Annotated in this window: 221 protein-coding genes and 2 tRNA genes (1 of these 223 only partly in view); 108 read left to right on the top strand and 115 right to left on the bottom strand. The window is 69.6% G+C overall.

Annotated features, from left to right (window positions below; genetic code table 11):
- A protein-coding gene (locus AB0E90_RS12645) for an MDR family MFS transporter (RefSeq protein ID WP_360403238.1) crosses the window boundary here: on the top strand, positions 1-846 show its 3' portion. Its footprint begins 732 nt before the window's first position; the window shows 846 of its 1,578 coding nt (coding positions 733-1,578); its start codon lies off the left edge, out of view; its stop codon occupies positions 844-846.
- Positions 847-960: 114 nt separating this feature from the next.
- Here AB0E90_RS12645 and AB0E90_RS12640 read toward each other — a convergent pair whose 3' ends face one another.
- Complete coding sequence (locus tag AB0E90_RS12640) at positions 961-1,317, bottom strand: STAS domain-containing protein (protein WP_360403236.1); 357 nt, start codon at positions 1,315-1,317, stop codon at positions 961-963.
- 285 nt (positions 1,318-1,602) lie between these two features.
- On the opposite strand from AB0E90_RS12640, the gene AB0E90_RS12635 reads away from it, so the two are divergent.
- Positions 1,603-2,607, top strand: a complete 1,005-nt coding sequence (locus AB0E90_RS12635; protein WP_360403234.1) for an AraC family transcriptional regulator — start codon at positions 1,603-1,605, stop codon at positions 2,605-2,607.
- A 1-nt stretch (position 2,608) separates the two neighbouring features.
- On the opposite strand, the gene AB0E90_RS12630 is transcribed toward AB0E90_RS12635, so the two are convergent.
- Entirely contained in the window at positions 2,609-2,974 is a 366-nt protein-coding gene (locus AB0E90_RS12630; protein ID WP_360403232.1) for a hypothetical protein, read from the bottom strand.
- A gap of 203 nt (positions 2,975-3,177) precedes the next feature.
- Between AB0E90_RS12630 and AB0E90_RS12625 the strand changes: the two genes are divergently transcribed.
- The 3 genes from AB0E90_RS12625 (at position 3,178) to AB0E90_RS12615 (ending at position 5,319) form a co-directional block, all read left to right on the top strand.
- A complete protein-coding gene (locus AB0E90_RS12625) occupies positions 3,178-3,468 on the top strand; it encodes a hypothetical protein (RefSeq protein ID WP_360403230.1) in 291 nt (96 codons plus the stop codon).
- Between the two features lie 64 nt (positions 3,469-3,532).
- Positions 3,533-4,051 (top strand): SigE family RNA polymerase sigma factor, encoded by a 519-nt coding sequence (locus AB0E90_RS12620; RefSeq protein WP_360403228.1) that lies wholly within the window; start codon positions 3,533-3,535, stop codon positions 4,049-4,051.
- Positions 4,048-5,319, top strand: coding sequence for a hypothetical protein (locus AB0E90_RS12615; protein ID WP_360403226.1), 1,272 nt, complete (start codon positions 4,048-4,050; stop codon positions 5,317-5,319). Before AB0E90_RS12620 ends, AB0E90_RS12615 begins: the two co-directional genes overlap by 4 nt.
- Here AB0E90_RS12615 and AB0E90_RS12610 read toward each other — a convergent pair.
- Complete coding sequence (locus AB0E90_RS12610) at positions 5,300-6,205, bottom strand: Gfo/Idh/MocA family oxidoreductase (RefSeq protein ID WP_360403224.1); 906 nt, start codon at positions 6,203-6,205, stop codon at positions 5,300-5,302. The genes AB0E90_RS12615 and AB0E90_RS12610 overlap by 20 nt on opposite strands.
- A 59-nt stretch (positions 6,206-6,264) precedes the next feature.
- Between AB0E90_RS12610 and AB0E90_RS12605 the strand changes: the two genes are divergently transcribed.
- Both AB0E90_RS12605 and AB0E90_RS12600 read left to right on the top strand, forming a co-directional pair.
- Positions 6,265-6,630, top strand: coding sequence for a hypothetical protein (locus AB0E90_RS12605; RefSeq protein ID WP_360403222.1), 366 nt, complete (start codon positions 6,265-6,267; stop codon positions 6,628-6,630).
- Complete coding sequence (locus AB0E90_RS12600; RefSeq protein WP_360403220.1) at positions 6,623-7,060, top strand: hypothetical protein; 438 nt, start codon at positions 6,623-6,625, stop codon at positions 7,058-7,060. Before AB0E90_RS12605 ends, AB0E90_RS12600 begins: the two co-directional genes overlap by 8 nt.
- Positions 7,061-7,064: 4 nt before the next feature.
- Here the strand turns inward: AB0E90_RS12600 and AB0E90_RS12595 are convergent, their stop codons facing one another.
- The 7 genes from AB0E90_RS12595 to AB0E90_RS12565 form a co-directional block, all read right to left on the bottom strand.
- Positions 7,065-8,813 carry a SpoIIE family protein phosphatase gene (locus tag AB0E90_RS12595; RefSeq protein ID WP_360403218.1) on the bottom strand — a complete coding sequence of 583 codons (1,749 nt, stop codon included), beginning with the start codon at positions 8,811-8,813 and terminating at the stop codon, positions 7,065-7,067.
- 11 nt (positions 8,814-8,824) lie between these two features.
- Positions 8,825-10,288 carry a glutathionylspermidine synthase family protein gene (locus AB0E90_RS12590; RefSeq protein WP_360403216.1) on the bottom strand — a complete coding sequence of 488 codons (1,464 nt, stop codon included), beginning with the start codon at positions 10,286-10,288 and terminating at the stop codon, positions 8,825-8,827.
- 1 nt (position 10,289) lies between these two features.
- The gene (locus tag AB0E90_RS12585) at positions 10,290-10,691 is read right to left on the bottom strand and encodes a hypothetical protein (protein WP_360403214.1); all 402 of its coding nucleotides are present in this window, start codon (positions 10,689-10,691) and stop codon (positions 10,290-10,292) included.
- Between the two features lie 120 nt (positions 10,692-10,811).
- Entirely contained in the window at positions 10,812-11,576 is a 765-nt protein-coding gene (fabG, locus tag AB0E90_RS12580; protein WP_360403212.1) for a 3-oxoacyl-ACP reductase FabG, read from the bottom strand.
- Between the two features lie 49 nt (positions 11,577-11,625).
- On the bottom strand, positions 11,626-13,272 hold the full coding sequence (locus AB0E90_RS12575) for an alpha-amylase family protein (protein ID WP_360403210.1): 1,647 nt from the start codon (positions 13,270-13,272) through the stop codon (positions 11,626-11,628).
- Entirely contained in the window at positions 13,269-14,204 is a 936-nt protein-coding gene (locus AB0E90_RS12570) for a hypothetical protein (RefSeq protein ID WP_360403208.1), read from the bottom strand. Before AB0E90_RS12570 ends, AB0E90_RS12575 begins: the two co-directional genes overlap by 4 nt.
- Positions 14,201-14,548 carry a PadR family transcriptional regulator gene (locus AB0E90_RS12565; protein ID WP_360403206.1) on the bottom strand — a complete coding sequence of 116 codons (348 nt, stop codon included), beginning with the start codon at positions 14,546-14,548 and terminating at the stop codon, positions 14,201-14,203. Before AB0E90_RS12565 ends, AB0E90_RS12570 begins: the two co-directional genes overlap by 4 nt.
- A gap of 70 nt (positions 14,549-14,618) precedes the next feature.
- Here AB0E90_RS12565 and AB0E90_RS12560 point away from each other — a divergent pair, with 70 nt between their 5' ends.
- Positions 14,619-15,281, top strand: coding sequence for a DedA family protein (locus AB0E90_RS12560; RefSeq protein WP_360403204.1), 663 nt, complete (start codon positions 14,619-14,621; stop codon positions 15,279-15,281).
- On the opposite strand, the gene AB0E90_RS12555 is transcribed toward AB0E90_RS12560, so the two are convergent.
- The 5 genes from AB0E90_RS12555 to AB0E90_RS12535 form a co-directional block, all read right to left on the bottom strand.
- Positions 15,278-16,480, bottom strand: coding sequence for a chitinase (locus AB0E90_RS12555; protein WP_360403202.1), 1,203 nt, complete (start codon positions 16,478-16,480; stop codon positions 15,278-15,280). The genes AB0E90_RS12560 and AB0E90_RS12555 overlap by 4 nt on opposite strands.
- A 15-nt stretch (positions 16,481-16,495) precedes the next feature.
- Positions 16,496-17,746, bottom strand: coding sequence for a glycosyl hydrolase family 18 protein (locus AB0E90_RS12550; RefSeq protein ID WP_360403200.1), 1,251 nt, complete (start codon positions 17,744-17,746; stop codon positions 16,496-16,498).
- A gap of 166 nt (positions 17,747-17,912) precedes the next feature.
- Positions 17,913-19,226 carry a carbohydrate-binding protein gene (locus AB0E90_RS12545; protein ID WP_360403354.1) on the bottom strand — a complete coding sequence of 438 codons (1,314 nt, stop codon included), beginning with the start codon at positions 19,224-19,226 and terminating at the stop codon, positions 17,913-17,915.
- Positions 19,227-19,414: 188 nt separating this feature from the next.
- The gene (locus AB0E90_RS12540) at positions 19,415-20,200 is read right to left on the bottom strand and encodes a membrane protein insertase YidC (protein ID WP_360403198.1); all 786 of its coding nucleotides are present in this window, start codon (positions 20,198-20,200) and stop codon (positions 19,415-19,417) included.
- A 71-nt stretch (positions 20,201-20,271) separates the two neighbouring features.
- A complete protein-coding gene (locus tag AB0E90_RS12535) occupies positions 20,272-20,532 on the bottom strand; it encodes a hypothetical protein (RefSeq protein WP_360403196.1) in 261 nt (86 codons plus the stop codon).
- Between the two features lie 64 nt (positions 20,533-20,596).
- Between AB0E90_RS12535 and AB0E90_RS12530 the strand changes: the two genes are divergently transcribed.
- The 3 genes from AB0E90_RS12530 (at position 20,597) to AB0E90_RS12520 (ending at position 24,679) form a co-directional block, all read left to right on the top strand.
- Entirely contained in the window at positions 20,597-21,751 is a 1,155-nt protein-coding gene (locus tag AB0E90_RS12530; RefSeq protein WP_360403194.1) for a glutamate--cysteine ligase, read from the top strand.
- Between the two features lie 24 nt (positions 21,752-21,775).
- A complete protein-coding gene (locus AB0E90_RS12525; protein ID WP_360403192.1) occupies positions 21,776-23,161 on the top strand; it encodes an FAD-dependent oxidoreductase in 1,386 nt (461 codons plus the stop codon).
- A gap of 135 nt (positions 23,162-23,296) precedes the next feature.
- Positions 23,297-24,679, top strand: coding sequence for a polysaccharide deacetylase family protein (locus AB0E90_RS12520; RefSeq protein WP_360403190.1), 1,383 nt, complete (start codon positions 23,297-23,299; stop codon positions 24,677-24,679).
- Here AB0E90_RS12520 and AB0E90_RS12515 read toward each other — a convergent pair.
- Positions 24,676-25,485 (bottom strand): DNA-formamidopyrimidine glycosylase family protein, encoded by an 810-nt coding sequence (locus AB0E90_RS12515; RefSeq protein ID WP_360403188.1) that lies wholly within the window; start codon positions 25,483-25,485, stop codon positions 24,676-24,678. The genes AB0E90_RS12520 and AB0E90_RS12515 overlap by 4 nt on opposite strands.
- Before the next feature lie 79 nt (positions 25,486-25,564).
- Between AB0E90_RS12515 and AB0E90_RS12510 the strand changes: the two genes are divergently transcribed.
- The 4 genes from AB0E90_RS12510 (at position 25,565) to rocD (ending at position 29,094) form a co-directional block, all read left to right on the top strand.
- Positions 25,565-26,161, top strand: a complete 597-nt coding sequence (locus tag AB0E90_RS12510; protein ID WP_360403186.1) for an ATP-dependent Clp protease proteolytic subunit — start codon at positions 25,565-25,567, stop codon at positions 26,159-26,161.
- A 107-nt stretch (positions 26,162-26,268) separates the two neighbouring features.
- A complete protein-coding gene (locus AB0E90_RS12505; RefSeq protein WP_360403184.1) occupies positions 26,269-26,913 on the top strand; it encodes a hypothetical protein in 645 nt (214 codons plus the stop codon).
- Between the two features lie 187 nt (positions 26,914-27,100).
- The gene (gene ddaH / locus AB0E90_RS12500; protein WP_360403182.1) at positions 27,101-27,886 is read left to right on the top strand and encodes a dimethylargininase; all 786 of its coding nucleotides are present in this window, start codon (positions 27,101-27,103) and stop codon (positions 27,884-27,886) included.
- Positions 27,883-29,094, top strand: a complete 1,212-nt coding sequence (rocD, locus tag AB0E90_RS12495; protein WP_360403180.1) for an ornithine--oxo-acid transaminase — start codon at positions 27,883-27,885, stop codon at positions 29,092-29,094. Before ddaH ends, rocD begins: the two co-directional genes overlap by 4 nt.
- Here the strand turns inward: rocD and AB0E90_RS12490 are convergent.
- Positions 29,091-30,245 carry an FHA domain-containing protein gene (locus AB0E90_RS12490; RefSeq protein WP_360403178.1) on the bottom strand — a complete coding sequence of 385 codons (1,155 nt, stop codon included), beginning with the start codon at positions 30,243-30,245 and terminating at the stop codon, positions 29,091-29,093. The genes rocD and AB0E90_RS12490 overlap by 4 nt on opposite strands.
- Before the next feature lie 166 nt (positions 30,246-30,411).
- On the opposite strand from AB0E90_RS12490, the gene AB0E90_RS12485 reads away from it, so the two are divergent.
- Positions 30,412-31,203: a hypothetical protein gene (locus AB0E90_RS12485; RefSeq protein ID WP_360403176.1), complete on the top strand. Its 792-nt coding sequence runs from the start codon at positions 30,412-30,414 to the stop codon at positions 31,201-31,203.
- Here the strand turns inward: AB0E90_RS12485 and AB0E90_RS12480 are convergent.
- From AB0E90_RS12480 to AB0E90_RS12435, 10 genes are all read right to left on the bottom strand, one after another.
- Positions 31,182-32,258 (bottom strand): 1-acyl-sn-glycerol-3-phosphate acyltransferase, encoded by a 1,077-nt coding sequence (locus AB0E90_RS12480; protein WP_360403174.1) that lies wholly within the window; start codon positions 32,256-32,258, stop codon positions 31,182-31,184. The genes AB0E90_RS12485 and AB0E90_RS12480 overlap by 22 nt on opposite strands.
- Positions 32,258-33,118 carry a patatin-like phospholipase family protein gene (locus tag AB0E90_RS12475; RefSeq protein WP_360403172.1) on the bottom strand — a complete coding sequence of 287 codons (861 nt, stop codon included), beginning with the start codon at positions 33,116-33,118 and terminating at the stop codon, positions 32,258-32,260. The genes AB0E90_RS12480 and AB0E90_RS12475 overlap by 1 nt, the downstream gene beginning before the upstream one ends.
- Positions 33,119-33,307: 189 nt before the next feature.
- Positions 33,308-34,690 (bottom strand): glycosyl hydrolase family 18 protein, encoded by a 1,383-nt coding sequence (locus AB0E90_RS12470; protein ID WP_360403170.1) that lies wholly within the window; start codon positions 34,688-34,690, stop codon positions 33,308-33,310.
- Positions 34,691-34,739: 49 nt separating this feature from the next.
- On the bottom strand, positions 34,740-35,225 hold the full coding sequence (locus tag AB0E90_RS12465) for a hypothetical protein (protein WP_360403168.1): 486 nt from the start codon (positions 35,223-35,225) through the stop codon (positions 34,740-34,742).
- Between the two features lie 264 nt (positions 35,226-35,489).
- The gene (locus tag AB0E90_RS12460) at positions 35,490-38,666 is read right to left on the bottom strand and encodes a cyclic nucleotide-binding protein (protein ID WP_360403166.1); all 3,177 of its coding nucleotides are present in this window, start codon (positions 38,664-38,666) and stop codon (positions 35,490-35,492) included.
- A gap of 216 nt (positions 38,667-38,882) precedes the next feature.
- Positions 38,883-40,523 carry a trypsin-like peptidase domain-containing protein gene (locus tag AB0E90_RS12455; protein ID WP_360403164.1) on the bottom strand — a complete coding sequence of 547 codons (1,641 nt, stop codon included), beginning with the start codon at positions 40,521-40,523 and terminating at the stop codon, positions 38,883-38,885.
- Positions 40,524-40,599: 76 nt separating this feature from the next.
- Positions 40,600-42,126 (bottom strand): HAMP domain-containing sensor histidine kinase, encoded by a 1,527-nt coding sequence (locus tag AB0E90_RS12450; protein ID WP_360403162.1) that lies wholly within the window; start codon positions 42,124-42,126, stop codon positions 40,600-40,602.
- 8 nt (positions 42,127-42,134) lie between these two features.
- The gene (locus tag AB0E90_RS12445) at positions 42,135-42,848 is read right to left on the bottom strand and encodes a response regulator transcription factor (protein ID WP_360403160.1); all 714 of its coding nucleotides are present in this window, start codon (positions 42,846-42,848) and stop codon (positions 42,135-42,137) included.
- A 67-nt stretch (positions 42,849-42,915) separates the two neighbouring features.
- On the bottom strand, positions 42,916-43,677 hold the full coding sequence (locus AB0E90_RS12440) for a lysophospholipid acyltransferase family protein (protein ID WP_360403158.1): 762 nt from the start codon (positions 43,675-43,677) through the stop codon (positions 42,916-42,918).
- Complete coding sequence (locus AB0E90_RS12435; protein ID WP_360403156.1) at positions 43,674-44,435, bottom strand: GNAT family N-acyltransferase; 762 nt, start codon at positions 44,433-44,435, stop codon at positions 43,674-43,676. The genes AB0E90_RS12440 and AB0E90_RS12435 overlap by 4 nt, the downstream gene beginning before the upstream one ends.
- A gap of 162 nt (positions 44,436-44,597) precedes the next feature.
- Between AB0E90_RS12435 and AB0E90_RS12430 the strand changes: the two genes are divergently transcribed.
- The 5 genes from AB0E90_RS12430 (at position 44,598) to AB0E90_RS12410 (ending at position 51,115) form a co-directional block, all read left to right on the top strand.
- Positions 44,598-45,503 (top strand): ABC transporter ATP-binding protein, encoded by a 906-nt coding sequence (locus AB0E90_RS12430; RefSeq protein ID WP_360403154.1) that lies wholly within the window; start codon positions 44,598-44,600, stop codon positions 45,501-45,503.
- Entirely contained in the window at positions 45,500-46,318 is an 819-nt protein-coding gene (locus tag AB0E90_RS12425; RefSeq protein WP_360403152.1) for an ABC transporter permease, read from the top strand. Before AB0E90_RS12430 ends, AB0E90_RS12425 begins: the two co-directional genes overlap by 4 nt.
- A gap of 138 nt (positions 46,319-46,456) precedes the next feature.
- On the top strand, positions 46,457-50,167 hold the full coding sequence (locus AB0E90_RS12420) for a multifunctional oxoglutarate decarboxylase/oxoglutarate dehydrogenase thiamine pyrophosphate-binding subunit/dihydrolipoyllysine-residue succinyltransferase subunit (protein ID WP_360403352.1): 3,711 nt from the start codon (positions 46,457-46,459) through the stop codon (positions 50,165-50,167).
- Between the two features lie 56 nt (positions 50,168-50,223).
- Positions 50,224-50,403 (top strand): DUF6104 family protein, encoded by a 180-nt coding sequence (locus AB0E90_RS12415; RefSeq protein ID WP_360403150.1) that lies wholly within the window; start codon positions 50,224-50,226, stop codon positions 50,401-50,403.
- The gene (locus tag AB0E90_RS12410; RefSeq protein ID WP_360403148.1) at positions 50,390-51,115 is read left to right on the top strand and encodes an AAA family ATPase; all 726 of its coding nucleotides are present in this window, start codon (positions 50,390-50,392) and stop codon (positions 51,113-51,115) included. The genes AB0E90_RS12415 and AB0E90_RS12410 overlap by 14 nt, the downstream gene beginning before the upstream one ends.
- A 7-nt stretch (positions 51,116-51,122) precedes the next feature.
- Here the strand turns inward: AB0E90_RS12410 and AB0E90_RS12405 are convergent, their stop codons facing one another.
- Positions 51,123-51,581 (bottom strand): hypothetical protein, encoded by a 459-nt coding sequence (locus tag AB0E90_RS12405; RefSeq protein ID WP_360403146.1) that lies wholly within the window; start codon positions 51,579-51,581, stop codon positions 51,123-51,125.
- A gap of 178 nt (positions 51,582-51,759) precedes the next feature.
- Here AB0E90_RS12405 and pta point away from each other — a divergent pair, with 178 nt between their 5' ends.
- Complete coding sequence (gene pta / locus AB0E90_RS12400) at positions 51,760-53,838, top strand: phosphate acetyltransferase (protein WP_360403144.1); 2,079 nt, start codon at positions 51,760-51,762, stop codon at positions 53,836-53,838.
- The gene (locus tag AB0E90_RS12395; RefSeq protein WP_360403142.1) at positions 53,835-54,947 is read left to right on the top strand and encodes an acetate kinase; all 1,113 of its coding nucleotides are present in this window, start codon (positions 53,835-53,837) and stop codon (positions 54,945-54,947) included. Before pta ends, AB0E90_RS12395 begins: the two co-directional genes overlap by 4 nt.
- Here the strand turns inward: AB0E90_RS12395 and AB0E90_RS12390 are convergent.
- A complete protein-coding gene (locus AB0E90_RS12390; protein ID WP_360403140.1) occupies positions 54,944-55,111 on the bottom strand; it encodes a hypothetical protein in 168 nt (55 codons plus the stop codon). The genes AB0E90_RS12395 and AB0E90_RS12390 overlap by 4 nt on opposite strands.
- 132 nt (positions 55,112-55,243) lie before the next feature.
- Between AB0E90_RS12390 and AB0E90_RS12385 the strand changes: the two genes are divergently transcribed.
- Positions 55,244-56,275, top strand: coding sequence for an alpha/beta hydrolase (locus tag AB0E90_RS12385; protein ID WP_360403138.1), 1,032 nt, complete (start codon positions 55,244-55,246; stop codon positions 56,273-56,275).
- A gap of 39 nt (positions 56,276-56,314) precedes the next feature.
- Complete coding sequence (locus AB0E90_RS12380; protein WP_360403136.1) at positions 56,315-57,208, top strand: prolyl oligopeptidase family serine peptidase; 894 nt, start codon at positions 56,315-56,317, stop codon at positions 57,206-57,208.
- Positions 57,209-57,214: 6 nt separating this feature from the next.
- Here the strand turns inward: AB0E90_RS12380 and AB0E90_RS12375 are convergent, their stop codons facing one another.
- The 3 genes from AB0E90_RS12375 to AB0E90_RS12365 form a co-directional block, all read right to left on the bottom strand.
- Positions 57,215-58,165, bottom strand: coding sequence for a zinc-binding dehydrogenase (locus AB0E90_RS12375; protein WP_360403134.1), 951 nt, complete (start codon positions 58,163-58,165; stop codon positions 57,215-57,217).
- A 477-nt stretch (positions 58,166-58,642) separates the two neighbouring features.
- Positions 58,643-59,881: an NADP-dependent malic enzyme gene (locus AB0E90_RS12370; RefSeq protein ID WP_360403132.1), complete on the bottom strand. Its 1,239-nt coding sequence runs from the start codon at positions 59,879-59,881 to the stop codon at positions 58,643-58,645.
- Between the two features lie 137 nt (positions 59,882-60,018).
- A complete protein-coding gene (locus AB0E90_RS12365; protein WP_360403130.1) occupies positions 60,019-60,327 on the bottom strand; it encodes a S24 family peptidase in 309 nt (102 codons plus the stop codon).
- Positions 60,328-60,412: 85 nt separating this feature from the next.
- Between AB0E90_RS12365 and sodN the strand changes: the two genes are divergently transcribed.
- The 3 genes from sodN to AB0E90_RS12350 are packed head-to-tail and all read left to right on the top strand — an operon-like array spanning position 60,413 to position 61,756.
- A complete protein-coding gene (gene sodN / locus AB0E90_RS12360; RefSeq protein WP_360403128.1) occupies positions 60,413-60,817 on the top strand; it encodes a superoxide dismutase, Ni in 405 nt (134 codons plus the stop codon).
- Positions 60,818-60,873: 56 nt separating this feature from the next.
- Positions 60,874-61,323: a GNAT family N-acetyltransferase gene (locus AB0E90_RS12355; RefSeq protein WP_360403350.1), complete on the top strand. Its 450-nt coding sequence runs from the start codon at positions 60,874-60,876 to the stop codon at positions 61,321-61,323.
- Positions 61,324-61,342: 19 nt separating this feature from the next.
- Positions 61,343-61,756: an ATP-binding protein gene (locus AB0E90_RS12350; RefSeq protein ID WP_360403126.1), complete on the top strand. Its 414-nt coding sequence runs from the start codon at positions 61,343-61,345 to the stop codon at positions 61,754-61,756.
- Here the strand turns inward: AB0E90_RS12350 and AB0E90_RS12345 are convergent.
- Positions 61,734-62,471 (bottom strand): FadR/GntR family transcriptional regulator, encoded by a 738-nt coding sequence (locus tag AB0E90_RS12345; protein WP_360403124.1) that lies wholly within the window; start codon positions 62,469-62,471, stop codon positions 61,734-61,736. The two genes, AB0E90_RS12350 and AB0E90_RS12345, sit on opposite strands and share 23 nt — an antisense overlap.
- 38 nt (positions 62,472-62,509) lie before the next feature.
- A complete protein-coding gene (locus AB0E90_RS12340; RefSeq protein ID WP_360403122.1) occupies positions 62,510-62,905 on the bottom strand; it encodes a hypothetical protein in 396 nt (131 codons plus the stop codon).
- Positions 62,906-62,957: 52 nt separating this feature from the next.
- Here AB0E90_RS12340 and AB0E90_RS12335 point away from each other — a divergent pair, with 52 nt between their 5' ends.
- Together AB0E90_RS12335 and AB0E90_RS12330 are read left to right on the top strand one after the other, a co-directional pair.
- Positions 62,958-63,908, top strand: coding sequence for a diacylglycerol kinase family protein (locus AB0E90_RS12335; protein WP_360403120.1), 951 nt, complete (start codon positions 62,958-62,960; stop codon positions 63,906-63,908).
- Positions 63,909-64,312: 404 nt separating this feature from the next.
- On the top strand, positions 64,313-64,567 hold the full coding sequence (locus AB0E90_RS12330) for a WhiB family transcriptional regulator (RefSeq protein WP_093619131.1): 255 nt from the start codon (positions 64,313-64,315) through the stop codon (positions 64,565-64,567).
- Between the two features lie 424 nt (positions 64,568-64,991).
- Here the strand turns inward: AB0E90_RS12330 and AB0E90_RS12325 are convergent, their stop codons facing one another.
- The 3 genes from AB0E90_RS12325 to AB0E90_RS12315 all read right to left on the bottom strand — a co-directional run bounded on the left by AB0E90_RS12325 (position 64,992) and on the right by AB0E90_RS12315 (position 68,327).
- Complete coding sequence (locus tag AB0E90_RS12325; RefSeq protein ID WP_360403118.1) at positions 64,992-65,747, bottom strand: CbiX/SirB N-terminal domain-containing protein; 756 nt, start codon at positions 65,745-65,747, stop codon at positions 64,992-64,994.
- Positions 65,729-66,481: a phosphoadenylyl-sulfate reductase gene (locus AB0E90_RS12320; RefSeq protein ID WP_360403116.1), complete on the bottom strand. Its 753-nt coding sequence runs from the start codon at positions 66,479-66,481 to the stop codon at positions 65,729-65,731. The genes AB0E90_RS12325 and AB0E90_RS12320 overlap by 19 nt, the downstream gene beginning before the upstream one ends.
- Positions 66,482-66,632: 151 nt before the next feature.
- On the bottom strand, positions 66,633-68,327 hold the full coding sequence (locus AB0E90_RS12315) for a nitrite/sulfite reductase (RefSeq protein WP_360403114.1): 1,695 nt from the start codon (positions 68,325-68,327) through the stop codon (positions 66,633-66,635).
- A 309-nt stretch (positions 68,328-68,636) separates the two neighbouring features.
- Here AB0E90_RS12315 and AB0E90_RS12310 point away from each other — a divergent pair, with 309 nt between their 5' ends.
- Positions 68,637-70,052 carry a glycosyltransferase family 39 protein gene (locus tag AB0E90_RS12310; RefSeq protein ID WP_360403112.1) on the top strand — a complete coding sequence of 472 codons (1,416 nt, stop codon included), beginning with the start codon at positions 68,637-68,639 and terminating at the stop codon, positions 70,050-70,052.
- A 5-nt stretch (positions 70,053-70,057) separates the two neighbouring features.
- On the opposite strand, the gene AB0E90_RS12305 is transcribed toward AB0E90_RS12310, so the two are convergent.
- On the bottom strand, positions 70,058-71,614 hold the full coding sequence (locus AB0E90_RS12305; RefSeq protein WP_360403110.1) for a histidine kinase N-terminal domain-containing protein: 1,557 nt from the start codon (positions 71,612-71,614) through the stop codon (positions 70,058-70,060).
- Between the two features lie 10 nt (positions 71,615-71,624).
- On the bottom strand, positions 71,625-72,662 hold the full coding sequence (locus AB0E90_RS12300; RefSeq protein WP_360403108.1) for an SIS domain-containing protein: 1,038 nt from the start codon (positions 72,660-72,662) through the stop codon (positions 71,625-71,627).
- A gap of 213 nt (positions 72,663-72,875) precedes the next feature.
- Here AB0E90_RS12300 and AB0E90_RS12295 point away from each other — a divergent pair, with 213 nt between their 5' ends.
- Positions 72,876-74,348: a tetratricopeptide repeat protein gene (locus AB0E90_RS12295; protein ID WP_360403106.1), complete on the top strand. Its 1,473-nt coding sequence runs from the start codon at positions 72,876-72,878 to the stop codon at positions 74,346-74,348.
- On the opposite strand, the gene AB0E90_RS12290 is transcribed toward AB0E90_RS12295, so the two are convergent.
- The 6 genes from AB0E90_RS12290 to AB0E90_RS12265 form a co-directional block, all read right to left on the bottom strand.
- Complete coding sequence (locus AB0E90_RS12290; protein ID WP_360403104.1) at positions 74,345-74,560, bottom strand: biotin/lipoyl-binding carrier protein; 216 nt, start codon at positions 74,558-74,560, stop codon at positions 74,345-74,347. The two genes, AB0E90_RS12295 and AB0E90_RS12290, sit on opposite strands and share 4 nt — an antisense overlap.
- 260 nt (positions 74,561-74,820) lie before the next feature.
- On the bottom strand, positions 74,821-75,108 hold the full coding sequence (gene rsrA / locus AB0E90_RS12285) for a mycothiol system anti-sigma-R factor (protein WP_360403102.1): 288 nt from the start codon (positions 75,106-75,108) through the stop codon (positions 74,821-74,823).
- A 6-nt stretch (positions 75,109-75,114) separates the two neighbouring features.
- A complete protein-coding gene (locus AB0E90_RS12280; RefSeq protein ID WP_360403100.1) occupies positions 75,115-75,900 on the bottom strand; it encodes a sigma-70 family RNA polymerase sigma factor in 786 nt (261 codons plus the stop codon).
- 145 nt (positions 75,901-76,045) lie between these two features.
- Positions 76,046-76,648: an alpha/beta family hydrolase gene (locus tag AB0E90_RS12275; protein WP_360403098.1), complete on the bottom strand. Its 603-nt coding sequence runs from the start codon at positions 76,646-76,648 to the stop codon at positions 76,046-76,048.
- A gap of 33 nt (positions 76,649-76,681) precedes the next feature.
- Complete coding sequence (locus AB0E90_RS12270; protein WP_360403096.1) at positions 76,682-77,077, bottom strand: WhiB family transcriptional regulator; 396 nt, start codon at positions 77,075-77,077, stop codon at positions 76,682-76,684.
- Between the two features lie 193 nt (positions 77,078-77,270).
- Positions 77,271-77,948, bottom strand: a complete 678-nt coding sequence (locus AB0E90_RS12265) for an SOS response-associated peptidase (RefSeq protein ID WP_360403094.1) — start codon at positions 77,946-77,948, stop codon at positions 77,271-77,273.
- 78 nt (positions 77,949-78,026) lie between these two features.
- Between AB0E90_RS12265 and aroA the strand changes: the two genes are divergently transcribed.
- From aroA to AB0E90_RS12235, 6 genes are all read left to right on the top strand, one after another.
- On the top strand, positions 78,027-79,319 hold the full coding sequence (aroA, locus tag AB0E90_RS12260) for a 3-phosphoshikimate 1-carboxyvinyltransferase (protein ID WP_360403092.1): 1,293 nt from the start codon (positions 78,027-78,029) through the stop codon (positions 79,317-79,319).
- A 3-nt stretch (positions 79,320-79,322) separates the two neighbouring features.
- Positions 79,323-80,393 carry a ribosome small subunit-dependent GTPase A gene (rsgA, locus tag AB0E90_RS12255; protein WP_360403348.1) on the top strand — a complete coding sequence of 357 codons (1,071 nt, stop codon included), beginning with the start codon at positions 79,323-79,325 and terminating at the stop codon, positions 80,391-80,393.
- A gap of 70 nt (positions 80,394-80,463) precedes the next feature.
- Positions 80,464-81,267, top strand: coding sequence for a histidinol-phosphatase (gene hisN / locus AB0E90_RS12250; RefSeq protein WP_360403090.1), 804 nt, complete (start codon positions 80,464-80,466; stop codon positions 81,265-81,267).
- A 185-nt stretch (positions 81,268-81,452) separates the two neighbouring features.
- Positions 81,453-82,319 carry a hypothetical protein gene (locus AB0E90_RS12245; protein ID WP_360403346.1) on the top strand — a complete coding sequence of 289 codons (867 nt, stop codon included), beginning with the start codon at positions 81,453-81,455 and terminating at the stop codon, positions 82,317-82,319.
- Positions 82,320-82,704: 385 nt separating this feature from the next.
- Complete coding sequence (locus tag AB0E90_RS12240; RefSeq protein ID WP_360403088.1) at positions 82,705-83,451, top strand: STAS domain-containing protein; 747 nt, start codon at positions 82,705-82,707, stop codon at positions 83,449-83,451.
- Positions 83,452-83,460: 9 nt separating this feature from the next.
- Positions 83,461-84,018, top strand: coding sequence for a DUF5709 domain-containing protein (locus AB0E90_RS12235; RefSeq protein ID WP_360403086.1), 558 nt, complete (start codon positions 83,461-83,463; stop codon positions 84,016-84,018).
- Here AB0E90_RS12235 and AB0E90_RS12230 read toward each other — a convergent pair.
- Both AB0E90_RS12230 and AB0E90_RS12225 read right to left on the bottom strand, forming a co-directional pair.
- Complete coding sequence (locus tag AB0E90_RS12230) at positions 84,015-84,656, bottom strand: response regulator transcription factor (protein WP_360403084.1); 642 nt, start codon at positions 84,654-84,656, stop codon at positions 84,015-84,017. The two genes, AB0E90_RS12235 and AB0E90_RS12230, sit on opposite strands and share 4 nt — an antisense overlap.
- Positions 84,656-85,783, bottom strand: a complete 1,128-nt coding sequence (locus AB0E90_RS12225; RefSeq protein ID WP_360403082.1) for a DUF5931 domain-containing protein — start codon at positions 85,781-85,783, stop codon at positions 84,656-84,658. The genes AB0E90_RS12230 and AB0E90_RS12225 overlap by 1 nt, the downstream gene beginning before the upstream one ends.
- Positions 85,784-85,860: 77 nt before the next feature.
- Here AB0E90_RS12225 and AB0E90_RS12220 point away from each other — a divergent pair, with 77 nt between their 5' ends.
- From AB0E90_RS12220 to AB0E90_RS12210, 3 genes are all read left to right on the top strand, one after another.
- A complete protein-coding gene (locus AB0E90_RS12220) occupies positions 85,861-86,265 on the top strand; it encodes an ATP-binding protein (RefSeq protein WP_360403344.1) in 405 nt (134 codons plus the stop codon).
- A gap of 72 nt (positions 86,266-86,337) precedes the next feature.
- Entirely contained in the window at positions 86,338-87,366 is a 1,029-nt protein-coding gene (locus AB0E90_RS12215; protein ID WP_360403080.1) for a carbohydrate-binding protein, read from the top strand.
- Between the two features lie 96 nt (positions 87,367-87,462).
- Entirely contained in the window at positions 87,463-88,695 is a 1,233-nt protein-coding gene (locus AB0E90_RS12210) for a family 16 glycosylhydrolase (RefSeq protein ID WP_360403078.1), read from the top strand.
- Here the strand turns inward: AB0E90_RS12210 and AB0E90_RS12205 are convergent.
- Entirely contained in the window at positions 88,692-89,933 is a 1,242-nt protein-coding gene (locus tag AB0E90_RS12205) for a chitosanase (RefSeq protein WP_360403076.1), read from the bottom strand. The genes AB0E90_RS12210 and AB0E90_RS12205 overlap by 4 nt on opposite strands.
- A gap of 50 nt (positions 89,934-89,983) precedes the next feature.
- Positions 89,984-90,235 (bottom strand): hypothetical protein, encoded by a 252-nt coding sequence (locus AB0E90_RS12200; protein WP_360403074.1) that lies wholly within the window; start codon positions 90,233-90,235, stop codon positions 89,984-89,986.
- A gap of 102 nt (positions 90,236-90,337) precedes the next feature.
- Between AB0E90_RS12200 and malQ the strand changes: the two genes are divergently transcribed.
- Together malQ and AB0E90_RS12190 are read left to right on the top strand one after the other, a co-directional pair.
- On the top strand, positions 90,338-92,284 hold the full coding sequence (gene malQ / locus AB0E90_RS12195) for a 4-alpha-glucanotransferase (protein ID WP_360403072.1): 1,947 nt from the start codon (positions 90,338-90,340) through the stop codon (positions 92,282-92,284).
- Positions 92,281-92,463: an antitoxin gene (locus tag AB0E90_RS12190; protein ID WP_360403070.1), complete on the top strand. Its 183-nt coding sequence runs from the start codon at positions 92,281-92,283 to the stop codon at positions 92,461-92,463. Before malQ ends, AB0E90_RS12190 begins: the two co-directional genes overlap by 4 nt.
- Here the strand turns inward: AB0E90_RS12190 and AB0E90_RS12185 are convergent.
- Complete coding sequence (locus tag AB0E90_RS12185; protein WP_360403068.1) at positions 92,460-92,858, bottom strand: hypothetical protein; 399 nt, start codon at positions 92,856-92,858, stop codon at positions 92,460-92,462. The two genes, AB0E90_RS12190 and AB0E90_RS12185, sit on opposite strands and share 4 nt — an antisense overlap.
- 53 nt (positions 92,859-92,911) lie before the next feature.
- Here AB0E90_RS12185 and AB0E90_RS12180 point away from each other — a divergent pair, with 53 nt between their 5' ends.
- A complete protein-coding gene (locus tag AB0E90_RS12180) occupies positions 92,912-93,757 on the top strand; it encodes a fused MFS/spermidine synthase (protein ID WP_360403066.1) in 846 nt (281 codons plus the stop codon).
- 159 nt (positions 93,758-93,916) lie between these two features.
- A complete protein-coding gene (locus AB0E90_RS12175; protein WP_360403064.1) occupies positions 93,917-94,906 on the top strand; it encodes a translation initiation factor 2 in 990 nt (329 codons plus the stop codon).
- Here AB0E90_RS12175 and AB0E90_RS12170 read toward each other — a convergent pair.
- Together AB0E90_RS12170 and AB0E90_RS12165 are read right to left on the bottom strand one after the other, a co-directional pair.
- Positions 94,886-96,103: a TerC/Alx family metal homeostasis membrane protein gene (locus tag AB0E90_RS12170; protein WP_360403062.1), complete on the bottom strand. Its 1,218-nt coding sequence runs from the start codon at positions 96,101-96,103 to the stop codon at positions 94,886-94,888. The two genes, AB0E90_RS12175 and AB0E90_RS12170, sit on opposite strands and share 21 nt — an antisense overlap.
- Positions 96,104-96,112: 9 nt before the next feature.
- Positions 96,113-96,820: a pentapeptide repeat-containing protein gene (locus tag AB0E90_RS12165; RefSeq protein ID WP_360403060.1), complete on the bottom strand. Its 708-nt coding sequence runs from the start codon at positions 96,818-96,820 to the stop codon at positions 96,113-96,115.
- A gap of 176 nt (positions 96,821-96,996) precedes the next feature.
- On the opposite strand from AB0E90_RS12165, the gene AB0E90_RS12160 reads away from it, so the two are divergent.
- The 3 genes from AB0E90_RS12160 to AB0E90_RS12150 all read left to right on the top strand — a co-directional run bounded on the left by AB0E90_RS12160 (position 96,997) and on the right by AB0E90_RS12150 (position 99,735).
- Positions 96,997-97,572, top strand: coding sequence for a hypothetical protein (locus tag AB0E90_RS12160; RefSeq protein ID WP_360403058.1), 576 nt, complete (start codon positions 96,997-96,999; stop codon positions 97,570-97,572).
- 90 nt (positions 97,573-97,662) lie between these two features.
- Positions 97,663-99,234 (top strand): DUF5305 family protein, encoded by a 1,572-nt coding sequence (locus tag AB0E90_RS12155; protein ID WP_360403056.1) that lies wholly within the window; start codon positions 97,663-97,665, stop codon positions 99,232-99,234.
- A gap of 21 nt (positions 99,235-99,255) precedes the next feature.
- Positions 99,256-99,735, top strand: coding sequence for an SLATT domain-containing protein (locus AB0E90_RS12150; RefSeq protein ID WP_360403054.1), 480 nt, complete (start codon positions 99,256-99,258; stop codon positions 99,733-99,735).
- Between the two features lie 2 nt (positions 99,736-99,737).
- Here the strand turns inward: AB0E90_RS12150 and AB0E90_RS12145 are convergent, their stop codons facing one another.
- From AB0E90_RS12145 to AB0E90_RS12135, 3 genes are all read right to left on the bottom strand, one after another.
- Positions 99,738-103,793, bottom strand: a complete 4,056-nt coding sequence (locus tag AB0E90_RS12145; protein ID WP_360403052.1) for a PAS domain S-box protein — start codon at positions 103,791-103,793, stop codon at positions 99,738-99,740.
- A gap of 57 nt (positions 103,794-103,850) precedes the next feature.
- The gene (locus AB0E90_RS12140; protein WP_360403050.1) at positions 103,851-104,570 is read right to left on the bottom strand and encodes a hypothetical protein; all 720 of its coding nucleotides are present in this window, start codon (positions 104,568-104,570) and stop codon (positions 103,851-103,853) included.
- 168 nt (positions 104,571-104,738) lie between these two features.
- Positions 104,739-104,812: transfer RNA gene (locus AB0E90_RS12135), tRNA-Met, on the bottom strand.
- A gap of 147 nt (positions 104,813-104,959) precedes the next feature.
- On the opposite strand from AB0E90_RS12135, the gene AB0E90_RS12130 reads away from it, so the two are divergent.
- On the top strand, positions 104,960-106,138 hold the full coding sequence (locus tag AB0E90_RS12130) for a DUF6596 domain-containing protein (protein ID WP_360403048.1): 1,179 nt from the start codon (positions 104,960-104,962) through the stop codon (positions 106,136-106,138).
- On the opposite strand, the gene AB0E90_RS12125 is transcribed toward AB0E90_RS12130, so the two are convergent.
- The 3 genes from AB0E90_RS12125 to AB0E90_RS12115 all read right to left on the bottom strand — a co-directional run bounded on the left by AB0E90_RS12125 (position 106,125) and on the right by AB0E90_RS12115 (position 108,502).
- Entirely contained in the window at positions 106,125-106,568 is a 444-nt protein-coding gene (locus tag AB0E90_RS12125; protein WP_360403047.1) for a YciI family protein, read from the bottom strand. The genes AB0E90_RS12130 and AB0E90_RS12125 overlap by 14 nt on opposite strands.
- A gap of 99 nt (positions 106,569-106,667) precedes the next feature.
- Positions 106,668-107,966, bottom strand: coding sequence for a GDSL-type esterase/lipase family protein (locus AB0E90_RS12120; protein ID WP_360403045.1), 1,299 nt, complete (start codon positions 107,964-107,966; stop codon positions 106,668-106,670).
- Between the two features lie 86 nt (positions 107,967-108,052).
- The gene (locus AB0E90_RS12115; RefSeq protein ID WP_360403043.1) at positions 108,053-108,502 is read right to left on the bottom strand and encodes a hypothetical protein; all 450 of its coding nucleotides are present in this window, start codon (positions 108,500-108,502) and stop codon (positions 108,053-108,055) included.
- A gap of 278 nt (positions 108,503-108,780) precedes the next feature.
- Here AB0E90_RS12115 and AB0E90_RS12110 point away from each other — a divergent pair, with 278 nt between their 5' ends.
- Together AB0E90_RS12110 and AB0E90_RS12105 are read left to right on the top strand one after the other, a co-directional pair.
- Entirely contained in the window at positions 108,781-110,277 is a 1,497-nt protein-coding gene (locus tag AB0E90_RS12110; protein ID WP_360403041.1) for a multicopper oxidase domain-containing protein, read from the top strand.
- A 102-nt stretch (positions 110,278-110,379) separates the two neighbouring features.
- Positions 110,380-111,798, top strand: a complete 1,419-nt coding sequence (locus AB0E90_RS12105; protein WP_360403039.1) for a DUF234 domain-containing protein — start codon at positions 110,380-110,382, stop codon at positions 111,796-111,798.
- On the opposite strand, the gene AB0E90_RS12100 is transcribed toward AB0E90_RS12105, so the two are convergent.
- The 8 genes from AB0E90_RS12100 to AB0E90_RS12065 all read right to left on the bottom strand — a co-directional run bounded on the left by AB0E90_RS12100 (position 111,795) and on the right by AB0E90_RS12065 (position 125,949).
- Entirely contained in the window at positions 111,795-113,210 is a 1,416-nt protein-coding gene (locus tag AB0E90_RS12100) for a hypothetical protein (RefSeq protein ID WP_360403037.1), read from the bottom strand. The genes AB0E90_RS12105 and AB0E90_RS12100 overlap by 4 nt on opposite strands.
- 243 nt (positions 113,211-113,453) lie before the next feature.
- Complete coding sequence (locus AB0E90_RS12095; protein ID WP_360403035.1) at positions 113,454-116,996, bottom strand: PQQ-dependent sugar dehydrogenase; 3,543 nt, start codon at positions 116,994-116,996, stop codon at positions 113,454-113,456.
- Positions 116,986-118,419 (bottom strand): glycosyltransferase family 2 protein, encoded by a 1,434-nt coding sequence (locus tag AB0E90_RS12090; RefSeq protein WP_360403342.1) that lies wholly within the window; start codon positions 118,417-118,419, stop codon positions 116,986-116,988. Before AB0E90_RS12090 ends, AB0E90_RS12095 begins: the two co-directional genes overlap by 11 nt.
- A 5-nt stretch (positions 118,420-118,424) precedes the next feature.
- Positions 118,425-120,752 (bottom strand): glycosyltransferase, encoded by a 2,328-nt coding sequence (locus AB0E90_RS12085; RefSeq protein ID WP_360403033.1) that lies wholly within the window; start codon positions 120,750-120,752, stop codon positions 118,425-118,427.
- Positions 120,749-121,309: a GtrA family protein gene (locus AB0E90_RS12080; RefSeq protein WP_360403031.1), complete on the bottom strand. Its 561-nt coding sequence runs from the start codon at positions 121,307-121,309 to the stop codon at positions 120,749-120,751. Before AB0E90_RS12080 ends, AB0E90_RS12085 begins: the two co-directional genes overlap by 4 nt.
- A 412-nt stretch (positions 121,310-121,721) precedes the next feature.
- Positions 121,722-121,795: transfer RNA gene (locus AB0E90_RS12075), tRNA-Met, on the bottom strand.
- A 68-nt stretch (positions 121,796-121,863) separates the two neighbouring features.
- Positions 121,864-124,839, bottom strand: coding sequence for a UPF0182 family protein (locus AB0E90_RS12070; protein ID WP_360403029.1), 2,976 nt, complete (start codon positions 124,837-124,839; stop codon positions 121,864-121,866).
- Positions 124,840-124,920: 81 nt separating this feature from the next.
- A complete protein-coding gene (locus AB0E90_RS12065) occupies positions 124,921-125,949 on the bottom strand; it encodes a PDZ domain-containing protein (protein ID WP_360403027.1) in 1,029 nt (342 codons plus the stop codon).
- A gap of 90 nt (positions 125,950-126,039) precedes the next feature.
- Between AB0E90_RS12065 and AB0E90_RS12060 the strand changes: the two genes are divergently transcribed.
- A complete protein-coding gene (locus AB0E90_RS12060) occupies positions 126,040-127,296 on the top strand; it encodes a zinc-dependent metalloprotease (protein ID WP_360403025.1) in 1,257 nt (418 codons plus the stop codon).
- A 61-nt stretch (positions 127,297-127,357) separates the two neighbouring features.
- Here the strand turns inward: AB0E90_RS12060 and AB0E90_RS12055 are convergent, their stop codons facing one another.
- A complete protein-coding gene (locus tag AB0E90_RS12055; RefSeq protein ID WP_360403023.1) occupies positions 127,358-127,954 on the bottom strand; it encodes a hypothetical protein in 597 nt (198 codons plus the stop codon).
- 10 nt (positions 127,955-127,964) lie between these two features.
- On the bottom strand, positions 127,965-128,498 hold the full coding sequence (locus tag AB0E90_RS12050) for a M48 family metallopeptidase (RefSeq protein ID WP_360403021.1): 534 nt from the start codon (positions 128,496-128,498) through the stop codon (positions 127,965-127,967).
- Between the two features lie 492 nt (positions 128,499-128,990).
- Here AB0E90_RS12050 and AB0E90_RS12045 point away from each other — a divergent pair, with 492 nt between their 5' ends.
- The 4 genes from AB0E90_RS12045 to AB0E90_RS12030 all read left to right on the top strand — a co-directional run bounded on the left by AB0E90_RS12045 (position 128,991) and on the right by AB0E90_RS12030 (position 133,096).
- Entirely contained in the window at positions 128,991-129,152 is a 162-nt protein-coding gene (locus AB0E90_RS12045; RefSeq protein ID WP_015625326.1) for a DUF5679 domain-containing protein, read from the top strand.
- A 197-nt stretch (positions 129,153-129,349) separates the two neighbouring features.
- On the top strand, positions 129,350-130,345 hold the full coding sequence (locus AB0E90_RS12040) for a hypothetical protein (RefSeq protein ID WP_360403019.1): 996 nt from the start codon (positions 129,350-129,352) through the stop codon (positions 130,343-130,345).
- A gap of 98 nt (positions 130,346-130,443) precedes the next feature.
- Entirely contained in the window at positions 130,444-131,790 is a 1,347-nt protein-coding gene (locus AB0E90_RS12035; RefSeq protein ID WP_360403017.1) for an AarF/ABC1/UbiB kinase family protein, read from the top strand.
- A gap of 34 nt (positions 131,791-131,824) precedes the next feature.
- A complete protein-coding gene (locus AB0E90_RS12030; RefSeq protein ID WP_360403015.1) occupies positions 131,825-133,096 on the top strand; it encodes a M18 family aminopeptidase in 1,272 nt (423 codons plus the stop codon).
- 377 nt (positions 133,097-133,473) lie between these two features.
- On the opposite strand, the gene AB0E90_RS12025 is transcribed toward AB0E90_RS12030, so the two are convergent.
- The 3 genes from AB0E90_RS12025 to AB0E90_RS12015 all read right to left on the bottom strand — a co-directional run bounded on the left by AB0E90_RS12025 (position 133,474) and on the right by AB0E90_RS12015 (position 136,623).
- Positions 133,474-133,836 (bottom strand): WhiB family transcriptional regulator, encoded by a 363-nt coding sequence (locus AB0E90_RS12025; protein ID WP_020513791.1) that lies wholly within the window; start codon positions 133,834-133,836, stop codon positions 133,474-133,476.
- A 140-nt stretch (positions 133,837-133,976) separates the two neighbouring features.
- Positions 133,977-134,378 carry a hypothetical protein gene (locus tag AB0E90_RS12020; RefSeq protein ID WP_360403012.1) on the bottom strand — a complete coding sequence of 134 codons (402 nt, stop codon included), beginning with the start codon at positions 134,376-134,378 and terminating at the stop codon, positions 133,977-133,979.
- A gap of 106 nt (positions 134,379-134,484) precedes the next feature.
- Positions 134,485-136,623, bottom strand: a complete 2,139-nt coding sequence (locus AB0E90_RS12015; protein WP_360403010.1) for an ATP-dependent DNA helicase UvrD2 — start codon at positions 136,621-136,623, stop codon at positions 134,485-134,487.
- 81 nt (positions 136,624-136,704) lie between these two features.
- On the opposite strand from AB0E90_RS12015, the gene AB0E90_RS12010 reads away from it, so the two are divergent.
- A complete protein-coding gene (locus tag AB0E90_RS12010; protein ID WP_360403008.1) occupies positions 136,705-136,947 on the top strand; it encodes a mycoredoxin in 243 nt (80 codons plus the stop codon).
- Positions 136,948-137,038: 91 nt separating this feature from the next.
- Here AB0E90_RS12010 and AB0E90_RS12005 read toward each other — a convergent pair whose 3' ends face one another.
- The 6 genes from AB0E90_RS12005 to AB0E90_RS11980 form a co-directional block, all read right to left on the bottom strand.
- The gene (locus AB0E90_RS12005; protein ID WP_360403006.1) at positions 137,039-137,827 is read right to left on the bottom strand and encodes a hypothetical protein; all 789 of its coding nucleotides are present in this window, start codon (positions 137,825-137,827) and stop codon (positions 137,039-137,041) included.
- Positions 137,824-138,237, bottom strand: coding sequence for a hypothetical protein (locus AB0E90_RS12000; protein WP_360403004.1), 414 nt, complete (start codon positions 138,235-138,237; stop codon positions 137,824-137,826). Before AB0E90_RS12000 ends, AB0E90_RS12005 begins: the two co-directional genes overlap by 4 nt.
- Before the next feature lie 84 nt (positions 138,238-138,321).
- Positions 138,322-139,176 carry a phytanoyl-CoA dioxygenase family protein gene (locus AB0E90_RS11995; RefSeq protein WP_360403002.1) on the bottom strand — a complete coding sequence of 285 codons (855 nt, stop codon included), beginning with the start codon at positions 139,174-139,176 and terminating at the stop codon, positions 138,322-138,324.
- 135 nt (positions 139,177-139,311) lie between these two features.
- Positions 139,312-140,274 (bottom strand): NAD(+) diphosphatase, encoded by a 963-nt coding sequence (gene nudC, locus AB0E90_RS11990; protein ID WP_360403000.1) that lies wholly within the window; start codon positions 140,272-140,274, stop codon positions 139,312-139,314.
- Positions 140,271-141,590, bottom strand: a complete 1,320-nt coding sequence (locus AB0E90_RS11985; RefSeq protein ID WP_360402998.1) for a pitrilysin family protein — start codon at positions 141,588-141,590, stop codon at positions 140,271-140,273. Before AB0E90_RS11985 ends, nudC begins: the two co-directional genes overlap by 4 nt.
- Complete coding sequence (locus AB0E90_RS11980; protein ID WP_360402996.1) at positions 141,587-142,894, bottom strand: pitrilysin family protein; 1,308 nt, start codon at positions 142,892-142,894, stop codon at positions 141,587-141,589. Before AB0E90_RS11980 ends, AB0E90_RS11985 begins: the two co-directional genes overlap by 4 nt.
- Before the next feature lie 189 nt (positions 142,895-143,083).
- Between AB0E90_RS11980 and AB0E90_RS11975 the strand changes: the two genes are divergently transcribed.
- From AB0E90_RS11975 to AB0E90_RS11960, 4 genes are read left to right on the top strand one after another with little or no spacing between them, the layout of a single operon-like run.
- A complete protein-coding gene (locus tag AB0E90_RS11975) occupies positions 143,084-143,515 on the top strand; it encodes an Rrf2 family transcriptional regulator (RefSeq protein ID WP_360402994.1) in 432 nt (143 codons plus the stop codon).
- Between the two features lie 16 nt (positions 143,516-143,531).
- Complete coding sequence (locus tag AB0E90_RS11970; RefSeq protein WP_360402992.1) at positions 143,532-144,638, top strand: ABC transporter substrate-binding protein; 1,107 nt, start codon at positions 143,532-143,534, stop codon at positions 144,636-144,638.
- A gap of 51 nt (positions 144,639-144,689) precedes the next feature.
- Positions 144,690-145,448, top strand: a complete 759-nt coding sequence (locus AB0E90_RS11965; RefSeq protein ID WP_360403340.1) for an ABC transporter ATP-binding protein — start codon at positions 144,690-144,692, stop codon at positions 145,446-145,448.
- Positions 145,438-146,379 (top strand): ABC transporter permease, encoded by a 942-nt coding sequence (locus AB0E90_RS11960; RefSeq protein ID WP_360402990.1) that lies wholly within the window; start codon positions 145,438-145,440, stop codon positions 146,377-146,379. The genes AB0E90_RS11965 and AB0E90_RS11960 overlap by 11 nt, the downstream gene beginning before the upstream one ends.
- Here AB0E90_RS11960 and AB0E90_RS11955 read toward each other — a convergent pair.
- Together AB0E90_RS11955 and AB0E90_RS11950 are read right to left on the bottom strand one after the other, a co-directional pair.
- Positions 146,366-147,259, bottom strand: a complete 894-nt coding sequence (locus AB0E90_RS11955) for a hypothetical protein (RefSeq protein WP_360402988.1) — start codon at positions 147,257-147,259, stop codon at positions 146,366-146,368. The genes AB0E90_RS11960 and AB0E90_RS11955 overlap by 14 nt on opposite strands.
- Before the next feature lie 43 nt (positions 147,260-147,302).
- Positions 147,303-147,425, bottom strand: a complete 123-nt coding sequence (locus AB0E90_RS11950; protein WP_360402986.1) for a hypothetical protein — start codon at positions 147,423-147,425, stop codon at positions 147,303-147,305.
- Positions 147,426-147,545: 120 nt separating this feature from the next.
- Between AB0E90_RS11950 and AB0E90_RS11945 the strand changes: the two genes are divergently transcribed.
- Positions 147,546-148,259, top strand: coding sequence for a lysophospholipid acyltransferase family protein (locus AB0E90_RS11945; RefSeq protein ID WP_360402984.1), 714 nt, complete (start codon positions 147,546-147,548; stop codon positions 148,257-148,259).
- Positions 148,260-148,346: 87 nt separating this feature from the next.
- Here the strand turns inward: AB0E90_RS11945 and AB0E90_RS11940 are convergent, their stop codons facing one another.
- Positions 148,347-148,550 (bottom strand): cold-shock protein, encoded by a 204-nt coding sequence (locus tag AB0E90_RS11940; protein ID WP_305785173.1) that lies wholly within the window; start codon positions 148,548-148,550, stop codon positions 148,347-148,349.
- Positions 148,551-148,772: 222 nt separating this feature from the next.
- Between AB0E90_RS11940 and AB0E90_RS11935 the strand changes: the two genes are divergently transcribed.
- Positions 148,773-149,180 carry a pilus assembly protein CpaE gene (locus AB0E90_RS11935; protein WP_360402981.1) on the top strand — a complete coding sequence of 136 codons (408 nt, stop codon included), beginning with the start codon at positions 148,773-148,775 and terminating at the stop codon, positions 149,178-149,180.
- On the opposite strand, the gene AB0E90_RS11930 is transcribed toward AB0E90_RS11935, so the two are convergent.
- The 5 genes from AB0E90_RS11930 to AB0E90_RS11910 all read right to left on the bottom strand — a co-directional run bounded on the left by AB0E90_RS11930 (position 149,166) and on the right by AB0E90_RS11910 (position 159,338).
- Positions 149,166-152,576: an ATP-dependent DNA helicase gene (locus AB0E90_RS11930; RefSeq protein ID WP_360402979.1), complete on the bottom strand. Its 3,411-nt coding sequence runs from the start codon at positions 152,574-152,576 to the stop codon at positions 149,166-149,168. The genes AB0E90_RS11935 and AB0E90_RS11930 overlap by 15 nt on opposite strands.
- Complete coding sequence (locus AB0E90_RS11925; RefSeq protein WP_360402977.1) at positions 152,573-156,634, bottom strand: UvrD-helicase domain-containing protein; 4,062 nt, start codon at positions 156,632-156,634, stop codon at positions 152,573-152,575. Before AB0E90_RS11925 ends, AB0E90_RS11930 begins: the two co-directional genes overlap by 4 nt.
- A 29-nt stretch (positions 156,635-156,663) precedes the next feature.
- Positions 156,664-157,677 carry a LacI family DNA-binding transcriptional regulator gene (locus AB0E90_RS11920; protein ID WP_360402975.1) on the bottom strand — a complete coding sequence of 338 codons (1,014 nt, stop codon included), beginning with the start codon at positions 157,675-157,677 and terminating at the stop codon, positions 156,664-156,666.
- A gap of 316 nt (positions 157,678-157,993) precedes the next feature.
- Complete coding sequence (locus tag AB0E90_RS11915) at positions 157,994-158,542, bottom strand: TIGR00730 family Rossman fold protein (protein ID WP_360402973.1); 549 nt, start codon at positions 158,540-158,542, stop codon at positions 157,994-157,996.
- Between the two features lies 1 nt (position 158,543).
- On the bottom strand, positions 158,544-159,338 hold the full coding sequence (locus tag AB0E90_RS11910; RefSeq protein WP_360402971.1) for a TIGR00730 family Rossman fold protein: 795 nt from the start codon (positions 159,336-159,338) through the stop codon (positions 158,544-158,546).
- 168 nt (positions 159,339-159,506) lie between these two features.
- Between AB0E90_RS11910 and AB0E90_RS11905 the strand changes: the two genes are divergently transcribed.
- Positions 159,507-159,683, top strand: a complete 177-nt coding sequence (locus tag AB0E90_RS11905; RefSeq protein ID WP_360402969.1) for a hypothetical protein — start codon at positions 159,507-159,509, stop codon at positions 159,681-159,683.
- Here the strand turns inward: AB0E90_RS11905 and dapE are convergent, their stop codons facing one another.
- A complete protein-coding gene (gene dapE / locus AB0E90_RS11900; RefSeq protein ID WP_360402967.1) occupies positions 159,684-160,766 on the bottom strand; it encodes a succinyl-diaminopimelate desuccinylase in 1,083 nt (360 codons plus the stop codon).
- 71 nt (positions 160,767-160,837) lie between these two features.
- On the opposite strand from dapE, the gene dapD reads away from it, so the two are divergent.
- Positions 160,838-161,782 (top strand): 2,3,4,5-tetrahydropyridine-2,6-dicarboxylate N-succinyltransferase, encoded by a 945-nt coding sequence (gene dapD / locus AB0E90_RS11895; RefSeq protein ID WP_360402966.1) that lies wholly within the window; start codon positions 160,838-160,840, stop codon positions 161,780-161,782.
- Here the strand turns inward: dapD and AB0E90_RS11890 are convergent.
- Positions 161,779-162,588, bottom strand: coding sequence for a LysR family transcriptional regulator ArgP (locus AB0E90_RS11890; protein ID WP_360402964.1), 810 nt, complete (start codon positions 162,586-162,588; stop codon positions 161,779-161,781). The two genes, dapD and AB0E90_RS11890, sit on opposite strands and share 4 nt — an antisense overlap.
- Before the next feature lie 71 nt (positions 162,589-162,659).
- Between AB0E90_RS11890 and AB0E90_RS11885 the strand changes: the two genes are divergently transcribed.
- The 14 genes from AB0E90_RS11885 to AB0E90_RS11820 all read left to right on the top strand — a co-directional run bounded on the left by AB0E90_RS11885 (position 162,660) and on the right by AB0E90_RS11820 (position 172,654).
- Positions 162,660-163,259: a LysE/ArgO family amino acid transporter gene (locus tag AB0E90_RS11885; protein ID WP_360402962.1), complete on the top strand. Its 600-nt coding sequence runs from the start codon at positions 162,660-162,662 to the stop codon at positions 163,257-163,259.
- Between the two features lie 46 nt (positions 163,260-163,305).
- Complete coding sequence (locus tag AB0E90_RS11880) at positions 163,306-164,343, top strand: MerR family transcriptional regulator (RefSeq protein WP_360402960.1); 1,038 nt, start codon at positions 163,306-163,308, stop codon at positions 164,341-164,343.
- Between the two features lie 49 nt (positions 164,344-164,392).
- The gene (locus tag AB0E90_RS11875; RefSeq protein ID WP_360403338.1) at positions 164,393-164,698 is read left to right on the top strand and encodes a metalloregulator ArsR/SmtB family transcription factor; all 306 of its coding nucleotides are present in this window, start codon (positions 164,393-164,395) and stop codon (positions 164,696-164,698) included.
- Positions 164,699-164,800: 102 nt separating this feature from the next.
- Positions 164,801-164,944 (top strand): SRPBCC domain-containing protein, encoded by a 144-nt coding sequence (locus AB0E90_RS11870; protein ID WP_360403336.1) that lies wholly within the window; start codon positions 164,801-164,803, stop codon positions 164,942-164,944.
- A 51-nt stretch (positions 164,945-164,995) separates the two neighbouring features.
- Positions 164,996-165,763, top strand: coding sequence for a methyltransferase (locus AB0E90_RS11865; protein WP_360402958.1), 768 nt, complete (start codon positions 164,996-164,998; stop codon positions 165,761-165,763).
- 36 nt (positions 165,764-165,799) lie between these two features.
- On the top strand, positions 165,800-166,507 hold the full coding sequence (locus tag AB0E90_RS11860; RefSeq protein ID WP_360402956.1) for a carbon-nitrogen hydrolase family protein: 708 nt from the start codon (positions 165,800-165,802) through the stop codon (positions 166,505-166,507).
- 556 nt (positions 166,508-167,063) lie between these two features.
- A complete protein-coding gene (locus tag AB0E90_RS11855; protein WP_360402954.1) occupies positions 167,064-167,573 on the top strand; it encodes a hypothetical protein in 510 nt (169 codons plus the stop codon).
- 123 nt (positions 167,574-167,696) lie between these two features.
- Complete coding sequence (locus tag AB0E90_RS11850; protein WP_360402952.1) at positions 167,697-168,140, top strand: hypothetical protein; 444 nt, start codon at positions 167,697-167,699, stop codon at positions 168,138-168,140.
- Positions 168,141-168,178: 38 nt separating this feature from the next.
- Entirely contained in the window at positions 168,179-168,610 is a 432-nt protein-coding gene (locus AB0E90_RS11845) for a hypothetical protein (RefSeq protein ID WP_360402950.1), read from the top strand.
- The gene (locus AB0E90_RS11840; protein WP_360402948.1) at positions 168,607-169,290 is read left to right on the top strand and encodes a hypothetical protein; all 684 of its coding nucleotides are present in this window, start codon (positions 168,607-168,609) and stop codon (positions 169,288-169,290) included. The genes AB0E90_RS11845 and AB0E90_RS11840 overlap by 4 nt, the downstream gene beginning before the upstream one ends.
- A 508-nt stretch (positions 169,291-169,798) precedes the next feature.
- Entirely contained in the window at positions 169,799-170,299 is a 501-nt protein-coding gene (locus AB0E90_RS11835) for a hypothetical protein (RefSeq protein WP_360402947.1), read from the top strand.
- 70 nt (positions 170,300-170,369) lie between these two features.
- Positions 170,370-170,852: a hypothetical protein gene (locus AB0E90_RS11830; RefSeq protein WP_360402945.1), complete on the top strand. Its 483-nt coding sequence runs from the start codon at positions 170,370-170,372 to the stop codon at positions 170,850-170,852.
- Positions 170,849-171,520, top strand: coding sequence for a hypothetical protein (locus AB0E90_RS11825; RefSeq protein ID WP_360402943.1), 672 nt, complete (start codon positions 170,849-170,851; stop codon positions 171,518-171,520). Before AB0E90_RS11830 ends, AB0E90_RS11825 begins: the two co-directional genes overlap by 4 nt.
- Before the next feature lie 498 nt (positions 171,521-172,018).
- Entirely contained in the window at positions 172,019-172,654 is a 636-nt protein-coding gene (locus AB0E90_RS11820; RefSeq protein ID WP_360402941.1) for a hypothetical protein, read from the top strand.
- On the opposite strand, the gene AB0E90_RS11815 is transcribed toward AB0E90_RS11820, so the two are convergent.
- The 8 genes from AB0E90_RS11815 to fdxA form a co-directional block, all read right to left on the bottom strand.
- Positions 172,651-174,060: a DUF4407 domain-containing protein gene (locus AB0E90_RS11815; protein ID WP_360402939.1), complete on the bottom strand. Its 1,410-nt coding sequence runs from the start codon at positions 174,058-174,060 to the stop codon at positions 172,651-172,653. The genes AB0E90_RS11820 and AB0E90_RS11815 overlap by 4 nt on opposite strands.
- 60 nt (positions 174,061-174,120) lie before the next feature.
- Positions 174,121-174,762: an SIMPL domain-containing protein gene (locus AB0E90_RS11810; RefSeq protein ID WP_360402937.1), complete on the bottom strand. Its 642-nt coding sequence runs from the start codon at positions 174,760-174,762 to the stop codon at positions 174,121-174,123.
- Positions 174,759-175,328 carry a hypothetical protein gene (locus tag AB0E90_RS11805; RefSeq protein WP_360402935.1) on the bottom strand — a complete coding sequence of 190 codons (570 nt, stop codon included), beginning with the start codon at positions 175,326-175,328 and terminating at the stop codon, positions 174,759-174,761. The genes AB0E90_RS11810 and AB0E90_RS11805 overlap by 4 nt, the downstream gene beginning before the upstream one ends.
- A gap of 160 nt (positions 175,329-175,488) precedes the next feature.
- Positions 175,489-176,559: a S8 family serine peptidase gene (locus tag AB0E90_RS11800; protein WP_360402933.1), complete on the bottom strand. Its 1,071-nt coding sequence runs from the start codon at positions 176,557-176,559 to the stop codon at positions 175,489-175,491.
- On the bottom strand, positions 176,556-178,139 hold the full coding sequence (locus AB0E90_RS11795; protein ID WP_360402931.1) for a hypothetical protein: 1,584 nt from the start codon (positions 178,137-178,139) through the stop codon (positions 176,556-176,558). The genes AB0E90_RS11800 and AB0E90_RS11795 overlap by 4 nt, the downstream gene beginning before the upstream one ends.
- Entirely contained in the window at positions 178,136-178,540 is a 405-nt protein-coding gene (locus tag AB0E90_RS11790) for a hypothetical protein (protein WP_360402929.1), read from the bottom strand. The genes AB0E90_RS11795 and AB0E90_RS11790 overlap by 4 nt, the downstream gene beginning before the upstream one ends.
- 110 nt (positions 178,541-178,650) lie before the next feature.
- Entirely contained in the window at positions 178,651-179,742 is a 1,092-nt protein-coding gene (dapC, locus tag AB0E90_RS11785) for a succinyldiaminopimelate transaminase (RefSeq protein WP_360403334.1), read from the bottom strand.
- Positions 179,739-180,062: a ferredoxin gene (gene fdxA / locus AB0E90_RS11780; RefSeq protein ID WP_360402927.1), complete on the bottom strand. Its 324-nt coding sequence runs from the start codon at positions 180,060-180,062 to the stop codon at positions 179,739-179,741. Before fdxA ends, dapC begins: the two co-directional genes overlap by 4 nt.
- A gap of 82 nt (positions 180,063-180,144) precedes the next feature.
- On the opposite strand from fdxA, the gene AB0E90_RS11775 reads away from it, so the two are divergent.
- Positions 180,145-181,104, top strand: a complete 960-nt coding sequence (locus tag AB0E90_RS11775; protein ID WP_360402925.1) for a GNAT family N-acetyltransferase — start codon at positions 180,145-180,147, stop codon at positions 181,102-181,104.
- Here the strand turns inward: AB0E90_RS11775 and AB0E90_RS11770 are convergent.
- From AB0E90_RS11770 to mshB, 3 genes are all read right to left on the bottom strand, one after another.
- A complete protein-coding gene (locus AB0E90_RS11770; RefSeq protein ID WP_360402923.1) occupies positions 181,101-181,571 on the bottom strand; it encodes a hypothetical protein in 471 nt (156 codons plus the stop codon). The two genes, AB0E90_RS11775 and AB0E90_RS11770, sit on opposite strands and share 4 nt — an antisense overlap.
- Positions 181,572-181,739: 168 nt before the next feature.
- A complete protein-coding gene (locus tag AB0E90_RS11765) occupies positions 181,740-182,219 on the bottom strand; it encodes a hypothetical protein (RefSeq protein WP_360402921.1) in 480 nt (159 codons plus the stop codon).
- A complete protein-coding gene (gene mshB / locus AB0E90_RS11760) occupies positions 182,216-183,103 on the bottom strand; it encodes an N-acetyl-1-D-myo-inositol-2-amino-2-deoxy-alpha-D-glucopyranoside deacetylase (protein WP_360402919.1) in 888 nt (295 codons plus the stop codon). The genes AB0E90_RS11765 and mshB overlap by 4 nt, the downstream gene beginning before the upstream one ends.
- Positions 183,104-183,196: 93 nt before the next feature.
- On the opposite strand from mshB, the gene AB0E90_RS11755 reads away from it, so the two are divergent.
- The 8 genes from AB0E90_RS11755 to AB0E90_RS11720 all read left to right on the top strand — a co-directional run bounded on the left by AB0E90_RS11755 (position 183,197) and on the right by AB0E90_RS11720 (position 193,522).
- Positions 183,197-185,044, top strand: coding sequence for a prolyl oligopeptidase family serine peptidase (locus AB0E90_RS11755; protein ID WP_360402917.1), 1,848 nt, complete (start codon positions 183,197-183,199; stop codon positions 185,042-185,044).
- A gap of 68 nt (positions 185,045-185,112) precedes the next feature.
- Positions 185,113-185,664, top strand: a complete 552-nt coding sequence (locus AB0E90_RS11750; RefSeq protein WP_360402915.1) for a Uma2 family endonuclease — start codon at positions 185,113-185,115, stop codon at positions 185,662-185,664.
- Between the two features lie 32 nt (positions 185,665-185,696).
- Positions 185,697-187,124 (top strand): TldD/PmbA family protein, encoded by a 1,428-nt coding sequence (locus AB0E90_RS11745; RefSeq protein WP_360402913.1) that lies wholly within the window; start codon positions 185,697-185,699, stop codon positions 187,122-187,124.
- The gene (locus tag AB0E90_RS11740; RefSeq protein WP_360402911.1) at positions 187,121-188,581 is read left to right on the top strand and encodes a metallopeptidase TldD-related protein; all 1,461 of its coding nucleotides are present in this window, start codon (positions 187,121-187,123) and stop codon (positions 188,579-188,581) included. Before AB0E90_RS11745 ends, AB0E90_RS11740 begins: the two co-directional genes overlap by 4 nt.
- A gap of 62 nt (positions 188,582-188,643) precedes the next feature.
- Complete coding sequence (locus AB0E90_RS11735) at positions 188,644-189,582, top strand: hypothetical protein (protein WP_360402909.1); 939 nt, start codon at positions 188,644-188,646, stop codon at positions 189,580-189,582.
- 192 nt (positions 189,583-189,774) lie between these two features.
- The gene (locus tag AB0E90_RS11730; protein ID WP_360402907.1) at positions 189,775-190,581 is read left to right on the top strand and encodes a hypothetical protein; all 807 of its coding nucleotides are present in this window, start codon (positions 189,775-189,777) and stop codon (positions 190,579-190,581) included.
- Positions 190,582-190,592: 11 nt separating this feature from the next.
- Positions 190,593-192,512 (top strand): fumarate reductase/succinate dehydrogenase flavoprotein subunit, encoded by a 1,920-nt coding sequence (locus AB0E90_RS11725; protein ID WP_360402905.1) that lies wholly within the window; start codon positions 190,593-190,595, stop codon positions 192,510-192,512.
- Positions 192,512-193,522, top strand: coding sequence for a succinate dehydrogenase/fumarate reductase iron-sulfur subunit (locus tag AB0E90_RS11720; protein ID WP_360402903.1), 1,011 nt, complete (start codon positions 192,512-192,514; stop codon positions 193,520-193,522). The genes AB0E90_RS11725 and AB0E90_RS11720 overlap by 1 nt, the downstream gene beginning before the upstream one ends.
- Before the next feature lie 36 nt (positions 193,523-193,558).
- Here AB0E90_RS11720 and AB0E90_RS11715 read toward each other — a convergent pair whose 3' ends face one another.
- Genes AB0E90_RS11715 through AB0E90_RS11700 form a run of 4 tightly spaced genes read right to left on the bottom strand, consistent with a single transcriptional unit; the run spans position 193,559 to position 196,241 of the window.
- Positions 193,559-194,449, bottom strand: a complete 891-nt coding sequence (locus AB0E90_RS11715; RefSeq protein WP_360402901.1) for a MerR family transcriptional regulator — start codon at positions 194,447-194,449, stop codon at positions 193,559-193,561.
- A gap of 13 nt (positions 194,450-194,462) precedes the next feature.
- Positions 194,463-194,690, bottom strand: coding sequence for a pyridoxine 5'-phosphate oxidase C-terminal domain-containing protein (locus AB0E90_RS11710; protein WP_360402899.1), 228 nt, complete (start codon positions 194,688-194,690; stop codon positions 194,463-194,465).
- A gap of 15 nt (positions 194,691-194,705) precedes the next feature.
- Positions 194,706-195,470: a methyltransferase domain-containing protein gene (locus AB0E90_RS11705; RefSeq protein ID WP_360402897.1), complete on the bottom strand. Its 765-nt coding sequence runs from the start codon at positions 195,468-195,470 to the stop codon at positions 194,706-194,708.
- A 36-nt stretch (positions 195,471-195,506) separates the two neighbouring features.
- Complete coding sequence (locus AB0E90_RS11700) at positions 195,507-196,241, bottom strand: TetR/AcrR family transcriptional regulator C-terminal domain-containing protein (RefSeq protein WP_360402895.1); 735 nt, start codon at positions 196,239-196,241, stop codon at positions 195,507-195,509.
- A 113-nt stretch (positions 196,242-196,354) separates the two neighbouring features.
- Between AB0E90_RS11700 and AB0E90_RS11695 the strand changes: the two genes are divergently transcribed.
- The gene (locus tag AB0E90_RS11695) at positions 196,355-197,896 is read left to right on the top strand and encodes an MFS transporter (RefSeq protein ID WP_360402893.1); all 1,542 of its coding nucleotides are present in this window, start codon (positions 196,355-196,357) and stop codon (positions 197,894-197,896) included.
- Between the two features lie 41 nt (positions 197,897-197,937).
- On the opposite strand, the gene AB0E90_RS11690 is transcribed toward AB0E90_RS11695, so the two are convergent.
- Both AB0E90_RS11690 and AB0E90_RS11685 read right to left on the bottom strand, forming a co-directional pair.
- On the bottom strand, positions 197,938-199,143 hold the full coding sequence (locus AB0E90_RS11690; protein ID WP_360402891.1) for a PrsW family intramembrane metalloprotease: 1,206 nt from the start codon (positions 199,141-199,143) through the stop codon (positions 197,938-197,940).
- Positions 199,140-199,658: a hypothetical protein gene (locus tag AB0E90_RS11685; RefSeq protein WP_360402889.1), complete on the bottom strand. Its 519-nt coding sequence runs from the start codon at positions 199,656-199,658 to the stop codon at positions 199,140-199,142. Before AB0E90_RS11685 ends, AB0E90_RS11690 begins: the two co-directional genes overlap by 4 nt.
- A 283-nt stretch (positions 199,659-199,941) precedes the next feature.
- Here AB0E90_RS11685 and AB0E90_RS11680 point away from each other — a divergent pair, with 283 nt between their 5' ends.
- The 11 genes from AB0E90_RS11680 (at position 199,942) to AB0E90_RS11630 (ending at position 209,749) form a co-directional block, all read left to right on the top strand.
- Positions 199,942-200,577 (top strand): alpha-ketoglutarate-dependent dioxygenase AlkB, encoded by a 636-nt coding sequence (locus AB0E90_RS11680; RefSeq protein ID WP_360402887.1) that lies wholly within the window; start codon positions 199,942-199,944, stop codon positions 200,575-200,577.
- Positions 200,578-200,762: 185 nt separating this feature from the next.
- Complete coding sequence (locus AB0E90_RS11675) at positions 200,763-201,470, top strand: ABC transporter ATP-binding protein (RefSeq protein ID WP_360402885.1); 708 nt, start codon at positions 200,763-200,765, stop codon at positions 201,468-201,470.
- A gap of 83 nt (positions 201,471-201,553) precedes the next feature.
- Positions 201,554-202,252 (top strand): ABC transporter ATP-binding protein, encoded by a 699-nt coding sequence (locus AB0E90_RS11670; RefSeq protein WP_360402883.1) that lies wholly within the window; start codon positions 201,554-201,556, stop codon positions 202,250-202,252.
- A gap of 12 nt (positions 202,253-202,264) precedes the next feature.
- Positions 202,265-203,143, top strand: coding sequence for a branched-chain amino acid ABC transporter permease (locus AB0E90_RS11665; RefSeq protein WP_360402881.1), 879 nt, complete (start codon positions 202,265-202,267; stop codon positions 203,141-203,143).
- On the top strand, positions 203,140-204,150 hold the full coding sequence (locus AB0E90_RS11660; protein ID WP_360402879.1) for a branched-chain amino acid ABC transporter permease: 1,011 nt from the start codon (positions 203,140-203,142) through the stop codon (positions 204,148-204,150). The genes AB0E90_RS11665 and AB0E90_RS11660 overlap by 4 nt, the downstream gene beginning before the upstream one ends.
- Positions 204,147-205,409 (top strand): ABC transporter substrate-binding protein, encoded by a 1,263-nt coding sequence (locus AB0E90_RS11655; protein ID WP_360402877.1) that lies wholly within the window; start codon positions 204,147-204,149, stop codon positions 205,407-205,409. Before AB0E90_RS11660 ends, AB0E90_RS11655 begins: the two co-directional genes overlap by 4 nt.
- Positions 205,410-205,454: 45 nt before the next feature.
- Positions 205,455-206,198, top strand: coding sequence for an SDR family oxidoreductase (locus tag AB0E90_RS11650; RefSeq protein ID WP_360402875.1), 744 nt, complete (start codon positions 205,455-205,457; stop codon positions 206,196-206,198).
- A complete protein-coding gene (locus tag AB0E90_RS11645; protein ID WP_360402873.1) occupies positions 206,195-206,968 on the top strand; it encodes an SDR family oxidoreductase in 774 nt (257 codons plus the stop codon). Before AB0E90_RS11650 ends, AB0E90_RS11645 begins: the two co-directional genes overlap by 4 nt.
- Entirely contained in the window at positions 206,965-207,957 is a 993-nt protein-coding gene (locus tag AB0E90_RS11640; RefSeq protein WP_360402871.1) for a phosphotransferase family protein, read from the top strand. The genes AB0E90_RS11645 and AB0E90_RS11640 overlap by 4 nt, the downstream gene beginning before the upstream one ends.
- The gene (locus tag AB0E90_RS11635) at positions 207,957-209,159 is read left to right on the top strand and encodes an acyl-CoA dehydrogenase family protein (RefSeq protein ID WP_360402869.1); all 1,203 of its coding nucleotides are present in this window, start codon (positions 207,957-207,959) and stop codon (positions 209,157-209,159) included. Before AB0E90_RS11640 ends, AB0E90_RS11635 begins: the two co-directional genes overlap by 1 nt.
- Positions 209,156-209,749, top strand: coding sequence for a TetR/AcrR family transcriptional regulator (locus tag AB0E90_RS11630; RefSeq protein ID WP_360402867.1), 594 nt, complete (start codon positions 209,156-209,158; stop codon positions 209,747-209,749). The genes AB0E90_RS11635 and AB0E90_RS11630 overlap by 4 nt, the downstream gene beginning before the upstream one ends.
- On the opposite strand, the gene AB0E90_RS11625 is transcribed toward AB0E90_RS11630, so the two are convergent.
- From AB0E90_RS11625 to AB0E90_RS11610, 4 genes are read right to left on the bottom strand one after another with little or no spacing between them, the layout of a single operon-like run.
- Entirely contained in the window at positions 209,741-210,295 is a 555-nt protein-coding gene (locus AB0E90_RS11625) for a DUF6886 family protein (RefSeq protein ID WP_360402865.1), read from the bottom strand. The two genes, AB0E90_RS11630 and AB0E90_RS11625, sit on opposite strands and share 9 nt — an antisense overlap.
- The gene (locus AB0E90_RS11620; protein ID WP_360402863.1) at positions 210,295-211,383 is read right to left on the bottom strand and encodes an alcohol dehydrogenase catalytic domain-containing protein; all 1,089 of its coding nucleotides are present in this window, start codon (positions 211,381-211,383) and stop codon (positions 210,295-210,297) included. The genes AB0E90_RS11625 and AB0E90_RS11620 overlap by 1 nt, the downstream gene beginning before the upstream one ends.
- Positions 211,380-212,789, bottom strand: coding sequence for an aldehyde dehydrogenase family protein (locus tag AB0E90_RS11615; protein ID WP_360402861.1), 1,410 nt, complete (start codon positions 212,787-212,789; stop codon positions 211,380-211,382). The genes AB0E90_RS11620 and AB0E90_RS11615 overlap by 4 nt, the downstream gene beginning before the upstream one ends.
- Positions 212,786-213,412, bottom strand: coding sequence for a TetR family transcriptional regulator (locus tag AB0E90_RS11610; RefSeq protein WP_360402859.1), 627 nt, complete (start codon positions 213,410-213,412; stop codon positions 212,786-212,788). The genes AB0E90_RS11615 and AB0E90_RS11610 overlap by 4 nt, the downstream gene beginning before the upstream one ends.
- A 44-nt stretch (positions 213,413-213,456) precedes the next feature.
- Here AB0E90_RS11610 and AB0E90_RS11605 point away from each other — a divergent pair, with 44 nt between their 5' ends.
- A complete protein-coding gene (locus tag AB0E90_RS11605; RefSeq protein ID WP_360402857.1) occupies positions 213,457-214,629 on the top strand; it encodes an acyl-CoA dehydrogenase family protein in 1,173 nt (390 codons plus the stop codon).
- A gap of 85 nt (positions 214,630-214,714) precedes the next feature.
- Positions 214,715-216,241: a long-chain fatty acid--CoA ligase gene (locus AB0E90_RS11600; protein ID WP_360402855.1), complete on the top strand. Its 1,527-nt coding sequence runs from the start codon at positions 214,715-214,717 to the stop codon at positions 216,239-216,241.
- Here AB0E90_RS11600 and AB0E90_RS11595 read toward each other — a convergent pair.
- Entirely contained in the window at positions 216,236-216,619 is a 384-nt protein-coding gene (locus AB0E90_RS11595) for a (deoxy)nucleoside triphosphate pyrophosphohydrolase (protein WP_360403332.1), read from the bottom strand. The genes AB0E90_RS11600 and AB0E90_RS11595 overlap by 6 nt on opposite strands.
- Before the next feature lie 224 nt (positions 216,620-216,843).
- Here AB0E90_RS11595 and AB0E90_RS11590 point away from each other — a divergent pair, with 224 nt between their 5' ends.
- Both AB0E90_RS11590 and AB0E90_RS11585 read left to right on the top strand, forming a co-directional pair.
- On the top strand, positions 216,844-217,158 hold the full coding sequence (locus tag AB0E90_RS11590; RefSeq protein ID WP_360402853.1) for a pterin dehydratase: 315 nt from the start codon (positions 216,844-216,846) through the stop codon (positions 217,156-217,158).
- A 14-nt stretch (positions 217,159-217,172) separates the two neighbouring features.
- Complete coding sequence (locus tag AB0E90_RS11585) at positions 217,173-217,535, top strand: PH domain-containing protein (RefSeq protein ID WP_360402851.1); 363 nt, start codon at positions 217,173-217,175, stop codon at positions 217,533-217,535.
- A 51-nt stretch (positions 217,536-217,586) separates the two neighbouring features.
- On the opposite strand, the gene AB0E90_RS11580 is transcribed toward AB0E90_RS11585, so the two are convergent.
- Together AB0E90_RS11580 and AB0E90_RS11575 are read right to left on the bottom strand one after the other, a co-directional pair.
- Positions 217,587-218,420 (bottom strand): nucleotidyltransferase domain-containing protein, encoded by an 834-nt coding sequence (locus AB0E90_RS11580; RefSeq protein WP_360402849.1) that lies wholly within the window; start codon positions 218,418-218,420, stop codon positions 217,587-217,589.
- Positions 218,421-218,445: 25 nt separating this feature from the next.
- On the bottom strand, positions 218,446-219,252 hold the full coding sequence (locus AB0E90_RS11575; RefSeq protein WP_360402847.1) for a G5 domain-containing protein: 807 nt from the start codon (positions 219,250-219,252) through the stop codon (positions 218,446-218,448).
- 196 nt (positions 219,253-219,448) lie between these two features.
- Between AB0E90_RS11575 and AB0E90_RS11570 the strand changes: the two genes are divergently transcribed.
- The 4 genes from AB0E90_RS11570 to AB0E90_RS11555 all read left to right on the top strand — a co-directional run bounded on the left by AB0E90_RS11570 (position 219,449) and on the right by AB0E90_RS11555 (position 221,356).
- Positions 219,449-219,916, top strand: coding sequence for a MarR family transcriptional regulator (locus tag AB0E90_RS11570; RefSeq protein WP_360402845.1), 468 nt, complete (start codon positions 219,449-219,451; stop codon positions 219,914-219,916).
- A 107-nt stretch (positions 219,917-220,023) separates the two neighbouring features.
- Entirely contained in the window at positions 220,024-220,413 is a 390-nt protein-coding gene (locus AB0E90_RS11565) for a metalloregulator ArsR/SmtB family transcription factor (RefSeq protein WP_360402843.1), read from the top strand.
- Positions 220,358-220,837, top strand: coding sequence for an SRPBCC family protein (locus tag AB0E90_RS11560; protein ID WP_360402841.1), 480 nt, complete (start codon positions 220,358-220,360; stop codon positions 220,835-220,837). Before AB0E90_RS11565 ends, AB0E90_RS11560 begins: the two co-directional genes overlap by 56 nt.
- 63 nt (positions 220,838-220,900) lie before the next feature.
- Complete coding sequence (locus AB0E90_RS11555; protein ID WP_360402839.1) at positions 220,901-221,356, top strand: GNAT family N-acetyltransferase; 456 nt, start codon at positions 220,901-220,903, stop codon at positions 221,354-221,356.
- On the opposite strand, the gene AB0E90_RS11550 is transcribed toward AB0E90_RS11555, so the two are convergent.
- The 4 genes from AB0E90_RS11550 to AB0E90_RS11535 all read right to left on the bottom strand — a co-directional run.
- Positions 221,353-221,931, bottom strand: a complete 579-nt coding sequence (locus AB0E90_RS11550) for a hypothetical protein (RefSeq protein ID WP_360402837.1) — start codon at positions 221,929-221,931, stop codon at positions 221,353-221,355. The genes AB0E90_RS11555 and AB0E90_RS11550 overlap by 4 nt on opposite strands.
- An 8-nt stretch (positions 221,932-221,939) precedes the next feature.
- On the bottom strand, positions 221,940-222,512 hold the full coding sequence (locus AB0E90_RS11545) for a hypothetical protein (protein ID WP_360402835.1): 573 nt from the start codon (positions 222,510-222,512) through the stop codon (positions 221,940-221,942).
- Positions 222,513-222,562: 50 nt separating this feature from the next.
- On the bottom strand, positions 222,563-222,976 hold the full coding sequence (locus AB0E90_RS11540) for a hypothetical protein (RefSeq protein ID WP_360402833.1): 414 nt from the start codon (positions 222,974-222,976) through the stop codon (positions 222,563-222,565).
- Positions 222,977-222,985: 9 nt separating this feature from the next.
- On the bottom strand, positions 222,986-225,345 hold a 2,360-nt coding region (locus tag AB0E90_RS11535), incomplete at its 5' end, for a toxin glutamine deamidase domain-containing protein (RefSeq protein WP_360402831.1).

Raw genomic sequence — 225,345 nt, 5'->3', positions numbered from 1 at the left:
GCGGCGTTCGTCGTGGGCGGCGTCGTACTGCTGGCCCTCGCCGTGCTGGTGGAGTCGAAGGCCGCCGAGCCGGTCATCCCGCTCCGCATCTTCCGCAGCCGCACGGTCAGCCTGACGATCGTGGCCAGCGTGCTCGTCGGGGTGGCGCTCTTCGGCGGCACGGTCTTCCTGTCGCAGTACTTTCAGGTCGCTCTCGGTAAGTCTCCGACCGTCGCGGGCCTCATGAGCCTGCCGATGATTTTCGGTCTCCTGGTCTCCTCGACCATCGCCGGACAGCTCATCACGAAGTTCGGAAGGTGGAAGATTTACCTGGTTTCCGGTGCGGTCGTGATGACTGTCGGCATGCTGCTGCTCAGCACGATCGACGCGCACACCAGCGTGCTGATGCTGTCGGTCTACATGCTGGTGCTCGGCGCCGGCGTAGGCATGCTCATGCAGAACCTCATCCTCGCCGCGCAGAACGACGTGCCGGCCGCGGAGCTGGGGGCGACCACCTCGGCGCTCACGTTCTTCCGCAGCATGGGCGGGGCGATCGGGGTGAGCGCACTCGGCGCGGTCCTGGCTAACCGGGTGACGTCATTGTTCGCCGACCGGTTCGGCGCCGCCGCGGCGTCGGCCGGCGACGGCAAGGTGCCTGACCTGACCACGCTGCCGCCGCAGGTGCTCGCGGTGATCAAGGACATCTACGGCGACGCCACCGCCGACCTGTTCCTGGTCGGTGCGCCGATCGCGTTCCTGGCGATCATCGCGGTGCTGTTCGTCAAGGAGAAGCCGCTGTCCACCCTCTCCGGCGAGGAGCGCCGGGCTCAGGAGGAGGCCGCGGCGGCCGCCACCTCGACGCACTAGCGGCTCTGCCCTGGCCGAAATCGGTCGGCAACCATCGCCCGGACGGGTGAACCTCCGATGGGCGGCCTGGCAGAGCGGCTGTCACGGGCCGCTCTCGACCAGATCAGAAACGACTCAGGACGGGCGGAGGCCGACCGAGGTGCGCGGCGTCGGCGGCTCGGCGCAGCCCAGCAGGCCGACCAGCCCGGAGACCCACAACTGGCGGTAGACCGTGGGGCTGGGATGGCTCACCACCAGCTTCACGCCGCTGGCGGCGGCGGTATGGAAGCAGGCCACCAGGATGCCGATGCCGATGCTGTCGATCAGCATCACCCGTTGCAGGTCGAGACAGATCTTGCCCGGCGTGCTGCTGGTCAGGACGTCATTGACGGCGTCCCGCATCACGTGAGCGTTGTCCAGGTCGATCTCTCCGCTGGGCGCGATCTCGACGGTGCCATCGGCCAACTGGCGGGTGGTGATCGGCAGATACACGGCTGCCCTCTTCCTGGCGTCGAACGATGCCGACGCCGACCCTTTCCGCGCGGAATTTGCCCGCCGGCCTGTGGCTCAGCCGAGCTTCGGACGCTTCGCCCAGCGCCCGCTCAAACCGCGTTCCTACAACAATCCGCTGGTCTGCAAGTTACGCCACGTAGGCGCGGAACGCCAGAGTAGTTCATATGGCCTGAATGTGCTGGAACGGTCAGCGCGTGGCGGGAACGTTGACGTTCCACGTATCGGGGCCGAATACTCACGGTATGCGATGGAGTCACCTTCGGCATGGCTGATGTCTTTCCGAGGTCCGGCCCAGCGTCATCCGAAGTGCCCGACATCCTCCACTTCAGCAGCGTAGATATCGATCAAGCACGGTCCGCGCTAAATCGTTTCTACTATCCCGTGGCAGTCGGCATCCCGGACGGCGCTGACGGCTTCGGCCTGGGTATGGAAGTGATCCAACTCGGACCGCTGACGGTCGGGCAGCTCAGCTACGCGTCCCGGATGACGCTGACGGTGGCGGAGATCAACGCGTACCACGTCAGCATGCCCACCACGGGCCGCATGCAGGCCCGGCACGCCGGCCACGAGGTTCTCGCCGACCCGTCGACGGCCGCCGTCTTCGGCCCGGGCAAGCCGGTCTACACGGTGCACGACGGCAACTCGGCCGAGCTAGCCATCAAGATCGAGCGCGCCGCTCTCGAGCAGGAACTCGCCACGCTGCTGGGTCACCCGGTCGAGGGACCCATCGACCTGCCGCCGGCCATGGACGTCTCCTGCGGGCCCAGCCAGAGCTGGAGCCGGCTGATCCGCCTGCTGCACGACGAGCTGGAGTTCGCGGAGAGCCTGATCTACCAGCCGCTGATCGCCGAGCAACTGCGCAGCAGCGTGCTGAGCGGGCTGCTGATGAGCCTGCCGCATCGTTACCACGACGAGCTGACCAGGCCGGTCACCGCCGGGCCGCCACGGGCCGTGCGCCGGGTGGTGGACGCCATCCACGACGAGCCGGAGCGGCCGTTCACCGTGGCCGACCTGGCCGCGATCGCCGGGACGAGCGTGCGTTCGCTGCAGGAGGGCTTCCGCCGGCACGTCGGGTGTGCACCGATGGCCTACCTGCAACAGGAGCGGCTGCTGCGGGCGCACGAGACACTGCGCCGATCGGATCCGCTGCGGGTCACCGTGGCCGCGGTCGCACATCGCTGGGGCTTCACCCACCTGGGCCGGTTCGCCTCGGCCTATCGCTACCGATTCGGCGTACCACCGTCGGAGACCCTGCGGGCCGGAGGGTGAGTCACTCGCCCGGGTCGCTCCGGCGCGGTTGAGGCACGCCGTTCGGGCGGTGCATGCCCCCGGGAACGCCGAAAAGATGGCCGCGCGGCGGAACCCAATCGCGGTATTGACCCAGGCGGCGCGGCACGGCAATGAGCTCGCCATCGCCGGCGCCCCGCTGCTCGCGCAGGTAGGCCACCACCCGGGCGGCGGCCGCACCGCTGTCCTCGGCGATGCCCAGCAACAGCCGGCGGGTCTCGGCGTCCTCCGGGTCGGCCGGGTCGAGGCCGGGCAGTTCGCCCGCCGTCCGGCGCAACAGCGCGGCCAGACCGGCCAGGGCCTGCATCACGTCACATGCGTCCCGCTCCGCGTCGGACAAGCTCGTCACGCGCGCTCCCCCTCACCGGCACCGACGAGGGTGCCACGCGAAAATGTATTCGGCCCACTACGTAGCGTCCATCCGTAACACGCAATCCCTGTCCAGTTAGCGCTCAGTTCGTCCCTTCGACGACATGATCGTCCCTTTCGATCACATGGTCAGGGCCGACGGTACGGGGTAAGACGGACGAGAGCCGATTGTGGAGGGATCCCATGACTGACGAAATTCGCCCGCCGCTGGAGGAGAGCGAGGAGGTGGCCGACGCGATCGAGGACGACGTGGCGGTGGACGCCTTCATCACCGGCGGCAGCGCCGACCCCGACAATCCGGAGTTCCTTGCGCCCGGCGAGGAGCCGGTCGTGCGGACCGGCGCCGACCAGCCGTGGGACCCGGAGGATCTGGCCGTCGCCGAGGGTCGCGACCCCACCCCGGCGAACGTGGAGCGGGCCCGCCAGGAACTCGAACAGGACGGCGCCGCCGCGATCGAGCGCACCGTTCCCTGAACTTCCCGTACAACCGCCCTGGCCCCGTTCCCGTCTAGTGGGGAGACTCAGACGGGAGCGGGGCATGGATGAGGGATCGGACGCGGCGTACCTGGCGTACGTGCATGGCCGGATACCAGCGCTGCGGCGGGTGGCATACCTGCTGAGCGGCAACGAACACCAGGCCGATGACCTGGTGCAAGAGACAATCACGAAGTTGTACGCGCGGTGGCCGCGAATCTCCGCGGTGGAGAACGTCGACGCGTACGTGCATACGATGATGGTCCGCGCGTTCCTGGACGAGAAGCGCCGCGGCTGGTGGCGAGTGCGCCTGTGGGGCGCCGCACCGGACCGCGCCGCATCCGCACCCGCCGCCGCCGAGGACCGCACCGTGCTGCGCGCCGCCCTGGCCAAGGTGCCGCCGCGCCAGCAGGCCGTGCTCGTCCTGCGATTCCTCTGTGACCAGCCGGTCTCCGAGGTGGCCGAGATCCTCGGCTGCTCGGAGGGCACGGTCAAGAGTCAGACCTCGCACGGTCTCAACGCCCTTCGCAAGATCCTCGGCGAGCCGGTGTCCGCCCGCCGCGTCCAGGGGAGCCGGTCATGAACGACGACAACTACGGCACGATGCTGCTCGAACCGTTGCGCGGCGAGCCGAGCGGCCCGCCGTCGATCGACGTGGCGAAGGCGATGCGTGACGGCCGCCGGATGCGGCGGCGCTGGTGGGCGGGCGGTTCGGGACTGCTGGCGGCGGTGGCGGCGGTCCTGGTCGGCGGCAGCCTGCTGCTCGCCCCGAGCGGCCACGACGCCCCGAAGCCCCAGCCCAAGCTGCCGCCGGACCCGGCCGTGCCGGCCTCCTGCGTGCAGCAGCGGCTACCGATGGGCAAATACCACAACATCGCGGTCCGCGGCGGCGACGCGGCCGGCCGATGGCACGTGGGCAGCGGCGATCCGGCGCCCGGCAAAAAGTCGCCGGTGCTGATCTGGCGCGACGGCAAGCTGATAGCCGCGACGCCGACGCCGTCGGAGCTATATCTCTACGACATCAACTCGGCGGGCATGGCGGTCGGCTCCAACCAGACCGGCCTCAAATACCCGTACGCATATCGGGACGGGAACTTCATCAAGCTCAAGGGCGGCGTCGGGGAGGCGACCGCGATCAACGACGACGGCACGATCGTCGGTGTGCTCGGCCGGGCCGGCCTCGACGGCGGGGCGGTCCCGGTGCGCTGGACGTCGATCGATGCCGAGCCCGAGCGGCTGCCCCTGCCTGGCGGCACCGCGCGGTTCTTCATGGTCTACGACCTGGCCGAGGACGGCACGGTGATGGCCCAGTTCACCGAACAGATGGGTGCCCTCCGAGGCGAGGTCGGCTACGTCTGGATGCCGGACGGCTCGCTGAAGCGAGTGCTTCCACCGGCGGCTGCGGGCCGGATGATGACGTTCCAGCCGATCGGGCTGCACTACGGCTGGCTCTACGGCGAGGCCGACTCGTGGTCGACGATCCAGGCGTCGCCGACCAACAGCGCCGGGGTCCCGCAGGTCCGGGAACCCGGGTCGATGCAGACGGGCTACGAGACCAGCCTCTATCGCTTCGAGCCGCACAGCGGCACCTGGCAGAAGCTGGAGGACACCGCCCAGGTGGCTGTCTCCGCGCCCGGCGCACGGCAGCAGGGGATGGAGCCTGCCCCGACGGTCTACGTCGGCCCGAAGGTCCTGAAACTCCCGACCGACGCGAAGCCGAGCATCGGCGCCGGGTTCGGCTTCCATCTCGTCACGATCAGCGAGGACGGCCGGACGGTGGCCGGTACCGCCCTCAGCGTCGTCGCCGACCCGATCCTGGCGCGTATTCCGGTTATCTGGCGCTGCGAATAGCGACCGTGCGGCCGGTGGTGATCGCCTCCTGGGCAGCTTCCAGGATGGCGGTCACCTCGGCGCCGAAGCGGACGTCGAGCTCCGGGGCCGGGCCGCCGGCGGCCGCGGCGAGCAGTTGGTCGATGGCGCGGGCCAGCGCCTCGGTCGGCAGCCACTCGGCCCCCGGCACTTGGCGGATGCCGGCCTCGCCGGCGAAGACCGTCTCCTCGCGCTCGGCGGCCGGCGCGGCGTCGACCGTGAGGGTGAGGGTGCTGATCGCGCCGCCGGCGTGCCGCACCAGCAGGTGGGTCATGTCGTGCGGGCCGGCCATCCCGGTCACCTCGGTGGCCGGGCCGAGCACCGGCAGGAGGGCGGCGAGCGCGTGCGGCCCGACATCCCAGAGGCCGCCGCTCTCCTTGCGCCAGGCGGACGCGCCGAACGGGTTGCCCTCGGTGAAGATCGAGCCGAGGTGGTCGACCCGGGCCTCCCGCCAGCCGCCGGCCGCGGCCGCCTCGGCCAGGAAGTCGGCGACCGGTGGCATCAGCCGCCGGGTGAAGAAGACCACCGACGCCAGGTTGCGCTCGGCGACGGCGGCGGCGATCTCGTCGGCCTCGGCCGCGGTGAACGCCACCGGCTTGTCGAGCAGCAGGTGCTTGCCGGCGTGGGCGGCGCGCAACGCGATCGGCGCCTGCACGTCCGGCGGCAGGGCGATCGCGACCGCGTCGACGGCGGCGATCAGCTCGTCGATCTCGGTGTAGGGGGCGCCGCCGAACTGGGCCGCCACGGCGGCCGCCTTGTCGGGATTACGCCCCCAGACCCCGACAAGCTCGACATCAGGGTGCTCTGCCAGCGCGGGAGCGTGTGCCAGGTGTGCCCATGGTCCCGTACCGAAAAGTCCGAAGCGCATGATCGCAAGCTATCCGGCCGCACGCACCGAGGCCAATAGCGATCAGTACTCTTTGCCGGGTGAACGGTCCCCTGTCGGTGGCGACCATCGTCGCCGCCCTCGTGCTGGCGGCGTGGTTCCTGCTGCGCGCCGCGCTCAACCGGGCGCCCAGCCGCTTCGACCTGCTGGCGACCGCCGGCCTCGGCGTGCTGGTCGCGGTTCTCGTCGTGTTCGCCGTGGTCGGTCTGTTCGGCGACCACCGGCCGTCCGATACGCCGACCTTCGGCGGCTACCTCATCACTACGATCGCGTTCGCCCCCACCGCGCTCTACCTCGCCCGGATGGAGCCGACCCGCTGGGGCAACCTGATCCTCGGCGTCGCCTGCCTGGTGCTGCCGGTTCTCGTGCTGCGGCTGCAGCAGATTGCGTCGGTGACCGTTGCCTGACTCTCCCGCCCCCGCCACCCGCACCCGACCGGCCGACGCCGCGCTGAACACCGGCCTCGGCCGGGTGCTGCTGTTCGTCTACGGCATCTTCGCCCTGTCGGCGAGCGCCCGCGCCCTGGTGCAGATCATCTCGAAGTTCTCCGAGGCGCCGCTGGCCTACCTGCTGTCCGCACTGGCCGGCCTGGTCTACATAGCCGCCACCGTAGGCCTGGCAATCGGCGGCGAACGCGGCCGCCGAATAGCCCTGACCAGCTGCAGCATCGAACTGCTAGGCGTCCTGGTAGTAGGCACGCTGAGCGTCGCCGACGCCGTAGCCTTCCCCGACGACACCGTCTGGTCCCACTACGGCAGCGGCTACGGCTACGTCCCGCTACTGCTCCCGTTCATCGGCCTCTGGTGGATCTGGCGCCACCGGCCGCGCCCGGCCTGACCGCTCAATACGGGGTGCGGACGGCGAGCAGGGCGACGTCGTCTTCGTGGTTGTCGCCGGCCAGCTCGAGGTACAGGCGGTCCAGCAGGTCGGTCAGTGGCAGGTCGGCCAGACCGGCCGCGAGGTCGCACAGGTCCTGGACGCGGTCGTCCCAGGCGTCGGCTCGGGTCTCGATCAGGCCGTCGGTGTAGAACAGCACCGTCGAGCCGGGCGGAACGTGCTGGTAATGGCTGGTCCGCGGGGTGCGGCGCAGCACGCCCAGCAGCGGGTCGCGGTTGTCGAGCACGGTGACCTCGCCGCCGGCCAGCAGCAGTGGGCTGGGGTGGCCGGCGTTGGACCAGTGCAGTTGGTGGCCGGCGGCGCCGGGCTCGGGCTGGAGATAGGCGAGCACGACGGTCGCGGCGATCCGGTCGCCGAGGGCCTGGTTGGCCGCGTCGAGGCGGCGCAGCAGGGCGGCGGGCGGCTCGTGCCGGTCGACCAGGAGGACGCGCAGCTTGCTGCGCAGGCGACCCATCAGGGCGGCGGCCTGCATGTCGTGCCCGGTGACGTCTCCGATGACCAGGGCGAGGTGGCTGCTGTCCAGCCGGACGGCGTCGTACCAGTCGCCGCCGACGTGCTCGCCGCGGGCGGCCGGTTCGTAGCGGGCGGCCACCTCGAACGGCGCCGTCTCGGGGAGCGCCGACAGCAGCGCCCGTTGCAGGATCTCGGCCGCGCTCTTCTGCGCGTGCAGGTATTCGGCGCGTTGCAGCGCCTGGGAGACGTAGCCGGCCAGCGCCGACAGCAGCGTCTGCTCGGGGTCGCCCAGGTCGTAGGGCTGTTTCCAGACGAAGGTCAGCGCGCCGATCGGGCCGGCCGGACCGGGCAACGGCACGCTGGCGGCCGACTGCCAGCCCATGTCGGCGAACGTCCCGAACGCGTCCGGCGCCTCCGCGCGGACCACGGCGAGGTCCGGGAGCAGCACCGGGACGCCGCGACGAACGGCCAGGCTGGACGGGGTGGCGACACTGGCCGGGTAACGGGTCCACCGCTCGGCGACCCGCGGCGGCAGCGTGCCACCGGACCGCAGGGCGACCCGGCCGGCGCGATCGATCAGCGAGATCCCGACGTACGCCGGGTCCAGCGAGCCGGTCACCAACTCCCGGACGACGCTCACGACGTCGTCGGGCGTGCTCGTGTCGGCGAGTGCGACGCTCGCTCGCAGCAGCAACTGGCTGCGGTCGAAGGCCGCGCCGACCCGGATCTGGCGGCGGCGCGCGGTCTGAGTGGCGATCCGGAAGCGCAGGCTGTCCGAGCACGCCGCGGCCAGATCGGCGAGGATCGCGAGGTCGCTGTCGGTCCACCGCCGGGGCGCGGTGTCGATCGCGCACAGCGACCCCAGCACCTTGCCGGTGTCGTCGGTCAGCGGCATGCCGGCGTAGCCCACGACCCCGAGGTCGGTGATCGCCGGGTTGCCGGCCACCCGCGGATCGGTCCGGGCGTCGGTGACGATCAGCGGCGCGGCGGTCTCCACCACGAACTTGCAGAACGAGTGCGACAGCGGGGTCTCGCGGTCCTGCTGCCACGGCGCGGCCAGCCCGCACGCGCCCGGGAACACCTGCCGGTCGGCCTCCACGATGGTGACCAGTGCGACCGGCACGTTCAGAACGCGGCGCACCAGCTCGGCGAAACGGTCGAACGCCGGGTCGGGCGCGGCGGTCAGGCCGGTCCGGGTCAGCGCGGGGAGCCGATCGTCGCTCGGTGGCGACAACGGCACGTCACTCAGGCTCAAGCGTCGGCCTCGACCGTGTGCGGAACGAAGAAGGAGTTGTCCTTGATGACCAGGCCGTCGGTGCCGAGGCCCTCGCGGATGCCCATGCCGGCCGGTTCGCCGTCGACCAGCCAGGCGCCGATCACCGGGTGGACCACGCCCTCGAGGCCGTCGAAGGACGGGAGCTCGCACAGTTCCTGCACCACGAACAGGCCGTCCGAGCCGTACTCGGAAGGGTTTTCGGTGATCACCTGGCCGTCACCGACCAGCGTGACCGAACCGCCCTCCCGGCCCCACACCGGCTTTTTCGCGTAGCTCTTCAGCGAGGCGGCCCCGGTGGACCCGGCGAAATAGGCCGGCAGCAGGAACTTCGACCGCTCCGGGTCGTCGCCGAACAGCTTCCACAGCACCGGGAGCAGGGCCTTGTTGCCGAGCAGCGCGGCCTTGTAGGGCGGCTCGATCCAGACCGTGCCGTGCTTGGTCGGGTCGGCCATGTTGCGGAAGAAGCCCTTGCCGCCCTCTTCCGTCCAGAACCACTCCCACGGGTAGAGCATGAAGATGATGTCGATCGGCTGAGCCTTGTCTTCCTTGCCGGGCTCGGGAACGAAGACGACGCGGTCGCCGGCCACGTCCCAGCCGATCTGGCTCATCGCGATCAGCTCGACCGGGTAACCGGCCTCCTCGGCGGTCGACATCAGATAAGCGACGTTCATCCGGTCCTCACCGGAGGTCTCGCTCGTCTCGTACGCAAAGAAGATCTTCGGTTTTTCCGGGAGCCAGGTGCGGGCCTCGCGCAACTTGTTGATATTGCGGCGCCAGGCGCCGGGGTTGGCCGGCTCGCCGTCCGCCGCTTCCCAGCCGACCAGGCGGTCGTGGATCGAGTTCCACTGCCGCCAGGGATGCTGCGTCACGCCGGTCTGGTCGACCCAGTGCCACTGGATGACCGCGCTCTCCACCAGCGACGTCGGCGTCTGCGCGTTGAACTCGAGCAGCTTGGGAGTGGTGCCGGCCCCGTTGTACCAAAAATCGAACCGGCCGTAGACGCTCGGCGAGAAGTCCGGGGTCTGCATCGGCAGCCGCATGTCGGGGTCTTTGTCGTAATGCGTCCAGGTCTCCGCGTCGCCGTCGAACCAGGTGCGGATGATCTGCTCGTGCGCGAACTCGGGGATGCCGATCTTGGCGAGGAAGCAGCTCTCCGGGTTGCACACCGAGTTGAAATAGCCGTCGCGGCGGCCCTGGACGGTGTGTCGCGGGCACTGCTCGACCATCCAGTCGCCGGCCTCCATGCACATGGCGAACAGGGTCGTGGTGGCCGACTCGAGCTGCTCGATCTCGGCCGCGGTGAAGTCGTAGTACGGACCCTCCTGCCAGTACGACTGCATGGTGCCGTCGGGCAGTTCGGTGTCGTTGTAGGTCAGGCCGAGGCTGTAGTTGGTGAGCTTCCACCCGTCCCGGACCGGACCGTAGGGAACACGGCGCACGTCAGCTGCCGGACTTCTTGCCGCTGGACGAGGTGCCGCCCCCGCCCTTGCCGACCACGCTGGTCTTGACCGTGCCGTTGCCGATCTTGCCACTGGACGGCAGGCCGAACGACGCGCGCGACGCCTTGTCGTTGTAGGCGAACTTGCTGCCCCCGGCCGGGAGGCGCGAGCCCACCGAGTAACCCCGACCGTACGACGGCGAGTGCCAGATGTAATACGGATAAAGACCGCCGGACGAGTAGTAGTGGTTGTCGTCGCAGCGGTCCTCGTCGACGACCACGCCGTTTTGGTCAGCGCAGTAGAAGCCCTCGTCCTGGTACTTGTTGCCACTGTCGCAGGCCGCCGCGCCGCCCGCTGCCAGCATCAGGAACGTGCTGGTCAGCGAGACGCGACGGGAGGTCATGCGTCGATTCATCATCTCTTTGTAGCGCCCCTCAGCAACTGGTGAGGATTGTTCAGGGCGGTGGAGACCGCCATGCTCACCTACGGCTCATCGCTGGTCAATGTAGGCCCTGAACAACCCTCAGTCACGAGGGCCACCCGCCACGTAGATGACCTGCCCGGAGACGAATCCGGCGCCCTCACTGACGAGGAAGGATACGGTGTTCGCGACGTCTTCGGGACGTCCCGACCGGCCAACCGGGATCTGGCTGATCGCAGCCTTCTCGAAATCGGCAAAATCCATCCCGACCCGGGCGGCGGTGGCGGCGGTCATGTCGGTGACGATGAATCCGGGGGCGACCGCGTTGGCGGTGACGCCGTAACGGCCGAGCTCGATCGCGAGGGTCTTGGTGAAGCCCTGCATGCCGGCCTTGGCCGCGGCGTAGTTGGCCTGACCCCGGTTGCCCAGCGCCGAGGTGCTGGACAGGCTGACGATCCGGCCCCAGCCCGCGTCGACCATGTGCTTCTGCACCGCCCGGCTGAACAGGAACGCCCCGCGCAGGTGGACCGCCATCACGGTCTCCCAGTCGTCGTCGGTCATCTTGAACAGCAGGTTGTCGCGCAGCACGCCGGCGTTGTTGACCAGCACGGTCGGCGCGCCGAGCTCGGCGACCACCCGCTCGGTGGCCGCGGCGACCTGCACCGGGTCGGAGACGTCGGCGCCGACGGCGAGCGCGGTGCCGCCGGCGTCGTGGATCGCGGTCACGGTGTTGGCGCAGGCGCCCTCGTCGAGGTCGACGACGGCCACGGCCATCCCGTCGGCCGCGAGTTTGCGGGCGGTGGCCTCGCCGATGCCGCGAGCGGCTCCGGTGACGATGGCTACGCGGCTGGGTGCGGACTGCGACATTGCGGCCTCCGGTAGTGATCTCTGCGCCGACGGCCGACTTTAACCCGGCTCACGAATGACGCCGCAGCCGGATCCACCGATAGCCATACCCAGCGACCGCTACCTCGGTGAACTTTCCCAGCTCAGGGTATTCACGGTCGGCGATGACGTCGTTCGGGAACTCGGCGTCGGCGTACACGGAGCTGAGGTCGACGACCGCATCCTTTGTGCACAGGTTGTGCACAAACAGCATCGTACCGGTGGAGTCGTCGGCGCGGTGCACCAGCACGCCCTCGGGAACCGGGACGTCGACGTGGGTGCAGGTGCCGGCGCCGATCTCGGGCGCCTCGCGCAGCGTCCGGATCATGCGTTCGAACCAGGACAACAGCGATGTCGGATCCTGCCGCTGCTTCGTCACGTTGACGTCGTGATAGTCGAACTCGCCGGTCGAGACCACCGGACGGACCAACTGCTTGCGGTCGGCGGTGGAGAAGCCGGCGTTCTCCAGGACGGACCACTGCATCGGGGTGCGAATCGCGTCGCGGCCCTTCAGCGACAGGTCGTCGCCCATGCCGATCTCCTCGCCGTAGCGCAGCACCGGGGTGCCGCGCAGGCTGAACTGCAGCGAATAGGCCAGCTCGAGCCGCCGGCGGTCGCCGCCGAGCATCGGGGCCAGCCGGCGCCGGATGCCCCGCCCGTACAGCTGCATGTCCTCGTCCGGGCCGAACTCGGCAAAGACGTGGTTGCGCTGGTCGGCGGTGAGCCGGGAGAGGTCGATCTCGTCGTGGTTACGCAGGAACGTCGCCCACTGGCCGCCGGCCGGGAGCTTCGGCGTCTCGCGCAGCGCCTGGATGATCGGGTCCGGGTCCTGCCGGGCCAGCGCCAGGATCAGCTGGCCGTTGAGCATGAAGTCGAAGAGCATGTGGATGCGGTTGCTCGAGCCACCGCCGTCGCCGAAGAACTTCACGAGCTGGTCGGGTTCGACGTTCGCCTCGGCCAGCAGCACCGCGTCGCCCTTGCGCCACTGGACGTACTGCCGCAGGTCGGTGAGGTAATCCATGTCCTTGGGCGAGTTCGGGTTGCCCGGCTCGGTCTCCTCGATGATGAACGGCACCGCGTCCATCCGGAAACCGGCCACCCCGAGCTGCAGCCAGAACGCGCAGATCTTCTTGATCTCCTCGCGTACCGCCGGATTCTTGATGTTGAGGTCCGGCTGGAACTTGTAGAAACGGTGGTAATACCAGAGCTTGGCGGTGCGGTCGTAGGACCACGTCTCGCCCTGCTCGCCCGGGAAGACCATGCCCTGGTGACGGTCCGGCGGCGCGCTTTCCGCCCAGACAAACCAGTCGCGGTACGGCGAATCCGGCGACGACCGCGCCGACTGGAACCACGGGTGCTGGTCGGACGTGTGGTTCACAACCAGGTCGATGATCACCTTGATGCCGAGGTTGCCCGCCTCGTGCAGCAGTTGGGCGAAGTCACCGAGCGTGCCCAGCCGGGGGTCGACGTTGTAGAAGTCCTCCACGTCGTACCCGTCGTCGCGGCCCGGGGTCGGATGGATCGGGTTGAGCCACAGACACGTGACGCCGAGCCGGGCGAGGTAGTCGAGCCGGCCGATCAGACCGCGGATATCGCCGATCCCATCGCCGTTCGAGTCGGCGAAGGTGTCGATGTCGAGGCAGTAGACGACGGCTTTCTGATACCAGCGGTCACTCATGCCCCCTTACTTGTCCCCGGTATCTGGCCTCGAAACCGCCGGTCCATCGCAGCGGCGACAACGAACGCGACGGCCGGACCCACCACGAGCACCGCCCACTGCACCGGGCTGATCAGCACGAGCGTCTCGGGATGGCGCATGTTGTGCTCGACGAAGCCGCTGAATCCCACGCGCACCAGCGGGAACACCGTGAGCACCGGAACCGCGAAGACGACCACCCGGCCACGGGTCACGGGTTCCAGCCGGACGACCCCGATCAGCGCCAGCACCGCCGCCACGCCGAACATTGGCACCCGAAGACTGAAGGGCGCCAGCCCCTGGCCGACCAGCACCGCGCCGGCGGCCACCACGAACGGCCACTCACGGGGGACGGCTCGCCGGGCGGACATCGTGGCGGCGATCAGCACGACCGTCGCCGCCACGAAGATCCAGTACGCGTTCAGGACCTGCGCGGGAGTGTCGAGGTAGTACCGGAACGGGGCGACGATCTCGCCGGCCAGCCCGGCCGCCGCGCCGGTGACCCCGAGCAGCCGGATGCCCAGCACGGCACCGGTCACGGCGACCGCCCAGCCGAGGGCGCGGACCACGTCGACCCCGTAGAACGGGGAGATGTCGGACTCCGGCCACCGAACCATCGTCAGGATCGCCATGGCGAATCGCCGGAGGGCCATGGCCAGCAGCAGGAGCGAGCCGAAGAGCTGGACCGCGTAGGCCGCGTGCCGCCACCGCTCGTCTCGCAACTCTTGTCGCAACGAGGCGGACGTCTGCCGGAGCCGCGCGCCGAGAGCCGCCCGCATCAGATCGAGGGTCACTGCGGGGCCGGTGCGGCCGTCGGCCAGCAGGACGCCGAGCATCTCCTCGGCGTACTCCGCGCGGTGTTGTTTCGGATAGAGCGCAAGCAGGCGGCGGAAGTGGCTCTCCGGCGTGGTCATGCGGTGGCGCCCCCGAGTTCGATCCGGCGAGCGCGCAGCCGGCGCTCCGCGATGGTGGCCTGCGTGCGCAGGCGGGCGGTCTCGACCGTCAGGCTCCGCTCGCCTGCGCCGGTGAGCCGGTAATAGCGCCGCAGGCGGGACTGGACGACCTCTTCGCGATCGACCTCGATCAGGCCCTCGGCGCGCAGCCGGTCGAGCGCCGCATAGAGCGTGCCGGCGCGCAGCCGCACCCGGCCGCCGGTCATCCGCAGGATGTCCTCGATAACGGCATAGCCATGCTGCGGCTCGCTCGCCAGCGCGGTGAGGACCAGGAAGGTCGGCTCGCGCATCGGTCCGTCGGTCACGTCGGCAGCATATACCGATGATCGGTATATGTGAACGGTTGAGTGGGGCGAAGTCGGGTAGACACGAGCCATGGCAGAAAGCGACCTGGGGCAGCTGACCGGCCTCACCGGCTGGGTCGCGTCGGTGATCGAGTCACTCGGCGAGGCAGGTGTCGGCCTGCTGGTCGCGCTGGAAAATCTGGTGCCGCCGATCCCGAGCGAGATCGTGCTGTCGCTGGCCGGCTACCTCGCCGCCGAGGGCCGGGTGGGCCTGGCCCTGGTGCTGGTCGCGGCCACCGCCGGGTCGGTCGGCGGCGCGCTGATTCTGTACTGGCTCGGCCGGGCGCTCGGCGAGGATCGACTGCGGCGATGGCTCGACCGGATTCCGCTGGTCGACGCGGACGACCTCGACAAGGCGGACCGCTGGTTCGAGAAGCACGAGAAGAACGCCGTGCTGTTCGGGCGCTGCGCTCCGGTCGTACGCTCGCTGGTTTCGATTCCGGCCGGCGCCAATCGCATGCACCTCGGCCAGTTCGTGGTTTTCACGGCGATCGGAAGCGGTGTCTGGAATGCCTTGTTCATCGCCGGCGGCTACCTGCTCGGCGAGCGCTGGCAGAACATCGAGGAATACAGCCACTGGTTCGACTACGCGGTTGGGGCGTTGTTCGTCGGCACGGTGGCCTGGTGGGTCATCAAGAAGACGCGCGGCCGCCGGGAGGACCGGCAGCCGCGCGCCCAGATCAACCGTGACTAGAAACCTGCGCTGATCTTCGTGAAGGCCCAGTCGGCCTGCGCGATACCCGAGCAAGTGGAGACAACGCCGCCCCCGGCGCATCCCCGGTCCCGGTTGACCGCCCAGAAGGTGAACCGCGCGAAGTTGTTGTTCTTGGCGTAGTCGCGGATTCGGGTCCAGGTGTCGGTCGAGGTCACCTCCTGCTGGTCGGACAGACCGTTCATGCCGGAGATGCCCATGTGCGAGTAGGCCTGCGCGTCGGTGTAGCCGAACGTCGTCTTGAGCAGGCTCTTCAGACCCTCGGAGGCGCCGACGGTGGAGGCGTACATGTCCGAGCCGCCGCCGAAGTCGAACGGCATCTGGGTGAAGATGTCGATGTTCGCGCCGAGCGCCTTGGCCTGCTGGACCAGCCGGGTGCCGTAGTAGTTCGGGCCGGTCGGCGAGGTGCCGAAGGTGAGGATCGTCTTCACCGACGGGTTGTTCTGCTTGATGACCTTCAGGGCGCCGAGGATCCGGTCCTGCACCGCGGTGTTCTCGAACTCATCGGTGTTCTCGATGTCGATGTCGATGGCCTTCAGACCAAACGCATTGATGACCTTCTGGTACGCGCCGGCCAGCGCATCAACCGTCGTGCAGTTGGGGCCGAGCTTGTTGCCCGACCAGCCGCCGATCGACGGGACGATGCTGGCGCCGGCCGCCTGGGCCTGCGCGATGTAGCTGGCGTGCACGCCGCCGGTCAGGCCGCTCTCGCCGTCCCACACCGGGTTGCAGCCGTTGGCGAGCACGAACGCGATGGTGAACGCCTTGATCCCGGTCGCGCTGGTCACCGTGGCCGGCGCCGGCGGGCTGCCCCAGCCCGGGTAGACGTACGGCGCCGAGGCCATCTTGGTGCCGGTGGTCGGCGGGGTGGTGGTCGGGCCGGTCGTCGGGCCGGTGGTGGGCGGCGTGGTCGGGGTGGTGGTGCCGCCACAGGCGCCGTTGTCCGCCCACACGTCCCACTGGCCGGAGTGGGTGGCCGGCGACTCGTTCTGGGTCCACCACTTGGCGGTGTAGTTGTGACCGCTCTGCGAAGCGCTGTTGCCATTGACGTAGACGGCGCTCGAGGACCACGCGGCCGCACAGGCGGTGGCCGCGTTCGACATGGTCATGGGGATGATCGCGGCGGACAGGCCGGTGGCGGCCACCGCACCGAGGATCAGCAGCTTTCTGCCGAGTTTCACGGGGTCTCCAGTTTTTCAGGGGAGTGTGGAGAGGTGGGGCTTGACGGTGTTGGCGAACGAGTTGCCGTTGGTGACATCCCAGTTGATCGACCAGGTCATTGCGCCCCGAATGCCGGGATACGTGGCCGGCGGCTGGAAACTGCCGCAGTTGGTGCCCCGGGCCAGGCAGTCCAGGGCCGCGTTGACGTTGGCCGGTGACTGGTAGCCGCCGCCGGCCGCGCTGCTGCTGGCCGGCAGGCCGAGGGAGACCTGGTCGGGGCGCAGGCCGTTCTGGGTCTGGATGCAGGCCAGGGCGGTCAGGAAGTTGACGGTGCCCTGGGAGTACGCCTGCATCTGGTCGCAGCCGAGCATCGAGCCGGAGTTGTAGTACTGCGTGTGCACCACGGTGAGGATGTCCTTGATGGACAGCGCCAACGCGAAGTACGACGAGCCGGTGCTCTGCATGTCGATCGTCTGCGGCGCCATCGTGATGATCAGGTTGGCGCCGGCCTTGGTTCGCAGGCTGCGCAGCGCGCTGGCCATCCAGGTCGAGTTGAGGCCGTTCTCCAGATCGATGTCGACGCCGTCGAAGCCGTACGCCGTCATCAGCGAGTAGACCGAGTTGGCGAAGTTCGTGGCGGCGGTCGAGTCGGCGACGCTGACCGTGCCCTTCTCCCCGCCGACCGAGATGATCACCTTCTTGCCGCGCGAGTGCAGCGTGGCGATGTCGGCCTTGAACTGGGCGTCGGTGTAGCCGCCGACCTGCCCGGCGAGGCCGGCGTCGAGGGTGAAGGTGACCGCGCCCGGCGTGCTGGTCGCGTCCGCGAAGGCAACCGCGATCAGGTCGTAGTTGGTCGGGACGGCGGCGAGCTTGAGGGCGGCCGCGCCGTTGTAGAAGTTCTGCCAGTAACCGGTGAGGAAGTGGGCCGGCAGGGTGCCGCTGGGCGACGTGGTGGGCGACGTCGTCGGGGGCGTGGTCGTCGGCGCCGTGGTCGGCGTCGTTGTCGTGGGGGCGGTAGTGGGGGTGGTCGTTCCGCACGATCCGGCGTCCGCCCACACGTCCCACTGGCCCGAGTGGGTGGCCGGCGACTCGTTCTGCGTCCACCACTTGGCGTTGTAGTTGTGGCCGTTCTGCGAGGCGCTGTTGCCGCCCACGTAGACCTGGGTGGCGCTCCACGCGGGAGCACACGCGACGGCCGCGCCGGCCGTGCCCGAGAAGTAGACAGCCGCGCCACCGGCGACCAGCGCCGCTACGGTCGCGAGGACCACCGATCTGGAGCGCTTCATCGCCGTCCCTCCATGTAGCTCTGTGAGATGTATCAATCCTTAGGACTGTTAACAATAAAGTCCAGGGGGCCGGACGTTAAACAACCTTAAATTTTTCGCACCTTCTGCAGAGACGACGATGGGCTGAATGCGCAGGTCAGCGCATTCAGCCCATCGATTCACGTCACTACTTGCGGAACTGGATCCAGTTGACGTTGACGAAGTCGTTCGGCTGCCCGCTGGTGAAGGTCAGGAACACCGTGTGGGTGCCGGTGACGGCGGAGACGTTGCCGGGGATCGACGTCCAGGTCTGCCAACCGCCCGTGCTCGCCAGCGCGAAGCTGCCGATCGGCGCGTTCGACCGGCTGTCCAGGCGGACCTCGACCAGGCCGCTGATCCCGGAGCTCGCACCCGAGGCGACCCGGGCGACGAAGTCCTTCACCCCGCCGCTGCCGAAGTTGACGTTGTTGAACTGGGCCCAGTCACCGTTCGCCAGGGATCCGATGTCCTGGCCGCCCTCGGAACAGGTCTCGGCGACCACGCCGGACTGCGCGTTGAACGACTCGGCCTCGATCTTCGCGAACGCGTCCCGGGTGGTGCCACTGGTCGGCGACGTGGTGGGCGACGTCGTCGGCGGAGTGGTGGTCGTGCCGCCCGAGGACTGGTAGACAGCCACGTAGTCGACGGTCATCGGGACGCCGGACTGGGTTGCCGACGTGGGGCCGCCGCCGAACGCGGCCGGGAACCCGCCGCCGATCGCCACGTTGAGGATCACGAACATGCCGTGCTGGGTGGCGTTGTTCCAGGTGGTGGCGTCGACCTGGTTGGCGTTGACGGTGAAGTAGTTGGTGCCGTCCAGGTACCACCGCATCTGCTCGGGCGACGTGCTGCGGTCGTACTCCACCGCGTAGGTGTGCATCGCGGTCTGGCAGCCGGAGCAGGCGTGCTCACCGCTGGTGATGCCGGTGGTCTCGTTGCACGGGCCGCCCGGGTTGGTGCCGCAGTGCAGCGCGCCGAACACCGACGACCGGCCGTTGATGTCCTCCATGATGTCCCACTCGCCGATGCTCGGCCAGTTCGTGGCGCCCACCGGGCGGGCGGCCGCGCCAAGCGCCCAGAACGCCGGCCAGTAGCCGGCGGCGGCCGCGCCGCTGACGTTCGGCTGCTGGAGTCGCGCCTCGATGCGGACCTTGCCGCCGGCCGGCGCGGCGAAGTCGGTGCGCTGCGTCTCGACCCGGCCCGACGTCCAGTTGCCGGCCGAGTCCCGGATCGGCTTGATCACCAGGTTGCCGCTGCCGTCCTGGTAGACGTTGCTGGTCGAGTTGGTCATCGTCTCGACCTCGCCGGTGCCCCAGTTGGCCGCGCCGCCGGCATATCCGGTGCCGATGTCGTAGAGCCAGTTCGCGGTGTTCAGGCCGGTGCCGGCCGCGCCGGTGAAGTCGTCGCTGAAGACCGTGGTCATGCCGGCGGGTGCGGCGGGGACGGCCGCGTTGGCATCCATCGTGAAGACGGCGGTCGCGGCGACCGCGACGGCGGCGGTCGCCACCGCGAGGACGCCGCGGAGCCTCGTTCTGGTCCGGGACATGGGTTGCGCCTTTCTGAAGGGGGGTCGAGAGGCGGGAGTCGGGGCGCGTGAGAGCGCTCTCAGCGCATTTCACGCGTGTTACAGGGCATTGTCAATATTGGCGTTCAACGATTGCCCGTTGATACCGGCTTCCGGAGAACGGCGTGCTCAAGGGCGGTCCACGAGCTGGAGGTGACCAGATAGAGGGCGCCGGCCAGCGGCATCCAGGCGACCACCGCCACGGTGAAATAGGGCATCGCTTTCAGCAGCCGCGGAGCCTCGGCCGGCATCCGGCGCGACGACCAGCGGGCGATCAGCGCGGCCAGGACCATGAGCAGGGCGAAGACCGGCAGGCCGGCCATCAGGTGGGCGGTCAGTGGAATGCCGAGGACGGCGCCGGCCGGTGCGTTCATCGCGACCCGATACATGATCATGAAGAACGGGGCCTGGGCCAATGCCGGCAGAAAAGCGGCGAATGGATTCAGGCCGTTTGCCCGCTGCAGGGCGAGCGTTTCGGTGGCCAGGGCCATCGGGTCGCCGGCGTGCTTCTTACGCAGCTTTTCGATCTGCGGATTCAGGGTGGCGCGGCGGCGTTCCCCGCGGACCTGCAGATAGGTCAGCGGACTGATCAACAGCCGCACGAGCAGGGTGAAAACGATAATCGCCAGGGCCGCCGCAAGGCTCCCGGCGAGCGGGGCGAGGGCGGCGGCGAGGGCTTCGATGATGGAGTGGGCGGCACCGACCACGGCGCCGAAGACGGTGGACATGGGAGATCCCTTGCGGTCCGGAGAAATGGGACGCAAAGGCGGCAGCAAAAGTTGGGCAGGATCAAGGGGTTCGGGGCGCAACCACGCACGCAGGTCGCCGTGGTGGGGTGAGCGCTCTGGCCGCGCCAGCGGCCAGCTCACCACGCCGCGGTCCCGGCGGGAGCGGCGGTCCGCACCACCCACCCAGGCACGACATCCGGATCTTGATCTTGCTTTTAGGCTGCCGCGGGGCTCAAAGCCGGAGCTCGGGAGCGGGGACGGCCCGGGGCGTCCGGGTCGGCCAGGCGGGGGCGCTCGGCGGCGCGGGCTCGGCGGGACAGCGCGAAGGTGGCGACAGCCATCGTCGGGGCCGGAGTCGGCAGAGCCGTGGCGGCGACGATCAGAATGGCGGCGGCGACCAGCGCCAAGCCGAGAACGAGCTGCGGCGCAGTGGGGTCGAGCAGGGCGGCCAGCGCCCAGAAACCCTCCAGCAGCATGGCGCAACCGTAGCGCTGCCGGGCAACCGTTTCCGCATGTCGGCGCGCGGGTAACCGGCAGGGCATGGACACGGCTTCCGGTGGGACCACGATCTCCGCAGAGATGGCCGAGGAGGCCGAGTCGCAGGAGTTGCTGACGCTCGGCATCGAGGAGGAATACCTACTGGTCGACGCGGTCGAACCGCGCGGCGTGGAGGCGGTCGAGGAGGTGCTCGACCGGATCCCGGCCGAGTACGCCGAGTCGGTGCAGCGCGAATACTTCCGCACCCAGATCGAGGTGGCCAGCCCGCCGCAGCTGGAGCTGAGCGGTCTCTACGCGGCCATGCGCGAACTGCGCGGCGTGGTGGCCGGCGCGGCCGAACAGGCCGGCGCCCGGCTGGTCGCGGTCGGCACCGGCCCGGCCTCCGGACCGGTGTCGCGGCTCGTCGACCGGCCGCGCTACCACCGGATGCGGGAGCGCTTCGGCGACCTCTCCCCCGGTCAGGGCATGTGCGGCACGCACGTGCACGTCAGCATCCCGGACCCGGACAGCGGCATCCGCGTGCTGAACCGCCTGCGGCCCTGGCTGCCGGTCTTCCAGGCCGCCACCGCGAACTCGCCGCTCCACAACGACCACGACACCGGCTACGCCAGCTGGCGGTCGATGCTCTGGGAGCGCTGGCCCACCGTCGGCCCGACGCCCTACCTCGAGTCGCACGAGCACTACGAGACGCTGGTCTCCGACCTTGAGGCGAGCGGCGCGATGCTCGACGAGGGAATGCTCTATTGGTACGCCCGGCTCTCCGCCAACTATCCCACCGTCGAGATCCGGATGGGCGACGTGATGCCCAGCCTGGACGACGCGATGCTGCTGGCCGCGCTGGCCCGGGCCCTGGTCGCGACGCTGCTGCGGGAGCCGCTCGATGACCCGGCGCCGGAGGTGTCACATCCGCTGCTGGTGGCCGCGCACTGGCGGGCTGCGCGCGACGGCCTTGAGGGCCAACTGCTCGACCTGGCCAGCCGGGAGCCCCGGCCGGCCTGGCGGCTGATGCGGCAGCTCTTCGACTACGTGCGCCCCGAGCTGGAACGGCACGGCGACCTGGAGATGACCACCATCCTGATGGGACGGCTGCGCTCGCACGGCACCGGCGCCGCCCGGCAACGCGCGATCCTCGGCAAGAACGGCTCGGTCGCCGACGTGGTCGACTGGCTCGCCCGAGTGACTCGCGCCGAATCCTGATCCGGTGAGCCGCCGCGACGTAGGTTGGATTTCGTGAAGCTCGTCGTCATCGGGGGCGATGCGGCCGGCATGTCGGCGGCGTCGCAGGCCCGCAAGCGTCTCGGCCCGGAAGAATTGCAGATCGTCGCGTTCGAGCGGGGGCATTTCACGTCGTACTCGGCCTGCGGCATTCCGTACTGGATCGGTGGGGCGGTAGACGATCTCGACGCTCTGGTCGCCCGCACGCCCGAGAAACACCGCGAGGCCGGCATCGACGTGCGCCTGCGGCACGAGGTGGTCGCGATCGACCTCGAACGCCGGCAGGTCGTCGCACGCGACCTCACCGACGGCAGGGAGGTCCGGGAAAACTACGACCAGCTGATGTACGCCGCCGGCGCGTCCCCGGTCACCCCGGAGTGGGCGCGGGTCCCGGCGGCCGGCATCTTCGGCGTGCAGACCCTGGACGACGGCGCCGCCATCATGGGCTGGCTCGACGGCTCGCAGCCCGGCCGGCCGCGGACCGCCGTGGTGATCGGCGGCGGGTACATCGGGGTGGAGATGGCCGAGGCCATGCTGCGCCGTGGTCTCGACGTCACGCTGCTGGAGAAGTCGGCCCAGCCGATGGGCAAGACCGTCGACCCCGACGTGGGCAACATGGTCGCCGAGGCGATCCGCCGCGAGGGCATCAAGGTGGTCACCGAGGCGCACGTCGAGGGCCTCGAGACGGCCGGTGGCCGGGTGACCGCGGTGGTCACCCCGGCCGGTTCGCTGCCGGCCGACATCGTGATCATGGGCTTGGGCGTACGCCCCAACAGCGCGCTCGCCACCACGTCCGGACTGCCGGTGGGACCGACCGGCGGGTTGCGCACCGACCGGCGGATGCGGGTCGACGGCACCGACAACGTCTGGGCGGCCGGCGACTGTGTGGAGACCCGGCACCTGATCACCGGGGCGCCGGTCCACGTTCCACTCGGCACCCACGCCAACAAGCAGGGCCGGGTCGCCGGCATCAATCTCGCCGGCGGCTACGCCACGTTCCCCGGCGTGATCGGCACCGCGGTGACGAAAGTCTGCGAGCTCGAGGTGGCCCGCACCGGCCTCACCGAGAAGGAGGCGCGGCACGCCGGCTTCGAGTTCGTCACGGCGAGCGTGGAGTCGACCAGCCGGGCCGGTTATTACCCCGGCGCGAGTCCGATGACGATCAAGCTGATCGCCGAGCGCCGCACCGGAACGCTTCTCGGCGCGCAGATCGTCGGCAAGGCCGAGGCGGCCAAGCGGATCGACGCGCTGGCCGTGGCGGTGTGGAACCGGATGAGTGTGGAGGAGATGACGGCGCTCGATCTGAGTTACGCGCCGCCGTTCGCCCCGGTGTGGGACCCGGTGCTGATCGCCGCGCGCAAGGCAACTGAGGCAGTGCACCAGAAGAACTGAGCCCGACATCGGTGGATCCGGTCGATTTCATGAGGTCCGGTGTCACGGAGCGCGAACTGCTGTTACTACCGACCGTAGGGCTGAAATCACCCATCCGGTATCGCATCAGATCTTGCTTCACGGTAGAGATGCAGCATGTCGCCGCAATCTCTTCAATACCCGAGCCCGGCGACCGGCGACGTCGCCGAGGCGCACGGCCGGCATCGGCGTCCGGAGTCGCTGGCCGACGCCCGGCCGCGGGTCAGCTACGACCTGCCCGCGGTGCCAGTTCCCGCTCAGCGCTCCGCCCGGCACCATCGCAACATCCCGGCCCAGCGCGGCGTTCTGAGTCAACTCAGCGCCCTGGGCCAGCTCGGCGGTTTGGCGCAGAGCAACTCGCGGTCGGCCCGGCACTCGGCCGGACATCGGGCGGCGGGCAACCAGCGCCCGGTCACCGGCAGCCACCGCGCGCCCGGCACCCTGCCGATCGAGTCCTGGCTGCTGATGGGCAAGACCCGGCAGCAGGTGCTGCTCGCCTCGCTGGTCGCGGCCGGCCTGCTGCTGGTGGCGATCCCCAGCACCCGGGGCAGCGAGAACATCGACGCGGTGAACGCCGCCGCCCAGGGCAAGAGCGGCACGCACGCCGCGCAGAAGGCGAAGACCAACGGCGGTTCGGGCAACTCCTCGAAGGACGATGCCGACGCCACGCCGGCCGGCGCCACGACCACCCCCGCCCCGAGCGCGCCGGCCGTCCAGGCCGGCGGCGCGATCCCGGCGAGCGAGATCGAGCACGGCAAGGGTCCCGGCAAGTCGATGCTCGTCACCGGCAACACCACGGTGGCACTCACCTTCGACGACGGGCCTGACCCGGAGCAGACGCCGAAGATCCTGGCGCTCCTCGACCAGTACCAGATCAAGGCGACGTTCTGCCTGGTCGGCCAGCAGGTGCAGAAGCACCCCGAGATCGTGCGACAGATCGTGGCCGCCGGGCACACGCTCTGCAACCACACCTGGAATCACAGCCTCACCATCGGTAAGGACAAGCCGGAGAAGATCCAGGCCGATCTGGCCCGGACCAACGCCGCGATCGAGGCGGCCGCCCCCGGCACGCCGGTGCCGTTCTTCCGGGCGCCCGGCGGCAACTTCACCGATGCGCTGGTCGGCGTGGCCGCGTCGGACGGGATGACCTCGCTCTACTGGCAGGTCGACCCGCAGGACTGGAATCACACCGAGGGCGAGACCGACGCGGCGCACATCGCCCGGGTCGTCGCCACGGTCAAGAAGCACGTGCGGCCGGGCTCGATCGTGCTGTCGCACGACTTCAACCAGCCGGACACGATCGCGGCGTACCAGAAGCTGCTGCCCTGGCTGAAGGAGAACTTCACGCTCGGCATCCCGGCGCAGCCCACGACGTCGCCGACCACGCCGCCGACCGCTTCACCGACGCCGAGCTCGCCCACCCCGACCGAGACGCCGGCCACGCCGGACCCGGCCGTGTCGGCCAGCCCGCAGCCGGCCGACGCCGCAGCGACCAGCTAGCCCGGCTGGCAGGCCGGGCACCAATACAGGTTCCGGCCGGCCAGCGGGCCACGACTCACCTCGGTGCCACAGACCAGGCAGGGCTGGCCGGGGCGGCGGTAGACGTACACCTCGCCGCCGTGCCGGTCGACGCGCGGCGCCCGCCGCATCGCCTCCGGGGTGTGCACGGTGTGCACGGTGTCGATCCGGCCACGCGCCACCCCCTCCTTCATCAGCGCCCGCAGGTCGGCCCAGAGCGCGTCCCAGCCGTCGGAGCCGACCAGGCGGCCCGGCGTGGTCGGCGACAGCCCGGCCCGGAACAGCACCTCGTTCGCGTAGATCAGGCCGCAGCCGGCCACGATCGACTGGTCCATCAGCAGCGCGAAGATCGGCTTGGTGCTGGTGGCGATCCGGCGAAACGCGGACGCCGGGTCGGCGTCGTCGCGCAGCGGGTCGGCGCCCAGCCGGTCACGCAGCCGCTGCGCCTGTACCGGATCGAACACCTCGCACGCGGTCGGCCCGCGCAGCTCCAGCCAGTGCCGATCGCCGCTCACCCGCATCCGCAGCTGCCCGACCGGCGCCGGCACGGGCGCCTCGCCGTCGCTGAACTTTCCGTAGAGTCCCAGGTGGACATGGACGCTGAGGTCGCCGTCGTAGTGATGGAGCAGATGCTTGCCGTACGCCTCGGTGTCGCGCAGCGTGCGCCCGTCGACAAGCCGGGCTCCGGCCGCGAAGCGCCCCTGCGGGCTGTCGACCGCGAGCCGCCGGCCGGCGAACAGTGCACGATGCTGCGCGGCAAGGCGATGAATGGTGTGTCCCTCTGGCACGAGGGGGAAGGTTATCCGCTATTTCTGCCTAGAGGAGAATCATTGGTTGTGACCAGGGATGCTGAGGAAAGCTGGGGACATGAGTGACGGGCTGACGATGCGCGGTGGCGCATCCTTCGACGACCAGGTCTTCGAGCGGCTCCTGCGGGAGCGCATCATCTTCCTGGGCAGCGAGGTGAACGACGAGGTCACCAACCGAATCTGCGCCCAGATGCTGCTGCTCGCCTCGAACGACAGCGAAAAGGACATCGCGCTCTACATCAACTCGCCGGGCGGCTCGATCAGCGCCGGCATGGCGGTGTACGACACGATGCAGTACATCAAGAACGACGTGGCCACCATCGCGATGGGCATGGCCGCCTCGATGGGCCAGTTCCTGCTCTGCGCGGGCACCCCCGGCAAGCGGTATTCACTGCCGCACGCCCGGATCATGATGCACCAGCTCTCCGGCGGCATCGGCGGCACGGCGGCCGACATCGCGATCCAGGCCGAGAGCATGCTGCACATCAAGCGCGTGATGAACGAGCGGATCGCGTTCCACTCCGGGCACACCGCGGAAGAGGTCGAGCGCGACGCCGACCGCGACCGCTGGTTCACCGCGACCGAGGCCAAGGAGTATGGCCTGGTCGATCACGTGATCAGCAAGGCCAGCGACGTGGTGGCCCTCCCGGCCTGACCTGTCGATCAATGGGCGCGCGGCGGTTGCCGCGCGCCCGTTGTGTGCTCGGTGGGAGTTCTGGGTAGAGGTATGGCATCCCCCAGATCCGTCAAGGAGGTGCTGACGTGAGGCTCCCGACGTTCTCCCGCCAGACCGAGTCCGAGACCGCGGAGGCGGACCGCCCGATCACGGCGGGTTCCGCCACTACTACCGACACCGACACCACGGCGCGGGCGAGCACGCCCGTGCGCCCGCGTAAAGACGATGACACGACGGCCGACCTGCGGCCGGCCGACCGCTCGGTGACCCCGCCGCCCCCGCCCGCCGCCGTCGAGCGGTGGCCGGACAACCGCGACGCGGACCGCGACACCGCGGTCACCGAGCGCACCCCGGTGGTCACCGAGAAGCCCGTCGTCGTCGACGAAAAGCCGGTGGTCACCGGACCGAAACCGCGGGCCAGCCTGCTCGCCACCCTCGGCCTGGTCCTCGGCGTCGCCGCCGTCCTGCTGGTGCTGTCCGGGCCGCTGCTCGGCTACGGCATCGGGGTGGCCGGTCTGGCGCTGATCCTGTCGCTGGCCGGCATCCACGCCACCGGTAAGCGGCACGTGGCCGGCAAGAGCGACGCCCTCCTCGGCATGGTGCTCTCGCTCGGCGCGATCGTGCTCGGCGTGCTCGCCCTGACCGGGTCGCTCACCTGGCTCGGCACCGACGTGCAGCCGGTGAACAACCTTCGCGAGTGGCTTGATTCACAGTTTGTCAACAGGTTCTGACGGGCACTAACCAGTTCGCGGTCAGCGGTTCGCGGCCGCAACACCCCTCGAAGGGCGGCTCAATGATGAGCCGCCCTTCGACGTGTGCAACGAATCGCCGCTCTGCCGAGAAAGAGCGCAACGATCGAACGCTGCACGCACGGTTGATCCATAGTTTCAAACGGCCAACCGCCCTAGCGTTTCAGTCATGCGCCGATACCTCATGTGCCGCCCCACCCACTTCGCGGTCACGTACCGGATCAACCCGTGGATGGACCCCACGGCGCCGTACGACAACGCCCTTGCCGTCCGGCAGTGGGAGACGCTCCGGCAGACCTACCTCGGGCTGGGCCACACCGTCGAGCTGATCGACCCGCTGCCCGGGCTGCCCGACATGGTGTTCGCGGCGAACGGCGCGACCGTGGTCGACGGCCGGGTGCTCGGAGTGCAGTTCCGCGACGCCGAGCGAGCCGACGAGGCCCCGGCGTACGCGGCCTGGTTCCGCGAGCGCAGCTTCGACGTGACCATGCCCAAGCACACCAACGAGGGCGAGGGCGACATCCTGCTGGCCGGGGACGTCCTGCTCGCCGGCACCGGGTTCCGCACCTCGCACGCCTCGCACGCCGAGACGCAGGAGGTGCTGCGCCGCCCGGTGATCACCCTGCAACTGGTCGATCCGGCCTATTACCACCTGGACACGGCGCTGTGCGTGCTCGACGACACGAACGTCGCGTACCTACCGGATGCCTTCTCCCCCGGCTCGCAGGCCGTCCTGCGTCAGCTGTACCCGCACGCGATCATCGCGAATGTCCAGGACGCCGCGGTATTGGGCCTCAACGCGGTCAGCGACGGCCGTACCGTGGTGCTGCCGGTGCAGGCCACCCACCTGACCGCCGAGCTCAAGGCCGCCGGTTACCAGACCGTCGGAGTGGACGTCTCCGAGCTGCGCAAGGCCGGCGGCGGACCGAAGTGCTGCACGTTGGAGGTGCGATGACAAGCGTGGACATGCGTACGCCGGAGGCGCTCGCGGAGGCTGAGCGCTGGACTGCGCACAACTACCATCCGCTTCCGGTCGTCGTCGCCGAGGCCGAGGGCGCCTGGGTCACCGACATCGACGGGCGGCGCTACCTCGACTTCCTCGCCGGTTACTCGGCGCTGAACTTCGGCCACCGGCACCCAGGGCTGATCGCGGCCGCGCACGCCCAGCTCGACCGGGTCACGCTGACCAGCCGGGCGTTCGTGCACGACCAGTTCGCCGACTTCTGCCACGGGCTGGCGCGGCTCTGCGACAAGGACCTCGTGCTGCCGATGAACACCGGCGCCGAGGCGGTGGAGACCGCGATCAAGGTGGCCCGCAAGTGGGGTTACCAGGTCAAGGGCGTCCCGGCCGGGCAGGCCGAGATCATCGTGGCGGCCGGGAACTTCCACGGGCGTACGACGACGATCGTCAGCTTCTCCACCGATCCGGAAGCTCGTAATGACTTCGGGCCGTACACCCCGGGCTTCGTGACGGTGCCGTACGGCGATCTGGCCGCCCTGGCCGACGCGTTCACCCCGAACACGGTGGCCGTGCTGATGGAGCCGATCCAGGGCGAGGCGGGCGTGCTGGTGCCGCCGGAGGGCTACTTCGGTGGCGTCCGGGAGCTCTGCGACGCCAACCACGCGCTGTTCGTGGCCGACGAGATCCAGTCCGGTCTGGGCCGCACCGGCCGCACCTTCGCGATCGAGCACGAAGGTGTCGTCCCCGACATGTACGTGCTCGGCAAGGCCCTCGGCGGCGGCATCGTGCCGGTCTCCGCGGTCGCCGCCGACCGGGACGTGCTGGGCGTGCTCAAGCCCGGCGAGCACGGCTCCACCTTCGGCGGCAACCCGCTGGCCTGCGCGGTCGGCGCCGAGGTGGTGCGGCTGCTGGCAACCGGCGAGTTCCAGAAGCGGTCGGAGGAGCTGGGCGACCGGCTGCACGCCGGTCTGAACGCGCTGATCGGCCAGGGAGTGGTCGGAGTGCGCGGGCGTGGCCTGTGGGCCGGCGTCGACATCGACCCGGCCCTGATGACCGGCCGCGAGGCGTGCGAGCGACTGGCCGCGCGCGGCGTCCTGGCCAAGGACACGCACGGCTCCACGATCCGCCTGGCCCCGCCACTCGTGGTGACGGCCGACGAGCTGGACCATGCGCTGGCCCAGCTCGCGGCCATCGTCGCCTAGCGGTCGAACTTTCGCAGGGCCATCGTCGGAGCCTCGCCCATCACCGAAGCCGGCTGGGCGAGCCCGCCGGTGGCCCACATCTTCGACCGGCCCACGTTGACCCCGGCGTACAGCTCCACCACGTCCGTCGGGGCCAGCGGGCGGCTCTCGCTGCGGCCCAGGGCGATCCGGCCGTCGTCGTCGCTCGAGCCACCCGGGCGGATGCCGGAGCCGTTGGTGCTGACGTCCTGGACGGTCAGCGTGCCGTCGTCACGCAGCGCGAACTGCACGTGGCCGCGGCTGATCCACTTCCGGGCGTCCTCACTCAGCCACTGGCCGAGCATGACGCCCTTGCCGCCCTCCGGCGCCCGGCCGACCACCACCGGTTCCCCGGTGGAGACGACGAACCGGTTGCGGATGACGCCGTCGATGCGCACCGACAGCACCTCCACCGCCGGCCGGGGCCCGATGTCCTTGAGCTTCTCGCCGTGCCGGGGACAGGTGGGCGTCCCGGCCCGCACGGCCGGCGGCGGCTGGGCGACCGGGTTGGTGAAGGTCCGCATGTCGGCGAACATGCTGTCGGCATCGGCGCCGGTCCCGAACGTGGTGCAGTTCGACTCGGGGCACCGCCAGATGCGGGCCAGCATGCGCTCCCCCATCGGTGAACGCTCGGGCTGCTTGCCCGGGTCACCGCGGCCGACCCGGGAGACCAGCACCGGGATGCCGCCCTCGCCGGCCACCGCGGCCAGCAGCCGGCCCGGCTCGTCCACCCACGGGCGGCGAGCGCGGTACTGCTCGCCACGCGTACGGGTGAGGACCGGGACGCCGAGCAGCTCGGCCACCTCGAAGACGCGGTCGTCGAGCATCGGCACCACCTCGACCTTGCCGTCGTCGGCCCAGCGGCGGATCACCATCCGCTCGTTGGAGGTGAGGTCGGTGTCGGAGAGCAGGCCACGCGGCGACACCACGTAAACCGGCACATTCTCCTCAGCGAAGTACTGTCCGAGGGCGTCGACGACCAGCCCGAGACGCACCGAACTGGCCGGCCGGCCGCCGTCGAGGTCGGCGTAACGCACGATCTCCGACAGGTCGACCACCGCCCGCGCCAGCGCCGGATCGGTGGACAGCCGCGCCTCGATCGCATCGAGAACCTTGCTGACCTCGAATCTCACGGATCCTCCAGGTGTTCTTGCCTCGGCCCATCATGCCGTACCCCTCAGGTGCCGTTTGCCCAGCGGCCCGGTCGGGAATTGACATCGATCAGCCGGAGTCATCCGGACACCGGCTGAGATAGCCGGAGTCGGGCTCCCGGACCCCGGCACGTCAGGGAGGACGTACATGCGGACACCACGGCTCGCCGGACTCGGTCTCGCCACGATGGCCACGGCCGCCCTTGCGGTGGCCGGGTGCGACAACGGCAGCGCAACCCCCGCCGCCAGCGCCGCTCCGGCGCCGAGCGTCGCGGCCGGCCCATCCTCGGGCGCCGCCGACGCGACCGCGGTCTCGGCGCTGTCGAAGGCCACGGCCCTGCTCGGCACGACCAGCTTCACGCTCACCGCGACCTCCGGCACCGGTTTCAAGATGACCGGCGCGATCGACCCGGTCGGCAGCAAGGCCAGCGCCCAGCTCACCGCGAGCGGGACGAACGCCGAGATCAACATCAAGACGCTGCTGGTCGGCGACGATCTCTACGCCCAGGTGCCGGGCATCACCAAGGCCGGCACGTGGACCCACCTCGACGGTTCCCGGCTGCCGGCCGGGGCCAACATCGGCCTGCGGCCGAATCAGATCGACCCGGTGGGTACGGCGAATCTGCTCGGCGCCGCCACCGACGTCAAGGAGACCACTGCCAGCACGTACGCGGGCACGCTGGACCTCACCAAGGCGGCTGGTCTGGCCGGTCTCAGCCAGGTGACCATCGACAGCTACGGCACGGCCGCTTCCAAGGTGCCGTTCACGGCCACCCTGGACGACCAGGGACGGCTCAACAAGCTGACCGTCACGGTGCCGCAGGGTGACCCGATCGACGTGACCTACGCCGATTACGGTGCGCCGGTCAACGTGACCGCGCCGGCCGCCTCCGAGGTCACCGAGGCCCCGGACAGCTTCTACAACTCGCTCGGCTCCTGAGTCCGCCGGCGGGCGGTCCAGTCCGTGCCCAGCGGACGGACCGCCGGCCGGTTCTCCTCGATCCACGAATCGATCTTGGCCCACCAGTCGTAGAGCCAGGCGGTGCGCTCCTCCTCGCCGACCGGCACATCCTTCGGCTCGACGCTCCAGAACCGCATGATGAGCTGCTTGTCCATCGGCAGCTCGCGCCACAGGTCGGCGACCGTGACCATCCGGTCGAGGCCGGTGTGGGCCACGAAGATCACCCCCGCGTCCGGCGCCGCGTCGATCGCCGCGGACAGGCCACCCGGCTTCGGCGGCAACAGGTTCCGCAGGTTTTCCGCCTTCTTGGCCAGGCCCGACATCCCCCGCGAGCGCAGCCACTCGATCGCCTTGACCCGGCGCCGGGGGGTGAAGTTGCCCCCCTCCGGGAAGATCACGAAGGCGTCGTTCTCGTCCAGGCCGACCGCCAGCTCGCCGACCTCCTCCTCCAGGCTCTTCGTGCCCGGCATGGTGCGCCCCGGCGTGATGAACCGGCTGGGCAGGCGGTTGAGCAGCACGTCGACCGCCGGGTCCCACTGCAGCGTCGCCTTCAGCACGATCCGCGGCTCGCGGTCGAACCAGTTGACCAGGCCGTGGATCAGGATGAACGAGTCACCCGGCCCGGCGTGCCGGCTCACCACGATCTCCGGGCGGCCCGGGATCGCGGTGTCCGGGTCGGTGCCGACCACGTCCACGGTCAGGTGCAGCGACCAGCGGGCCAGCCAGAACAGCACGCCGAGGAACTTGCCGGTCAGCACGTAGTGGGCGCGCTGGAAGACCGGGCCGCGGATCTTCCAGCCGAAGCCGGACGCCACCCACAGCGCGGCCAGCGCCACCAGGGCGGCAGCGTCCCACACGATGTAGACGATGCCGAGGAAGACCAGGCGGGGCACCCGCAGATGGCCCGGCACCAGCGGGGACGCGGCGAGCGCCAGCAGCAGCCAGACCGGCAGCGTGGTGAGCAGGCCGACGGCGAGCAGCACGACCACCGGCGCGAAGATCAGGCGGCGGACCCAGACCGGGGGCAACGGCATCAGCTGTCGCCCGGTCTTTCCCCTGGCAGCGGGTGCACGTTGGCGGCCAGGTAGCGCCGGGAGGCGGTGTAGGCGCGGCTGATCCGGCGGCCGACCGCAGCCATGTCGCGGTAGGCCCATGGCGAGTCGTCGCGGCCATCGCCACTGCCGCTGGGAAGCACGTGCACCCGCACATCGTCGGGCAGCGAGGCAACCTCGCGGGCGAACCGGTGCCGGCGGGCGATCTCGAACGCCACCTGCGCAACCTCCCACGGCCGACGGGGCACGCTGAGCGGACGCTCGATCCGCCCCACCTGGAGCACGAAGATCAGTTTCGCACCGACCCGGACTGCCTCGCCAATCGGAATCGAGTTGACGATGCCACCGTCCACATAGTGCTCCCCGTCCATTTCCATCGGCGGCAGCAGACCGGGCACCGCCGAGGAAGCGAGAACCGCGTCGACCAGCGGCCCGCTGTCGAACCAATGTTCGGCGGCCCGCTCGATGCTGGCCGCGCAGCACCGGAACGGAACCTTCAGGTCGCCGAACGTGGTGTGCTCGCCCAACTCGCTCTCCAGCAGCCGGCGCAGCGGCATCGGCGAGTGCAGGTGAGTGCGGGCCGCGAACCGGCGCACCTGCCGGCCGATCGAATCGCCGTAGACGGCGGCCGCCTCCGGCGACGTCCACAACCGCACCAACCGGTCGGTGACCGACTCGCTGGGGTCGGCCGCGACCAGGGCGCCGTTCACCGCGCCGATCGACGTGCCGACCACCACGTCCGGCCGGAAGCCGGCCCGGAACAGCGCCCGCAGCATCCCCACCTCGACCGCGCCGAGAACACCGCCACCACCGAGCACAAACGCCACCGAGCTGTCGACCATGACCTCATCGTGTCACGGTGCGCCCGAGAGCCCTCGGCCGTTGACGGGCGAGCCCGGGTGGGGTTTTGAAGTTGCCACTCACGCAGAATGAAGGGCCAGGGCCGGCGCAGCTGGGCCCCGGCCCGGCCTCGGCGGGAGCTACGGTCTGCACCACCCGCCCAGGCACGACATCATGAATTTGAATTTCTATTACGGCAGCGCCTTAACATATTGGCCATTTTGTTGCTGGAATTCCCAGCTGTAGAACTTGTCCCAATTGATGCTCCAGGTCATCAGGCCGCGGAAGCTGGGGTTGGTGCCGCTGCGGACCGTGTAACCGCCGCAGTTGGACCCGCTGACCAGGCAGCCGACCGCCTGCTGGACCGCCGCCGGGGCGACGTAGCCGTTGCCGGCGCTCACCGAGCTCGGCGCGCCGAACGCGACCTGATCCTCACGTAGCGCCGGGAAGACGTTGGCCGTGTTGCCGGCCACCGGAAAGCCGGCCATCAGCATGTCGGTCATCGCGATGTGGAAGTCGGCGCCGCCCATCGAGTGGTACTGGTTGTCCAGCCCCATGATCGAGCCCGAGTTGTAGTCCTGCACGTGCAGGATCGTCAGGAAGTCGCGGACCGCGTAGATCACCGGCAGGTAGGAGCCCGCCCGCGGGTCCTGGCCGCCCCACGGGCCGGAGCCGTAGTACTGGTAGCCGAGCTGGACGAAGAACGTCTCCGGGGCCATGGTCAGCACGAAGCCGGCGCCGTAACGGGCCTTGAGCGACTTCAGCGCGCTGATCAGGTTGACGATCACCGGGGTGGTGGGGTTCTTGAAGTCGGTGTCGCCGGTGTTCAGCGACAGCGAGTGGCCCTCGAAGTCGACATCCACGCCGTCCAGGCCGTACTTGTCGATGATCGCGCTGACCGAGCTGACGAACGTGTCCCGGGCCGCGGTGGTGGTCAACTGGACCTGGCCGTTGGCGCCACCGATGCTGAGCAGCACCTTCTTGCCGGCCGCGCGCTTGGCCTTGATCGCGGCAAGGAAAGCGGCCTCCGACTCGACGCCGGGGCACTCGGTCGCCGGGCAGAGAGTGAAGCGGATGTCGCCCGAGGTCGCGCTGGTCGGCTCGCCGAAGGCCAGGTTGATGATGTCCCAGTCGGCCGGCACGTCCGCCATGCGCAGGTAGCCGGAGCCGTTGGCGAAGCTCGCGTGCAGGTAGCCGATCAGGGCGTGCTTCGGAATGCCGCTGACCGGGGAGCTGGTCGGCGGAGTCGTCGGCGGAGTGGTCGGTGCCGTTGTCGGCGGAGTGGTCGGTGCCGTCGTCGGTGCGGTCGTCGGGGTGGTCGTGCCCCCGCACACCCCGCTGTCTGCCCACACGTCCCACTGACCCGAGTGGGTGGCCGGGGATTCGTTCTGGGTCCACCACTTGGCGGAGTAGTTGTGGCCGTTCTGCGAAGCGGAGTTGCCATCGACGTAGACCTGGGTGGCACTCCACGCGGGCGCGCAGGCAGTGGCTGCGCTTGCCGTCGAGGCGAGGTAGACGGGGACGCCGCCGGCGGCAAGGACGGCAGCCATGGCGAAGATCATCGATCGGCGCATGGCCAATTATTAGGAATATTAACTGTAATTGTAAATAGATGAGCGCGGATCAGCTGCCGTGCGTCCACTCGGTCCGGTCGAGGTAACCGTCGCCGTTGTCGTCGTACATCGTCTTCTCGAAGACGCCGTTGTGGTCCTTGTCGTACTCGGCGAAGTCGACCCGGTTGTCGAGATCGGTGTCGTGGCCGATGAAGTCGGCCTTGCCGTCGCCGTCGAGGTCGACCAGGATCTCGGCGCCGCCGTGGCCGTCGCCGCGGTAGGTCGCCTTGTCGAGGTCGCCGTCACCGTCCGCATCGACCCGGTTGTGGTAACCCTTCGGCGCGACGGTCTGCTCGACCTGGGCGGTGACATGCCGCACCGCCTCGTCGAGCCCGAGCGTGGGCGCATCGCCCAGGCCCTGCACCGCGGGCAGCCCGTCGAGGTCGACGCGGTCGCCGAGGCCGGAGCGGCCACCCAGCGCCCGGCCCGCGGCCAGGCCCGCCGCCGTGCCGAACTCCGACCACGCACCGAGGTCTTCGCCGTCCTGTTGGGTCATTCCCCGACGGTACGGCGTTCAGTCCAATTCCGGCATCGCCACTGGGTGTGGTCGTGGCCGGCAGGTGCCGCATTGCACGGCGTCCTCCACGACGAGCGCCTCCACCCGTTGCCGGGACTCGGAGTGACTCACCTGGAGAAGGTAGGGCCCGAAGCGGGCATGGTCGGGACAGACGGCGCGCCCGCAGAAGCGGCAACTCGCACGGGCGGCCTCGGCACAGAACCAGCAGAGCATCGGCTCCCCTTCCGATGCGTCTGACCTTACCTACTCGGAGGGGCTCTCCTGAACTGACGAAATCGACGGATTGGTTGTCCCGGTGTCCGCCGGGGTCGGACTGGTCGACGGTGCCGCGCTCGTGGTCGTCGCCGTTGTCGGCGCCGTCGTCGGCTTGGTGGTGGTCGTCGGCGGGACCGGCGCCCGGGTCGTGGTGGGCCGGGTCGTCGGCGCCTTCGTCGTGGTGGCCTCGGTCGGCTGGGTGGTCGTCGTCCCGTCACCCGGGTCGTCGGTCGCGGCCGGGTCGGCCGTCGCGGTGGTCGCGCTCTCGACCGGCGCCACGCTCGCCGACGCCGACGGGTCCAGCGTCGCCGAATCGGCCGGCGCCGGCTCCTGGCTCGGCTGGGTCTCCTCCGACGGCTGGGTGACCTCGACCCCGTCGCCGCAGCTCAGCTTCGCGCCGGTGCCGGCGGTGGCCTGGCTTGCGGTGGAGACGGTGCCGGTCGAGACGGTGATCGCGCTCGGGTCCACCGAGTACCACGCCGCGCCCTTGTTGGTGATCTTGCCGTCCGGCCGGACCACGCTCAGGGCGAGCGGGTTGAAGGCGCCGCTCGTGCCGGTGGTGTCGGCGAGCACCCGGCCGGCCTGCAGGCTGAGCGAGCCGCGCGGGCTCTGCTGCCGGCCGCCGTCGACGGACAGCGCACCGACCATCACCCGCGAGCCGGCGCAGAGCACGGTGACCCCGCCACCTGGGAAGGTGAGCCGGGCCGTCGACTGGGCCGGCACGTCGACCTCGGTGCCCTGGCCGAGGTAGCGCTCGCCACCCGGTTCGACCGTGATCAGCTCGCTGTCGACCTGCATGGTGGCGCGGCCCTGGTCGACCGTGATGAGCACCTGGTCGCGGCCCATCTCGGCCCAGGCCGGGCCGGGCCGGAAGCTGAGCACGGTGAGCACCAGCGCGAGCACCAGCAGGAACACGGTCAGCCACCAGAGGCGGCCCTCGAAACGGCGGTCGACCGACTGGTCGTCGGGGCCCTCCGGCGGGCCGGGCGGAACGGCGAGCGGCGGGTACGCGTCGGGCGCGGGCGCGCCGGGGCGCACCCCGCCGTTGATCGCGACCACCGGCATCGGCGAACCGGGGCGATGCGAGGCGCCGACCAGCGGCGGCAGGTCGGAGGCGTCCGGGAGAACCCAGAGGCGCACCGGCGTGAGGGTCTGCGCCACCATGCCGGGGCTGCCGTCACCGACCGGGCCGACCAGCGTGCCGCGGCGCAGCTCGGTGCCGTCCGCCATGGCGATCACGCCGGACTCGACGACGACCGCGTGGGTGGGGCCGGGCAGGATCACCGGCGCGCCCGCCTCGAGGTCGACCGGATGGGCCGAGGCGATCAGGGCGAGCCGCTGGTCGACGGCGAGGCCGGACAGCGCCGGGGTGTCGGCGAACAGCGCCTCGGCCTCGGCCCGGTCCTGCGGCGGCGGGCCGGGCAGCGGGCCGACCACGGTGGCCACGGTGGCGCTCGGGATGTAGAGCAGGGTGGTGCCGGACGTGTACCAGTCCAGTTGGGTGGACCGGCCGGTGAGCGCGTTGACCAGGCCGACCACGCCGCCCGGGCCGACCTGATGGCGGACCGTGCCGGGCGGGTCGCCGGGCTTGCGGGCGGTCAGCCCGCCCTCGACCACCACGTAGACGGCCGACTGCGAGCCGCCGGCCAGGATCAGCGGGCGGCCGGTGGACGGGTGTTCCCAGCGGGCGCGGGCGGCCAGGCCCTGCAGCGCCGGCTCGGGCAGGCCACCCAGGTCGGAGGCGCGCAGGGCGGCGAGCCGGCGTGGGCTGTCGGCCTCGCGGTCGCTCTCGGCGTGCCGCTGCCGGGAGCGACGCCAGCGCCGGGTCAGCCGGCCGAGCAGGAAGAAGACGGCGGGCGCGCCGAGGCCGAGGACGACCAGCAGGAGCAGCAGGCCGCCGAGGAGCCCGGTCTGCCACAGGCCGGTGGCCAGCCCGGAGACACGGTCCTCCCAGAGGCGCAGGGCCAGCACGGCGGCAAGCGCGAGCCAGGCCACCGAGACGATGCCGTAGAGCGCCACCAGCCGGCCCTCACGGTCGAGCGCCGACCAGCGCGGCGGGCGGCCACGCAGCCGGGCCCCGACCCAGGCCAGACCGCGGGCCCGCAGCTGCGGGATCTCCAGCCAGTCCATCAGCAGGTATTGGCCGTCGAGCGGCAGGAACGGACTGAGCTGGAAGAACGCGTTCAAATACCACAAAAAGGCGAGCTTGAAGGCGAGGCCGCCGAGGGCCGGCACGGCCAGGCCGCCGAGCTGGACCAGACAGGCGAGCAGCAGGGCGCCGCCCGGGCCGGACGCGGCCACCAGCATGCGGGCCCGGCGGCCGGCCATCCACACGTCGGTGGTGTCCACGAAGAACGACGGGATGCCGAAATAGACGAGCAGGCCGGCGGCGGGCACCTCGCGCCCCGCGGCCTTGGTGGCCAGCGCCCGGCTCAGCTCGTGAGTGGCCAGCACGAGGCCGTTGAGCAGCACCAGCACGACCGCACCGAGCAGGTAGGAGTCGCCGGCCAGGAACAGCGACCGGCTGCCGCGCGACCAGGTCGCCACGAACAGGCCCAGGCCGATGAAGGCGAGGAGGCCGGTGGCCACGAACGCGCCGGTGCTGAAGAAGAGCTTGCCGCCGGCCCGGTAGAGCGCGGTCATCAGGCCGTCGACGTCGAAGACGAGCGTGCGGCGGCCGCGGGCGGCGGCCAGCATCGAGTTGCCGACCCGCTCCGGCAGCGCCTTGCGCCGGGTCTCCTCGACCGGGCGGAACGCGTCCAACGGCAGTTCGTCGAGCATGCGGTTGCCGGCCAGGTCGGCGACCACCCGGCGGACCTGGTCGGGGGCGAGCCGGCCGGCGATGCGGGCGAACTCGGCGACCAGCCGGGCCACCGTGTTCTCGCCGTCCATCAGCAGCGCGAGCTGCCACTCCTCCGGAGTGAGGCGGAGGTAGCCGGCCCGGGTGCCGCCGTCGGGCGAGCGCAGCATGATGTACGCCTCGCCGCGCGCGGAGGCCAACTGAACAGCCTCGATGCCGGCGCGCAGCACGGGACGGGCGCGGACCGGGTTGAGCCGGTCGACGACCGCACCCCACAGACCGGGGTCGGCAGGACCGCCGGGCTCACCCGGAGCTCGCCCGGCCAGGGCTTCCCAGACATTCATCCGGGTCTCGACGTAGGTCACCTGAGCGGCCTCTCCATGCTCGGTGGCGGGGGAGCCGCCGATAGCGGATTGGAGACTAAGTGCTCAGCCGTTACCTGCGCGAGTCCTAGGCGACTAAATAGAGCCGGATGTCCAGAAACTTCCTGAATAACGGCATAGCCAAACGTGCGGCGGGTGGTGTGACAACCCCCTTGTCACACCACCCGCCGCAGCGGGGAGGGATATCCGGTCCTGGTGTCAGTCGGCCTCGGTCAGCGTGACGGTGGCCGACTTCTTGGCGCCGTTACGCGTGTACTCGATGGTCATCTTCTGCCCGACGGTGCCGCCCTGCACGGCGGCGACCAGGTCGTCCGAGCCGTCGATGGCCTTGCCGTCCACCGTGGTGATGACGTCGCCCTGCTGGAGGCCGGCGGTGGCCGCCGCGCTCTTGGCGGTGACGGTGCTGACCAGCGCGCCGCCGTTCTCCGCGTCGGTCACGCTGACGCCGAGCGCCGGGTGGCTGACCTTCTTGCCGGCCATCAGGTCGTCGGCGACCTGCTTGACCTTGTCGCTCGGGATGGCGAAGCCGAGGCCGATGTTGCCGGAGCCCGAGCCCTGGGTCGCGATCGCCGAGTTGATGCCGATCACCTCGCCGCTCGTGTTGACCAGGGCGCCGCCCGAGTTGCCCGGGTTGATCGGGGCGTCGGTCTGCAGCAGGCCGGACATCGTGGTCGAGCCCGACGACTGCTGCTGCTGGTTGTTGCTGCCGAACGGGCTCTGCTGCTGCTCGTCCTCGCTGCTGGACTGGATGGTGCGGTCCTTGGCGCTGATGATGCCGGCGGTGACCGAGCCCTCCAGGCCGAGCGGGCTGCCGATCGCCAGCACGGTGTCACCCACCTGCATGTCGGCGCTCTTGCCGAACGTCGCGGCCTTGAGGTCGGTGGCGCCGGAGACCTTGACCACGGCCAGGTCGGTGCGCGAGTCGGTGCCGACAATGGTGGCCGACGACTTCTTGCCATCGGCGAAGACGACCGTGACGGTCGTGCCCTGCGCGGTGGCGACCACGTGGTTGTTGGTCACGATGTAGCCCTCGGCCGTGAGAATCACACCGGAGCCCTCACCGGACTCGGTGGTGATCGAGACGACGCTGTCCTGCACGGCCGACGCGATCTGGGACAGCGACGAGCGGTCGACCACCCGGCTGACCGAGGAGTTGCCGGCGCTCTTCACGGTCGGGTTGCCGTTGTCGTCGAACGCCATTGCTGCCGCGGCGCCGACCCCGCCCGCGCCGAGCGCGATCAGCACGGCGGCGGCGCCGGCCACGAAGATCTTGCGACCCCGGCCGTTGGACGGCGGGCGCTGATCGGTGCCGACCGGGACGGCCCAGGCCGGCTGCGGGCCCTCGGTGGCGTGCCAGGTCTGCTGGCCGGTCTGGTCGGCGGCGGGCTGCTGCCAGGCCTGTCCCTCTATGGCCGGCTGCGCGGTGGTCTGCGCGGCGCTGCCGGACCAGGCGCCGGCGTAGGCCGGCTGCTGCGGGTAAGGCTGCTGGTAACCGGGGTGCTGGCCGTAGCCGGGCTGCTGGCCGTAACCGGGCTGCGGGTAGCCCGGGTGCTGGCCGTAACCGGCGGGCTGCTGCCAGGGCGACTGCTGCGGCCACGGGCTGGCGGACTGCGGAGCGCTCGACGCCGGGACGCTGGACGCCGGCAGGCTGGACGCCGGGGCGCTCGACGCCGGAACACTGGACGCGGGAACGCTCGAGGTAGGGGCGCTCCACTGCGGGGCGGACGGGGCCCCGGCGACCGGCTGCTGTGGCGCGGTCGACTCGGACTGTCCCCGCTCCGGGCTGCTGCTCTCGGCGGAGGCGTCCACTGGGCGCGGGTCGGTCTCGTTCTCGTTCATGGGGACTAGATTGCCCCACGTTGCTCAGCCATGCCTGTAGACCGCCTGAACGTATTCTGTGAGTCGATGACCGGATTCAGGACGGTTCGACGGCGGGCAGAGTGACCCGGAATGTCGCGCCCTTGCCGGGCTCGCTGTCCACCTCGACGGTGCCCTCGTGGGCGTGCACGATCGCGGCCACGATGGCCAGCCCGAGGCCGGTGCCGGTCTCGCTGCGGTCGACCCGGCGGGTGCGGGCCTCGTCGGCGCGGTAGAACCGCTCGAAGACGTGCGCCTTCTGCGTCTCGGAGAGCCCGGGCCCGGTGTCCGAGATCTCGACCACGGCCCGGTTTCCCGGCCCGGCATGCAGCCGAACCGTGACATCCGCCTCCGGTGGCGTGTGCACCAGCGCGTTCGTCAGCAGGTTGCCGATCACCTGGCGCAGCCGCAGCTCGTCGCCGAGGGCCACCAGCCGTTCCGGCTCGTCCCGGATCTCCAGCTCGATGGCGCGGGTGGGCGCGGTGGCCCGGGCCGCGGACACCGCGTCCATGGCCAGCACCGGCAACTCCACCGGGCCGATCTCCAGCGGTCGTTCCCGGTCGAGCCGGGCGAGCAGGAGCAGGTCCTCGACCAGCAGGCCCATCCGGGCGGCCTCGTCCTCGATCCGCCGGACCAGCCTTGCCACGTCTTCCGGGCCGGTGACCGCGCCCTGCCGGTACAGCTCGGCGAAACCGCGGATGGTGGTCAGCGGCGTGCGCAACTCGTGCGAGGCGTCCGCCACGAACTGCCGCATCTTGGCCTCGGAGCGGACCGCGCGGGATTCGGAGGTCTGCGCGGCCGCGGCCGCCTCGCGGGCCGACGCCTCGGAGTCCGCCCGGGCGGTGAACGCGGCCTCGATCTGGGACAGCATCGCGTTCAGCGCGCGGGACAACCGGCCGAGCTCGGTGACCGGTTCGCCGTCGTGCTCCTCCGGATCGGGCACACGCTGGGTCAGGTCGCCGGCCGCGATCGCCGCCGCCGTCCGCTCGATCTGCACGAGCGGGATCAGGCTCTGCCGGACGATGGCCGCGCCCACCGAGGCGAGCGCGATCAGCACCCCGACGCCGACCAGCACGTCGACCCAGACGATCCAGGTGATCGCCTTCTCGATCACGGAGAGCTTCTCGGCGACCTGGATGACCGTGCCGCTGTCCGTGGTGTTGATCAGGACGCGCCAGAAGATCTTGCCGTTCGCCGACCGCACCGTGTACGGCTGGCCCATCGCCGCGTACACATTCTGCAGGCCCTTGACCAGCGGCGGCCAGTCATCCTCGGTGAGCGAGGTGTCGCCGACGCCGGGCGCGCGGCGCACCCCGTTGATCGAGCTGATCGACACGTAGTAGTCGCCCGGCACCGGGATCGTGCCCGCAGTGGTGCCGGCCAGCGTCTGCGAATAGACCGTCAGCGAGTCGTCCAGCCGCTGCAGCAGGTAGTTGTGCAGCGCGTAGGTGCTGGCCGAGCTGATCAGCGCGAGCGCCGCGACCACCAGAATCAGCACCGACGCGACCAGCTTGGTGCGCAGCGAGACCTGTCGCAGGCTGGGCTGCGGCGGGATCGAGTTGCGAACCCGCTCGGTCAGCGACACGGCCGGGCTCAGACTGCTGGTTTGCGAAGAACGTAGCCGACGCCACGCAGCGTGTGGATCAGGCGCGGCTGGACATTGTCGACCTTGCGACGAAGGTACGAGATGTACGACTCGACGATGTTGTCGTCACCGCGGAAGTCGTACTTCCACACGTGATCCAGTATCTGCGCCTTGGAGAGCACCCGATTGGCGTTGAGCATCAGGTAACGCAGGAGCTTGAACTCGGTCGGCGACAGCTGCACGCGCTGGCCGGCCCGGTAGACCTCGTGCGTCTCCTCGTCCAGCTCGAGGTCGGCGAAGACCAGGCGGGACGGCTCTTCCTCGCCCTGGGTGGTGCGGCGCAGCACGGCCCGGATCCGGGCGGTGAGCTCCTCCAGGCTGAACGGCTTGGTCACGTAGTCGTCGCCGCCGAGCGTGAGGCCGCGGATCTTGTCCTCGGTGCCGTCGCGGGCGGTCAGGAAGACCACCGGCGTACGCTGGCCGCCCTCGCGCATGAGCCGGATGACCTCGAAACCGTCGAGGTCGGGCAGCATCACGTCGAGAACGACCAGATCGGGTGTCGCGTTCTTCGCCGCGCTGACGGCCGCACTGCCACTGGTCGCGGTGCTGACGTCGAACCCGGCGAAGCGGAGGCTGGCGGAGAGCAGCTCGAGGATGTTCGCGTCGTCCTCGACGACGAGGAGCTTCGCTTCGCTCTGCTTGGGCTGGGTCTGAACGGCCATGCGGCCATTCTTTATCAGTACGCTGCACCTTCGCTGCATGGTGCCTGAAAGTTGTCTGGGAAAGTAACTATGCTGCCAGGCGATATCCAGACGGGCCCAGCGAGGACTGCACGGCGCGAGCCAGGGTGCGGCGGTCGGCGTCGACCGCCGGTCGCAGCGCCGGGGCGGTCACCAGGGTCACCGTGAGCGACCGTAGCGCGGCTACCCGGCGAACCGAGTCGAACAGCGTGTCGTCCCCGATGAACGCGGCCGCGGTGGTGTCGTAGCGGATCGAGGCGGGCACCACCGGCGCGTTCGCGTCGATCGCCGCCTGGAACAGGGCCGGGCGGAAACGCCCCTGGTTGGCGCCGCAGAACGTGGTCCCCTCCGGGAAGGCCGCAACCGACCGCCCGGCTTTCAGCGCGGCAGTCACCTCGGCCACCGTCCGCGGCAGCGCCTTCGGCCGCGACCGGTCGATGAAGATCGCCCCGGAGAGACCGGCCAGCACGCCGATGCCGGGCCACGCGCCGACCTCGCCCTTCGCCACCAGCCGGACCGGCGACACCGCGAGCAGCACCAGAATGTCCAGCCAGGAGACGTGGTTGGCGACGACCAGGCTGCCCGGGCGCAGCGTCGGCCCTTGCCGGACCAGCCGGATCCCGAGGACCGCGAGCATGGTGCGGGCCAGGGTCCGCAGCGCGTTGCCGCGCAGGATCGGCGCCAGCAGAAACCCACCGAGGAGTACGGCGGCGAGCGTCACGATGCGCAAGGTCGCGAAACCGCGGGACGCGCGCACGTCGGCGCCGTCCCGGCAGTGGTCACCGCAACCGGATACGGGCTGCCACATCATCGGGCCGCTCCCAGGAAGTGCCGGCGGTAGCGCGGGTCGAGCCGGTCCATCGAGAACAGGACGTAGAAGTCGGCGCACTCGAAATCCGGGTCGTAGGCCGGCTGGCCGCAGACCCAGCTACCCAGCCGGAGGTAGCCCTTGAGCAACGCGGGCGGCTGCGTCCGGGGGTCGCCGACGAGCGCGGTGTGGTCAAGCCAGTTGTTGCGCGGAGTCACCCGCATCGCCGGCGGCGAGAGGTGCTTGGACTGGACCCGGGCCCAGACACCGGCCGCGGTCACGCCGCCGTCGTCCAGCGGCACCGAGGCGCAGCCACCGAGCCAGCGCAGGTTCTTCAGGTGCATGTAGCGGGCGATGCCGGCCCACATCAGGTTGACCACCGCGCCGGTGCGGTGGCCGGGGTGCACGCACGACCGGCCGGTCTCGACCAGTTGATCGCGCAGCGGACGGAGCCCGCTCAGATCGAACTCGCCGTCGCCGTAACGGCGTCCGGCCTTCTCGGCGGCCTTGGGGGGAAGCATCCGGTAGGTTCCGACCACCTCGTCGTTCGCGTCGTCGCGCACGATCAGGTGGTCGCAGTGCTCATCGAACTCGTCGATGTCCCGTCCGTCGACGGCGCCGCGGAGGGTGGCGCCGAGTTCGCCGGCGAAGACGTCGTGACGCAGCCGCTGTGCGGCGGCGACCTGGTCGGCGTCGTCGGCGATGAGCAGCGTGTAGCCGCTGGTCCCGGTCGATGCGGGTGCGGTCAGGAGAACTCCCATGTGATCTGTGTAAGGGCGACACCTGCCGATGGAATGTCGGCCTTGGTGGCGATTAATGGCCGAAACATGAACGCCTTGTGCTTTCTGCCACGGGCACACGTCGGTGGCCCCGACCTTGTACCTTGATCCCTCCGGATACGGGTCGATGAGGGGGCAGCTGGAATGAGCGACGACATTGTCGTCGACCACCTGACAAAGCAGTACAAAAAACTGCGAGCGGTGGACGATCTGAGTTTCAGCGTGCGATCCGGCCGGGTGACCGGCTTCCTCGGTCCCAACGGCGCCGGCAAGACCACCACGCTGCGCATGCTGCTCGGCCTGGTGACGCCGACCGCGGGCAACGCGACGTTCGGCGGCGAGAAATACACGACCCTGCACGACCCGATCCGGCGCGTCGGCGCGGTGCTGGAGGCGTCCAGCGCGCACCGCGGCCGCACCGGCCGCAACCACCTGCGGATGATCTGCCGCGCCGCCGGGCTGCCCGACACCCGCGCCGACGAGGTGCTCGAGCTAGTCGGTCTCACCCCCGCCGGCAAGCGCAAGTTCAAGGGCTACTCGCTCGGCATGAAACAGCGGCTCGGCATCGCCGCCGCCATGCTCGGCAACCCGCGTGTGCTGATCCTCGACGAGCCGGCCAACGGCCTCGACCCCGAAGGCATCCGCTGGATGCGCGACCTGCTCAAGTCACTCGCCGCCGAAGGCCGCACGGTACTGGTCTCCAGCCACCTGCTGGGTGAGATGCAGGTCCTCGCGGACGACGTGGTCATCGTGGCGGCCGGCAAGCTGATCCGCCAGGGCCCGGTCGACGAGGTGCTCGGCTCGATCGGCACGACCCAGGTGCGGGTGCGCACGCCGCAGCCGGCCGAGCTGACTGCCGCGCTCTCCGAGCTGAACGCGACCGTGTCTCCACAGGCCGACGGCGCGCTGCTGGTCGGCGGCGCGGAGGCGGCCGCGATCGGGCACGCCGCCTTCAAGGCCTCGGTCGAGTTGCATGAGCTGGTGCCCGAGCGCGGCGACCTCGAACAGGTCTTCCTGCAGCTCACGGCCGGAATGGCGGGAATCCGATGAAGCTGGTCAACGCCGAGCTCTTCAAGCTCCGTACCACCTCGATTTGGTGGATCATGGGCCTGGTCCTGCTCCCGCTGTACGCGGCGAGCGTCCTGGCCAACTGGGCGCAATACGCCAACACCTCGCCGGACGACGCGGCCGGCACCGACCAGGCCGAGCAGGTGCGCGCCGCGCTCGAGCCGATCAACGTGGCCACCAGCATGTACACCAGCGGTCAGTACTTCGGCATCCTGATCCTGCTGCTGCTCTCCGCGATCATCGTGACCAGCGAGTTCTTCCACCTCACCGCGACCACCACGTTCCTGGTGACGCCGAAGCGGGAGGCGGTGATCCTGGCGAAGTTCGGCGCCGCGGTCGTCGTCGGCGTGCTGCTCTGGCTGCTCACCACCGTGATCAACCTGATCGTGGTGCCGCCGATCATGAGCAACCTCGACCTCGGCAGCCAGCTCGGCGAGGGGGCCGTGTGGCGGGCGATCGGGCTCAACCTGCTCGCCTTCGTGCTGTGGGCGGTGCTCGGCGTCGGCCTCGGCGTCCTGATCCGCAGCCAGCTCGCGGCCACGCTGATCCTGGGCATCACCTACGTGGTCGGCACCGCGGCCGTCGGTCTGATCTTCTTCCTGCTCACGCGTTACGTGGCGGACTGGTTCGACAAACTGCAGGTGCTGTTCCCGCCCAACGCGTCCCAGCTGATGATTTCCGGAACCGACCTGCCCGGTAACCCTCCGCGCTGGGTCGGCGCCGCCGTGCTGATCGGCTACGCGATCGTCACCGGCGTGATCGGTACGATGATCACGAAGCGCCGCGACATCAGCTGATCTTTACGCCTTCGAAGAGCCGACGCGGGGACGAACCACGTCCCCGCACGGCGTAGCCTTGACACCGAATCCTTCCCGTCCCGCGTGACGAAAAACGCTCGCGTGCTGACAAAAATGGTGAAAGAGGCGAACACGAAAGTGTCGACCCAGCAGACTTCGCATGACAACCCGCTCGCGGACTTCGGTCCCAACGAGTGGATCGTCGACGAGATGTACCAGCGCTATCTGGCCGACCCCACCAGCGTCGACCCTGCCTGGCACGATTTCTTCGCGGATTACAAGCCGGCGATGGCAACGGGTTCGATCGTCACTCCCGACGAGGCGAAAGCCGCCAACGCGACCGCCTCGGCGGCCCGCGCGGGCACGGACGCGCCCGCGGCCACGACGGTCGCGCCGGTGAAGCCCACCGTCCCGGATGCTGCGAAGCCTGCCCCCAAGCCCGCGCCGGCTGCCAAGCCGGCCCCGGCCGCCTCTTCGAACGGCAAGGCGCCGGAGGGTGCCAAGGTCACCACCCTCCGCGGCGTCGCCGCCAAGATCGTGCAGAACATGGACGCCTCCCTCGAGGTGCCCACCGCGACCTCGGTGCGGGCCGTCCCGGCCAAGCTGATGGTCGACAACCGCATCGTGATCAACAACCACCTCGCCCGCGGGCGAGGTGGCAAGGTCAGCTTCACCCACCTGATCGGGTGGGCGCTGGTCCGCGCGGTGATCAAGCACCCCGAGATGAACAACTCGTTCGCCCAGATCGACGGCAAGCCCGCGCTGGTGCAGCCCGAGCACATCAACCTCGGCATCGCCATCGACCTCGCCAAGAAGGACGGCAGCCGCACCCTGGTCGTGCCGTCCATCAAGAACTGCGAAACGATGGACTTCCGCAAGTTCTGGCAGGCATACGAGGACATCGTGCGGCGGGCCCGGCGCAACGAGCTCACCATGGACGACTACTCCGGCACCACGATCTCGCTGACCAACCCGGGCGGCATCGGGACGGTCCACTCGATCCCCCGCCTGCTGCAGGGCCAGTCCGCGATCATCGGCGTCGGCGCGATGGAATACCCGGCGCCCTACGCCGGGATGAGCGACGAGACCCTCACCGACCACGGCGTCAGCAAGGTCACCACGCTGACCAGCACCTACGACCACCGGGTCATCCAGGGCGCGCAGTCCGGCGAGTTCCTCAAGGGCATGCACGAATACCTGCTGGGCGACCACGGCTTCTACGACGAGATCTTCACGTCGCTGCGGATTCCGTATGAACCCGTGCGCTGGGTTCGCGACGTGGCCCGCACCTCCGAGGGCCAGATCGACAAGGCGGCCCGGGTCGTCGAGCTCATCCACGCGTACCGCGTGCGCGGCCACCTGATGGCCGACACCGACCCGCTCGAGTTCGAGATCCGCCGCCACCCCGACCTCGACGTGCTCCAGCACGGCCTGACCCTGTGGGACCTCGACCGCACGTTCCCGGTCGGCGGCTTCGCCGGCAAGCAGCGGATGAAGCTGCGCGACGTGCTCGGCGTCCTGCGCGACACCTACTGCCGCCGGGTCGGCATCGAGTACATGCACATCCAGGGCCCCGAGGAGCGGCGCTGGATCCAGGACCGCATCGAGATCAAGTACACCAAGCCGGACCAGGACGAGCAGAAGCACATCCTCAACCGGCTGAACGCCGCCGAGGCCTTCGAGACCTTCCTGCAGACGAAGTTCGTCGGCCAGAAGCGGTTCTCGCTGGAGGGTGGCGAGTCGCTGATCCCGCTGCTGGACGCGGTTCTCGAGTCGTCCGCCGACGCCGGGCTCGACGAGATGGTCATCGGCATGGCGCACCGCGGCCGGCTCAACGTGCTCGCGAACATCGTCGCCAAGCCGTACGAAAAGATCTTCAATGAATTTGAAGGTCAGATGGACCCGAAGTCCTCGCACGGCTCCGGCGACGTGAAATATCACCTGGGTCAGACCGGCAAATACACCACGCCGGACGGCGAGCACTCGACCACCGTCAGCGTGGTGGCCAACCCGTCCCACCTCGAGGCCGTCGACCCGATCCTGGAGGGCATCGTCCGAGCCAAGCAGGACCGCCTCGACCTCGGCCTGCACGGCTACACGGTCCTCCCGCTGCTGGTGCACGGCGACGCCGCGTTCGCCGGCCAGGGCGTGGTCGCCGAGACGCTCAACCTGTCGCAGCTGCGCGGTTACCGCACCGGCGGCACGGTCCACGTCATCGTGAACAACCAGGTCGGCTTCACCACCGCCCCCGAATACAGCCGCTCCTCGATGTACTCGACGGACGTGGCCCGGATGATCCAGGCGCCGATCTTCCACGTCAACGGCGACGACCCCGAGGCTGTCGTACGCGTGGCCAAGCTCGCCTTCGAATACCGTCAGGCGTTCAACAAGGACGTCGTGATCGACATGGTCTGCTACCGCCGTCGTGGTCACAACGAGGGCGACGACCCGTCGATGACCAACCCGCGGATGTACCAGATCATCGACACCAAGCGCTCGGTGCGGAAGCTCTACACCGAGGAGCTGATCGGCCGCGGCGACATCACCGTCGACGACGCCCAGGAGCAGCTACGCGACTACCAGTCCCAGCTGGAGCAGGTCTTCAAGGCCACTCGCGATGCGGCCGGCACGCCGCCGCGGCCGCGGGTCATCAACGAGGAGCCGGAGCCCGACGTCGACACCGCGATCGACGCGGCCGCGGTCGGGGCGGTCGGCCAGTCGCACATCGAGCTGCCCGAGGGCTTCACCCCGCACAAGCGGGTCCAGCAGCTGCTCGAGCGGCGCGCCAAGATGTCCAACGAGGGCGGCATCGACTGGGCGTTCGGCGAGCTGATCGCGTTCGGCTCGCTGCTCAGCCAGGGCGTCACGGTCCGGCTGGCCGGTCAGGACTCGCGTCGCGGCACGTTCGTCTCCCGGCACGCCTCGATCGTCGACTCGAAGACCGGCAAAGATTTCCTGCCGCTGTCCACGCTGGCCACCGGCAACGCCCGGTTCTTCGTGCACGACTCGCTGCTCAGCGAATACGCCGCGATGGGCTTCGAGTACGGCTACTCGGTGGAGAACCCGGACGCGCTGGTCCTCTGGGAGGCCCAGTTCGGTGACTTCGCCAACGGCGCCCAGACGGTCGTCGACGAGTTCATCTCCTCCGGCGAGGTGAAGTGGGGCCAGCAGTCGTCGCTGGTGCTGCTGCTCCCGCACGGCCAGGAGGGCCAGGGCCCGGACCACTCGTCCGGCCGGCCCGAGCGGTTCCTGCAGCTCTGCGCGCAGGACAACATGCGGGTCGCCAACATCACCACCCCGGGGAACTACTTCCACCTGCTGCGCCGCCAGGCTCTGTCCGGCAAGCGCAAGCCGCTGGTGGTGTTCTCGCCGAAGTCGCTGCTGCGGCACAAGCTGGCGGTGTCGTCGGTCGCCGACTTCACCACCGGCACGTTCCAGCCGGTCATCGGCGACGCCGGCGTCAACGGCACGCCGCTGGACGCCGGCTCGGTCAAGCGGGTCCTGCTCTGCTCCGGCAAGGTCTACTACGACCTGTTCCAGGCCCGGGCCGAGCGCGGCATCACCGACACGGCGATCATCCGGATGGAGCAGATCTACCCGCTCCCGGTCGCCGAGCTCAAGGCGGTCCTGGCCCAGTTCCCGAACGCCGAGGACTTCGCCTGGGTCCAGGAGGAGCCGGCCAACCAAGGCGCCTGGTCGTTCGTGGCGCTCAACCTGCTCGAGCACCTCGAGGGCGTCCGGCTGCGGCGCATCTCCCGCCCGGCGGCGGCCGCTCCGGCGGTCGGCTCGGCCAAGATGCACGACGCCGAGCAGTCGGCTCTGATCGAGGCCGCGCTCCCGCGCCCGTAACGCTTTGCTATAAAAAGGGGCCGCCTCCGGGCGGCCCCTTTTTCCATGGAGGATCTGTGTACTTCACCGACCGGGGCATCGAAGAGCTGGTCGAGCGGCGCGGCGAGGAGTCCGTCACACTCGAATGGCTCGGCGAGCAGCTGCGCACGTTCGTCGACATGAACCCCGAGTTCGAGACCCCGATCGAGCGGTTCGCCACCTGGCTGGCCCGCAACGACGAGGATGACGAGGAGTAGCTCGCCGCCCCCGATCCGCCGGATCGAGCTCGCACCGGGCGCTACGTTCGAGCGAAACGCCTGGTGGGCAAAGATCCCGGCGGTCGCGGCGGTCCTCGAGCACGGCCTGAACCTGCCGGCCGGAGTCACCTTCCTGGTCGGCGAGAACGGCTCGGGCAAGTCGACGCTGGTCGAGGCCCTGGCCGGCGTGCACGGGCTGAACCCGGAGGGCGGCTCACGCGGCGCGATGCACTCGACCCGGGTCACCGAGTCGCCGCTGGCCGACGTCCTGCGGGTGATCCGCACCCCCGGCAAGCAGGTCAACTCGTACTTCCTGCGGGCCGAAACCATGCACGGCCTCTACACCTACCTCGAGGACCTCCCCTGCTCCCCCGACCGTGACCTGCACGACCGCAGCCACGGCGAGGGCTTCCTGACGATGCTGGAGCGCAAGTTCCGCGGTTACGGCTTCTATCTGATGGACGAGCCGGAGGCCCCGCTCTCGTTCACCTCGACCCTGCGCCTGGTCGCCCACCTGGACACCCTGCGCCTGGCCGGCGCCCAGGTCCTGGTCGCCACCCACTCCCCACTGCTGACCGCCCTGCCCGGCGCCACCATCCTCGAACTGGGCGAACACGGCATCCGCCGCACAGGGTGGGAAGACCTGGAGCTGACCAACCGCTGGAAGCTATTTCTCACGGCCCCGGAGTCCTTCCTGCGGCATGTCTTGTAGCGCTCGATCAGTTGGCGGGCGCAGGTGCTGGCGGCGGCTCCAACAGCTCGAGCACCCGATCCAGCTTCGATTCCAGCCCGGAGACTTTCGCGTCCAGCCCGGAGACTTTCGCGTCCAGCCCGGAAACCTTCGCGTCCAGCCCGGAAACCTTCGCGTCCATTCCGAAGACCTTCGTGTCCAGCTGCTCCAGCTGCACGGAGTGCAGGCTGAGGGTCTGCTGCTGTTCCACGACCAGACGATTGAGATCAGTCAGTAACGCGCTGTTCAGGTTCAGATTGGTGGTGTGGAGGTTCAGCAACGCTCCTTGCTCCACCTGAGTGCCGCGAACCGCCTCGATCAGTCTCGTCAGCCCTCGCTGACCGCTCTCCAGATCTGAAAGGTCTTTGTCGACCTTGGCGCGCAGCTCAGCCTCGAGCGCCACGCGCCGCTCCATGGCCGAGAGTCGTTCTTCGAATTGATTGCTCACCGGGCCTCCGTGTGTGTGATTGCGGCCGACCGTAACGGAGCCGGCCGACCCCACAAGTGCCAGAGTTTGGACCTGTGGATAAGAGGTGACGAGCGACTAGTGTGCACTAGTCAAGTGTTCATCCACAAGAGGACTTTTGACCCGGCGGGGTTTGCCTCTTCGCCGGTAGCTTGAAGGCGTGGCACGAAGCGTTTATGTGGCCGGGCTTGGCCCTGGCGTCGGCAAGAGCACCGTTGCGCTCGGCTTGGTCGAGCTGCTCTCCCGCCAGGTCGCCCGCATCGGGGTGTTCCGCCCGTTGCTGTCCGGTCCCGGCGAAGATCCGTTGTTGACCCTGCTCACCGAGCGCTACCCGGTGATGGCCCCCTATGCCGACTCGTTCGGCGTCACCGCGGCCGAGGCCGGCCAGTTGGTGGCCGACGGCAAGTGGGAAGAGATGATCGCCCGGATCGTCGAGCGTTACCGCGAGGTGGAGCGGCGCTGCGCCTCGGTCGTGGTGATCGGCAGCGACTTCGCCGGCGGCCCCGCGACCGGGGGCGAGGAGATGCCCCGCGAGCTCGGCTTCAATGCCCGGCTGGCGACCGAGTTCGGCAGTGTCGTGATTCCGGTGGTCAGCGGCGAGGGGCGCACCGAGGAGTCGATCGGCGCCGCCGCCCGCAGCGCGTACCACGCGCTCGTCGACCTCGACGCCACCGTGCTGGCCGTGATCGCCAACCGGGTTCCGCCCGGCGTGCCGCGGCAGCCGGCCGCCGGCCTGCCCGTCCCGATGTGGTCGATTCCCGAGGTCCAGGCGGTCGCCGCGCCGACCGTCGCCGAGGTGGCCGCCGCGCTCGACGCCACCGTGGTCAGCGGCTCGGAGAGCGCCCTCGACCGCGACGTGCTCGACTTCGTGGTCGGCGCCGCCCACGTTCCGGCGCTGCTCGACCACCTGACCGACGGGGCGCTGCTGATCACCCCGGGCGACCGGGCCGACCTGCTGGTGGCCGCGAGCGCCGCGCACGCGGCCGGCAACGTCACGCTGTCCGGCCTGGTGCTGACGCTCGGCGAGTCCCCCGACCCGCGTGCGGTCGCGGTGATCGAAAAGCTGAACACGGGGCTCGCGATGCTGGTGGTGCAGGCCGACAGCTATCACACGATCTATTCGGCCGCGCACATCGAGGCCCGGCTCAGCACCGGCACCCCGCGCAAGGTCGAGGCCGCGCTGGGCGCGTTCGAGGAAAACGTCGACACCGCCGAGCTGGCCCGGATCCTCGACGTGGCCCGGTCCTCGCGGGTGACGCCGCTGATGTTCGAAAATGACCTGATCGACAAGGCCCGCACCGAGCGGCGGCACCTCGTTCTCCCCGAGGGCACCGATGAGCGCATCCTGCGCGCCACCGAGACGCTGCTGCGCCGCGGCGTCGCCGACCTCACCCTGCTGGGCGACCGTGCCGAGATCACCCGCCGGGCCCGCGAGCTCGGCGTCTCGATCGGCGGCGCCAACCTGGTCGACCCCGAGAGCAGCGAGTGGCGCGACCACTTCGCGTCGCGCTACGCCGAGCTGCGCAAGAAGAAGGGCGTGACGCTCGACCTGGCATACGACGTGGTTCGTGACGTCAACTACTTCGGCACGCTGATGGTCGAGCAGGGTTACGCCGACGGCATGGTCTCCGGCGCCAACCACACCACGGCTGCCACCATCCGCCCGGCCTTCGAGATCATCCGCACCGTGCCGGGGCTGTCGGTGGCCTCCAGTGTGTTCTTCATGCTGCTGGCCGACCGGGTCCTGGTCTACGGCGACTGCGCGGTCAACCCCGACCCCGACGCGGCCCAGCTGGCCGACATCGCGCTCTCCTCGGCCGACACCGCCGCCGCGTTCGGCATCGAGCCGCGGGTCGCGATGCTCTCCTATTCGACCGGCAGCTCCGGCTTCGGCGCCGACGTGGAGAAGGTCGCGGCGGCCACCGCGCTGGTCCGCGAGCGCCGCCCCGATCTGCCGGTCGAGGGCCCGATCCAGTACGACGCGGCCGTCGACCCCGCGGTCGCGGCCACCAAGTTGCCGGACAGCACGGTCGCGGGCAAGGCGACGGTCTTCGTGTTCCCCGACCTGAATACTGGGAACAACACCTACAAAGCGGTTCAGCGGTCGGCCCACGCGGTCGCCGTCGGGCCGGTCATGCAGGGGCTGCGACGGCCGGTCAACGACCTGTCCCGCGGCGCGACGGTCAAGGACATCGTCAACACAGTGGCGATCACGGCGATTCAGGCGGCAGCGCGATGACCAGGGTCTTGGTTCTCAACAGCGGTTCCTCGTCGGTGAAATACCGGCTCTTCGACGGCACCCGGACGCTGGCGAAAGGGCTGATCGAGCGCATCGGCGAGTCCGGCGGCGACGCGGCCGATCACCGGGAGGCGCTGCAGAAGATCATGTCGGAGACCGACGTGGAGGGCCTGGCCGCGGTCGGGCACCGGGTCGTGCACGGCGGTTCCGACTTCACCGAGCCGACCGTCGTCGACGACGGCGTGGTGGCCCGCATCGATTCGCTGACCCCGCTGGCGCCGCTGCACAACCCGGCCGCGGTCACCGGCCTCGAGGTGGCCCGCAAGTTGCTGCCCGACGTGCCCCAGGTGGCGGTCTTCGACACCGCGTTCCACGCGACCATCCCACCGGAGGGTGTCACCTGGGCGATCGACGCCGAGCTGGCGGCCAAGTGGCAGATCCGGCGCTATGGATTCCACGGCACCTCACACGCGTACGTGGCCCGCCGCACCGCCGAGATCCTCGGCAAGCCGCTGGAAGACACCAACGTGATCACCCTGCACCTCGGCAACGGCGCGAGCGCCACGGCCGTGCGGGGCGGCCGCAGCGTGGCGACGTCGATGGGTCTGTCGCCGCTGGACGGCCTCGTGATGGGCACCCGCAGCGGCGCCATCGACCCGACCGTGATCTTCCACCTGCACCGGGTGGCCGGCCTGTCGATCGACGAGATCGAGAGCTCGCTGACCCGGCACGGCGGCCTGCTCGGCCTGTGCGGTGACAACGACATGCGCGTCGTCGAGGACCGCGTGGAGGCCGGCGACCCGGTTGCGACTCGGGCCTTCGCGGTCTACCTGCGACGCCTGCGCGAGTGCGTCGGCGCCTACCTCGCGGTGCTCGGCCGGGTCGATGCCATCACGTTCACGGCCGGCGTCGGCGAGCACTCGCCGACGGTGCGGAGCGGTTCGCTCTCCGGCCTGGAGCCGCTGGGCATCGAGATCGACCCGGCCCGCAACGAGGCCGGCGACGAGATCATCTCCACCGACGGCAGCCGGACGAAGGTCCTGGTCGTCGCGACGGAGGAAGAGCTGGAGATCGCCAACCAGGCCCGCACCGCGCTGGGGCTAGCTTAGGAAGCCAACCACACGACGAGGCCGATGAGCACGACGGCGACGACCGCGCCGATGATGATCAGCGGGGTCTTGGAGGCTGCGGGGGTGGGCTGCTCCGGTGGGGCAGCCTGGAAGGCCCGGAACGCTTCGGTGTTGCCGCTCGGGTCCACGCTGTTGTCAGACATGCGCAAGACCATAGCGAAAAGATGCTCGCGGGCCGACTACCCGATCCCGTGGTCATGTCGCTTAGCAGGAGAAATACACCCGCTCTGGGGATTTCACCCCTTCGTGGGCGAGTTGCGCCGTAACTTCGGATCATGGGGACGCGGCGGCTGGCGGGTGCAGCGGTAGCTCTTGCGGTGGCGTTAGCGGTGGGCGGCTGCTCCGGCCCGGCGCCCGAACCGCGGTCGGCTCTCCCGGCGCCGCCCGAGCTGGCCGGCCCACCGATCCCGGATTACCCGACGTATCCGGTCGGCGTTCGTAGCCTGGACCTGCGCCGAGGGCCGGGCCGGCCACTCCCGACGCTGATCTTCTACCCGGCCACTGATCCCGATCGGTCCGATCTGGTCACCGGCCACAACCCGATCCCCGGCAACGGCCTCTTCCCGGCAGCCGGGAGGGCGGAGTCCACGTCGGGAAGAGCCGCGCTCAGAGCGAGGGTCGAATCAGTGGCACGAACCGGCCTGGCACCCGCCGCCGGTCACTTCCCGCTCGTGCTGTTCAGCCACGGGCTGTCCGGCTCGCCCGAGCGGTACGCCCCGGTCCTGGCCCGGTTCGCCGCGGCCGGATTCGTCGTTGCGGCGCCGACCTACCCGTACACCAGCGAATTCGCCCGTCGCTTCCGGCGGGCCGACATCGTGCATCAGCCGGACGACGCCCGCTACGTGCTGTCCCGGGTGCTGCGGCTCAACTACACCGAGCGTGACCCGCTGTGGCGCCGGATCGACACCGAGCACATCGCGGCGGTCGGTCACTCGGCCGGCGGCTACACCACGACCGGGCTGTTCACCGCCGGGCACGATCCGCGCTTGCGGGCCGGCGTGGTGATGGCCGGGTGGGCGGCGCCGGGCGCGTTCGGCGGACCGCCGGCGAAGATGCTGTTCCTGCAGGGCACGGCCGATCCGGTGGTGCCGCGCACGGTCAGTTACGCGGTGTGGATGCGGGTGCCGTGGCCCAAGGCGTACGTGCTGCTGCGCCGCAATTCGCACTCCACCTATCTGCAGCCGGGCGACCTCGGCTACCCGACCATGCTGTCCACCGTGACCGACTTCCTGCGCTGGACCCTGACCGGCGACGAGTCCGCCCACCGGCGCCTGCCGCACATGGTCGGCCCGACCGCGCGCGGCTGACCCAACGACTTCACAGGTCGCGGCGGCACAATGGGCCGGATGCATCGGCGAACAATGCTCAAGGCCATGGTCGTGACCGGCGCGACCGCGGCGGCCGCCGCCTGCTCGACGACACAGTCACCCGCCGCACAGCCCGCCGCACAGCCCGCCGAAGGAAAGCCGAGCAGCGCCCCCGCCGTAAAGAAGGCGCCGACCGGCACCTTCAAGGTCGAGACGACGAAGCTGAGCCTGAGCCGCGGCACCCGCGCCCTGCCGACGACAATCTGGCGCCCGACCACCGGCGGCCCGTTCCCCCTGATCCTTTTCAGCCACGGCTTGACCGCCACACCCAGCGAATACGCCGACCTGATCACCACGTGGGCAAAGGCCGGCTTCGTCGTAGCCGCGCCGGCCTACCCGCACACCGCCGGCGGCGTCCGCGACTTCAACGAGCTCGACGTGCTCAACCAGCCGGCCGATGCCAGCTACGTGATCACCGAAGTGGTGAAGCGACTCGGCAACACGATTGACGCCGATCGGATCGCCGCGGCCGGGCATTCCGCGGGTGGGGTGACGACGCTGGGCATGTTCACCGGCACGCGCGACGCCCGGCTGCGCGCGGCCGTGGTGCTGGCCGGCCGGCAGCTGATCACGACACCGCTGGAGGGCGCCGCGACACCGATCCTGTTCGTGCACGGCAAGCGGGACGACACCGTCGCCTACGTCGACGGCCGCGCCGTATACAACGCCCTGACCTGGCCAAAGGCTTTCCTGACGGTGACCCGGGGCAATCACGTCGCCTCCGACACCGAGCTTCCGGTGATCGCGGCGACGAGCACCGACTTCTGGCGCTGGAGCCTCTACGGCGACGAGGCCGCCAGGTCGCGCCTGAAATCCGACGCCACCCGAGGCGGTTTGGCCACCTTCGAGAGCCGGCTCGACCCCACCGCCTGACCGGCCTCAGTGCAGGAAGTCGATCGCGACCTTCCCGAACACGTCTCCCGCTTCCAGGCGCGCGAAAGCATCCGCCACCGCGCTGAACCCGAACGTCGCATCGATCTCCGGCCGAATGCCCTTCTCGACACAGAAGTCCATCAGCTCGGCCAGCTCCGGCAGCGTCCCCATCGTGCTGCCCAGCAGCTCGAGCCGCATCGCGAACAATCGCCGCAGGTCAACGGTCGCGAGATGCCCACCGGTGGCGCCACAAACGACGATCCGCGCACCCGGCGCCGAACACTTCATCGAATGCGCCATCGTCGGCTCCCCCACCGACTCGATCACCACGTCGACCCGCTCCGGCAGCCGCCCACCCGGCTCCACCGCCACCGCCCCGAGCGCCTCGATCCTCGCCCGCTTGCCCGGGTCACGGCTGGTCGCATACACCCGCTTGCCCATCGCCACCGCAAGCACGACCGCCGCCGTCGCCACCCCGCCGCCGGCCCCCTGCACCAGCACCGAAGAGCCGGAATCAACCCGCCCGCGAGTGGTCAGCATGTGAAAGGCGGTGAGCCAGGCGGTCGGCAGACAGGCCGCGTCAAGAAAGGAGAGCCCAGCCAGCTTGGGAATCAAATTATCCCGCGGAACCCCGACCCGCTCGGCCAGCGTCCCCGGAAACCGCTCCGACAACAGCGACATCCCGCGCGGATCCCCCGCATCAGCCACCACCGGATAGATGACAACTTCGTCACCCTCCGGAGTCACCCCCGCGGCGTCACACCCAAGAATCATCGGCAGCCGATCCCCCGGAAGCCCAACCCCACGCAAAGACCACAGGTCATGGTGGTTGAGCGAGGCCGCCCGAACCTCAACACTCACCCACCCGTCCAGCAGCTCCGGCTCCGGCGCCTCACCCACAGTGAGCACGCTGAGCGGCCGATCAGGCGAGGCCCCAGCAGCAAAAGCAGCACGCATCGTTGAACCCTATAAGCGCAGCCACAGCGGCAACCTCTCCACTTCCCCACCAAACCGCAAAACCCGCAAACCACCCTCCGCAAGTACGCGGGTAGCCCGCCCACAACCGCAACACCCCCCACCCGCCGCCCCGGCCGGGCCGCAGCCACTCACCCTCCCCGCCCCGCCGCCGGGCGGAGCGGATGGCGAAGACCCAGCGCCCCCCAAAACACAGCCGCGAACCCGAAACGCACCCACCCGGCCGCCCCGCAGCGAACCCGAGGCCAGCCGGGCTCGGCTGAGGGGTGGGGCTCGCCTCGCGCGAAAGGCGCGCTGTGGCCCGGGTGCCGGATGGCCGCGCTGCTTGGCGGGGCGGCCACGATCGGGACGGAGGGATCCGCGGCGTACTCGGCGATGTTGTTGATCTTGGGGATTTGGGTGTGGAAAAGCCCGGCCCGTCCCCGGAAGAGGGAGATGGGCCGGGCTTTGTCGTTCGGGTCAGACGGCCGGCAGCGTGGCCGGGGCCGTGGCGGCTGGGGCGACCTGGCGGCGGGCGACGCCGTCGCGGGAGGCGGCGGCGGACACCGCGGCGGCGACTGCGGGAGCGACGCGCGGGTCCAGGGGGGACGGGACGATCGCGTCGGCGCGGAGGTCGTCCGCGACGATTTCGGCGATGGCGTCGGCGGCGGCGACCTTCATGGCTTCGGTGATCGTGGTGGCTCGGGAGTCGAGCGCGCCGCGGAAGATGCCGGGGAAGGCCAGCACGTTGTTGATCTGGTTGGGGAAGTCGCTGCGGCCGGTGGCGACGACCGCGGCGTACTTGTGGGCGACCGTCGGGTGGACCTCGGGGGTCGGGTTGGCCAGGGCGAAGATGATGCCGCCCGGGGCCATGCCGGCCAGCGCGCTCTCCTCGATGGCGCCGCCGGAGACGCCGATCAGCACGTCTGCGCCGATCAGGGCCTCGGCGATGCCGCCGCTGCGGCCGGAGAAGTTGGTGGTGGCGGCCAGTTCGGCCTTCGTCGCGTTCAGGCCTTCGCGGTCGGCGTGGATGATGCCGCGCGAGTCGCAGACGATCACGTTGGCGCCCTCGACGCCCGCCGCGATCAGCATCTTGGTGATCGCCACGCCGGCCGCGCCGGCGCCGCTGATCACGATGCGCAGGTCGGCGAACTGGCGACCGAGCAGCTTGGCCGCGTTGCGCAGGGCGGCGGTGGTGACCACCGCGGTGCCGTGCTGGTCGTCGTGGAAGACCGGGATGTCGAGCTCGGCGTCGAGCCGCTGCTCGATCTCGAAGCAGCGCGGGGCGCTGATGTCCTCGAGGTTGATCCCGCCGAACGACGGCGCGATCGCCTTCACCGCCGCGATGATGCCCTCGACGTCCTGGGTGTCCAGGCAGATCGGGATCGAGTCGACCCCGCCGAACTGCTTGAACAGGATCGACTTGCCCTCCATGACCGGCATAGCGGCCTTCGGGCCGATGTTGCCGAGGCCCAGCACCGCCGAGCCGTCGGTGACGACCGCGACCGTGTTGGCCGTCCAGGTGTAGTCGGGGTAGAGCTCGGGATCGTCGGCGATGGCCTCGCAGACCCGGGCGACGCCGGGGGTGTAGGCGAGGGACAGGTCGTCGCGGCTGGCCAGCGAGACGGTCGGGCTGATCGACATCTTGCCCTGGCGGTGCAGGTCGAAGACGGGATCGGCGGCCAGGGCAGGGTCGAGTTCAAAGCTGAAGAAAGACATGGTGACTCCACGGCATCGACGTTGACACGGTGCACCAGCTCGATCCTCGGTCGCGAATGGGCGCCGAGTGGCGGTGCGATGCGGGGATCACCCGAGATAGCAACCGCTGCGCGGGTGTGCGCTGCGATTTCTCGACCTTAACCCAGCCAACCTGGCCTGGGGTAGTAACGAATGACAACTCTCCCGATGACATCTGCCACCCCGTACCGGCGTGAGTCGTCCTCGATGAGCTGGTTGTCACCCTCGATCCACCAGCCGCCGTCCTGCTCGCGGACCGCCCGCTTGACCACCAGGAGGTCGGGCCGGCTGCGGAAACGGGCGACCACGACAGCCCCGGGCCGCACCCGTCCCCCGCGGCGCACCAGCAACGCATCGCCGGAGCGCAGAGCGGGCACCATCGACGGTCCGTTCACCAAGACCGCGAACAGTGGTAATTGCCATCTCATGGCATCAGACTCCGCGGGCGTTAGGGCCGGGATGTAAGGGGTAGTGTCAACTGCGGATCATCGCAAACCGTATGGAGGAGTCCTCATGCGACTTCCGCGTTTCTTCACTCCGCGGATCGTGGTAAGCGCCCATTGCGACCTGCCCTGCGGCGTCTACGACCCGGCGCAGGCCCGGATCGAGGCGGAGTCGGTCAAGGCGATCGCCGAGAAGTACCAGGCGAACACCGACCCCGAGTTCCGCACTCGCGCCATCCTCATCAAGGAGCAGCGGGCCGAGCTGGTCAAGCACCACCTGTGGGTGCTGTGGACGGACTACTTCAAGGCTCCGCACTTCGAGAAGTACCCGAACCTGCACCAGCTCTTCAACGAGGCCACCAAGCTCGCCGGCGCGTCCGGCGCCAAGGGCTCGGTCGACCCGGCCGTGGCCGACCAGCTTCTCGCCAAGATCGAGGAGATCTCCAAGATCTTCTGGGAGACCAAGCAGGCGTGAGCTTCGCAGCCACTGTGCGGCCGGTACGTCCATCGGACGTGCCGGCCGTCGTTGCGATGGTGCACGAGCTGGCCGATTTTGAACGTGCGGCCGACCAGTGTCACCTCACCACCGACCAGCTCACCCAGGTGCTGTTCACCGAGCCCACGGTCTTCGGGCACGTCGCGGTGGACGCTGCCGATCAGCCGGTCGGGTTCGCACTCTGGTTCCTCAAATTCTCCACCTGGACCGGCACCAGCGGCATCCACCTGGAAGACCTCTACGTCCGCCCGGCGGCCCGCGGCACCGGGGCCGGCGGCGCCCTGCTGACCGCGCTGGCCGACATCTGCGTCCGCCGCGGCTACCACCGCCTCGAATGGGTGATGCTCGACTGGAATCCGGCGGCCGAGTTCTACGCTGCGATCGGCGCCGAGGTCACCGCGGATTGGCTTCCCTACCGGTTGTCCGGGGCGGCCCTGGCCCGGCTCGCCGAACGGGCCTCTTCGGTTACCCCAGTGAACAGATAGGCTGTCCTCCGTTGGAAGGATGGCTACCGTGACTCTGACGCATCCGGATCAAGCGCTCGGCGACGACGTCGTTCTGCTCACGGTGCCCGCCGACGGCGGTTACCTGGGAGTGCTCCGAACGGCGACGGCCGGCCTCGCGGCCCGGCTGCACTTCGCGCTGGACGAGATCGAGGACCTGCGCATCGCCGTCGACGAGGCGTGCGCGATGCTGCTCGCGATCGCGACTCGCGGCGCCGAGCTGGAGTGCCGGTTCGCGGTGACCGACGACGCGCTGACCGTCGAGGTGAGCGTGACGACGGTGCGCGGCGCCAAGCTGCCGGCCGAGTCGTCCTTCGCGTGGAAGGTGCTGACCGCACTGACCACCTCGGCGTCGGCCGAAGCGAGCGGCAAGCACGCGACAATCCGGCTCCTCACCCGCCGAACTGAGGCGTGACCGCCTGAGGCGTGACTTCCAGGTCCAGGGTCGCCCGCACGATGTAGTCGAGGTGCTCGGTCGCGCTGTGGCGTGCGGCCTCGGCGTCACGGTTGACCAGACCGGACAGCAGCTGCCGGTGATCGGCGTCGATCTGCTGCCAATATTCTTCCGGCAGGTGGCCGGTGACCTCTTCACCGTACGAAGCGTGGTAGAGCGGGCGCACCACCAGCTCGAACAGCGGGTTGCCGGTGGCCTTGGCGACCGCCATGTGGAAGGCCGCGTGGGCGGCGAGCATGGTGTCGAGGTCGTCCAGCGCCGGATCGAAGAGCGAACTGCGGATCTCGAGCAGATGATCTTCGCCGCGGCGCAGCGCGGCCAGCCCGGCGGCCGGCACCTCGAGGGCGCGGCGCAGCTCGAGCAGGTCGGCCAGGCCGACCCCGTCGGAGTTGGTCAGCAGCGTGAAGCCGGTGGCCAGGCCATCGGCCAACTGCTCCGCGTCGGGGTGCGAGACGAAGCTGCCGCCGGTGACACCCCGGGTGGTGACGATCAGATGTTGGCTGGCGAGCAGGCGCAACGCCTCCCGGACGGTGCTCCGGCTGACACCTGTCTTGACGCACAGTTCTGGTTCAGGGGGCAGCCTTTCACCAGGCTGCAGCCGCCCCGAGGTGATGTCCGCCCGCAACTCATCCGCCAGCAACTGATAGGCAGGCGGTCGCACCGTAGATCCGGTCACCTACACAGGGTAGGCCCTGACCAACGGTTCGAGGGTGATTAATCGATGCCGAGCGCTCTCGTACTCGGCGGCACGACGATCAATACCCCGGTCAGCACGCCCAAAACCATCAGGAGCACACCCAGCCAGACCGGATCGACCTGCACGAGGAAGCCGCCGGACGCGATGACGAACAGCTGCACGACGATGGCCGGGCCGCGGGCGCCCCGGGCGCGGCGGACGAGCGTGCGGCCGAGGAAGAAGACCACGACCGCGGCGACCGCGGTCATGACGGTCAGTGAGATCGCGACGCCGACCTGCAACGACTCGGCGGTCAGGTCGCGGACGATCAGGTAGACCGTGAGACCGGCCAGGCCGATCGCCTCCAGATAGAGCAGCCACACCGCCGCAGTAAGGGATGTGGGGTTGGCGACTGCGGACTTCTCACTGGTCACTCCCGCACCATACCGACACCTCAGAACGCGCTCGGCGGGTACAGTGCCGCCCATGCGGGCGTTACTGGTGGTTAACCCGAAAGCCACCACCACAAGCGAGCGCAGCCGAGACGTTCTGGTCCGGGCCCTGCGCAGCGCGGTCGATCTGACCGTCGAATACACCACCCGTCGCGGCCACGCGGCGACCCTGGCGCGGTCCGCCGCGGAGAGCGGCGTCGATGTCGTGGTCACCCTCGGCGGTGACGGCACGGTCAACGAGGCGGTCAACGGGCTGATGACCGCGCACGCCGCGCTGGACGGCATCTCCGGCCCACGCGCGCACGCGCTGCCGGCCCTCGCGGTGGTGCCGGGCGGATCGACGAACGTCTTCGCCCGCGCGCTCGGGCTGCCTCGCGACTGGGTCGACGGCACCAGCATGATCCTCGAGGCGATGCGCGAGGGCCGGCACCGGGTGATCGGGCTGGCCCGCGCCGACGACCGTTACTTCACGTTCGCCGCCGGCCTCGGCCTGGACGCGGCGGTGGTGCGCCGGGTCGAGCAGGCCCGGCTGCGCGGCCGCAAGTCCACCCCGTCGCTCTACTTCCGCTCGATCATCGGCCAGTTCCTGGTGAGCGACGACCGCAAGACACCACCCATGACGATCGAACGGCCGGGCGAACCGGCCGAGATGGACCTCGGCACGGTGATCGTGCAGAACACCGCACCGTGGACCTACCTGGGCGATCGCCCGATCAACCCGAACCCGGGCGCGTCCTTCGACCGTGGCCTCGACGTGTTCGCGATACGCCGGCTGGCGGTGACGAGCACCACACGGACTTTGGCCCAGCTGGCCACCCGCGCGGGCGACCCGCAGGGCAAGCAGACGCTGCACCTTCATGACCAGGGTGAGTTCACCGTGGTGTCGAACCGGCCGCAGGCGTTCCAACTGGACGGCGACTACCTCGGCGAGCGACAGAAGGTGCACTTCGTGTCCGTTCCGGAAGCGCTACGTGTGATCTGCTGACGATCGGGTACACGATCACGATCCGTTACAGAAACACGGTCAAAAGAGCGGCAACGCGGCCCGGACCGTACTACATTGATGGGAGCGTTCGTCATCCGGCTCTGGTAGTTGAGGGCAGAACCGGACAAAGGGGTCGTGAGCCAGCTCACCCGCGCGGAGAAAGTTCCGCCGCTACCCTTGACATCGCGAGAGTTCGTGAAAGCATTCACAAGCGATAAGAAGTAACCGGTTGCTGCTTGCGCGCGTTCCTAATCAAGAAGCGCTGAACGGCTTCCAGCAACACCAAAAGCTTGCTGCCGCTCCGGCGACCAGACGGGCCCCCGCCCGACGGAAGCCAGCGCGCACGCATAGGTAATACAAGTAGCGATTCATTTACCCCATCCGAAACAAGGAGTGTTGCCGCCATGGACTGGCGTCACGATGCGATCTGCCGCGACGAGGACCCGGAGCTGTTCTTCCCGATCGGGACGTCCGGCCCCGCGCTCCTGCAGGTCGAGCAGGCCAAGGCCGTGTGCCGGCGGTGCCCCGTGACCGAGGAATGCCTCTCGTGGGCACTCGAGTCCGGTCAGGACGCCGGCGTCTGGGGCGGGATGAGCGAAGATGAACGGCGCGCAGTCAAGCGTCGTGGCGGCCTCCGGGTCGGCGCTCCTACCGCCTGAACCAATCCCCCTAGAGCATTTACGCCCCGGGCCGCATCGGCTCCGGGGCGTCTTGCTGTTCCCATCCAATTACCGTGGGCTCATATTTCCTGAGAGCTTTATGAGAGTCGCTCCGCAGCGCTTGAATTGGATCACAGTGAGTCTCGCTCGGATTCGCGAAATGATCTCGAAATTGCATACGGCTCAAGACTCATCACCCTCCGCTGTGGAACATGAATACCCTCTACAGGGGTGCATGATCCGGTTACTCTCCGCAACAGAGCGAGAAAAAGATTCCGATGTCGTGCCTGAGCGGTGAGTACGGACCGTCGCTCCCGCCAGGACCGCGGCGCGGCGAGCAGGCCGCTGGCGCGTCCAGAACGCTCACCCCACCACGGCGACCTGCGTGCATGGTTGCGGTCAAACCGACACCCGTAGGGCACTCTCAGGCCGCGACAGAGGCCCGGGCGACTACCGCGTTGACCCGGGCTGCCACGAGGTGGACCAGTTCGAGGGCGTCGGTCAGCGGAGCGGCGATCGCCACCGCACCCGCCCCTCGGGCTGACTCGGCCGCCAGGTCGTAGAGGTAGCCCGGAGCCAGGAAGTAGGCGGCCATGCCGATGCGGCGGGCGCCGGAAGCCCTCAGGAGATCCACAACGGCGGCCGGAAGCGGCGGGGCGGCCGAGGAGTAGGCCACGACGCACGGGAGGCTCAGGCGTGCGCTGAGAGCGTCCGCGGCCCACTCGACCGTGGCGCGGGCGGCCGCGTTGCGTGTGCCGGCCGCGGCGAGGACGACGGCGTCGAGGCTCGCGAGTGACGGCAGCCGGCGGATCAGGCCGTCGATCAGGAGCGGCGGGACCGGCGGCAGGCCGGCCACCGGGGCCGGCTGCGGGCCGAGCACCTCGGCCAGGGTCACCGAGACGGGCAGGGCCGCCGCCGCGTGCAGGACCGCGGGAATGTCGATCCGGCCGTGGTAGGCCTTCGTCAGCAGCAGCGGCACCACGACGGCCCGGCTACCCGGCGCCAGCCCGGCCAGGACGTCGAGCGGGCGCGGGCCGGCATGGTCGAGATAGGCCGCACGCACCTCCCACGACGGGTGGGCGCGGCCGACCGCGCGGGCCAGCGCCTCGGTCGCCACGGCGGCCCGCGGGTCGCGGCTGCCGTGGGCGACGAGAACGACGGTCAGACGTGCAGGCCGCATTCGGTCTTCTCGAACATCGCCCAGCGGCCGGCCCGCGGGTCCTCGCCGGCCTTGGTGCGCCGGGTGCACGGCCAGCAGCCGATCGACCCGTAGCCCTTCTTGAACAGCTCGTTGACCGGCACGTTCCACCGGCTGATGTAACGGTCGACGTCGGCCTGGGTCCAGGCCGCGATCGGGTTGACCTTGACCTTGCCCTTCTTGGCGTCGAACGTGACGACCGGCGTGTTGGCGCGGGTCGGCGACTCGTCGCGGCGCAGGCCGGTGGCCCACGAGTCGTACTCACTGAGGGCCCGCTCGAGCGGCTCCACCTTGCGCATGAAGCAGCACTCGTCGGGGCTGCGGGCGAACAGCCGCGGGCCGAACTCGCCGTCCTGCTGGCCGACCGTCATGTTCGGGCGGATCGAGCGCACGTTGACGTCCATCGTGGCGGCGACGATGTCGCGCACCTTCAGCGTTTCCGGGAAATGCAGGCCGGTGTCGAGGAAGACCACGTCCACGCCCGGCGCGACCCGGGAGAACAGGTGGGCCACGACGGCGTCGGCCATCGAGCTGGTGACGCAGAAGCGCGCGCCGAACGTGTCGGTCGCCCACTTGGCGATCTGCTCGGCCGGGGCGCCCTCGAGCGCGACGGCGGCGTCGAGCGCGAGCGCCTTGAGCTCCTCGGGAGTGCGCCGGCCTGCGATGGCAGCCGGGCCGAGGCCGATGAGATTGAGTGAGGTGGCCATGACTGTCATCGGTTTACTCCCTTGGACAGCAACCCGTTGAACTTGACCGTGAAAACTCGGGCGCAGGAGTGGCACTCCCAGGCGCCGTGCGAAGCCTCGTTGGGGCGAAGGTCCTCTTCACCGCAGTAGGGGCAGTAGAGCGGGGCGGATCGGGCGTCGCTCATTTGAGAAGCGCCTCCTCGGCCCGCATCACCCAGGTGGCGAACGTCTCACCACGGTCGGTGCGGTTGTCCAGGTAGTTGCGGGCGACGCGTTCGACGTACTCCGGAAGCTCGTCGGCCGTTGCCTTGAGGCCGCGCAGCTTGCGGCCGAAACCGGCGGTCTCGCCCTTGGCCATGCCGAGCGCCCCGCCGAGGTGGATCTGGAAGCCCTCGACCTGCTCGCCGTGCGCGTTCATGACCAGTTGGCCCTTGAGGCCGATGTCGGCGACCTGGGTGCGGGCGCAGGCGTTGGGGCAGCCGTTGATGTGCACCGAGATGTCGGCGTCGAAGTCGGCCAGCCGCTCCTCGAGCCGGGCGACCAGCTCCTCGCCGCGCGCCTTGGTCTCGACGATGGCGAGCTTGCAATATTCGATGCCGGTGCAGGCCATCGTGCCCCGCCGCCAGGCCGACGGCCGCGCCTCGAGCCCGATCCCGCGCAGCCCGCGGATCAAGCCCTCGACGTTGTCATCAACCACATCAAGGACAAGCAGCTTCTGGTACGGCGTGAGCCGCACCCGGTCGGACCCGGCCGCCTCGGTGAGGTCGGCCAGCTTCGACAGCTGCGTGCCCGAGGACCGGCCGACCACCGGCGCGGCGCCGATGTAGTTGAGCCCGTCGCGCTGCTTGTGCACCCCGATGTGGTCGATCGGCCGCTCCGGAAGCTCCGGCGACGGACCGTCGATCAGCGCCCGGCCGAGGTATTCCTTCTCCAGGACCTCGCGGAACTTCTCCACGCCCCAGTCGGCGAGCAGGAACTTCAGGCGGGCGCGGTGCCGCAGCCGGCGGTAGCCGTAGTCGCGGAAGATCCCGATCACGCCCTCCCAGACGTCCGGGATCTCGCCCAGCGGCACCCAGACGCCGAGGCGCTCGGCCAGCCGCGGGTTGGTGGACAGCCCGCCGCCGACCCACAGGTCGAAGCCGGGGCCGTGGTCGGGGTGCACGACGCCGACGAGCGAGATGTCGTTGGCCTGGTAGGGCCCGTCCGGCAGCCAGGAGATGACCGACTTGAACTTGCGCGGCAGGTTGGAATAGGCCGGGTCGCCCACGTACCGCTTGACGATCTCGTCGATCGCCGGCGTCGCGTCGATCACCTCGTCGGCGGAGACCCCGGCGACCGGCGAACCGAGCACGACCCGGGGACAGTCGCCGCACGCCTCGGTGGTCTGCAGGCCGACCGCTTCGAGCCGGCGCCAGATCTCCGGCATGTCCTCGACCCGAATCCAGTGCAGCTGGATGTTCTGCCGGTCGGTGATGTCGGCGCTGTCCCGGCCGAACTCGGTGGAGATGCCGGCGATGGCGCGCAGCTGGGCCAGGTTGAGCGCGCCGCCGTCGACCCGGACCCGCAGCATGAAGTATTCGTCCTCGAGCTCTTCCGGCTCGAGGATCGCGGTGCGGCCGCCGTCGATCCCGGCTTTGCGCTGGGTGTAGAGCCCCCACCAGCGGAACCGGCCACGCAGGTCGGCCGGGTCGATCGAGGAGAAACCGCGGTGCGCGTAGATGTTCTCGATCCGCGCGCGGACGTTCAGCGGGTTGTCGTCCTTCTTGCTGCGCTCGTTGGGGTTGAGCGGCTCGCGGTGTCCGAGCGCCCACTGACCCTCGCCGCGCGCCTTACGGGGGCGGGCGGTCGGTGTAGCTGGGGTGCTGCTGGGCGCCATGTCGGCGGTCCTCCGGGTGTCGGTGGGCGCGCTTCGACGCTTGCGGCATTTGGAGGACTCGTGACATCTGTGTCAGGAGAGTGCCGGCACGTCTGGCACGCCCGGACTCAAATCGGGCGGCGTCAGTAAGCCGGACACATCGCGCTGCGGACGCGGCCGTAATCAACGTGGCGACGGGCCACGAAGCGGCGGTCAACGGCAGCGGTCATGTCGGTAAGCCTCTCACGCGTCGGCATTCTGGGCCAGTACGGTCCAGATTCCGGGAGTGTGCGCCCGAGCACACAGGCCGACCTGCAATTCTCTCTCTCCGTGAAGCTTGCTCGACCCCTCTCCTGGGCGCTCCCCGCGCTGTTCACCGCGCTGGTGGTGAGCTGGCGCGCGGGCACACCGGAGCCCTGGCGGGACGAGATGGCCAGCTGGAGCGCGGCCGGCCGGACGGTCGGGGAGATCTCCGAGCTGGGCCGCAACATCGACGGCGTCACCGTGCCCTACTACCTGTTCCTGCACGTCTGGATCGGGTTGTTCGGCGACTCGGTGATCGCCATGCGGGTGCCGTCGGTCATCGCGATGACCGCGACGGCGGCGGTCGTGGCCCTGCTCGCCCGGCGCTGGTGGGGTGAACGGGCCGGCCTGCTCGCCGGCCTGCTGTTCGCGGTCGTGCCGGCGGTCTCCCGCTACGGGCAGGAGATCCGGGGGTACGCGTTCGCGGCGCTCTTCGCCGCGCTGGCCACCCTGCTGCTGGCGATCGCCCTCGAGCGCTGGTGGGTCTGGACCAGCTACGGCCTGGCGGTGGCGCTGACCGGCCTGTCCCACCTGCTCAGCCTGCTGGTGCTGACCGGGCACGCGGTGCTGGTGCTGGTGGCGGTCCGGCGCGGGGGCCGGCTGCGGGTGCTGTGGTGGCTGCTCGCGCTCGTCGCCGCGGCCGGCGTGGTGCTGCCGATGACCTCGGCCGGGCTGGGCGAGCAGTCGGCGCAGCTGAACTGGCTGACCGCGGCCACGCTGCCGGAGCTGGCCCGGGCGATCGGAGCGATCTTCCTGGTCCCGGCGGTGACCGTGCTGGTGGGACTGCTGGCCGTCGCCGCGCCACGCCGGTCACCGGGGGCGCCGGTCCTGGTGCTCTGGTCGGCGGTGGTGCTGCCGATCGGGACGCTCTACGCGTACGACCATTTCGTCGCACCCATCTTCGTGGCCCGTTACCTGCTGTTCGTCGTACCCCTGCTGTGTGCCCTGGCCGGCGCCGCGCTGGCGCCGTTCCGCCTGCCGTGGGCCCTCGTGCCGGTCCTGGTGGTCGCCGCCGTGGGTGCGCCGTCGCAGCGGTCGATCCGGCGGGCGCACTCGTCGTCGGACTACCGGGCCGCCGCCGAGGTGGTCCTGACGCACCAGCAGGCCGGCGACGGAATCATCTACGCGCCCCGCCGCGGCTGGCAGATGACCGACCTCGGCCTGGAGTACTACCTGGGCGACCGGGCGCCGAAGGACGTGCTGCTGGCCTCGGACGAGGTGGCGAACGCGTCGCTGTGGGCGACCGAGTGCGCCGACGCGGCGAAGTGTCTGGGCAGCACCCAGCGGGTCTGGGTGGTGGCCGCCGACAACCTCTCGCCGGCGTTCCGGGCGACCGTCACCAACCAGCTCTCCAGCAGCGCCAAAGCGGCGCTGGCCGGTTACCAGCGTTCGGGCTCCTGGCGGGTCCGCGGCTTCACCGTCACGCTTCTAACGCTTTCCTAGCGGCACTACCGCTTTCCTAGCGGCACTACCAGGACGGCCTCGGTGCCGCCACCGGCCCGGTTGCGCAACTCGATGCTGCCGCGCAGCTCGCCGGTGGCCAGCGCGCGGACGATCTGCAGGCCCAGGTTGCTGCTCGACTCGGCGCGGAAGCCGTCCGGCAGGCCCTGGCCGTTGTCAGCCACCGTGACGTGCAGCTGCTTGCGGAAGCGGTGCGCCGAGACGACCACCTCGCCGACCTCGGCCCGCTCGGTGTCCAGCGGCACGTTGTCGTTGTCCTCGTCGGAGGCCGGGAAGCCGTGCTCGACCGCGTTGATCAGCAGCTCGTTGACCACGATCACCAGCGACGTGGCGATCTCGGCCGGCAGCACGCCGAAGGTGCCCTCGCGGCGCATCTTGACCGTGAAGTTGGTCGCCGCCACCTCGGTCGCCGCGGTGGCCACCCGGTCGACGATGCCGTCGAACTCGACCGCCTCGTCGCTCGACATCGAGAGCGTCTCGTGCACCAGGGCGATCGAGGCGACCCGGCGCACCGACTCCTGGAGCGCCATCTTGCCCTCCGGCGAATCCACCCGGCGGGCCTGCAGGCGCAGCAGCGCGGCCACGGTCTGCAGGTTGTTCTTCACCCGGTGATGGATCTCCCGGATGGTGGCGTCCTTGGTCATCAGGGCCCGATCGCGGCGGCGGACCTCGGTGACGTCGCGGACCAGCACCAGCGCGCCGATCGGCACGCCGGCCGGCAGCAGCGGCAGCGCCCGGGTGAGCACGGTCGCGCCGCGGGCCTCCACCTCCTGGCGGGGCGGGAACTCGCCGCGCAGCGACGCGTGCATCCGCTCGGCGGTGTCGTTGCCCTCCAGCGGGTCGGCGGCGAGCCGGCTGGTCAGCATCGACAGCTCCTCGCCGACCAGGTGTGCGTTGAAGCCGAGCCGGCGGTAGGCGGACTGGGCGTTCGGCGAGGCGTACGTCACCTTGCCGCTCGCGTCGAGCCGGATCAGGCCGTCACCGACCCGCGGCGCCGAGGTGGTCTCGCCCGGGTGCCGCGGCGGCGGGAAGGTGCCGTCGGCCACCATCTGCGCCAGGTCGTCGGCCGTGGTCAGGTAGTTGAGCTCGAGCTGGCTCGGGGTGCGCGCGGTGGACAGGTTGGTGTCCCGGCCGATCACCGCGATGACCTCGCTCCAGCCCTCCTCGCGATCTTTCTCGTCGCGCAGCCGCACCGGGATGGCCTCGTGCCGGGCGGGGGTGTCGCCGTACCAGACCGGGTCGCCCTCCCGCCAGATGCGCTCCTGGGTGAAGGCGATGTCGAGGTGGGCCACCTCCGGCCCGCCGACGATCTTGCCGACCTGGTCGTCCTGGTACGCGGTCGGCGCGGTGGTCGGCCGGACCTGGGCGACGCAGAGGAACTCGCGCCCCCGGCCCGGCTCGCTCCGCACCGGCACCCACAACAGCAGGTCGGCGAAGGACAGGTCGCTCAGCAACTGCCAGTCGCCGGCGAGCCGGTGCAGGTGGTCGATGTCGGCGGGGCCGAGGCCGGTGTGCTCCTCGGCCAAATCGCGCAGGGTGGACACGCCCTTAGTTCTACAGGGTGCTCGTTACCTTCTTGAGTCCACGCGGCGCGTCGGGGTCCTCGCCGCGGGCGAGCGCCAGGGCGAGAGCGAGCTTCTGCAGCGGCAGGATGTCGAGCAGGGCGCTGTACCGCTCGTCGGCGACCGCGGGCACAGCCAGCCGACCGGAGGCGCCCTCGATGTCGCTGGCCCCGATCGTCACCACGTCGGCGCGGCGCTCGGCGAGCCGGTCGACCACGTCGCGCATCGCCCGGCCGCCCGGGCCGTCGCCGACCACGGCCAGCACCGGCACGTCCGGGTCGGCCATCGCCAGCGGGCCGTGCAGCAGGTCGGCGCCGGAGAACGCGAGAGCCGGCAGGTAGGACGTCTCCATCAGCTTGAGGGCGGCCTCCCGGGCGGTCGGGTATGCGTACCCCCGGCCGGTGGTCACCATCCGCGAGGCGAACCGGTAGCGCTGGGCCAGCTCGTCGGCGGCCGGGTCGGCGAGCGCGTCGTCGGCCAGCTGCGGCAGCTTGTCCAGCGCGGCGCGCTCGTCGTCGGGCAGTCGCCCGTCCCCGGCCCGGACACCCTCGATGAGCAGCAGAAGAGCGAGAAGCTCGGCGGTGTACGTCTTGGTGGCCGCGACCGCCCGCTCGTGCCCGGCGGCCACGTCGATGGACAGCTCCGCCGCCCGGGCCAGCGGCGAGTCGGGGTTGTTGGTGACCGCGAGGGTGAGCCCGCCGTTCTCCCGGGCCGCGGTGAGCACCCCGGTGAGGTCGGGCGAGCCGCCGCTCTGGCTGACCCCGATCACCAGCGTGCCGCTGAAGTCGGGCCGGGCGCCGTAGAGCGTGATCGCGCTGGGTGACGCGCTGGCGACCGGGAGGCCGAGCCGGATCTCGGTGAGGTATGCCCCGTAGAGCGCGGCGTGGTCGGACGTGCCCCGGCCGACGAACATCACATTCCGTGGCTTCCGTTTCGCCACCTCGGCGGCCACTTCGGCGATCACGGAGAGGTGTTCGGCGTCGAGCAGGCGTGCGAATCCGCCCGGTTGTTCCGCGATGTCCGCCGCCATGCCCCGACCTCGCTGGGTCACTTTTCCTCCCCTGGTGAGCGCATCTCCGCGCAGTTGCTGCGCAGTCTTGCAATAAGTAGCTCGGTTAGTCAACGTTTCGAGCACTAATGAGCAAGGACTGGGCCTGACATTCAGGCCCCTCTTCCCCTAGTGTCTTCGTTCGTGGATGTACGCCGCGCTGCCGACCGCGCACTTGAGCAGGCAAGATCCGCTTTGGCGCGAGATGAGCCGCAGCAGGCCGCCGACCATCTGGCCGGGGCGCTCACCCACGCGCCCACCCTCCCCGAGGCCCATGAGCTGCTCGGCCGCCTCGCCGCCCTGCCCGGCGGCGGCCTCGCGCTGTTCCCGCTGGCCCCGCACGTGACTCCCGGTGGGCTGGCCGCCCGCGCCCACCTGCTCGCCGCCTCCGGCCATCCCGATGAGGGTCTGCCCCTGCTCGCCGCGGCCAGCGGCCGCGCGCCCGGCGCCGACTGGGCCGGCGTCCCCTGGGTCGGCGACCCGGCCCTCGGCGGCCGCGTCGACCCCGGCATGCTCGTCCAACTTCTCATGCGGCTGTGCACCGCCGTCGGCGATCCGGCGCCCGAGCGCACCCGCACCACGCTGCGGCCCTACCTGACCGTGGCCCAGCACGCGGTGCGGGCCAACCCGGAGCACGCGATGCTGCTCGGCGCCGGCTCGGCCCTGGCCCGGCGGATCGGCGAGACCGGGCTGGCCGTCGAGTGGGCCGCCCACGGCGCCCGGGTCCGGCCGTCCAAGCTCGCCGAGATCTGGCTCGGTTACGCCTACCGCAGCGCCGGCAAGGTGCCGGAAGCGCTGGCCGCGCTGCGCCGGGCGGTCACCCACGACCCCGACGACCTTTCGGTGTACGCCGACATCGCCGGCACCCTCGCCGACAACGGCCGCCTCACCGACGCGCTGAGCTGGGTCGACCGGGCCCTGGAGAAAGACCCCGACTACGACTGCGCTGTGCACACCGCGCACCGGCTGCGGCACCGCGCCGACGGCGATCTCGCCCACCTGGTGCGGCTCGCCGACTTCATCCGCGACCACCCCGACGAGTCGCACGAGCACACCGACCTCGCCGACTGCTGCCGCGGCGTCCCCTGGCTCGGCGGCACTCCCGCCGCGGCCCCGCTGCCCCGCGGCAACGCGCAGGCCGCCGACGCGCCGTCCGACGAGGCGGTCCGCCGGCTGCGCCAGGTCGCCTCGCTGTCCTGGTCGAACCCGCCGGCCGCCTACGACGCCGCCGTGCAGCTGATCATGGTGCAGCCCTACGACCTGCTCGCCGTCCTCGCCCACCCGCCGGTCGACGTGGCCGCCGCGGAGATCTGGGCCTGCCTCGGGCTGCTGCACCACGGGGCCGAGGAGCCGTGGCTCGACTCGGCACGCCGCAAGCTTCTGCTCGAGCTGATCGAGGGCGGCCTCGACCGGGTCACCGAGGCGGCGCTGTTCGCGCTGATCGTGTCGGCCTGGATCGACCCGGACGCCCGGGCCGACGTGGCCGCGATCGTTGCCGGCCGGCTCGCCGAGGTGGCCGGCCGCCCCGGCTCACGCACAGTGGCCGAGCTGGCCCTGGCCACGCCCGACCTCGACCCGGCGGTCCGTAAGACGGCCGCCGGGATGATCCGGGTGATCCCGCGCCCACGCCCGCGCAGCCGCCTTCTGCTGCGCTGGCGCCGCACCTAACCGATCACGGCGATCAGGTCGCCTTCCTGCACCACGTCGCCCTCGTTGACGGCCAGCTGAGAAACCGTGCCGTCGGACTCGGCGATCACCGGGATCTCCATCTTCATCGACTCGAGGATCACGAGGGTGTCGCCCTCGGCGACCGTGTCGCCGGCCGACGCCACGACCTTCCACACGTTGGCCACCATCTCGGCCCGGACCTCGTCCGCCATCGGAACCCTCCTCGTCGAACGTTCGTCAGGTCATCCAACCACGGCCGAGTCCGGCCCGGCGCGGCACGCCGACTACGATCGGGCCGGGAAACGTGCAACGAACAGGAGTCCGCCATGGCGAAGAAGTCCCGCAAGAAGAAGGCCCGTAAGAAGAGCGCCGCCAACCACGGCAAGCGCCCGAACAGCTGAGTTTGTTGCAGACATACGGAAAGGCCCGGCGATCTGCATCGCCGGGCCTTCGTCGTCGTCGGTTACTCCCGCTACGGGAGGTACTCCCGGGTCTCGACCTGGACTTCCAGTTGGTCGAGCTTGATCCGCAACCGCTCGCGTAGCTCACGGGGCGCCGTCTCGTCGCCGCAGCAGCGGGCCACCAGGGCCTTCACCTCGTGCTCGATGCCGTACTCCCGCAGGCACCCGGTGCAGTCGTCCAGGTGCTTCTGGATCAGCGAGCGCCGATCCTCGCTGCACTCCAGATCGAGGTAGAGATAGACCTCGCTGAGGACGAAGCCGCAATCGGGCTCTTTCTCGTCGCCGTTAACGCCGCTCATCTCGCGTCACGCCTCCTGCGGTTCCGATGCGGTCCGGGTAATGCCGCGATCGACGGCGTACTGCTCGAGGAGCTTGCGCAAATTGCGCCGGCCGCGGTGCAGCCGCGACATGACCGTACCGATCGGCGTACCCATGATGTCGGCGATCTCCTTGTACGAGAAACCCTCGACATCGGCGAGGTACACGGCGAGCCGGAAATCCTCCGGCAACTGCTGAAGGGCGTTCTTGATGTCGCTGTCCGGCAGGCGATCGAGCGCCTCGGTCTCGGCTGAACGCAGACCCACCGACGTGTGCGACTCCGACGAGGCCAACTGCCAGTCGGTGATCTCCTCGGTCGGCGCCTGCAACGGCTGACGCTGCTTACGCCGGTAGGAGTTGATGTAGGTATTGGTCAGGATTCGGTACAACCACGCCTTGAGGTTGGTGCCCTCCTCGAACTGGTGAAACGCGGAGTACGCCTTCAAGAACGTCTCCTGCACCAGGTCCTCCGCGTCGGCCGGATTGCGCGTCATCCGCAGACCGGCCGCATAGAGCTGATCCACGAACGGCAACGCGTCCCGCTCGAAGCGCGCGCGGCGCTCCTCCGTACGCTCTGTTTGGGCCACCCTCGACTCTCCCCTCGACTGCCCCGCCGAGGATACGGGTAGTGCCCCAGGAGACGCTGAGAAAACCGCGGGTGTGCTGACACTCACCGATGGCATGGCGCTTTCGGCGGCCGGCCACGCCGGTCCGGTCAGCAGTTCACGTACTCGGGTGACCTCACGGTCATCGCGCTTGGTACCGGCAACCACCTGAACAAACCCCTTTCGCGATACAAGCTCGCGGGTCTTATAACCACGACCGCGCAACTTGCATTCCGGGCTTGATGGCCTCGCCTCGCTCGGCGGGTGTTGCGCCCCGAGAGGTCGTTGTCGAGAGGCGCAACGCGACTCTGGTTCAGCTTGCCCAACCGTGGGTGCGCAGCCAGTCGACAGCGATGGTTGCCGTCTCCGCCACGCCCTTGCGCAGGTCGTGGGTGGCGCCGGGGCGGACGGCGACCTCGACGCCGGCGACTGGGGTGGGCATGCCGAAGGGGTCGCGGTCGCCGTTGAGGACCAGCGTGGGCACGGCGGTGGGCAGTTCGGCGGCTCGGCTCTTCTCCGGCTTGCCCGGCGGGTGCAGCGGAAACGCCAGGGCGATAACCCCCGCGGCGCCGAGGGTGGCCGCGGTGCGACACGCGACTCGCGCTCCGCTGGACCGGCCCCCGAAGATCAACGGCAGCTTGGGTACGCGGTACTTCGCGATCACCGCTTCCCACGCCTCGTCGAGCTGCGCGATCGGTGCGGGCGCTCGTCGTCCGGCGACGCGGTACGGCTGGGTGACGAGCACCACGCGTACGCCTGAAGCGGTTGCTTTTTCGGTCAGCGCGACCAGGTCGGGCGCGTCGACGCCGCCGCCCGCGCCGTGGCCGAGAAAGAGCAGGCTGACGGGCGGGCCGGCCGGATCCACAAGGCGAATTCCGGCCGGTCCGCGCGGCGTCTCGATTTCGGTGCTGGTCACCGCCCTATACAAGCAGCAGTGCCCGCTGCGGCATCAGCGACTCAGCGGGATGAGCGTGAGCAGACGACGATCCTCCTCGTCCGGGCCGTCATCGACGGTTGCCCCGTCCGGCCGGACGCGTTCGCGCCAGGCGACCAACATGGCGCGGCGTTCTCGGGGCGTGGTGCCGCCCCAGACGCCATGGCAATCGCCCACCTGTAGTGCCCAGGCCAGGCATGGACCCTGCACCGTGCACGTCCCGCAGAGCGATATCGCGCCCTCGGACGGCTCGTTCGGAGCCGGAAAGAACGTCTCCGGATCCACGCTGCGGCAGGCGCCACGTGTGCGCCAAGCCTCATCGGTGCGGCGTTCCTGGATCGCTTCGAGAAGTCGCGGATCGCGTCGAGCGATGGCTACTTCGTGTGGACGCGGCATACGAGCCCGTGTCAAATCAGCCCACCTCCCCCGTGGGACCGGTAATGCGCGTGGTGACATGCCCGCACCGTGCGGACCGGCACCACTCCGGCGCTGGTTTGTATCGCACCGGGGAAGATCAGAACAAGGGGCTTATCTATCTCGAAACAAAGTTCGCAGCTTGAAATGTGTACATATTTCAACAAAGACCGCTGTTGATCATGAGAGTTCAGAAGAGCGTTGTCTCCGGGATCAACTCCGGCGGAGGCGCCAGCAGGTGCGGGCCGTTGTTGCGCACGTTGCCCACCGCGGGACCGACCGGTCGCACCTCGATGGTCGCGAGTTCACGGTCGGTAATCGGCTGCAACAATTCGGCCGGGTCGCCGCCGCCGGCCAGCCAGTCGGCCCAGCGATCGGGCGGCAGGATCAGCGGCATGCGGTCGTGCACCCGCTCGAGCCCGCCGCGCGCGGCGGCGGTGAGGACGCTGCACGTCCGCTGGGACTCCCACGGCGCCCAGATGCCGGCGAACGCGAGCACACTTCCGTCGGCCGGGGTCATGTAGAACGCCTGGCGCTGCTTGCCGGTGCGGACCCACTCGAACCAGCCGTCCGCCGGGACCAGGCAGCGGCGGCGGGCGAACGACGGGGCGAAGGCCGGGGAGGTGGCCACCGTCTCGGAGCGAGCATTGATCATCTTGGCGCCGCCGCGGGCGTCCTTGGCCCAGTGCGGGATCAGGCCCCAGCGCGCGGTGTCGAGCACTTTTTGATCATCGGAGATGCGCACGAGCGGGACCGGATCGGTGGGCGCGACGTTCCAGCTCGGCCCCAGCCCTTCGGTGACGTCGACGGCGTCGAAGAGGTCGCTGAGGTCGGCTTCGCTCCGCGTCGTCGCGTACCGCCCGCACATGAGTCGGTACGGTACGCCTTCCGAACTGATCCCGGGGGGCGGGAATACGCCGGGGAAATGTCGTACCCCGAAGGCAGAATGTCCACCGTGACTGCTGAACCTCGCCCCTGGCTCGCACCGACCGCGTCCGCCCCGGTCACCACGACCGTGCGGCTGCCCGGCTCCAAGTCGATGACCGCCCGCGCGCTCATCCTGTCCGCGCTGGCCGGCGGCCCGTCGGTGATCGAGCGGCCGCTGCGCGCACGAGATACCGAGCTGATGGCCGCCGGTCTGCGCGCGCTCGGCGTCGCGGTCGACACCGGGGCCGACGACCGCTGGGCGATCGAGCCCGGCCCGCTGCGCGGCCCCGCCCGGGTCGACGTCGGCCTGGCCGGCACGATCATGCGGTTCCTGCCGCCGGCGGCCGCGCTGGCCGACGGCGTGATCGAGTTCGACGGCGACCCGCACGCGCGCAACCGGCCGCTGCGCCCGATCGTCGAGGCGCTGCGTGCGCTCGGCGTGTCGATCGACGCGTCCGACACCGGTGGCCTGCCGCTCACCGTGCACGGCGCCGGCCTGGTCGAGGGCGGCGAGGCGGTGATCGACGCGTCGGCGTCCAGCCAGTTCGTCTCCGGCCTGCTGCTGTCCGCGCCCCGCTTCACCAAGGGCCTGGTGCTGCGGCACGAGGGCCCGCCGGTCCCGTCCGCGCCGCACCTGCGGATGACGACCCACATGCTGCGCGCCGCCGGCGCTCAGGTCGACGAGTCGGTGTCCGACGTGTGGACGGTTTCGCCGGGCCCCCTCGCCGGGCGCACCTGGGTGATCGAGCCCGACCTCAGCGGCGCCGCTCCGTTCTTCGCCGCCGCCATGGTCACCGGTGGAGCCGTGACCCTGGCCGGCTGGCCGGCGTCGAGCTGGCAGCCGGTCGAGCGCCTCGCCGAGCTGCTCACCGCGCTCGGCGCCGACGTCTCGCAGGGCGCGGCGGGCCTGACCGTCCGCGGCACCGGCACGCTGCGCGGCATCACCGCCGACCTGTCCGAGGTGAGCGAGCTGACGCCGGTGATCTCGGCGCTGGCCGCGCTCGCCGAGGGCCCCAGCGAGCTGCGCGGGGTGGCGCACATCCGCGGCCACGAGACCGACCGCATCGCCGCGCTCGCCGCCGAGCTGAGCAAGGCCGGCGCGGAGATCACCGAGTTCGCCGATGGGCTGCGCATCGAGCCGCGGCCGCTGCGGGCGACCTCGTTCGAGACCTACGCCGATCACCGCATGGCGCACGCCGCCGCAGTTATCGGACTCGCCGTGCCGGGCATAGAGCTCACCGACGTAGCGTGTACGTCGAAGACGTTGCCCGAGTTCCCCGAACTCTGGGCGGGACTCGTGGCGAGGAGCTAGACCCTGCCAGCACGCAAGCGGGAGTACGACGAGGACGACGTCCGGATCCGTCCGGGCCGTTCGTCGCGCCCGCGTACCCGAACCAGGCCCAAACACGACGACGCCATCGACGGGCTGGTCATCACCGTCGACCGCGGGCGGTACGGCTGCGTGCGCGAGGACGCCGCGGTCGACAGCCCGATCATCACCGCGATGCGTGCGCGCGAGCTGGGCCGCAAGTCGGTCGTCGTCGGCGACCGGGTGGCGCTGGTCGGCGACGTGACGGGTGATGCGGGCGCCCTCGCTCGCATCGTCCGCATCGCCGAGCGCACGTCGGTGCTGCGCCGCACCGCGGACGACGACGACACCACCCCCGAGGGTCGCCTCGAGCGGGTGGTGGTCGCCAACGCCGACCAGCTGGTGATCGTCAGCGCCCTGTCCGATCCCCCGCCGCGAACCGGTTTCATCGACCGCTGCCTGGTGGCGGCCTACGACGCCGACATCGAGCCGCTGCTCTGCCTGACCAAGGCCGACCTGGCCGGCCCGGCCGCGGTCCTCGACTACTACGCCGAGCTCGACCTGCCGCACGTGCTGGTCCAGCCGGACAGCGACCTGGCCGAGTTGCGCGGACGCCTGGCCGGCCAGATCTCGGTGATGGTCGGCCATTCCGGCGTCGGCAAGTCCACCCTGGTAAACCGCCTGGTCCCGGACGCGCTGCGAGCCGTCGGCGTGGTCTCCGCGATCGGCAAAGGGCGGCACACGTCGACCAGCGCCGTCGCCCTCCGGCTGCCGCTGGTGGGCCGTTCCCGCAAGGACCCCGGCTGGATCATCGACACCCCCGGCATCCGCAGCTTCGGCCTAGCCCACGTGAGCGCCGAGAGTCTCCTGCACGGCTTCCCCGACCTGGTCGAAGGCACCCTGGAGGACCAGCCCAACTGCGGCCACACCGCGAGCGACGCCGACTGCCACCTGGACGCCTGGGTGGCCGCTGGCAAGGCCGACCCCCGCCGCCTGGCGTCCTACCGCCGCCTGCTCGCTTCCCGAGCCGGCGACCTGGACTTCCGAGACCACCCGGAGCCCGAACTCCCAGCCTGACCCGCCGCGGCCGTCCGTGCGGTGCGGGCGCGCGAGACGGTCGGGCCGGGGATCGGCTAGCGTGCGACGCATGGCCGGATATGCCGACGACCTTGCGCTCGCTCACCTGCTCGCCGACACCGCCGACTCGATCTCGATGGGGCGGTTCCGGGCACTCGACCTGCGGGTGGAGTCGAAACCCGATCTCACTCCGGTCTCCGATGCCGACACGGCCGTCGAGCAGGCCATTCGCGGGACGCTCGCCCGGGCCCGGCCGCGGGACGGGGTGCTCGGCGAAGAGTTCGGGAGCACCGTGGCGGCCGCCGGGCGGGGCAGCCGCCGGTGGGTGATCGACCCGATCGACGGCACCAAGAACTTCGTGCGCGGCGTGCCGATCTGGGGCACCCTCATCGCGCTGCTCGAAGGCGACACCCCGGTTGCCGGGCTGGTCTCGGCGCCGGCGCTCGGCCGGCGCTGGTGGGCGGCGCGGGGCCACGGCGCGTTCGCCGGGAAGCACCAGCACGCGGCCACCCGCATCAACGTCTCCGGCGTCGGGCGGCTCGCCGACGCCAGCTTCTGCTACGCCAGCCTGAACGGCTGGGCCGACACCGGCCGCCTCGAGCCGGTCGTCGATCTCGCTCTCAACACCTGGCGGAGCCGCGCCTACGGCGATTTCTACGGCTACATGCTGCTGGCCGAGGGCGCCCTGGACATCATGATCGAGCCGGAGCTGTCGCTCTGGGACGTGGCCGCGCTCATCCCGATCATCACCGAGGCCGGCGGCACCATCACCGAACTGACCGGCCGCCCGGCCGGCGACAAGACCGCAGCCATCGCCACCAACGGCCTACTGCACGAAACGATCCTCACCGCCCTGACAACCCGCCAGCGCTGACCCACCGCCGCCCTCGGAGCCCGTGTTTGGAGGCTGAAGATCGGGCAGGGGGCATTGCGGCGTGACTTAGCGAGGCGAAAAGGGCGCTCTGGCGGGGCCGGAGGCTGGGGTTAGGGCTCGGCGGGGTGGGGAACTCCACTATCGTGCGTCAGGTGGTGTCTCCGGGCTGGTTCTTCCTCGCCGCCATGATCTTGGCGTATGGGGTGGCTAACCTGCTGCAATCGGCAGCGGCGGCCAAGACCACCGTGCACCACACCTTTGATCCGGGGCTGCTCGTCCGGCTCGCGGGGCAGCGCACCTACCTGCTCGGCATCGGCTGTCAGACGCTCGGGTTCGTGCTCGCCTTCCTCGCCCGGCGGGATCTTCCGCTCTTCCTCGTGCAGGCCAGCGTTGCCGCGGGGCTCGGGGTTACCGCTCTGCTCGGCGTACTCGTCCTGAAATGGACCCTGCCCGCCGCCGAGGTCCTGCTTCTCACCCTGCTGCTCGCGGGGATCACCGCCCTGGTCATTGCGGCGGAGCCGGCGCATTCGCGCCGGCTCGGGGCGGTCGTCGTGGTCCTTCTGGGCGCGTCGGTTCTGGTGATCGCGGCGGCCGGCTACTTTGCCGTACGGCTCCATGGCGCGCTCGGCTCCGTAGTGCTGGGTTCGCTGGCCGGCGTCGATTTCTCGGCGGCGGCGATCGCGGCCCGGCCGCTGGCGAACGAGCACTCGGCAGCCGAATTCTTCACGAATCCGCTGCTCTACCTCCTGGTGATCCACTCCCTGGTGGGGCAGCTGCTTCTCGGGCTGGCCATGCAGCGCGGCTCGACCACGGCCGCGGTGGCTGCCATGGACGCGGCCGGGGCGGTTCCGGCGGCGATCGTCGGCCTGCTGCTGCTGGGCGACCGCATCCACGAAGGGCTGGGCTGGCTGGCCGCGGTCGGCTTCGTGACCACGCTGGCCGCGGTGATCGGGCTGACCCGCTACGCGGAGCCACAGCACCACCATGCGACGGCCACCCCGCGCCGCCCGGACGCGACCACTCCGCTCCGAACGGCGCCGACCGGCCACTGACCGGGCGACGGGCTCTGGGCGAGCCGGCACGGCTGCGCATTCGCAAGTCTTGGGATTTTGCCGCGCCCGGCGCTTCAGAGACCTCTCGCGGCCGAATCGCCTTGCGCGATGGGCGCGCTGCGGGCTGTTTTGGCAGGTGGTCGCGCTGTGGGGGCGGGGCGGGCGGGGTTTGGCGGGGGCGATTCGCTGCGTACTGGCTAAGGGAAGTTGATCCTCGTGGGGCCGCGGAGCGTAATCGTGCATGAGAGCAGAGGTGTGGGGTACATCTCGACCATGCCCATCGGGCGCTTATGTCCCGAATGAGGGGAAACAAGGATCGACTGACGGTTCTCCTCGGACGCGCCGAAATGCGGGGAGGGGGCAGGTTATGCACAATGGAGCGATCATGTCGAGCGAGGTGCACTACCTGGTAGACAGCGATCAGCCGTATCCGCTGCTCCGGCTGGCTGGGGTGCTCGACGTGGCGTCCGCGCCGGAGGTGCGGTCCGCGCTGCTCGATGTGCTTGCCGGGCAGCCCGAGGCCGTGGTGGTTGATGTTGGTGGGCTCGAGGTGAGTGATCCCGCGGCCGTTGCGGTGTTGCGCGACGTGCGCCGGGACACCGCCGACTGGCCGGCCGCGCGGCTCACGCTGTGCAACGTGCGGGACGCTACCGTGTGGCAGAGCGTGGGCTGGCCGGTGTGGCCGGACAGTGACCAGGCGTTTGCCCAGCTCGGGGCGCCGGCCGCAAATCATCGGGTGAGTGTCGATCTGGAGCCGCAGGTCGGGGCGGCCCGGCGGTCGCGGGAGCTGATCAGCAGCGCTTGCGACGAGTGGGATCGCAGCGACCTGGCCGGGTCGGCGTGCATCGTCGTCACCGAAATGGTCAACAACGTCGTGCAGCACGCGCACACCTCGATGATTCTGCTGGTCGCGGCGCACGGGGACGGCGTCAGCGTGGCCGTGCGGGACCATTCGGGGACCGTTCCGTCGTTCACCGGGGCGCCGGCGCCGACCTCCTACGGCGGGCGGGGCATGCTGCTGATCGATTCGGTAGCCAGCCGGTGGGGCAGTCTTTCGCTGACCGACGGCAAAGTGGTGTGGGCGCTGATCGCGGACGACGGCACGGGCATGACTGGGCCCGGCCGCGGGTAGATTGCGACCATGCGAGACAACGACTATCCGTCTGAGGTGTCCGACCCGGAGTCTTCGGGTCTTCCGGGGACGGCGGACGACGATTCCAACGCCTACGACTCCGTCGAGAGCACCCGCTGGGCCGACGGCGCCGACCCGGCCGCGCTGGCCGGGGTGGGCCCGGGTGGCTCCAACCGGTTCGGCGACACGGCCGAGGAGGCGCGCGAGGGCGAGTCCCTCGACTACCGGCTCAAGCAGGAGGTGCCGGACGTCGGGGCCGAGGACCCGCTGCCCCCGACCCGCGACCCGGTCGACGAGACGGTGGACAGCTCGGAGCAGCGTGACTTCGACGCCGATGTGTGGGGCGCCAGCCCGACCTCGGACCCGAAGTCGCAGATCTCCCTCTACGACGACGGCCAGCTGGACGACGACGACCCGGAGCCGGTCGGTCGCCTGGTGGCGACGGACGAGGGTTACGGCTTCGACGACGAGGCGGACAGCGTGGCTTACGACGCGGGCGCGGCCGGCGGCGGCGCGAGCGCCGAGGAGCTGGCCATGCACGAGACCAACGCGCCGGATTTCGACTAATCCAAGCCCTGCTCGATGGCGTAACGGGTCAGCTCGACCCGGTTGTGCAGCTGAAGCTTGCCGAGCGTGTTCTGGACGTGGTTCTGCACGGTGCGATGGCTGAGCACCAACCGCTCGGCGATCTGGCGGTAGGACAGGCCCTTCGCGACGAGCCGCAGAACTTCGGTCTCACGCTCGGTGAGCTTTGGCGTCGTTTCATCTGATTTGTCTGGCTCGGCGGCCAGTCGCCGGAACTCACCGAGCACCAGGCCGGCCAGTCCCGGGGTGAATACCGTGTCACCGGCAGCCGTCCGCGCCACCGCGTCCAAGAATTCCGCCAAGCCCGCGGATTTCAGTAAATATCCGTTCGCGCCGGCTTTCATCGCGTCGAGGACGTCCTGCTGCTCCCCGCTCGCCGACAGCATCAGGATCCGCACCGACGGCAGCGCACCTCGCAGCCCGTTGATCACCTCGACGCCCGAGACATCCGGCAACTGCAGGTCCAGCACCACGACGTCGGGGCGGGCCGCCGCGGCAATCCGCACGGCCTGCTGCCCCTCGCCCGTGCTGGCCGCCACCTCGTAGCCGGCCGCGGCGAGATCGCGGCTCACACCCTCACGCCACATCGGGTGGTCGTCCACCACCATCACCCGGACCATCAGGTCAGCCTAGTCACCGTCATCTCCACCTCGGTGCCCTGACCGGGCGCGGAGACGATCGCGACGGTGCCGCCCAGGTCCTCGATCCGGCCCCGGATCGACTGCGCCACCCCGAGCCGGCCCTGCGCCTGCGCCTGCGACAGCCGGTCGGTCTCGATGCCACACCCGTCGTCTCGCACGGTCACCACGACCTCGTCCGGCGCGTCCTCGACGAGGATGTAGACCCGGGTGCCGGGATCGCAGTGGCGTTCCACGTTGTCCAGGGCGGCGGCAACCGCCGCGGCGATCTCGCGGGCGGTGCCGGGCGGCAGCCGGACCGGTTCGGCCGGGCCGGAGATGGTCACGTTCGGCGACTCCTGCCGGCTCAGCAGCGTCATCAGGTCGGTGCCGTCGTCGCCGTCGGCCGGGACCGAGCGCGCGGCGACCAGGCTGCGCAGCTTCGCCTCCTGCTCGCCAGCCAGCCGGGCCAGCTCGCCGGCCTCCCCGTCGAGCCCGGCCCCACGCCGTTTCACCAGCGCCAGGACCTGCAGCACGGAGTCGTGGATGTCGCGGGCCAGCCGTTCCCGCTCCCGGGTGGCGGCCTCCAGCTCGATGGCGCGTTGCAGCCGTTCCTGGGCGACCTCGGCTATCCGCACCAGGTAACCGACCGCGATCGCGGCCAGCAACATCAGCACCGAGCCGGTGAGCGCGGCCTGGTCGCGGTGGGCGCGAACGATCAGGTCGGTGGCGCCCATCAGGAGCGCGCCGGTGATGCCGGCCCGCCGACCGCCGGCCACCGCCCAGGCGAGCACGGGCGCGACGTGCCAGGCGACGGCGAGGGTGGGCTTGCCCTCCTCGAGCGCCTGCCGGCCGACCACCGGCACGCTGGCGGCCAGGGCCGCCGCGGTGAGCAACAGGTCGGCGATCAGCAACGGCGGGCGACGGCGGACGGGATTCGCATAGGCGTACGTCGTGAAGACCGTCCACGCCAGCATGACCGCCACCACCGGCCACGCGAGGACGGGCCGCTGATAGTGCGCGACATTGCGGACGACCAGGATCGTGGCGTAGGTCAGCGCGGCAATGCGATAGACCGCGATCGCTCTCCACAACGGCGCCTGAAATCCGTTGTCCCGCCCCTGCCGCATCCGCCGACCTTGCCACATCCGACCGGTCCGGCGGGGCCCGCCCTGCAGGAAGATCCGGCGTCGCTTAACGTCGACTCATCAGCACCGAAGTTCTGCTCAACGAGACGTTCGACCACAGCTCGATCACCGCGCTGCGGCATACCGTCGCGTCCTGCGCGGCCGGCGCCGGCCTGGGCGGCGAGCGGCTCGACGATTTCGTGGTCGCCGTCAATGAATTGTTGACCAACGCCGTCCGGCACGGCGGTGGCCTGGGCACGGTCGCGCTGTGGAGGGCCGGCGATTCGGTGGTGTGCGAGGTCCGCGACACGGGTACGGGACTTCCCGAGGCCGCGCCGGAGATGCCGGTGCGACCTGCAGCGACCCAACCCGGTGGATGGGGGCTGTGGCTGGCGGAGGAGCTGACCGACACATTCACGCTGATCACCGGAAATGGCGGAACGGTCGTTCGGGTGTCGAGTCGGGTTTCCTTAAGAGAAGCTTAAAACTCCTCCCTTGATCTTGCCTCTTGGGCGTCGCCTCAACAAAGTGTGGCTGCATTCACCTGAGGGGGGCCAATGGTGCACGAGGCACGTCATCGCTCCGGCACGCCCGGCTGGTTGTCCCGGCCGCGAACCGTGGCGGTCCTCGCGGTGGCCGCAGCGGGCCTGGTCGCGGCCGTCTGGATCCCGTCCCGGGACGACGTCGCCTCGGCGACCACGCACCATCGGACCACCGCGCGATTCGGCCGCAGCGCCTTCGCCGACGACTTCACCAACGGCGGCCTCGACCTCGCCAAGTGGGCGCTGCTGAAGGACAACGGCACCCCGGTCAGCAGCGGCGCGCAGATCAAGGACGGCGAGCTTTCGGTCAGCCGGCTGCTGCGCTCCAAGCAGACGTTCACCGACGCGTTCGGCCACGCCGAGGCGCGGATCAAGGTGCAGCGCAAGAACGGGGTGTGGCGGGCGTTCTCGCTGCTCGACGCGAACGGGCGGGTGCCGTCGGGCACGCTTGAGACCATCGACGGCGGCATCGACCCGACGTCCGGGCGCAACTTCCACACGTACGACCTGGACTGGTCACCGGAGACGGTGGTCTGGTCGGTCGACGGGAAGCCGAGCCTGCGGCTGAACCGGCAGGACGCGGGCGGTCCGCTGACCCTGGTGCTGAACCTGGCGACGAACGGGGATTCGGCCGGGCGCATGCAGGTCGACTTCGTGCAGGTGTTCACGAGCCCGTCCGGCCCGCCGACGGCCTCTTCTCCGTCGGCTCAGCCGTCAGGCGAGCCGACGGCTGAGCCCACCGAGACGACGCCGACCGAGGCACCACCGACGACCACCGCGCCGCCCGAGACCACGGCACCGACCACCGCGCCGACCACCGCGCCGCCCGCGACGACGGAACCGACGACCGCGCCGACCACGGCACCGCCGACGACCACGGCACCGCCCGCGCCGCCCGCCGCCGCCCCCTGGAAGCCGTTCACGGCGTATTCGGCCGGCGACCTGGTCACCTTCGCGGGTGCGACCTACAAGGTGCTCGAGTCGCACACCTCGCTGCCCGGCTGGGAGCCCACCAAGTTGCCCAACCTCTTCGAAAAGGTGTAAATAAGGGTCGAATTCCGGGGATCCGGTTGACCGACGGCGGTCTATCTATAAAGACTGTTGCCGGTAACGCACGCCTCTTCCCCGGAGGAATCCCCCATGCGTAAGACCCGCTTCCTACTCGCCGCGGCCGTGGTCGCGACGACACTCGCCACCGGCCTATGGGCCGGCACGCGCAATGACACGGCCGAGGCCGCGGTCGGCGCCGTCACCTGGTCCGATGAGTTCAACGGCTCGTCCGGCTCGACAGTCGACTCGTCGAAGTGGAGGTTCGACACCGGCGGCAGCGGCTGGGGCAACAACGAGCAGGAGTACTACACCACCTCGACCAGCAACGTCTATCAGGACGGCCAGGGCCACCTGGCGATCACCGCCCGCAAGGAGAACCCGGCGAACTACCAGTGCCACTACGGCACCTGCCAGTACACGTCGGGCCGCATCCTGACCGCGGACAAGTTCTCGCAGACCTACGGCCGGTTCGAGGCCAGCATCAAGATCCCGAAGGGCCAGGGCATCTGGCCGGCGTTCTGGATGCTGGGCGGCAACAACTGGCCCACCACCGGCGAGATCGACATCATGGAGAACGTCGGAAACGCCCCCAACACGGTGTACGGGACGGTGCACGGCCCCGGCTACTCGGGCGCCAGTGGTGTTGGTGGCAACAAGACGATCGGCTCGCCCCTGGGCGACGGCTTCCACACGTACGCCGTCGATTGGTCGCCGAATTTGATCGTCTGGTATCTGGACGGCGCCGAGTACTTCCGCGTCACGCCGTCGAACGTGAGCGGCACCTGGGTCTTCGACCACAACTTCTTCATGATCCTCAACGTGGCGGTCGGCGGTTACTGGCCCGGCTACCCGGACGCCACCACCGTGTTCCCGCAGACCATGCTGGTCGACTACGTCCGCGTCTCGGCGTGGAACAGCGACAACGGCGGCGGCACGACCACCGGCAACGCGCTGAAGAGCAACTTCAGCGGCCGCTGCATCGACATCCCGGCAGCCAACCCGGTCGACGGCGCCCGCCTGCAGACCTACGACTGCAACGGCAGCGCCGCCCAGAGCTGGGCCGCCAACAGCGACGGCACGCTGCGTGCGTTGGGCAAGTGCATGGACCCGGCCGGCGGCGCGCTCACCAACGGCACGCCGATCCAGCTGGCGACGTGCAACGGCAACCCGGTGCAGCGATTCACCCTGTCGGCCGCCGGTGACCTGGTCAACGTGTCGGCCAACAAGTGTGTCGACATCAAGGACTGGAACAGCGCGAACGGCGCGGCCCTGCAACTGTGGGACTGCGGCGGCACCACCAACCAGAAGTGGACGAAGGCCTAACCCGCGTCGCCGATCCGGTACGGGTCGCCGTAGACCTTCCACGTCAGCGGCCCGGACAGGTCGAGGTTGCTGCGGTCGAGGAACTGCCGCTGAACGGTGTCGACCCGGGTGGTGTCGAGGTGTGCCTTCTCGGTGCGCATCTCGTCCACCCGGGCGTCCAGGAACGCGTTGAGGTAGCTCAGCTCGTCACCCCCGTCGGACGGCGCCTCGGCCTGGCGCAACGCCGTCGCCCGGATGCCGCGCAGCCCGGAGACGCCGTGCATGACGGCGGCGTCGAAGTAGGCGAACTGGCCGAGCGCGCGCAGCCCGTCGGCGCGGGCCATCCGCACGGCCGGGTCGAAGTACATCCAGTCGCGCTCGTCCTCCTGCGCCTTCTGGAAGATCGGATCGAGGGCGGCCTGCTTCCAGGCGGCGGTGAAGCCGGGGTCGAGGCCGGCATGCGAGTCGGAGCCGTCCACCGTGCGCAGCGCGGGCAGGTAGGACGCCAGCACGTTCTGCGGCTTGCGACGGGTGTACTCGTTGACCAGGTCGAGCATGTCCGAGGTGCCGGAGCAGAAGCCGACGATCCCGGCCGTGTAGCCGCGGCCGTCGCCGAGGTCCTCGATGTAGGCGTACGCGCTGCGCCAGTCCAGCGTCGAGTTCTCGGCGGTGGCGACCAGTTCGAGCGCGGTCTCCTTCTTGCGGCTGTCGTCCAGCCCGGCGGCCAGCGATCCGCTCGCCGGCGCCACCGCACGCAGCGGGGCGGACTTCGGCCCGTACGCCTTGACCTCGGCCAGTGAATAACCACCGGCCGCACGCCCGCGCTGGATGGCCAGCACCCGGACGTAGCGACCGGAGCCGCCGAGCCGTTTCAGATCGTCGGTGCCGCCGTCCCCGGAGCGGGTGGCATAGACATCGTTCCAGTTGGCGCCGTCGGCCGAGGTCTGCACGCGGTAGTTCTTCGCGTACGCCTTGTCCCACCGCAGCCGGACCCGATCGACTTTCTGCACGTTACCGAGGTCGACCCGGACCCACTGGGTGCCCGGGCCGTCGGTGCTGGCCCAGCGGCTGCTCGGGTCGGAGTCGGTTACTTTGCCGGCCACCCAGGTCGAGCCGAGCACCGAGGACGCGACCGCGCCCCGGCCTCGGGAGATCAACACGTCGTTGGTGGCGCTCGCGGCGACCGAGATCGCCAGCGGCACACACAGCACCACCGTGATCCCGGTGCCGAGTGCGAGCGTCCGACGGCGTATCCGCATCCTTCAAAGCTAGGTCGGGCTCCTGTGAGCCCGCCGCCGCTTTACGGAATTTACTTCTTGCGCCGGCTCCGCAGGATCAGGAAGACGATCAGCACGACCGCGCCCACCACGAGCAGGCAGCACACCGCGGCGAACCCGAAGAAGCCGAAGCCGCGCCGGCTACGCCGGTATTTCGCCGCCTCGATCGCCACATCGGCCACACCGTTGCTGGCGGCCCATGCGTGCACCGGCACCACCAGGGTGAGCATGACGCCGGTCACTGCCGCGGTTGCCCGGGACCACCACTTCACTGCTGCTGACATGTGTCCCATCCTGCCCGACCTGCGCAAGAGCCAGTCAGGCTGTCCGAATTGCGGGCGATCGGGCAGGGTAAGAGGCAGGGGAATCGAGCGGAAGGGGTGCGGATGGACGCCGATCTGGTCGCATTGGCCGAGGCCAACGGAGTGGCCACCTGGTACGAGGACTGGCATCGCAAGCGCAAGGACGTCTCGGCCGAGTCGGTCGTCGGCGTGCTGGGGCTGCTGGGGGTGGACGCCACTACGCCGAAGGCGATCAGGTCCGCGCTGGCCGCGGTCCGCGAACGGGACGGGCTGGGCCGGCTGCCGGGGACGATCGTGGTGCGGTTCGGAACCGGTCGGGAGCTGCCCGGCGACGGCATCCTCGAGCTCGAGGACGGCAGCCGGCGCGAGGTGGCCGGCGCGGTCCCGGCCGACCTGCCGCTCGGCTGGCACCGGCTGACGATCGGCGGGCAGGACATCACGCTGGTGGTGGTGCCGGCCGAGCTGCCCGCGCCGCCCGAGACATGGGGCTGGATGCTGCAGCTCTACGCCCTGCACTCGGAGACGTCGTGGGGCATGGGCGACCTGCGCGACCTGCGCTCGTTCATCGCGCAATCGGGCGAACCGGGGCTGGTCCTGCTGAACCCGCTGCACGCGATCACGCCGACGCTGCCGGTGCCGGCGTCGCCCTATTCGCCGTCGAGCCGGCGCTTCGCCAATCCGCTCTACCTGCACATCGAGGACACCGCCGAATACCGCCGGGCCGATCCGCCGCTGCGCGCGAAGGTCGACGCGTTCAAGCCGGTCACCGACAAGCTGATCGACTACAGCCGGGTGTGGCAGGCCAAACGGGCCGCGCTGGAGGTGCTCTGGCCGCTGGCCGGCGAGGTCGATCTGGAGTCCGACCCCGGTCTCACCGACTTCGCCCGGTTCTGCGCCCTGGCCGAGTTGCACGGCGCGAACTGGCAGGAGTGGCCGGCCGAGTTCCGCCGCCCCGACTCTCCCGCGGTGCGGTCCTTCCGCAGCGACCGGATCGCCTTCCACGTCTGGGTCCAGCGGCTGTTGACCGAGCAGCTCGGCGCGGTCGGCGAGACGGCCCGCGAGCAGGGCATGCCGGTCGGCGTCGTGCTGGACCTCGCGGTCGGCACCGACCCGGCCGGCGCGGACGGCTGGCTGCTGCAGGACGTGCTGGCCGCCGGGGTGCACATCGGCGCTCCGCCGGACGCGTTCAACCAGCTCGGCCAGGACTGGGGGCTGAGCGCGTGGCGGCCGGACCAGCTGATCGAGACCGGCTACGCGGCCTATCGGGACATGCTCGGGCGGATCTTCAAGAACGCCGGTGGCCTGCGCGTCGACCACGTGGCCGGCCTGTGGCGGATCTGGTGGGTGCCGCCGGGCATGCACGCGGCGCACGGCACCTACGTCCACTACGACCCGGAGGCGATGCTCGGCATCCTGGCCCTGGAGGCGACCCGGGCCGGCGCGGTGGTGATCGGCGAGGATCTCGGCACCGTGCAACCGGCCGTCACCGAGGGCCTCGAACGCATGAACATGCTGGGCTCGGCGGTGCTCTGGTTCACCCGCGACTGGGAGGACCCGGAGCAGGTCTATTACCCGCCGGCCGACTACCCGCGCAACGCGCTCGCCACGATCTCCACCCACGACCTGCCGACGGCGGCCGGTTTCCTGGCCGGTGAGCAGGTCAAGGTGCGCGCCGAGCTGGGCCAGCTGGCCGGCACGGTGGAGGACGAACGAGCCACCGCCGACACCGACCGCGCCCGGCTCAGGGCCGCGTTGACGGCTCAGGGCCTGATCACGGCTGCGAGCACCGACGACGAGGTCGTGGTGGCGATGCACGAGTTCCTGGCCCACACCCCGTGCCGGCTGATCACCGCGTCGCTCTACGACGTGCTGGGCGAACTGGACCAGCCGAACCTTCCGGGCACCTACGACGAGTACCCGAACTGGCGCATGCCGCTGCGGCTTAGCCTTGAGCAGATCGCCGCGGACCCGCGTATCGAGCGGACCGCGGCGATCTTGCGCAACCGGACGACGAAGGAGACGACCCCATGAGCTTCCTTGACAAGGCCAAAGACTTCATCGACAAGCACGACGAGCAGGTGGACAAGGCCCTCGACAAGGTCGGTGACGAGGTCGACAAGCGGACCGGCCACAAATACTCCGACCACATCGACAAGGGCGTCGACGAGGCGCAGAAGCGCACCGGCGAGGGCGACACGACCCAGCGCTAGACCGCGAGCGGTTCCGGCCCGGGGTCGTCGTCCACGGCGAACAGCATGGGGTGCAGCGGGAGGAAACCGTCCCGTTGACGGCACAGCGTCGGCGGCAGCAGCGACGAGCGGTGCTCCGGGTGTTCGCCACAGTGGCGCATCGCCCGGGTCACCGCGTCGGCGTGGTGCCGCCCGCCGCCGTACTCGCCGCAGCCCTCACAGTCCCAGCGCCAGAAGAACTGGCCCTCCTCGGACTCGCGCCGCCGGATCCGCAACGGCGGGCCGGCCTCCTGCTTGGCGGCGGCCAGGATCGCCGGCATCGCGACGGTCGGCGGCGGGCCCGGCGGGCGGCGCGGCTCGTCGCCGCCGCTGTTCTGTTCGCCGAAGATCTGTGCAAGCACATTACTTGTGGACACAACTTCAGTTTAAAAGCCGCATCGCGGCCAATACCGGGATTTCGGGGATTAAGGTGCCGCAGCGCATTAAAAGGATCGTCGAAACCGTCGCCTCCGGCGTCGCCGAACTAATCCCGGACGCCGACCGGCCGGAATCGTTCACGCTGTTGCTCGACGGCACCCCGCAGTCGCACGTCGACCTCCGCGACCCCACCCACCTCGAATTCGAGTACATCCGGCGGATGGCCGCCGCGATCGACCTGATCGCGCCGCCTGGGCAGAAGCTGCGCGCGCTGCACCTCGGCGGCGGGGCGCTGACGCTGCCCCGCTACCTCGCGGCGACCCGGCCCGGCTCCCCGCAGCGGGTGGTGGAGATCGACGGGACGCTGGTGGAGATGGTCCGGCGCGAGCTTCCGCTGCCGGCGCGAGCTTCCATCCGGGTCCGGGTGGCCGACGCGCGCGCGGCCGTCGAGGGCATCCGCGAGGCCGGGTACGACGTGGTCGTGCTCGACGTCTTCGCCGGCTCCCGCACCCCCGCCCACCTGGCCTCGGTCGAGTTCATCCAGGAGGTGGCCCGGGTCCTCGCCCCGACCGGCTGGCTCATCGCCAACGTCGCGGACGGCCCACCGCTGCGCTACGCCCGCAGCCAGGTCGCCACGATCCGCGCGGCCCTGCCCGAAGCCTGCCTGGTGGCCGACGCCGCGGTGCTGCGCGGCCGGCGCTTCGGCAACCTCGTGGTGCTCGCCGGCCGCACCCCGCCGCCGATCGCCGAACTGACCCGCCGGGCGGCCGGCGACTGGTTCCCGGGGCGGGTGGAGACTGATCTCGACCGATTTACCGGAGGAACGGCGCCGGTAACTGATCGTGACGCCGTCGCGTCACCCACTCCGCCGGCCGGACTGTTCAGTAGCAGAAAGTGACGAACCGTAGGCCGAAGGTGCAGGAATTTCCGGCCTGTCGTGTTGTCGTCAACAAAAGCGGTGTGAAACGCGCCTGCTGACTTGTCGCGGCCGATGTTACTCGGCTGTAATCGGACTCAGCCGCGTTCCACTCGCGGCCGCCGACTGGGGGGTAGGCGCATGAACGATAAGTATTTTCTGGCTCCGCCCGGCATGTCCGCCGGCGATGCCGCCGGTTCACGTGTCCTATGGAGCGGCCGCTGCGCCGTCGCCGAATATGCGTTCGAGGAGCCCAGCTCGCTGCCGCGCTGGACCCTGCCGGAAGAGACCGAAGTGGTCGTCACCGACGACCGGGTGATCTACCGCGACGTCACCACCGGTGCCACCGGCGACCTGCGCTGGCCGTGGCCGCAGCACCTGCGGGTGCAGCCGGGCAACCGTGACACCGGCCGCTCGGCCACCGTCACCCAGATCCAGTTGGTCTGCGCCGGCCCGGGCGGCTCGTTCCCCGCGCTGGTGTTCGCCGGCGGCGACATCGCCACGGTCGGTGACGCCGACCGCCTGGCCAATGTGTTACGCCAGGCCATCGCCCGATACCGCGTCGAGCACGCCGCCGAGCTCGGCATCCCGGCGCCGCAGGGCCGCATGCTGTCCCGCCTCGTGATCGGCCCCGAGTTCAGCAACTACCAGGGCGGCGAGGGCCAGACCGTCACGCTGCTCGGCTCGGTCTCGGTGCAGGAACAGCCGGCGCCGCGGCCCCGCCCGACCTATGCGGCCTCGGCCGCGGTCCCGGCGGCCGTCCCGGCCCGGCCGATCGCCGTGCACGCCGAGTTCGGCACCACGCCGCCACAGACACTGCGGCCCGGCTTCGACCCGGTGGTGCACGCCCGGCCGGCCCAACCGGCCGACGACGCCATCCTGCGCGGCACGCCCGACCTGGCCGCCCGCGCCGCCGACCTGGCCGCCCGGGTGGCCAACCTGGTCGCCGACCGCGACTTCGGCCCGGCCCAGCCCGCCAACCTGTCCGCCTACCTCGGCGCTCCCGACGAACGGGCCGAGCAGGCCCGGCGCACCGCGGCCCGGCTGGCCGCCAACTCGGCCCGCAACCGGGGCGTCAGCCCGCGGCGGCCGATCGACGACGAGGTGGGCTCACCCACGCGCAACATCTGACCGGGGGGCGGCCGGCGAGTAACAACGCCCGTCCGCCACCCGCTCGGCGTGCTCCTCGTGCGCCCGGTGGAGCAGGTCCATCAGCTCCTCCTCGGCCCGGATCTTGGCGCGGTATTTCTCCGGCAGCCGCTTGATCTGCCGTTCCTCGTCGAGCAGCCGGTGATAGATCTTGTCGCAGTAGTTCGGGTCGATCTCGATGTCGAGGAACTCCAGCGCGTGCCGCCGGGCCGCCGCCACGTACGTCTGCGCGCGGCCCTTCGGGCTCAGCAGCGACACCACGACGGTGAGCAGCAGAATGCCGACGATCAGCGCCAGCGACAGCCCGGTGGAGATCTCCGCCGCGTGGACCGGCTCGCCGTCGTTGATGAACGGCACGTTGTTCTCGTGCATGGCGTGCAGGATCAGCTTCACGCCGATCAGCGCCAGGATCGCCGCCAGGCCGTAGGACAGATAGACCAGCCGGTCGAGCAGCCCGTCGATCAGGAAATACAGCTGCCGCAGGCCGAGCAGCGAGAACGCGGTCGCGGTGAACACCAGGTACACATCCTGGGTCAGCCCGAAGATCGCCGGGATCGAGTCGAGCGCGAACAGAATGTCGGTGCCGCCGATCGCCACCATGACCAGCAGCATCGGCGTCATCACCCGCCGGCCGTCCTTCTGGGTGAAGAGCTTGTCCCCGTCGTACTCATCGGAGGTGTGCAGGAAACGACGCGCCACCCGGATGATGAAGTTGTCCGGCGACTCCCCCTCGTCGTGGCCCTGCTGCCGCAGCAGGTTGCCCGCCGTGACCAGCAGAATCAGCCCGAACAAGTAGAACACCCAGGCGAACGAGTTGATCAGCGCGGCGCCCAGGAAGATGAAACCGGTGCGCGCCACCAGCGACACCGCGATCCCAACGAGCAGCACCTTCTGCTGGTCGGCCCGCGGCACCTTGAAGCTGGACAGCAGCAACAGGAAGACGAACAGGTTGTCGACCGAGAGCGCTTCCTCGGTGACATAACCCGCGAAATACTCCGCGCCCTTCTGCCCGCCCCCGAAGATCGTGACGCCCAGGCCGAACAGCAGCGCGATCGTCACGTAGATCGCCGTCCACCGGGCGGCCTCGCCGAGCGTCGGCACGTGCGCCTTGCGCACATGGAAGAAGAAGTCGAAAAGCAGCAGACCGATGATGCCCACGACGGTCAGCAGCCACAGCATGGGCACATCCTATGGGTGGTTTGCTTCGATGACCGCCGACCGCATCTGCGATCTCGTCAGAAAGAGCGCCCCGGCCAGGTTCGCGCCGCGCAGATCAGCCCCACGCAGGTCCGCCCCGGTGAAGTCGGCCCGCCGCAGGTCAGCGTCGCGCAGGTCGGCCCCGATCAGCAGCGCGCCGCGAAAACTCGCCCCGCGCAGGTCGGCCCCGCGCATCTTGCGCCCGATCAGATTGGCACCCCGGTGATCGGCCCGCTTGGTGCCGGCCCGCGCGAGGTGGCTGGCTTTCTGCAGCAACGCGTTGACCTTGCGCCGCTGCTCCTCGACCTCGTTCAGACCGGGCGTTCCGCCCGCGAGGTGGTCGGTCTGCGCGAGAGCCTCCCGCATCTGCTTGTGTACGGCGTCAGCCGCGTCCAGCCCCAACGCCTCGGTCAGCAGCCACATCAGCTCGTGCAGCTGCCGCATGATCGAGAGGTCGGCCCCCGGGTTCTCCTGGGTGATCCGCTGCCCCGCCCCGAAGCAGTCGAACACCACGCACCCGTGAAAGCCCTTCTGGTCGAGCCGCTCGTGGATCCCGCACCGGTGATCACCCAGAAGGTTCGGGCACGCCTTGCCGGCCGGCTTGTTGATCGCAAAGTCTGACGATTTGGCGAACGCCGGGACGATACAGCAAAGGCCGGCGCACTTTGCGCAGTCCGCTTCAAGCACTCGTTCGCCCATCTAACCCAGTCTCCCAGACCGCGTCCCCGGTGGGCGTTCCGGGACTGGAGATGCCCTAGCACCGCCAGGGCACGGATGAGCCGCTTCACGCGAAATTCCCCCAGCAAATTGCCAGAAAAGACCGCCCCAGCCCTTAGGCCGAGCACCTGGCCGACCGATTCATCAGGTGTCAAGCGGTGAGCACGAAGTTCACCGAAATGAGGGGCCGCGAGGGCGACCGTCCGGATGGCAACGAAACAGGGGGAAATGATCCTATGCGTTCCTTGGGCATGCTTCAGATCGCCGGTGGAGTCGTCGCAGCCGGCATCGTCGCCGCTGGCGCTACCGCAATGACCGGTACGGGTGTTTCGTGGGCTGGCTCCGGCACTGGCACCGCCGCCCAGTACGTAGGCGGCACTCTGACTCAGACCGTGTCGGGCGGTGCAAGCATCACCGATATCAACTACACCACCACCGACAGCAGCGGCAACTCGGTCGGTGACCGGGTCACCGGGATCCAGGTCATCGTCGCCGGCGCGAACGGGGCTTACCTGACGATCACGCCAAGCACGGGCGGCACGGGGCTCGTCACGGCGACGAAGTGGTCCTGCTCAGGCAGTGTGGCGGCTACGGTCCTTGACGCCACCGCGGTGAAGGTTCACCTTAACGCCACCCCCGCCACCGTCACCTGTATCACGTCCGACAACGCCAGCGCCGCGGCTGGCTACTACGACGGGCTCACCGGCGTCCAGCTGGCCGTCACCAACAGCTAATCCGCCCCGTTCAGCAACTCGGAATGCGAGGCTTGCGAGAGCACCGCAAATCCGGGAGATCCGATTCATAAAGCTTTGCGTGCCTACATCGTGGCCGCCATCCTCGGGATGGCGGCCATCGGTGCTTGGGCGGTGATGACGGAGCGGATCAGCTATGTGGCGACCCACGGCACCAGCATGAACCCCGTCTACTACCAGGGCGACCTGGTATTCGTCGCGAAGGCCGATTCGTACCATGTCGGGCAAATTGTTGCCTACCATGGTGACGTTCCCGGGCAGCGGGTCCTGCATCGCATCATCGGCGGGAGCGGCTCCGCGGGATTTGTGATGAAGGGGGACAACAACGAGTCGATCGACCCGCTGACCCCGACGACCGAGGAGATGATCGGTCGAGCGGTACTGCATGTTCCCCACGGAGGCATCTGGCTGAAGCCGCTGCTGGGTCCGAGCGGGCTGGGAATGATCAGCTTTCTCGTGATCAGTGGCGGGGCCTCGACGGCACGAACACGGCGGGACATCCCGCGAGGGCGCCGGAAGAAGAAGGTGAACGCCATGTCGTCGGGCCAGGGAGGCACGTGGGCGACCGCTGCTGCGGTCGTGAAGGCGGTCGAACGCCTGTCACCCGTGTTTCGCGCCGCCGCGGTGGTTGCCGCGGTGCTGACCGTATTCGCCCTGACGCTGGGAATTCTCGGCTGGATAAAGCCCGTCGTCGAACTTCAGGCGGCCACAAAATCACCTGAGCAATCGATCGCCTACTCATACTCGGCAACGGTGCCGAAGTCCGCTGCCTACGACGGCACGACGGTGAAGTCGCCCGACCCGATCTTTCGTAAGCTCACCGACAAAGCCAATCTCAACACCCGCTACGACGGCCCGGCCGGCACCTTCGCCCTCACAGCCACACTGACCAACGGGACCGGCTGGCACACCGCCCTGACCCTGGTAAAGAAGACGTCGTTCACCGCAACGAACTTCGACGCAACCATTCCCCTCGATCTCCCCGCCTTGGTCGCGCGGGCCGACGACGCGGCCCGGGCCATCGGCGCATCCCCCACCGGATCGGTGACAATCCAACTCACCGCCCAGGTCACGTCGCCTGGGCTAGCAGACCTGGTCGCGCCATTGCAGCTCGGAGTGAGTCCCTTGCAGATGGCAGTGGCTGGCGGCAAACTCGAGACTGACGCCACGGGCACTGCCGCATCGGAGATCACGATTCCGCGTGAGATCAGGGTCTTCGGCCATCCTTGGATGACGGCGTCGCAGGCGCGTTCCTACGCGATTCTTGCGCTGATCGGCGCCATCGCGATTGCCGCCGTGGTCCTCATTGCGGCGCTCCGCCGGATGCCGGTTCGGACCCGGGCCGAGATCGAGCGCCGCTACCCCCAGCTGCTCGTCCAGGTGGAGCCGATGGCCAGTCCGCCCGGGAAGCCGGTGGTCAGCGTCGACAACTTCCCCGCTCTGGTGAAACTGGCTGAGCGCTACGGGCAGATGATTCTCACCTGGCGGCGGCCGGAGGCTGATGACTTTGTGGTTCGGGATGACGGCATTACCTATCGGTATCGGGTGCCGCTTGATGAGGACCACACTCTGCAGAACGTTGAGATGATCAATCGGCCCACCTCAGGGGCGCATCGACGGACCAGCTCGTCGCAGGTGTCTTGACCCGCCCGGCACACTGTGCCGGTGAAGCGTGCGCAACGGCAGCAGCTCGTCGAGATCGACGAGCGGCTCACTGAGGAAGATCTTGGCGATCGGGCCCTGGTTCACGCCGTCGTGCAGAACGAGTGGTACCGGGCGCAGATGCGCCGTACACATCATCGTTATGTGGGCTCGGAAGCGGGGGCGCTTTTCCTGGCCGGCGCCGCTACCGTGCTCGCGGCTCTGAGCGCGCCCGCCTGGATCACCGCGACCGTCGCCGGGTTGGTGGCCTTCCTCGCCGGGCTGCGCCGCATCGTTTCCTGGCACGACGACTGGCTGGCCGCGTCCGAGGCGCGGGCGAAGGCGACGGCCGAGATCGCGCTGTACCGGCTGGTGCCGAGCGCCGAGCGGACCCCGCAGCGTCAGCAGGAGCTGGTGGCCGCGATCGACGCGCTGGTGCTGGCCGAAACCCGCACCTGGGGGCGGCGGCGGCGGGACAAGGTGCAGACCGAGACCGCAGCTTGAAGTCAGGCTGACTCGAGGGTCAGCGTGAACACCGCGCCGGCCGCCGGGCCGGGCTCGTAGCCGGCGTCGCCGCGGTTGGCCTGGGCCAGGCCACGGACGATGTAAAGGCCAAGACCGGTGCCGCGGGCGGAGTCGGCATCACGCGCGGCGCGGGCAAGGCGTTCGAAAAGCCGGGACCTGAATTCTTCCGGTACGCCGGGACCGCTGTCGACGACGGCGATCCGCACGCGTCGACCGGCGGGGGTGACCCGGATGGCGGTGCAGCCGCCGCCGTACTTGCCGGCGTTGCCCAGCAGGCTGATCAGCATCTGCTGCAGGTGGCCGGGGTCGGCCAGCACCCGGGCGTCGGCGCCCTCGATCGGCACGTCGTCGCCGGTGACGGCGAGCGCACGGCGGATCTCGTCGTGGGCGGACAGCTCGACGCGGTCGGCGGTGACGGCGCCCGAGTCGATCGTGACCATCGCGAGGATGTCCCGGACGATCTCGTCGAGGCGGCTCGACTGCCGGGCGATCGCCTCGATCGCGCGCACCCGGCGGGCCTCGCCGAGGGCGGTCCAGTCGTCGATGAGCACCTCGGCGTAGCCGCGGATCGAGGACAGCGGGTTGCCGATCTCGTGGCCGAGCATCCCGACGATGTCGAATTTGAGCTGGTTGGCGGCTTCGAGCTCGTCGTTGCGGACGGCAAGCTCCTCGGCGGCGAGATCGCGGGCGCGTTCCGCGGTGCGCCGGTCGGAGACATCGACGATCGCGGCCAGGATGTTCTTCGGGCGGCCGTCGGGTTCGCGGACCAGGGACACGGTGGCCTCGACGTCGACCCACCGGCCGCTGGCGTGCTGGAGGCGGCCCTCCACGTGATAGAAGTCGGCGCGGCCGGACATCAGTTCGTCGAGGCGTTCCTCGCGGCCGGCCGCGCCGTCCGGGTGGATCATGCCGTGGTCGGTGCTTCCGAGCAGGTCGGCCGCGGGGTGGCCGACCAGCCGGCTGTAGGCCGGGTTGGCCGCGAGCAGCGCGCCGTCGAGATCGCAGATGACCTGCCCGACGGCCGAGTTGGTGAACTGCCCGCGGAACCGCTGCTCGCTCTCGGCGAGGGCCCGCTCGGCGGCCCGGGCGGCGGTGACGTCCGCGTTGATCTCCAGCACCTGGGCGTCGGCGCCGCCGTTCGGGCGGTGCAGGGCCCAGCGGCTGAGCACGGTGACCGTGCCGCCGTCCGCGGTTCGGTGTTCCAGCGGCCCGTCCCAGCGGCCCTCGGTCAGCAGCCGTTCGCGCAGCTCGGCTGGGGTGGTGCCGGTCCGGAACACGGTGCCGAGCAGCTGGTGGGTGACCTGGCCGACGGCCTCCGCGGCGGGCCAGCCGTAGAGCTCGGTGGCGCCGGCGTTCCACTGCCGGATGGTGCCGTCGAGGTCGCGGACGATGACCGCGGCCGGGATCAGTTCGAGCAGCCGGGCCTGCCGCCGCAGCTCGATCTCGGCGGCCCGCCGGGCGCTGACGTCCTCGACCTGGTTGACAACGTACAGGGCGCGACCGCTGTCGTCGTGCACGGCGGCCGACGAGACCGCGACCCAGACGTCGTGCCCGTCCCGATGGCGGTAGCGGTGTTCGGCGTGGGCGGGCGCGTCGAGCAGGTCACCGGCGGCCCCGTCGTCCGTGAGGTCCCGGTAGGTCATCGCGCCGAGCTCGCCGGCCGAGTATCCGGTGATCGCGGTCATCGCCGGGTTCGCGGCCAGGTAGCGGCCGCGGCTGTCCGGGTCGAGGCTGATCAGGGCCACGCCGAGCGGCGAGTTGTCGAAGGTCAGCCGGAACCGGGTCTCGCTGATCTTCAGCGCGGCGAGGGCCTCGGTCCGCTCGGCGAGCAGGGCGGCGTTGCGGGCCGCGTCGTCGGCGTGCCGCAGCGCCGAGCTGAGGCAGTCGGCCAGCAGCGCGAGGTGCTGCTCGTCGGTGTCGTCGAAGCCGTGCGGCCGGCCGGCGGTGATGGTCAGCGAGCCGATCACGTCCGTGCCGGCGTACAGGGCCGCGGTGATCGCCGAGTGGACGCCCAGCGCCGCGCAGGCCGCGCTGTCCACCCGGTCGTCGATACTGGTGTCCGGGCAGGACGCGGTGCCGCCGGTGGCCAGGGCCAGCGCGGTGAACGTCCCGGTTGCCGAAATGACCTCGCCGGCCGCCACCGCCAGGGTGCCGGCCGCGGCGACGCAGCGCAGGTGCGGGCCCTCGACCAGGACGACTCCGCTGGCGACGGCGGCCTCGAACACCTCCAGGGAGCGCTCAGCGATCACCCGCAGCGTGGCGTCCCGGTCGGCCGCGACCGCGGTGACCTCGCGCTGCAGATCCAGCGTGGTTCGCAGCCGGTCGACCTGGCGGCGGGTGGCCTCGGCGGCGGCCCGCTCGGCGGTGATGTCCTGCACCTGGATCAGCCGCCAGGCGCGCTGCTCCGGCCCGGGGATCGGGGAGACCGTGGCCCGGATCCACACGCTGGTGCCGTCCGGCCGGGGCAGGGGCTGCTCGACGGCGGTCCCGACCGGCGGCCAGCGGTCCGCCGGGATCGGATCGGCCGCGGACAGGCCGACGATCTCGTCGACGCTGCGGCCGGTCAGGGCGGCGGCGGCCGGGTTGGCCTGCCGGATCCGGCCGCCCTCGTCGGCGATGAACATCCCCATCGGGCTGCCGTCGAAGGCCGTACGGAACTGCTCCTCGCTCCGCTCCAGCGCGGCCTGCGCCTCACGGGCGGCCGTGACGTCCAGAAACTGGATCACCGCGACCTGCGGGCCACCGTCGTCGTCGTCGATCACCGACGTGTGCGCGGACACGGTCACCGGCCCGCCGTCGGCCCGCCGCAGCACGACTTCCTGCTCACCGCCCCGGTCCTGCCCGGACACGAGATCGGCCAGGCCGTCCGCGAGTTCGTCGGCCTGCCCCTCGGTGACCAGGTCGGACAGGTGCAGCCCGCCGATCCGCGACGACGAGTGGCCGAAGATGTCGTGGAACGCCGGGTTGGCGTGAATGATCCGGCCGAGGTCGCCTGCGCGAAGCCCGACCACGATCTTCGCGATCGGCCCGTGCGCGAACACCGACGTGAACCGCCGCTCGCTGCGCACCATCTGCTCGACGGCGGACAGGGTGGCCTCCTGCTCCTTGGCGAGCGCGCGCACCGCGGACCGGGAGCGTTCCAGCAGGGCGGCGTTCTCGGCAGCGTCGCCGGCGTGCCGCAGGGCCCCGCTGAGCGCGTGCCCGAGCAGGGTGAGCAGCCGCGCGTCGCCGTCGTCGAACGCGTGGGCCCGGTGGCTCCCGACCACCAGCGTGCCGAGCGGCACGCCGTCGAGGTCGCGCATCGGCGCCACCAGCACCGAGCGGATGCCGGTGCTCCGGGCGATCGCCTGGCTGGCCCGCGGATCGCTCAACGTGTCGTCGCAGCGCACGGTCTGGCCGGTTTCGATGGCTAGCACGGACAATGACTCGGGCTTCGGCGCCAGCGGCAGGTCCGCGGCGGCGAGTCGTCCCGAGCCGGTCACCGACCGCAGCACGCCCTCGGCCCGATCGAACAGCTGAACCACACAGCTGTCCCCGGCCGGCACCACCGCGAGGGTCCGGTCGGCGATGAGCTGCAGGGCCGCGTCCCGGTCGCGGGCCACCGCGGTGATCTCCCGCTGCACCCCGATCGTGGTGCGCAGCCGTTCGGCCTCGCCGTCCCGGGACTCGACGATCTCGGCGACCGCGTACGCCGTACCCGCATCGTCGTGCACCGCGACCAAGCCGCCGGAGAGCCGCACCGCCGTGCCGTCCGGGCGCAGCAGGGTGTGCCCGACCCTGACCGCCGGCCGATCGTCGCGAGCCACCGACTCGAGTGCCGCGGCGACGGTGGCTCGGTCGTCCTCCACGCACAGCGCCGGCCAGGACGAGCCGACCAGCGCGTCCCGCTCCCGCCCGGCGAGCAGGCAGAAGGCAGCGTTTGCCTCGACGATCTCGCCCTGAGCACCGGCTTGCAGGCCGACCACCAGTTTCGCGATCGTGCTGCGCGCGAACGCCTCCACCAGCAGGCTCTCCTGCCGGAGAAAGCCGACACCCATACCCACCCGATCGGCGGGCCGACCGGATTCGTGAGCGTCAGCCGATGGTCTCCGTTCCTACTGCGGCGCGACCACGATCGCGTCGGCCACATCCGGCCCGTCGCCGAGGTGGAAGTGCGGGCTGGGGTAGCCGCTCTCCGCGGATTTCGGCGCCCGGTGGAAGAGCCGCAGCTCGTCGACGGCGCCCCGGAACGGGCTGCGCGACTCGTCCCACTGCCGCAGCTCGCTCCCCGGCTGAAGGAGGCGCCACTCCGCGCCGCTGCGCCCCACCAGGGGCCCGGCCGCGTGCGGATCCCCCAGCACCTCGAAGGCCCCGTCCTCGTTGCGGGCAAGCGACTGATAGCCGCACTCCGACAACTGCTGCCCCACCGAACCCGATCCGCCGGTCAGCCGCCGGCCCACCGATTTCTGCAGGTCGGTCCGCCGCCACGGGCGGCCCTCGGACTGACCGGGCGGCACCATGTTGATGTAGTCGGGGTCCGACATGGCCGAGGCGAACACCAGCCACCGCTCTTTCGAGCCCCAGTTCCACCGGGAAGCCCCCGGGTAACGCCGAACCGGCGCCGACCCGACGTGGACGACCACCGCGCTGATCGGCAGCCCGCTGGCAAGCAGGTCGATCCCGCCGTCGTCCCGCCGCCGAAGAACGCAGCTCAGCGACGACCGCCCGGCAACCACGACGGACCACGTGTCGTCGAGTTTCTGGACCCAGCCGTCGGCCGGGTGAAACCCGTCCGACGGATAGACGCCGTACGCGTACGGGTCGGGTGTCGTCATACCGTCCTCCGAAGCGAGTTGCTCGGTCGTCGCGCAAGGGCGCCGGCCGCGATCAGATCGAGTACAAGTGTGACGGCATTGCCCGCGGCCAATTCCTGGGCATCCCACGCGCATCCACCCAGACAAATAGAAACGCGGCCCGTCATTTGACGGACCGCGTTTCCTTTGTAGCGGGGACAGGATTTGAACCTGCGACCTCTGGGTTATGAGCCCAGCGAGCTACCGAGCTGCTCCACCCCGCGTCGGTAGGTAAACCATACCCTGCGGGCCGCAGCGGTGTGGGACCGGGGGGCGGAACCGCTCCTGGCCTGCGAAATCTCGGCCGCGACCGGGCGGGCGCGACCGGGCGCCCGATGCGCTCAGGCGGCCTGATGCGGCAAACTGCCGGCATGATCGATGTTCGGCCGATCCTCGACGAGGTCTGGCGCGAGCATGCGCCCGGTGTCCGCGGTGTGCTGGCCCGGCGGCTCGGCGACCTGGACCGGGCCGAGGAGGCGCTGCAGGACGCGGTCGCCGAGGCGCTGCGCCGCTGGCCGGCCGACGGCGTGCCCGACAATCCGCCCGGCTGGCTGGTGACCACCGCCTGGCGCAAGGCGCTGGACCGTCTCCGCCGCGAGGAGATCGGGCGAAGCAAGCTGGCCGAGATGTCGCCACCGGCCCCGGCGCCGGACGATCGGCTCGCGCTCCTGTTCGCCTGCTGTCATCCGGCCCTCGCCGAGCCGGCTCAGATGGCGCTCACCCTCAGCGCCGTAGCCGGCCTCTCGACCGACACCATCGCCGCCGCGTTCCTGCTGCCCACGGCCACCATGGCGCAGCGGCTGGTGCGGGCGAAGCGCCGCCTGCGCGAACAGCACGTCCGGTTCGAGTTGCCGCCTCCCGAGGACTACTCGCAACGCCTCACGGCCGTCCTGGCCGTCATCTATCTGATCTACAACGAGGGCCACCTGACCTCGACCGAACTGACCACCGAGGCCCTCGACCTGGCCCGCCGGCTGACCGCGCTGATGCCGACCGAGCCCGAACCGGCCGGCCTCGCCGCCCTCCTCGAGCTGCACGAGTCGCGCGCCGAGGCCCGGTTCGATCCGAGCGGCCACCTGGTCCTCCTGGAGGACCAGGACCGCCGCACCTGGGACCGTTCGCTGATCAAGGCAGCGATCAACCGGCTGGCCCGCGCCGCAGCGCTCGACCGCCCCGGCCCCTACCAACTCGAGGCCGCGATCGCCGCCCTGCACGCGCTCGCGCCGTCCTACCCGGACACGAACTGGCACTCGGTCCGCCGCCGCTACGACGATCTGCTCATCCTTCGCCCCTCCCCCGTGGTTCTGCTGGGCCGCGCGGTGGCAACGAGTTACACCGAGGGCCCGTCCGCCGCATTGACCGAAGTGGACGCGCTGGCCGCCCAGCTCGACGGTTACCGCCTGTGGCACGCGACGAGAGCGGATCTCCTGCGCCGATTGGGGCGCACGACCGAGGAGATCGAAGCAACACGGCGAGCACTCGCGCTGGCCACCAATCCAGCCGAACGCGAGCTGCTCAACCGCCGTCTGCGGGCGACTAACGCTCCATGACCGGCCGGACCTCGACCCTGTCTCCCAACGGGACGATCCCCGGCCAACCAGAAGCTACCGCGATCGCGTCGTCGATGTCCTCCCCCTCCAGGATGATGAATCCGCCGACGACCTCCTTGAGCTCGAGGTAGGGCCCATCGGTCACGGTGGGTTGACCATCGCCTCCCCGCGAGACCGTTTTGGCCGTGCTCGCCGGCTGCAGCTCAGCCCCGCCCTTGACGATCTTCCCGGCCGCGTACCACTTCTCCCACCAGGCATTTACCTCGTCCATGAGCCCACTGGAAACGGCCTCGTCGAACCAGCCGTCCTCTTCCCCAGCAATGATCATCACGTAACGCACAGTGTTCCTCCGTTCGGCGCTCTTTCCAGAGTGACGATCGGCGCCGAAGCTCATTCGACCAAAGCCACCATCTTTTTTCGATACGGGCATGATCGGTCCCGTGGCCAGGGCCGGCCTCACTGCAACGCACGCAGATCACCCGGCCACCGGCCCGGACGATGGTCATTCCGCCGCGGGCTCCGCCCGCCCCTAGAGCACCGCCGACAGCGGGATGTAGCGGCCCAGCAATTGATCGCCGGCCGCGTTCGGGTGGTAGCAGTCGTTCCTGAGGTCGGCAATCATCACGGTCGGGTCGTTCGGATCGCGGAGCACCGCGTCGAAATCGAGCACCTCGTCGAACACCCCGCCGGCGCGGATCCACTCGTTCACCGCGAGCCGGTTGTTCTCCTTCTCGCTGCCGGCCGCGTTGCACATCGGCAGCACGGTGGCGCCCACGATCCGCAGGTGCCGGGCGTGCACCCGGTCGGCGATCGCCCGCATCGCCGCGATGACCTGCGCGGCCGAGGCGGGCGGCGCGTAGTCGCCGCCGCCGAGGTCGTTGGTTCCCTCGAGCAGCAGCACCGTGCGCACGCCCGGCACCGACAGCACGTCGCGGTCGAGTCGCTGCGGCGCCGGCGGCCCACAGCACTGGTTGGTCGGGTCGTACGGGTTCGGCTGCACGCTGACCGTGTTCCCCGAGATCCCGGCGTTGGCCACGGCAACCCGGGCCTCGGCCGGCAACGCGTTGAGCCGATCGGCGAGCACATCGGTCCACCGCTGGCCGGGAGGCCCGTACGCGTTGTAGCCGTCGGTAATGGAATCGCCCAGAGTGACCAGAGTCCCCCTGGCCGCCGGCCGATCGGCGGTGACCAGATCCATCCACCACGTCTGCCCCGGGTGATAGCCGGCGGCCGTGCTGCTGGTGTTGCCCGGTATCACCGGATAACCCGGGAAGGCGGTGTCCGACTCGTCGGCCGCAGTGTTTCCACCAGCACCGATGTACGAGGCCGGCGGGTCGTAGGCGAACGGTGGAAAGGTGTGGTCGTTAACCGGCGCACCGGGCGCATAGACACTGACCGCAACGTCCTGCTGCGCCTGCACGGTAACCGGCACGGAGTCGCTGACCACCGATTGCCCCGGCGCAATGGTGACGCTGCGTGCGCCACGGAAGGTAAGCCGCTTGTTGCTGCCGTTGACGAGTTTCGGTGCGCCGGGCGCGATCGTCCGGCCCAGCCAGGCCTCCCGGATAACTACCGCCGAGGCGCCGAACGGGTTGCCGAACCGCACCCGGATCCCGGTGCCCGGCACCGAGAGTCGAGCAATCTGCCGAACGGTGGCGTCCGGCGAAACGCCGTGGACGCCTTCGAGGGACGCCGACCAGACACCGGCGGCACCGTGAGCGGTGGTGGAGCCGCTGACGGCACCGGCCGAACCGGCCGCGCTGAGTGTGGGAACGGCGGTCAGGGCGAGAACCAGGCCCGTAATCCACCGGCGATAGACGGAACGCACAGTGATCACCTCCATGTTCTCGGTTATATTTGCATACATCGATAGATCAGGACGGAGGCGTCGCCGGCGCCTCCGCCCTGCGCGGTTCAGGAGATCGCGACGCAGGCCTGCGCGGCGGTGTATTTGTCGGCCAGCAGGGTTCCGCAGAGGAACGTGTCCGACGCGACCTCGGTGACCGGCGTGAACGAGGCGGTCGCCTTCTCCGAGCTGCAGGTCACCTTCTGCACCTCACCGAATTCGGCGCCGGTCGAATCGGCGCCCGACGCCCGCAACATCAGGCTGCCGCTGCACGTCGACGAGGCGGTGAAGGTGACCGTCACGCCGCCGACCGTCGTGCCGCTGGAATCGACCACGGTGCACAGGGTGCCGGCCGAGTCTCCGGCCGGCTTCGCGACGAGGAAGACGTCGGCGCATTCACTACCGCCGTCAGCCTTCGGGGAGGTGGTCGCCGCGGACGCGACCGCAACACCGATGCCGGCCGCCAGGAGTAGGACGGCCCCGATGACCGCCCCGTTGGTCAGGGTGCGTTTTCGCATGGGTTTGCCTTTCCGTGAATGGATTCCGAGAACCCGCAGATGAGGGCTCACAGTGCGGCCGATCACTGTGAAATTCATCGATGGCAGCTGGCAGGAAGCCATGTAAGCGATCAGCGTCGATTCCACAGGGGATTCACATCAGGAGAGCCTAATTCCAGGATTCACCAGGCGTTACTACAGCTGGTACACATTCACGGACACTTTTCTGTGACCAGTCTGATTGTTTTGACAATAACTACACACCCCGATCACAGCATTCATTTCTACGTTTCCCGGCCATGACAGATGCGCAGCGGCCGGCGTCGATCCCGGCCAGATCCACGATCTCCCGTCGCGGTTTGCTCCGCGGCATCGGTGCGGTAGCCCTGGTCGGGGCGAGCCTCCGATTCGCGGCTCCGGCTCGTGCGGCCGCCACCGCCACCGGCACCCTCCAGATCCCGACCTTGCTGGCACCCACCACCGGCAGCAGCGGCGCCGACGTCTACGCGCTGAGCATGCAGAGCGGCACGACCCAGCTCCTCAGCAGCGGCACCAGCGCCACCAACGGCTTCAACCAGGCATTTCTCGGCCCGGTGATCAAGGTGACCCAGGGCGACAAGGTCCAGATGGACATCACCAACGAGCTCGACGACGTCAGCACCGTGCACTGGCACGGCGCACACATCCCGCCCTCGGTCGACGGCGGCCCGCAGAACACCATCGAGGCCGGTGGCACGTTCTCGGCGGCGTTCGAGATCAACCAGGGCGCCGCCACGCTGTGGTTCCACCCGCACGCGCTCGGCACCACCTCCGAGCAGGTCGCCAGCGGCCTGGCCGGAATGCTCATCGTCGACGACACGACCGACGGCGCCGCGGCGCTGCCCAACACGTACGGCACCGATCAGTTCCCGCTCATCGTGCAGTCCCTGCCGGTGAACTCATCCAGCGTCATCCAGTTCACCACCGCGGGCGAACTGTCCAGCACGACGTCGTTCCCGCTGCTGGTCAACGGCTCCAACGTGGCTGTCGACGGGACGCCGACCCTCGAGGTGGACGCCGGCCGGGTCCGCTTCCACCTGCTCAACGCCTCGATCGCCGACATCATCACCATCACCCGCACCGACGCCAAAGCCTTCACCCAGGTCGCCACCGACGCCGCGCTGTTGTCCAAACCGCTCTCGGTCACCAGCCTCCAACTGGTCGGCGGCGAACGAGCCGAGATCTGCCTCGACCTGACCAGCTCGGACGGCAGCATCACCCTGCAGGCGACGGTCACCGCCGGCGGCGCGCGCGGCGGCAGCGGCACCTCCTCGATCGTGACTCTCACGTCGACCGCCACCTCGGCCGCGGACGACCTGCCCAGCTCACTGAACACCTTCACCGCACTGGATGTCAGCAGCCCCGACGCCACCCGCACGATCGCCCTGTCGAACACCGGCAACACCATGTTCATCAACAAGGTGGCCGGAACCACGATGGCCGCCATGGAGGCCAGCGAAATCATGACGACGCTGGGCGCGACCGAGGTATGGACGATAACCAACGCCACCGGCCTGACTCATTCATTCCATTTGCACGACGTCCCGTTCCAGGTGCAGACGATCAACGGAGTGGCCCCCATCGGCGCGTGCGCCGAATGGAAGGACACCATTCTCATCTCGCCGCAGAGCACCACGGTGATCGCCATGCAATTCACCGATTACGCCGACAACACCTTCGGCTACATGCTGCATTGCCACAACACCGTCCACGAGGACGAAGGCATGATGGCAATGCTCATGGTCATGACCGCCTGACGAACCGGCGGCGCCAGCCGCAGTTGGTATCGCCACGGATAGTGTCGCGAGAGATAGTATCTCTGGCGACACTATCTTCGCTCGCACCGTCCGGGAGAACTCATGGTCGCGTTCGTCGGCAGAGCGCATCAGCTCGCCGCGCTCGACGCGTTGCTCGCGGACGTCGGGCCGGCCGGCGACGACCCCCGGCCAGGACAATGCCTCCTGATCCGGGGACGTCGCCGAATCGGCAAGTCCAGTCTCGTGGAGGCATTCGTCGATCGCGCGGCCGTGCCCTCGGTGTTCTTCACCGCGGCCGGGGCCTCTACCGAGATCGAACTGGAGGCGTTCACCGAAGCGATCCGGTCCTCGACGTTGCCGGAGCGGTCGGTGTTCGACGATGCGACACCGGGCAACTGGAGCGCCGCACTGCGTCAGCTCGCCGGCGTTCTGCCGGACGACCGGCCGAGTGTCGTCGTCATCGACGAGGTTCCCTACCTGGTCGAGCGGGTGGATGCCTTCGAAGGGATCCTCCAGCGAGCGTGGGACCGGGAGTTGAGCCGTAAGCCCGTCCTGCTCGTGCTGATCGGGTCGGACCTGTCGATGATGGAGGCGCTGGGCTCGTACGGCAGACCGTTCCATCAGCGCGGCAAAGAGATGGTTCTCGGGCCGCTGAACCCGGCAGAAGTCGGCGAGATGCTCCAGCTGGCACCGGCCGAGGCCTTCGACGCCGCCATGGTGACCGGTGGCCTACCGCTGATCTGCGCCGATTGGCGACCCGGCGCCGGTCTCTGGCAATTCCTGTCCGCGGAGTTGGCCAATCCGGTCTCACCACTTCTCGTCTCGGCCGAGCGGTCCCTCGCCGCGGAGTTTCCCGACTCGGCGATGGGGCGAACGGTTCTGTCGGCGATCGGCAGTGGCGAGCGAACGTTCACGAACATCGCCCGAGCGGCCGGCGGCATCTCCCACTCGACCCTGACCCGCGCCGCCCAGCAGCTTGTCGACAAGCGCATCGTCGCCGCGGATCTACCGATCTCCACCACGCCGTCGAAGGATCGGCGTTACCGGGTTACCGACCCGTACCTGCGCTTCTGGCTGACCTTCGTGGCCCCGCGCCTGGCCGAGATCGAGCGTCTTCGGGGCGACATCACTCTGGAGCGAATCAGGGTCGGCTGGACGGCCTGGCGAGGACGGGCCATCGAGCCCCTGCTCCGGGAGTCGCTGGCCAGGCTCCTGCCGGACGGCGTGCTGCCCTCGGCGCCGGCGATCGGTTCCTACTGGACCCGATCCAACAGCGTCGAGATCGACATCGTGGGCGCCGACCGCGAACCGGTGGCGAAACACCTTCTCTTCGTCGGCTCGATCAAATGGCTGGAGAACTCCGCCTTCGACAATCACGACCTGGTCGCACTGCAGCGACACCGATCGGCCCTCAGCGACGAGCCGATCCCGCTGGTGGCGATCAGCCGCAGCGGGATATCGACCTCGGGCCTGGACGCGTCCTACGGCCCTGCGGATCTGCTCGGCGCCTGGCACAGCTAGGAGCGGGTCAGTTTGAGCAGTTCCCAGCCGCCCTCGGGGACGTTGTCGGTGGGGTCGGTGCGCAGGTTCATCGGGTTGGCCATGCCCAGGTAGAGGTCGTTGCCGTCGGCGGCCATGTTGCGGATGCCGTAGTTGAGGTAGTTGCCCAGCCCGGTCGTGTTGATCGGCTGCGCGGCCTCACCGGCGGCGGGGAACATCCACAGGTCGGCGCCCCACAGTGCGGGATCCGTCGGTGGCGCCTGCGGCAGCAGGTCGTGGACCAGGTAGCTCCAGTCCATCGTGGCGACGTAGAGCCGGTCGCCGGCCACGGTCATCCGCCACGTGTAGTTGTTGGTGCTGTTGCCGAAGCCGGAACGGCCGTAGAGAGGCGTCCAGCCGGTGGGCACCGCGGACCAGGTGGCGGTGTCGGGCGCGTAGGCGGGCAGCGCTGTCTCGCCGTACAGCAAATCGATCTTTTGATTGGGTGTGCCCAGGTCTTTTCCGCGCCAGATACTCAGGGCGCGTTGCGAATTGCGGGCCTGCAATCGCACGGCCTCGTCGGTTGGTTGCGGATATGTCGCCTGGTGGCGGAGTGTGCCCTGGAGCGGCACGTGCATGGTGCCCCAATAGAGATAGCCGCCATAGGCGGCGACCCCGCCGAGACCGTACGTCGTGCGGATCACCGGATCGGTCTCGTACCGGCTGACGTCGAAGACCTGCGTCCACTGCCGGTTCTGCCACGGCCGGATCGGCAGCTCGGGGCTCTTCCACACGCCGGCCAACTGCCCGGTGGTGGTGGCGTTGGTCGCGCCCCAGGTGGTCGCGTAGATGTGCCCGTCCAGATAGGCCAGGTCGGCGGCCTGTGCGGGCAGGTCCGCGACCTTGTCGAAGACGAACGGCGTGACCGCGTTGCCGGCCCAGCGCAGCACCGCCCCGTTTCGTCCACCGCCCTGACCCGCGCCCACGCCGAGATAAAGCTCGTCCCCGGCGACCAGGAACGTGCGCGCGTTGCTGTAGAGCAGCAGGGTTCGCGAGCCCAGGAACCGGTGGGTGGCCGCGTCGAACGCGAACACGTTCAGGGTGTTGCTGAGTGAGGGCCCGGCGAACAGCACCACACCGTCGAGGTTGCCCGCCGACCGCAGCCCGAGGGTGTTGCGCAGTCGCGTCTCGTCCTCGGCCGAGGCGCCGGTCACCGACGCGGTCTGGTTGGTCAGCGCGCCGGCCTGCGCGTCGTAGAGCCACACCTGCGGAGGTCGCACGTCGCCGAGCTCGCCGGGCACGGTCGGGTGGTTCTTGACGACCTGGCTCTCGCCGTATTCGCAGACGTAATCGTCGTTGACCACCGGCTCGTCCTCGCCGAGGCTGCCGCCGCTGGTCAGGCAGTGCACGTTGGCCCCGGTCCCGAACCACACCTGTGTTCCGACGCGGGTCATTCCCCACACGTACGCCTGATTGACCTTGGCTTGTCCGGTCGTGCACGGCGGCCGCCCCGGGTACGGGTTCCCGATTCCAGCGAAGCACTCGTCCGGAGCAGCCTTGCCAAGTAACTGATAGGTGTATCCCTCGGCCACCGGCACGGCGGTCGGCCCAACAACGAGAACAGTCGCAGCAATAATCTCCTTGATCATTTCTAGCCCCCCCGGTACGCATTGTCAATCGTCAATGCGACCAGGGTGTCAGGAAACCTTGACTTGGTCGAACGTGCTGGTGTTCAGGCTGATGCCGTTGTGCGCGGTGACGAACAGCCCGATCGTGGCCGGGCCGGCCAGCACCGCCGTGCCGATCTCGGACCAGGTGGCGCCGTCGGTGGAGCGGTAGGCGGTGACGGCATCGCCCGCCCTGGTCAATTTCAGCCAGGTGCGCACGCTGCCGGCCCCGCCGTCGACGTCGGTGTTGAAGCCGGTCTGCAGGTGGATGCCGTGGCCGGGGGTGAGGAAGATCGCCACGTACGGGGTCAGCGGAGCCGCCGCCTCCTTGATCATGATGCCGGATTTGGCCCATTCACTGGTGTTGCCCTGGGTCAGTGGGCGGGCCACGATGGTGCCGTCGCCGGGCAGTTGGCGGTAGACGTAATGGAACTGATCGGTGTCGTTCCAGATGTCATGACCGGCCCCGGCCACCGTCCAGGTGCTGCCGCTGACCGACGCCGAGCCGAGCAGACCCGGCGCCCCGACGTCGGCCTGGTTCCAGTCGGCGGGCAGACCCGGCGCCGCGGCCCCCACGCTGACATGGTCGAAGGTGGCGGTGCCGAGGGCGCCGGCGTCGTGCGAGGTGACAAAGAGACCCACCTCGACGGTTGCCGGCAGGGCGCCGAGATTGACCGTGCCGACCAGCAGCCAATTGGCGCCGTCGGACGACTCATAACCGGTGACGACGTTGCTGCTGCGGGTCAGCTTGACCCAGCGTGGCGCGGCGCCATTACTGCCGGCCAGGCTGGTGGCGAAATTGGCCTGCAACCTGGTGCCATTGCCGGGAGTGACCATCATCGCCGCGTACGGCGAGCCGGCCGCGGTGGACGCCTTGAACATGATGCCAGCCTTGGCCCATTCCTCGGTTCCCTGCTGGGACACGACCTGGGCGATGACGGTGCCGTCGCCGGTGAGCGGCTGGTGGACGAAGTGGAACTGGTCGGCGTCGCCCCAGACGTCACCGCCCGCACCGGCCACCGTGAACGTCCCGGCGATCTCGGTGGCGTTCCCGGCGACCGCCGGTGCGCCCACGTCCTGGTGGGTCCACGGCGCCGGCAGCGCCGGGTTCACGTCGCCGACGACGCTGACCTGATCGAAGACGGCCGTGGACAGCACGTTGTTGTCGTGTGAGCTGACGAACAGCCCGATGGTCGCGGTGCTCGACATGGCCAGGGTCGTCGACCCGATCGGCGACCACGTGATGCCGTCGCCGGACCGGTACGCGGTGATCGTGTCGCCCACCCGGGTCAGCTTCAACCAGGCGTTCGGGAAGGCGTACGGGAATTCGCCGCCGTCCTCGCCGAACTTGGCCTGGAAGTGCATCCCGTGCGTGGGCGTCACCCCGATCAGCGCGTACGGGGCGCCGGCCGTCGCCGATTCCTTGATCATGAGGCCGGCCTTGGCCCACTCGTACGTGTTGCTCTGCGCCGTCACCCGGGCCACGATCTCCCCGTCGCCGGAGAGCGGCTGGTGGACGTACCGGAACTCGTCGGTGGCGTCCCAGATGTCATGGCCGCCGCCCTTGAGGGTGTAGACACCGTCCTCGTAGGAGGAAAGCCCCGCGATGGTCCGGGTGCCGATGTCGGAACTGGCCCACGGCGCCGGCGGCGGGTTGATCTGGTCGAAACTCACTGCGTAGGTGGTGTCGACCGCGGGCGTCGTGACGACGTGCGTCTGGGCCTTCCCGTCCGACCAGCCGTGATAGAGGTACTGCTTGCCGTCCAAGAACTGCGGAGATGCGGCGCTGAGCGTACGTTCCACGCCGACCACCGCGTTCTCGGTGTACGTCGCGGTGGCCGGGATGCCGTCGACTGCGTACTGAAGTCCCTCGACGTTCGCCTTGAAGGTGAGCTTCACCAGGTTCGGCCTGACCTCGACCGACGAGGTATGCGTGAGGCCGCCGCTGTCGGTGACGGTGAGCCGGATCTCGTACCAGGTCGTCGCGACGTTGTCGGCGATCCGCGGAATCGAGAACGTGCCGCCGGTGACACCGTTGATCGGGCCGAGGAACGGATGCACGTGATCGGCGTGATGGAACACCACCGACCAGGAGAAGGCGCTCGCGGGCAGCGCTCCCTGGTCCGGGTCGCTTGCCGTGCCGGCGTAGCTGATCGTGTCGCCCGCGTCGTAGCGCGCCTGCGTGACCGGCGCGGTGATGACTCCGGTCGGTCTTCGGTTGCCGACCTGCACCTCGATCGTCGCGGTGCCGGTCTTGTCGCCGTCACGCACGGTCAGAGTTACATGGAAGACGCCGTTGGCGGCGTACCGGTGCGTCGGGTTTGCCGAAGTTGAGGTTGCGCCGTCGCCGAAGTTCCACGCGTAGGTCAGGGCGGTGCCGTCGGGATCGGCCGATCCGGCCGAGGAGAACGAGACGTCGAGCGGGCCGAGGCCGTTGTCCGGCGAGGCGGCGGCCTTGGCCACCGGCGCCCGGTTGCCGCCCGACGGGGCGATCCGGTAGAGCGCTCCGGGATAGATGTCGAGCTGGTAGAGGTTGCCGTCCGGACCGACCGACAGCTGGATCGGCGTCCCGGCGTCCAGGTCGAAGTCGTGCACGGACACGACGCTGGTATACGTCTCGTCCATCGTCAGGTACTTGATGAACCCGAGCGTGTAGTCGGCGAAGAAAACCGCGTTGTGATACTCGCTCGAGAACGTGTTGCCGGTGTAAACCACCACCGACGTGATCGAGCCGGCGCTGGCCGGCGGCGCGGTGTGCGGATAGGTGTAGACCGGTTGCGCGTAGCCGCAGCCGGAGCAGAACCCTTCCGCGTTCGGCCAGCCGTAGTTGGCGCCCTTCTCGATGAGGTTGAGCTCCTCGAACTCCGAGCCGCCCACGTCGCCGCCGATCGGTTTGCCGGCGTTGGGCCCGTTGGGCACGATGTCGAACCGGAACGTGTTGCGCAACCCGTAGGCCCAGATCGCCGGCTCCGCCCCCGGGATGCCCACGAACGGATTGTCCGGCGGGATGGTGCCGTCGGCGTTGATCCGCAGGATCTTGCCGTGGATGGTGCCGAGGTTGGGCGCGTTGGGGTGGTAGACGTTGATGCCCAGCGACCAGTACAGCTTGCCGTCCGGCCCGAACCGCACCTCGCCGCCGTGGTGGAAGACGTTGGCCTGCTGGTTGGACTTGAGCAGCACCTTTTCCGAGCCGGGGTCGATGGTGTCGCCGGTGACCGTGAAGCGGCTGAGCCGGTTCAGGTTCTCCGCATGGGTGTAGGCCAGATAGATGTAGTGGTTGGCGGTGAAGTTCGGGTCGAGCTCGAGGCCGAGCAGCCCGCGCTCGTCGGCGTTCGCGGTGGCCAGCGTGATCATCGGTGCGACGTGCAGCTCACCGTGGTCGATCAGCCGCACCGCGCCGTTCTTCTCGGCGATGAAGACACGCCCGTCCGGCGCGAACCGGAACGCCGTCGGCGCGTCCAGCCCGTCGGCCACCAGTGTCTTGTCGAACGTGGTGGGCGGGTTCGCGTAAGCGGGTCGCGGCACGACCAGTAGAGCCAGGAGGAGCAGTAGCAGCGGCGCACTACGCCTCATGAGAGACCAGCCCGTGTTCGGTCAACTCCCAGAAGTGCCGCTTGCTCGGTCGCAGGAGCTGGAATACCGCCTTGTACGCGGCGACACTCATCAGTCCCCAATAGAGCGGGACGGTCAGCATCGCCCGCACCGCGCGGTGCAGGCCACGCTCCATGCAGCCGTTCATCAGGCAATAGCACATCAGCACGTTGCCCAGGACCATCGTGGCCAGGCCGGCGTAGAGGCTGATCGGCGGGAAGAACGGCTCCAGATAGCGCGGTCCGGTGATCAGATAGCTGACGAACAGCGCCCAGAAGATCGGGTTGACCAGCGTGGTGAAGGTGGAGAAGCCGAGCGTCAGGTGCATCGCCACGGCCCGCTTGGTGCCCAGCTCCCGCCAGACCCGCAACGGATGCCGGGAATGCACGAGCCAGGTCTGGATGTAGCCCTTGATCCATCGGCTGCGCTGGCGGACCCAGTTGCCGAGCCGGCTGTTGGCCTCCTCCTCGGTCACCGAGACCATCATCCGTACGTCCCAGCCCCGGCGGGCGATCCGGATGCCCAGGTCGGCGTCCTCGGTCACGTTGTACTGGTCCCAGCCGCCGAGGTCCCGCAGCGCATCGGTGCGGAAGTGGTTGGAGGTGCCGCCCAGCGGGATGGCCAGCCCATGCCGGTCCAGCCCACGCAGGGAGAGGCTGAAGTTGGTGGCGTACTCGGCGGCGAAGCACCGGGTCAGCCAGTTCGTCCACGGGTTCCAGTAGTGCAGCTCGGCCTGAACGCAGACCACCCGGTCCGGCAGCAGCCGGAAAGCGAGCGCCGCCTTGCGCAGTTGGTCCGGCTCGGGCCGGTCCTCGGCGTCGTAGATGACGCAGAACTCGCCGGTGGCCCGGGCCAGGCCGACGTTGCAGGCCTTCGGCTTGGTCTTCGGCTGGGAGTCCGGGATGAGCACCACTTCGAACTGCGGGGCCAGCTCCATCGAGGCGAGCGCGGCCCGGGTCTCGGTGTCGTCCTCCTCGATGAGCAGCAGAATCTGCACCTTGTCGGCCGGATAGTCCAGGGCGGACAACCGGCCCACCAGATAGGGCAGGACCGAGGCTTCCCGGTAGAGCGGAACCAGGATGGTGTACCGGGCCAGGTCCTTGTCCGGGATGGCCCGCAGGTCGTCGGGCTCGAAGCGCAGCACCGGCGCGCCGTCGGCACGGAAGACCATGGCCAGTTTGAACACGATTACCACGACGTAGACCACGGTGACCGCGGCGACCGCGAACTGACCCCACCACAGCAGGGATGGTCCGAATCCCACGGTGGCCGAGAGGGTCAGCAGCACTACGATCGTTGCGATCGCCGCCACCCCACCGACCGCCTGACCACGGCTGAGGAGCTTGCTGGCGCTCAGCTCCGGGCTCAGCTCCGCGATCGGCGATACGGTGTTTTCCGCGCGCATCTGGGTCACCGCTGTTGCTCCTTCCGGTGGTAGATCATCCGGTCACCGGCGCTGTAGACCAGGTCGTACGCCTGGGTGAGTTGCGGGGTTCCGTTCAGTCGCCGGAACACCAGGTCCTCCGAGCCGGGCAGCCCGCGCATGTAGATCCACTCGATGTGCTGCGCGGCCGGATCCCGCAGCGCGGGCTCCCACATCTGGTAACTGCCCTCGTAGACGATGCGCTGGGTGGGGACATGCGAATCGAAGGTCACCGACTCGTTCTCGTACGACATCATCAGCGTGAGTCCGCCGTCGTGATGGGCGCGCAGCCAGGCGGAGGCGGACGCGTTCGCTGATTCCCACTGGCTGGCCCGGAACTCGGTCGCCTCGTCCAGCGTGACCACGCCCGGCACGGCGAGCGCGGTGGCCAGCACGCCGGCCGCGGCGGCACCCTTCGCCAGCCGGGCCAGTCGAGGGTCTTTCACCACCGACGGGACCAGGCCGATCAGATAACCCGCGAAGATCGACGCCGGAATCAGCATGATCAAACCGAACCGGACGTTGTACCACTCGCCGGTGATCTCCTTGACGTGCAGCGGACGCTCGCCGGAGTAGAGCGCGTAGACGAAGAAGACCCCGAAACCCAGCAACGGATAGACGGCGACGGCTTCTGGCCGAAGCCGGTTGCGAGCCACGTACGCGACCACCCCCAGCCCGCCCAGCACCAGCGTGGCCAGGCCGATGTTGTGCTCGGCGGCCAGCCAGTACGTGCGGGTGGCGACACCCAGATGACCGACCGCCGCCTCGCCCTGCTTGACCCAGAGCGACGAGTCGGCGTACTCGCCGAACTTCCAGTACAGCGGGTTGTGGAAGATGACGAAGTTCCACACGCACCACCCGGCGATGCCGGCAAAGGCGATAAAACCGTAGAAGATGAACGACGCTTCGGTACGGATGTAGCTGCGGTGCCGGCGCAATTCCGTGTACGTCACCACGGCCAGCGCTGCCAGGCACAGCACCCAGCCCTCGTACCGGGTGAGCGTGGCCAGCAGGATCGCGACCGAGGTGGCGATCAGGTCCTTGTACCGGCCGAAGCGGCACCATTCGTGCAGGTAATAGATGGTCGCCACGATGCAGGCGAACAGCAGGCTCTCGGTCATCGCCGTCGACTGGAGGTAGAGAGTGTTCGCGTTGACCGCGAACAACAGCGCGGTAGCCACCCCGGCGAACCGGCTGCGCGCCAGCGAGGCGCCCAGCAGGTAGAGGTATCGCACCGTGACGACGAAAGCCAGCATCGAGCCGATCGCCCCGGCCAGACCGGTCTCGTAAAGCGTGTCGTTCCACACCAGCGGCAGTGCGAGCAGGTGCGGCAGGGGCAACCACACGCCGCCGAGTTGGGCGGCGCCGGCGGTCGGGCTCTCCAGCACGCGTCGCGCGATCAGCAGGTGCGAGTTGGCATCCTTGTACGCGAGCACCGCACCCTGATGCCGGAAGTAGAGGTACCCGCCGACCGACAGCAGGATGGCGGCCACCGTCACGAAGGTGAGCAGCGGATCCTTCGGGCGCAGCAGCCGCCGCACCCAGGGTTGCTTGTCCGAGGCCCAGACCATCTGCCAGTAGACGCTCGCCAGGCTGGCCAGCGACTTGGCGATGACGGAAAGCTTCGCGCCGGTCTGCTCCCCATGCAGGCGCGGGTGGTGCCGCACCGGATGCTCGACCAACCGCATTTTCCGCACCGAGATCTTGGCCAGCAGCTCCGGCGAGATCGCCGCGGCTTCGCCGGTCAGCCGTACGCCGTCCAGCAACCGGCGGTCGATCAGCTTGAACGCGCAGTCCACATCCCGGCTCGGTACGCGCAGCACGATCCGGCACAGCCAGGTCCAGATCCACGCGTTCAGCCGGCGTCGCCACGGGTCGGCGCGCTGCTCGCGGTAGCCGATGACGGCGTCGGCCCGCTCCCGCCGGCGCACGTCGATGAAGTCGACCAGGTCGTCACTGTGGAACTGCCCGTCCGAGTCGGTCAGCAACACCCATCGCAACTCGGTCTGTTCCAGCGCCGCCGCGATCCCGGTCCGAACGGCGGCCCCGTACCCCTGGTTGACCGGGTGATGGACCGCGATGACCCGCCCCGGGTAGGTCACGGCGAGCTCGTCGAGCACCGCACCCGTCCGGTCGGAGCTGCCGTCATTGACCACCACAACAACATGCGGAAGATCAGCTGCCGCCAACGTACGCAGGAAATCGGTAACCGTGGCGGTCAGGTTGTCCTGCTCGTCGTACGCAGGCATGACCACCGCCACCCCATCGATGAAGGTGCGCACCGCCAGCCGAACCGGAAGAGCCACTGCCGTCATGCCGCGACCTCGGCTTCCACAGTGGACGCGAGCGGCGCCCGGCGCTGACGAAAGACAAGAAAGTTGCAGACCAGGTACGTGAACACCGCGCTGGCGCCGCCCCCCGCAAGGGTGCCAAGAGGAACACCGAGCGGCCGATGTACGGCACTGAACACCACCGTGTTGACAGCCAGCCCGAGCAGGGCAGTCGAGTTATAGGAAGCCCACCGCAACCACGACAGGCCGCCCCAACTCAACCCCGACCCCGGACCCTCGCCGCCACCCCACGTAAAAACACTGCTCAACACAAAGTTGACCTGCGCAGAAAGGAAGAACCCAGCAGCATTCGAAAGGGACAAGTCAACCCCGATACGGGCGAGCACCGTCATGACGGCGTACTGCATCCCGAAACAGAACGCACCCACCAGCGCAAACCTGACCACATGCCGCCGATGAACCCGAAATACGTCCATTGCCCCCGCCCCGGATGAATTCTGCGTTACAGCAGACGGCGCCAATATCGAAACAGGCGCACCAATCACATTCACCAGATTGAACGGCAACCATTTAATCGTCAAGCACGCTCTGTTACGCAAAAGGCTCACGCAAATAGCGCCCCGATTACGCCCCCCGACAAACCCAGCCGTAGCCGAACATTAATCCCGACAAACAAGACACCCCAAACGTCCAGTCCCCAAAGCCTTTAAGCCAACCCAACAAAACGATCACCCGATTGCCCACCCACCCCACCCGTCCCACGCAGACGAGGCGCGAGGCGCGAAGCGAGGCGAAGCGAGGCGCGCAAAGACAAGGCACGGACAGACCAGCGGGGGTGTGGGCAAGGGCGAAGCCCGATGCATCCGCACGAAGCGCAACCAAACACCCAGCGCAACCATCGCGCCGTGGGGGTCTGGGGGCTCGGCCCCCAGGCAGACATGCGAAGAGGCCCCCGGTTCGCGCTTTCCGCGAACAGGAGGCCCCTAGGACTCGTAGCGGGGACAGGATTTGAACCTGCGACCTCTGGGTTATGAGCCCAGCGAGCTACCGAGCTGCTCCACCCCGCGTCGGCTCGTTAACACTAGCGCAACCCGGAGGCCGTCTGCAAAACGGCCTCCGGGTATCGCTCGTCACGTCAGCCGCTGGCGCTCGGTGCCGGGTTGGCCGGCGTTGATGCCGGCGCGCTCGGTGAGGCCGAACCCGACGGGGTGGGCGGCGTGGTGGCGGTGGCGGCCTTCTGAGCGTTCTGGAACTTGGCCATGGCCGTGTCCAGGGCCGAGAGGGCCTCGCCGTACTTGGTGAAGTCCCCGGACTGCTGGGCGGTCTTCACGTTCTGGATGGCCGTGTCCAGCTCAGCGGCGGCTTGCGCCAGCTCGGTCGGTAACGTCGCTGGTGGCGTACCGCTGGTGTTTCCGCTGTTTCCGGTGTTCCCCTGGTTGTTGCCGTTGGCATTGCCGTTCTGTTTGGCCTGGTTGACCAGGGCTTGCAGGCCGGATTTGAGGTTGTCGGCGAGGACCACGTAGGTGCCGCCGTCGCCGTACGACATCAGGACCTTCTGCAGCAGCGGGGCCGCGTTGTCCTGGTTACCGGTCTTCACGTAGACGGGTTCGACGTACAGGATGCCGTCGGACACGGGCAGCGAGACCAGGTTGCCGTACAAGACCTGGGATTGGCCGTTTCTGGACAGCAGTGTCAGCTGTTGCAACACGCTGGCGTTGGCGGTCATGTTGCGGTGGACCTGGACCGGCCCGGGAATGACGGTTTGATCAGGTAACTCGTACACCTGAAGTTTTGGCTGGTTGTCCACGTACGAGGCGGAGACGAGCGCGGCCAGGTTCTCCCGGTTGAGCGGGGTCACCGCCGCGGTCAGCTGGAACTGCGTACCCGTCTGTTTCGGCAGCTGCACGTTCAGGTAGTACGGCGGCTGTTTCACATTGCTCTGTGGATTGTCCGGCGCGTTGGGCACCTGCCAGAAGTCCTGGCCGGAGAAGAACGCCCGCGGGTCGGTGACATGGAACTTGGTGAGCAGGTTGCGCTGCACCTTGAACAGGTCCTGCGGGTAGCGGAAGTGGGCCTCGAGCGAGGCCGGCGTGTCCGCCTTCGGGATGATCAGGTGGCCGCCGAACGCCTTGTTCCAGGCCTTCAGCAACGGGTCCTGGTCGTCGAACTCGTACAGCTTGACGGTGCCGTCGTACGCGTCGACGGTGGCTTTCACCGAGTTGCGCATGTAGTTGACATCGTCCCGGGCGAGCGCGAACTGCCCCTGCCCGGTGAGTTCGTCCTTGGTCTCGTTGGCCAGGTTGATCTTCGAGGAGTACGGGTAGGTCGCCGACGTCGTGTAGCCGTCGAGGATCCACACGATCCGCCCGTCGACCGCGGCCGGGTAGGGGTCGCCGTCGATGGTCAGGAACGGCGCGACCTTCTCCACCCGGGAGCGCGGGTCGCGGATGTACATCAGCTTCGAGTTGTCGTTGACCGCATCGGAGAGCAGGAAGTTGCTCTCGGTCAGCTTGATCGAGAAGACCAGCTTGCGGAGGAACGAGCCGACCGGCACGCCACCCTTGCCGTCGTAGGCGTAGTACTCACCCTGGTCCTCGTCGTTCTCCTGCGGGCGGTCGAACTCGACCTTGCGCGACTTGTCGGACTGGCCGACGATCGCGTATTCGGTCGACTGCTCGCCGTAGTAGATGCGGGGCTGGTCAACCTTGATCTGCTCGGTGCCGGAGGAGCAGTTGCTCGCCTGGCCGGTGTTGCCGAGGAAGCCGGACACGAAGTAGGGCAGACCGGCGCAGCCGACGTTGTTAGCAGGCGCCGCGACCAGCCCATATCCATGGGTGTAGACGGTGTGGCGGTTGAGCCAGTTGCGCTGCTGGGTGGTCAGCTTGTCGTCGTTGATCTCGCGGGCGCCGACCACGAAGTCGCTGGTCTTGCCACCGACGTCATAACGGTCGACGTCGAGCTTCTTGCCGAAGTCGTAGAAGCCGCGGGACTGCTGCGACTGGGTGAACGCCTGCGACACCAACTGCGGGTCGATGACCCGGACGTTCTCGGCGCTGGTGTCGGTGGGCAGCGACGTCGGCGGCGACACGTTGGTCGCGGTGTACGGCTCTATGTCGGTGCTGGTGAGCCCGAACGCATCCCGGGTCGCGTTGATCGACTTCTGGATGTACGGCGCTTCCTTGTCGGCCTGGCTGGGCTTGACCGAGAAGCTCTGCACGGCCAGCGGGTAGATGCCGCCGATCGCGACGGCCGAGATGGCCAGCAGGGCGAGGGAGACGCCCGGCCAGACCAGATTTCGCATGCCGGCGTTGGAGAACACGATGATCGCGATGGCGACCACGATGGAGATGTAGGCCAGGATCTCCTTGGCTGGAAGCAGGGCGTTGACGTCGGTGTAGCCGGCGCCGTACAGACCCGAGGCCACGTGCTGCTCTAGCAGGAGCGCACGCCGGTCAAGAATGTACGCCACTGCCTTGAGCAGCACGAACACCGCAACCAGTGTGGTCAGGTGGGCTCGCGCGGCGGTCGTCATCCGATCGCCGACGCCCTGCAGCCGCACCCCACCGAAGATGTAGTGGACGGCGAGCGAGCCGAGCACCGACAGCACCACGGCGGTGAAGGCGACGCCGAGCAGGTAACGCCACAGCGGGTAGTCGAAGACGTAGAACCCGATGTCCACCTTGAACTGCGGGTCGACCTTCCCGAACGGCACAGCGTTCTGGAAGAGCATCCACTCCTTCCACCGGCCCTGGGCGGACAGACCGGCGAAGAAACCGATGATCACGCAGAGCACCGTGATCCAGGTGCCCAGACGCGGGCCGATCACCATGCGGTAGCGCTCGAGGGTGGCCTGCTCGGCCGAGTGCGGCCGGAGCAGGGGGCGCAACCTGTACGCCAGATATAGGTTGGCTGCGATGATCAGGGCAACGGCCAGGCCGATGACCACGAACAACAGCAGTCGAGTGACAAGTACGCCGGAGAAGACGTTGACGAAGTCGACCTCATGGAACCAGAGGTAGTCCGTGTAAGCGTCGATGCCCCAGCCGAGCAGCGTGAATAGAAGGAAGACCCCGACCAGGACGCCGACCGTGACGCGACCGCGCCGGCTCATCCTCGGTAGAGGGCTGTTACGCATGACCAACGTGGGCTCCACACATCATTTGGGCGGCGGTGTCTCACATTACGACATCTGTCACGACGCTGAGCAGGGCTTCGGGGTGCCGCCGGAGGTGAACGTCTTGAGCGCGGTCAGTGCGTCGTCCACCGTGGCCACCTCGGCCATCGGGAGCCCGTCGACCGCGTTCTTCAGAGCCTCGGCGCAGTTGTCCTTCGGCACCAGGAACAGTTGAGCGCCGGCGCTCTTCGCGCCGACCAGCTTCTGCGGGATGCCGCCGATCGGTCCGACGTTGCCGCCGTCGTCGATCGTGCCCGTCCCTGCGATGATCTTGCCGCCGGTGAGGTCCTCCGGCTCGAGCTTGTCCATGATCCCCAGGGTGAACATCAGACCGGCGCTCGGGCCGCCGATCTTGTCGAGGTCGATGGTCACCTTGAACGGGTACGGCTGTTTCTTTTCGATCTCGATGCCGAGCCGCGGCGTCTTGTCGTCACCGGAGGCCTTCGTGGTGACCTCGGCGGTGCCGGCCTTGCCCGACCGGGTGTAGGCGATCGTGAACGTGGTGCCGGCGGGCTTGCCCCGGACGACGTCGGTCAGCTTCCCAGGATCAGTGATCTTGGTGTCGTCGACCGCGGTGATCACATCCTGCGCCTGCAGCAGGCCGGTGGCCGCACCGCCGGCGGTCACCGTTTTGACCACAGTCTGCACCGGGTAACCGAGCTTGGTCAGCGCGACCGTGACCGCGCTGTCCTGCGACTCGGTCCACTCCTGCGCGTTCTGCTCCTCGACCTGCTTCTCGGTGGTGTTCGGCGGGTAGATCAGCTCGCGTGGCACCACCGCGTCCTTGTGGCTGAACCAGCCGCTGATCGCCCAGACCAGCTCCACCTGGGATTGCACGTTTACCGTGGTGAGCCGCAGCTGCCCGGCCGATGTTGACGTCTTCGCATCCGTCACCTGGATCACCTCGGTACCGTTGCTGGAACCGAGTGTGTTCACCGTCGGGCCCGGCTTCAGCACCACGTACGGCAGGGGCGCCGCCATGACACCGACTGCCAGCAGCGCGGTGAGCAGGGCGCCGAGGATGACGGTGACACCACGACGTCTCATGCGCGTGAGACTATCGCCCCACCCTGAGTTCTCTCTGAGCTGACACCGCCATCGGTCCGAAGCGGGCGTTTCGCGCGTACGGTTGACGACGTGCCTGATATCCCGTTCGGCTTCTCACTGCCGGGCGCACAGCCGCCCGATCCCTCCGACCCGCAGCAGATGCAGCAGTTCATGGCGCAACTGCAGCAGATGTTCGCCGGCGGCCCCGACAACGGCCCCGTCAACTGGGACCTTGCCCGGCAGGTCGCGCAGAGCCAGCTGTCCGGGTCCGGCGACCCGGCGGTGACCATGTACGAGCGCCACCACGTCGAGGAGGCGCTCCGCCTCGCCGACCTGTGGCTCGACCCCGTCTCATCGCTGCCCAGCGGCATCCGGGTGGCCGCGGCGTGGAACCGCAACGAGTGGATCTTCAACACGCTCGAGGTCTGGAAGAAGCTCTGCGACCCGATTGCCGGCCGTATGGTCGGCGCCATGGGCGACCTGGTCCCCGACGAGGCCAAGGCCCAGCTCGGGCCGATGCAGTCGATGGTGGCCACGCTCGGCGGCGCGCTCTTCGGCGGCCAGCTCGGGCAGGCGCTGGGCCAGCTCGCGGCCGAGGTGCTCTCGGCCGGCGACATCGGGCTTCCGCTCGGACCGACCGGCACGGCCGCGCTGGTGCCGGCCAACATCAAGGCGTATGGCGAGGGCCTCGAGCTTCCCGAAGACCAGGTCCGGCTGTATGTCGCTCTTCGCGAAGCAGCGCACCAGCGGCTGTTCGGGCACGTGCCGTGGCTGCGCGCGCACGTCCTGACCGCGGTGGAGACCTACGCCAACGGCATCACGGTCAACCGCGAGGCGATCGAGGAGGCGATGAGCCGCGTCGACCCGAACGATCCCGAGTCGATGCAGGCCATGGCCCTGGAGGGCATCTTCACGCCGGAGGACACCCCGCAGCAGAAGGCGAGCCTGGCCCGCCTCGAGACGGCGCTCGCGCTGATCGAGGGCTGGGTGGGTCACGTGGTCGACAACGCGGCCGGCGACCGTCTCCCCAGCGTGTCGGCCCTGGCCGAGGCGTTCCGCCGCCGTCGCGGGGCGGGTGGCCCGGCCGAGCAGACCTTCGCCGCGCTGGTCGGCCTCGAGCTGCGCCCGCGCCGCCTGCGGGAGGCCGGCGCTCTGTGGGCGGCGGTCACCGAGCAGCGGGGCATCCAGGGGCGCGACGCTCTGTGGGGCCACCCCGACCTGCTGCCCACCGACGAAGACTTCGCCAACCCGCAGGTCTTCGCCCAGGGCAACACCGAGTGGGACATCAGCGAGCTGGACGACCTCGGCAAGGGCGACGCCCCGGAAGAGGGCAACCCCGAGAAGTAGGCAGATCCGACGGGCGGCGGCGCTGTTCAGCGCCGCCGCCTTCGTTTATCCGCTGAGCGTTTCAGCCGCCGAGCAGGGCCCTGGTGTTCTCCCAGCCCTCCAGGGCCGGGTCGAGCGTGGCCAGCTCGGCCGGCCCGCGAAGCCGGCGCCACTCCGCCGTGGAGGTCACGTCGCCCGGCTGGGGCGCGGTCCTGCGCAGCAGCTGGGCGGACGCGCTGTCGAGATCCTGATCGGCCAGCCAGCCGGGGGCGGGAAGGCTGGTGGCGACGCCCAGCAGGCCGTTTCCGGGGCCGCCGGGCGCGACCGCGACGGCTTTGCTGTCCAGCGGCTGCAACAGCTTTCCGAGAATCATCCCCGGCAAGTCAGCCGCGTCGGCCGCGATGACCGCGGCCTGGTCGAACCCGTCCGCCGCGGCAGCCGCGAACACCGGCAGGTAGGTCGCGGCCGGCACCTCGTAGATCCGCATCCCCGGCCAGGCGATCTCCTCGGCCAGTTTGCGGTCCGCGGCCGTGGTGGCGATCGCCGCCTCGGCCTGCGCGAGCCGCGCCAGCAGGTCGACCACATCTTCGGCGAGGGCGGCTCGCCAGGCCGCGAGCTCCACACCGGGAGGACTCCACTCCACCGGCACCAGCAGCACCGCAACCACGCGTCGAACCACGAACGAGACTCTAGTCGTCGGCGAGGACCAGCCCGGTGGCGGCGGAGATGCCTTCGAGGTAGCCCCGGGCGCGTTCGGCCTTGGGGAAGCGACTCACCAGGTCCCAGAAGTCGCCGCTGTGGCTGGGGACGACCAGGTGGGCCAGCTCGTGGAGCAGCACGTAGTCGATGACCCAGTCGGGCATCTCCTGGATGCGGTGGGAGATGCGGATCGTGCCGTCATCGGGAGTGCAGGAGCCCCAGCGGCCGTTCTGGTTGGTCACCCAGCGGACGCTGGCCGGAACCACCCGATGGGCGTGATCGGCCAGGTAGCGGGACGTGAGACGGCGGGCTCGGGCCAGCAGCTCCTCGTCGGTGCGGCGAATGCGCTCCTCGCGGGCCGCAAGCCGGGCGAGCATCCGCTCGACCCACTCCATCTCCTCGGCGCGGGAGAACCGGTCCGGAATGAGCACGACCACGCGCTCACCGTCTCGGTATGCGGACACCGTGCGACGCCGGCGCTGGCTGCGCCGCACTTCGACGACGGGCTTGCGCGTCCGGGCCATTACCGGCTCGCGCGGCCCAGATTCGGGTTCACGTTGAGACGCTAATCCGTGAGACCCATGTCACCGCAAGAGTACGGCCGATGACACGTGCCAGATATGCACGGTTCGTCCCGGTATAACCGAAAAAATTTTCCAGGCCTGCAACATAGTTGCGGTTTAGCCAACCTAGCGCACGTCACCATGGCGACCAAACGCGCGGAAAGTCGGTTTTGAACCACTTTGCCGGTAATTCCCGGCGTGTTTGGGCGCAACTTCGCTAAAAGGGCGATTCCTCCCGGCACACTCACGACGGCGGCGACACCGCCGGCGCTGCACTGACCTGGCTCATTCATGGCCGATCACACATGGAATGAGCCGGACCTGGGTAGTGACCGCCCCTGGCGGGAGGCCACACATCCACGCGGTCGGGACGGTCAGCGCCAAGCAGCTCGCGGCCTGCCGCCGCGAACAGGCATCGGGCCGACCCGGCCGACGACACGACTAGGAGGAACCGTGGCCGACAACACGTACAACGGCTACTGCGTGAAGTGCAAGGAGAAGCGAGACTTCCAGGGCACCGTGGAGGTCTCCAAGACCGGCATGAACATGGCCAAGGGCAAGTGCCCGGTCTGCGGCACGACGGTGAACCGGATCCTCGGCAAGGCCAAGGCCTGATTCACGCGTACGGGTAGAGCGGCGTGGACTGCGTCGCTCTACCCGTAACCGTGTCGAAGCAAGCACGTTGAGTGATTGTGGATGCCACCCCAGCCTGTGGATAACTCGGCCATAGCTGTGGACAACCCCCTTCGCGAGCATGGCAGCCCTGTGGACAACCAACTCGTTCCGCATGGCATCGGTGACAACCTGTCACGGTGAACCGCCCCACCCTGATACCCGGCCTCCCCCGCCTCTGGCGCGGGCCCGGCGAGCTGCAGCTCGGTGCCGACCCGGCCCGTGCGCTGCTGTTACACCTCCCCGACCCGCGTGCCGCCGAGGTTCTCGACCTGCTCGACGGCACCCGCACCGAGCGTCTGGTCATCCTCCGCGCCGCCGAGCTCGGCATCCCGCCCGACGACTGCCGGGCCCTTCTCTCGACACTGCGCGAAGCCGGTCTCGTCCTGCCGCGCTCATCGCTCCTGCCGCCGACCGATCCCCTCGCCGGTGAGGCAGCCGCCCTGGCGCTCCACGGCGCCGGGCCACCGACCAGCCTGCTGCGGCGACGGAACGCCGCGCGCGTCGCCCTCGTCGGCCAGGGCCGGCTCGCCGCCGGCATCGCGGTGGCGCTGGCCGAGGCGGGCGTCGGGCACGTGCACCCCGAGCTGTCCGGCGCGGTCCGCCGGGGCGAGCTGGCCGGCGGCCCGCTTCGCCTGTCCGACGTCGGCACACCCCGGCGCGAGGCGATCCTCGGCGCGATCTCCCGGATCGTGCCGAAGCCGCCGCCGGGCGTGCGCCGTGGGACCGTCGCCCTGGTCGTCCAGTTCGACCACGACCAGCCCGTGAGCCTGCTGGCCGCCGCGATGGCCGCCCGCCACCAGCCGCACCTGGCCGTCACGATCCGGGAGGGCGCCGCCGTGATCGGCCCGCTCGTGCCGGCCGGCGGGAAACCCTGCCTGAACTGTCTCGACCTGCATCGCAAGGACCGGGACGCCACCTGGCCGGGCCCGCCCGCGGCCGCCGCGCTCGTTCCCGAGCCCTGCGTGGTGACCACCGTGCTGGCCGCGACCGCGTTCGCGACCGCCGAGGTGCTGGCCTTCCTCGACGAGGGCAGCCCGCAGACCGTCGGCGCCACGGTCGAGCTCACGGCCCCCGGCCGTCTCCGCCGCCGCACCTGGCCGCCACATCCCGCCTGTCCCTGCGCCCGGTCATGAGATTTCTCGTGCCGACTCGATCGGACTTTTTGCACATCGCGGGGCGAAGGCCACCGAGGCAGGCGGTCAGCCGGCAAACCGTCGGTAACAATGATCTGGTGACCGACATCCCGCGGCGTGCAGCGTCCCGCACCGCGAAACTGGCCGCGCTGCCCCTGGGGTTCGCCGGGCGCGCCGCCCTGGGACTGGGCAAGCGTGCGGTCGGCATCGCCTCCGACGTCATCTCCGCCGACATCCAGCAGCGCACCGCCGAGCAGTTGTTCAGCGTGCTCGGCCAGCTCAAGGGCGGAGCGATGAAGTTCGGGCAGGCGCTGTCGGTCTTCGAGGCCGCCATGCCCGAGGAGATGGCCGGCCCATATCGGCAGGCGCTCACCAAGCTCCAGGAGGCGGCGCCGCCGATGCCGGTGGCCAGCCTGCACAAGGCCCTGGCCGAGCAGCTGGGGCCGGATTGGCGGGACAGGTTCGCCGAGTTCGACGACAGCCCGGCCGCCGCCGCGAGCATCGGCCAGGTGCACAAGGCGCGGTGGAAACTGCCACCGGCCCGGAAGAACGCGAAGCCCAAGACGGTGCAGGTCGCCGTGAAGGTGCAATATCCGGGCGCCGGCGAGGCGTTGCTGGCCGACCTCAAGCAGCTGTCCCTGCTCGCCGGCATGTTCAAGATCATTCAGCCGGGCATGGACATCAAACCGCTGCTGGCCGAGCTGCGGGAGCGGATCACCGAGGAACTCGACTACGCCATGGAGGCGGAGACCCAGACGGCCTTCGCCACCGCGTTCGCCGGCGACGACGAGATCTTCGTGCCCCGGGTGATCGCCTCCGCGCCGCGGGTGCTGGTGACCGAGTGGGTCGAGGGCACCCCGCTGGCGAAAGTGATCAGCGAGGGCACCCAGGAGGAGCGCGACGAGGCCGGGCGGCTGATGGCCACCCTGCACTTCTCGGCTCCGGCCCGGGCCGGGCTCCTGCACGCCGATCCGCACCCCGGCAACTTCCGCATGCTGCCCGACGGCCGGCTCGCCGTGATCGACTTCGGCGCGGTCGCCCGGCTGCCCGGGGGCCACCCCGAGCCGGTCGGCCGGCTGGTGCGGCTCGCTCTGGCCGGTGATGCCGACGGGGTTGCCGACGGGCTGCGCGAGGAGGGCTTCATCAAGCCGGACGAGGAGATCGACGCCGAGGCGGTGCTGAAATTCCTCCGGCCGATGATCGAGCCGCTGGCCGTGGAGGAATTCCGGTTCTCCCGCAGCTGGTTGCGCGGCGAGGCGACCCGGCTGACCAACCCGCGCTCCCCGGCCTACCAATTGAGCCGCAAGCTCAACCTGCCCCCGTCATACCTGATGATTCACCGGGTCACGCTGGGCTCGATCGGGGTGCTCTGCCAGTTGGAGGCCGAAGCGCCGTACCGCGAGATCGTGGAGAAGTGGCTGCCCGGCTTCGCCCCGGTCGGCTGATCCCGGGGCCGGCCCGCATGATTCGATGAGGGACATGGACGCCACGGCTCACATCGACGACCTTGGAAGCTTCGTCTCGGCTTCGCCCAGCTCCTACCACGCGGCGGCCGAGGTGGCCCGCCGACTCGGCGAGGCCGGCTATGCCACGCTCGACGAGTCGGCCGACTGGCGTGAGGTCGTGCGCCCCGGCGCCCGGCTGGTGCTGGTCCGCGATGGCGCGGCGATCGCGATTGCGCTGCCGGCCGAGGCCGGACCGACCACGCCGTTCCGCATCCTCGGCGCGCACACCGACTCGCCTACCTTCAAGCTCAAGCCCAAGCCCGCGCTGTCCTCGCACGGCTGGCTGCAGGCCGGCGTCGAGGTGTACGGCGGACCGATCATCGCTTCCTGGTTCGATCGTGAACTGGAGTTCGCGGGCCGGCTCGTCGACCGGGATGGCCTGGTGCACCTGGTCCGGACCGGGCCGTTCGCCCGCATCCCGCACCTGGCCATCCACCTGGACCGGGAGGCGAACTCGTCGTTCGCGCCCGACCGGCAGCGCGACACCCAGCCGATCCTCGGCGTCTCCGGTCCCGACGTGCTGACCCACCTCGCCCGCCTGGCCGGCCTGTCCTCGGCCGACGACGTGGCCGGCTTCGACGTGGTGTCGGTCGACTCGGCGGCGCCGGCCCGGTTCGGCGCCGATGGCACGCTTTTCGCCTCCGCCCGGCTGGACAATCTGTCGTCGGTGCACGCCGGGCTGACCGCTCTGCTGCGCGCCTCGGTCGGGCCCGCGATCGCGGTGCTGGCCGCTTTCGATCACGAGGAGTTGGGCTCGGAGAGCCGTTCGGGCGCCGCCGGCCCGCTGCTGGCGGACGCGCTGGAGCGAGTTTCGGCCGCGCTGGGCGGCAGCCGCGAAGACCTGGCTCGCGCGATCTTCAACTCGTGGCACCTCTCCGCCGACGCCGGCCACGCCGTCCACCCCAACCGGCCGGAGAAGCATGACCCGGCGAACCGGCCGATCGCCGGCGGCGGCCCGCTGCTGAAGATCAACGCCAACCAGCGCTACACGACCGACGCGGTGGGCGCCGCGCTGTGGGCCCGCACCTGCGACAAGGCCGGCGTCCCGTTCCAGCCGTTCGTGTCGAACAACGCCGTCCCGTGCGGCTCCACGATCGGCCCGATCACCGCCACCCGCCTCGGCATCCCGACGCTGGACGTGGGCACGCCCCTGCTCTCCATGCACTCGGCCCGTGAGCTTTGCCACATCGACGACCCGGCCCGCCTTTCCGCCGCCACCGAGGTCTTCTTCACTGGCCTGCCCTGATAACCGGCCTGCCCTGACAACCGGCCTGCCCTGATAACCGGCCTGCCCTGACAACCGGCCTGCCCTGACACAAACATCAATGACGAAGGCCCGCCCGCGCCAGAGCGCGGACGGGCCTTTCAGTTGTCAGTCGGTTAGGGAATCAGAAGCGCCCGCCACCCAGTTCACGGGAAGCCCGGTGCTGAGCTCGCATGGCAACCAGGCGAGCGGGGCGGTGCGCCTCAGGTGTGTAGTCACGCTGAGGCCGAGGCATTCGAGCCCTGGACAACGCTTCTTGGAGAAGTCTCATCTTGGAGGTTCCACTCGGATTCATTTCGAAACTCGGCTTTCGATTGGTGGCCTTATCGGCCTCGGGGAATGCGATGTTGCTGTTCATGTCAGGCCGCCAGTCGGACCTGGTTGCGGGACTCGAGACCGTTCGCGGCGAGCCGCTCCTCGACCTCGACGGCGAGCTCGGCGTCGCGCGCCACGTCCGCCTTACGCGGACGGCCACGCGGCCGCTTGCGCGGAACCACAGCTCCACGCTCGAAGATCTCGCCGCCCCAGACGCCCCACGGCTCGTTCCGCTCGACCGCACCGGCGAGGCACTCGACGCGCAGCGGGCAGTCCCCACAGAGCGACTTGGCCAGCTCCAGCTGGGCCGGGGAGTCCGAGAACCACAGGTCCGGGTCGAACTTCCGGCAGGGCAGGTTTGCCTCGATGTCGACACTCACGTCGATCGGGGCCAGCGCCAGACTCATAAAGCCCGGTCACCTCTCTCTTCTTCAGCGATCTTCTGGATCGTCGGGGTGGTGCACCGGACTGTGTGCCGGCAAAAAATTAAGGCCGCGGGACCCTTTACGGGTTCCGCGGCCTCGAGGTGAGCCGGAGGTCTGGTTTCTCAGACCGGCCTTCCTCGAGGCGGGACTCCGCTGCCGCCACCATCCGCGTAACGCTTCGTGGTGACCTTGGAGCCCTTGAACCCAATGCTGCTGGTGGTGCCATTGGTGCCATTGATCCCGTCGGTGAGCGTCAGGAGCAGAGCCAGCTCGGCCTGGACCTGGACCTGGTGCACCCGCGAAGCGGGAGCCCGCTCGGCGGCAAGAATTGCCACCGGCCGGACGGCCTCGGCCGGGACCCAAGCCCGCTCAGCTGCCAGCGCCACGGGGGCGACCGGCGCTGCCGACAGTGCTGCCCTGGACGGGGCGGCAATCGGCAACAGAGCGGACGGAGCGCACGCACGGGTCAGCGGCATCGACGGTCGCGTCATCATGTAGATCTCCATCTCTGCCACCTCCTCCATCTGCGATGCACTCATTGGATCGTTTTCCCTTGTAGAGCAGGCCGCTCTGCAAGGTGTGCTCTGAGGCTAAGCCTCCCTCGCAAGCGAGGGCAAACGAATTAACGGACTAGTTTTCAAAGTTTTTTGACGAGGCTTCGTCGGGCGTCGCACCGGCCACCAAAGCGAAGACCGCTGCGCCATACTGGCCGAGTTTGCGCGGGCCTATTCCGGCGATCGCCAACAGCTCCGGCGGTCCGGCCGGTCGGCGCTCCGCCAGAGCCACCAGCGTCGCATCGGTGAAAACCACGTATGCAGGAACTTTGAGCCCGGCCGCGGTCTGCCCTCGCCAGTCCGTCAGACGATCCAGCAGGTCTTGATCCAAGTCTGAGGGGCAGGTCGGGCAGCGGCCCAGCTTGCGGTCCGCGCCGCCCAGCAGAGTGGCCCCGCAGATGCGGCAGGAAGACACCTGCGAGCGCCTTCGGTCGGGTTTCCGACTCCGGTCGGCGCCCGCCCGCTCGGTCGGCGAGTGGCGCTCGAGCTGGGGCAGGAAGCGGCACGGCCGGCGCGCACGACCTCCGCCGGACCGCGTCTGACCATAGGAAAGCCACAGCCACTCGCGGGCCCGGGTCACCCCGACGTAGAGCAGGCGGCGCTCTTCCTCCAACTGCTCGGGCGTCTTCGCGTACGTCGTCGGGAGGGTGCCGTCGGCGAGGCCGACAAGAAAGACCGCGTCCCATTCGAGGCCCTTGGCCGAATGAAGTGAGGCGAGCGTCACACCGGCCACGGTCGGCGCGTGCTGCTGATCCGCCCGGCGGGCCAGCTCTTCGTTGAACGCGGACAGCGTCACGTCCCGCTGCACGGCGCCGGCCTGGCCGATCGGCTCGAGCGCGGGTGCTTTCGCGTACTCCTCGGCCAGGGTGACCAGCGCCGCGAGCGCCTCCCACTGCTCGCGTGCCGCACCGCCCGGCGGGGGTTGCTCGCGCGACCACCCGGTCGCCGCGAGCGCCTCGACCACCGCGATCACCAGCGGAGTCTCGCCGGGCGTGGAACGCACGGCCGCACGCATCGCGATCATCGCCTGGCGCACCTCGGGCCGCTCGAAGAACCGCTCGGCGCCGCGCACCAGGTAGGGCACCTCGGCCTCGGCGAGCGCCTCCTCGTAGACCTCGGACTGCGCGTTGATCCGGAACAGCACGGCGATCTCGCTGGCCGGTGTGCCGGTGGCGATCAGCTCGCGGCAGCGCCGGGCCACCGCGGCGGCCTCGGCCGCCTCGTCCGGGAAGATCTTCAACTCCGGTTCGGCCCCGGACGGACGCTGGCCGACCAGTTCGAGGCGCAGCCGGGCCTCGTTGCCGCGGGCCTGCCGGATCACCGCGTTGGCCAGGCCGACCACCTGCGGGGTGGAGCGGTAGTCGCGGACCAGCCGGATCACCACTGCCTCGCGCCGCTGGCGGGCGAAGTCGATCAGATAGGCCGAGGTGGCGCCGGTGAACGAATAGATGGTCTGGCTCGCGTCGCCGACCACGGTGAGGTCGTCGCGCCCGCCGAGCCAGGCGTCGAGCAGGCGTTGCTGGAGCGGGTTGACGTCCTGGTATTCGTCCACGACGAAGTGCCGGTACTGAGCGCGAATCTCGTCCGCGACGTCGGGGTGCTCCTCGATGCCCCAGACGACCGCGCGCAACATGTCCTCGAAGTCGATCACGCCCTGCCGGCGCTTGAGCGTCTCGTAGGCCGCGAAGACCTCGGCGACCTTGGCCGGCTCGTGCGGCGGCTCCCGGTGGGCCTTGGTGGCGGCCACCGCATACTCCCCCGGCTCGACCAGCGAGGATTTCGCCCACTCGATCTCGCCGGCCAGGTCGCGGGCGCCGGTGCGGTCGGCACGCAGGCCGGCCCGGGCGGCGGCCAGGCCGACCAGCCGGACCTTGGATTCGATCAGATCCGGCACCGACCGGCCGTCGAGCAGGCGCGGCGCGAAATAGCGGAGCTGGCGCAGGGCGGCCGCGTGGAACGTGCGGGCCTGCACGCCGGTGGCGCCGAGCGAGCCGAGCCGGGCGCGCATCTCGGCAGCGGCCCGCGCGGTGAACGTCACGGCCAGCACGTGCCGCGGGCTGATCTCGCCGGTGAGGGTGCGATAGGCGATGCGGTGGGTGATCGCGCGGGTCTTGCCGGTGCCGGCGCCCGCGAGGATGCAGACGGGCCCGGCCGGAGCGGTCACCACCGTCCGCTGCTCGGGGTCGAGCCCGGCCAGCACCGCATCACTCAGCACGGTAGGGAATCATGTCACTCGGGTCCGACGTTATGTCGCAAGGCGGAGTGCCATGTGACCCAGCCGAAGGGATCCTGACCGATGTTGACCATGTATTCGACGTCCTGGTGCGGTTATTGCCACCGACTCAAGTCGCAGCTCGATCGAGAGGGCATCGCGTACGACGTCATCGACATCGAACAGGACGAAGCCTCGGCGGAGTTCGTGCAGAGCGTCAACGGTGGCAACCGCACCGTTCCGACCCTCAAGTTCGACGACGGCTCGGCGTTGACCAACCCGTCGATCATCCAGGTCAAGGAACACCTCGCGGCCATCGCGGCCTGATCTCTGAAGAAGGCGCGGCACCCACACCGGGTGCCGCGCTTTTTTCACCACCAAAACCCCGCTTGCGTACGCCGTGAGCACCATCCCGCTGTCACGCCGGAACCAGTGCCGCCTTCGCCTCGGCATCCGCGATGATCGCGTCGAGCTCCTCGTCGACCAGGGCCAGCTCATCGGCGAGCGACGCGAACAGCAGCAGATGCACAGCCAGCAGCTCGCCGTCCTCGATGTCGCCGACCGGGACCGTCTCCCCGAGCGCATGGCGCACCAGCATCTCGGCGTCGAGTATCGGCAGCGCGGCGGCGGCGTGTTCGTGCACGGCCGTCGCCACGGTGCGGCTGATCTCGGCGAGCGGCGTGGCCGGTTCGAAGCGGCGACGCACCACCAGACCGAAAGCGATCTCCCACACCCGCCGGGCCACGTCGTCCACGTCGCCGGCCGGGGTGCCGAACCGGGCGGGCGCCTCGTCCCGGGCCGCCTGCCGCAGGTAATGGCCCGCGTCGGTAGCGATCTCGCCGACCGCACGATCCGAGCCGGGCGGCAGCGCCCCGGAGAGCGCACCCAGGGCGGCCTCCCGCAGCTGCTCGGTCCGCGGCTCGGCCGTTTCCCCCGCAGTCGGAGCCGCCTGAGCGGAACGCCGGCGGTTCGCCGCGATTCGCCGCGGCTCGGCGACATCGGCCGCCGGCTCCTCGCCGGCCACCGGCCACGCCGAGCGACGACGGCTCTGGGCGACGTCGGCGGCCAGTTCCTCGTCGGGCGCCAGTTCCTCGCCGGGCAACGGCTGGGCCGAGCGGCGCCGATTCTGGGCGACGTCGCGTGGTGCGTCGGCCGCCTGTTCCTCGACCGCCGCGCGGTGGGCGGAACGGCGGCGGTTCTTGCTCACATCGACCTCCGGCCGACGACGCGGTTGCGTGGACGGTCGAAGCGGGCCACCCTCTTCTCGGCCTGGTCGACAAGGGCGAGCAGTTCGGTGGCGGGCACGCCGGGCGGCCGGACCAGGTCGCCGATCACGTGGCAGATCAGCTCGAAGCGGCGCAGCTCGGGCATGCCCTGCGACAGCTCGGGCTCGCCGAGCGCGCCCCGGATCATCGCTTCGGTCTCCCGGGCCAGTTCCCCCGCGGCCGGCAGCGACTGGTATTCGAGCAGGTCGCGCACGTAGCGGGTGACATCGCGCGGGTCGCGCCCGACGAAGCTGCGGCGGACCGCCACCACGAAGAGCTCACGCAGCAGCCGGACGGCGCGCGGCGAGTCGTTGAGACGACACAGCGACCGCGCCGGGCGCTCCTCCCCCATTGCTTCGAGGATGAGCCGGCCCGCCGCGGTCGCCGCTTTGTCTAATGTCCCAGTTTGCCCCACATGGGGCACTCTAACGGGTGCTTACGGGATGAGAGCCGGAATGCTGGAGTCGAGCAGGCCCCGCTCCTTGAGCGCGCCGTAGAGCGGCGTGGTCTCCGGGAAGTGGCCCCAGGCGTGGTCGCCGGAGCCGTCGCCGGCGTGGCCGAGCAGCTGCTTCTGCACCGGGTTGAGGGTGTCGAACCAGTCCCGCTGCGGCAGGTCGGCGATGTCGTCGCGGCCGGCGATCCAGCGCGGGGTGTAGCCGAAGAACGCGCCCATGCGGGTGAAGGGCGAGTAGTTGTCCGAGCGCGCGTGCCAGATGCGCCGGTCGAAGACGACCAGGTCCCCGGGGTTGGCAGTGATCTGGGTCGCGCCCTCGGGCTCCGGCCACGGAACGCCACGGCTCGGCGGGCCGGGCAGCCAGTTGGTCTTGTGGCTACCGGGGATCACGGTGAAGTTGCCGCGGCCGGTCTCGCTCACGTCGGAGAACCAGAACGCCAGCTTCACGGAGAACATCGGGCGCGGATCGGTCTCGATCTCCCGGTTCTGCCGGCCACCGTCCTGGTGCCAGTGCCACCACTCCTTGGACTTCTCGTGGATCTGCGGGTGCACGTCCACGTGGGAGTGGTAAATGTGAATGTTCCAGCCCAGCAGCGACCAGATGTACTTGAACGCCACCGGGTGGTCGATCAGGTAGGCCAGCTCGGGGACGGAGGTAATCGCGGACAGCTGGTGCAGCGCACCGGTCGCGTTCAGGCCGTGGCCGCCGGGCTGCTGAGCCCGCTCGTAAGCAGCCTGGATCGCGCGCTGCCCGACCTCGATCTCGCTCTCACTGAGCACCCCGGGAACAACGAGAATCCCGTCCCGGTCGAACTTGGCACGCTCGTCGTCCGTCATGGGGATCCATGCGGGCGCTTCCACCTGCGTCATCGAATATCCACCTCTCGGTCTTTGTCTTTCGAGACGCGGTGGAGGCCCGTTTTGGTTACTCGGGAAGCAGAAAACTTCTCTGCTTAGAGCAACTTCGATCCACTATCGGCCGAAACCGCCCAACCAGGTCTCAATCAGGTAGAACGCGATAGAGGATCGCATAGGAAGGCTCATCTTGATGCCCGTATCGGAGTGAACGAAGCCTCCGGCGATCATCTTGGCGACGTCGTCCCGCGTGAACCAATGAGCCTCATCGATCTCCTCCGGGTCGAGCCGCATCGGCGCGTCGGGGTCGGCGGTGGCGTGGAATCCGAGCATCAGCGAACCCGGGAAGGGCCACGACTGACTCCCGACATACGTCAACCCGGTGAGCCCGATGCCCACCTCCTCGGCCACCTCGCGCCAGACCGCGGCCTCGGCCGACTCGCCGGGCTCGACGTAGCCGGCCAGGCAGGAGAAGCGGCGCACGTCGTCCACGCCGGGGCCCCAGGTGGAGTTGTGCCCGAGCAGGCAGCGACCGGCCGGGCCGGCGACGCCGTCGTGCACCAGCACGATCATCGCCGGATCGGTGCGCGGCCACATGAGGTTGCCCTCGGCGTCCTTGCGCGCCCAGCCCGCCTCCACGGTCTGCGTCGGCAGCCCGGTGCGTGGCGAGAACAGGTGGCTGGCGTGCCAGTTGCCGAGCGCCGCCGCGGCCGTGAACAGCCCCGCGTCGCGGCTGTCGAGCAGGTGCCCGATGTCGCGCAGGGTGACTGCCCTGCTCCCGTCGATCTCGGGCAGCGGGCCCGCCACCGTCCAGAGCGGCGTGCCGTCCGGGTCGATGCCGAGGAACCAGTGCTCGGCCTCCGGCGCCTCGGACGCGGGCAGCAGCACCAGGCCGGCGCTGCCGTCCGGCCGGTCGGCGACCAGCGCCCGGCCGCCCTTGGTCAGGTCGATGACGAGCACGAAGCCGCGGGACCACGCGTCGGTGAGCCAGTCCTCGTCCTGGCGGCGCAGGGCCGACCGGTCGAGGGTGCTGCGGGCCAGCGGCGGGACGTCGCTCGCGAACTCCGGTGGGATGGTCACGGGAGGTCGCGCTCGACGGGGGTCAGGGCGGCGAGCGGGCCGGCGATCTTCGCCGCGTCGCCGAGGACGACCGTGACCGCCCGGGACGGCGCCAGGAACTCCGACGCCACTTCGGCGACCTCCTCCAGCGTCACGGTGGCCAGGGCCGCCGAATGCTCGCTCAGGTGCTGCAGGCGCAGACCGAAGCTCGCATACATGCTGGCCAGACCGGCCAGGCCGGCCTGGGTCGACATGCCCAGCCGCAGGGTGCCCAACGCGTACCGCCGGGCCTGCTCGAGCTCTTCCTCGCCGGGCGGGAGGCTGGCGATGCGGCCCAGCTCGTAGAGGGTCTCGAGCATGGACGGGCCGGTCACCTCGGTGGCGACCTCGGCCGCGACCATCAGCGCCGAGCCGGCCAGGTAGTGCTCGATCGAGGTCTGCGGGCCGTAGGTGTAGCCCTTGTCCTCGCGCATGTTCTCGACCCAGCGGGACGAGAAGTAGCCGCCGAAGATCAGGTTGGCCAGTTGGAGAGCAGCGTATTTCGGGTCGGTGCGGGACACCGCGGGCAGCGCCATCCGCAGCGAGGACTGCACCGAGCCGGGCCGGTCGACCAGCAGCACCGGGCCGGACTCGAGCGGCGGCGTGCCGGGCACGGTCTCGTCCCGGCCGGGGCCGGTCCAGCTGCCGAGCGCCTTCTCGGCGGCGTCGATCGCCTTCTCCGGGTTGATGTCGCCGACCAGCACCAGCACGGCGCCGTTCGGGCGGACCCGGTCGGCGTGCAGGCTGCGCAGCTGGGTCGGGCGGACGGCCTGGATCTGCTCCGGCTCGGGCGTCTGCACGGCGTACGGGTGCTTGCCGTACATCCGCTTGAGCAGTGCGGTGCGGGCCAGGTGAGACGGCTGCTGGAGGGCCACCTGAAGGTGGTCGACCAGGCGGTCCCGCTCGGTGGCCACCTCCGACTTCGGGTACGCCGGGTCGGTCAGCACGGCGGCGAGGATCTCCAGCATCCGGTCCAGCCCGCTCGCCAGCGCGTTGCCGGTGACCAGCAGCCGGTCCGGGTCGAGGCCCGCGGACAGCCCGCCGCCGACCGCCTGCAGCTCGGCCGCGATGTCGACGCTCGACATCGTGCCGGTGCCGGTGAACAGCGCCTGGGACAGCAGCGTGGCCCGGGCCAGCGGCGCCTTGCTGAACGGCACCCGCAGGCGCAGCTCGACCAGGGGCACCGAGGTGCGCCGGATGGCGATCACCGTCAGCCCGCCGGGCAGCGTGCGCTCGGCCTGCTTGGGCAGCTTGAGCTTGGCGTCGGGGACGAGGTCGGGCAGGGATTTGTCACTCATGAGGCAACTCCGGGAAGGACCTCGACGGTGGAACGCCGCTCGGGGCGCAGGGTGGCCGCGGCCGTGACGATCTCGGCCTCGGTGACCTCGCCGATCAGCTTGGGCAGTTCGTTGAGCAGCTCGGGACGGCCGCGCTGCAGCTCCAGCACGGCCATCGGCAGTGCCCGGCCGAGCACGGAGTCGGTGTCGCGCAGCAGATGGGTGGCGATGCGGGCCTGGGTGCGCTCCAGCTCGCCGGGGGTGAGCCCGTCGTGCACCAGGCGGTCGAGCTCCTCGTCGACGGTGCGCAGCACCTTGTCGGCGTCGCCGCCGGGCGGCATGTGCGCCTGGAGCAGCAGCGCGGTCGGGTTACGCACGCCGAACTCGTCGCCCATGAAACCGATGTAGCCGCCGATGCTGGTGACCGAGCGGTCACGCTGGACGAGCCGCTCGACCAGCCGGGACGCCTCGCCGTCGGTAAGCACCTCGGCGAGCACCACGAACGGCAGGTAATCGGCGAACTTGCCGATCGGGTCGGGCACCCGCCAGGCGCTGGCCACGCCGGCGAGCGGGGCGAGCCGGTCGGTGTAGACGTCGCGGCGCTCGGCGGTGGGGCCGGGCTCGTCGAAGTCGGGCAGCGGCGGCGCCGGGCGGGCCGGCACGTCGCCGAAGTGCCGGCGGATCATCTCGGTCGCCCGCGCCACGTCGAAGTCGCCGGCCACCGCGAGGGTGGCGTTGCCGGACGCGTAGTAACGGTCGAAGAACGCCTTCGCGTCGTCGACCGTGGCGCTCTCCAGGTCGTCGAACGAGCCGTAGCCGTCGTGCGCGTTGGGGAACGTGGAGAACATCACCGGCGGCAGCTTGAGCCACGGAAACCCGCCGTACGGCCGGTTCAGGACGTTGACCCGGATCTCTTCCTTGACCACGTCGATCTGGTTCTTGAGGTTTTCCTCGGTGAGGCGGGGGCCGCGCATGCGGTCGGCCTCGAGGAAGAGCGCTCGCTCGAGGGCGCCGGCCGGCAGCACCTCGAAGTAATCGGTGTAGTCGAGGTGGGTGGAGCCGTTGAACGTGCCCCCGGCGCCCTGCACGTGGCGGAAGTGGGCGAGCTTCTCCAGGTTTTCCGAGCCCTGGAACATGAGGTGCTCGAAGAGGTGCGCGAAGCCGGTGCGCCCCTCGGGCTCGGAGCGGATGCCGACGTCGTAGACCACGGCGACGCCCACGACGGGGGCGCTGCGGTCGGGCGTCAGAACCACCCGCAAGCCGTTGTCCAGGGTGAACCGCTCGACCGGGTACTTCGTTGCGGGGATCTTTCTGCTGCGCGCCACGGACTGACATTAGCGCGCTCTGTGTAACTCGTGGCGACGGCAGGTCACCAACCGGTAGCGGCCGAAACCCGTTCGGGTCTCGCTATGCGGTCCGCCCTTGACGCCCCTATCCCACCTCGTCCATTATTCCCATCCATCAGATAGAGAAAGCAGAGTTTCGAACGGGAGACTGGAGAGGAGGGCCGGATCGTGTATGTGTCGGCGCGCACCGACTACGCCGTCCGGGCCATGCTCGCCATCACGGCCGAGCACCCACACCTGGTCAAGGCCGCAGGCCTGGCCGCAACCCAGGACATCCCGCTGAGCTTCTTACAGGGAATCCTGCTCGATCTCCGCCGGGCCGGGCTGCTGCACAGCCACCGCGGGGTCGACGGTGGCTACGCGCTCGCCCGCGCCGCCACCGATATCACCGTCGGTGATGTCGTCCGCGCGGTCGGCGGGGCGTTGACCACCGTGCGTGGGCTGCCCACCAGCAACACGACCTATCACGGCGCGGCCTCCGGGTTGCGCGACGTGTGGGTCGCCGTCGAGGAAGCCATCGAAGGCGTCGTCGATCACAAGACCATGGCCGAGCTTTCCCGCCTGGCCAGCACGCACCAGCCCTCCCCGATAAAGAACTGAACGAACTAGGAGTGAGATGAGCTCCCCCACCTTTCCGCAGCTGAGTGCCGGGCTACCGCGGCGGCGAGTGTTCGCCATCGCCGGTGCTCTGCTGACCGCGTCCGCCCTCGCGGCCTGCGGCGACGATGACGACGAAGCTCCCTCGACGTCCGCGTCCGGTGGCGCCGAGGCGTCCGCGATCCGGCTCGGCTACTTCCCGAACATCACCCACGCACCCGCCCTGGTCGGCGTCAACAAGGGCCTCTTCACGGCGGCGCTGGGCAGCACCAAGCTCGACCCGAAGACCTTCAACGCCGGCCCGGCCGCGATCGAGGCGCTCGTCTCCGGCGCCATCGACGCCACCTACATCGGCCCGAACCCGGCGATCAACAGCTGGGCGCAGTCCAAGGGCCAGTCGCTGAAGATCATCGCGGGCAGCACCTCGGGCGGCGCCGGCCTCGTGGTCAAGCCGACGATCAACGGCCCGGCCGATCTCAAGGGCAAGAAGATCGCCACGCCGCAGCTGGGCAACACCCAGGACGTGGCGCTGCGGGCCTGGCTCAAGTCGAACAACCTCAGCTCCGACGCCCAGGGCGGCGGTGACGTGTCGATCCTGCCGCAGGACAACGCCACCGCGCTGCAGGCCTTCCAGCAGGGCGCGATCGACGGGGCCTGGATCCCGGAGCCGTTCCTGAGCCGGTACCAGCTCGAGGCCGGCGGCAAGCTGCTGGTCAACGAGAAAGACCTGTGGACCGATACGAGCGGCCAGTTCGTCACCACCCACCTGATCGTCAGCCAGGAGTTCCTGAAGAAGTACCCGGGCACGGTCACCAAGCTGATCCAGGGGCACCTGAAGGCGCTCGACTTCATCAAGTCCAGCGACGCGGACGCGCAGAAGGCGGCCAACGCCCAGATCGAGGCCCTCAGCGGCAAGCCGCTGAAGGACGCCGTGCTGGCCTCGGCATTCAAGAACCTGACGTTCACCGCCGACCCGATCGCCGCGTCGTTGTACACGAGTGCCAAGCACGCCGAGGACGTCGGTCTGCTCAAGACCGTCGATCTCAAGGGCATCTACGACCTCAATGCGCTGAACCAGCTGCTGACCGCGGCCGGCCAGCCGACGGTCAGCGACGCTGCGGCCTGATCCTCCCAGGGAGAGCCAGTGAGCCTTGTTGAAACCCAGACCCCGCGGCCGGTGACCGGCCGCGGGGACGCGGTTGTCCGCCTAGAAAACGTCTCCAAGCAGTACGGGTCCGGCAGCAACGCCCTGCTCGCCCTGGACCGCGTCTCCCTGACCGTCCAGCAGGGCGAGTTCGTCTGCCTGCTGGGCGCCTCCGGCTGCGGCAAGAGCACGCTGCTCTCGCTGGTCGCGGGGCTCGACAAGATCACCGGCGGCACCCTGGACATCGGCGGCCGGCACGTCTCGCTGATGTTCCAGGAGGCCGCCCTCTTCCCCTGGCTCTCCGTCGCCGGCAACGTCGAGCTGCCGATGCGGCTGCAGGGCGTGGGCAAGGCCGAGCGGCGTAAGCGCGCCCAGGAGCTGCTGGAGATCGTGCGGCTCAGTGGTTTCGGCAACAAGCGGCCGCACGAGCTCTCCGGTGGCATGCGCCAGCGGGTGGCGCTGGCCCGCGCGCTCGCCCAGAACGCCGATGTCCTGCTGATGGACGAGCCGTTCGGTGCGCTCGACGCGATGACCCGCGACATCCTGCACGACGAGCTCGAGCGGATCTGGCGGGAGCAGAAGCTGACCGTGCTGTTCGTGACGCACAACGTGCGCGAGGCAGTGCGGCTCGGCGACCGGGTCATCCTGCTCAGCAGCCGGCCCGGCCGAGTGATCGAGGACTACCCGATCACCCACGAGCGCCCCCGGCGCATCGACTCGCCCGAGGTCTCCGGCCAGGCCGCCGAGATCACCGACCGGCTCCGCGCGGAGGTCGCCCGCCATGCCAGCTGAATCCGCCACCGGCGCGGCGGTCCAGGGCCTCGCCGGCGACACCGGGATCCAACCGCCGCCGCACAAGGTCGGCGTCAAGCCCGACACGCAGAGCAACGAGGTCAGCGGCCTCGACGCGCTCGAGCTGGCGCCCAAGACCGACAAGGGCGCGCTCGGCAAGCGAATCTGGCGCAGCACCTGGCCCAAGCTGCTGGCCATCGCGATCGTGGTGCTCGCCTGGCAGATCGTGGTGTGGTCGAAGTGGAAGCCGGACTACGTGCTGCCCGGCCCCGGGACGGTCTTCGGCGACCTGGGCGACGTGATCACGACCGGCGCTTTCTGGGACGGCGTGCTTCTCACCCTGCGGCGGGCCGTCACCGGCTTCGCGCTGGCCGTGCTGATCGGCACCGTGATCGGCGCCGCGGTGTCCCGGTTCGCGCCGCTGCGGGCCGCGATCGGCTCGCTGATCACCGGCCTGCAGACGATGCCGTCGATCATGTGGTTCCCGCTGGCGATCCTGCTGTTCCAGATCAGCGAGAGCGCCATCATGTTCGTGGTGATCATCGGCGCCGCTCCGTCGGTGGCGAACGGCCTGATCAGCGGCATCGACTACGTTCCCCGCACCTGGCTGCGGGTCGGCAAGGTGCTCGGCATGAAGGGCATCGCGGAATACCGGCACCTGATCCTGCCGGCGTCCCTGCCGTCCTTCATCTCCGGGCTCAAGCAGGGCTGGGCGTTCTCCTGGCGCAGCCTGATGGCCGGTGAGCTGCTGGTCATCGTGCCGGGTGCGCTCTCCATCGGCGTACGGATGCAGCAGGCTCGTGATCTTTCCGATTCCAGCCTGGTGATCTGTTACATCATCGTCGTGCTGGTCATCGGCATCCTGATCGACGTGCTCTTCAACGCCGCCGACAACGCCCTGCGCAAGCGCTGGGGCCTCACGGGGTCCTGACTGATTTCAAGACATCGTCGATCACGTAGTCGAACTGTTTGTGGGTTCCCGGGATCGACACGTAGAGCACCGCGGCCGACGGTTTGCCGACGTCGATGATCGCCACCGCCGAGAGCTCGTCGGTGGCGGTCAGCCCGGCCTGGTGGAAGTGCAGCCGGAACTCGCTCACCCAGGCCGGGTGCCCGCCCAGCGTGATCATCTCGTCCCGGATCGCGTCCATCGTGTTGGGCTGCGGGTAATACTCCGCGCGCACGTCCGCGGCGACCTGCCGGCCCACGCACTCCAGGTCGACGATCCCGCCGTCGTTGTCCGAGGCCGGCACCGCCGCGGACAGGATCGAGGCGTGGTATCCCCCGCCGCTGTAGGTCTCCGTGACGAAATGCTGCCCCACCTTGTACGGCACATTGAGCGTCCCGGCCCGCCACACCGTGTTCCACGGCAGCCAGGGTGCGCCGTACGCCTTGTAGGAGATGCCGGCATCCGGGTCGACCGTCCGTGCCCCGGTTTCCGGCGGCAGCACGCTCGGCGCCTGGGTGGGCGCGGCGCTCGGTGACGCGTTCGGCGGCGGGCAGGCCCGGGCCAGCGGCGGCCGCAGATCGGCGGGACCGGTGGCCTGGCCGCGGAACGGATTGCCGCCGGACGAGAACACCAGGATCAGGATGATCGTCAGGCCCAGGGCCAGGATGCCGCCCGCGATGCCCGCGAAGATCATGATCTGCCGGTGGCGGCGCTGCGGCCCGTCCGGACCGGGCTTCGGCTCTCGTGACGGCGGGGGCGGATCATCCGGTGGTGGCGTGGCCGGCGGGAGGCCGGGCGCCGTGACCATCCCCGACGAAAATCGCCCACCGGGCTGCTGCCAGGAGAACGTCGGCTCGGACATGGGTTCCAGTGAACACCACGAGTGCCGCGATCAGGTCACGGCGTCAGCCCGCTGCCGGAACCACCGTGTACCACGGGGCGAAGACCACCACTAGGACCAGGGCGAGCCCCACTAGAGACACCGCGAGCACGAACCCGAGCTCACGGCGGGCAGACGTGCTGTGCATGCGGATCCCCCCGGCGACCGTTCACAGAAAAAAGAGAGTCACCGACTAAGACGCTTCAGAGGCACAGGTGGTTGCACCCTGAACCAGCCGATCTTCAGGATGTTCGGCTACCGTCTCTCCATGGAACTCGTGTATCCCCCGGTCATCGCCTTTGCCAAGACGATGTTCCGCGCGCTCGACCTCCGGATTGAGGTCGACGGCGCCGAGCACATCCCGCGGGAGGGTGGTGCGGTGCTGGCGAGTAACCACGTGAGCTACCTCGACTTCATCTTCTGCGGTCTGGCCGCCCAGCCGACCAAGCGACTGGTCCGTTTCATGGCCAAGAAGCAGGTCTTCGACCACCGCGTCAGCGGCCCGCTGATGCGCGGCATGCGGCACATCCCGGTCGATCGGGACGCCGGCGCCGCCTCGTTCCGTCAGGCCACCGATGCGCTCAAGGGCGGCGAGGTGGTCGGCGTCTTCCCGGAGGCGACGATCAGCGAGTCGTTCACGGTGAAGGAGATGAAATCGGGCGCGGTCCGGTTGGCCCGCACGGCCAAGGTGCCGCTGATCCCGATGGTGGTGTGGGGTCCGCACCGGCTGTGGACCAAGGGCCACAAGAAAGAGCTGACCAAGCGGCACGTGCCGGTGCTCATCAAGGTCGGCGAGGCCATCGAGATGCCCAAGGGAACCTCGCCCGACGCGCTGACGGCCCTGCTCCGGGAACGCCTCACCGGTTTGCTGGACGCCGTGCAGAAGGCTTACCCGGATAAGCCCGCCGGGCCGGACGATCGCTGGTGGCTTCCCGCGCACCTGGGTGGCACCGCGCCGCTGCCGGAGGCAGCAGCCGTCTGAGCCGGTCGCTCAGGCCTATATGAAACGGCGCCGCGTCCCTGCCGGGCTGCGGCGCCGTCCTGAGTAGCGCAGACCTGGTATTTAAGATCAGACCGCGCGGATGTTGGCGGCCTGCGGGCCCTTCTGGCCCTGCGTGACCTCGAACTCAACCCGCTGGTTCTCATCCAGGCTGCGGTAGCCCGACATCTGGATCGCGGAGAAGTGGGCGAAGACGTCGGCCCCGCCGTCGTCCGGGGTGATGAACCCGAAGCCCTTGTCCGCGTTGAACCACTTCACAACGCCGGTAACCATGATCGTCTCCTCGACGGTCGATCGCTCCCGGCCATAGTAGTCGGGAGCGAGGTAGTAAAACTCGGATCTTCCGAGTCTCGTGTCGCCGTACTGATCGCCCGTACCGGAGAAACCCGGGTTACGACAAAGAGCGCCTGGGCAAATTCCCCCACAGGCGCTCCTAAGTACTTGGGAACCAAACGAACAACGTCCGGAGCGTAGCACGGGAAGGAGTACTCGGCGATGATCGGCGTACAACTGGCACAGCAGCTGAAAGAAGCCGGTCTGGACTGGAAACCGGCGCTCGGCGACCGCTTCGCGATCCCTGATCGGGACCTCGATCAAGAGGTCTTTGTGCTGAGCAATATGACCATCGAGGTGCACGCGATGCCCGAGGGCCAGGTGATCGGTTTCAACGGCACCACCGAGTGGGCCCTCGACGATGTGGAGATCGAGGAAACGACCTGGTTACCCCGCGAGGATCAGCTGCGGGAGCTCCTCGGTGGAACGTTCCGCGGCCTTCGCCGGGAGGCGGCCGGCTACGCGGCGGAGATCGAACTGCTGGGCGAGCAACGGAGCTTCGCGGCGGCGACGGCCGATGAGGCGTACGCGTCGGCGTTGTTGCACCTGCTGGCGTCAATCACGCAGTAACGGCACGTCGGCCACCAGGGCGGTCAGCGCCTCCGAGTCGTACAGGTCGGCCGGGCGGACGGTGACCTGATCACGCACATAGTGGAAGCCGGCCTTGACCCGATTGACCGGCACCCCGGCCAGCGACGCCCAGGCGATCCGGTAGGCGGCCAGCTGCACGGCCGCCGCCTCCGCCTCGACGCCGGACGGACGGCGGCCGGTCTTCCAGTCGATCACGTCGTAGCGGTTGCCGGGCTCGGCGAAGACCGCGTCCATCCGGCCGCGCACCACCACCCCGGCCACCGACGTCGCGAACGGAACCTCCACCTCGACCGGGGTGCGCTCGGCCCACTCGCCGGTCAGGAACGCCTCCTGCAGGGCGGCCAGTTCCTCGTCGTCGGCCGCGTCGTCGTCGGCCGCACCCGGCAGCTCGTCGATGTCGATCAGTCGGGCCGAGCCGAACCGCTGCTCGAGCCAGGCGTGGAACGCGGTGCCCCGGCGGGCCTGTGGCGCGGGCCGCTGCGGCAGGGGGCGGCGCAGCGACCGGGCCAGCGCCTGCGGATCGCGGCGCAGCACAACCAACTGGGAGACCGACAGGTGGGCGGGCAGCGCCACCTCGAGAGGCCCGTCCCGGCGGACCCGCTCCTCCCGTTCGGCCAGCAGCAGGGCGGCTTCCCGCTGCCAGCGGGAGATGTCCGGGTCGGCCTCGGCGGCGGCGTCGTCGGCCTGGCGGATCTCCGGGATCCCCACCAGATCGGCCGCGAACCCGGCCCGGGCCGCGATCTCGGGGTCGTGGGTGGCCAGGTCGGCGAAGGCTTCGGCGGCCGACGCCTCGGGGGCGGCGATCATCCGGCGGATCAGATCGGCGGCCACCGTCATCGCCGGGCGTCGCCGGCCCAGCGGGTCGAACGGCCACTGCATCGGCTCCGTCTCGGCCGACGACGGGTTGGTCGCCTCCGGTGCGGGCTCCGGCGTCCACACGTCCACCACGCCGGCGCCGTTCGCGCAGGTCTCCCGGATCTCGTCGAGGAACATCGACGCACCCCGCGGGCGCTTCACGCCCTCGCCCCACCAGTAGCCGGAACAGAGCAGCAGCCGGCGTGGGCGGGTGACCGCCACGTACGCGAGGCGGCGTTCCTCCCGTTCGTCGTGCTCCCGCCAGGCCCGGCCGAACGCCGTCACCGCGGCCAGCACGCCCTTCTGGTCGACCGCCTCGGAGAGGTCCAGCCGGGGCAGGCCGTCCATGTCGCCGCGCAGCGGGAACGGCAGCACGCCGATGCCCATCAGGTAGTGATCGGTGCCGCGGGTCAGGCCCGGCCAGACCCCCTTGCTGAGGCCGGCCACCGACACCACGTCCCACTCGAGGCCCTTCGCGGCGTGCGCGGTCAGGATCTGCACGGCCCCTTCGACCACGTCCACCTGGCCCGGCTCCAGACCGCGCTCTTCCTCCTCGGCCGCGGCCAGGAAAGCGAGGAAACCGGCGAGGGTGCCGCCGTCGGTCTCGGCGCCGTAGCGGGCCGCCGCGTCACCCAGCGCGTCCAGGTGACCGCGGGCCAGACCGGCGTCACCGGCCTGCCAGCCGCGCACCGCCACCTCCACGTCCAGGCCGATCGTGCGCTCGATGTCGGCGACCAGGTCGGGCAGCGGCTGGTCGAGACGCTGCCGCAGCGCACTCAGCTCGCGGCTGTACGCCCGCAGACGCAGATAGCCCTCGGCCGAGTACTGCTGCGGGGCGCCCAGGTCGGCCATCGCCTCGATCAGGGTCGCGTCGTCCAGCCGGTCCCCGACGATCTCCTCCGGGTCGGCGCGGTCGACCACCTCGGCACGCGCGGAGGCCAGGCCACGCGCTCGGCGATGCAACGCGACCAGGTCACGCGGCCCGATCCGCCAGCGCGGGCCGGTCAGCAGGCGCAGCAGCGAGGCCCCGTCGGTCGGGTCGGCCAGCACCCGCAGTGTTGACGTCACGTCGCGGACCTCGGGGGTGTCGAGCAGACCGCCCAGGCCGACCACCTCGACCGGCAGGCCGACCGCGCGCAGCGCCTTCTCGATCGCCGCGATCTGGCTGCGCACCCGCACCAGCACGGCGCTGGTCGGGCGCAGCTCCACCGGGATCTCGTCGGGCTCGGCCTGCGGCCGATCAGCCGAGATCTGCCAGGCACGAAGCATCTGCTGGGCGATCCAATCGGCCTCTTCGGCGTACGTCTCCAGCAGCCCGCAGGTCACCGTGCGGCCACCGACGTCGCCCTTCACGGTGGGCGCCGCCACCAGCGTCGCCACCCGGGCGCCGGCCGCACGCAGTGGCCGGGACAACTCGTTGGCCACCGCGAGGATCTGCGGGCGGTTGCGCCAGCTCCTGGTCAGGCCCAGCACCTTCGCGTCCTCGCCCCGCGCGTCCGGGAAGTGCTCCGGGAAGCGGTCCAGGGTGCCGGCCGACGCGCCCCGCCAGCCGTAGATCGACTGGCAGGGGTCACCGACCGCGGTCACCGGATGACCGCCGCCGAACAGGGCGTTCAGCATCGCCACCTGGGCGTGGCTGGTGTCCTGGTATTCGTCCAGAAGCACGATGCGGAACCGGTCGCGCTCGATCCGCCCGACCTCCGGATGCCGCATCGCGACCAGCGCGGCCCGGGCCATCTGGTCGCCGAAGTCCATCGCCTCCAGGTCGAGTTTGCGCTGCGCGTAGAGGCGCACCAGGGGCAGCAGGGTGAGCCGGTGGCGCTGCCGCTGCAGCACGTCGGCCACGTCCTTGTAGACCCGGCCGGGCAGCTCCTGCACCGCGGCGAAGAACCGGCCGGTCCAGGCGGCCAGCTCGTCCGGGGTGATCAGATGTTCGGACAGCTCGCCGGACAGTGCCAGGACGTCGTCGGTAACGGTGCCGGGCGCGCGATTCACCCCGGTCATCTCGCCGGTGTACGAGCGGACCAGCGAGTCGACGATCTGCCAGCGGGCCGCCTCGGTGAGCAGCCGGGCCGACGGTTCGTAACCGGCGCGCAGACCGTGCTCGGTGACGACCCGGGCGGCGAACGAGTGGTAGGTCGAGATGGTCGCCTCACCGGCGAACGCGTCGTCGCGGCCCACCCGGCGGACCAGCTGACCGAGCCGGGTGCGGACCCGGTGGGCCAGCTCGCCGGCGGCCTTGCGGGTGAAGGTGAGGCCGAGGATCTGGTCCGGGCGGGCGTAGCCGTTGGCGACCAGCCACACCACCCGCGACGCCATCGTCTCGGTCTTGCCCGAGCCGGCCCCCGCCACCACCAGGAACGGCTCGACCGGGGCCGAGATGATCGCCCGCTGCTCCTCGGTCGGGCGCTGGTTCAGGCGCAGCAGACCGGCCAGCTCGGCCGGCGTGTAGCGCGGTCCCGAGTCGGCACGACGGCGTGGCGCCGCCGGTTCGTCGGCGAAGAGGCTGGGCTGGGTCACTGCGTATCTTCTACTACCTGACGCCCCTTGCCGGAAATCGGGCAGCTGGTGCGCACCGGGCAGATGCGACACCGGCTGTTGGCAATCGCCGAGAACGTGGCCGCGGCCATCGTCTCGGCGGTGCGCTTGACCATGGCGTGCGCCCACTGTGGGTCGACCGCGTCGGCCAGCGGGAGCTGCATCTGCTCCCGGGCGTCCTTACCCGTCCCGAGCTGCACCAATGCCGCGCCGCCACTCGCCGCGCCGTAATCGTCGAACGCCCCCGCCTCCACCGCGGCCTGGTATCCGGCCAACTGGGCGTGCTCCTCGATGTCGGCCGAGACGGTGGTCGTCTTGCCGGTCTTCAGGTCGATGACGACCAGCCGCCCGTTCTCGTCCACCTCGAGCCGGTCGACCCGCCCGGTGAGCTGGATCGGCCGGCTCTTGTCCTCGAGCCGCACGGTGAACTCGTGCTCGATCGCCAGCAGCCGCCGCGGGTTGCCGGCCAGCCAGCGCAGCAGCTTGTCCACCATGCCCTGGGCGCGCTCCTGCTCCGGCCCGGCCAGCCACCGAGCGGCCAGCTCGATCGCGTCAAACCGGGCCGAGACGTATTCGACCAGCTTCTCCCGATCGGCGTTCGCATCTTCGGCAAGCATCGCGGCCGCGTGCACCAGGTTGCCCACGCCCTGAGCCGGCCCCGGCGGCGGCGAACCACCGTGCCGCTCCAGCAGCCAGCGCAGGCTGCAGCGCAGCGCACTCTCCATCGACGACGGCGTGACCTTGACCGGTTGCCCCTCGTCGACCAGCGGCCGGTCGTCGGAGAGCGGCCGCAACCCCCACCACTCGTCCGGATGCGCTCCCGGCACCCCCGCGGCGGCAAGCCGGGCAAGCTCAGCGGCCGCGGCGCGCCGCCGGCTGGGCGTCTGGTCCCTCCCCACCACGACGGTACGGAGTTCAGCCACGAGCCCGGCCAGCGTCAAGGCCCGCGGCGCCCGCCCCACCGGAAGCTCGATGGCGGCATCGACCCGCTCCTCCACGGCCGACGCGGCATCCCCACCACCGACCGGCTCCACCGCGCTCTCCCCCGAGCCCGGCTCCACAAGATGCTCCCGCCCATCCGGGCCGCCCGCGCCATCCGGGCCGCCCGCGCCATCCGGGCCGCCCGCGCCATCCGGGCCGCCCGCGCCATCCGGGCCGCCCGCGCCATCCGGGTCTGTGTCCCACGGGTCCGGCTCTGGTGGGTCCGGAGGTGGCGGGGTGTCGGGGCCGTTGCCGGGGGTGCGGCCCGGGCGGGGGATGGCCAGTTCGGTCAGGAAGCGGCTCGGTTGTTCCTCGCCGTCGGAGCCGCCGACGCCGGCCGACGCGACCGCGGTGACGAGTAGCTGGCGGCGAGCCCGGGTGGTGGCCACATAGAACAGTCGGCGCTCCTCGTCGAGCAGCGCCGACGTCTCGCCGACCACGGCGGCCGGGCCGCTCGTGCTGCGGCCGGCCAGATAGTCGACCAGGCGTTCCGAACCGAGCAGGCTGCCGCGCAACCGCAGGTCGGGCCAGATGCCCTCCTGCACGCCGGCCAGCACCACGACGTCCCACTCGAGGCCCTTGGCCGCGTGCGCGGTGAGCAGCCGCACCGCCTCGCCCCGGTCGGCGCTCGGCGCGATCGAGTCGGCCGGCAGATCCTGCCCGAGCACGTGGTCGAGGAAGACCTCGGTGCGCGCGCCGGGCAGCCGGTCGACGAACCGGGCCGCCGCGTCGAACAGCACCACCATCGAATCGAGATCACGGTCGGCCGCCTCGGCCCGCCACTGCCGGGCACGGCCCGCGTCCGGGTCGTCGGAGGCGACCGGGCGGGTGCTCAGGCCGTACCACCGGTCGCTGAGCCCGCTCTCCCGCCAGACCGTCCACAGGACCTGCTCGGCCGTGGCACCCGGCGCCGCGGCCGCCTCCCGCGCGGTGGCGAGCAGCCGGGCCACCGTCTGTGCCGGCTTGGCCCAGCGCCGCTCGACCATGTCCAGGCCGGCGGGGTCGCGCACCGCGTCGACCAGCAGTTCGCCGGACGGCCGCCGGTCACCCGCAGCCAACGCCAGCGCTCGCAAGCCCTGCCGCAGCCGCCGCTCGGCCAACGGGTCGGCTCCACCGAGCGAGGAGTGCAGCAGCGCGACGGTGGCCTCCTCGTCGAGCAGCTCGGGTTCGAGCGCACACCGCAGAAGCAGCAGAAACGGCGCAACGGCCGGCTGCAGATGCAGCGGCATGTCTTCAGCGTGCGTGACGGTCGGAACCCCGGCGGCGGTGAGCGCCCGCTGCATCGACGGCAGCTGCAGAGAGGTCGATCGCAGAACCACCGCCATCCGGGACCACGGCACCCCGTCGAGCAGATGCGCCTCCCGCAGAGCGTGCGCGACATAGGCGCTCTCCGCCGTCTGCGACCGGAACGTCCGAACGACGGCCCCCGCCCGCTCACCCCCGGCCTCGTCACGCTGCCCGGTCACGCCACCCGCCAACGCGCCGCCGCCCCGGTGCCGGTCAGCCCCGTCGCTTGGACCGACCCGATGTTCGCCCCCGGCGTCGACTCCCTCTTGCCGCTCGTCGTCGCCGAGCTCTTCGCCGGCGGAGGCGGGGCCGGCACTCTCTCCGCGCACCCCATCGGCGGGGGAAGAATCGCTGGTGCCACCAGCCCTTTCATCACCCTGACCGACCGCAGACGCGGAAGTGGGGCGAGACGCGGGCCCTCCGGCCGGGGAGGAACGGACAATTGGCGACGACGCGGAAGCGCCTGTCGAGTTCGCGGTAGTGGGAAGGCTGGAAGCCACGTCCGGCGCGGCAGGCCCCACGGCTGTCCGAGCGACACCCGGCCCCGCAACGCCCGGCCCCGCAACGCCCGGACCTGCAACGCCCGGACCTGCAACGCCCGGACCTGCAACGCTCGGACCTGCGGTGCCCGGACCTGCGGTGCCCGGACCTGCGGTGCTCGGACCTGCGGCGGCCGGCGGGTGCATGGGGCGGTGGGTGATGGGGCCGCGCATGTGGCGGGCCACGTGGGTGGTGGAGGTCAGCAATGGGGCGGTGGCTCGGTAGTTCGTGTGGAGGGTGATGGTCTCGGCGACTGCGCCGGAGGCGGTGCGGAAGCGCTGGGGGAACGAGGAGACCACGGTGGGGTCGGCGCCGCGGAAGCCGTAGATGGAGGAGTCCGGGTCGGCGAAGGCGACCAAGGGCTTGCCGCCGCCGGCCACCAGGTGGAGGAGTTCGGTCTGGGCCGGGTCGGTGTCGGCCAGCTCGTCGACATAGACGTAGGCCAGGCGGTTGCGCTCGGCGGCCAGCAGCTCGGGGTCGTCGGCCAGCAGGCCGGTGGCCGCTCGCACCAGCTCGGCCGGGTCGTAGGCGGCGGAGCCGCGGGTGGTCACGTCGCGCAGGGCCAGGACCGCGACGTATTGCCGGAGGAAGCGGGCCGCGGCCGGCCAGTCGTCGCGGCCGACCCGCTCGCCGATGCGGGCCAGCTGGGCCGCGTCGATGCCGCGCTCGGCGGCGCGCTGCATCAGGTCGCGCAACTGCTGGGCGAAGGCTCGGGTGGGCAGCGCCGGGCGGAGCGCCTCGGGCCAGCCGATCTCGTCGGGGGTTTCGTCGTCGCCGACGGCGGCCAGCAGCTCGCGGATGATCAGGTCTTGCTCGGGGCCGGTTAGCAGGCGGGGGGAGGGCTCGCCGCGCTCGGCGGCGGCTCGGCGGAGGAGGGCGAACGCGTACGCGTGGAAGGTGCGCACGAGTGGCTCGTGGACGATGCGGCCGGGGTCGCCGGCTATCCGCGCCTCGATGCGGTCGCGCAGGGTGGTGGCGCCGCGGCGGCCGAACGTGAGCACCAGGATGCGCTCGGGGTCGGCGCCCTCGGCGATGCGGGCGGCGACCGACTCGACCAGCGTGGTGGTCTTGCCGGTGCCGGGGCCGCCGACCACCAGCAGCGGGCCGTCGACGTGGTCGGACACGTATCGCTGCAGCTCGTCGGGGCGCAGCTCGGGCACGGCGGGGCGGGGCCGCCGGACCAGACGATAGGCCGGGCGGCGCACCGCGGGGTTGCTGACCGGCGTGCTCACGGCAATAAGGAAACCACTCGGGTACGACGTTATTCGCCGCGCGGCGGGCCGATCGATGCGCGTCGCCGCACCGGCATGGGCAGGCGCTGCACCGCGGGCTCGGTGGAGTCGCCCAGAAGAGTCTCGATCGCCTGCCAGCCGAGCTCGTAGTGCGGCAGCGAGATGCTGGTGAGCTGGGGTCGCAGCCAGGCGGCCAGCTCAGAGTCGTCGAAGGAGATCACCGAGACTTCGCCGGGAATGTCCACGCCGGCCTCGCGAAGGGCCTGGTAGGCGCCGAGCGCCACCCGGTCGTTGAGGCAGATCAGCGCTTTCGGCACGAGCCCGTCGGCCAGCGCGCGGCTGACCGCGTCGTACGCCGATCCGGGCCACCAGTCGCAGTCGATGGTCCCGGCGAGCCGCGCCTCGGCCGCGCCGAGCGCCTCGTTGATCCCGGCAAGCCGTTCGCGGCCCGCGAAGACCTGGTCCGGGACGTGCCCGACCAGGTAGATCCCGGTGCGGTGGCCGGCTTCGAGGAGGGTGCGGGCGGCGTCCCGGCCGGCGCTCAACTCGTCCGGGATGATCACCGGAAAGGAGCCCCGGTTCAGGCAGTTGAGCAGCACCACCTTCCGGTCGCGCAGCTGCTTGGGCACCCGGATCGGCCGGGTGAACATGCTGGCGTAGAGGAACGCGTCGACCTGGCGATCGAGGAAGTCGGAGATCAGTTTTTCTTCGACTACCGGGTCGCCCTCGGTCTCGCCGATGAACAGCAGGTGCCCGCGGGCCACGGCGGCGGCCAGGCTGCCGTGGATCATGCGGCCGGCGTACTGGTCGGAGGCGATCGTGTCGGAGATCAGCGCGACCGTTTTGGTGACCTTGGTGCGCAGGCTGCGTGCCATCAGGTTGGGCCGGTAGTCCAGCTCCTGGGCCGCCCGGAGCACCCGCTGCCGGGCGTCCTCGGAGATCCGCATGTCCTTGTATCGACCGGTCAGGACGAAGGAGGCGGTGCTGCGGGACACCCCGGCCCGCTGCGCTACCTGCAGGAGGGTCGCCCGTTGCGGCGGCATGCAGGAAGTGTTCCACGTCCGTGCAGAGTGCGCGAAACGCCGAAGTGGTGACTGATCGACATGCCTTGACGCGTAAGGGGCGCGAAGAGCAGCGTCGAACTTGTACCCCCCTGCCGGATCGGCAGCGCCGCATCGCGCCGGTTCGGCAGGGGCCGCCCCGCGCCCCGGCGAGTTGCGACCCCGCCGGGTGACCGGAGTGAGCCGCACCGTTCGCGTCCGGTGAGAGCGTGTCCGCGTGCGCCCCCGGGAAGTTCCGGCGGGCTCGCCGGGGCCCGGTCACGCCGGGTGGGTGTGGTGACACCCACCCGGCGTGACGTCAGGCCGTGAGGCGTTTCTCGATCTCGTCGAGGGCGCCGTCGATCGATCGCGCGACGATGATCTGGCCGAGCGCCGCGGTGCGCACGAACGCGGTTTCGGCGAGCTGCTCGAGCCAGGCGAGCAGGCCTTCGTAGAAGCCGTCCGGGTCGAGCACCACGATCGGCTTGGTGTGCAGGTCGAGCGTGGCCGTGGTCCACACCTCGAAGAGCTCGTCGAGGGTGCCGAGCCCGCCGGGCAGCGTGATGAACGCGTCCGAGCGCTCGATCATGATGTTCTTCCGGACGCCCATGTCGGCGGTGACGATCAGCTCATCGGACGACAGGTCGGCGACCTCGAGGTCGACCAGGGACTGCGGGATGACACCGAGGGTGTGTGCCCCGCCGGCCCGGGCGCCGTCGGCGACCGCGCCCATCATGCCGACGCAGCCGCCGCCGGAGACGAGACTATGACCGCGAGCGGCCAGTTCGTTGCCGGTGCGGGTGGCCAGGTCGAGCCACTTCTGGTCGAGGGTGCTGGAGGAGGCGCAGAAAACGCAGATCGCGGCCACGTCACCGGGTCCCGTTGGCTTCGGCGATGGCGGCTTCGGCGAGGGCCGCGTCGGCCTCCACGATGAGCTGGACCGCCTCGTCCACATCGTCGGTCACCTGGAGGAGGTCCAGATCGGCCTCATTGATCTTGCCGTCCTTGAGCAGCGTCGTCTTGATCCAGTCGAGCAGGCCGCCCCAGTAGTCGACGCCCATCAGGATCACCGGGAAGCGGGTCACCTTCTTCGTCTGCACCAGGGTGATCGCCTCGAACAGCTCGTCGAGGGTGCCGAACCCGCCGGGCAGCACGACGAAGGCCTGCGCGTACTTCACGAACATGGTCTTGCGGACGAAGAAGTAGCGGAAGTCGATGCCGACGTCGACCCAGTCGTTGAGGCCCTGCTCGAAGGGGAGCTCGATGCCGAGGCCCACGGACATGCCGCCGGCCTCGGTGGCGCCGCGGTTGGCCGCCTCCATCACGCCCGGCCCGCCGCCGGTGATCACCGCGTACCCCGCCTCGGCGAGGGCGGCGCCCAGGTCGGCGGCCAGTTCGCACTCGGGGCTGTCCGGTGTGCTTCGGGCCGAGCCGAAGACGCTCACCGCGGGCGGCAGGTCGGCCAGGGTGTCGAACCCCTCGACGAATTCGGAGAGGATGCGCAGCGCCCGCCAGGCGTCCTTCGTTTTCCACTCACGCCGGTGGTGAGAATCGAGCAACTTCTCGTCGGCGGTGCTGGGCGGAATGGATTCGCGGCGCAGTGTGACCGCTCCGCGATGACGCTCCGCCCCCGTCCGCCGTCGCCCGTTGGTGCTGTCCGTCATGCCACCAAGGTAGTGCGGACGGTCAGTAACCGGTGAATAACCGGTTGGGTTTCGGTAAGAGGATTGCGACCGGCCGACCTTTTTGCCAGATTGAAGCAACGGACGGTAGCTCTGAAGCGTCTGTACAGTTACCAAATCGACGGCACGCAGGCCACATGAGGAGCCACCGTGACGAACCGATACGAGCAATTGAAGGCGCAGCGTCGCATGCAGCGACGGATTCAACTGGTGGTCGAGGAGCGCCGGATGGCTCGCTCTGCCCAGATCAGCGACCCGGAACGCACCATCGAGATCCCGCCGCAGGCGCTGCGGGCGATCGGCCGTGTGCCACTGACGGCCATCTGACTATTCCGTCTGCTCCGAGGCCAGCCAGCGATGCAGGGTGGCCGCGCCGTCCCGGATCTTGCCGATCTCCACGTGCTCGTCCGGGGCGTGCGCGAGCAGCGGGTCACCCGGGCCGTAATTGAGCGCCGGGATGCCCAGCGCCGCGAACCGGGCCACGTCGGTCCAGCCCAGCTTGGCCGCCGGCTCCGAGCCGACCGCGGCGAGGAACTCGCGGGCCGGCGCCGCGGTGAGACCGGGCAGCGCGCCGGCCGCCGAGTCGGTCAGCTCGACCTCGAAACCCTCGAAGACCTCGTGCACGTGCTCGAGGGCCTGCTTCTCGGTGCGATCCGGGGCGAAGCGCAGGTTGACCTCGACGAGACACTCGTCCGGCACGACATTGCCGGCCACCCCGCCGGAGACGCGAACCGCGCTCAGGCCTTCCCGATACGTACACCCATCGATGGTGACCGTGCGGGGGCGGTAATCCGCGAGTCGCTGCAGCACCTCGCCGGCCGCGTGGATCGCGTTGACCCCGCGCCAGGCGCGGGCGGTGTGTGCCCGCCGGCCGGTGGTGCGCACGATCGCGCGAAGCGTCCCCTGGCAGCCGGCCTCGACCACGCCGTAGGTCGGTTCGAGCAGCACCGCGAAGTCGGCAAGCAGCCACTCCGGACGTGACTCCCCGGCCAGGGCGAGACCGTTGTACTTGGAATCGATCTCCTCGGCCTCGTAGAAGAGGTAGGTGATGTCGTAGCCCGGGTCGGGCAGCGTGGCCGCCAGGTGCAGAGCGAGAGCGACGCCGGACTTCATGTCGGAGGCGCCGCATCCATAGATAAGGTCATCGACTACAGTCGATGGGAAGTTGTTGTTGATCGGCACCGTGTCGAGGTGGCCGGCCAGCACCACCCGCTGTTCCCGGCCGAGATCAGTGCGCGCCATCACCGTGTTGCCGAGGCGGTCCACACTCAGGTGCGGGGTCTCCCGGAGGACCTCCTCGATGAAGTCGGCAATCACCTTCTCATTGCCGGAGACGGACTCGATGTCGACCAGGGCGTGGGTCAACACGACCGGGTCGACCAATACGTCCGGGGTAAGCGGGTTGGCCATAGGCCGCACCATACCGGGCCAGGGTGAATCACCTTCGGAGTTACGATCCTCGTCACGATAAGGTGCGGGGCGTGGAAACCGCGATCTCGACCTCGCCCGCGTGGGGCACCGGCCTCGCCACCGTCACGGCCGACGGACAGGTGCTCGACACCTGGTTCCCCGAGGGATTCCTCGGCCTCGGAGCCGAGCCGGAAGGGAAGGTGTTGCCCGCCGGGCTGACCGGCCCGCGATCGCTGCCCGGCCTCAGCACGGTCAAGGTTCGCGTCACGATCGGCTCGCTGGCCGACCCGATCAAGGACGCCTCGGACGCATACCTTCGCCTCCACCTGCTGTCGCACCGGCTGGTCGTGCCCAACTCGATCAACCTGGACGGCATCTTCGGCGCGCTGGCCAACGTGGCCTGGACCTCGGCCGGCCCGTGCCCGGCCGACCGGGTCGACGAGCTGCGCTTCCTCGAGCGCGCGGCCGGCCGGCACCTGAGCGTCTACGGCGTCGACAAGTTCCCGCGGATGACCGATTACGTCGTCCCGTCCGGTGTGCGGATCGCCGACGCCGACCGGGTGCGGCTCGGCGCCCACCTGGCCACCGGCACCACCGTCATGCACGAAGGTTTCGTCAACTTCAACGCCGGCACGCTGGGCACCTCGATGGTCGAGGGCCGGATCGTGCAGGGCGTCGTGGTCGGCGACGGCTCCGACATCGGCGGCGGCTCGTCCATCATGGGCACGCTCTCCGGCGGCGGCAAAGACCGGGTCAGCATCGGCGAGCGCAGCCTGATCGGGGCGAACGCCGGCGTCGGCATCTCGCTCGGCGACGACTGCGTGGTGGCCGCGGGCATCTACCTCACGGCCGGCACGAAGGTGACCCTGCCGGACGGCCGGGTGGTCAAGGCGCGCGAGCTCTCCGGGCAGAACAACCTGCTCTTCTGGCAGAACTCGGTGACCGGCACCTTCGAGGCGAAGCCGCGCAGCGGCACCGGCATCGAGCTCAACGCCGCCCTGCACTCGAACGACTAGCTGACGAGGAACTCCGCGGCGGCCGCTTTGACCGCCGCGGTCAGGTCGGTCAGCACCGCCGACTCGATCTTCCAGTACTGCCAGTAGAGCGGCACGTCGAGAAACTTGCCCGGAAATATCTCGACATAGCGGTCGGCGGCGATGTCCTCGCGGGCCAGTGACTCGGGCACCATGCCCCAGCCCAGCCCCAGGCGAATCGCCTCCACGAAAGCGGCCGCGGCCGGCACGTAATGGATCGGCGGATCGGCGCGGCGCCGCAGCGACGCCAGGAAGCGGTGCTGCAGCCGGTCCTTGCGGTTGTAGACGACCATCGGCTGGTCGACGGAGCGCCCGACCGCGACGTAACGCATCGAACCGAGCGGCTCGATCCGGCAACCCTGCACCGGCGCGTGCTCGGCGGTCACCGCGGCCATCGCGGTGCCGGAACGCAGCAGGTCAGCGGTGTAGTGCTCGTCATCGGTGTGCAGCTCATAGAGCGGCCCGGGCACCGCGGTCAGCGCCGGCAGGAACCAGAAGTGCAGCGAGTCCGCATTTACCACGATCGACACCCGGGTGCGGTCGCGCGCCTGCGCCAGCGCCTCCCGCTCCAGCAGCGCGACCTGCCCGGCGAAGCGGACCAGCGCCTCCCCCGCGGTCGTCGCCACGCACGGCTTGGCCCGGCGCACCAGCACCTGCCCGACCGCACTCTCCAGCGCCTTGATCCGCTGACTCACGGCCGACGGCGTGACGTGCAGCTGCCGGGCCGCCGCTTCGAAGCTGCCGGTCTCGATCACCGTCTGGAACGTCGCCAACTGCACCTGATGCACGTAAGAGAATCTAAACCAACGTCAAAATCTTTAGCTGGAGTACGCCGTGAGCACCCCCTAGCGTCGAAACCGTGCTCACCTCCGCGCTCGCCGGTTTCCTCGCCTCCGCCGTTCTGATCATCGCCATCGGCGCCCAGAACGCGTTCGTCCTGCGGCAGGGCCTGCGCCGCGAACACGTGCTCGCGGTCGTGGCCGTCTGCGCCCTCTCCGACCTGCTGCTGATCCTGGCCGGGATCGGCGGCCTCGGCGCGGTGGTCAGCGCCCGACCGGACGCGATCACGATCATCCGCTGGGTCGGTGCGGCTTTCCTGACGGCGTACGCCATCCTCGCCGCACGCCGCGCAATGCGCCCCGCCCAGCTGAATCCGGCCGAGCGGGCGCCGTCGACGCTCGGCGCGACCCTCCTCACCTGCCTGGCCCTCACCTACCTGAATCCGCACGTCTATCTCGACACGGTGCTGCTGCTCGGCTCGGTGGCGCAGCGGCACCCGCACCGCTGGATCTTCGGGCTGGGCGCGGCCGCCGCCAGCCTGGTCTGGTTCGTCGTGCTGGGCGCCGGCGCGCACCGCCTCGCTCCACTGCTCGCCAAGCCGGCCGCCTGGCGCGTGCTGGACGGCGTAATCTCGCTGCTCATGCTGGGAGTCGCGGGCACCTTGTTGATTGGCGCTTGACTCTCCAGCAGGTCGAGACACCAAGGTCGGCGGGGTGCGAGGAGACATGCGCGGCATCGGCGAGATGGCCCGGGCCAGCGGCCTTTCGGTGAGTGCGCTGCGGTTCTACGACGGGGCCGGGGTGCTGGTGCCGGCCGAGGTGGACGCGGCCACCGGCTATCGCCGATACGCCGACGAACAACTGCGGGCCGCCCGGCTGATCGCCGGGCTGCGCCGGGTCGGCATGCCGGTCACCGAGATCGCGCAGGCGGTCCAGGACCTGAAAGACCCCGATTCGGTACGCCGCCGGCTGGCTCACCACCGGCAACGGCTCGAGGACGGTCTGGCCGATGCCAAGCGTGAACTCCTCCGCATCCACGCCCTGCTCGACCTGGAGGAGAACCTGATGACTCGCATCTCCCTGCCCGCGGCCGCGCTCGCCGCGAGCCTCAACGCCGTCCGTTTCGCCGCCGCCGACCCCGGCGGCCTGCTGCCCGGCGTGCTGTTCGAGACCGGCGACGGTTTCCTGACCCTGGTGGCGACCGACCGCTTCCGGATGGCTCTGGCCACCGTGGCAGCCGACGTCGAGGGGCCACCGGCCCGGCTGATGGTGCCGGTGGCGGTGGTCGACGAACTGCTCGCGCCGGCGCCCGGCCCGATCGTGCTCGACCTGGCCGCCGACGTCATCCGGGCCGAGGTGGGCGGCCGGGTCGTGGACGGCAAACCGCTGCCGGTGGACTTCCCCGACTACCGCCGCCTGGTGGAGCTGACCGAACCGGCGACCCGGGTGACGGTCGATCCGGCGGGGCTGCGCGAGATGCTGGCGGCGGCGCCGCTCGTGCACCGGGAGCACGAAGGTTCGGCGTACACCGTCGTCGTCCTTGGTCTTGATCAGGCCGGAAGCGTGCGTCTGGCGGCCGAGAGTGAGTGGGTCGAGGCCGCGGAGCGGCATGTCGCGGTGAACCGCGAGTTCCTGCTGGAGGCGCTGGACGCCGGCGGGCCGGGGCAGTTGGTGCTGGAGCTGGACGGCCCGATCAAGCCGCTGGCCGTGCGGGTGCCCGGCGACGACTCGCGCTTCTCGATCCTGATGCCGGTTCGCGAGTAGCTCTTGACGTGTCGGAGATTTCCGACGCATTATCAGTGGCGTGCCGGACATGGACGTCTTCGGCGCGCTGGCCAACCCGGTGCGCCGACAACTGCTCGAAGCACTGCGCGACGGACCCCTCCCCGCGGGCGAGCTCGCGGGGAGGTTCGCGCTCAGCCGGCCCTCGGTCTCCGAACACCTCGGCGTGCTCCGGCACGCCGGGCTGGTGACCGAGGAGCCGCGCGGCCGGCATCGGTATTACCACCTGGCCGCCGCGCCGCTCGCCGAGGTCCAGGACTGGCTTGACCCGTTCGAGCGGTACTGGCGGGGCCGGCTCACCGCTCTGCGCGACCTCGTCGAGGGAGAAGACCCATGAGCAGCATCGGGTGCGACCAGTTCATCGCCCGCCCGCCGGCCGCCGTGTGGCGGGCGCTCGCCGAGCCCGACCTGCTGGCCAAGTGGTGGGCAGGACACCACCATCACGTTCCGCCTCGAGGCCGAAGGGGGCGGCACCAGGCTCTTCCTCGTGCACGACGGCTTCGAGCCGGGCTCGGAAGCGCTGATCGGCATGGGCCACGGCTGGCCGGGTCTGCTCGCCCGGGTCGTAGTTGCCATACCGTAACCATGTTTCGAGCTTGAGACAGGTCACAACGGCCTCTGTTGCACAGGTCGGATGGCTACCGTCGCTCAGGTGCGCAGCGGGCAGCAGTTCGGCGACCCAGCCGACTCCACCATGACCGCCGCCGCCTTGGGCGAACGCGCCACCGGCTGGGAGTTCGCCTGGCTGGACGGGCGGCCCGGCGGGCCGTCCTGGTCGTACCCCGACCTGGCCCGCGCCCAGCTGCGCCGGGCCGGCTCACTGCTCGATCTCGACACCGGCAGCGGCGAACTGCTTGTCGAGCTGGCCCCGCTGCCGATGCATACGGTTGCCGTGGAGAGCTTCGCCCGCAACATTCCTGTCGCACGTGACCGGCTCGCCCCCTTCGGCGTGCCGGTCCTCACCGAGCTGCCCGGCGGCGAGGACGAATTCGACGTCGTCCTCAGCCGTCACGGGCGACTCCCCGCCGCCGACATCTTCCGGTTGCTGCGCCCCGGCGGCACCCTGCTCACCCAGCAGGTCGGCAGCGACGATCTGGCCGGTCTCAACTCGGCGCTCGGGGCGCCACCGGCCTACCGTGGGAAGTGGAACGCCGAATTGGCCGTCGCCGCCCTGGAGGAGGCCGGACTTGAGGTCACCGATGTGCGCGAAGAGCGCCCCGCCGTCGCATTCCGCGACGTCGGCGCGGTGGTCCGGCAACTGCGCGACCTCCCCTGGCAGATCCGCGACTTCACCCCTGAGCGGTACGCGGAGACGTTGGGACGTCTCGACTCGTTCATCCGTTTACACGGAGAGCTCACCGTCGCCGCACATCGCTTCCTGGTTCAAGCCGTTCGCAGCTAGCCTCAACCTCCACACCCCCCGAAGGAAGATCGGCCCATGCGCTCCTTGATCGTCGCCGTAGCTCAACCGCGCATAACCTCCCTCGACGTCGCCAAGAACGCCCTCGTGCACGCCTCCGCCGTGCGAGCGGCAGCGGCCCGCGTGGTCGTCTTCCCCGAGCTCTCGCTGACCGGCTACGAGCTGGACGCACCGCTGATCGCCATCGACGACCCACGCCTCGCCCCACTGGTCGCGGCCTGCGCGGCCACCGACACCGTGGCGCTCGTCGGCGCACCGATCGAGGGCCCGCACATCGCGACGCTGGCCGTCGACGGCAACGGGGTCCGGGTCGCCTACCGCAAGCAGTACACGCACACCAGCGAGGAGCGCTTCCGCCCCGGCCCCGGGCCGGAGGTGCTCGAGGTCGACGGATGGCGCCTGGGCCTGGGCATCTGCCGCGACACCGGCATTCCGGCACACGCGGCCGAGACGGCCGCGCTGGGCATCGACGCGTACGTGGCCGGCGTGGTCGACTCGCCGGCCGGCGAGCTGGCGGCGGCCGAGCGGGCCCGGCAGATCGGCGACGCGCACGGGGTGTGGGTGGCGTTCTCGTCCTTCGCGGGACCCACTGGCGGCGGCTACACCGAGACGGCCGGGCGCTCCGGCATCTGGACCCCGACCGGGATGGTGGCGGCCCGCGCCGGGCGCGCGGCGGGCGAGATCGCCCGAGCCACGATGGTGGCCGAGGAACTCGCCCACCTCTGAGCCTGTTTGGCACGCATCCGGCCGGTCGACGCTTCGGTGTCGTGCCGGCCGATGCTTTTCCGGGCGTTGGGTGCCTGTGCCGGATCTTCCGAGTTGCCGGTCCTGACATAGGCGTTAGCCGTATGCATCTTTCAGATGAATCGGCCGACGATCCGGCTAATCCGTTAGAGGGCGCGGGCGTATTTTGACCCTCGGATATCGCGTCGGAGATTCATGTTCGGTGGCTTTAGAGGCTCGTCGAAGCAGAGTCGATCTCTGGGTGCCTTGAGGATGTGGCGCCTCCCTGCTAGCGGCCGTAGCTGCAGGTAGAGGTACCTTCCTCAGGGTCGGCGACGCTTGCGGATCTCGATCATTCGCGTTTGGGGCCACTGTTCGGATTAATTCGGATGGCCGCTTCGAGCTGACCCTGCGTTGCGAATAGGGCGCACGGAAGCCCGATCGCCGTCTGCTGTGGATTCGGTCATCTTTGTCGCAGCGCCGGAACGCCGCCACGGCCCGGCCACACAAATTCGAAGCCGTTAGGCGTGACCTAATCCGTTCCTGGAGGAAATCCCCCATGCGCAAGCTCACCAAGCGTTCCGCCGCCGCCATCACCGCTGCCGTCGTGGCGGTCGGCGGAGCCGGGGCTGCCTACGCCTACTGGTCCAGCACGGGAACCGGGGTTGTGTCCGGAAAGGCCGGCTCGGCCGCACCCCTCACGGTTTTGAAGACGGAACTCGTCGGCACGGTCAATCCGGGCACCAAAGCCGGTGTCGCGTTCAGCGTCAAGAACGAGAACAACTACGCGGTACTGCCCTCCACCCTGACTCTGACCGGCTTCCAGGCCGTCACCTCGGCGGCATGCGACGGCGCGGCAACCTTTCAGCAGGTAGCCAACGCGCCCAAGCCGAGCAACTGGGCCCAGAAGATCGGCAAGGGTGAAACCGTGATTTTCACCTGGAACGACTCGGTGCAGCTCACCGCGAATCCGGATGACGACTGCCAGAACCAGGACTTCAAGTTCACCGTGAACGTCGGAGCCACCAGCGCCGAATCCAGCAGCAGCGACACCATCAAGACGCCGTGAGCCCGCGGGTGGGAGGAGTCTGCTACTCCTCCCACCCGGCAACCTGTCCGATTCGATCAAGAAGGCCAGGGGATGGCTACGAACTCGCGTCGCACAAAGGTCGTCATTGCGATCGTCGCCGGCGTGGCGGCGCTGGCCAACGGCGCCGCGGCGTATGCCTACTGGACCTCGACCGGCCAGGGCGACGCGGCTGGCAAAGCCGGTTCTGTGATCACCCTGAGCGCCTCCGCCAAGCCCATCGACGACGCGCTTCTCTACCCGGGGGTGCAGCGCAATCTGCGGGTGACCATCAAGAACAACAACTCGTTCCCGGTCCTGGTCACCAAGGTTGAGCGGGGCACGGATATGGCCACGCCGGATGCGGCGCACGCGACGGCTGGCTGTGTCCGGACCGGCGTGTCGATCATGAGCCCGACCTACCCCGTTGCCTGGCGCATCGAGCCGAAGACCTCCAAGAACTTCTCCCTCGGTGGGGCCATCGGGATGAGCAACGACTCCGACTCCGCGTGTCAGAGCGCGACCTTCAAGCTGCAGATCGTCGTCACCGGCCAAGCCCAGTCCGCATAACCGCCACGGTCAGGAGGAAAGTCGTGAAAAGGTGGTTGATGATCGGCGCCTTGCTCTGCGGCCTCAGCGCCCTCAGCGGCGGAATGCCGACCGCACAGGCCCTCACCCTGACCGGGCACAGCGGCAACGGCTACCAAGATTTGGGCATCTCCGGGACGCCGGTGCAGGACCTCCATCCCGGCGCGGTCCGGCAGATCCAGGTCACCTTCACCAACCCCAATACGTTCCCGATCAGCGTCTACTCCGTCCGGGGCGAGCTGACCGCGACGTCGAAGCGCGGCTGTCGTGCGACGCGCGTCAACCTCGAGGTCCGTGACTATCGGGGGAAGCTGCCGGTCACCGTTCCGGCACGGAGCCGGCGTAGCGGCGGCACGATCGACACGTTCATGCCCAACTCCGTCGCACAGGCCTGCGAGAACACGGCGTTCACGATCAAGTTGACCGGCAAGGCCACGAAGGCGGGACGATGAAGCGGGGAGTACGCACGAGCGTTCTCGTGCTCGGCGCGACCGCCCTGCTCGCTGCAGGCGGCGCGGTGACCGCTTGGGCGAACTGGACCACCGGCAGCAACGCGCAGGTGACCGTCGGCGGCGCCACGCTGCCGGCCATGGCAGCACCGCAAGCGACCCTCGCCGGTACCCACCCCCGGATCAGTTGGAGCGCACCGACGACGAACGTGCCGATCACCGGCTACGCCGTGGTGCGCACCTCGAACGCAGGCGCCGTCGTTGCGTGCACGGTGGCGGTCACCACGAGCAGTTGCACTGACAACGCGGCGGTGGGCGGGACCACCGTGCGCTATCGGGTGCGGGCCACGCTCGGCGCAGGGTGGGCCGGACCGGACAGCCCGCAGAGCGGCGAGGTCACGGTTCCAGCGGTGGCCACCCTTCCGGCCCGCACGGCAGCCCAGGGGCCGGCGCCCGCTGTCGCGACGACCGCCCCGACAGTGAAGGCGGACGGAACAGCAGCAGCCGTTGCACCGAAACCGCCCCTCGCCGAAACGTCCACCGGCGCGGCGGCCACCACCACGACCGCACCGGCTGCGGAGAAGCCGACCGAGGCCACGACGACCGCTCCGGCGGTTGCGCCGACGACCACCGCACCGGCGGACGAGCTGCCACTGACCGCGACCGCAACCGCGGGTTCGTGAGCGGCGTCCGGCAACGATCGAGCCCCCGGCGAGGTCCCGCGCCGGGGGCTCGATCCATTTGACTCCTCCGGCATCCGCCGTCGACAGAGGCATGGCGTGCATGCATCTTTCAGCCGAATTGGTCGTCGATTCGGCTGATTCTGTGCTGTCCGAGTCGTTGTTTCCGGCTTCGAATATCGATGGGAAATCTGCCCGAAATTTCGCCTCGGTGCCGTCCGGCAACCGGGGACTCGGCTTGGCCAGGACTCCGGTTAGAAGGCATTGCCGCAGGTGGTTGATGGTTTGTCAGGATCGCTGACCGCTGTCCGGATCGGCTGCGAGCGGTGTTTGAGATCATCCGAACGGCCAGTCACTGTGGTCTCAGCGGTCTCACAGGTAACACGTACGCCCTATCGCCGTGGGTTCTTGTTTGGGGAATCTTTTTCGCAACGCCGGAGTGCCGCCACGACCGGCTACGCGCATTCGAAACCGAATGCTGACCCCCTCACCGTTCCCGGAGGAAAGACCCATGGGTAAGAACAGCAAGCGTTCCGCTGTCGTCGCCGGCGTTGCGGCCGTCATCATCGGCGGCGGGGCCGCGGCTTGGGCCTTCACCGGCTGGACCGTTGGCGGTACGGGTACGGCCGATGCCGACGCGTCGAAGATCATCCCGTTGACCGCTACGGCTTCGCTGGGCTCGAACATCTACCCGGGCAAGGTCACGACCATCACCATGAAGGTCACCAACCAGAACGACTTCAAGGTCAAGCTCACCGGGAGCATCAGCCCGACCGCGTTCACGGTCAGCGGCGCGAACACCGCCGCCGAGAACACCACCTGCTACAACGCCCTGATCGCGAACGCTGCCACCGTGGTCACCGCGACGAACTTCCCGGGTACGCCGGAGATCGCGAGCGGCGCGGTGAATGCCTCGGTGGATTCGAACGTGACCATCGGCGACCTGCCGCAGTCCTGCGCCGGTCTGCACATCCAGGCGTCCTACACCTTCACGGCCACGCAGCTCGCCTGACCAGGACCTGCCCGGGGGTGAGGCGGACCGGACGCCGCTTCACCCCCGGCACCTCAACCTTGGGACTCCGATGCTGAAGAAGTGGTGGACCCCGCTCGCCACCCTCGTCATGCTGGCCGGGCTCCTCGTGGTGGCCACGACGGACCAGTCGCCGGCGGCCGAGGACACCATGGTCATGGTCGGCGGCCGGGGCGGCCACGAGCATGGCGGGCCGTTGTATTTCACCCTTACCGCCGGCTCGGTGCACGGGCTCTACCCCGGCAAGGTCAAGCAGCTGAGGGTCACCGTGAACAACCCGATGGGATACCGGCTCCGCCTGCAGCAGTTGGCCGGGCGGGTCACCTGGTCGTCCCGCCGCGGGTGCCCGGCGACCTCGGCCAGTCTGCAGGTCAGGCCGTACACCGGCCGGCTCCCGGTGCTGATCTCGGCGCACGGCCGCACGACCCTCACCGGCACGCTCCCGATCCTGATGCCCTCGGGCACCTCGGAGAAGTGCGCCGGCGCGCATTTCCGGATCACGATCTCCGGCATGGGTTACCGGGTGGACCGATGAGGCGCTACACGAAGCACCTGGCCGGCGCCACGCTGGTGCTTGCCCTCAGCGCAGGTGGCACGGCGCTCGCCGCCGCCAACGGCTGGACGGTTCCCAGCACCGCGCTGATCAGCGCGAAGGTGGCCAAGATGCCCCGCGGCGTGACGCCGAGCGCGGCCAGGCAGAGCGGCACGGCCGTGGTCAGCTGGAGCGCTCAGGAGATCACCGACGGCGTCCGGATGGATCACTACGTCGTCACCGCGCACAGCATCGACGACCCGCCGCTGCCGGACATCACGCGGACGATCGAGGCGACCGGCGGCACGGCCGAGACGGTCGCCTTCACCGCGGCCGAACTGGCCGGGGGTAAGTGGTACTGGACGATCGCGCCGGTCTACCGGAACTGGACCGGGGCGGAGAGCGGCAAGAGTCAGCGGCTCAACTTCCCCGGCACCCCGCCGGCCCGGCCGGCCAGCACCGATCCGGCCGCGGAACCGACGGCGGCGGCCCCGGCCGGCATCGCGCCGACCACGCCGACCGCGCCGAACCAGCCGGCGACCACCACACCGGCCACGACGTCGCCGGTCACGACCGAAACGACCGAGCCTGCCGACCCGGTCACGACCGCGACGACGACGGCGCCGGCCGGCGAGCCGACGCCGGGCGACACCGCGACAACTGGTTCTTGACTCGGCCATTAATGGTTGAGCCCCCGGCGAGGTCCCGCGCCGGGGGCTCGATCTATTCGTTCGGCGCGTACGGATTAGCCCGAGCGGAGTGGTTGTTTCGGAGGGGCCGCGCGGGTATGGACGGCGGAAGTTATCCGGTTTCGTCGGGGCAGGACTCAAGCCGTACCGGAAATGAATTGTCCTCGGCAACCTCGGCCTGACCACCGTGGATTTGACTCAGCCGCCCCCGGTGGCGGGCCGGTGTGTTGGCCGAACCGGCCGTAGGGTATGTCTTTGCTGGTCAGAGTGTTTGAGGGAGTCGTCCCCCGTTGGGGTTAAGCCGGTCAGTCGCACCTGTGCGATGTATCCGCGCACAACGGCGAACGGAATCCCGATCGCACTACCGGCGGTCGTCAGGGAACGTTTAATAACCAGCCCCTGTCGGTCCGAGAAGGAGGAACGCGCCCGCATGCGATTGTTCAGCAGTCGGCACGCCGCACTCATTCTTGAGTTGCTCTCGTGAAACGCCTCGACTCACTCGTCCGGCGGCGGGACGAGTCCACCAAGAATGAACCGGACCCGTCCGGGCACATCGAGTTGAGCCCGGCCGATCACGAGGAGCCGACCTGGGAGGTGCGTCCCACCGAGGTGCGCCGGCGTCGGCTCGACGGGCGTACCCGGGTGATCCTGTCCATCGCGGCGGCCGCCGCGGTCGTCGTGAACGCCGGCGCCGCCTGGATGTATTGGCAGGTCACCGACTCGGAGACCGGGCACGCGAACACCGGCGTCGCGATCGAGCTCGCGCTGCGTGCCCGCTCGGACCTCAACCGTCCGTTGCTGCGCGGGCAGGACGGCAGTCTCACCGTGACGGTAACCAACGATACCGACCACCCGATTCGGATCACCTCGGTCGCGCCGGGCGCGGGCAACATCGTGGCCGACACCGAGCATCGGGACGCGGGCTGCCGGGAGACCCGGGTCGAGCTGACCGGCGGCCGCTTCCCGGTGCTGTGGGAGGTGCCGCGCAACACGATCGGCGCGTTCACGATTCCGGCCGCGTTGACCATGCGGTCCGATGCGGCTGCGGCCTGCGACGGCGGGACGTTCACGGTGCCGGTCCAGGTCTCCGGGGTGCGGCTGGAGGCGATGCCTTAGAGCCCGCGGTAATGCCGGCTCGATCGGTCGGAGTGGAACACCTCCGCGTCCTCGTCGATGATCACCGGCGTCCGGAGCGCGCGGCGGTGCCGTCCGTTGCGGGCCGGTTCCCGCTCGTCACTGTCCGGATCGGGCTCCAGCAACTCGCCGTGCACGGGGCGGTAGTGCCGGCCACGGTGGGCGGTCAGCTTGCGCACCGCCTCCGGCAGCACCACCACCGAGGTGCGCAGGACGGCGCCGGCCCGTTCGGCTGCCTCACGGGCGACCTGCTCGTCGTGGACCGCGGTCTCGATGCCCTCGGTCACCACTTTCGCCATGGCCACGCCGTACGACCGGGCGTCCTGGATTTCCCGTTCGTGCAGCAGCAGCGCCTCGTGCTCACGGCGCCGGGCGATGCGGGCCTCGTTGCGTTCGTAGGCGTTGCCGCGGGAGACGAACTTGAGCCCGACGGCCGCGCAGTCGAGCGCCACCAGCAGCAGCGTGATGCCCAGGTAGAAGATGCCGACGCCCCAGAAGTCGCTGGTCACCAGGCGCCACATCGCGGCGGTGCGGGCACCGAAGCCGGCGTCGGAGCGGACCGCGGTGTTGTTGACCTCGCGCTGGTCGGAGATCTGCCGGGACAGCTCGGCCTGTTCCTCGGCGCGGGCGTCGCGGGCCGAGCGCTGGGTGTCGAGAAGCGTCCCGGCCTGCCGGTCCAGCACCGCCGCCTGGTCGTCGAGCCCGCGTGAGCGCCGCACCAACTGGTCGCAGTAGCCGCCGGGCGGGCAACCACTCGAGCGGGACACCCCGTCCCCGGCCGAGTCGTCGATCGCCTGCTGGTAGAGCGTGCGGGCGTCGCGGCGTTTCTGCGCGGCACGCTCGCTGAGGTCGTGGATCGCCGCGTCGTCGGCCGCGGTCTCCTGCTTGAGCTGGTTGAGCCGGGTCGTCCAGGCGCCGACCACGCCGTCCTTGTCGATCTTGGTGAGCTGCTGGTTGTGCACCTCGTTGAGGCGGGCATCGATCTCACCCTGATAGCGGGCGAGCATCAGCGGCTCGGTGATCAGCACGGCGAAGAGCAGGGCCAGCCCGAGGCGGCCGAGGTACAGGCCGGCGGTGGGCTTGCGGAGGAACTCGTGCGGATCGATGGACTCCAGCTTGTCGTAGCTGATGCCGACCCGGCCGACGACGGCCCGGTCGTAGGCGACCACGCCGGCCGCGATCATCGGGCCGACCAGCCAGCGGTACCACGGCTGCTGGTAGTTGGAACTGGCATCGATGAACGCGGCGCCGCCGACCGTGGCGTACAGGAAGTAGAGCAGGACGAAGACGCCGATCGCGGAGTAGAGCACGCGGTCGGTGTGCGTGATCACGCTGTCGGGATTGACGTTCGCCACCCTCAGCAGGACGTCTCGGCGACCCTTCGGCATGTTGCCGAGTCTTGCCGATCATTCCCGACCATGCGGATGAAACCGAATTTTACTTGTTTTTCACGACAGGACGGGATCGGTGATCGTTACCCGGACGATCACTGACGCCTGCACCGTCTGCACCTGTGGATCCAGCTCCAGGACTGCCGCCCCATCCGCCGCCATCGCCCCTCGAGCCATCAGCGGCTGGAAGCCCCCGCCCCCGCCGATCTCGTCGGAGATCTCCACCAGGCGGTCGATCCGGCTCCCGACGGCCGCTGCGTATTCCCGGGCTCGGTCCAGCGCGTCGGCGATCGCCGCTCGGCGCACCTCGGCGCTCGCTGTGCTGCCCCGGCGCAGCTGCCACCACGGCCCGGAGATCGACGCCTGCTCGAGGCCGGCCAGCCGGGGCAGCATCTCACCGAGCGCCGCGAAATCGGTCACCGTCACCGTGGTGCCGACGTTTCCGGTCCAGGCCGCGGGGCGCTCGCTTCCCCGCTTGAAGTCGGGAAAGACCTGCACGCCGCTGGTCTCCCGGCGCTCGATCGACTCGCCGTAACCATCGAGGGCGGCGCGCAGCACGGCGGCCCGCTCGGTGAGATGGGCCAGCACCGCATCCTTGTCCCGGCCGCGCGCCGTCACCGTCACGGAGAAGATGGCCTGCTCGGGTGGGACCTCGCGGATCGCCTCGCCGCGGACCACGATCGTCGGCTGCATGCTCATGATGGCGACGCTAGGCCATCGCGGCCGTGACCGGCCAGCGCCGCGAACGCCTCGCGAGCATCGGCCACGACCCGGTCGGCGTCGGCGGCGGTGAGGCCCCCGGCCACCTCGGCCCGGTCGGCCCGGCCGCCCCGCACATGCAGCCGGAACAACTCCCGCGGCCCGGTGATCACCCGAGCGGCCGGCGGCTGCTCGACCGACTCGTCGATCAGCCGGGATGCCTCGGCGATCCGCCCGCGAGCGTTACCGACGAAACCGTCGTCACCGGGCGTAGGTTGCTTGATGACAACTATTGATGACGGATGGTGATCATAACGACGCAGGATGAACGGCACGAGGGCCGCCTTCGCCCGCGCGCTCGTCACCGCCTCGAGCAGGCCCGCCGCCACCCGGATCGGGCCCAGGGCAACCCACCAGCCCGGGTGCAGGCCGAGGTCGACGACGGAGCCCACCGCATCGACCACGGCAAATGCCGTGCCGGTGCGATCCGGGCCGGCGATCCGGTCGAGTCGTGGCGGTCGGCCTCCCCCTCGGGCCTGCACCGCCAGCAGCTCAACCTCGGACACGAATCGACGTGCGTCCCCGGACCGCGCGTCGTCACGTTCTGATTGGACAGACGAAAACACCGAAGATCCCCCCGATCTCAGCGGCACTGAGAGTAACGCACGGCCGGGCACGCATTCGACCCCCGGCTGCGTACGGTTCGTGCCAACTCTCCGCTGTTGATCAGGTCCTTCGGCGCGTCCTCACGATCATGACGGCGGCCACCCCGACCACCAGCAGCGCGACGCCGATCGCCGCCATCAGCAGCGCGGGAATGCCCTGGCGGGGAGCGTCCGGAGTGGAATCGGGCGGCCGGGCCACCACCGCGGCCGACGACGGGCTGACGGCGGCACGCGGTGCGGTCAGCGCGGCGATCAGGTTGAGCTCCCCGTACCCGTAGTAGTCGTCCCTGCCCTTCTCGCCACGGTCGGTGGCGGTCGTGGTCAGTCGCTGCGCCACCTCGGTTGCCGACATGTCCGGGTACCGCGCCCGGATCAGCGCGGCCGCTCCGGCCACCAGCGCGGACGACGAGCTGGTGCCGTCGGCCAACGCATATTTCCCGCGCGGCACCGCGACCGGAATGTCGGTTCCGTAGGCGACCAGGTCCACCTCGGGGCCATGGTTGGAGAACTTGGCGATCTTGCCGGCCCGGTCGATCGCGCCGACGGCGAGCACCCCGGGCAGCGTGGCCGAGCGGTTGGCCTCGGTGTTGTCGTTGCCCGCGCCGGCCACCAGCACCACGTCGGCGGCGACCGCCTCGTCGACCGCCGCCCGCAGCGCATCGCTCGAGTCCAGCCCGAACGACATGTTGATCACCTTGGCGCCGTGCTGGACGGCCCACCGGATGCCGTCCGCGACCAGCACCGCGTCGGCGATCGGCCGGATCGGCATGACCTGGCTGCGGGGCGCGATGCCGAGCAGCCCGTCGCCGCTGCCGTGCCCCCGGCCGGCGATCAGCACGGCGATGCCGGTGCCGTGCCCGCCGCTGTCCACGTCGTCGTCCGCGCTGTCCAGGGCCGTGTTCCGCCCCGGCACGGTGGCGCCGGTCAGGTCCGGGTGGCGGGTGTCGACGCCGGTGTCGATCACCGCGACGATCACCCCCGCGCCGCCCTTGCCCAGCTCGGCGGCCTGAGCGGCCTTCATCGCCGAGAGGTGCCACTCGCGGTCGCGCTCGCGGTCGGCCCGCGCCGGCGCCCCGGTCACCAGCACGGCGAGCAGGGCGGCCGCGAGTGCGGCGGCACCGCGTCGGATCACCCGCGCCGGCCGATCACGTTCGGGCCGGGGTCGTTCCGGGGATCGTCATCGGGCGGGAGGATGACCGGGTCGACGCCCTCGGCGACCGCCCACGGGTTGTCCGGGTCGAAACCCTGCGAGTCGTCGCCACGGGCCCGGCGGTTGTTGCGGCCGGGCGCGCCGGCCATGCCGGCCGGGTTCGCGGCGGCGCCGGCCCGGCGGTTCGGTCCGGCTTCGTCTTCGGGCAACCACGACGGCCTGGGTACGCGACTGGAACTGCTCCCGCCGCGCGCGCCCTCGGTGCCCTCGACCCGGCCGGCCCGGCCCCGGACTCCGCCCCCGGCCCTCCCGCGAGCGCCACCGCCCACACCGCCGGCTCCCCCGCGAGCGCCGCCGCCGACACCGCCGGGTGCGCCGCTGGGATTGCCGGCGCGGCCGCTGGGATTGCCGGCGCGGCCGCTGGGATTGCCGGCGCGGCCGCTGGGATTGCCGGCGCCGCCTCGACCGGTCTCCGACTCGCCGATAACTGAGCCGGAGGGACGGGCCGCGCTGGACGGGCGTGGCGCACCGGATGAGCCGGCGCCGCGTGGCAGCCGACTGGCGCCAGGGGTGATCGGCCCACCGCCACCGGTGGGCAACAGGCCGGGAAGGAGCGGGTTGCCGCCGCCACCGCCACCGGTGGTCGGCAGGCCGGCATTGCCGCCTCCCGGGAGACCGATCGACTCGCCCGGCACGATCGGGGGCTGACCGGGGTTGATCACACCGGCCAGGTCGGGACCGCCACCCGTGCCACCGCCACCGCCGCCGCTGCTTCCGGTCGGGGTGCTGATCCCCGTCCCCCCGCCGCCGACCGCGCTGCCGCCGCCGGACCCGCCGCCGGACCCGTCGCCGGGGTTGTCGTCTCCGCCGCCGGCGCCCCCGTTGTCGGGGATCGTCGGGTCCTGGCCCGGGAGCGGCGGAACCGGGTCGTGCGGCACCACGGCTTCGATGCCCCGGCCGCTTCCGGTGATCTTGCTGCCGTTGCCGCCGCCGTTGTTCGGGTTGCTGGGGTAGGTCAGGTCGTTGTTCTCGTTGCTGATGACCAGTTCGTACTGCTCTGGGACCTTGAGCTGCACGACCGCGTCCTCGACCGCGCGCTCGGCGGTGATCATGGCGGTGCGGGCCTTCTCGTCGATCTCGTCCTCGGCGTCGTCCCACCAGCTCGGCACGATGTCGTTGTGCTTGTCCTGGTATTTCTCCCAGAGCGGCTGAATCGTGGTCTTGGCCGTCTGGATCGCGTTCAGGATGTTGTCGAGACCGCTTGCGGTGGTGTCGGCATCGGCCGAAGCCGTGTCCAGCCGCTTGATCAGGATGTCGAGCTCGGTGACGAAGGCCGCCGCCGACTCGTTGTCCTCCGGCGGCCAGGCCGCGACGAGGTCGGCGCGGGCGGACAGCAGCGCCGCCCGCTGGCTGCGCACCGAGCCGGCCAGCGTGCGCCAGGCACTCACCTGGGAGCGACCGGTCGCGTCGTCCTCGTTGGCCACCATGCCCCACAGGCGGGGCGTGTTGTAGGCCCCCCAGTTGGTGCACCAGCTGCTGGTCAGGACCTGGTCGCCGCTCACACCGCCCGCCTCGTGGTCGGGTGGCCGTCGAGCTCGGCGCGCCGCTGCTTGGACTCGTCGACCGCGGTGGCGAGCAGGTTGTAGATCTCCGAGGCGCGCTGGGCGGCCCCGCCGTCGGTGTCGTCCATCGCCTTTGCCACCTTGGCCGCGGCCGCGGCCAGCACGTGGGCGGCATCCAGATAAGCCACCACGTTTTCGGTCGAGGCCCGCAGGCTTTCCCGGTAACGCTCCTTGGCGGCATGCACGGCGCCACTGGCGTTGCTCGCCCCGAAGGCCACCCCGGCGGAGAGATCGACGCTCGCGCGCGAATAACCGCTCCCCAGGGTGCCAGTGGTGTCGCTCTGCACCTGATCGGAGAACTTGTTCAGCCCGTCGGTCTCGACGCGCACCCCGTCAGCCACGATCGCCTCCCCGCAGCGGCGTAGTCGGTCAACGCCCCTGAGGGTAGCGACGCTCGTCGACATGAGAAACCCCGTAGGTCACGGGGCGATCACTGCGGGTTGATCGACCGTCAGGTCAGGCGGCCCACCGCCGCGGCGACGCGCTCATCGGTGGCGGTCAGCGCGATGCGCACGTGCTGCTTGGCGGACGGGCCGTAAAAGGCGCCGGGAGCGGCCAGGATGCCCCGCTCGGCGAGCCAGTCCACGGTCTGCCAGCACTCCTCGCCGCGGCTCGCCCACAGATAGAGACCGGCTTCCGAGTGGGTGATCTCGAAGCCCGCCTTGGTGAGCGCGGTGCGCAGCGTGTCGCGGCGGGCGGCGTACCGCTCGCGCTGCTCGTCGACGTGGGTCTCGTCACCGAGCGCCGCAACCATCGCCGCCTGCACCGGGGCCGGGACGATCATGCCGGCGTGCTTGCGGACGGCGAGCAGGCCGGCGATCAGCGCCGGGTCGCCGCCGAGGAAACCGGCGCGGTAACCGGCCAGGTTGGAGCGCTTGGACAGCGAGTGCACCGCGAGCACGCCGGTGTAGTCGCCGCCGGTCACCGCGTCGTCGAGCACCGACACCGGCTTGGTCTCCCAGCCCAGTGACAGGTAACACTCGTCGCTCGCCACCACGGCGCCCCGCTCGCGGCCCCAGTCGACCACCTTGCGCAGGTGCTCGGGCGGCAGCACCCGGCCGGTCGGGTTGGACGGCGAGTTGACCCAGACCAGCTTGACCCGCGAGGTGGGGCCGACCGCGGTGAGCGAGTCGGAGCGCACCACAGTCGCGCCGGCCAGCAGCGCGCCCACCTCGTAGGTCGGGTAGCAGACCGACGGGATCACCACGACGTCGCCGGGGCCCACGCCGAGAAGCGTGGGCAGCCAGGCGACCAGCTCTTTGGACCCGATGGTGGGCAGCACACCGAGCTCACCGGAGGCGCCGCCGGTGCGGGCCAGCCAGCCCGCGATCGCGGCGCGCAGCGCCGGGGTGCCCGCGGTCTGCGGGTAGCCCGGCGCGTCCGACGCGTCGGCGAGCGCACGGCGGATCAGCTCGGGCACCGGGTCGACCGGAGTGCCGACCGAGAGGTCGACGATCCCGTCCGGGTGCGCCGCGGCCTTGGCCTTCGCCGGCTCCAAGAGGTCCCAGGGGAAATCCGGCAGGGCCGACGCGAGAGCGCTCAGTGCTCGCCCCGGGGCGGCTGCTGCAGCACGAACGAGGCGTCCTTGTCGACCTTGCCGAGCTTGGCGGCGCCACCGGGCGAACCGAGATCCTCGAAGAACTCGTAGTTCGCGTTGGTGTAGTCCTTCCACTGCTCCGGGACGTCATCCTCGTAGAAGATCGCCTCGACCGGGCAGACCGGCTCACAGGCTCCGCAGTCGACGCACTCATCGGGGTGGATGTAGAGCATCCGGTTGCCCTCGTAGATGCAGTCGACCGGGCATTCGTCGATGCATGCCTTGTCGAGCACATCGACGCACGGCTCAGCGATGATGTAGGTCACGGGTCTTTCCCTCCAAAGCCACGCCGCGGGATCCGCCGGCGACAGTTGCAGAGCCTAGTATCTCCGCCGAAGGAGGTGACACGTGCTCCGTCGGCAGGATGTGGGACACCGAGTGGTGGTGCGCCGAATTGTAGGCGTTTCCCAGGAGCGAACACTGTATTCAGATGCCCTCGGAGAGCTCGTGGCCCTCACTGAGACCGATCTCACCATCGCCACCGAGAAGGGCACACTCCGGGTCCCCCTGCACGAGGTGCACCGCGCCAAGCGGGTCCCACCCGCGCGCCGCCCACCGGCCGCCGATGTGATCGCGCTGGAGCTCGCGGCCAACGAGGCCTGGCCCGCCCCCATCCAGTCCCACCTGGGCAGTTGGATCCTGCGGGCGGCCGGCAACTGGACCGGCCGGGCCAACTCGGCGCTGGCCGTCGGCGACCCCGACCGCACCCTCGAGGCGGCGATCGACGGCGTCGTGGAGTGGTACGCGGCACATGGGCAGCGACCGCTGATCAACGCGCCGATGCCGCTCGCCGCGCCGGTCAACGCGGCCCTGGACGCACGCGGCTGGACCGCCCGCCCGCTCACCCTGGTGCAGACGGCCACGATCGCGCCACTTTTTGTCACGATCCCCGGCCGCACCGACCTGCCGCCGGTTGAGATGGCCGACACACCCGGCGACGACTGGTACGCGATGGTGGCCGAGCACAAAGGCACCCTGCCGCCGACCGCGACGCGCATCCTCACCGGCGTGCCCGAGGTGGTCTTCGCGCACGTCCGCGACACCGACGGCAGCCTGCTCGCGGTGGGCCGAGGCGCAGTCACCGGTCCCGGGCGCTGGCTCGGCGTCTCGCTGCTGCAGACCGCGCCGGCCGCGCGCCGGCGCGGCATCGCGCAGCAGGTGATGCGCGGCCTCGCGCAGTGGGCGACGCAGCGCGGCAGCACCCGCGCCTACCTCCAGGTGGAGGAGCGCAACACCGCCGCGGTCGCCCTTTACGGCCGGATCGGCTTCAGCACGCACCACACCTACCTGACGCGGGAAGCCCCTTAACGGCGGACGACTTTGCGCGGCTTGGACTTGCTGCGCTCCGCAAACGCCTTCAGGGCACGTGACCGGTAGTCGCGGCCGAGCAGCACGGCGAGCCAGTAGCCGAGCAGGGTGCCGACGATCGCGAAGCCGGCATAGAGCCAGATCTGGGCGAAGAAGTCGCCGGCGCCGTCCTTGAACGGCTCGCCGCCGCTGATGAACGGTCCGACCAGGACGGTCAGCAGCAGGGCGGCGATCGCGCCGACCACCAGGTCGGGCAGCAGCCAATCGCTGGGCCGTTTGCGCTGGCAGGCCAGGAACGTCCAGACCGCCATTGTCAGGCCGATCACCGCGAACATGATGATCGACGCGCGGCCCGAGGCCGCATCGTTGCCGTCGAATCCCAGGCGGATGATCAGACGGGCCACCACGTTGATCGCGAACAACCCGACCGCCAGCGCCAAAGGCGGGAACCAGCGCCGCTGCCTCATGTGTCCTCCCTGGGACAAGTCACCCACGCGGCCGCGCCGAAGGCCGCGCACCGCAGACGAATCGTGGCTGCGGATCGTAACGCCGTGGGCACTCCCGGCGCGCGATCCGCTGGCCATCTTTGCGGATTACGCGCCACACACCCCTGGGTGAAGCCTGGGAGTCTGCTGTTAGTTACGGGGGACGATGCCCTTCAAGATCATTCGGTACGAGTAGACCGCGAACGTGAGACTGCCCACCAGGATCATCACCAGGGCGATCCAGTTCTCCCCGCCGAGCAGGTAATCGCCCTCGTGGGTGCGCGTGCCCGCGGCGAACAGCATCATCAGCGTCCAGAGCGCCCACGGCGGGCCGAGCGCCCAGCGCTTGCCGGTGGTGCTCACCGCGAACCAGGCGAGGCCGTAATTGGCCGCCCCGGCGAGCACGATGGCCACGCCGATGAGCGGGCCGGAGCCGGAGCCGATCGCGTCACCCCGCCAGATCGTGAGCACATCGCCGGCCCGCAGCGTGGTCAGCAGGATCTCGAGCACGCCGGTGACGAACGTGGCCACGATCGAGACCACCACGCCGCCGGTCACAATCACCGGCTCCCAGCTGCGCTTCGCCTTGGGCTCGGTCTCCTCGGCTATCGCGGCCTCCGTCGGCGTCATATCGCGGCCGGCTCGTCGGTCTCGACGCCACTGAACAGGTCGCTCTCCCAGCGTTGCGGGCCCTCGCCCGGACCGCGCTCACCCTTGGCGAGCAGGAAGTATTCCACCCCCATGAACTCGCCGCCGAAGTCGCCGGCAATCCCGTACAGCCAGGAGTTGTCCGGGATCTGGGTGGCATGCGCCCGCATCGCGGCGACCTTCTGGTCGTAGTGGTCGGTGCCGTCCATCCGGGCCGCGATCTCCTCATCGGTGTGCCCGAACGGCAGGTCCTCGACCTTCTCCACGTCGGCGAACGGGTTGTCGTCCAGCTCGCGGAACGCCTCCATGCCCTCGCGCAGCACGCTCAGCGGCATGGCCGTCCAGTAGATCTTTTCCGGGCCGTCGGCGCCGGCCAGCTCGGCCGCCCGCATCGCCACCCGATGCGCCTGGATGTGGTCGGGGTGGCCGTAGAAACCGTTCGCGTCATAAGTGATCATGACCTGCGGCTGGATCTCCTTGATGACCTCCAGCAGCAGCCCCGCCGCCTCATCGAGGTCGGCCTGCCAGAACGCCCGTGGGTGCTCGTTGGTCGCCAGGCCCATCATGCCGGAGTCGCGGTAACGGCCCGGGCCGCCGAGGAACCGGTGGTCGGCGACCCCGAGCGCGGCACAGGCCCGGGACAGCTCGACCAGGCGGTAACCGCCCAGCTGGTCGGCCTGCTTCGCCTCGAGCTGGGCCAGCTCCGGCACGTGGATCTCACCCTCCTCGCCGAGAGTGCAGGTCACGAGCGTCACGTGGGCGCCGGCGGCCGCGTAGTGGGCCATGGTCGCGCCGGTGCCGGTGACCTCGTCGTCGGGATGGGCGTGCACCAGCAGCAGGCGGCGCGCGGGCAGGGCGTCAGTCACGGCGCCACTTTACGCGGCGGCGAGGCGAGCGATCCTGCGCCGGGCTGCGAGTTTGCACGGCGGAACCGGGGCTTGATCAGCGATGCTGGACCTGTGGACTTCCCCGGACTCGCCGGTCGCACCGGTCACTTCAGCTACGGCGCTCCGCGTGACGTGAAGATCGGCGGCGACGGCGCCCGGGTGGCATTCCTGCGCTCGGCCGGGCCCGAGGACCCGAACGCCGCGCTCTGGGTGCTCAATGTGGCGACGGCCGCGGAGACGCTGGTGGCCGACGGCCCGATCGAGGCGTACGCCGTCGACCGGGACGCCCGCGTCGCCGCCTTCACCCGCGACCGGCGGCTCTTCCGCGCCGATCTCGTCGGCGGCGAGGTCACCGAGGTGCACACCGACGAACCGGTCCAGGATCCGCGGCCCGACCCGCTCGGCTCCGCCATCGGCTACGTGACGCCGGGCCCCTCCGCATCCCTGCGGGTCGTCGGCGGGGCCGGTGACCGGCTGCTGGCCGGCGAACCGGGCAACGCCTGGCGCGAGCACGGCGGCCTGACCTCCTGGGGCGTGCCCGACCCGGCCGCCGTCCAGTTCGGCCGGCGGCGCGGCTGGTGGTGGTCGCCCGACGGCCGCCAGATCCTGGCCGCCCGCACCGCCGGCGCGACCAGCCTGCACCTGCTCGACCTCGACGAGGGCTGGGTGGACGTGCACTGGGACCGGGAGACCTATCCCTATGTGATCAACGTGCGCTGGGCCGAGGGCGGCGGCCCGCTGATCACCGTGCTGCGCCGGATGCAGCAGCACGGACTCGTCCTGGCCATCGACCCCCGCACCGGCGAGACCCAGGTACACGCGGAGCTGGCCGACGCCCGCTGGGTCGAGCCGGTGGACGGCACCCCGCGGCACCTGCCGGACGGCCGGGTGCTGGTCGGCGGCGAGCTCGCGCACGACGGCTTCGACGCCCGCTGCCTGTTCGCCGACGGCAGCCTGCTCACCCCGCCCGGCCTCTATGTGCGGCGGGTGGTCGGCACGCTGCCGCGGGTGGGCGCCCCGACCGGCGCGCCCGATCTCGTGGTCGAGGGCACCGACGGGGAACCCGCGGCCCAGTCGATCTTCCGCGTGCGTACCTCACTCGGCGGCGGCGGAGCGGAAGCCCGCAAGATCAGCTTGACCCCCGGCTGGCATCGGGCCGTCGCCGGCGGCGACGTGCTCGTCCTCGACGACACCGTGTGGCGGGGCGACGTTCGCGTCGCCACCCTCGGCAACGTCGCGGCGCCGCTGCCCTACCAGACCCATCCGGTCCTGGAACGCGTCACCGACCGGCGGCTTCCCGCCGCCGTGCTCTACCCGGCCGGCTTCGTCGGCGGGACGAAAATCCCGGTGCTGGTCACGCTGGGCGACGGGCCCGGGCATCAGCAGGTGACTTCGGACCAGGCGGCGTGGCAGGAACGGCAGTGGTGGGCAAACGCCGGCTTCGCCGTCGTCAGTGTCGACAGCAGGGGTACGCCGGGGGTGGCGCCCAGCTTCGAGAAGGTGGTGCACCGCCGCCTCGGGGATATCGCGCTCACCGACCAGGTCGACGCGTTGCACCAACTGCTCGGCAAGCATCCCGACCTCGACCTGACCTCGGTGTCGGTGCGCGGCACCGGCCTCGGCGGGTGGCTGGCGGCGCTGGCCGTGCTGCGCCGGCCGGAGGTCTTCCACCGGGCGGTCGCGCGCCGGCCGGTCACCGACTGGACCGAGCTGCCGGCCCCGTTCGCGGAGCGCTATCTGGGCGACCGGCTGGATGCCGCCGACGTCTACGCCCACCACAACCTGCTCGAGGCCGCCGCCCAGTCGGACCACAGCCGCCCCCTGCTGCTGATCGGCGCCTCAATCCCGGGTTACGACTCGGTTACTTCGGCCACACTCGACGAGGAGCTAGCGTTTCTGCAAGGAGATATCGGAAGGTAGTCACTAGGAGAGTTGTCATGAGACTAGTTCCTGTGGGAGAATTCGACTTCAACCACCAGGGAGACGCCATGACCGCAGCCATCCTCAGCGACGGGAGGCCGATCAGCGAGGAGGACTTCCTCGCCATGGGTGAGACACCCGATCGCCTCGAGCTGTTCGACGGAAGTCTCTTCATGACACCGAACCCCACGACCACCCATCAGCATCTTCTCGGCGAGCTTTATGCAGAACTTCGTCTTCCGGCCCGCGCCGCCGGTTTGCACGTGCTACTAGCACCGAATGTCCGGCTCCAACCGAATCGCATACCGATCCCCGATCTCGTAATTACTACGGATATGGGACGCAAATTGGTTCTCGAGGCCCGGACCGTGCTGCTGGTCTGCGAGGTCACTTCACCATCGAACGCCACCACGGACAAAGTTTTCAAGATGCACTACTACGCCGCAGCTGGCATCCCGTGGTATCTGCTGATCGATCAGAAGACGACGGCAATGCACCTCTACCGGCTAGCCAACGGCACCTATGTGGAGCATTCGACCGCTCGGAAGGGCGAAGTTCTCCGGCTCAGCGAACCGGTCGTCGCTGTCCTCGACCCGAAGGAGTTGGCTCTGCCGGACTGAGATTTGTCGTACCGGTCCCCTAGGGTCGGTGCATGAGCCACTTCGATGAGGCGTACTCGGCGGTGCAGGCCGCACTCGACGCCGGGGCGCGTTATGCCGACGCGCGGATCATGCTGCGTCGCACCGAATCGATGAGCGCCCGCAACGGGGATGTCGAGGATCTCAGTTCCGACGAGAGTGCCGGCCTCGGTGTCCGGGCGCTGGTCGGGTCGAGCTGGGGCTTCTATGCGGTGCCCGACCTGTCCGACTCGGCCGCCCGGGCCGCCGGGCGGCGGGCCGCGCAGATCGCGGCGGCCAGCGCCACCGTGCCGGGCCCGCCGATCGACCTGGTGCCGGCCGGCGCGGGCGCGGGCAGCTGGGCCAGTGACTGCCGTATCGACCCGCTGGGGGTGCCGCTCGCCGACAAGGGCGACCTGATGGTGCGGGCCACCGCCGCCGCCAAGGAGGCGGGCGCCGACCAGGCCGAGGCCCACTACGGGATCTGGGACACCCGCAAGTGGTTCGTCTCCAGTGACGGCCACCGCATCGACCAGCACATCCGCGAGTGCGGCGGCGGCGTGACCGCCAGCGTTCTCGGCGACGGCGAGGTGCAGCGCCGCTCTTATGGTCAGCAATACGGCACACGCGGCTGGGAGCTGATCGACGAGCTCGACCTGGTGGGCAACGCGCCGCGAATCGCCGAGGAGGCACGCGCGCTGGTGACCGCGCCGCTCTGCCCGTCCGGCGAGACCAACCTGATTCTCGGCGCCGACCAGTTGGCGCTGCAGATCCACGAGTCGGTCGGACACGCCATCGAGCTCGACCGCATCCTCGGCTGGGAGGCCGCGTTCGCCGGCACCAGCTGGCTCGACCTGGAAAAACTCGGCTCGCTGCGATACGGCTCCGAGCTGATGAACATCACCATCGACCCGACCATCCCGGGCGCGCTGGGCAGCTTCGGCTACGACGACGAGGGCACCCCGGCCACCAAGCGCGACGCGGTCCGCGACGGCATCTGGGTTGGCGTGCTCGCCGGGCGCGACTCGGCCGCGGTCGCCGGCCTCGATTACGGCGGCAGTGTCCGCTCCGACGGCTGGGCGCGGCTGCCGATGGTCCGGATGACCAACGTGGGTCTCGAAGCCGGGCCACACACCCTCGACGAGATCATCGCGGCCACCGACGACGGCATCTACATGGAAACCAACCGGTCCTGGTCGATCGACGACCGGCGGCTCAACTTCCAGTTCGGCTGCGAGATCGGTTACGAGATCAAGAACGGCAAACGCGGCCGCATGCTGCGCAACCCGACCTACACCGGCATCGGCCCGAAGTTCTGGCAGTCGATGGACATGCTCTCGTCCGAGATCGTGCCCTGGGGCATCCCGAACTGCGGCAAGGGTCAGCCCGGCCAGGTCGGGCACACCGCGCATTCGGCGGCGCCGGCTCGCTTCACCAACGTACGCATGGGGGTCCGCGGATGAGCATCGACATCGCCCGCACGGGCGCCGAACTCGAACTGGCCGCCCGGGTGCTCGAGCTGGTCCGCGCGGCCGCCGGCCCGGCCGCCGAGGCCGAGGTCATGGTGCAGCACGACGCCGAGGCACTGACCCGGTTCGCCAACTCGGCCATCCACCAAAATGTGGCCGAGGCAACCACATCGGTGCGGCTGCGGCTGCACCTCAACGGCCGCACGGCCGGCGCCTCCACCACGCTGACCACCCCCGACGGGCTGACGACACTGGTCGACCGCACGATCCGGGCGGTCCAGGTCAGCCCGGCCGATGCGACCTGGCCCGGCCTGACCCCGCCGACGCCCCTGCACCACTCGGCGGGTTACCACGGCTCCGGCGAGCGCTCCGGGCTCGACTTCGGCTTCGACGAGGCGACCGCGCGGGCCGACCCGGCCGAGCGGGCGGCCCGGGTGCGCGACTTCGTCCGCGCCGCCGGCGGCCTCGAGACGGCCGGCTTCTGCCGCACGGTCTACTGCTCGGCCGCGTTCGCCAACAGCGCCGGTCAGTCCGTCGAGGGCCGCACGGCGGAGGCCGCGATGGACGGCATCGCCCGGCTCAACGGCTCCGACGGGGTGGCCCGGCTGGCCGCCGGCCGGCTCGCCGACCTGGACGGATCGGTGCTGGGCGCCCGGGCCGCGGCCAAGGCGCGGGCCGGTGAGCGCCCGGTCGAGCTGCCGCCCGGCCGCTACGAGGTGGTGCTCGAGCCGGAGGCGGTCGCCGACATCCTGGCCAACTTCTCGTACTTCGGGTTCAACGGCAAGACGTTCGCCCAGCAGCAGTCCTTCGCCGAGCTGGGAGCCGAGCAGTTCGACCCGTCGGTGACCATCGTGGACGATCCGCTCGGCAGCCGCGGCGAGCCCGCACCGGGCCTGCCGTTCGACGTCGAGGGCACGCCGCGGGAGTCGCTGGTGCTGGTCCGCGACGGGGTGACCAAGGCGGTGGCACACGACCGGCGGTCGGCGGCCGAGGTGGGCACCGAGTCGACCGGGCACGGCTCCGGGGCCTCCCGCACGTGGGGCCCGATGCCCACCCATCTGCGTCTGGAGGCGGCGCCGGCCGCGACCGAGCCGGTGCTGTCCGCCGACCCGGGCGGCCCGACCGCCGAGACGGCCCGGCCGCTGGTGGCGCGGATGGAGCGCGGTCTGCTCATCACCGACTTTTGGTACACCCGCGTTCTCGACCAGAAGAGCCTGGTCATCACCGGCCTGACCCGCAACGGCGTGTGGCTGGTGGAGGACGGCGAGGTGACCGCGGCGGTGAGCAACATGCGGTTCACCCAGTCCTACCCGCAGGCGCTGGGCATCGGGGCGGTGCGCGGCATCGGCAGCGAGACGGTCCTGCTGCCGGACAGCTATTCCGGCGTCCGATTCGCGGCGCCGGCGCTGCACCTGGCCAGCTGGAACCTGACCGGCAACGCCTCCGGTTGACCGGCGCGCCGGGAGCCCGCGCGGGGCTCCCGGCGCATTGACCGGCGTGCTTCACTGGGCCGGTGAGCGATACCCCTCGCGAGCCGGATCCCGACGACGCCCCGACCAGCCGTTTCCCGACCACGGAGCCGGAGTCGGGCGAGCGGGCCGCTGCGGCCGGCGAGGCCGGGCCGCCGGCAACCGACGCGTCCGCAGCCGAACCGGCGTCGTCCGCAGCCGAACCGGCGTCGTCCGCAGCCGAACCGGCGTTGGGAACTTCGGCGCGGGCGGGCGACGCGGACGACTGGGTCGGGCCGGCCGGGCGGCGGTCACCGGGCCGGGCGCGGCGCCGGGCTGCGGAAGGCGGGACCGGCGGGGCAGTGACGGCAGGGGCGGAGGCCGAGGCCGGGCTGGGCGGGACGCCCTCGAACGAATCTTTGCCCGACCAGGGCGATGGTGGCTCGGGCACGCGACGGCGGCGGATCCGGCTTGGGCCGGTCGCGGACGGGCCGCTCGACGAGCGGCAGCGGCGCCGACGGCGCTGGTTCCTGATCGGGATCGCGGTGGCCGCCGCCATCGTCGTGGTGGCGCTGTGTGCGGGGGCGCTCTCCATCGTCTCGGCGGTCGACGGGGCCCGGGACCGGGCCGCGGACGCGCGCGAGGCGCGGGCGCTGCGGGAGACCGACTGCCTCGACCTGGAGCGGCGGCTCAACCGGCTGATCCCGCCCGGCGCGACCAGCGGGCCGGCGGCGCGGGCCACCGCGATCCGCGACGAGAACGCGGCACTTCGCCTTTATCTCGACCAATTGGACAGTCAGCGGGACCAGGACGCGTGGCGGCAGCTGCTGGACGCGCGCTCGGTGTTCGCGGACGCGCTGGATCGGCAGGCTAAATCCCGTACACCCGCTTTCTATGTCGCTCCGCGGACCTCCGACGGCCTTGCCGTGACCGACCAGCTCGCCCGATGGTTGCCGGCGCCGTGCGCCGGATCGGTCCGCCGGTTGGCCGCGCCGGAGCTCTGACCGCAAGATCCACTACCCTCTTTGCGCAGGTCGACGTGAGCGGGGCTCAATTTTGTGACCTATACAACCTCCCTGATCCGCAAACTGTCTGACCCCCGGCGTAACGTGTGCCACACATCACGGACGCATGGCGGCTGGAGGGCTTTGCCCGTTAACAGCCGGGTCATATGACAGGCACGTCAGGGAGATCGAATGACGACGACGGCAACGACGCCGGGGGCTGGTCGCGCACGCGCAGCGATCGCGGCGAAGACGTTGCGTACCGACCGATGGTGGTTCCCCCCACTCGTCACCTTCGTTGGTTTAGCGGCTTGGGTCACCTATGCGACCGTCCGCGTCTTCATGCACAAGTGGTATTACGTCGAGGATTTCCACTACCTCACGCCGTTCTACTCACCGTGCATCACCGACAGGTGTGTGGAGGGGGCGGCCGAGTTCGGCACGCCGCTGCCCAAGTTCTGGCTGATCCCCGAGGCGGCGTTCACTCTGCCGTTTCTGCTGCTCTTCCGCCTGACTTGCTATTACTACCGCAAGGCCTATTACCGGGCCTTCTGGCTGTCGCCGCCGGCCTGCGCCGTGCCCGACGCGCACCAGAAATACAGCGGTGAGACCCGTTTCCCGCTGATCTTCCAGAACATCCACCGGTACGCGTTCTACGCCGCCGGGATCATCTCGCTGATCAACACGTGGGACGCGATCCGGGCGTTCCACAGCCCGAGCGGGTTCGGCTTCGGTCTCGGCAACATCGTGCTGCTCGGCAACGTCGTGATGCTCTGGGCCTACACGCTGTCCTGCCACTCCTGCCGGCACATCGTCGGCGGCCGGCTCAAGCATTTCTCCAAGCACCCGCTGCGCTATCGGTTCTGGGTCCTCGTGTCCAAGCTGAACGCCCGGCACATGATGCTGGCCTGGATCACGCTGGGCACGCTCGCGTTCACCGACTTCTACGTCATGGCGCTCGAGGCCGGCTGGTTCTCCGACCTGCGGTTCGTGGGCTGAGGAGCGAGACGATGACAACCCGAATCGAACGACACCACTATGACGTCGTCGTGATCGGCGCCGGCGGCGCCGGCCTCCGCGCGGCGATCGAGGCCCGGCTCGCCGGCAAGCGCACGGCAATCATCTCGAAGTCGCTGTTCGGCAAGGCGCACACGGTGATGGCCGAGGGCGGCGCGGCGGCTGCCATGGGCAACGTGAACTCCAAAGACAACTGGATGGTGCACTTCCGCGACACCATGCGCGGCGGCAAGTTCCTGAACAACTTCCGGATGGCCGAGCTGCACGCCAAGGAGGCGCCGGAGCGGATCTGGGAGCTGGAGACCTACGGTGCGCTGTTCGACCGCACCAAGGACGGCAAGATCTCGCAGCGCAACTTCGGCGGCCACGAGTACCCGCGTCTCGCCCACGTCGGCGACCGCACCGGCCTCGAGCTGATCCGCACCCTGCAGCAGAAGATCGTCTCGTTGCAGCAGGAAGACTTCGCGGCCACCGGCAGCTACGACTCGAAGATCAAGGTCTTCGCCGAGACCACGATCACCGAGCTGCTGCTCGACGGCGACCAGGTGGCCGGCGCGTTCGGCTACTACCGCGAGTCCGGCGAGTTCCTGCTGCTCGAGGCGCCGGCCGTGGTGCTCGCGACCGGCGGCGTCGGCCGCAGTTACAAGGTCACGTCGAACAGCTGGGAATACACCGGCGACGGCCACGCGCTTGCCCTCCGGGCCGGCGCCACGCTGATCAACATGGAGTTCCTCCAGTTCCACCCGACCGGCATGGTCTGGCCGCCCAGCGTCAAGGGCATCCTGGTCACCGAGTCGGTCCGGGGCGACGGCGGAGTGCTGCGCAATTCCGACGGCAAGCGGTTCATGTTCAACTACGTCCCCGACGTGTTCCGCAAGCAGTACGCGGACACCGAGGAGGAAGCCGACCGGTGGTACACGGATCCGGAAAACAACCGCCGCCCGCCCGAGCTGCTCCCCCGCGATGAGGTCGCCCGCGCGATCAACAACGAGGTCAAGGAGGGGCGCGGCACCCCGGCCGGCGGCGTTTATCTCGACGTCTCCACCCGGATGCCGGCCGAGGTGATCACCAAGCGCCTGCCGTCGATGTACCACCAGTTCAAGGAGCTGGCCGACGTCGACATCACGAAGCAGGCGATGGAGGTCGGCCCGACCTGTCACTACGTGATGGGTGGCGTCGAGGTCGACCCCGACTCGGCGGCCGCGTCCGGCACGGTGACCGGCCTGTTCGCGGCGGGCGAGGTGTCCGGCGGCATGCACGGCTCCAACCGGCTCGGCGGCAACTCGCTGTCCGACCTGCTGGTCTTCGGCAAGCGGGCGGGCGAGCACGCGTCGGCCTATGTGGACGCGCTGGCCAAGCGGCCCAAGGTCGCCACCGCCGACGTCGAGGCCGCGCTGGATGTGGCGCTCGCGCCGCTCAACCGGCAGAGCGGGGAAAACCCGTACACGTTGCAGCAGGACCTGCAGGCGGTGATGGGCGACCTGGTCGGCATCATCCGCCGGGCCGGCGAGCTGACCGACGCGCTCAAGCGGCTGCAGGAGCTCAAGCTGCGGGTGGCGAACGTCGGCGCCGCCGGCGGCCGGCGCTACAACCCGGGCTGGCACCTCGCGATCGACCTGCGCAACATGCTGGTCGTCTCGGAGTGCACGGCCAAGGCAGCGCTGGAGCGGGAGGAGTCGCGCGGCGGTCACACCCGGGAGGACTTCCCCGGGATGAACCCGCAGTGGCGGAAGGTCAACCTGGTCTGCTCGCTCGACGACTCCGGCGACGTGCACCTGGAGCGCAAGCCGCTGCCGAAGATGCGCGGCGAGCTGATCTCCCTGTTCGACCGCGTCGAGCTGTCGAAATACATGACCGACGATGAGATGACCGATTTCGACGCGCTGGCCGAGACCAGCAAGGAGGCGAAGTAATGGGCACCGAGCGCCACTTCCGCGTCTGGCGCGGCGACGAGTCGGGCGGCGACATCCAGGACTACGACGTCGAGGTCAACGAGGGCGAGGTCGTGCTCGACATCATCCATCGGCTGCAGGCCACCCAGACGCCCGACCTGGCCTGTCGTTGGAACTGCAAGGCCGGCAAGTGCGGCTCCTGCTCGATGGAGATCAACGGCAAGCCGAAACTGGGCTGCATGACCCGGATGTCCACCTTCGAGGAGGACGAGACCGTCACGATCACGCCGCTGCGGGCCTTCCCGGTCATCCGCGACCTGGTCACCGACGTCTCCTTCAACTACGAGAAGGCGCGCGAGACCCCCGCGTTCGCGCCGCCGGCCGGGGTGGCCCCGGGCGAATACCGCATGCAGCAGGTCGATGTGGAGCGCTCGCAGGAGTTCCGCAAGTGCATCGAGTGTTTCCTCTGCCAGGACACCTGCCACGTGGTCCGCGACCACGAAGAGAACAAGACGGCCTTCTCCGGGCCGCGCTTCTTCATCCGGGCGGCCGAGCTCGACATGCACCCGCTCGACGCGCTCGAGGACCGCAAGGAGTATGCACAGGCCAAGCAGGGTCTGGGGTATTGCAACATCACCAAGTGCTGCACCGAGGTCTGCCCCGAGCACATCAAGATCACTGACAACGCGATCATCCCGATGAAGGAGCGCGTCGTCGACCGCCGCTACGACCCGCTGGTCTGGCTGGGTCGCAAGATCTTCCGGCGCGACGAGCTGGAGGAGCCGGTGCACGCGGCGGTGCACGCGGCGGCGCCCGCGGCGACCGCGAGTTCGGCCCCGTCCGTGCACACCCAGGGCACGCCGTTCACCAGCGCTCGCCGGGCCGAAGCTGCGGCGGTCCGCGACGACGGCAGGATGGACGTCGCCGAGCTGGCCCTCCCGCAGCAGGGCGGCCCGTCGCCGTTCGGCGACGACCAGGAGTTCCCGCTCCCGCCCGGCCAGCTCAACTACGACCCGCCGGCCAAGGACTGATCACCTCGGGTGGGTCGCCGGCTTCGGCGGCCCACCTCACCGGATCTTGGCGAGCCACTGCAACACCTCGAGGGCGTGCATGGCGGGCACCGCGATCGGGTGGAAGACGTGTTCGATCACGTCATCGCGGATGACCAGCGTCAACCTCCGGTAGAGCACCATGCCGCCGGCCCCGAAGGTGGGCAGGCCGAGCGCGGCCGCCAGGGCCATCCGCGGGTCGGGCAGCAACGGGTACGGCAGACGCAACCGGTGCACGAGTTCCCGCTGATAGCCGGTGGACTGGGCGGACAGACCATAGACGCGGGCGGCGCCGGCTCCCTTCAACTCCGAGTGCTGGTCGCGGAACCACGACGCCTGCTCGGTCGAGCCGCGCGTGCCGGGAATCTCCAGCAGGCTGCCGGGCAGATCGACACCGGGCCGCCCGGTGAGCGGATAGACGAAGACGATGCTGCGCCCCGGGCCGAGAGCGGCGAGGTCGACCCGGTTTCCGTCGGTGGCGAAGAAATCCAGGCTCGGCATCCGTACGCCAATCAGCTCGGCCGGGTCGGCACTGCCTCGCCCACCGGCCGGTGGGCGCACCCGGCCGGCCGCGGCGTCAAGGCGTTCGTGCAGGTTGTCGCGCTGCGCGGTGAGCCGGCCGATCCGTTCCTGCAGTCCGTCGATCGCGCTGCGGTAGGTGGCGACCGCGGCCGGGCACACATCCGCGTCCCGCCCCTCGGCCAGGCTCTCGACGAACGGCCGGGTCTCCTCGACGCTGAGGCCGAGCGCGGTCAGTTCCCGAATCTGCTGCACCAGGCGGACGGCGATCGGCGCGTACTCCCGGTAGCCGTTGCCGAGCCGCTCCGGCACGACGAGGCCCGCCTGCTCGTAATAACGCAGCGCCCGGATCGTCGTGCCGGTGCGCCGGGCCAGCTCCCCCACCCGCATGCAGTGCTCCTCGTCATGGCCACAACAAATTCCTGCTCCAACCTCCGCCGCCCCGTGTGTAGCGGAGCCGTACATGCAGGCGGTCAGGGTCGCCCCCAGCCCGCGGACCCGGACCTGCCGGCCCAACTGCGGCCAGTAGAAAGTGAGCGCGGCCGCGTCGATCGCACCCTTGCCGGCCGGGCCGGGCCGCGGCGGCCTGCGGGTCGACGGCGGCAACTGCCCGGCAAAACCGGCAGACCACGCAGGAGGGTACGGGTCATGACCGGCCCACCAGCAGGCGCAGCGAACCGAGGAATTCGGGCTGGGCGCGCAGATGCCCGTACACCTGATCCCACTTGCCGGAGGCCAGGTCGGCCCGCAGCCGCTCGACGGCCCGGACGGTCGCCTCGGCGTCGACGAAACCCCACGCCGACTGGGCGGCGCGCACCCGCTCGTCGAGGAAGGCATCGGGGCGGGCGTAAAAGGCCTCGGTGAAGCCGTCGACGCAGTCGACCGGAATCGGCACCTCGATGACCTCGGTGTCGGGGCCGATCGATTCCGTTATCGCCGAGATCTTCGGATAGCGTCGGCGTTCCGCGCTGATCAGCTCGGGCACATAGTCCGCCAGCCAGAGTCGCTCCAACTCGTCGCCGTCGAAGGTGAGCACGACGACTGGGCCACGCGCCACCCGGCGCATCTCCGCCAGGCCGCGGGCGGGGTCGAGCCACTGGTGCACGGTCACGGTCGCCATCACCGCGTCGAACGCGCTGTCGTCGAACGGCAATCGCTCGGCGGTGGCGTCGAGCGCGGGCGCGGCGTCGGCCGGGCGCTGGGCGCGCATGGCGGCGGACGGTTCGACGGCCAGGACATAGCGGTCGGCCGGCTCGTAGGACCCGGCACCGGCACCGACATTCAGGACCGTCCGGGCATCGCCCAGCGCTTCGTGGATGCGGGCGGCGATGCGCGGGTCGGGACGTCGGCGGCGTGCGTATCCCTGGCCGTGCCTGTCGTAGTCGAAGTCACCGGCGAGCGTCTGCGTCATGGTTCGAGAAGCTAAACCCATACCCTCGGGGTCGGGTCAAGCTGGTTTTCCGGCCGTCTTCCAGGCTTCCAGTCCGTCGAGCAATCTTTCGAGGCCGAAGGCGAAGGCGTCGTTCCACATCCGCTCCGGGTCGTCGATGACCACATTCTCCTTGCGCCACTGGTCATATTGCGGGTGGTCGGCGGCGATCTTGTCGATCAGCGGCTCCAGCTGCTCGGCCATCTTCGTGACCGGCATGCCGGATCGCTTGGTGGCCATCACGAGTGCGGCCTGCGTGGTGGCCGAACCGAGCGCGTGCGCGTTGATCATCGAGCTGACGTGCGACACCTCCAGCCCACTGAAGCCGGCGCCGGTGAGCAACGCCAGGCTCCGCTCACCCATGCGCATCGCGTTGGGCCCGAGGGTGGGCTTGGTGCCGAGCAGGCTGATCACCCACGAGTGGCGCAGCAGAGCGGTGCGCATGCCGTTGGCCATCACGGACAGGGCCATCCGCCAGTGGGTGTCGCCGGGCTCGGGAATGTAGATCTCGCCCAGGACCTGGTCGACGACCAGCTCGAGCAGGTCGTCCTTGTTCGCCACGTGCCAGTAGAGCGAAGTAGCGCCAGCGCCGAGGCTGGTGCCGAGGCGTCGCATGCTCAGGCCCGCCAGGCCCTCGGCGTCGAGCAGCTCCAGCGCGGCCCGGACGATCTGGTCGCGGTCAAGTGTGGGCTGACCTGCCCGCTTGCGCGACGGTGGGCGCAGCCACACCGAGTCGAAAAAGAACTCCGCCATAGGGTCAGTCTATCGAGGGTCGAACAACGTGCGACTTCGATGGTACGGTGTGCGAGTCACTCGAACAGCGTGCGATGCTTCGCTCTAGAGGCAACATCTTCAAGGGGTTGGCAATGGTTGATCGCAATCCGCGCCGATGGTTGATCCTCGGCGTGCTCTGCCTGAGCCTGTTGGTCGTCGTGATCGACAACATGGTTCTGAACATCGCCATCCCGGCGCTCATCCGCGACCTGGGCGCCAGCTCGTCCGACATCCAGTGGATCATCGACTCGTACATCCTGGTGTTCGCCGGCCTGCTGCTGACCTCCGGCAGCCTCTCCGATCGGCACGGCCGGCGCCGCGGTCTGGTCATCGGCCTGGTCATCTTCGGCGGCGCGTCGATCCTGGCCACCCTCTGCCGGACGCCGGGCCAGCTGATCGCGGTTCGCGGCCTGATGGGCGTCGGCGCCGCGTTCCTCATGCCCGGCACACTCTCGATCCTCACCACCGTCTTCGACGACGAGGAGCGCAAGAAGGCCATCGCCATCTGGACGTCGGTGCTGCTGCTCGGCGCACTGGGTGGCCCGACCGCCGGCGGCCTGCTGCTGGAGCACTTCTGGTGGGGCTCGGTCTTCCTGATGAACATCCCGGTCGCCGCGCTGGGCGTCGTGGCGGCGCTGGCGATCATCCCGGAGTCGCGCGGCCCGGCGAGCCGGCCCGACCTGATCGGCGCGCTGCTCTCGATGGTCGGCACGACAGCGCTGGTCTGGGGCGTCATCAACTCGGCCCAGGAGGGCTGGTCCTCCGCGCAGACCGTGGGCGGGTTCGTCATCGCCGCGATCGGGCTGATCGCGTTCGCCCTCTGGGAGCGGCGGGTTGCCGAGCCGATGCTGCCGCTGAGCCTGTTCCGCAATCGCAACTTCGCCGGCGCCAGCCTCTCGCTCGTGCTGTTGTCCTTCTCGGCCGGTGGCATGCTGCTCGCCCTCACGCAATATCTGCAGTTCGTCCTGGGGTTCACCCCGGCGAAAGCCGGCCTGGCGTTCATTCCGATGATCGTCACCACGATGATCTGCAACGGCGTCGGCGTGGTCGTCGACAAGAAGTTCGGCGCCCGCGCCGCACTAGCGGCCGGGCTGCTGCTCATGGCGGCCGGTTTCGGAGTGATCGCCTCGCTCCAGCCGGACGACAGCTTCCTGCGCCTGGCCATCGCGATGGTGGTCATGGGCGCAGGCAGCGGTGTCGCCAGTCCGGCCGCGGTCGGCACCCTGCTCGGCGCGCTGCCGAAGGAGCGGGCCGGGGTCGGCTCGGCGGTTAACGACACCGTGCAGCAGGTCGGCGCGGCGTTGAGCGTGGCAGTGCTCGGCAGCGTGCTGGCGACCGCCTACCGGGCGTCGATGCCGTCCGGCGTGGTCGAGCAGGCGCGTGCGTCGATCGGCGACGCCCTGCAGATCGCGGCGCAGACCGGCGACGCGGCCCTCGCCCAACTCGCCAAGAACGCCTTTGTGGACGCCCTGTCGTTCACCGCCATGGTCGGCGTGGTGGGCGGAATCGCGGCGGCCATCGTCGCAGTGTCCGTCCTGCGGCCACAGCCACCCGCCCCCGCTGACATCGAGCCGGCCGATGAGCCCGCGGTCACGATCTGCGGCCCGGAGACCGCGGGCAGCCCAGCCCTCTGAAGGAGGACTGGGGGCTCTTCAGGGGGCACCAACTTCCTTGGTCAGCTTCCTGCGCTGTCCGGGGCCGGCTCCGGTTTCGTGGCGGGGTGGCCGGCCACGATGGTGTCGTATCGGTCGCGCAGGATGCGAACTTCGAGGGCGTCCTGGTCTGCGCGGGGGCCGGGTCCGGTCTCGCCGTAGTGCATGACGAGGCGTAGTTGTTTGCGTTGCAACTCGCGGTAGAGCCGTGCCGCCTTTCGCCCGTGCTGTTTGCGGGCCTGGCGGCGGAGCTCACGGCGGTAGTGCAGCGACGCGAGGGCGCGCTGCTCGTCAACGCTGATCAGGTCGTGCCCGACGTAGTGGTCGGCGATCGCGACGAGGTTCCCGGCTTCCTCGCGACCGGCCAGCCACCACAGCAGAGCGCCGAGCAGCACCAGCGGCACACCGCGCATCGGAATGGTGAAGATGTTGGTCGGCGCCAGGATCGGCGAGTTCCAGAAGAAGTGGAACGCCCAGGCCAGCACGAAGCTGCCGACGGCGACGCCCAGGCGCAGCCCGAACGGCTTGCGCGGGCGGGAAACGAAGTAGCCGACGCCGAACGCGGCGATCGAGGTGAACATCGCGTGGCTCCAGATCCCGGACAGCACGCCGCGGACCAGCAGCATCTGCCAGACCGGGCCGATCTGGTCCGGGCCCGGGTAGGCCAGTCCGACATTCAGGGTGTAGCTGAAGTCCTCGATGACCTGGAAACCCAGACCGACCAGAGCGCCGACGCTGACCACCGACAGGATGGTGCGGAACTGGGTGCGTGCGATCAGGATCAGCAGAATCACACCGAGGATCTTGAGGGTCTCCTCGGTGCTCGGACCGACGATCGCCGCACCCCACTTCTCGGAGAAAGTGGGACTGACGGTCTTGGCCAGCACGGAGATGAACGCGGTGTTGGTCGGGGCCGCCAGGTAGATGGCGCCGAAGCCGCCCCAGGCGAACGCCAGCACGAACCCCAGCGGCGGATGCTGAGCGAACAGATCCAGCCGCTGATGGAAGAACCACAACGGGATGATCGTGTAGAGAGCCCAGACGATCACACCGAGGAACACCGTCGTGGGCACCACCCGCGAACCGTTGTAGATCAGTGTGGCGACGGTGAACACTCCGTTGACCAGCAACACCATGAGCAGCCAGAACGCGAACCGTCGCGGCTGGAAGAACCCGTCCACCCCGACCGGGCCGCGCACCCGCTCCGAAGCGGTGTCGATCGTGCTCATGCCTGCTCCGTCCGGATGCTGTCGACCATGTCCTGGAAATCGGGCAGCGCGGAAGTGAACGACGAACTCAGAGCACGTCCGACCACGAGCACGGCCCGACCGGTCTGTTGATCGACGGAGATCCACATGCGGCCCTGGTTGCCCTGGTTGACGAAGCTGAACGTGACCCCGCGCAGCCCGCCGGACGCGTCGAACGTCGCGTCGTCACTCAGGAACCGGGCTTCGGTGAACGCGTCACTGGTCTTCTTCTGCCGGGACACTTCCTGCGCCAGAGTCCCCGCCCACGGTGACACCCGGATCAAGAACGTGGCCCCGCCGCCAGCCAGCGTCGTCGACGCGGTCGAGCCGTCCGAGCTGGAATCGGTGACGTCGATGTACCAGCCGTCCTGCGGCACGAAACTCACCGCCGGGCCGACCTGCAGCACCGAACCGGCCGTAACCGGCCGCACGTCGGGCGCGATCTCGTTGTCCGCGACGATCCACACCGACACATACGCGACGATGATCGCCAACACGATCAGACCACCAGGCCACGTCCGGTACGGCTCCCGCCGCGGAAGTTCAGGCAGCACCGCTGCCGCCTGTTCATGCCGTCCTACCGCCATCACGCCCGCGCCTACGGCCCACCCGGCCGTGTTGATCTTCAGGAATCCGGCCCCCATCGTGCATAGATCAACACTCTGAGGCAGTGATCTCGGACTCACTGTAAGCAGAACCGCGGCCCGCACCGCCATCGCGGCACAACACCGAGCGCTCACGGAAACCCACGCAATAGCACGGATGTACTAACATGGCGAAGTGACCAGCAACTACCAGCCGTCAATGCTCGATCTCGTGGCCGGGCCGACGCCCGCGCTGGAGCCGCTTGCGGGTCGGCTCGTCCGGCATCGGCTGACCGCCGGGGCCTGGGTCGACGTGCTGCCCGGCTGGATGCAGGGCTCCGACGAGGTCTTCGAGACGCTGCTCGGCATCGACTGGCGTGCGGACCGACGCCAGATGTATGACAACGTCGTCGACGTCCCGCGGCTGCTGCGCTGGTTCGGCGGCGACGAGCAGCTGCCGCACCCCACGCTGACCGCGGCGAAAGCCGCGCTCTCCGCCCATTACGCCGACGAGCTGGGCGAGGAGTTCGTCACCGCCGGCATGTGCCTCTACCGCGACGGCCGCGACAGCGTCGCCTGGCATGGCGACACGCTCGGGCGCTCGGCCCGCCACGACACCATGGTCGCCATTCTGTCGCTGGGCTCCCCGCGGCAGCTCTCCTTGCGCCCGCGCGCGGGCGGCCACGACACACTGCGTTTCCCCTTGGGCCACGGCGACCTGATCGTGATGGGCGGCTCCTGCCAGCGCACCTGGGAGCACGCCATCCTCAAGACCGCGAAACCGGTGGGCCCACGCATCAGCGTCCAGTTCCGCCCGATCAACGTGGCCTGAAAGCGAAGAGACCACCCCCTGGCGGCGCCTTGCGCCAGGGGCGTTTTGGGCTGCCTGTCGGGCGGAGTTACGGACTAGTAACGATGAGGTTGACTCGGCGGCCTGGAAAGTTACACTCCCAGTGTAAATAGTTGACCTTCATTCCCTCCACTCAGGACGTCCACCGGTCCGATCATGAGGTGACCATGTCAACGCCCGCTGAGCAGGGCCTTTCCCTTCATCACATAACGGTTCGCTTCGGTGGGCTGGTTGCTCTCGACGATGTCTCGCTGCGCGTGCCGCCAGGGCGTGTCGTCGGAGTGATCGGGCCCAACGGCGCCGGCAAGACGACGCTCTTCAATGTGATCTGCGGGTTCGCCGCGCCGCAGAGTGGGGCGATCACGCTGGACGGCAAACCGTTCAAACCGCGACCGCATCACCTCAGCCGGCACGGCATCGCGCGCACGCTGCAAGGGGTCGGCCAGTTCGACGGCATGACCGTGCTGGACAACATTCTTGTCGGGATTCGCGACCACCGACCGACGTCGGAGGAGGCTCACGAGGCCTTGGATCGATGCGGGGTCGGTGAGTTCGCGAACGCGTACCCGGCATCGCTTCCCTATGCGACGCGCAAGCGGGTCGAGCTGGCCCGGGCCCTCGCCTCGCGGCCCCGCATTCTGATGCTGGACGAGCCGGCGGGCGGGCTCGACGGCGAAGAGATCGACTGGCTGGCCGAGCTGATCCGCACGATCGAGACGACCGTGCTGCTGGTCGAGCACCACATGGACCTGGTCATGTCGGTCTGCGACGAGATCCTGGTGCTCGATTTCGGCAAACCGATCGCCCTCGGCTCTCCGGGTGAGATCCGCGGCAACGAGAAGGTCACCGAGGCCTACCTGGGAACGGCCGCATGAGCGGCAGCGACGGCCACGCAAACGCGACAAACAACCGCCATCCGAGCACGACCGGGAGCGACCGGCCGAGCGCGACTGGCGACGTGCTTCTCGCGGTTGACGGGCTCACGGCGGGATACGGGGCGGCGCCGGTGCTTCATGAGGTGAGCTTTTCGGTGCGGAGCAAGGAGATCGTCGCGGTGCTGGGGGCCAACGGCGCCGGCAAGACGACGCTGTTGCGGACGCTCTGCGGGCAGCTCAAGAGCCAGCAGGGGCAGGTCGTGTTCGACGGGGTCGACCTGCGTGGGGTCAAGGTCGAGCGGATGGTGCGGCACGGGATCGCGCATGTCCCGGAGGGGCGCGGCGTGGTCACGGAGCTGACCGTCGACGAAAACCTGCAGCTCGGCGGGTTGTGGCGGAAGCAGAAGCCGGCGCTGGACGGGATCTACGACCTGTTCCCGGCGCTGGCGCAGCGGCGGCGGCATCTCGGTCACCAACTGTCCGGCGGGGAGCGGCAGATGCTGGCGATCGGGCGTGCGCTGGCCGCCGAGCCGCGGCTGCTGTTACTTGACGAGCCGTCGCTGGGGCTCGCTCCGAAGATCACCGCCCAGATCATGGGGCTGCTGCGTGACCTGCGGGATCGCACCGGTCTGGCCGTGTTGCTGGTCGAGCAGAACGTGCGCAGCGCGCTCTCGGTGGCGGACGTCGGCCTGGTCCTGTCGCTGGGCCGGGTCGTCACCCGCAACAACGCGGCGGCGCTGGCCGGCGACGCCGACCTCCGGCACGCCTACCTCGGGTTCTGAGGGGAGAAGAAAGTGGACCGGTTCCTCTACCTGACCGGCGACGGGCTCAGCCGGGGCGCGATCTATGCGGCGTTCGCGCTGGCCCTGGTGCTGATCTGGCGGGCCGCCCGGATCGTCAACTTCGCCCAGGGCGCGATGGCGGTCGCCACCGCGTACGCGGGCTATTCGGTGACCAACGCGACCGGCTCGTACTGGCTGGGGTTCGTGGTCGCGGTCGTCGGCGGGCTGCTGCTGGGGGCCGCGGTCGAGCGGGTGGTGATGCGTTTCGTCGATCATTCGTCACCGCTGAACGGGGTGGTCGTGGCCCTCGGGCTGGTGCTGATCATCCAGGGCGTGCTCGGGATGATCTACGGCAACGAGTTCCGCCCGGTCCAGCCGCCGTTCAGCCGGGACGCGTTCCAGATCGGCGGAGTGGCTCTGCTGTCCCGCTACGACCTGTTCGTGTTCGCCGCGGTGGGCGCGGTGGTCGTCCTGCTCACGCTTCTATTCACCCGTACGCCGACGGGGCTGCGCATGCGTGCGGCCGCGTTCGCCCCGGACGTCTCGCGCCTGCTGGGCGTGCCGGTCGGCGGCATGCTGACTCTGGGCTGGGCGCTGGCCGCGGGCGTCGGTTCGCTGGCCGGGATGCTGGTCGTCCCGACCGAGCTGGGCCTGCACCCGAACGCGATGGATCTGCTGTTCATCTCGGCGTTCACGGCCGCGGTGGTCGGTGGCCTGGACAGCCCGGTCGGCGCGGTGGTCGGCGGCCTGGTGGTCGGCCTGCTGCTGGCCTATGTGGGCGGCTACCTGGGCGCCACGGTCGCCCCGATGGCGGTCCTGATCCTGCTCGTGGTCGTCCTGCTGGGCCGGCCCGGCGGCCTGTTCTCGAGCGCGAAGGCGAGGACCGCATGACCACGACCACCAAGCCCGCAGAAGTCACGAAAAATCGGACAGCAATCAAGAAAAGAAGTCCATTACTGGTCGTCCTCCCGGCGGCGGCCCTGATCGCCATCCTCACCTACACCCTGCCGCCATTCCGGAACTACCAGCTGGCGACCATCGGCGCCTACCTCTGCGTCACCGCCGGGCTGACCATCCTCACCGGACTCAACGGTCAGCTCTCGCTCGGGCACGGCGCCCTCATGGCCACCGGCGCCTACACACTGGCGATCCTGCAGAACCACGTCAACCTGCTGATCGTCGGCATCCTCGGGGCGATCGTGGTCACCACCGCGGTCGGCGCGGTGATCGGCCTGGCGGCGGCCCGATTACGTGGCCCCTATCTGGCCGGGCTCACCCTGGCGGTCGCGGTCGTGGTCCCGTCGGTGGCGAGCACGTTCGATGAGACGTTCAACAGCGATCAGGGCCTGACCGTCGCCCTCGAACCGCCGCCCGGCACGATCACGGTCGAGCAGTGGCAGGCGTGGCTCTGCTGGACGGCCGCTCTGTTGACGGTGCTGATTCTCGCGTACCTCATCCGGGGTCGTTTCGGTCGTGATCTGCGCGCCGTCCGGGACGACGAAACCGCCGCCAAACTCGCGGGAGTCGGCGTTGCGCGTACGCAAGTGTTGGCCTTTGTCGTCTCCGCGGCCTGCGCCGGTCTGGCCGGCGCCCTTTTCGCCGTGCTTGCCCAAAGCGTTTCGCCCGGCGCTTTCCCGCTGACGCTTTCGCTGTTCCTGCTGATGGCCATCGTGATCGGCGGCCTCGGCCGGCTGACCGGCGCGCTGATCGGGGCGTTCCTGCTGGTCGCGCTGCCGTCGGTAGCGACGTCGATCGCCGAGAACGCGGGCTCGCAACGGCTGGAGGGAAACCTCGCACTCACCTTCTTCGGCGTCGTCCTTGTCGTCGTCATGCTGGCCGCTCCCGGCGGTCTGGCTTCTCTCTCCATCAAAAGGAAAAAGCAGAAAGGCCAAGAATGAAACGAACCGCGTCCGTCCTCGCCGTCGTGCTGCTGGCCGCCGGCTGCAGCAATGGAAGTGGCAATAGCAGTGGCAGCAGTGACACCCCCGGAGTGACCGACACCGAGATCACGGTCGGCACGCACATGCCGCTGACCGGCCCGGCCGCGGCCGGTTATTCGTCGATCGCGCCGGCCACCAAGGCCTACTTCGACTTCGTCAACGCGAACGGCGGCGTCAACGGCCGCAAGATCACTTACAAGATCATGGATGACGGCTACAACCCGGCCAACACCCAGCAGGTCGTCCGGCAGCTCGTCCTGCAGGACAAGGTGTTCGCGATCCTGAACGGGCTCGGCACGCCGACGCACACCGGCGTGCTCGACTTCCTCAAGACCAACCGGGTGCCGGACCTCTTCGTGGCCAGCGGCAGCCGCACCTGGAACCAGCCGGACAAGTATCCGGGCACGTTCGGCTTCAACCCCGACTACACGGTCGAGGGCAAGATCCTGGCGACGTACGTCAAAGAGACGTACCCGGGCAAGAAGGTCTGTTTCCTCGGCCAGGACGACGACTTCGGCAAGGACAGCCTGGCCGGGATCGAGAAGGTCCTCGGGCCGGTCGCGGCCAAGCAGAACTACGTGACCAGCAACCCCAACGTCGTGCCGCAGATGGGCGCGCTCAAGGCCGCCGCCTGCGACGTCGTCATGCTGGCCACGATCCCCGGCTTCACCGCGCTGTCGATCGGCACCGCCGCGAAGATCGGGTTCAAGCCGCAGTTCGTGGTCAGCAACGTCGGCTCCGACCCGACCACCCTGGCCAAGACGCTGGGCGCGGCCGGCGCGCCGCTGCTCGAGGGCGTGGTGGCGGCGAACTACCTGCCGCTCGCGACGGACGACGCGAACCCGTGGATCCAGCTCTACAAGAAGGTCAACAGCCAGTACAACGCCAACGCCGAATTCGACAACAACGTGGTGTACGGCATGTCGGTGGCCTACCTGTTCGTCCAGTCGCTGCAGGCCGCGGGCAAGGACCTCACCCGCGACAAGCTGCTCGCCGCCGTGGCGAAGGGCGGATTCACCGGGCCTGGGCTGGTGCCGGTGCGCTTCTCGGACAAAGATCATTCGGGGTACGCCGGGGAACAGCTCACCAAGCTCACCGGGGGCAAAGCCACCTATTTCGGCACTCCGTACCAGACCGACGACGGTGACGGAGCCGTCGCCGCCTACCAGGGAACCGCCGTCGCACCTCCGCAGAACGGGATCCCTCCGGCACAGTAGCTTGTAATACCGAACACCTTTCGTTCAGCTAACAGAGGAGCGGCGATGGCGGACCAAGTGGCGATCGTGACCGGGGCCAGCAGGGGAATCGGCTTCGCCATCGCACAACGCTTCGTGGCCGAGGGCTACCGGGTGGCGATCACCGGGCGCAACGCGGAGGCCCTCGACCAGGCGGCCAAGGACCTCGGCGGCCCCGAGGTCGCGATCGGCATCCCCGGCAAGGGCGACGATGCCGACCACCGCGCCGAGGTGATCGACACCGTGCTCGGCCAGTTCGGCCCGATCACCACGCTGGTCAACAACATCGGGATCAACCCGGCGTACGGTCCGCTCGGCTCGCTCGACCTCGGCGCCGCCCGCAAGATGATCGACGTGAACGTCCTCGGCACGCTCGGCTGGGTGCAGGAAGCCCTGCGCGGCGGGCTGGCCGAGGGCGGTTCGATCGTCAACATCTCGTCGGTCTCCGGCGTACGGCCGGCGCCTGGCATTGCTTTTTACGGCGTCACCAAGGCCGCGCTGATCCACCTCACCGAGGAGCTGGCCGTCGAGCTGGCGCCGAAGGTGCGGGTCAACGCGGTCGCCCCGGCCGTGGTCAAGACCAAGTTCGCGTCGGCTCTCTACGAGGGCCGCGAGGAGGAGGTGTCGGCCGCCTACCCTCTTCAGCGCCTCGGCGTGCCGGAGGATGTGGCCGGCACGGTCGCGTTCCTCTGCGGGCCGGACGCCGCCTGGATCACCGGCCAGACCGTCGTGATCGACGGCGGGCTGCTGCTCACCGGAGCGGTGCATTGAGGCGGGTCGTGGTCACCGGCGCCGGCGGCGGGATCGGCGCGGCCCTGGCCCGCCGGTTCGCGGCCGACGGCGCCGAGGTGGTCGTCAGTGACCTCGACGCGGCCGCCGCCGAGGCCGTCGCGAGCGAGATCGGTGGCCTGCCCATCCCGGCCGACGCCGCCAACGAGGACGACACCCGCCGCCTGGTCGAGCTGGCGTTCGCCGAGCTCGGTGACATCGACCTGTTCTGCTCCAACGCCGGGGTGCTCGCGGCCGGCGACGAGAACACCGCGGACGCGGACTGGGCCCGCTCCTGGAACGTCAACGTCATGTCGCACGTCTACGTCACCCGGCACCTGCTCCCCCGGTGGCTCGACAACGGTCCGCACCGGCTGCTGATGACGGTCAGTGCGGCCGGGCTGCTCTCCATCCTCGGCAGCGCGTCCTACGCCGTGACGAAGCACGGCGCCCTGGCCTACGCCGAGTGGCTGCGGGCGACGTACGCCCATCGGGGTTTGATCGTGCAAGCGCTGTGCCCGCAGGGTGTGCGCACCGACATGCTGACCAGGGGCAACGACAGTGGCAGCGCGAGCGCGGCGCTGCTGGCCGACGGCGCGCTCGAACCGGCCGAGGTGGCCGAGGTCGCGGCCAAGGCACTCGAGGGCGAGAGCTTCCTGGTCCTGCCACACCCCGAGGTGGCTGATTACTACAAGTTGCGGGCGGCCGACACCGACCGGTGGCTCGGCGGGATGAACAAACTGCAGCGTGGGTACGAGGGAGGCGCCAAGTGAAGGGCCTTGACCTCGTACAACTGCAGAAGTTTCTCGGTTCTTCGCGGGAATTGACCGGGACGATGTTCGCCGGCGGGCGCTCCAATCTCACCTATGCAGTCACCGACGGATCGCAGCGCTGGGTGTTGCGGCGGCCGCCGCTCGGGCACGTCCTGCCGACCGCGCACGACATGGTTCGCGAGCATCGCGTGCTGGAGGCGTTGTCGAAGGCCGGCTTCCCGGCGCCGCGGCCGGTGCTGCTGTGCACTGACACGTCGGTGATCGGCGCGCCGTTCTACCTGATGGAGCACGTCGACGGCAGGATTTACCGCGACGAAACCGATTTGTCGGCTATCGGCGCTTCCGGATTGCACGGGCTGATCATGTCGCTCGTGGACACCCTCGGCGACCTGCACTCACTCGACCCCGCGGCGATCGGGCTCGCCGACTTCGGGCGGGCGGAGGGCTTCAACCAGCGGCAGGTCTCACGCTGGAAGAAGCAGCTCGACGCCTCCCACAGCCGGGAGGTTCCCGGTATCAACGAGCTGCACGCGCGCCTGGCCGTGGACATCCCGGCCGGTGGACCCGGCACCGTTGTGCATGGCGACTTCCGGCTCGACAACGTGCTCATCGGGGAGCAGCTCGACGTGCGAGCGGTGCTCGACTGGGAGATGTCGACCCTCGGCGACCCGCTCAGCGACGTGGCCCTCATGCTCGTCTACGCGGGACTCCCGCTGCAGGTCAGTGACGGGCGGGCCACCGTACCCCTGCAGGTGCCCGGACACCCCGCGCTGCGCGAGATGGCCACCCGTTACGCGGAGCGCAGCGGGCGCGATGTGAGCGACCTGCACTGGTACGTGGCGTTCGCCGCATTCAAGCTCGCGGTGATCCTCGAGGGCGTGCACTACCGATACGTTCAGGGACAAACGGTCGGTGACGGTTTCGATTCGATCGGCAACCTGGTTGGCCCGCTGGTGATGCGCGGCCACGAGGCGCTGGAGGGAAACTGATGGACTTCGAGTTCGACGCCAAGACTTCGGACTACCAGAAGCGGTTGCTCGCCTTCATGGACGAGCACGTCTACCCGGCGGAGCCGTCGCTCGCCTCGCACGACGGCTGGTCGCCCCCGTCGGCCCTTCCCTCGTTGCAGGCTTTTGCCAAAAATGCGGGCCTGTGGAACCTGTTCCTGCCCGGCGCTGCCGGCGCTGGGCTGACCAATCTTCAGTACGCGCCGCTGGCCGAGATCACCGGGCGCAGCCCGTCGCTGGCGCCGGCCGCCTTGAACTGCGCCGCGCCCGACACCGGGAACATGGAAGTGCTGAACGAATTCGGCACTTCCGCGCAACAGGACCAGTGGCTGCGACCGCTGCTGGACGGTCAGATCAGGTCGGCCTTCGCGATGACCGAGCCGGGCGTGGCCTCCTCCGATGCCACCAACATCGGCACCCGGATCACCCGCGACGGCGACGATTACGTCATCAACGGCCACAAGTTCTACATCTCCGGCGCGATGAACCCGAACTGCCAGATCTTCATCGTGATGGGCAAGACCGACCCCACCGCCGCCCGCCACGTGCAGCAGAGCATGATCCTGGTCCCGCGCGACACGCCGGGCCTGCGCGTCGAGCGCGGCATGCGGGTTTTCGGTTACACCGACGGCGATCACGGCGGGCACGCCGAGGTCTTCTTCGATGACGTACGCGTACCTGCCTCGAATTTGATCGGCGAGGAGGGCAGCGGTTTCGCCATCTCGCAGGCGCGCCTCGGTCCCGGCCGGATCCACCACTGCATGCGCCTGATCGGCATGGCCGAGCGAGCCCTGGAACTCATGTGCACGCGGGCGCTGGCCCGCACCCCGTTCGGCAAACCGCTGGCCGAGCAGGGCGTGGTGCAGGACTGGATCGCCGAGTCCCGGGTACGCATCGAACAGGCCCGGCTGCTCGTGCTCAAGGCCGCCTGGCTGATGGACACGGTCGGCAACAAGGGTGCGCACACCGAGATCCAGTCCATCAAGATTATTGTTCCCTCGATGACCGAATGGGTTGTCGACAAGGCGATCCAGGCCCACGGCGCCGCCGGCGTCGGCCAGGACACCCCGCTGGCCGCGCTGTGGGCCGGGGCCCGCACCCTGCGCCTCGCCGACGGCCCGGACGAGGTGCACAAACGCTCCCTGGCCCGACGGGAGTTGAACCGCTACCGGAGCGAAAAGTGACCCAATCCGCCACCCCACCGCCGCGAGTCGACGGCCGCACCGCCCGTTCCGAACGAACGCGCAACGCGATCGTCGACGCCCACCTGCAGCTCATCCGCGAGGGCGACCTACGCCCCACGGCTGACCGAATCGCCAAGCAGGCCGGGGTCTCGCTGCGCGCGCTGTGGAGCCATTTCGCCGACATGGAGGCGCTGTTCGCCGAAAGCGGGCAGCGCGTCCTGGAATTGCGCGACGCCTCCCACCGCCCGATCTCGGCAAAGCTGCCGTTGCCGGAGCGGGTCGAGGCCTTCTGCAAACAGCGGGCCCGCCTGCTCGAACAGATCGGCCCGACGGCCAAGGCCTCCGCGGTGAAGGAACCCTTCTCGGAAGCCCTGCAGAAATACCGAAAACTGCACATGATCCGCGTACGCGAGGAAATGGCCACCGTCTTCGCGTCCGAGGTCAACGGCAACGACGAGCTGCTGAACGCCCTGACCGCGGTAAGCATGTGGTCGACCTGGGCAACATGGCGCGAGGTGATGGGCCTGTCGGTGTCCACCGCCCGCGCCACCATGGCCCGCACCATCACGTCGCTACTGGCGTCAGCCTGAACCCCGAGGCCGAGGCCGCGCGTTGCGGAGGCGGATGCCGCTGTGGCCGACGGTGCTCTTGACTACGGCGTTCCAAAAAGGCCACAGGTTGGGCAGCAGGCGCAGTTGGATGCCGGCTGCTTCGTGGCAGTCGATCAGGTTGCCGATCGGTTCCGGGGTGGCCAGCGGGGTGATCGGCTCGGTGGCCACCATCGCGTGCGGCTCGGCGTCGGGGGACGCGATCGGCTTGAACGGGGTCGCGTCGAAGCGGTAGGCGTACACCGTGGTCGTGCGTAGTGCGTCCCACCAGGCGTACTCGATGGCGTGGACCCGGGTGCCGCCGCCGGGACCGATGATGCGGTCCCGGTCGGCGGGGGTGGTGGAATCCCGCAGCCAGGCCATCGCGCGCGGGCACTGGCGTGGGAACCAGTAGCTCGGGGCGTTTCGGGCGTCGACTGCCCACACGTACGCCGTCGTCTCTGAAGCCGTTGGCGCGACGTGTGGTCTGAAGAGCTTGATCGTCGGGTCTTCGGAGAAGTGCAGCACCTCGCCCGGTGCCGGGCGCATCAGAGGTGGACCACCGAGCGGGCGCCCTCGCCGCGGGCCATGCGGTCGAAGGCGTCGGGGACGTCGGCCAGGGTGATGCGGTCGGAGATCAGGTGGTCGATCGACAGGGTGCCGGCGAGCACGTCGGCGGCCAAGCGTGGGACCTCGGTGTCGAAGTCGGCGGCGCCGTAGACCGAGGAGCGCAGGGTGCGCGACGACGAGAAGATGTCCAGGGCGGACAGTTGCACCAGGTCGTCGTTGCTGCCCATGCCGACCACCGTGACCTTGCCGCCGCGGCGGGTGGCTCGCCAGGCCGCGCGGATCGTGGTGGCGCGGCCGACGCACTCGATGGCGTGGTCGGCGCCGCGGCCCGAGGTGCGGACCCGGATCTCCTTGGACAGCGCCTCGGACGAGACCACGAAATCGGTCGCGCCGGCCGCCTCGGCCAGACCCTGCTTGGCCTCGGACACGTCCACGGCGATCACGGCTGATGCGCCGGCGGCGCGGGCGGCGGCGACGACCGAGAGGCCCACGCCGCCGAGACCGATCACGACCACCGATTCGCCCGGGGCGACCCGGGCGGTGTTTCGGACGGCACCCGTTCCGGTGAGTACGCCGCAGCCGAGCAGGGCGGCCTTCTCGTACGGCAGTTCCGACGGGACCCGGATGACCGCGTTGGCCGGCGCGACCACGTAGTCGGCGAACGCGCCCAGGCCCAGGGAGACGTGCACGGGGGCGTCGTCGAGGGTGACGCCGTTCTCCAGGGCGGCCACGCCGGACGACGTCGCGCACAGCCACGGCTCGCCGTTGTCGCAGAACCAGCACTCGCGGCACGGGGGCTGCCAGTTGAGGACCACGTGATCGCCGACGGCCGCCCGGGTCACGTGCTCGCCCGCCTCGACCACCTCGCCGGCGGCTTCGTGACCCACCACCAGGGGGTACGGCGAGCGGACCGTGCCGTTCGACATGGACAGGTCGGAATGGCAGACGCCGGCCGCGTGAATGCGCACCCGCACCTGGCCGGGCCCGATCTCGGGGAGCCGCAACTCCTCCACCGCCGGGCGGGCGCCGGCCGAGCGGACGACAACGCCGTTGAAGTAGGAGCTCATCGCTGAATCGCCTTCGTCTGCTGGAACTCGGCCAGACCGTACACACCCAGCTCGCGCCCGACACCGGACTGCTTGTATCCGCCGAACGGGGCGAACGGGTTGAAGGCGCCACCGTTGACGTCGACCGCACCGGTCCGCATCCGGCGGGCCACCGCCAGGGCGCGGTCGGGCGAGCCCCAGACGCCGCCGGCCAGGCCGTACCGCGAGTTGTTGGCGATCGTCACCGCCTCGTCATCATCGCCGAACGGAATGATCGACAGGACCGGGCCGAAGATTTCTTCCTGCGCCAGCTCCGAAGCTGGGTCCACGTCGGCGAAGACAGTGGGCGCCACGAAGTGACCGCGGGAGGGGACCGGAGCTTCCAGGCCGCCGGCCACCAGCCGTGCGGACGCCCGCGAAATAAATCCCCGCACGCGATCGCGCTGCGCGCCGGAGACCAGCGGACCGAGCCGTGTTCCCTCGTCGAAGGGGTCGCCCACGGTGTAGCCGGCGGCGGTCTTCGCGGCCAGCGCGACCGCCTCGTCGTAGTGCGACCGGTGCACCAGCATCCGGGTCCAGGCCGTGCAGGTCTGCCCGGAGTTGAGGAAGGCGTTGCCGACCCCGACCTTGACCGCCTTGACCACGTCGGCATCTTCCAAAACGATGTTGGCCGACTTGCCGCCCAGTTCCAGCGCGACCTTCGCGATCCGGTCGGCGGCCGCGCGGGTGATGGCCTTGCCGGTCGCGGTGGAGCCGGTGAACGACACCATGTCGACGCCGGGGTGGCCGGCGATGGCCGCACCGACCTCCGCGCCGGTGCCGGTGACCAGGTTGAGCACGCCGGCCGGGACGCCGGCCTCCTCGGCCGCGTCGAACAGCAGGTAGGCGACGAGCGGGGTCAGCTCGCTCGGCTTGAGCACCACCGTGCAGCCGGCCGCCATCGCCGCCGCCACCTTCGCCACCACCTGGTGCAGCGGGTAGTTCCACGGCGTGATCGCGCCGACCACCCCGACCGCCTCGTGGACGATCAGGGAGTTGCCGATCGTCTCCTCCGGCGTGGGGCGTACGGCTGCATCGGCGTACCCCCGAAGCACCGTGAGCGGAAGTCCGGCCTGGACCATTTTCGCGACCTTGAGCGGCGTGCCCAGCTCTAGCCCCACGGTTTCGGCGATGTCGCCCGCCCGGGCGGCCAGCGCCGTGTGCAGCCGATCCAGAACCTCGCCGCGCGCCGCCATCGGAAGACCCGCCCAGCCGTCGAAGGCCGCCCGCGCCGCCGAGACCGCGCGGTCGACGTCCTCGGCCGTGCCGGCCGGAACGTGCGCGATGGTCTCTTCCGTTGCCGGGTTTTCGACCTCGAGAGAAGAGCCGGAAGACGGCGGCACCCAGGAGCCACCGATGAACAGGTGCGGACGGTCGAGTGAAGTCACCGATGAGTCCCCTCGTTTTGGCTGAGCAGGCCGTTGATGAGCAGGTCGAGGCCGAGTTCGAAGGCGCCTTCGTCGACGGCCCGTTGGTGCGCCGCCAGTCGCGGCGCGTTGTGCAGGTGCGGATAACGGTCGTACAGCTCCGGATCGATGTCGAAGCCCAATGCGAATGAACCTAGCGCCGAGCCGGTGATCAAGTAGCGCATCAGCGCACCGATGTGGGTCGCGCGGGCCGGTGGCCAGCCCGCGTCGACCAGGGCGCCGAAGACGGCTTCGGCCATGGCGAGACCGGCCGGACGGCGGCCGGGGCCCTGGGCGAGCACCGGCACGATGTTGGGGTGTTCCAGCAGCACCGAGTGGTAAGCACGCGCCCAGCCACGCAGCGCGTCGGGCCACTCCCGCTCCCGGAAAACCGACAAATCCACCCGCGACACGACATCATCGGCGACCGCGTCGACGATCTCGGCCTTCGTCGGGAAGTGGTTGTAGAGCGACGGCCCCTGCACGCCCAGCTCGGCGGCGAGCCGGCGCACGCTCAGCGCCTCCAGCCCTTCGGCATCGACCAGCGCGCCGGCCGCCGCGACGATCCGCTCGCGGGTCAGCAACGCTTGTTTCGGTCGCGCCATCGCTGCACCTTCCCAAGTAAAACTTACGCCGCTAGTTTAAGCACATGGACTTCTCGCTCACCGACGAGGAACGTGCGATTCGCGACACTGCTCGTCAGTTCATCACCAAAGAGGTCATGCCGCTGGAGCAGGAAGCCCTGCTCCGCGAGCGCCGCCACCAGCCCGGCCTGGAGCTCAGCGAGTTGCGCGAGCTCCAGCAGAAGGCCAAGAAGTTCGGCTTCTGGGGCCTGAGCACACCGGAGGAGTTCGGCGGGATGAACCTGCCGGCCGTCCTCCAGTCGCTGATCTGGACCGAGGTGGGCCGCACCTTCGTGCAGTTCAAGTTCGGCGGCGAGGCCGACAACATTCTGTACTTCGCCAATGAGGACCAGAAGAAGGAGTTCCTTCTGCCCACCATCGAGGGTGAGCGGATCTCCTGCTTCGCGATCACCGAGCCGGGCGCCGGCTCGGACGCGGCAAACATCAAACTGCGAGCCGTGCGCGACGGCGACGACTGGGTCCTGAACGGCGAGAAGACGTTCATCACGAACGGCAACGACGCCGATTTCACCATCGTCGTGGCGGTCACGGACCCGTCAAAAAAGGCCAGCCAGGGCGGCGCCACCGCCTTCCTCGTCGACAAGTCGATGGGCTGGCGCTCGGAGTTCATCCAGACCATGGGCGAGGGCGGGCCGGCCTCGCTGATCTTCGAAGATGTCCGGGTGCCGCACCGCAACATCCTCGGTGAGATCGGCCAAGGCTTCGAGCTGGGCATGAAATGGATCGGCAAGGGCCGTTACCTCATTCCGTCCAACGCTCTGGGCATTGCCGAGCGGGCCCTGGGCATGGCGCTGGAGTACGCGAAGACACGCGAGACATTCGGCGCGGCAATTGGCACGAACCAGGCCATCCAGTGGATGCTCGCCGACTCCGAAGTGGAGATCGAGGCCGCCCGGTGGTTGATCCTGCGCGCCGCCTGGACCGTTGACCAGGGCTGGGACCCGAGGCACTCTTCATCCATGGCCAAGCTGTACGGCGCCGGGATGGTCAACCGCGTCGTCGACCGGGTCATGCAGATCCACGGCGGCATGGGTTACACCCGCGAACTCCCGATCGAGCGCTGGTACAGGCAGGTTCGGCTGATGCGGATCTACGAGGGCACCGACGAGATGCAGCGGCTGATCATCTCTCGCGACCTGCTCCGTGGTTACACGAAGATCGGAGGGCACCTGGCATGACAGACTGCACCGAGCGGCACTTCCGCATGTTGCACGCCCAGGCCGAAGGCGAGGGCCAGGAGGGCATGCCGGAGGTGACTCAGCCATGACACAGTTGTCGCTGGCCACCGTCCTGGCCGAGGCGGCCCGGAAATATCCCTCTCAGCTGGCGGTGATCGACAGCGCCACGGGTGAGCGGATCACCTATAGCGATTTGTGGTCTCAAACCCTCGCTTACGCTGCGGGACTCAAGGCCCTCGGTGTGCAAGCCGGCGACACCGTCGCCATCCAGGTCCCCAACCTCGCCGACTTCCCCCGGGTCTATTACGCGGTGCTCTCCGTAGGCGCCACGATCGTCCCGATGCACCTGCTCCTCACCCCGCAGGAGAACGCATACGTCCTGCAGGACAGCGGTGCGTCGCTTTTGGTCGCACATTCCTCACAAATCGGGAATGCGAGCGAGGCCGCGGCCGCGACCGGCACCAAGGTCGTCTCGGTGGGCCCGGCCGTTCCAGGGATCGAGCGCCTGGAGGACGCGGCGGCCACGGTCCCTCCACTGCGGACCTACGCCAGCCGCGAAGCCGAGGACGTCGCGGTCGTCTTCTATACGAGCGGCACCACCGGCAAGCCCAAGGGCGCCCTGCTCACGCACCTCAACCTGGTGATGAACACGATGGTGAACGTGTTCGACATCCACGACCTGCGCCCCGGCGACGTCGTCATGGGCTGCCTGCCGCTGTTCCACACGTTCGGGCAGACCGTCGGGATGAACGGGACGTTCCGGCTCGGCGGCACCCTCGTGCTCCAGGCCCGGTTCTCCGGCGAGGCCGCGATTGAGCTGATGGTCAAGGAAAACGTGACCATTTTCCACGGCGTACCGACGATGTACATCGGGCTTCTGGAGGCGGCGCCGAAGGCTGATCGACTGCCGTCGTTGCGGCTGTGCGTTTCGGGTGGGGCGTCACTGCCGGTCGCCGTACTCGAAAAGTTTGATCAGGTTTTTCAAGCCAAGATCTTCGAGGGGTACGGGCTGTCCGAGACCTCGCCGACCGCGACCACCAACCAGCCCGCGTTCGGCACCAAGGCCGGCACCGTGGGCCACCCGATCTGGGGCGTCGAGGTGGAGATCGCCCGGCCGGAGATCGACGAGCGGATCGAGTTGATGGACGACGGCGAGCTCGGCGAGATCGTGATCCGCGGGCACAACGTCTTCGCCGGCTACCTCAACAACGACGAGGCCACCGCGCAGGCCGTGGTCGACGGCTGGTTCCGCACCGGCGACCTGGGCACCAAGGACGCGGACGGCTTCATCACGATCATCGACCGCAAGAAGGACCTGGTCATTCGGGGCGGCTTCAACGTCTACCCGCGTGAGGTCGAGGAGGCGCTCGCCCGGCACCCGGCCGTCGTGCAGGTCGCGGTGATCGGTGTGCCCGACCCGGTGCACGGCGAGGAGATCTGCGCGGTGGTGGTGCCCGATCCGGGCGGCGTCACGGCCGAGGAGCTCATCGAGTGGTCGAAGGAAAAGCTCGGTAGGCACAAATACCCGCGCCAGGTGCGCTTCGTCGAGTCGCTGCCGCTCGGGCCGAGCATGAAGGTGCTCAAGCGGGAGCTGCGGAAGACGTACTCATAGCTTCAACAACGCCGGAAGCTCGGCGACGATCGGTTTGTCCGCGGGCAGCCAGGGCACGCTGTCCAGCTCGTCCGCGGACAGCCAGCGCATGGCGGTGTGCTCGAGCGCCCGCGGCTGATCGCCGCCGATCAGCGTGACGGCGAAGACCCGCAGCACCGCCCGGCCGTGTGCGAGCGGCACGTCGGGGCCGATGCGGTCGCCGACCTCGACGCGGACGCCCAGCTCCTCGACGCACTCGCGGGCCAGCGCCTGCTCGTCGGTCTCGCCCGGCTCGACCTTGCCGCCCGGGAACTCCCAGCGGCCGGCCACTTCGGGAGGTGCGGATCGCTCACACGCGAGCACACGACGGTCGGTGATGATGGCAGCCGCAACGATCACTCTGCGTGACCGCACGGCGCTGACGTGCTGTTCCCCCGGCATGAGATCAAAGCTTCCCATAAAAAGTCACCGTTCAGGTTGCCCGAGCCGTCCCGATCGTCACGCAAACACGGATATGTGGGCGTGGACATGTTTGCGCCGGAAGACAAGACTGTGGGCACCGACCATGACGACACGGCGACAGTTTGGCCACAAGCCGGCAACGACGCCTAGGGGGTGCGGCGATGCGGGCCAGAAGGCGACGGGGAAACCGGTCCGACTATCTGACCGACGCACTCGCTCTGCTGAGCGGGTGGACGCGCGACGGCGTTCAGCTGAAGCGCGAGCTGGCATGCGACGAAAGTCAGCATGCCGCATTGACGGAACGAATCAAGGTGGCCGCGGACACACTACGCATTCGCCCAATTATCCGGCGATTAGACGGTCACACTCAGATCTGCCTCGGCGACCGCGATGGGGAGGCCATCACGGACGGTGAGGTCACTCTGGCTGCACGAATCGAAGATTTCTACCGCACGGTCGTCGGTACCACCCCGTAGATACGCTTCGGGCCATGAGCGACGTCATCTTCGACAACAAGGGTCAGCTTCAGCAGATCCAGAGCGGTCTGCTCGAGGGCGAGCAGATCATCGCGGTCTATGACGCGATCGGGGCCGGCACCGGCTTCATCGGGCTGACCAACCGGCGCGTCATCATCCAGGACAAGTCCTTCGTCGGTAAGCGCTTCGCGATCACCAGCATCCCGTACAGCAAGGTGAGCAGCGTGAGCGTGGTGAGCAACAAGAGCTGGGCCGGCGAGTTCTTCTCCTCCGGCACCATCGTGATCACGGTCGGCACGCACCAGCACGAGGTCGAATTCCGCGGCGTGGAGAAGACCCAGCACGTGCACAACGTGATCCTGCATTACGCGTCGTAATCGAGCACCAGCGCGGGCAGCGGAGCCGTCCGCTGCCCGCTTGAGTCTGGCTCACCGCATCATCGTGGCGCACGCGTCGGCGGTCTCCAGCACAAGATCGGCGGCGATATCGATCGCCTCCGACAGGTGCATCGGATCGCCCTTTATGCCGGCGAAAGCCGCATCGACCCGCGCCCGGAACCGCTCCGGCGCCCCCGGCAGCGCGGCCGCCGCGGCCACCGCGCCCTTCTCGTTGATCAGCCACCGGCCGGTCGCTCCGTGCAGGGCGTGCGCACACACTCCGACCAGCCGGAAGAGGCACCCCGCGACATAGGCGCTGTCGCGCCGGGAGACCGCCTTGCGGGCCAGCGCGACCAGGAAATCCGCCTCCCAGAGCCCGTTCACCAGCGCCTCGGACAGCTTGGGCGGAAAGACCAGGAGCTTCTCCCGCAGCGCGGTCAGCTCGCCGGTGCGGTCCACCAGGATCCGACTCAGGGCCAGCTCCCCCGCGTACGCATAATCCGGAAAGCCGAGCGGATGCCCGGTCTGCTGATGGAAGCCGTATTTTCCCCGCTCGGCGTCGGCCCAGACGCCGAGGACCCGATCGAGGTCGCGGTAGATCCAGTCGACCGGGCTGTCGTCGATCTTCAGCCAGCCGCCGCCGTCGACCCACGGGCCCCAGCCGCCCGGCTCGGTGACCACCGCGGACGGACCGGCCACCGACTTGGCCAGACGGTCGAGGCGGTCGACGTCGAGCGGCCGCCGGTAATAGAGGCCAACGTCGGTGTCGGAGTCGTCGGCGTGGGCGCCGCGAGCCCGGCTGCCACCGAGCACGATGCCGACCACGCCGGGCACCTCGGCCACCCGGCGGGCCAGCTCGATCAGACGTTCATCGCTCAGCGCCACGGGATCAAGTCTTCCCCATTACCGCTCAACAGGTCAGCTGCTCGACGCCGCCGAAAAGCTCGACATCCACGACCGACCCACCGCTCTCGGTCCGGCTGCCATCATCGGGGCACACCTCCGCGCGGCCGAGCGGAACGCACAGGCGAAGCCCCGGCCCGCAGCGCGAGTCACGGTCTCGCCGGGTCCCGAACGCCACGATCTGGTTCTGCGGCTGCTTCGTCACGGTCGCGTCGATCAACTGCCGCCCGACCGGCTGCCCGTCGGTGACGGTGACGAGATAACGCAGCGTCTCCACCCCGGGGACACCCGGGATCTCCACCTGTTTGACGCCGGGCGGCAGGTCGGGATCGCGAACCAGCCGTGTCTCGAACGGGACCTCGCGCGTCTCCACCTCGGTGCGGGTGGTGGTGACCGGCGCGGCCGGCGGCGCGGCGGCAGTCGTGGTGGCTGAGTCGGGAGCCGGCGCGGCCGGTCGGGCCGCTCCGCCACCCAGCCCGGCCAGTCCACCCATCGCACCCGGCCGGCCTGGCCGTCCCGGTCCGGCCGGCCCGTTCAGCCCGCCCGTCACGGCCGGCTGGTGGCCTGCGGCCGGTGCGCGGGTGGCGGTCCGGTCGGCGGGTTTCGCATCGCGGGCCGACGCTGCCCCGCCCGCCGGAAAGGCGGGCGGCCCCACGGGTTCGCCCGCCATCGACGGCACGGCTCCGGCGGCGGCTTCCCCCTCCCCGACCGCGGTCACGATCCGTGGCTGGTGATCGCCACCCTTCGCGAGGACGACGACGCCGGCGGCGCCGCCGCCGACCACGATCAGCAGCGCGCCGGCGCCGGCTGCCATCCGTACTCCGAACGGCAGCCTGGCCCACCAAGACTTTCGTGGCATTTCGAGCATTTTCTGCCATGAGTCACTAGTTGTCTGGTTCTGCACCAGAGCATTGTGCATTGCGTAGCTTGGAAGGCAAGCATCCCGGGCCCTTCATTAACGGTGCTTCGTCAAGCAAGCTGCCATGCGCCCTGGTCGTAGGATCGATGGCATGTCCGCCACGACACCCCCGACGGGGCCGACGCCGCTCACCGTGGAGGAGGAAGCGGTCATGCGCGCGCTGGGCCGGCTGATGCTCGTGCTCCCGAGAGCCCTGAACGCCGACCTCGAACGTGACCAGCGCATGACGGCCAGCGAATACAGCGTGCTGCGCCAGCTTTCCGAGTCGCGGTTCGGCCACCTGCGGATGAGCGAACTGGCCCTGGCCTGCGACATGTCCCTGAGCGGCATGACCCGCCTGGCGGCGAAACTCGAGCGGCAGGGTTACCTCACCCGCACCAAGTGCGACTCGGACGCCCGCGGCTGGAACGCGGTGCTGTCCGAAAAAGGTCTCGCCCGCCTCCGCGCGGCATGGCCCACCCACCTGGCCAGCGCCCGCCACCACATCTTCGACCACCTGTCGGACCTGGACCTCCCGAAGCTGGCCAAGGCCCTGAACGCCATCGCCGGAGATTCATAAACCCCTTTTGCCAGTACGCGGCGCCTCTCCCCGCCATCGTGCGGTCGCCCCCGACTGCGCATGCCAAGCGTCTTGACGTATTCCGTTATGGGTATACGATTCTCCCCATGGCACGCGCGGCGACTACGACAGACGCGTTCAACGCGGTGGCCGAGCCCCGGCGCCGGCAGATCCTCGACCTGCTGGCCCAGGGCGAGCGCCCGGTCAACGACCTGGTCACCATGCTCGGCCTCGCCCAGCCGCAGGTCTCGAAACACCTGCGGGTGCTGCGCGAGGTCGACCTGGTGCGAGTCCGCGACGAGGGCCGCCAGCGGCTCTACCGCGTGAACGCCGCACCGCTCCGCTCGATCCACGACTGGCTCCGCAAATACGAGCAGAACTGGACCGCCCGTTTCGACCTGCTGGACACCGTCCTGGCAGAGCTCAAGGAGGAGGAACCCGATGGCACCGGCGAAGGTCACGCTCCCGTCCGACACCCAGATCCTGATCACCCGTGAGTTCGACGCACCCCGCCACCTGATCTGGCGCGCCTACACCGAGCCCGACCTCATCAAGCGCTGGTGGTCCGGCGAGCGCGGCGCGGTCACCAGCGTCGAGGTCGACCTGCAGGTCGGCGGCCACTGGCGGTACGTGATGACCGCGAACGGCGGCTTCGAGGTCGCCTTCCACGGCGAATTCCGCGAGATCACCGCCCCCGAGCGCCTGGTCAACACCGAGGCGTTCGAGGGCATCCCCGACCCGGACGGAAATGCCGCCCTGGTCACCGTCACCCTGACCGAAAAGGATGGCCGCACCTACATCGAGGTCCTGACCGAGATGAAGGACAAGGCCGGCCGCGACGCGATCATCGAGTCCGGCATGGAGGGCGGCATGCAGGAGTCGTACAACGCCCTCGAGAAGGTGGCCCGCTCACTCGCGTAGCCCATGCCTCGCCTTTGTCGGCGGCGGCCCGTTCCCGGTGCTGCCGCCGTTAAAGTACGCACGATGAACTGGGTGATCGAGGAGCGCGACTGGCACGACCCGGCCGGCGCCGCCCTGCGCGAGGCACAACGGATCGAGCTCGACGAGCGCTACGGCAGCGACAACCGCGAACCCGGCGCCGCCCCCACCGCCGACAACATCGACCTGTTCCTGATCGCGCTGGACCCGGACGGCCAAGCCCTGGGCTGCGGCGCCCTGCGCCAACTCGACCCGGCAAGCGCCGAGGTCAAGCGCATGTTCGTAACCCCGGCAAGCCGAGGCTCCGGCGTGGCAACCGCCATCCTGCGCACGCTGGAGAAGCAGGCCCGCACCCGAGGCTGGACCACCCTGCGCCTGGAGACCGGCACCGCCCAGCCCGACGCCATGCGCTTCTACGAACGAGAGGGCTACCACCAGATCCCGCTCTACGGCGGCTACATCGGCTCCGGCCACTCGGTCTGCTACGAGCGAGCCCTCTAGAAACGGTCGCGGACGGACGGAATCGAGATGCCGGCCAGCTGCGGCGGCAACGCGAGCCCGTCCGCGTAGAAATCCGGCTCGGCCAACGCACCCAACACATCCGCGAACTTCAAGGTGTCGCCGCCCGACAGCGCAGCGACGATGTAGTTCTGCCCGTCCGGCCCATATTCGAACGCAATGCTGTCCTGGCCGGGCAATCCGTCCCAGAACTTCGTGATAACGAGAAGCTCACCGGCCGGGCCGTATTCGAGCCCCATGATCACCGAGTCGCCCGGGTCGACAAGTTCGGCGCCGAGCCTGCGCACGGCGCCGTCTGCAGCGTATCGGGCGCTGAATTCCCAGCGAAACCCCGCCGGGGCATCCTCTTTGCGGACGACGGCAAACCCGATTCCGGGATAGTCACGCGAATGCTCGGCGGTTATCGATTCCAGGGTGCCGTCGTAATAGTCGACCTCGACCAATTCGCCACAGTCGTACTGCTCGACCCGCGCGCCGGACGGATCGGGAAGCCTTCGCGAGTATCGGATTCCCTCGGCCGACGGGTCCAGTTCGGAGGGATTGCGATCGGCCGCCATCGTCGCCTTCAGGACTGGAAGTGGTCACGCGCGGACGGGATCGACGCGCCGGCCAACTGTGGCGGCAGCGCAAAGCCGTCCGCATAGAAGTCAGGCTCGGCCAACGCGCCCAGCACGTCCGAGAACTTCAGAGTATCGCCGTCTTCCAGGTCAACGACCATGTAGTTCCGGCCGTCTGACCCATACTCGAACAGCATGCCGTCCTGGTCCGGCAACTCATCCCAGAATTTCGAGATGACGACAAGCTCATCGGCCGCGCCGTGTTCCAGGCTCATGAGCTCTGAACCGGTCGGATCGATGAGGCGCGTGATGAACCCCAGCGAGCTGCCGTCCGCGGCATACCGAGCCATGAACCTCCACCGGAAACCGGCCGGCGCATCCTCTTCGCTGATGAAGGCGGCCTCGAGTCCGGGGTATTCACGCGCATGCCGAGCCAGAAGCGATGGAGGATCATCGGAGAAATATCGCGCCTGGAACAGCTTGCCTCTGCGATACAATGCCTTACGCACGACCGTTCCGCCAGAGTCGAGAACCAGCGATTCCGAAACTTCGTCAGCTTCCCACAACCACTCACTCGACATGTCGGCTCCCGACTTGCGCGGGTCACGAACCGCCACCCGCGGGGTTGGGCTCAACCGGCCCAGCTCGACGGCCAGGGTGCCGCATCCGCGACGCCCCCGCTGAGGGGTAGCCGGTCCTCGTAGTCACACGCCGCGACGGCCGGAAGCTCACGCCGCCAGAGATTCTCCAAGATCGCGGTGACGACGCCGACCCGCCCGTCCAGGTCTACTCGTGGGGCGAAATAGATCTCGAGCACATTGCCGAAGAACAGGAAACCGCGCTTGCGCACAGACTTGTCCTCGTCGCCGGCCTCGCTGTTGTCGTCCACGTAGATCTCGAGGCCGTCCGCGACGACGCCGTCCTCGGAGACCGTTCCCTCGACCGCCGCCGCCACCAACTCGCTCAGCTCGTTCCGGCCAGGCGCACCGTCTACGAACACCTTGCAGTCCATCTCGGTCAGGTCGACATCGTCGTTCGGCACCATGCCGCCTTTCTATCGCAGGGAGACCCAAGGGCCGTTATCGGTCGGGCCGCCACGCCGAACAACCGAAATGTCGCTGTCCTTGAAGCCGTACTTTCGCTGCAGCGCTTTCCCGAATGTGCTCAGTCCAAGTTCACCTCGCTGGATCTTGCCGGACTCGACCGCGTGCTGCATCGTCCGCTCTCTGCTCGATCCTGGATTCGGCGATTTGAACTGCTCACTCACGATCCGGTCGAAATCGGCATCGTCCACGAGAATCGCGATGTCGATGTCACCACCGTCCACCGCAGCACCTACCGTGCGACTGCCCTGCACGCGAATGTCCGACCCAAACCGCTCCGCCCTCCCGCGAACCTCGGCGGACATTTCCGCGAACTCCTCCGGTGTGAAGCCTTGTGGCACCCCGGTCTGCTGCACCTCGGCGTATCCCGCTTCAAGCCCATCCGGGGTACTTCCACGAGATAGGTATTTGAGCAGCGTCTTGGGCCTCTCGATGGCGTCGTGCAGACGCTCCCGCTGGGCTTCGTCCGGGACGAAGCGCACGGTTTCCGTGTCGGTCTGCTCGTTCGACAATTGACTGATCCGTGTCGGCGTCAGTTCCTCGCCATCAGCGCCCAGGAAATTCCCGCCCGGACCTCGCTCATCGGGTCGTCCCGCCGGCACGGGTCCGTCGCTCTCACCAGGCGGTGTTGCCTCGGCCGTCGTGTCTCCGGCGGGATCAGCGCTGATGAATGGGCCGTCACTCGTCGACAGGGGGCGGGGGCGGGCCTGGCCGTCCATTGTCAGGGCGTCCATGCGCACCACGTCGGACGGGATGCCGTTGCCGGTGTGGGTGGCCATCGGCTGGCGGTCGCTCATGGTGCGGTTCTGCGGGTCGACGTACAGGATCGTGCCGTTTTGGTTGATTGCGGCGATCTCGTGCGTGCGCCCGGCGTGGTCCTGGGTCGTGATGAAGGCGAACGAGCCCTCGCCCAGGCTCAGCAGGTGGTGGTGCAGGCGGCTCTGTGCCAGCCGCACCTGGTCGCGGGCGTCCTGTGGGTCGGTTGTCGCGCTCACGTCGGTCAGGCCCTCGAACCGGCCGCCGGTCGTGCTCTCGGTCCGCGCGGTCACGCCTCGCTCGGCGCCCATCGGGCGGGTCGGGTCGCCGTTGTGGAAGCCGTCGAACGTGCGGGGTGCGGACACCCGTGGGCGGCCGTGCATCCAAGTGTCGTAGAAGGACAGCACCGTGTCGCCGCAGTTGTTCGAGCGGGTCGGGTCGGCCTCGGGGCCGCCGTCGTTCTGCAGGCCGAACCAATCGCCGTCGCGTGGGTCGGCGTGCCGGACCGGGTTGCCGTCCTGGTCGCGCGGCACCGCTCGTTCCAGCTCCACCTGGTGGATCCGCAGTGGCGGCCGTAGTCCACCGCGCCGGTTGTAGGGACGGCTCGTGTCGCTTGAGCGTGGCCCGTAGTCGCCGGTCAGCGCGGATCGGTCGCCGGTTTCCACCGGGCCCGGCGCGAGGTCGCTCGCGTGGTCGGCCTCGTTGACCCGCTCCCAATCCTCCCCGGTGAGCTCGACGTCGCCGAGGTTGCCATCGTTCTGGATGTCGATCGCTCGCTCGTGAAGCTGGTCGGCCTCCCGCGCGATCCGCTGACGGTCCGCAACGAGCCGGTCGGCCTCGGCCGTGTCGCCGCGCCGGTCGGCAGCCGTGATGGAGTCCAGGAGCGCATCCGCCTCGTGCTCCTTGGCCGTCGACTGATCCCGCAGGTCCTGAGCGAGCTCCTGCCGGTGTTTGTCGGTGAAACCCTGCCGAGCTTGGTGGTTCGCGTAGCGGTTGTCATCCTTCAGCCGACGCGCCTCGGCCGCCTCCCGCGGGTCCACCGACGGCGTCGGCGTGCTCGGCGGCACCGCGGTCCGGAGGTCGACGGTCGGGGTTGGATCGAGCGCCGACAGGGGGTCGGCGTTCGGCGAACCGTGCATCGAGTTGGGGTCCAGCGCCGACAGAAGATCAAGGCCTTGCTGCTTCGGCGCCGGCTGCATGCTTTGCAATTCAGGTGTACGGGTGGAGCCGTCGTCCCGTGGCTCGACCTGGAACTCCCGCGGACCGTCGTCCACCGCCGGGGTCCGGACACTCGGCTCCTCGGGCCGCACGTCGACCGCCGGCTGCGGCGCCGTCTGCTCGACATGCGGAGCCGGCGTCGGCGTCTGCACATCAACCGCCGGAGCGGGCGGCGTCGGGTCAGCGTGCGTCTCCACCGTCGGCCCAGGCGTAACCGGCGCCGGCTGCGTGTTGACCGGCGGCTGCGTGTTGACCGGCGGCTGCGTGTTGACCGGCGGCTGCGTGTTGACCGGCGGCTGCGTGTTGACCGGCGGCTGCGGCTGGACATTGACGGGCG

It is taken from the genome of Actinoplanes sp. NPDC026619, from assembly GCF_040638295.1.
Lineage (GTDB): Bacteria > Actinomycetota > Actinomycetes > Mycobacteriales > Micromonosporaceae > Actinoplanes.
This window is presented reverse-complemented; position numbering and strand designations above follow the sequence as displayed.

Coding starts and splice junctions, on each gene's coding strand:
- AB0E90_RS11865 (WP_360402958.1), top strand. CDS start 164,996: ATGGCTACCGTCGCTCAGGTGCGCAGCGGGCAGCAGTTCGGCGACCCA.
- AB0E90_RS11560 (WP_360402841.1), top strand. CDS start 220,358: ATGGCACCGGCGAAGGTCACGCTCCCGTCCGACACCCAGATCCTGATC.
- AB0E90_RS12550 (WP_360403200.1), bottom strand. CDS start 17,746: ATGAAGCGCTCCAGATCGGTGGTCCTCGCGACCGTAGCGGCGCTGGTC.
- AB0E90_RS11625 (WP_360402865.1), bottom strand. CDS start 210,295: ATGCGCCCGGCACCGGGCGAGGTGCTGCACTTCTCCGAAGACCCGACG.
- AB0E90_RS12070 (WP_360403029.1), bottom strand. CDS start 124,839: ATGAGCCGGCGCGGTCGCGTCACGGTCGGCGTCCTGGTCGGGGTCTTC.
- AB0E90_RS11695 (WP_360402893.1), top strand. CDS start 196,355: ATGGTTGATCGCAATCCGCGCCGATGGTTGATCCTCGGCGTGCTCTGC.
- AB0E90_RS11880 (WP_360402960.1), top strand. CDS start 163,306: ATGCGCGGCATCGGCGAGATGGCCCGGGCCAGCGGCCTTTCGGTGAGT.
- AB0E90_RS12355 (WP_360403350.1), top strand. CDS start 60,874: ATGGTGCACGAGCTGGCCGATTTTGAACGTGCGGCCGACCAGTGTCAC.
- AB0E90_RS11715 (WP_360402901.1), bottom strand. CDS start 194,449: ATGCGGGTGGGGGAGCTGGCCCGGCGCACCGGCACGACGATCCGGGCG.
- AB0E90_RS12485 (WP_360403176.1), top strand. CDS start 30,412: ATGCGGACACCACGGCTCGCCGGACTCGGTCTCGCCACGATGGCCACG.
- AB0E90_RS12620 (WP_360403228.1), top strand. CDS start 3,533: ATGGATGAGGGATCGGACGCGGCGTACCTGGCGTACGTGCATGGCCGG.
- AB0E90_RS12520 (WP_360403190.1), top strand. CDS start 23,297: ATGTCGCCGCAATCTCTTCAATACCCGAGCCCGGCGACCGGCGACGTC.
- AB0E90_RS11700 (WP_360402895.1), bottom strand. CDS start 196,241: ATGGCGGAGTTCTTTTTCGACTCGGTGTGGCTGCGCCCACCGTCGCGC.
- AB0E90_RS11610 (WP_360402859.1), bottom strand. CDS start 213,412: ATGGCGCGACCGAAACAAGCGTTGCTGACCCGCGAGCGGATCGTCGCG.
- AB0E90_RS11730 (WP_360402907.1), top strand. CDS start 189,775: ATGACGACGACGGCAACGACGCCGGGGGCTGGTCGCGCACGCGCAGCG.
- AB0E90_RS11540 (WP_360402833.1), bottom strand. CDS start 222,976: ATGGTGCCGAACGACGATGTCGACCTGACCGAGATGGACTGCAAGGTG.
- dapE (WP_360402967.1), bottom strand. CDS start 160,766: ATGGCCAACCCGCTTACCCCGGACGTATTGGTCGACCCGGTCGTGTTG.
- AB0E90_RS11675 (WP_360402885.1), top strand. CDS start 200,763: ATGTCAACGCCCGCTGAGCAGGGCCTTTCCCTTCATCACATAACGGTT.
- AB0E90_RS11725 (WP_360402905.1), top strand. CDS start 190,593: ATGACAACCCGAATCGAACGACACCACTATGACGTCGTCGTGATCGGC.
- AB0E90_RS11635 (WP_360402869.1), top strand. CDS start 207,957: ATGGACTTCGAGTTCGACGCCAAGACTTCGGACTACCAGAAGCGGTTG.
- AB0E90_RS12395 (WP_360403142.1), top strand. CDS start 53,835: ATGACCAGGGTCTTGGTTCTCAACAGCGGTTCCTCGTCGGTGAAATAC.
- AB0E90_RS11565 (WP_360402843.1), top strand. CDS start 220,024: ATGGCACGCGCGGCGACTACGACAGACGCGTTCAACGCGGTGGCCGAG.
- AB0E90_RS12560 (WP_360403204.1), top strand. CDS start 14,619: ATGGCAGAAAGCGACCTGGGGCAGCTGACCGGCCTCACCGGCTGGGTC.
- AB0E90_RS12140 (WP_360403050.1), bottom strand. CDS start 104,570: ATGACGACACCCGACCCGTACGCGTACGGCGTCTATCCGTCGGACGGG.
- AB0E90_RS12165 (WP_360403060.1), bottom strand. CDS start 96,820: ATGGGCGAACGAGTGCTTGAAGCGGACTGCGCAAAGTGCGCCGGCCTT.
- AB0E90_RS12245 (WP_360403346.1), top strand. CDS start 81,453: ATGATCTTGGCGTATGGGGTGGCTAACCTGCTGCAATCGGCAGCGGCG.
- AB0E90_RS12480 (WP_360403174.1), bottom strand. CDS start 32,258: ATGCCGTTGCCCCCGGTCTGGGTCCGCCGCCTGATCTTCGCGCCGGTG.
- AB0E90_RS11770 (WP_360402923.1), bottom strand. CDS start 181,571: ATGAGGCAGCGGCGCTGGTTCCCGCCTTTGGCGCTGGCGGTCGGGTTG.
- AB0E90_RS12425 (WP_360403152.1), top strand. CDS start 45,500: ATGAAGCTGGTCAACGCCGAGCTCTTCAAGCTCCGTACCACCTCGATT.
- AB0E90_RS12175 (WP_360403064.1), top strand. CDS start 93,917: ATGAACGATAAGTATTTTCTGGCTCCGCCCGGCATGTCCGCCGGCGAT.
- AB0E90_RS11845 (WP_360402950.1), top strand. CDS start 168,179: ATGATCGGCGCCTTGCTCTGCGGCCTCAGCGCCCTCAGCGGCGGAATG.
- AB0E90_RS11995 (WP_360403002.1), bottom strand. CDS start 139,176: ATGACGGACGACGAGCGTGCCAAGTTCGACCGGGACGGGATTCTCGTT.
- AB0E90_RS11920 (WP_360402975.1), bottom strand. CDS start 157,677: ATGCCGCCGCAACGGGCGACCCTCCTGCAGGTAGCGCAGCGGGCCGGG.
- AB0E90_RS11810 (WP_360402937.1), bottom strand. CDS start 174,762: ATGAGCATGCAGCCGACGATCGTGGTCCGCGGCGAGGCGATCCGCGAG.
- AB0E90_RS11835 (WP_360402947.1), top strand. CDS start 169,799: ATGGGTAAGAACAGCAAGCGTTCCGCTGTCGTCGCCGGCGTTGCGGCC.
- AB0E90_RS12375 (WP_360403134.1), bottom strand. CDS start 58,165: ATGCGTGCTGCTTTTGCTGCTGGGGCCTCGCCTGATCGGCCGCTCAGC.
- AB0E90_RS11585 (WP_360402851.1), top strand. CDS start 217,173: ATGAGCGACGTCATCTTCGACAACAAGGGTCAGCTTCAGCAGATCCAG.
- AB0E90_RS12465 (WP_360403168.1), bottom strand. CDS start 35,225: ATGACCCAACAGGACGGCGAAGACCTCGGTGCGTGGTCGGAGTTCGGC.
- AB0E90_RS12200 (WP_360403074.1), bottom strand. CDS start 90,235: ATGTCAGCAGCAGTGAAGTGGTGGTCCCGGGCAACCGCGGCAGTGACC.
- AB0E90_RS12430 (WP_360403154.1), top strand. CDS start 44,598: ATGAGCGACGACATTGTCGTCGACCACCTGACAAAGCAGTACAAAAAA.
- AB0E90_RS11765 (WP_360402921.1), bottom strand. CDS start 182,219: ATGACGCCGACGGAGGCCGCGATAGCCGAGGAGACCGAGCCCAAGGCG.
- AB0E90_RS12455 (WP_360403164.1), bottom strand. CDS start 40,523: ATGAACGAGAACGAGACCGACCCGCGCCCAGTGGACGCCTCCGCCGAG.
- AB0E90_RS12575 (WP_360403210.1), bottom strand. CDS start 13,272: ATGAGTGACCGCTGGTATCAGAAAGCCGTCGTCTACTGCCTCGACATC.
- rocD (WP_360403180.1), top strand. CDS start 27,883: ATGACAAGCGTGGACATGCGTACGCCGGAGGCGCTCGCGGAGGCTGAG.
- AB0E90_RS12380 (WP_360403136.1), top strand. CDS start 56,315: ATGCATCGGCGAACAATGCTCAAGGCCATGGTCGTGACCGGCGCGACC.
- AB0E90_RS11570 (WP_360402845.1), top strand. CDS start 219,449: ATGTCCGCCACGACACCCCCGACGGGGCCGACGCCGCTCACCGTGGAG.
- AB0E90_RS12475 (WP_360403172.1), bottom strand. CDS start 33,118: ATGGTCGACAGCTCGGTGGCGTTTGTGCTCGGTGGTGGCGGTGTTCTC.
- AB0E90_RS12000 (WP_360403004.1), bottom strand. CDS start 138,237: ATGGGGGAGGAGCGCCCGGCGCGGTCGCTGTGTCGTCTCAACGACTCG.
- AB0E90_RS11590 (WP_360402853.1), top strand. CDS start 216,844: ATGCGGGCCAGAAGGCGACGGGGAAACCGGTCCGACTATCTGACCGAC.
- AB0E90_RS12020 (WP_360403012.1), bottom strand. CDS start 134,378: ATGGAGGAGGTGGCAGAGATGGAGATCTACATGATGACGCGACCGTCG.
- AB0E90_RS11860 (WP_360402956.1), top strand. CDS start 165,800: ATGCGCTCCTTGATCGTCGCCGTAGCTCAACCGCGCATAACCTCCCTC.
- AB0E90_RS12225 (WP_360403082.1), bottom strand. CDS start 85,783: ATGCGGCAGGGGCGGGACAACGGATTTCAGGCGCCGTTGTGGAGAGCG.
- AB0E90_RS11650 (WP_360402875.1), top strand. CDS start 205,455: ATGGCGGACCAAGTGGCGATCGTGACCGGGGCCAGCAGGGGAATCGGC.
- AB0E90_RS12115 (WP_360403043.1), bottom strand. CDS start 108,502: ATGCGAAAACGCACCCTGACCAACGGGGCGGTCATCGGGGCCGTCCTA.
- AB0E90_RS12365 (WP_360403130.1), bottom strand. CDS start 60,327: ATGAGATGGCAATTACCACTGTTCGCGGTCTTGGTGAACGGACCGTCG.
- AB0E90_RS11830 (WP_360402945.1), top strand. CDS start 170,370: ATGCTGAAGAAGTGGTGGACCCCGCTCGCCACCCTCGTCATGCTGGCC.
- AB0E90_RS11575 (WP_360402847.1), bottom strand. CDS start 219,252: ATGGCAGCCGGCGCCGGCGCGCTGCTGATCGTGGTCGGCGGCGGCGCC.
- AB0E90_RS11825 (WP_360402943.1), top strand. CDS start 170,849: ATGAGGCGCTACACGAAGCACCTGGCCGGCGCCACGCTGGTGCTTGCC.
- AB0E90_RS12635 (WP_360403234.1), top strand. CDS start 1,603: ATGGCTGATGTCTTTCCGAGGTCCGGCCCAGCGTCATCCGAAGTGCCC.
- AB0E90_RS12110 (WP_360403041.1), top strand. CDS start 108,781: ATGACAGATGCGCAGCGGCCGGCGTCGATCCCGGCCAGATCCACGATC.
- AB0E90_RS11955 (WP_360402988.1), bottom strand. CDS start 147,259: ATGTCCGAGCCGACGTTCTCCTGGCAGCAGCCCGGTGGGCGATTTTCG.
- AB0E90_RS11740 (WP_360402911.1), top strand. CDS start 187,121: ATGAGCATCGACATCGCCCGCACGGGCGCCGAACTCGAACTGGCCGCC.
- AB0E90_RS12385 (WP_360403138.1), top strand. CDS start 55,244: ATGGGGACGCGGCGGCTGGCGGGTGCAGCGGTAGCTCTTGCGGTGGCG.
- AB0E90_RS12235 (WP_360403086.1), top strand. CDS start 83,461: ATGCGAGACAACGACTATCCGTCTGAGGTGTCCGACCCGGAGTCTTCG.
- AB0E90_RS12085 (WP_360403033.1), bottom strand. CDS start 120,752: ATGACGGCAGTGGCTCTTCCGGTTCGGCTGGCGGTGCGCACCTTCATC.
- AB0E90_RS12230 (WP_360403084.1), bottom strand. CDS start 84,656: ATGGTCCGGGTGATGGTGGTGGACGACCACCCGATGTGGCGTGAGGGT.
- AB0E90_RS11605 (WP_360402857.1), top strand. CDS start 213,457: ATGGACTTCTCGCTCACCGACGAGGAACGTGCGATTCGCGACACTGCT.
- AB0E90_RS12530 (WP_360403194.1), top strand. CDS start 20,597: ATGGACACGGCTTCCGGTGGGACCACGATCTCCGCAGAGATGGCCGAG.
- AB0E90_RS12610 (WP_360403224.1), bottom strand. CDS start 6,205: ATGCGCTTCGGACTTTTCGGTACGGGACCATGGGCACACCTGGCACAC.
- AB0E90_RS12445 (WP_360403160.1), bottom strand. CDS start 42,848: ATGGCCGTTCAGACCCAGCCCAAGCAGAGCGAAGCGAAGCTCCTCGTC.
- AB0E90_RS12100 (WP_360403037.1), bottom strand. CDS start 113,210: ATGACCCGCGTCGGAACACAGGTGTGGTTCGGGACCGGGGCCAACGTG.
- AB0E90_RS12370 (WP_360403132.1), bottom strand. CDS start 59,881: ATGTCTTTCTTCAGCTTTGAACTCGACCCTGCCCTGGCCGCCGATCCC.
- sodN (WP_360403128.1), top strand. CDS start 60,413: ATGCGACTTCCGCGTTTCTTCACTCCGCGGATCGTGGTAAGCGCCCAT.
- AB0E90_RS12205 (WP_360403076.1), bottom strand. CDS start 89,933: ATGCGGATACGCCGTCGGACGCTCGCACTCGGCACCGGGATCACGGTG.
- AB0E90_RS12325 (WP_360403118.1), bottom strand. CDS start 65,747: ATGCGGCCTGCACGTCTGACCGTCGTTCTCGTCGCCCACGGCAGCCGC.
- AB0E90_RS11960 (WP_360402990.1), top strand. CDS start 145,438: ATGCCAGCTGAATCCGCCACCGGCGCGGCGGTCCAGGGCCTCGCCGGC.
- AB0E90_RS11705 (WP_360402897.1), bottom strand. CDS start 195,470: ATGACGCAGACGCTCGCCGGTGACTTCGACTACGACAGGCACGGCCAG.
- AB0E90_RS11690 (WP_360402891.1), bottom strand. CDS start 199,143: ATGAGCACGATCGACACCGCTTCGGAGCGGGTGCGCGGCCCGGTCGGG.
- AB0E90_RS12585 (WP_360403214.1), bottom strand. CDS start 10,691: ATGACCTCCCGTCGCGTCTCGCTGACCAGCACGTTCCTGATGCTGGCA.
- AB0E90_RS11660 (WP_360402879.1), top strand. CDS start 203,140: ATGACCACGACCACCAAGCCCGCAGAAGTCACGAAAAATCGGACAGCA.
- AB0E90_RS11550 (WP_360402837.1), bottom strand. CDS start 221,931: ATGGCGGCCGATCGCAATCCCTCCGAACTGGACCCGTCGGCCGAGGGA.
- AB0E90_RS12440 (WP_360403158.1), bottom strand. CDS start 43,677: ATGATGTGGCAGCCCGTATCCGGTTGCGGTGACCACTGCCGGGACGGC.
- AB0E90_RS12130 (WP_360403048.1), top strand. CDS start 104,960: ATGATCGATGTTCGGCCGATCCTCGACGAGGTCTGGCGCGAGCATGCG.
- AB0E90_RS12350 (WP_360403126.1), top strand. CDS start 61,343: ATGGCTACCGTGACTCTGACGCATCCGGATCAAGCGCTCGGCGACGAC.
- AB0E90_RS12065 (WP_360403027.1), bottom strand. CDS start 125,949: ATGAGACGTCGTGGTGTCACCGTCATCCTCGGCGCCCTGCTCACCGCG.
- AB0E90_RS12390 (WP_360403140.1), bottom strand. CDS start 55,111: ATGTCTGACAACAGCGTGGACCCGAGCGGCAACACCGAAGCGTTCCGG.
- AB0E90_RS11545 (WP_360402835.1), bottom strand. CDS start 222,512: ATGTCGAGTGAGTGGTTGTGGGAAGCTGACGAAGTTTCGGAATCGCTG.
- AB0E90_RS12125 (WP_360403047.1), bottom strand. CDS start 106,568: ATGCCCGTATCGAAAAAAGATGGTGGCTTTGGTCGAATGAGCTTCGGC.
- AB0E90_RS12190 (WP_360403070.1), top strand. CDS start 92,281: ATGAGCTTCCTTGACAAGGCCAAAGACTTCATCGACAAGCACGACGAG.
- AB0E90_RS12315 (WP_360403114.1), bottom strand. CDS start 68,327: ATGGCGCCCAGCAGCACCCCAGCTACACCGACCGCCCGCCCCCGTAAG.
- AB0E90_RS12025 (WP_020513791.1), bottom strand. CDS start 133,836: ATGAGTCTGGCGCTGGCCCCGATCGACGTGAGTGTCGACATCGAGGCA.
- AB0E90_RS12410 (WP_360403148.1), top strand. CDS start 50,390: ATGACGAGGAGTAGCTCGCCGCCCCCGATCCGCCGGATCGAGCTCGCA.
- AB0E90_RS12470 (WP_360403170.1), bottom strand. CDS start 34,690: ATGCGCCGATCGATGATCTTCGCCATGGCTGCCGTCCTTGCCGCCGGC.
- AB0E90_RS11840 (WP_360402948.1), top strand. CDS start 168,607: ATGAAGCGGGGAGTACGCACGAGCGTTCTCGTGCTCGGCGCGACCGCC.
- AB0E90_RS12435 (WP_360403156.1), bottom strand. CDS start 44,435: ATGGGAGTTCTCCTGACCGCACCCGCATCGACCGGGACCAGCGGCTAC.
- AB0E90_RS12510 (WP_360403186.1), top strand. CDS start 25,565: ATGAGTGACGGGCTGACGATGCGCGGTGGCGCATCCTTCGACGACCAG.
- aroA (WP_360403092.1), top strand. CDS start 78,027: ATGTCCACCGTGACTGCTGAACCTCGCCCCTGGCTCGCACCGACCGCG.
- AB0E90_RS11935 (WP_360402981.1), top strand. CDS start 148,773: ATGATCGGCGTACAACTGGCACAGCAGCTGAAAGAAGCCGGTCTGGAC.
- AB0E90_RS11945 (WP_360402984.1), top strand. CDS start 147,546: ATGGAACTCGTGTATCCCCCGGTCATCGCCTTTGCCAAGACGATGTTC.
- AB0E90_RS12625 (WP_360403230.1), top strand. CDS start 3,178: ATGACTGACGAAATTCGCCCGCCGCTGGAGGAGAGCGAGGAGGTGGCC.
- AB0E90_RS12335 (WP_360403120.1), top strand. CDS start 62,958: ATGCGGGCGTTACTGGTGGTTAACCCGAAAGCCACCACCACAAGCGAG.
- AB0E90_RS11985 (WP_360402998.1), bottom strand. CDS start 141,590: ATGAGTGACAAATCCCTGCCCGACCTCGTCCCCGACGCCAAGCTCAAG.
- AB0E90_RS12215 (WP_360403080.1), top strand. CDS start 86,338: ATGGTGCACGAGGCACGTCATCGCTCCGGCACGCCCGGCTGGTTGTCC.
- AB0E90_RS12330 (WP_093619131.1), top strand. CDS start 64,313: ATGGACTGGCGTCACGATGCGATCTGCCGCGACGAGGACCCGGAGCTG.
- AB0E90_RS11815 (WP_360402939.1), bottom strand. CDS start 174,060: ATGCCGAAGGGTCGCCGAGACGTCCTGCTGAGGGTGGCGAACGTCAAT.
- AB0E90_RS11655 (WP_360402877.1), top strand. CDS start 204,147: ATGAAACGAACCGCGTCCGTCCTCGCCGTCGTGCTGCTGGCCGCCGGC.
- AB0E90_RS12090 (WP_360403342.1), bottom strand. CDS start 118,419: ATGCGCGCGGAAAACACCGTATCGCCGATCGCGGAGCTGAGCCCGGAG.
- AB0E90_RS12290 (WP_360403104.1), bottom strand. CDS start 74,560: ATGGCGGACGAGGTCCGGGCCGAGATGGTGGCCAACGTGTGGAAGGTC.
- AB0E90_RS12240 (WP_360403088.1), top strand. CDS start 82,705: ATGTCGAGCGAGGTGCACTACCTGGTAGACAGCGATCAGCCGTATCCG.
- AB0E90_RS11910 (WP_360402971.1), bottom strand. CDS start 159,338: ATGACGGACAGCACCAACGGGCGACGGCGGACGGGGGCGGAGCGTCAT.
- AB0E90_RS12265 (WP_360403094.1), bottom strand. CDS start 77,948: ATGTGCGGGCGGTACGCGACGACGCGGAGCGAAGCCGACCTCAGCGAC.
- AB0E90_RS12535 (WP_360403196.1), bottom strand. CDS start 20,532: ATGCTGCTGGAGGGTTTCTGGGCGCTGGCCGCCCTGCTCGACCCCACT.
- ddaH (WP_360403182.1), top strand. CDS start 27,101: ATGCGCCGATACCTCATGTGCCGCCCCACCCACTTCGCGGTCACGTAC.
- AB0E90_RS11970 (WP_360402992.1), top strand. CDS start 143,532: ATGAGCTCCCCCACCTTTCCGCAGCTGAGTGCCGGGCTACCGCGGCGG.
- AB0E90_RS11950 (WP_360402986.1), bottom strand. CDS start 147,425: ATGCACAGCACGTCTGCCCGCCGTGAGCTCGGGTTCGTGCTCGCGGTG.
- AB0E90_RS12545 (WP_360403354.1), bottom strand. CDS start 19,226: ATGGATGCCAACGCGGCCGTCCCCGCCGCACCCGCCGGCATGACCACG.
- AB0E90_RS12030 (WP_360403015.1), top strand. CDS start 131,825: ATGGACGCCACGGCTCACATCGACGACCTTGGAAGCTTCGTCTCGGCT.
- malQ (WP_360403072.1), top strand. CDS start 90,338: ATGGACGCCGATCTGGTCGCATTGGCCGAGGCCAACGGAGTGGCCACC.
- AB0E90_RS11620 (WP_360402863.1), bottom strand. CDS start 211,383: ATGAGCTCCTACTTCAACGGCGTTGTCGTCCGCTCGGCCGGCGCCCGC.
- AB0E90_RS12570 (WP_360403208.1), bottom strand. CDS start 14,204: ATGACCACGCCGGAGAGCCACTTCCGCCGCCTGCTTGCGCTCTATCCG.
- rsrA (WP_360403102.1), bottom strand. CDS start 75,108: ATGAGCGGCGTTAACGGCGACGAGAAAGAGCCCGATTGCGGCTTCGTC.
- AB0E90_RS11750 (WP_360402915.1), top strand. CDS start 185,113: ATGACCGCAGCCATCCTCAGCGACGGGAGGCCGATCAGCGAGGAGGAC.
- AB0E90_RS12010 (WP_360403008.1), top strand. CDS start 136,705: ATGTTGACCATGTATTCGACGTCCTGGTGCGGTTATTGCCACCGACTC.
- AB0E90_RS11720 (WP_360402903.1), top strand. CDS start 192,512: ATGGGCACCGAGCGCCACTTCCGCGTCTGGCGCGGCGACGAGTCGGGC.
- AB0E90_RS12145 (WP_360403052.1), bottom strand. CDS start 103,793: ATGGGTGTCGGCTTTCTCCGGCAGGAGAGCCTGCTGGTGGAGGCGTTC.
- AB0E90_RS11855 (WP_360402954.1), top strand. CDS start 167,064: ATGCGCAAGCTCACCAAGCGTTCCGCCGCCGCCATCACCGCTGCCGTC.
- hisN (WP_360403090.1), top strand. CDS start 80,464: ATGGCCGGATATGCCGACGACCTTGCGCTCGCTCACCTGCTCGCCGAC.
- AB0E90_RS11940 (WP_305785173.1), bottom strand. CDS start 148,550: ATGGTTACCGGCGTTGTGAAGTGGTTCAACGCGGACAAGGGCTTCGGG.
- AB0E90_RS12050 (WP_360403021.1), bottom strand. CDS start 128,498: ATGGCCCGGACGCGCAAGCCCGTCGTCGAAGTGCGGCGCAGCCAGCGC.
- AB0E90_RS12320 (WP_360403116.1), bottom strand. CDS start 66,481: ATGACAGTCATGGCCACCTCACTCAATCTCATCGGCCTCGGCCCGGCT.
- fabG (WP_360403212.1), bottom strand. CDS start 11,576: ATGTCGCAGTCCGCACCCAGCCGCGTAGCCATCGTCACCGGAGCCGCT.
- AB0E90_RS12095 (WP_360403035.1), bottom strand. CDS start 116,996: ATGAGGCGTAGTGCGCCGCTGCTACTGCTCCTCCTGGCTCTACTGGTC.
- AB0E90_RS11745 (WP_360402913.1), top strand. CDS start 185,697: ATGAGCCACTTCGATGAGGCGTACTCGGCGGTGCAGGCCGCACTCGAC.
- AB0E90_RS12615 (WP_360403226.1), top strand. CDS start 4,048: ATGAACGACGACAACTACGGCACGATGCTGCTCGAACCGTTGCGCGGC.
- AB0E90_RS11555 (WP_360402839.1), top strand. CDS start 220,901: ATGAACTGGGTGATCGAGGAGCGCGACTGGCACGACCCGGCCGGCGCC.
- AB0E90_RS11875 (WP_360403338.1), top strand. CDS start 164,393: ATGGACGTCTTCGGCGCGCTGGCCAACCCGGTGCGCCGACAACTGCTC.
- AB0E90_RS12300 (WP_360403108.1), bottom strand. CDS start 72,662: ATGGCGGCGGACATCGCGGAACAACCGGGCGGATTCGCACGCCTGCTC.
- AB0E90_RS11600 (WP_360402855.1), top strand. CDS start 214,715: ATGACACAGTTGTCGCTGGCCACCGTCCTGGCCGAGGCGGCCCGGAAA.
- AB0E90_RS12105 (WP_360403039.1), top strand. CDS start 110,380: ATGGTCGCGTTCGTCGGCAGAGCGCATCAGCTCGCCGCGCTCGACGCG.
- AB0E90_RS12210 (WP_360403078.1), top strand. CDS start 87,463: ATGCGTAAGACCCGCTTCCTACTCGCCGCGGCCGTGGTCGCGACGACA.
- AB0E90_RS12170 (WP_360403062.1), bottom strand. CDS start 96,103: ATGCTGTGGCTGCTGACCGTCGTGGGCATCATCGGTCTGCTGCTTTTC.